The organism is Azospirillum sp. RU38E (assembly GCF_900188385.1).
GTDB lineage: Bacteria > Pseudomonadota > Alphaproteobacteria > Azospirillales > Azospirillaceae > Niveispirillum.
The window spans coordinates 1-225857 of record NZ_FZOI01000006.1 but is presented as its reverse complement, the minus strand read 5'-3'; the positions used below and the strand labels follow the sequence as shown (position 1 = coordinate 225857).

Here is a 225857-nt window from a genome sequence, read left to right as displayed (position 1 = left end):
AAGGGTGCGGTGAGCTTTGGCGGTGCCGTCGGTGGCACGACGGCGTTGAAGTTCCTCTCCGCCGGTGGGGCCACCGTTACGGTGGGCAGCGTCACGACGACGGGGCAGCAGGATTATGCTGGCAACGTCCGGCTGGCCGGTAATCTGGTCAGCACCACGGGCGGCACCATCCGTCTTGGCGGGCCGCTGACCCTGACCGGCGACAGCCGCGTTTCCACAGCAGGGGCTGCGGGTGATGATATTGTGCTGACTGCCGCGGTCAGCGGGCCTTATCAACTGACCATCCGCAGCGGCAAGGCGAACAGCACCCTGGGCGGGCCGGTCAGTGGATTGACCGGCCTGGATGTAGCTGGCGCCACGGTGGGCTTTGCAGCACCCGTATCGGTGACGGGTGTGCTGGCGGCCAATGCCACGCGGCTGAATACCGGCACCCTGTCGGCGGCCAGCATCACCCTGGCAGGGACGGAGGCTTTGACCGCCGGCACTATCAGCGCCAGCCAGGATGTGAGCATCACCGCTGGCAAGGGGGCAACGCTGGCCGGCATCGGTGGCCGTCAGGTGACCGTCAATGCCGGTGGCAGCCTGTCGGCAGGCGCCGTCACGGCGACGCAGGATGTCACAGTCACGGGCACAGGCGATGTCAGCCTGGCGACGGTGGCGGGGGCCAATCTGGCGCTGTCGGCCGGCCGGGCCCTGGCCGTGGCCGGTATCAATGCGCAGAATGCCACGCTGACCGCCGGCACCCGCCTGACCGGCAGCGGCCCGCTGCGGTTGAGCCGGACGCTGGAGCTGGTGACCAATGGCCGGGCCGATGCTGGAACCGTGCAGGCCGGCGCCCTGACCTATCGCGGCAGCGGCCTGTTCAGCGCCAATGGCAGCATTGCCGGCATCAGTGGGGCCGACGCGGCCGATCTGGTGCAGGTGGCGGGCAACCGCACTGGCACCTATCTGTTTGCCGGCCGCCCGGTCTTCGGCTTGGCAGCACTGGTGGAACGCCAGCGGCTGGATGTGCTGCGGGTGGATACCGGCCTGGACACCGGCCGTGATGACGGGCGGGAACGCCCGCTGCTTCTGGACCCGGCTGCCGCCGCCGCAGCAGACCCGCTGATCAGCTTCAAGGATTGATACCACCCCACCGAAAGGTTGACCTTTCGGTGGGGTGGAGGCCGGCGACTGCCGGCCCGCGCCACATGGCGCGTAAGCCAAGCTGCCGGATGGCAGCGCCCGGCGTCTGAGGGAACAAAAATCTCCCTGGATCGGTCACGATCAAGGGAGATTGGTATGAGATCAGAGGGAGACCGAAAAGCCCCGGCGGCAACCAACCGCCGGGGCTTTTTTCTGCCTATCAATCCTCGTCCAGCAACGCCGGCGGGTGATCCGGTTCCCCGTCCAGACGTTCACCGAACAGCAGTTTCTGCAGCAGGGCCAGCAGAAGCTGATGATCATCGGTGCCCAGACGCTGCACCAGCATTGCCTCCCATTCATCATGGATGGCGTGCAGGCGGACCAGAAAATCCCGCCCGGCCGGTGTCAGCACCAGCGCCTTGGCCCGCCGGTCAACCGGATCGGCCTGCCGGGTGACAAAGCCGCGCTCCACCAGCTCATCCACCCGCTTGACCAGATTGGTCTGCAAAATCCCCAGTGCCGCGCCGATATCGGACAGGCGGCAGGCGCCGTTCGCCTCCAGCAAGGCCAGGATCGAATAGAGATTGGGCGTCAGATCGACCTCGGCAAAGCGCTGCACAAAGCCGCGATGGATGAATTGCCGGGCCATGCTGATCAGAAAGCCCAGGGTACGGTCAAGCTGCGCCGGCCGCAGCGCATCCACCCGCGCGACCGGATCGTCGGCTGCCGCCAAACGCTCATTCTCCCCGCCCATACCGCTCTCTCCGACCCGACCACCCTGCTGGTCCCATCCTTCAAGCCCATGTCCGGCCAGCGCGCAAGCCCATAAGGCAAAAGGGCCACAGAGATTATTGACACTCAATAATAATGATATAGTATCATTATTTAGCTGGCGGATGAATGATCAGCACCAGGGAGGACATGATGAACCATTTTTCACCGGGCCGCGCGCGGCCGCGGGCGATCTTCTGCATCACATCGGGATTGGCGCTGGCGGCCCTGGCCTTGCCGGCGACGGCGCAGGAACAGGCCGGTGCCAGCATGATTGATGAGATCGTTGTCACCGCGCAGAAGCGGCGGGAAAATATCCAGGATGTGCCGGTCGCCGTCTCCGCGATCAGCGGTGACAGCCTCTCTGAAAATAATGTCCGCACGCTGGAAGACCTCTCGGCCTCCGTGCCGGGTTTCAGTGTGGCGGCCAATGTCAATTACGGCTCGGCGCCCATGTCGATCCGGGGTGTCGGCGGGGCCAATGGCGGCGGCAATGTCTTTGCCGATGAACCGGTGGCCACCTATGTCGATGATGCCTTTGTCGGCCGGCTGCGCATGTCCACGGCCGATCTGGTGGATGTCGGCTCGGTGGAGGTGCTGCGCGGGCCGCAGGGCACGTTATATGGCCGCAATTCCACGGCGGGTGCCGTGCTGCTGCGCTCTGCCGCCCCGACGGAGCAGTTTCAGGCCTATCTCAACAGTTCCTATGCCAGCTTTGATGAAAAGAAGCTGACCGGTGCCGTTTCCGGTGCGCTGAATGATGATGCCAGCCTGACGGCGCGGGCGGCCTTTGGCTGGTCGGACCGCGATGGCTGGGCCAAGAACAGTGTCGGCGGCCGGCTGGGTGGTGGTGACAGCTTCACCGGCCGCCTCTATCTGCGTGCCAAGCCCAATGACACCCTGACCGTTGACCTGATCGGCGAATTCATCAAATCCCATGTGGAGCCGGCGACCATCGCCATTGCCGATGTTTCCGGCTTCCGCGATGCGGCGACCAACCCGGCGGGCAGCAACCTTGTTCGCCCCTATACGCTGCGCCCTGGCCTGGATGCGCTGGTGGATGACAGCCGCTTTGCCCAGAACCGCCCCAGCTATTCCGATGTGATCGGTCGCAATGCCACGCTGAAGCTGGAATGGGATCTGGACAGCGTGGTGCTGAACAGTGTCTCCAACTACCGTGAATGGGATCTGAAGGGCTATCAGGATAGTGACGGCACGGCCGTCAACCCGCCGCTGCCGGCCTTTGTCAGCGGCGCCATCCCCAATGTCGGCGATAATGACGGCCACCTGATCGACAGCCAATGGTCCCAGGAACTGCGCCTGTCCTCTGGCGAGGGCTCTGCCCTGGACTGGATTCTGGGTGCCTTCCTCTATCACGAGGATAACCGCATCGATCCTATCCGCATCCGCAACTGGCTGGCCGGGCCGGGCGGTGCCGGGACGCAGGTGACCTTCAACGCCCATCAGAAAACCGATAGCTGGGCGCTATTCGCCGATGCCTCCTATGATCTGACCCCGGCCCTGACGTTGAAGCTGGGCGGGCGTTACAGCCATGAGGAGAAGGATTTCACCAACAGCCAGACGGTCACCACGCTCAACCAGTTCGACCCGCCCGGCCCCACCTTCTTTGCCGCCGGTGCCACGCTGGCCGCCCCGCCGCTGTTCACCACCAAGGAAAGCTGGAACAATTTTTCGCCCCGCGCGGTGCTGCAATATAAATTCAGCGACGATGTGATGGCCTATGGCAGCTATTCCAAGGGCTTCAAGAGCGGTGGCTTCAACGCTTTCGGCCTGAATGCCGCCTTCAAGCCGGAAACCATCGAGGCGTTTGAAGGCGGGTTGAAATCCACCCTGCTGAACGGGGCGGCGCGTCTGAACCTCGCCGCCTTCCATTATGATTACCGCAACCTGCAGGTCCGCACGCCGGTGCCGACCGGTGGCGTGGGGATTGAGACGGCGGATGCCGCCACCTCCCAGGGGTTTGAGATTGAAAGCATCTGGTACCCGGCCGAAGGGCTGCGTCTGGATGCCAATCTGGCCTATCTGGATGCCACCTTTGACAAGGGTGCCGTCTCCTCCGTGCAGGTGGACAGCTTCGTCTTCGGCACCAACCCGCCGGTGGTGAAGGAAGATATCAGCGGCAACCGCCTGACCCGCGCGCCGAAATGGCAGCTCAGCCTGAATGCGCGGCAGGATTGGGAACTGGATGTCGGCGCGCTGTCGGCCCAGGTGGGCTATCGCTATCAGAGCAGCGTCTTCTTCCTGGAAACGCAGCAGGACAAGCCCACCTATCGCGGCAAGGGCTGGAGCAGCTGGGACGCGCGCATTGCCCTGAAACCGGCGGACAGCAACTGGGAACTGGCCGCCTTCGTGCAGAATATCGGCGATGAGCGGCACTTCTCCCAGGTGACCTCCTTCTTCGGTCTGCCCAACGCTGCCCTGAACGAGCCGCGCAAGATCGGCGTTCAGGTGAACTGGAAATATTGAGGAAGCCGATGCGCCCCCGCTTCATTGACCTGTCGATCCCCATCGATAATGACATTGTCACCGATCCGCCGCCGCTTCGGCCCAAGATTGCCTATCAGACCCATGGGGAGACGGCGGGGGCGATTGCCGCCTTCTTCCCCGGTCTGGCCCCGTCCGATCTGCCGGACGGGGAGGGCTGGGCGGTGGAGGATGTCACCCTGACCACCCATAGCGGCACCCATATGGATGCCCCCTGGCATTATCATTCCACGGCGGGGGGCGAACCCGCCCCCACCATCGACCAGACGCCGCTGGACTGGTGCTTCCGCCCCGGCGTGAAGCTGGATTTCCGCCATCTGCCCCATGGCCATGTCGTCACGGCGGCCGAGGTGGCGGCCGAGCTGGACCGCATCGGCCATGTGCTGCAGCCACTGGATATTGTGCTGGTCAACACGGCGGCATCGGCCGCCTATGGCGGGCCGCATTATGTGGATAGCGGGTGCGGCCTGGGGCGGGAGGCAACCTTGTACCTGACCAGCCGGGGGGTGCGGGTGGTGGGCACCGATGCCTGGTCCTGGGATGCGCCGTTCAGCCACACGGCCCGGCGCTTTGCCCAGAGCGGCGATGCCTCCATCATCTGGGAAGGCCACAAGGCCGGGCGGGAGATCGGCTATTTCCAGATGGAAAAGCTGCATAATCTGGAAGCCCTGCCGCCGCATGGTTTTGATGTCATCTGCTTTCCCGTGAAGATCACCCGGGCCAGCGCCGGCTGGTGCCGGGCTGTGGCCCTGCTGCCAGGAGAAACATCATGAAACTCGCCACCCTGCGTGATGGTTCCCCCGATGGCCGCTTGCTGGTCGTCAGCCGCGACCTGTCGCGCGCCGTTGATGCCGCCAGCATCGCCCCGACCCTGCTGTCGGCCCTGGGGCAATGGGAGAGTGTCGAGGCCCCGTTGCGCCATCTGGCCGAGGCGCTGGAAAGCGGGCGGGTGCAGGGTGTGCCCTTCGACCCGGCCCAGGCCATGGCGCCGTTGCCACGGGCGCCGCAATGGCTGGATGGTTCCTGCTTCCTGAACCATGCCCGCCTGATGGCCAAGGCCTTCAAGCTGGATAAGGGGGTGGATACCGAAATCCCCCTGGTCTATCAGGGGGCGTCCGATGATTTCCTGGGGCCGCAGGATGACAGCCCGCTGCCCAGCGAAGCGGACGGGATTGATTTTGAGGGCGAGTTCGCTGTGATCACCGGCCCGGTGCCGATGGGCACCCGGGCCGGTGATGCCGAACGGCATATCAGGCTGATCACCATGGTGAATGATGTCAGCCTGCGCGCCTTCGGCCCGCGGGAGATGCTGAGCGGCTTCGGCTTTGTCCAGGCCAAACCCAGCACCACCTTTGCCCCCGTCGCCATCACCCCGGATGAGCTGGGGGAATATTGGCGTGACGGGCGGGTGCATCTGCCGCTGCATATGTCGTGGAACGGGGAATGGTTCGGCCATCCCAACGGTGGGGACATGGATTTCGGCTTCCATCGCCTGATCGAACATGTCACCCGCACGCGCAAACTGTCCGCCGGCACTATCATCGGCTCAGGTACCGTCTCCAACGCCGACCCTGCCGCCGGCTCGGCCTGCATCGCCGAACGGCGGGCGATCGAGATGATCGCCGGTCAGCCGCTGACCCCCTATATGCGCTTTGGTGACCGGGTGCGGCTGACGGCGCTGTTGCCCGACGGCACAGCACCGTTCGGGGTGATTGATCAAAAGATGGTGGCGGGGTGAGGGGACGGGGCGCGCCCCCCTACCTCAGCGAGGTGGCTGAATCCCCTTCAGCCGTGTCATCAGTTCGGCCGTCACCGCTTCGGCCTCATGCTCATCGCGGATGACGCGCGGGGTGATGAAGACGATCAGTTCGGTGCGGGTGTTGGTGGAGCGCTTTTCCCCAAACAGCGCGCCCACGCCCGGCAGGGAGGAGAGCAGCGGGATGCCGTCGCGCCCGCTTTCCTGGGTTTCAGAGATCAAGCCGCCCAGCACCACCGTCTGCCCGCTATCCACCGCCACGTTGGAGGTGATCTGGCGTTGCGAGATGGTGGGCGTCAGGTTGCCGCTGTTGCGCGTGCCGGAAACGTTGGAGATTTCCTGATAGACCTCCATCGTCACCTTGCCGCTCTGGCTGATGCGGGGCACCACGCGCAGGATGACGCCGGTATTGACATAATCCACCGAGCTGACGATGGGCGAATTGGCATTATCCACCGACTGGGTGGTGCGGGTCAGCACCGGTACCCGGTCGCCCACCAGCAGCTGCGCCACCTGGCTGTCCAGCACCACCACCTGGGGGGAGGAGATGACGCGCACATCGGTGACCTGATCCAGGGCCGACAGCACGACGCGCGGATCGCCATTGCTGGACAGCACCAGATTGAAGCCGGGCACCTTGCTGATCGGGCGCAGGCTGCTGCTGGCATCATTCAGGGTGAAGCCGCCCTGCACATCGCCGCCATCGCCCCGGAAATAGCTCTGCACCCCATAGCGCAGCTGATCATTCAGGGTGACCTCGGCAATCGTCGCCTCAATCAGCACCTGGGAGGGGGCGACGTCCAGCTTGGCCACCGCCTCCCCGATAATTTCCGCCTGCCTTGGCTTGGCATGGACCAGGATGCTGTTATTGGCCGGGTCGGGGATGATGCGCGGGGTATCATCGCCGCTGCCCGCCGCCGGTTCCGGCGGGGCCGCCCCGCCGGCATCGGCGCTGATGGCCGACAGCCGGGCGGCATTATCGGCCATGGCGGTGCTGTTGCCGCTGGCGGCACTGCTGCTGCCCGTCCCGCTGCTGCCGCTGGTGGTGCTGCTGCTGACGGATGGCAGCGGCATCGCCTTCATGGCGGGTGCGGTGGTATCCGCCGCCGTGCCGGTGAACAGCCGGTTCAACAGCTTGGCCACACGGGTGGCGTCGGCATGGGTCAGGCTGAAAATGCGCAGCCGGGCGGTATCCATGTCGCCGCCATCCAGCCGGCGCACCCAGCCGGCGGCCGTTTCCAGCCGGGCGGCATCGCTGGCAATCACCAGCACCGCATTCAGCCGCTCCACCGGCAGCAGACGCAGGCTGGGGTCGGCATCGCCCTGGGCGCCCAGAATCGCCTCCAGCTCCCGCACCAGCGGGCCGGGGCTGGCCTGGCTCAGCGGGAACAGGCCGGCGGAACGGCCGGCCATCCAATCCACATCAAAGCCGCGCAACAGGTCGGCCGCCGCCTGCCGCTCCGGTGCCGGCCCGCTGACCAGCAGCAGACCCAGGCGCGGATCGGCGGTGACGCTGCCATTCTTCACCAGCGGCGCCACCAGCGCCTGCGCCACATCCGGGGCGACATGGCGCAGGGGCAGCACGGAAACCGCCAGACCGGGGGCATTGGGGCTGGCCAGCCCCAGCGTGCGGGCATTGCCCGCCGCTTCGGCCTGGGGCAGCACGGCCAGCGTGCCATCCCCGCCGCGCACCAGCACGGCCCCCTGGCCGGCCAGCACATTTTCCAGCAGGCGCAAAGCCTCCCGCGGGGAGAGTTCCCGGCCGCTGTCAATGCTGACCGTGTTGCGCAGGGCGGGGGAGATGCTGTGCGCCATCCCCAGCATGTCGCCCAGCACCGTATCCACCACCAGGGCCAGCGGCGCATCGGTAAAGCGCAGATGCAGTGCCGGCCCTGGCGGCACGGCCAGTTCATCGGCCGCCACCGGCACGGGCGGACGGCTGCCCTTGACGATCAAAGGGGCGGTGCTGCTGCTGTGGCTGGTCACCGGTTTGGGCGCGGGCCCTTCCGCCCCGCCCTTGGGGGCTGCCAGCGACAGATGATCCAGCGCCAGCGGCGGCGGCGCCTCCCCCTGGCGGCTGGCGCAGGCGGAGAGCAGCAGAACAAGGGCCATGGTGCTGGCACCGGCCCGCAACCCGGCCCGTAGAGAAGAAATGGTGCGCATCATCATCCCGGCATCTGGTGGCGCCGGAAAGTGCCGCCGGGGGCGGCATCAAGACAAGGATTATTCTTGGCTGTCATTAATCTGTAATCAAAGCGCCATCTGTAATATTTTTGTCAAAAACACGACGCGAAACCATTGCAGAAATAAGTCATATGGAAGGCAAGCGCGGCAAATCCGCCGCCAATGCTGATTCAAGGCCGATGACAATATTGGATATCCTGTTGGCGGAGCGCCGCCTGGACGATGGCGAGCGTCAGCGGGTGCTGGCCCTGTCGGCGGCCGATGGGCGCGCGCCGGATCAGGTGCTGCTGGACCTTGGGCTGGTCACGCCGTTGGAACGGGCCGCCGCCCTGGCCCGCCATCATGGCGTGCCGCTGCTGCGCGGCGACGATCTGGCCGATGATCTGCCCGACAGTGCCGGCCTGTCGCCGCATTGGCTGCTGTCCCACCGGCTGTTGCCGGTGGGGCTGGATGATAGCGGCCTGCTGCTGGCCGCCGTCGATCCGGTGGCGGCGGATGTGCTGGATGCGGTGGAACTGACGCTGGGGCAGCAGCCCCGGCTCTGTTTCATGCCACAACCGGAATGGGAAGCGGCGTTCCAGGCCCGCCATGGCGGGGGGGCCAGCGCCCTGGACCGTATCCTGGATGATGCCGCCGCCGATCAGGCGCTGGAAGAGGCAGCGCTGGACCGGCTGAAGGATCAGGCCAGCGAGGCACCGGTGGTACGGCTGGTGGCCCATCTGATTGACGAGGCGGTGAAGGCCCGCGCCTCCGACATTCATATCGAACCTTTTGCCGATGCGCTGGTGCTGCGCTACCGCATCGATGGGGTGCTGCAGAACCGCCCGCCGCCGCCGCCCAGCCTGACCCGCGCCCTGGTCAGCCGGATCAAAATTCTGGCCGGTCTGGATATTGCCGAACGCCGCTTGCCGCAGGATGGCAGGGTACGCCATCGCATGGGCGGGCGGCTGGTGGATTTGCGTGTTTCCACCTTGCCCACGGTGCATGGTGAAAGCGTGGTGATCCGCGTGCTGGATGGTTCTGTCGGGGCCATGGAACTGTCGGGCCTGGGGCTGGATGCGGCGGATGAGGCGGCGTTGCGCCGGATGATGGCCAGCCCGCACGGGCTGGTGCTGGTCACCGGCCCCACCGGCAGCGGCAAGACCACCACGCTTTATGCCGCGCTGCGCCTGATCGATGCCGCCACCCGCAAGGTGCTGACGGTGGAAGACCCGGTGGAATATCAGATGGCGCGGGTCAATCAGGTACAGGTGCATCCCGCCATCGGGCTGGGTTTTGCCACCGTGCTGCGCTCCATGCTGCGCCAGAACCCGGATGTCATTCTGGTGGGCGAAACCCGCGACACGGAAACAGCCGACATTGCCGTACAGGCAGCCCTGACCGGGCATCTGGTGCTGACCACGCTGCACACCAATTCCGCCGCCGGGGCCGTGACGCGGCTGCTGGAAATGGGGGTGGAGCCGTTCCTGATCGCCTCCACCCTGCGCGGTGTGGTGGGGCAGCGGCTGGTCCGTCTGCTCTGCCCCCGCTGCAAGGCCCCGGAACCGGCGGACGCGGCGGCCCTTTCCGCCCTGCGCGATGCCGGGTTGCTGGCACCGGGGGCGGCAGCCCCGCTGTTGCTGGGACCGGTCGGCTGCCCGCATTGCGGCGGCACCGGCTATGCCGGCCGCGTCGGGATTTTTGAGATGCTGCGCCTGGATGAGGGCTTGCGCCGGCTGGTGGTGGAACGGGCGTCTACCGGCGCGCTGGAGGTGGCGGCGCGGGCGGCGGGGATGCGGTCGATGCGCCAGCACGGGCTGTCCCGCGTGCTGGCCGGGCTGACCAGCTTTGCCGAGGTGGCGCGCGTGACCGAGATGGGGGACTGACCGCCCATGCCGGAATTCCACTATACCGCGCTGGATGGCGGCGGGCAGCAACGCAGCGGCCGGCGGCAGGCCGCCGATGCAGCCGCGCTGCTGGATTGGCTGCGCGGCCAGGGCTGGTTGCCGGTGAAGGTGGCCCCGGTGGGGCGGCGGCTGATCACCTCCTCCGGGCCGGGGGCGGGCGATCTGCTGCTGTTCAGCCGGGAACTGCGCCTGTTGCTGAAGGCCGGGCTGCCGCTGGAACGCGCTCTCGCCCTGCTGGCCGATGGGCTGGCCCCGCAACCCTTGCGCCCCGGTCTGCGGGAGGCGCTGGAACGGCTGCGTGGCGGGGCGGGGCTGGGGGAGGCGCTGGCGCGGGCCGGCGGCTTCCCGCCGCTTTACGCCGCCATGGTGCGGGCCGGCGAAGGGGCCGGTGCCCTGGATATGGTATTGGAGCAGCTCTGTTTACTACTGGAGCGGCAGCGGCGGGTGACACGCGCCGTCACGTCGGCCCTGATCTATCCGGCGGTACTGTGTTTCGTCGCCGTCGGCTCCCTGATGTTGTTGTTGCTGCATGTGGTGCCGCAATTCGCGCCCTTGTTCGCCAATGCCCACAAGGCCCTGCCGCCGGCGACGGAACTGGTGCTGGCCCTGTCCGGCTTCATGCTGGCCTGGGGCGATGTGGCGCTGGCGGGGCTGCTGGCCCTGGGCCTTTGCGGCTGGCTGGTCTGGCGGCGGCCGGGGCTGGCACCCTGGCGCGACCGCACCTTGCTGCGCCTGCCACTGGTCGGCGGCATGGTGCTAATGGCCGGGCTGGCCCGGCTGGCGCGCGGCCTGTCGGTGCTGCTGCGGGCCGGCGTCGCCCTGCCGCGCGCCCTGGAACTGGCAGCCGATATGGCGGGCAACCGCGTGCTGTCCGCCACCCTGCTTGCCATGCGCGACGGGGTGCGCGACGGGCGCGGGCTGACCGCCGCCCTGCCGCCGGGCCACCCGCTGCCCGATCTGGCCGTCACCCTGATCGGCGTGGGCGAGCAGAGCGCCCGGCTGGCCGAGGTGCTGGAACAATTGGCGGAGATGTATGAGGACAAGCTGGAAACCGCCATCAAGCGCTTCCTGGCTTTGCTGGAGCCGGCCCTGATCCTGCTGCTGGCGCTGTTTGTCGGCGGCATCGTCGTTTCCATCCTGCTGGCCCTGGTATCGATCAATGATCTGGCTTTCTGAGCGGCCCCGCCGCCGGCAGGCGGGTTTCACCTTGCTGGAAATGCTGGTCGTGCTGCTGCTGCTGGGCGTGGCGACGGCTTTGGTGGCGCCGCGTCTGGCATCGGGCGGGGCCAGGCTGGATGGCGATGCGCGCCTTCTTGCCAGCCGGCTGGCCGCAGCCCGCGATCAGGCGGTGCGCCAGGGCCGCGTGGTGGAGATCAGCCTGGACGCGCACGGGCTTTCGCAGGGCACCAGCCTGACCCTGGTGGGGGAGGTGGAGCGGGGGGCGGATGGGCTGGCCCGGCTGCGCTTCCTGCCCGATGGCAGCGCCAGCGGGGCGGAAATCCGGCTGCGGGGTCCGCACGGGGGTGAACGCGCCATCGCTGTCGATTGGCTGACCGGCCGGGTGGTGCATGATGCGCGCTGACCGCCGTGGACAGGCGGGCTTTACCCTGCTGGAGGCGATGCTGGCCCTGCTGCTGCTGGCCCTGGTGCTGGGCCCGGCCTATAGCCTGATGTCCGGCGGCGGGCGGGCGGCACGGTCGGTGGAACGCCGTGCCCTGGCCCAGAGCATTGCCGAGGCGCAGTTTGCCGCCCTGGGCGTGGAACAGCGCCTGACCCCCGGTGATTATCCGGGCCATAGCGGCGACTGGCGCTGGACCCTGCGCGTCACCCCCCGGCTGGACCCGCCCTTTGATGCCGCCGCCGCGCGCGGCATGGCCGCTTATCGGGTGGAAATCAGTGTGGCTGATGCGGCGGGGCCGGTGCTGTCACTGGCCACCACCAAGCTGGTGGCGGCACCATGAGGCGGCCGTTGCGCAAGAATCAGGCGGGTTTCACCCTGCTGGAAGCCATGGTGGCCCTGATTGTGCTGGGGCTGGTGCTGGCGGTGGCCGCCACAGCACTCGGCACCCTGGGCAGGGCACGCGGCCGGGTAATGGCGCAGGCCGACCGGGCGGAGGATATGTTCCTGCTGCGCGATGTGCTGCGCCGGCAGATCAGCCGCGCCCTGCCCTTGACCGAACTGGCCCCCGGCGGCGAACGCTATTGGCTGGTCGCCAGGGCTGAAAGGCTGGAATTCCCGCTGGTGGATGCGCCGCTGCCGGGCCGGGGCGGGCTGGCCTTTGCCGCCATCCTGGTGGAGGAAGGGCGGCTGCTTTACCGCCAGACCCGGTCCGGCCAGCCGCCCTATCAGACCGTGCTGGCGGAAGGCGATTACCGCTTCCGCCTCTCCTATCGCGGGGACGATCCGCGTCATGGCTGGGTGGCGGATTGGGCCGATGCCAAGCACTGGCCCCGGCTGGTGCGCCTGTCGGTGGAAGCGGGCGGGCGGGAACTGCCGGCCCTGGTGGTGCCGGTGCGCACCGATACCGACCGGGGCTGCGTGCTGACGCTGGGGGAGGGCTGGTGCCGTGACCGCCAGGGTTGAAAACCGTTCCCGCCAGCGCGGCATCGCCCTGCCGATGGCGCTATGGGTGGCGATGGGGCTGGCCCTGCTGGCCGCCGGCATCGCCACCACGGCAGAGCGCGCCATCAACCGGCAGATCGGTGCCGACCAGATCGCCGTCGCCCGCGCGCTGCTGGAAACCGGCCTCAGCCAGGGCGTGATGCTGGCCGTGCATCCCGACCCCACCCGCCGCCTGCCCGCCAATGGCACCCCGTTGAGCGTGGCAGAACCGGAAGGCACGTTGACCCTGTGGCTGTGGGACGAGGCGGGGCGGCTGGATTTGAACCGCACCCCATCGGCGCGCCTCCTGGCGGTGGCCGGGGCCGTGCTGCCAGCGGCTGACCTGTCGGCGCTGACCCAGGCCCTGCAGCGCCGCCGGCAGACGGGGGAACCCTGGCATAGCGTGCTGGAATTGGGGTCGGCGCTGTCGCCCGATGGCTTCGCCCGGCTTTACCCCTGTCTCACCGTGCATGGGCCGGCCATGGCCGATGGCAAGCTGCGCCTGTCCGCCATGGCACCAGGGCTGCGCGCCCGCTGGCCGGGGTTGGCAGGGCTGCGGGATGCTGGCGATGCGGCGGCATTGGCCGGGCTGGGGCTGATGCCGGGTGGCCCGCCCAGCAGCCTGTTCACCCTGCGGGTGGCGGCCCGCACGCCAGAGGGGGCGCTGGCCACGACCGAAGCCGTGGTCTGGATCACCATTCAGGGCACCCAGGCTTTTCGCATTCTGGAATGGCGCGAGCCGGCGCCGGAGATCAGCTTGATGGAAGAGGCATCATGAACAGCGCGGGCGACATGCTGCGGCGGCTGGCCGGCTGGTGGTGGCAGCGCACCAAGGATGCCCTGCCGGGCTGGCTGGTGGCCGATGGGCCGGAACCGGCCCGCTGGCAGTGGGATGGCAGCACGCTGACGCCATCCGCTGGGGGGGGCACCCCCCGGCATAAGCGGCCCTGGCGGCTGCTGCTGGGCGATGTGCGCCCCCTGGTACTGGAACGCGAAGTACCGGCCGGGGCGGCCGCCCATCTGCGCCGGGTGGTGGGGATGCAGTTGGGCCATTGGACCCCGCTTTCCGCCGATGCCGCCCTTTATGATGCGCAGGTGGCGGGGCCGGCGGCGGATGCCGGCCAGTTGCGGGTGCGGGTCTCCCTGCTGGCCCGCAGCCGGCTGGCCCCGGCCCTGACGGCGGCCACGGCCCAGGGTCTGGCGCTGCCTGTGGGCGTGTTGCTGGCCGATGGCAGCCTTCTGCCCTTTGGCGAACCGAAGCGCGCGCGGGTGCCGCCGCGCCTGCTGCTACTGGCCTTGTTATTATTGGCCCCGCCTTTGTCGCTGGCCGTGCTGCAGGAGGGCCGCCTGTCGCAGTTACGCACCGAATTGGCGGCCGGGGAGATGGAGGCGGCACAGGCCCGCAGCCTGGGCATCCGGCTGGCCCGGCTGCGGGCCGACACGCTGGCCGCCGTCAGCGCCCGCCGGGCGGCCCCCAGCATGGTGCTGCTGCTGGACCGGTTGAGCCGGCTGCTGCCCGATAACAGCTATCTGACCGAACTGCGCCTGGAAGGCGGGCGGGTGCATCTGCTGGGTTATAGCGGTGATGGGGCGGCCCTGCCGGCCCTGCTGGCCGCCGCCCCCGGCCTGCAGGATGTGCGGTTTGAAGCGGCCTTGCTGCGGGCCGATGCCGGGCGCGACCGTTTCCACCTTTCTTTCATGGTGAGCGCTGATGAACCCGCTTGAACGGATGCTGGCCGATCCGGTCACCGCCCGCCGGCTCTATCTGGGTATCAGTGCCGGGCTGGGGCTATTGTTCCTGCTGCTGCTGGTCTGGCCGCTGACCGATCTGCTGCTGGAACAGCGCGCCGCCATTCAGGCGGCCGAACTGCAGCGCCAGGCCCAGGGCACCCTGGCGGGGCGGGTGGAAAGGCTGCTGGCCGAACAGGCGGCGCTGGCCACCCTGGACGGGTTGCCGGCGGATTACCTGCCCGGTGACAGCCCCGATCTGGCTGCCGCCAGCCTTCAGGCCCTGCTGGGCCAGCGGCTGGCCGCTGTGGGCGGGCGGCTGATCGGCACCGGGCTGGTGGAGCCGGTGGACCTGCCGGAAGCGGCGGGCGGTGATCAGCGCATCACCGCCCGGCTGGATGCCGCCGTCAGCCATGCCCAGCTGCGCGACCTGTTGCACGGGCTGGAAGGCGGGCAGCCACGGCTGATCGTGGTGGGGATGCGGCTGGCCGCCGGTGGGGAGGCCGGGGCGCCCCTGTCGCTCACGCTCACCGTCAGCGGATTGCGCCAACCGGTGCCGGGGGGGGCGGAATGATGAAACGGGTTTTGCTTCTGGGGTTGCTGCTGCTGCCCGCCCCGCTGCCGGCGCTGGCCGCCGATCCGCTGGCAGAGGCGGATTATCATCTGCCGCCACCGGCCAGCCTGTCGGCCCTGGTGGAACGGCCCCTGTTCACGCCGTCGCGCCGGGGGGAGGTGACGGCCACCCAAGCCAGCACGGTGCCTTCGGGGGAGCTGCGGCTGGTCGGCGCGGTGGTGGGCCGCACAGGCGGGGGCCGGGCGCTGCTGCTGCAGGGCGGCGCGGCCCGGCCCTGGCTGCTGGGGCAGGAACTGGCCGGCTGGCGCTTACAGGCAGTGGAGCCGGGGGCCGTGCGGCTGGCCGGGCCGGAAGGTGTTGAGATCCGGCTGCCCGTGGGTGCCGTGCTGCCACAATCACATTAAGGAAAATGGACCATGACCATGCGTCGGCTGCCCGCAGCGCTTCGCCCCCTTCGCCGCCGGCAAGCCGGCTTCACCCTGCTGGAAATGCTGGTGGTGCTGGTGATTATCGGCCTGCTGCTGGGGCTGGTGGGCTTGCGGCTTTTATCCAATGTCGATCGCGGCAAGGTGACGGCGGCCACGGCCCAGGCCCGTGTGCTGAAAACGGCACTCGATACGCTGTATCTGGATCTGGGGCGCTTCCCGACCAAGGCGGAGGGGCTGGCCCTGCTGGTCGCCCCCCCGCGTGATGCGGCGGTGGGGCGGCGCTGGATGGGCCCTTATCTGGAAGGGGCCCTGCCCAACGACCCCTGGGACCGCCCCTTTCTTTATGAGGTGGATGCCGGCGGCCGCGTCGCCCGCGTCATCAGCCTGGGCGCCGATGGCAAGCCGGGCGGCAGCGGGGCGGACGCCGATATCGCCATGCCACCGGCGCCATGACCGGGCTGGAAACCGCCTTTTTCACCTTGCTGGGTGCCTGCTTCGGCAGTTTCATCGCCGCCATGGCCTGGCGGCTGCCGCGCGGGGTGACGGTGTGGGGCCGCTCGGCCTGTCCCGCCTGCGGCCATGGGCTGGGCGTGGCGGACCTGCTGCCCGTGCTGTCCTTCCTGCTGTCGCGCGGGCGCTGCCGGCATTGCGGCGGCCGGGTGGCCGCCCTTTACCCGCTGGTGGAGGCGGCAACGGCGCTGCTCTGGCTCGCCTGCGCGCTCTGGTTTGTCGATCCGGTGGAGGCGTTGTTGCTGGCCTGGCTGGGTACGGCACTGCTGTTCCTGGCCCTGGTGGATGCGCAATGGCATTACCTGCCGGACAGTGGCGTGACGCTGGCGGGACTGGCCGGGCTGCTTTGGCTTGGCTGGCAGGATGTGCCGGCGCTGTGGGCCGACCATCTGGCGGCGGCGGGGCTTTATGGCGGGCTGGCCTTGGCCCTGCGCCTGTTGGTCAGCCGCTGGAAGGGGCGGGAAGCGCTGGGGCTGGGCGATGTAAAACTGATGGCGGTGGCTGGGCTGTGGCTGGGGCTGGCCGGCCTGCCGCTTTTCCTGATTCTGTCCGGCGGGGCTGGCATCGCACACCTGCTGGCGGCCCGCCGCTGGGGCGGGACCGATGCCGGGGAGGCTGGCGATGTCATCGCCTTCGGCCCCGCCCTCTGTCTGGCCCTGTTCATCCTGGTGCTGGTGGGGCCGCTGCGGTGATCAGCGGGCCGGCCGATACTGGCTTGAGACCAGGAGCTATCGCTCCTGGTCGTTACCCGTTCCCTCAATCGCCGGGCGCCGCCTTCAGCAACAGCGCATTTTCTGCGACAGGACAATCGGCATTCGCACGTGCAACAGATAATGACAAGCATCCGGACGCGCCCAGGGCGACGGAAGCAGGGGTATGTTGGAGCGGTGGAATGGCACTGTCATGCCAGCGGCAGGAAATCATGACCGATGGTCACGCTTTCGTGCGCCTCAATCGCCGGCGCCGGCCTCCGCTGGCTTGGCTACGCCGCGTGGGCAGCCAACAGCCTGCCGGTCGCAAAACGCACCGGACAGTCCCCATCGCCATGGGTGCGGCCTGTGGCTGCTACCCCTGCGCCTTCAGTTTCAGCATGGCGCCGATGATCCGATCCTCCAGCCCGTCGGGCAGGGCCAAATCGGGGGGATCGTCGCACAGCATCGCCTCCATACGACGCATCTCCACCACACGGCGGCGCGCATCATAGGATTGCCGCAGGTAACGGAGCAGCACCGGCCGGATATCCTCCGGCCAGTCTTTCAGGCCGCCGCCATAACGACAGAGCAGCCCCTCGAACTCTCCGCACATCTCGTCAAGGGTCATCAAAAGCATCTCGCGCACGAATGGCTGACCGGGCGAACACATTACGAAGCTGTTGGCGCGCCCGCTTCAACAGCCCTTCAGCAGCACTTTGCGTCAGCCCCATGACTGTACCGACTTCGGCCGCTGTCAGCCCCTGGTTATAATATAGGGCCAGTGCTACCTGCTGGCTAGTAGGCAGACGTGTGCGGGCGGATTCCAGGGCGGCATAAAGTTGGTTTTGAAAAATGGCCTGATCGAAGCCCTGCCGGTCATCGGCCGGTTCCGCAACCTCTTCCAGCCCGCTGTCGATGGGCCGGCGGCGATAATCGATGGCGCGGTTGATAACAATGCGATGCAACCAGGTGGTGAAACGCGCCGCCCCCGGTGCCCAACTGTCACGATGGCTCCAGACACGCAGGAACGCATCCTGCACAACATCCTCTGCATCGCAATCATGCGGCAGGATGCGCCTTGCCACGGCATAGATACGTTTCAGATAGCGGCGCACGATTTCGCGGTAGGCGGCCACATCTTCCTGTTGGACACGCAGCATCAGGTCTTCGTCGCTGGCCTGCGCCAGATCGGCCCCACCCGGTGCGGATAATGGTTGCCGCGGCGCCGTGGGCGCGGCCGGCTTTGCCCCCCGACGTGGCGCGATAGAGAGATCATCCATGCCGGTCCCCCGCCAGCAGGGGGCGGCGGGGGACCGGATACAGGGGCGGCGGCTCCTGCCGGTCAAATCCGGCCAGCTTGATCCAGAGCAGGCGCAGCGACGCGATCCGGTCATGACAGGCCCGGACACGCTGCGCCACATCCTGCCCGGCAGCCGATCGGCCCAAGGCCATGATCAGGCCGGACAGCATCTGTTGCCACCCTTGCGCATCCGGTGCCGGCAGATAGGCGCCGACATAGAGCGACAGGCCGGTCAGAATATTGATCGCGGCATCAATCTCGCGCGCATAGAGGTCAAATGAACCCTCGCCCGCATGACGACTGGCGGCGGCGGCGTGCTGCTGGCAGCGTTCCAGCAGGGCAGCGATTCCGCGCACAGGCGGCAAGGTCAGATTGGCGCTGCGATAGGCGCCGGTCGCCTTTGAATAGGGATTGCTCGGCATCCCGATACCCCATCAGATCAGTGAAATTGGTTTGCCCGGAAAAGGGGCGAGGCGGGTCAGTCGTCCGTGTTGCTTGCCGCTTCGAGCTGTTTCAGCAGAAGTTTCGCGGTCTGGGCCTTTGCCTCAAGCCGGGCATAATATTCGCGGAGATTTTCTCCATACGTTTCCGCCTTGGTGCGGATGTCGGCGGCCCGGCTTTCCAGGTCGCTGTTATAGTCTCCCAGATCGTCGATCTTGCTTTGCAAGGATCCGGTGGCGCTGTCGGATGCCAGCGTCCCCGTCTGGTAGATCTGATCGGCAATGCCGCTGGTCAGCTTGATATCGACCGAGGCGGAACTGCCGGTATACACAAAAACCAACCCAGCAAATTCCGTGCCTTCGGCGCCGGTGATACGGGTGCCGTTGACGGTAAATTTGCTGTTATCGCCATCAACGGCAACATTGGTGATGGCGCCGGCCGTATCGACAGTGATGTCGAGGGTGAAGTCATTTGCCGCCAGCGTTGTTGGCCGGCGCAGCAGCATCATGCTGGTGGAACTGCTTTCCATGGAAAAGCCAAGCAGCGACTGGATGGCATCCAGGTTGGAGAGCAGGGCATTGTCCAGCGTATCCTCGTTGATGACCATCTTGTTGTCACGGTCCAGCGTGATGCCAAGCGTGGCCAGCGAGTTGGTGCCATCCTGATGGTTCAGCGATGTGGCCAGCGAGGTTGCGATCTGTCGCATCAAACTGTCGGCAAACAGCGCGGATTGCGTCGTGTCGCCATTTTCATCGGTGCTGCTGGTGGATTGCTGGGTCAGCACGAAATCGCGCAAGGCGTTATAGGCGTCGGCAAACGCCACAATGCCGGTCTTGATGGCGGAAAGATCGCTGCCGATCTCCACCGTCAGGCTGGTCCCCGCCGACGCGCCATACAGGTCCAGCGTCACCCCGTCCCAGATATCGCTGATGCTGTTTGTGGTGCGGGTGACCTGCACCCCATCGACATTCAGGATCGCCGACTGGGCGGCAACCAGTTCATTGGCGATGGCCCCGTCGCTGTCGGTCAGGCCCAGGCCGGTCAGGATGCCGTCATCATCGCCGGCGAGGCTGATCGACTGCCCGCTTTCCCTGGCGGTCAGCACCAGCCGGTATTCTGCATCGGAAACCTTCAGCACACTGGCGGAAACACCGCTGGCAGCACTGGTGTCATTGATGGCGGCTGCCAGTTGGGTCAGGGTGCTGGTGGCCGTCAGGTTGATGGTCTGGGCCGTGCCGCTGCCGGCGGCAATGGTGAAACTGCCGGACAGGCCCAAAGCTGTGCCGGCCGATGCCTGATTGCCGGACGCGATCTTCTGCGCCGTCGCCAGTTGCAGGATTTCAACCGAGTGGCTGCCCAGATCGGTGCCATTGGCAACGCTGACCCCCAGCAGGGAGGACGCATCGCTGGAACCGGTGACATAGGCGGTCCGCTGGTCAAACAGATCATCGCTGCTGCTGCTATAGCCTTCCGGCATCCGCAAGGCGTTGGCGGCATCGGTCAGCGTCGCCGTCAGCGACTGCATCTCCTGGTACGCCTGGATCTTGGCCTCGTTCTTGGTCACCTGCACATCGATGCGGTCGGCCGGCAGCGTCTTGGCCGCGACCACCGTCTGCACCAGCGCATCATAATCAATGCCCGTGACGCTGGACGCGGTGGTGCTGGTTGCGGCCGTGCTGCTGGTCGACGTGGTGGAGGAGATGGCCATAGCGGGCAGCCTTCATGTTCAGTGACGCCGGGAAGGCCAGGGGACTGGCCCTTCCCGGTGTCCTGCGGACGTCAGCGGAGCAGAGAGAGGAGTTGCGACGGCATTTCGTTGGCCTTGCCAAGGGCGGCGATGGCCGCCTGTGTCAGAACCTCCGCATTGGAGAGCTTCGTCTGTTCCGATGCGACATCGACATCCATGATCGACGATTGGATGGCTTCCTGGTTTTCGATGGAGGTCTCGATCATCTGTCCGTGATAGTCAAAGCGGGAAATCTGCGCGCCGACATTGGCCCGCGCCTTTGACACGTCCGAGATGGCCGTATCCAGCGCTGTGATCGCCGCCGTCGCCGTCGTTTCTGTCCCGACATCGGTGGCATTCAGCGCCAGTGCCGTGGAATCCACGGCGGTGATGGTGACTGTGATCGTGTCGGACACATTGGAACCCACGACGAAGGTGACGCCACCCTGCCAGTCCGTGGCATCAGCGGCGGCACCGGTATTGGTCAGCAGGCTATTGTCATTGAAGCGGGTGCCGGTGGCGATGCCGTCAATTTCTTCGATCAATTGCTGGTATTCGGCGTCGATATAGGCGCGTTCATTGTCACCAACGGTGCCTGCCATGGACTGGGTCGCCAGTGATTTCATGCGCTGCAGGATGTCGCCGATACGGGCCATGCCACCATCGGCCGCCTGCAGGATCGACGATCCGTTGGAGGCATTGGTGGCCGCCTGCTTCAAGGCGGTGACGTCCGACTTGATCTTGGTGCCAACGGCCAGGCCCGAAGCATCATCGGCAGCGCTGGTGATGCGCGACCCGCTGGAAAGCTTGGAGACCGAACTGCTTTGCGCGGTGCTGTTGTTGCTGAGATAGCGCAAGGCCGAGTTGGCAGCGGTGTTGGTGACAATCGACGACATCATATACCTCCCTATGGAGTGGGCGGGGGAACGGGAGCCGGACCGGCCATTCCGGAAGGCCTACCTCCCCTCAAATGGTTCAACGGCGCTTTGGTGATTCTCGGGCGCGGTTTTTTTGAAGCCGTGTCCGCCTACAGATAATCGGCCAGATTGAGCCGCTGGAACGTCGCAATGGTCTGCATCGTCGCTTCCAGCGAGGTTTCCAGCATCGAAAGCTGTGTCTGCACGGCGACGACATCGACCTCCCGGATGTCGCTGATCCAGCTTTCGGCATAAAGCTGAACGTCGGTCTGACCATCCACCACATCCTGGATGCGGTTGCTCTGGCTCGACAGGGTTTCCAGGATGGTGGCCGTGCCGCTGGCCGCCTGTTCGCCCAGGGTGCCCGCTTGCGTCAGGGCGGCCTGATCCAGGGGATCCGCCGTGGCCAGGATGTTCAGCGCGCGGACCAGCGCCTCGATGGAAGGGTCATCGGCGCGGACACCATAGGGAACCGTCTGGCTGTCGGCGATCTTGGCCGACAAGGTACCCCCATCCCCCTGGTAATAGGATGTGTCAGCCGTGGCGGGCACGGTGGCCGGCGCAAGCTGGGCAAGATCGACGGGTTTGGTGTTGGTCGCCGTGCCGGCGAACAGATATTGGCCGGCATAGGGCTGGTTCAGCGTCGCGGCCAGATCCTCCAGCAATCCCTTGGCCTGGGCCTGCAATCCGGTCAGATCGGTGGCATCGGTGTAGCTGGTGGTCAGGCTGCGCACCTGGGTGGCGATGGCGTTGACGCTCTGCATGGCGGCATAGGTGCTGCTTAACCGGGCGATGGCGGCATCGCCATTGGCGATATAGCCAGCACTGCGCGTCAGTTCGCCTTCCAGGTTCAGCAGGGTCTTGGCCTGCCCCTCCAGCCCGGAAAGGCTGGAACTGGTAAGACCGGAGGCCTGCTGGATCTGGGCTTCGGCGACCCGACCCTGCAGGCTGGTCATGTTCTGGACCAGCGTCTGATGCTGGCCATAGGTGGAAATGCGCATGGGTTTCCTCCTATCGGACCATATTGATAAGTTCGTCATACATTGTCTGGAGCGCCGACATGACGCGCGCCGCTGCCTGATAGGCAGTCTCCAGCGACTGGATGGTGGCCGTTTCTTCATCAAGATTGACACCGGATTGGCTGGCAAAGGCGGATTGCAGATCGGTGGTGGTGGTGGTGGCCGTGGTGGCCTTGGTTGCGGCATTGCTGGCGCTGCGGGCCGCCGTGGCGGCCAGATCGCCGGCATAGGCCGAAAAACTGGCGCTGCGGCTGGAAAGGCCGCCAGCGCTGGGGAATTTGCGGCTGTCGGTAAAGGCATCGGCCAGGGCGGCGGCGGTGCTGGTATCGCCCGACGAGACGGCGCGGCTGCCGACAATTGTGCTGGCCAGCGCGCCGGTCGGCATCAGGTCCGGGTCATCGGCCAGTGCCGGTTTCAGGCGGATATCGTCGGCCCCAGTGCCGATCAGAATGTCGTTCAGGCCGAAAAAGGCCGAGATTCCGTCGCCATCGGGGGTGATGGCGCTGTCCCCCTGGTCGATGGCGAGGCCGGACCCGTCGGCGGCGGTCAGGCGCAACATGCCATCGCTGGTCAGGCTGGCTGTGAAGGTGCCATCGGCATTGATGGTATCCAGCAGATCCTGGACGCTGGTCAGCGTGGACAGGTCAATGTTCAGGCTGGCGGTCACCTTGTCATCGCTGCCGACTGACACCAGGGTAAAGCTGCCGCTGCCGGTCAGCGCATCGGTGGCGGCAAGCTTGGTGGTGCCGGTCAGGGCCGTGACCACAGGATAGGCGGTGCCCTGGTTGGCGATGCTGTTCAATGTGTCGATCAGCGACGTGGCGAGGGTGTCCAGACGCGCCTGTTCATCCACGGTCACGCCGTCGCGGACATCCAGCAATGCGCGCAGCGACCCTGACGAGATGCTGTCCGATATGTCCCGGCCATTGAGCATGACGCCCGACAGGTCGCCCTCGCTATACAGGGTATCGGCATTGATGCTGCTGGCGGCGGTGAAGGACAGCAGGTGCGGGCGGGTGGTGACCAGGGCGGCACCCGACCCGGTAAAGACCTGCATACGGCCATCGCCATCCAGGCTGTAACTGACATCCATCACGCCGGCCAGGGATTTCAGGGCTTCATCGCGCTGATCCTCCAGATCGGCTGTGGACCGGCCGGCGGCCCGGGCGGTGACGATGCTGTCATTCAGATCAGCGATGGTCTGGATGGCGCTGTTGGCGGTTTCCACCGTATCGGCCAGTTGCTGGTCGGCGCTCTGCCGGATGGATTGCAGTCCGGCCGATGCGTCCTGAAGGCTCTGCGCAATATCGGCCAGCGCATCCACGCTTGTCCGGGCGCTGGTGCTGTCGCCGGCAGCGGCGGCCAGACCGGCCAGCGCCGTGCCGGCGGCCGTGATGGCACTGGCGATGGTGCCGCTGTCATTGTTGCTGGAAACGCTGCCATGGGCAGATTCCACCTGCGCCAGATAGTCGGCCATGACTGTGGCCTGACTTGAAGCGCTGGTGGCGGACACAATCTGGCGGGTGAGAAAAATATCGACGTCGCGCGACAGGCCGGTGACATTGACCGAAAGCCCGCTTTGGCTGCCATTGACGGTCGCGGTTTCCCGCGTGGCTGTCTTTCGGGTGTAATTTTCCGTGTCGGCATTGGCGACATTGGCCGCCGTGACCGTCAGGGCGGCCTGGGAGGCGGTCAGGCCCGACTGGGCGATCAGGCCGGCGGTGCGCAGCGTCGACATGGGTTTCCTTCCTCAGACCACCAGATGCACGCAATGGCGGACCTGGCGTTCAACCAGGCCGATACGGTGGCCGCGCAGGGGCTTGTATCCCTGTTCAACCTGGGCGCGCTGCCGCGTCACGGTGACCAGGGCCCCCAGCCTGCCGCGCCGGGCCGTCAACTCCGCCTTCAACAGCGGCAGTACCTGCTGGGCTTGGGCCAGGGCCTCCGCCACCACCGGCTGCCAGCTGGCAACGGCATCGCTGTCCCCCCGCGCCTTTGCCTGGGCCAACTGGATATTCAGGACCGAGACACCGTCGCGCAGGTCACGCAGGGCCGTGGCCATGGTCCGCAGCCTGTCGGGCCGGTGCGGGCCGGCAGCAACCTGGGCGGCCAGCCGCGCCATGGACTGGCGAACCAGGTCCAAGGGGGTTGCAGCCGGCGCGGCAGCGGCCGGAGCGGGGGCGAGGGCTTGGGGAGCCCCTTCTTCCTGTGCGGGCACAGGGGTCTGTCGACCGAAGGGCAACAGCATCTTGCCGATCATCGCATCATCCTTTGAAGCTGCGCTGGTTGCCATAGCTGTTGGCCTGCAGATAGCGGCCGACGGCCTTCTGGCGGCCGCGCTGGCGGGTCAGGGTGCTGCCGACCATGGCCAGTTCGGCATTCAGCCGGTCCATATGGCTCTGCAGATCGTCCAGCAGGGCCAGACGCAGCGGATCGTCTGGCGCCACATTGGCCGACAGCAGCATCTCAACGCGGCGCGCCAGCCGCTGCTGCTCGGCCTCCAGCATGGCCAGATAGCGCTGCTGGTGTTCCTGGGTGAAAAGCCCATCCATGGCGGTCACCGCTTGGCCTGGATGATGGTATCCATCATCTCCTGGGCGGCCGTCACGACCTTGGCAGCGGCGGAATAGGCCTGCTGGGCATAGATCATGCGGGTCATTTCCGTGGCGGTATCGGCTGTGGAATGTTCCAGCGATTCCGCCCGGATACCACCGGCCCCGTCGCTTCCCGCCTCTTTCAACTGGTACTGCCCGGAATAGGCGGTGGCGCTGTAGACGGTGCCCGACACACTGTCCAGCCCCTCGGGATTGGTGAAGGTGACGATGGGGATCTTGTAGACCGCGCGGGACTGGCCATTATCGAAATTGGCCATCACCGTGCCATCGGCATTAATGGTGACATCCTTCAAGGTACCGGCCGACCAGCCATCCTGATCGGCTTTGAAGCCGGAAACCTTGGGATTACCGTCTGTGCTGCTGCTCTGGCGCACCCCGTCAGACCGGCCAATGGTGCCGAAATCCAGGGTGATGGCGCTGTCGGCTGCCCCGCTGGTCCAGCCGGAAAAGCCGAGCTGGGCCGGAGATGGGTTGACAGAGGCAAGGCTGCCATCGGTGTTGAAGGTCAGGGCGATGACGCTGGCGTCGCTGGTCCCGGTCACGACATCGGTGCTGGCGGGCGATGCCGGGTCACCGGCCTGCGCGGTCCATTCATTCTCGGCCGTCTTGGTCCAGGTCAATAAGACGCTATGCGCCGTGCCGAGGCTGTCATAGATCTCCGCATCGGTGACAAAGGCGTCGCCGATCGCAGCGTCGGCCGGCAGCGTGGCTGTCAGGTCGATGGCCGCGGTTGGCTGCGGTGCGCCGGAAATGTCCGCCAGATTGATCGGCGCCAGGCTTTGGGTGCTGGACCGGTTGGCGGCGGCGATATTGCCATTCTCGTCCAGGGCCCAGCCGCTCAGCGTGTATCCAGCATCATTGACCAGATACCCATTATCGTCGGTTTGGAACGATCCATCGCGTGTGTAGTATATTTGCGAACTGCTGCTGGATGCGGTGACAGCAAAGAACCCGTTGCCGTCGATGGCCATTTCTGTGGCAACGCCCGTCCCCTCGATATCGCCATGGGCAGAGATGTTCTGGCTGTTGGTGCCGGTGACGCCGCCGATGCCGGTGCTATCGCCGCTGCTGTCGCTCAGCAGGGACTCAAAGCTGGTGGAACTGGCCTTGTAGCCAACGGTACTGACATTCGCGATGTTGGATGAAATCGAACTGAAGGCCGCCGATTGGGCCTGCAGGCCCGACGTGGCGATGCTGAGCGCATTGGTGATGCTCATGATTTTGTTCCTTCCTGCGGATGCCGATCGGGTCAGGCCAGGTTGACGACATCGTCGATGGAGGTGGTGACAGCACCAAGGGAGAGGGTCGCCGTTCCGCTGGAACTATCGACGCTGGTGACCTTGCCGACGGCGCGGGGGTCCACCTTGCTGTTGACATTGTCACTGCTCGCCGTGACCGAGAGGGTGAAGGCGCCGCTGGTTGCCTTGCTGCCGTCCGCCAGGGTTCCATCCCAGGTAAAGCTGTTGGTCCCGGCATCGGCGGAGGCCTCGCCGCTATAGACATTTTTGCCATTGGCATCGGTGATGGTGACCGTCACCTCGTCGGCACCCGAGGGCAGGTCGTATTTCCAACTGGCGGCCCCGTTCTGCAGGGGTGCCGTGTCGCCCTCCACCTCCACCGTCTGGCCAAGATAGCCATAGGCGACGTTGCTGCTCATCAGTCCGGAAAGGGTTCCCTGCATTTCCGTCAGCAGGTCGTTGGTTTGCGACTGCTGCTCCAGCTGCGACATGGAGACAAGCTGGGAGGTATAGGTCGACGTATCCATCGGATCGGTCGGATCCTGGGTTTCCAGCTGTTTCAACAGCAAGGTCAGCATACTGTTGAAGTCACCCAGACCCGAGGTCGAGCTCGAACTGCTGCTGCTGCTGACTGTGCTGCTGCTGCTGGTGCTGGTGCTGCTGACTGAGGAAATGCTCATCGACCGTCTCCCAGGTGACATGCGGAATAACCGCTCTCACAAGGTTCAACGGCAGCCCTGAAAAAGTCGGGCGCGGTTTTTTTGGAAATATTATCGAATACTGAAATTCTATGGGATTGGCTTTATTTCACTGTCACCAATACTAGGAAATAATTTCCCGGCAAAAAATTCCGAGGGGGTGGGTAAATTTTTCCTCCCTAATGGCCGCCTTTTCAGATGCTTCATGAATAGGGCGGCAAAGGCGGTTCTGCCCTGCCTCGACCACGCCCAGAGCCAGCGCTTCTGCACCATCCCAAGGGCCGTGGTCATCAAGCTTGCTCACACCACCGTGATTGTACCCATCTTGCTGCGTTGTGAACCATCAGGATGTCATCGCGCAGCAGCAGACCCGTCGGCTCCGCCTTGGCCGCACCTTGCAGCCAGGATACGAAGCTGCCCATATGCCGGATCGGCATGTCTTGGAACCGCAGCCCGTCCAAATATTTCCATAATGTAACTTATTGATAATTTGGATGTAGGCGCAAAGTTAAAATGTCATCGGTTTGCGCCGGATAGAAATGTCACCCTTGTGAGCTTGCGGGGGCTGCGCGGAGCCTTCCGCCGCGCGCAGCGCAGCCCCCGCAAGCGGTTCACGTGGTGAAGGGACCCGGCCCCTGTGCACGACGTGTCGGGCGATGTGTGCGGCGCTGACGGGGAGAGGCCTTGGCCTGCTCCTCCTGGGCCCACGCCAGCGCTGCCGACAGCCGCTTGTTATCGACAATCTCGCCCTGGGGCACCCGTTGCAGCTTGTCGAAGGCCCGGAACGGCGCCGGATTGAGGAGATGTTCCAGGCGTCGATTCCGGTTCGGGAGATCGCGGCGCGGCTTGGACGGCATCGCGGGACGATCCACCGTGAGATCAATCGCAATTTTTATCACACAAGTTTCCGGGATCGGTATGGGAACGACTACCGAGGTTATTACTGCATGACGGCGAATGCGCTGGCCAAGCGGCGGCGCCGTTCCAGGCATACCTCGCCGCCACCGCGGTCAACATCAAGCGGCTGGCCGGCGGTCACCGGCCTCCAACCCGCCTAAAGGTCAAGCTTTAGGCGGGTTGGTATAACGTCCGTCCCGCAGACCTGGAAATGCCGCTTGCCCAGGTCGATCGCCAGCAAATATGTCGCCCCCATCATAACCTCCAGTGTGACGCCCGTTGGAAACCAAAATCTGGAAACCAACCGTCCCCAGGTGAAGGGGGCATCCACACCATCAGTTCACTAGTGATTCCTGGCCTGCAACTCGGAAACCATCTTCTCTAGGCCCTCGTTCTTTGCCAGAGAGCAATTAAGGTCCTCCAGAATGGACTGCATGGTGATTTCCAGTTCCCTGAACCTGATCTCTCCACTCTTCTGCAGTTCGTTCAGGGTGTTGACCCGAGCCTCCGCGGAAGCGCGCTCTTCCTGTGCTTGGGACAGAGCACTCTCGAGTTGCTGAGCGCAATCCTTAAGGTTGTCCAGTGCTTCTCGCAGGGACGCCGCCTCCCTGCCCGACGCCTCCAGCTGATCGCGAGAAGTGTCCCGCTCCGCTTGCACCTCGGCGAGGGTAGTCTCCAGCTGGCCGATGCGCGCGCCAAGGGACGCCGCCTCCTTGCCCGACGCCTCCAGCTGATCGCGAGAGCTGTCCCGCTCCGCCCGCACCTCGGCGAGGGCAGTCTCCAGCTGGCTGATGCGCGCGCCAAGGGACGCCGCCTCCTTGCCCGACGCCTCCAGCTGATCGCGGGCGCTGTCCCGCTCCGCCCGCACCTCGGCGAGGGCAGTCTCCAGCTGGCTGATGCGCGCGCCAAGGGACGCCGCCTCCTTGCCCGACGCCTCCAGCTGATCGCGGGCGCTGTCCCGCTCCGCCCGCACCTCGGCGAGGGTAGTCTCCAGCTGGCCGATGCGCGCGCCAAGGGACGCCGCCTCCTTGCCCGACGCCTCCAGCTGATCGCGAGAGCTGTCCCGCTCCGCTTGCACCTCGGCGAGGGTAGTCTCCAGCTGGCCGATGCGCGCGCCAAGGGACGCCGCCTCCTTGCCCGACGCCTCCAGCTGATCGCGAGAGCTGTCCCGCTCCGCTTGCACCTCGGCGAGGGTAGTCTCCAGCTGACCGATGCGCGCACCCAGGGACGCCGCCTCCTTGCCCGACGCCTCCAGCTGATCGCGAGAGCTGTCCCGCTCCGCTTGCACCTCGGCGAGGGTAGTCTCCAGCTGACCGATGCGCGCACCCAGGGACGCCGCCTCCTTGCTCGACGCCTCCAGCTGATCGCGAGAGCTGTCCCGCTCCGCTTGCACCTCGGCGAGGGTAGTCTCCAGCTGACCGATGCGCGCACCCAGGGACGCCGCCTCCTTGCTCGACGCCTCCAGCTGATCGCGGGCGCTGTCCCGCTCCGCCCGCACCTCGGCGAGGGCAGTCTCCAGCTGGCTGATGCGCGCGCCAAGGGACGCCGCCTCCTTGCCCGACGCCTCCAGCTGATCGCGGGCGCTGTCCCGCTCCGCCCGCACCTCGGCGAGGGTAGTCTCCAGCTGACCGATGCGCGCGCCAAGGGACGCCGCCTCCTTGCCCGACGCCTCCAGCTGATCGCGGGCGCTGTCCCGCTCCGCTTGCACCTCGGCGAGGGCAGTCTCCAGCTGGCTGATGCGCGCGCCAAGGGACGCCGCCTCCCTGCCCGACGCCTCCAGCTGATCGCGAGAAGTGTCCCGCTCCGCCCGCACCTCGGCGAGGGCAGTCTCCAGCTGGATGATGCGCGCGCCAAGGGACGCCGCCTCCCTGCCCGACGCCTCCAGCTGATCGCGAGAGCTGTCCCGCTCCGCCCGCACCTCGGCGAGGGCAGTCTCCAGCTGGCCGATGCGCGCGCTAAGCCTTTCGCATTCCGCCGCGGCAGTCTTCATGACGGTGTCCTGCGCCTCGCTCTTCGACTGGAACTCGGCAAGCTTGTCCCGCAGGACAACGATCTCCTGCCAAGCCCCGTCGCGCTGCGCCGCGGTCTCGGAGAGGCGGGACTGGATCTCGGTAAGCTGCGCGCGCAGCTCTGCGACGACCGCATCCCGCTCCGACACCGTATCCTCGGCGATACGGACCGCCGTCTCGGCCGACGGAAGCCGTTCCGCCTTTTGGAAGACCGGCCGGAACGCCCGGGCGAATACGTGGAAGTTCTGGGCGCTGCGACGGAGTTCGGAAGAGATCTCCACGCCGCTCTCGCCATCGACATCCGGCAACCCAGCCAGACAATCGTAGAGCCAGTGGGCGAAGGAGCGCGAGCGGCGCCCGGGACGGGCGCTGCTCATCCATTCCGGATTGAGCCACTCATCGACGGCCAGCATCGCGTTGTCGCGCGGAACGGAGGGAGCACCCAGGAAATGCATCAGGCGGGCCGCATGGGCGCGGTGGTCGTCCAGCCAATGGCCACAGTCGACGCGCACCCAAGGGGTATCGCCGACGTGCTGGAGGAATTCCATGTGAAGGACGGACCACAGCACCAGCGCGTCCTCGCGTGACATGCCGTCGCGCCGATTCAACGACGCCGCGACCTCGTCAGGGTCGCGAGTGACCAAGATGATCCGCGGCTCCAGATGAAGATCCGTACAGACGTCGAGCCACAACGGCAGCAGCCGCATCAGCCGCGGGTCCTTGAGGCCCCAGAGCCGTTGCGGGCTCTCCGGCAACTCGGCCTTCAGCCGATTGACGATCTCGCTCCGAGCGGCCAGGGCGGGGGGATCACGCCACCAACCCGGCGGCAGCGGCGTGAGCGAATCCCACCGGCTGCCGAACGATTTCAGCACCTGGTCGTGCAGTTCCACCAGCGAAAAGCGCTCGTAATACCCCCCCTTGTTGAACTCGTTAGCTTTGAGATCCCCATCGGTCATATCGATACCGAGGCGGTGCAGCACGCCGGCCGTCAACGACGTGCTGCTGCGATGCATGCCCAGCACCACGGGCAGTATCCGGCGCGGTACGGAGTAAAGGGAAGAACCGGGCACCTGTTCCAACCGCGGAACCATGCCACGTTCATTGATAACCTCGTTCATGCTCGCTCCCGCGTGCTCTTCTCGTTCAGGTGCCGTGACAAGGCACACGACCCGCATGTCTTCGTAAGCGGACAGCCGCTTATCCGCCCGTTCGGCGTCGGATCATCGCTGAACGGGCGGATGGATTCCAGTCAAGAATCGAAAGTCTTGTCCTTGCTTCAGGCGTCGGCGGCGTCGGCCAGTGGCGGGGGGTCGCCGGCATTCTGGGGGGTGATCTTCACTGCCGCGTAGGCGGCGGCGTAGCGCAGGCCGTCGGCGTCGCCGGGATAGGCGTCGCCAGCGAGCGTCAGCGTCATCACCGCGATCGGGCGGCGCCCGGCGCGACGGGCCGGCTCGTCCAGGTACCCTGCCAGGGTGACGGCGGCGTTGCGGTCCGCGCGGTTCACCTGAAGGGCCAGAATGTGCCAGTAGGTGGCGTCGATGCCGAAATCGGTCGGGATCGCCTTGCTCAGTGCCATGGGATGCTTCCTTCTCATACCAATCTCCCTTGATCGTGACCGATCCAGGGAGATTTCGTGTTTCCTCAGACGCCGGGCGGGCGCATAAGGCACTCTTGGCTTACGCCGCTACCAAGCGGCGGGCAGGCGGTCGCCGGCCTCCAATCCGCCAAGGGTCAAACCCTCAGCGGATTGGTATTAGTTAACGACGGCAAGCCGGCGGGGAATCCCGCTGGCGTCCTTGATCTCGATGTAACCGGCGACGGCGGCTCCGGCCGCGACCGTAAAAGCGCCGAAGCTGACGACGCCGCTGCCCTGGGGTCGCAAATTGAGGTCAACGTTGCTGTCGGAGCCGATGGCGCGCAGCACCGGACCGGTCCCGGTCTCCCGGGCCTCCGCCGTCAGGTAGTTGGCGGGGGCGGCGGTGTAGGAGGTGGCGGTGAAGACGGGTTTCGCCCCCTGCGCCAGGGTCACCGAGCCCTGGCCCTGGGAGGCGAACCGCACCGGAATATTGGCGTCGCTGCCCGAGGCCGACAGGGACGGCGCGCCCCCGGCCGTGGCCCCGGAGGCGCTCAGCCGGTTCACGGCGCCGCTGGTCGCGGAGACCCGGAACTGCTCGGCACCGCCCCCGAGGAAGCGGTGCGCGCCGCTGCCCTTGGCGGTGTAGGCGATGCCGGTGTTGGTGTCCGCGCCGGAAGCGCTGATGCCGGCCTCGCCGCCGGTCACCGCCCCATTGAAGGTCAGGCCGTTGACCTGATTGACCGCGCGCCGGAAGGTCGCCGTGGCGCCGTTCCCGACACCGCCCAGGGCGACCGTGTCGTCGGTGCCGACCGCGAAGGGCACCCGGCTGGTGGCGCGGTTCCACAGGAAGAAGTCGGTGGTCCCGCTCCCCGCCGAATCCTGCCCGAGGATCCAGCCCGGATCGATCTGGATGGTGCAGCGACGCGAGGTCTCGTGGCTGGTGGGGACGAGGGTGAGGGCGTTGTCGTACTGCCCCGCAGTCCCGTGCCCCACGGCGGCGATGGCGGCCTGCACCGGCCCGTCGAAGCGGGCGGTGCCGGTGAAGGTGGGGGCGTGGCGGGGCGCATAGGGCGACAGGTCGACGGGCGGCACGGTTTGCACCAGCCCGACCGGAAGATGATAGGGCGATTGGGTCATGGCGTGGATCACCCGCAGAAGCCGATGGAAACGGTGCAGTCGGCCTGGGCGATCAGGCCGAGGCTGCCGATGCCCCGCACGTTGCGGGCAGCGGGCGCCAGTTCCGGGGCGGTGCCGTTCAGCAGGTCCGCGTCCGGCAGCGCGGCGGCAGCCCCGTACTGTACCCAGAACGGGCCGGTGGCGCTGAACAGGGCGACGCGGGCGCCGGCGGGAACCGCCACTGTCTTCGCCACGCCGGCGGCAAGCCGCACGGCCATGCGGAAGGCAGGCGGGGCACAGACGGCCGATGGCCGCCCCATCGCGTCGGCTTCGATGATGAAGGGCTGCATTGGGATTTTCATCCTTTGATGTGGGTATGCGAGAGCTTGCGCGGAACGAAGCGAAACGTTCCGGCCGATGGCGCTACCTTAGCTAAGGCAAGGAGATGCAAACTGTCAAGGATTATTTTCCTTTCACCCTGCGAAAATTCCCCTCCCGCCGCTTTTGCGCTTGCGAGCATCTATTCGAGCATGATATAAATAGAGGTCATTGGGCATTTTCAATATAATCGATATTATCTTCTGAATTCTGCACACCAAGCGTTTGAACAAGGTTGGGCTTTGGCTTGTTATGAAACGTTATAAGTATAAAATACCTAGCATAGTCTGCCAGAAAGCGCAGTAAATAGTCTTTTTAGTAAACTGCCGCTTCTAGCTTGACTGATAACTAGAGAGTTGTGAAATGGACGCTGACACCCTGCCGTTTATAACTGCCTTCAATCCTCAATGGTCGCCGATTGTATCGGTAGCTACAGGACAGCTAAAGAGCATGTTGCGCCCGATTCAAGGGAATTCCGCGGCAGGGAGGGATCATTCATATATTTGTTTCGTCTCAGTTGGTAATATGTACCACCTTAGCAAGGCTCATTGTGAAAAGTATCTTAATCAAGAATGGCTGTTCCACAGAACAAGCGATTCTGTAATACAAGATATTGTAGCCAGGAAGTGCCTTCTAGTTCCTGATATGAGCAATGACCGCCTTGCGGTCATGGAAGGCGTCGAAGCTGCCGCGCAGGGTCTTGCCGTCGATGGCCACCGCCGGAGGAATGGCCGCGCCTTCAACCGAGGCTTCGGCAAGCCCGGCGGCATGCTCGCGAAACACGCGCTCCATCTCGTCGGCATCAATGCCATGCAGGATGAACCGCACCGACGAATAGGCCGGAGCCCGGTGCAGCGACACGCCGAACCCGCCGTTCAGGCGGTCCAGATGGGTCCGGATGAATCCGTGAACCTGACGATACGACCGCGCTCCGGCCAGCATCGCCAACACCGTGAACAGCAGGATCGGGGCCAGCGGGTACATCTTTCCCTGACCGCGACGGGGATCGGAAATCTGGGAAAACAGCGACAGCAGCGTGCTCGGCATCGGGGCAACCTTCCGGGATGGTTGCTCCCTATAGATTCAGACAAAAGTCGACAGGGGAATCGTCTTTTTTTGCTCTCCCTCAGGCCGATCCAGCGGTCACGCCATTAGCGTTGAACAGCCCTGCAGGTAAGAGCCGATTACGATCAAACAGGCTCTCACAATGGAGCTTGAAGAGCGTTAGTCTTATTACCTTAATATGGAGTGGAAAATGACCGATCGAACCTCTGAGTACTTTTTACAGCATGATGGATACTGCCCTGTATGCGAGAATGAAGTCAGATTTGTTTCTCAAGCCAAATGGCTTCGGGACTCGTTCAAATGCCCGAAATGCAGCTCCATACCTCGACAGCGCGCCTTGATGAAGGTTATTGTAGATTATTTTCCCGGATGGAGGGGGCTGCACATCCACGAAGGATCCCCAGGCTTCGATAACCTCAGCTCCCGTCTTGCTAGGGAATGCGCAAAATACACTGCATCACAGTATAACCCAAAGCTCGATTTTGGGAGAGTCTATGAGTATAACCATCCATCTCGCACTTATAGCAATGAAAATCTAGAGAGCCAATCATTCCAGGACTCTTCATTCGATATTGTGATTACTCAAGATGTGTTTGAGCACGTCTTCAATCCCGAGAAAGCCATCAGAGAAATTGCCCGGACACTAAAGCCGAACGGAGCAACCATCATGACTGTACCCATAGTCATGAAGACGCAACCCTCCCGCCGACGCGCCTCCCTTATCGAGGGCTCGGTCAATCATTTGATCGAGCCTCCGCAATATCATGGAAACCCAATTGATGGGAACGGGGCGCTCGTTACAATTGACTGGGGGTACGACATTGTCAGCTATTTGCAACATCATTCGGGTCTTTCCTTTTTGATGATCCAGATCGACAATATTGATCTAGGCATCCGTGCGGAACTTATTGAAGTTCTGATCGGTTTCAAACGGCCCATCGCTTCGCTGTGAGCCAGCCAGGCCTACCGGCACCGTTGGCGCGGAGGATATTGGTAGTGAAGGAGCAGGTGCGGGCCAGGATGCCGGGGTTTTTGCGGATCCGCGAGGCATCCTCGTCCATGGTGACGTCACGGTAGTGATGATAGGCCGGGGCGTGCCGTCAGCACAGCCAAATGACCAACTTCAGGCGGTCGAGGTGGAAATCCGTGAAGGATTCGATGCCGCGCTGGAGAGCAGGTCCGGCGACCACGGGCAGGTTCGCGAACAACAGTAGGTGCGTCAGTTGGCATAACTCTCAGGCATCCATCATTCGTAGAAACCTCAGTCAAATCAGTGGTTTAGCGTTGCGGCCAAGCCATTGATTTCCCACAAAGAATCACAAATCAGGGGATGCCTGAGGATTCAGCTTACTTCTTTGTCGTCGTCATCGTCGGCCATTCCGTTCCTTGGAGAGCTTGGCAATAGTGTTCATGAAAACGGCACAGAGTCAGGTATCCTTCACCAGCAGGAAGACATCCTGAGCCAGACTGAAACTATCATGCTTAAAGATGGATAGCGTGTTTGGTAGAATGCGCTCCATCGCCGCGCGCGGGATGAACGTCTCACCATAGGTGGTCGAAGGGGACGAGGAAAGGAAAACAAAATCTCCGCTCCTGAAGCGCTGCAACAGACCGGCGAGATTACCTGCCGAATTGATCACAAGTTCGGAGTAACGGTGGATCTGCTGACCATTTTCCATATTTTCCCGCTCGACAGCGAGGCGGTTGATAAACCGCTCCCCCCAAGTCGTGATGGCGATACAGCCGCCGGGGCGTAGAAGGCGAGAAAACTCTTCCAGCCAGTCCTTTGCAAGGCCTTCTGGAAGATGCGAAAACACGGAGTAGCCGACGATCATGTCGAAGGCGCCGTTCCCGAACACGGTCGGCGGGGTGAAGTTACCCGTCGTTATCGTGATGTAGGGGTTAAGGGCGCGCGCTATGGCCGAGAGGCGCTTGTCCGGTTCAAAGGCGTAGATGTTCTCAATGGGAAAGTCACGGAGGAACGCGCGGGAGATTCTTCCCCATCCACATCCGTAGTCGAGCATCCTTCGATCAAGGCGAGAGAAAATGTCGTGCGGCGTATTCCGTTTAACAAAATTGCGGAAGTCCGTTGCGCCCCTGATAGCGATGTCACCACCAAATCCATGTATGCTCGCTTGGAGTTCATTTGATGGAAACGGCGGGAAAATGCATCCATCTATATTGCTGTTGTTAATAGACTTAACCAGAATTTCCGTCCACTCATGATCGGTAAGTTTGCCAAAATGACGCTCGAACGGGTTTGACCACGGTTCTCCCCGCTGGATCTGTATAAAGAAGCTTTCGATGAGATGATCGAGCATGGTTAGCGCCTTTACAAGTTGCTGATGAGTGCGCCGTCCCTGCCGTAATGGCGCATGCGCCGGTGCGTTGGCTCTATCGCCAAGTCACTCCGTCGGAAGTGAGAGGGCAGCACGATGTTTCCAGGTGTGTGGGGAATCACTTGCAAGTAAGTGCGCCCCTATGTGAATCCCCCCGAAGCAGTTATCTCTCTCTACTTTGCCTGTATCACACATCGGCACGCAAAGCCTATGTTCTTGCGCGCGTAGGAATGCAGCTCGGCGAACCGCGGGAATGCGGCGGCCTTGGTCGGCCAGGGCCAGGAACGTGCAGCCATTGATGTGGAAGTCGGCGGGCGACTTCCGGTCACCGACGACGACGATCCCCGTCTCCCGCGGAATTGCACCCGCCGCGTATCTCATTCCAGGCCGCCCCACAAAGCATCACCATTTTGATTCTATTAGCATATTCAGTGCAGCTTGTCACGCCAACGCTTAGCCATCCGGGAAATCCGGAGTTAGGAAAACCTAGACGCCGCCTCCGATACGACTTAACAGGGGGGGCGGATGCCGGACAGGATCTCGCGCAGGCGTGGCAGCATCAAGCGCCAGTCGAAATCATAGCCGTCGTACAGCGCGCTTTCGGCCGACACTGCATTGGCATCGATGAAGCTGACCGGCTCCATCCCTTCCGAGACGCTGTTCCAGAATCGGCCCTGGGCGAGGTGCGCCCGGTTCGCGTGAGCGACGCCGGCCTTGCCCACCAGCCACGAGTTGATGACCAGGCCCGAACCGACCACGCTGATGTAGGTCGAAACAGCCTCGGCCCACACGAGGCTCTCCTCGAAGCTGCAGCCGATCGTGTCGTGGCGGGCGATGCCCGGAGCCAGCAGTTCTGAAATCTGGTCCCGGACGTCGGCGCTGTCCGTCCACCCGTCGAAGACCACACCGATGTCGCCGAACTCCTCGTGAAGGGTGTTCAGGATCGCAGCATAGCCGTCAACCTGCGAGCGCCAGGCCTTGTTGTGGCTGCGCAGATTGATCCAAACCAGACGATGCCGGGCTCCGGCCTCGGCGATCACAGCGGCCCGCGTCGCCGTGATGGACCGCAGCGCGACGGTCCGCAGCCGCGCCCTGAGCCCGGCGCTGATGCGGAGACCGACGGGGCGCAGCAGCGTCGAAGGGAGGTCCAGGCTGGCGACGGGCATGTCCTGCACCGCAGCGCAGCGCGTCACCGGTAGGCTGGCCAGCTCCGGGAACACGTCCTGCGGCTGAAGCCATGTATTCGGGCCGACCAGAAGGGCATCGACCGACCCCAGGTAGCCGGCCGACAGCAGACGGTCGATCCCGGACATCTCCTGCCAGAAATAATGGCCCATGTTCGGCATACTCCCGAGCACCAGGGAGCAGTGGCCGAGAGGGGCCGCCAGCCGGCGACGGAAAGCATCGGGATACGCAAGGCTGCGCTGGATAAGCGCCTGCATCAACTGGACCATCCACAGGCCGATGCGCTCCTCCCGTTCCGGGGCGTCCAGGAAGACGAGCAGGTTGAGCGACGGGATGCACAGCGCCGCCCGCCTCCCGTGCCATCGGCCCACCAACAGATAGAACACGTGCCGACCGACGAAACGATGGGCAATGTGGTGCGTGTCAAGAAGAAATGAACCTTTCGAGGAAACGAGCGCCCCCGTCTCCGGGCAGACCGCGAGGAACCGGCCGAAGCGGGCAACCGTGCGGATATAGGGAAGCCGCTTGGCATGGGACGAACGCAGGATCGGCTCGGCGCCCGGCCGGTCGTCCAGCTCCATGCCGTCGTTGTTGTCGCCAAAGGCGAGCATCCGGTGCCGCTGCTCCTGGGCGACATCGTCCGAGGCATTACATGCCACGTGCTCCGCGCTCAGCCCGTACTGCCGCAGGCGCTCGCGGTCCACCGCAACCGCCAAGTCGAGCACCACGCAGCTGTCCACCAGGTTGACGGCCTGCCCGGGGGAGCCCGCACCATCCCCATACCCGTGGAATTCCTTAAGGCAGGCGAGGGTTTGGGCAGCGGCCAGTATGTCCATGATCCACCGGATTGGCAGGAGAAACGGCCTGGGCGCAGGCCTCAGGGGGTAAGCGATTCCACTGCGTCGATCCAGGCGTCGAGGAGCGGCATCTCCTCGACGCCGACGACCCCCAGCCGCACCAGGGCCGAATAGCACGCCCTGAGATTGTCGCCATGGTTCTCAGCCCCGGGACGGATGTCGAGGTCAGCCAACGTGCCGGCGATGCGGCTGTTGTTAACGTACCCCGGGATCTCGTCCTCGAAGTCGCGCATCAGATTATGCTCGTTCCGATCCTGGTAGACCGTCGCCGCATGGAAGGACACGCACCAGTCGTTAGCCCACAGGATGCGCTGCACGACGAACGAGCGCCAGATGTCCGTCATGCGGAAGGAGCAATAGGACGGCAGGTACAGCAACGGGAAGGCTTCCGGCCACCAGTGCGTGTTCTGGCTGTTGAACGGGCACCAAGCCCCCGGCGCCAGGACGATGTCGTCGCCGCTGGTGAACTTCACCGGCAGCGGCAGGATCAGCCGGTAGACGGCATCGACGTCAGGGTTGTCGTCGGCCAACCCCTGCTGGACCGGGCAGACGCGCTGCGCACGCCCGTTCGCCGCGGGGGCGGCATCCGGCTGGCGGATCTGGTCCAGCGGCAGGCCGCGCGGCCAGATAAGCGCGTCGGAGAAGTAGGCGTAAGCGTTGATCCAGCCGTTCCGCTCCACCAGCCGGCCGTCGACGGTCTTCGATCTGGGTGTCCAAAAGCTGGGGAACGGGGCGTTGTCGTCGTCGGTGTCGATGATCTGCCGGGCGCCTGTCTTGAGCGCCCACAGATAGCCGATGTTCTTTCGCGCGTAAGAATTAAGGGGCAGCAGTCCGGCGAACCGCGGGAACGCTGCGGCCTGGTCGGCCAGGGCCAGGAACGTGCAGCCATCGAGGTGGAAGTCGGCGGGCGACTTCCGGTCACCGACGACGATTATTCCCGTCTGCCGCGGGATCGCGCCCTCCGCGAATGCCTTCATGCACGCCGTCGGATGATTAATCGACGTGATGACGATTGCGGTGTCGTTCGATTGAGGCTGCATAGTCATGCCCAATGGTTCTGAAATGGCCGCGAGTTAGGAAGAGAGTTTGGATTTCAATCCGTTCTTCTTCAGGAACTCAATGTATTCGAGGCGCCGCCTCGGGTAGAGCGCGTTGAACTGGCTGGCATCGGCCTCCGCCAGCAGCCCCTCGAGCGAAAAGGGCTTCCCGACGGCAGGCTTGAGGCGGGGCAGCCCGATATGCTCGGCCATTTCTTCGGTGCGGGTGTCGTGGGCAATCAAAACGGCGGGAACGCCGTTCGTCATCGCCATGACGTTGCCGTGGAAGCGGCTGCCGAGGGACAGCGTCTTGGTGCGGATGAACGCCGCCCATTCGGCGATGTTGAAGAACGTCTTGCAGCGGGCGCGGATGAACTGCTCGAACTGCTCGTCGGTCGTGGCGGGGTCGATGTCCAGGATATCGCGAATTGCCGCGAGCTGCGACATCGGCGCCTCGCCCAGCCCCCGGTGGAACAGGATCTCAGGAAGCTCGCTCTGAAGGACGTAGTCCACGTCGTGCTTGAGGGCGTAGCGGAACACCTCCCGCTCCACGGCCAGCATCGTTTCGGGATCGAACGAATGCTCCACCACGTTGCGCGAGCCGTTCAGGACCAGCTGGTCGGGAGACGGCAGCCGGTCCGGCAGGGTCATCGCCGGCGGGCACTGAAGCGGATAGAAGGACGGGCACCCGACCACCTGGACGTTCCGGATCCCCATGCGATCCAAGACCTCCGCCGTGAAGGTGCCGCGGACGCCGATGAGCGTCGTGCGTTCCGACGCCACCCTCAAGAACCGCTGCGTCCCCTCCGGAATTTCAATGGCTATGCTGCGGTCCTTGGCCTGGGCGCCGAGGCCGACGACGACGCAGGGCAGACCGGACTTCTCGATGAAGTTGCCGAGATAGCCGAAGTCGAACCTGTGAAAGATGAAGTTCGACGCCGCGATTGCGATCAGGTCGAATTCTTCCCGTGCGCGTTCCGGCGGCGGCAGGGAAAAAAAGAACTGGCTGGCGCCCTCAAGCTGGCTCTCAAGGGCACCACCGATTAACAGATTGCCCGTGTTGTGTCCCGTTGCCTGCAGCGCAGCGTCGCTTAGCATGTCCGGCGTGACGCTGGTGCGTGCCGGCGCGCCGTGAAACAGGATCCGCATGGTCATCGAACGTTCCTAAAATGTTGAAAAATGGCAGAATCGCAAAGCAATTCGTGCCAAATATGAAACTGAATTGAGGTTAATTCATCTCATTCTCAAGCTCGAACTGCACGCCGAGCTTCTTTCGATATTCCGCAGCCTTTTTCCGCGTGCCTCCATTCACCTTGAGGCGCTCGGCCACAAAGTCCTGCATTCGGGTAACTTCGTCAAGGTGTTTGCGCTTGTTGAGGTCGTGGGTGACGCTGCTGGGATGACGGCGGTGGAGGTTGAGGGGCGCGGCGACATAGGAGACCCGGCGGCCGAGCGCCGCAGCCTCTGCGTACAGGCGCCAGTCGCCGGCCACCTTGTAGGTCGTCAGCTCCGGCCCCACGATGGCGAGCGCCGCCCGGAAGGTCGCGGCCGACCACACGACGCCGCTGACGTTGAGCACGGTGTTCTTCACCGCCAGGCAACTCTTGGCGAAGGTCCAGCCGTCCAGCGTGAAATCCTTGCTGAAGCGGCCCGGTGCCTCCTCCTCGCAATAGGGGATGTAGCTCGGCATCACCTTGTTGCCGTCCGGGTCGATGGCGCACGAATCGCTGAAGGCGAAGGCGCTGCGCTCCGGGTCCAACTTGGCGCACAGGGCGGCAAGGAAGACGGGGTCGGCGTCGTCGTCGGCCTCAGCAATCCACAGCAGCTCGCCGGAGGCCATATCGGCCCCCTTGCGCCATTGGGCGAAAACGTTGCCGCTGTTCTCGGCGTTCACCTCAACGGTAATGTCGCGGCGGTTCGCCGCCGCCACGGCGCGCGCCACCGCCACGCTGTCGTCGCTGGAGGCGTCGTCGAGCACCATCACTTCGTAGACCGGATAGGTCTGCGCGAAGATGCTCTCCAGCCGTTCCTCCATGTAGCGGGCGTAGTTGTAGCTCGGCACGACGACGCTGACCTTCTTCAGCGATGGCTGGCCCAGGCGCAACAGTTCGAAGGCGTAATCGCGGTGGCTGAAGCGGGTGCGGCAATAGGCGGCGTTGCCCTCAGCACGCTCCTGCCGGCCGTCCACCGGTAGGGTGGCCAGGGCGTCCAGCGCCGCGGGAAGGTCGCCCGCCGGAACCAGCCGGCCGAAGCGGCCATCCTCCAGCAGCTCGGCGTAGCCGCCGCCGCCCGCGAAGGCCACCACCGGCAGGCCGGCGTTGGCCGCTTCCATGACGACGGTGGGGAACGGGTCCTCGCGCGAGGACAGGTAGAAAAGGTCGGCCGCCGAATACCAGGACGCGACGTCGTCGGTGAAGGCGACCAGCGTCACGTTGGGCGGGCAGTTCTCCCCGTTGGCCCCGGCCAGCCAGATCCTGGCCTGCGGGTCTATGTTGCCGACCCACGCGAAGTGCATGTCGAGCCCGGCGCGCGCCGCGCCGCGAGCGGTCTCCAGAAACAGGTCGAGCCCCTTGCGCAGATCGGCGTACCCGATGTTGACGACGAGCCGGGTGCCATCGCCGAGCCCGAGCTGCCGGCGCGTCCGCTCACGCGCCCCGGCGTCGAACGCCGCCGCGTTATAGAGCCCCTGCGGGTGGACGACGACCTTCGCCGAAGGCGTGCCGACCAGCTCCAGGAAGCGGTCGCGCACGTAGGCACACGCGAAGACCACGGCGTCGGCCATGCGGGCGAGGTTGGCCGCGCTGCCCTCCAGGTGCCGCTCCTGGATGATCCGCGGCAGCTCGTGGACCAGGCCGGTCACATGGTAGCCGAGTTCCTTCAGCATGGGCACGGTGACGCCGGTCACCACCGTGTTCACGACCGCCGAGGAGAACCCCGCCTCCGACAGCAGACCGAAGACGTGCTGCATCTCCTCCAGCGTTGAGCAGACGTGGGTCTGCGCAAGGGCGCGGTACTGGTCCACGAGCTTGCCGCCACCCAGGAGGACGACCGCGACCTCAACGCCGAACTCCCGCGCCAGAATGCGCAGAATGCCCAGCAGGTTGAGCTGCGCGCCGTTCGCGTGCGCATCGTGGCCGACCAGCAGCAGCTTGGTGCGATCACTCGTCTCCCGCCGCCCGTAGACGGCGCGCGCCGTGGCGTTCAGGTAGGCCGCGCCGAAGTGCAGGTCGGGCTCCAGATAGGCGCCTTCGGCCCATTCATTCCAGGCGTTGATGAACACCATCCGCTCGTTGTGGAACGGATTGGCCTTGGCGAAGGCGATGGTACCCTCCAGCCAGCGGCGGTAGCTTTGCGGGGTGGAGCCGTGGTACACCGCGCCGCGCCCCTGGCGGCGGGCATCGTTGTCCCAGGACGGAAACACGGTCTTGATCAGCGGGTAGGGCGGCGCAGGTTCATTCAGGCTGGCGTCCACGATGCCGTCGTATGGGCGGACCTCCCCCGAGAAGAGCGGGTCGTAGATCCTGACCGACGAGACAGCGTTGGGAACCTTCGCAGCCACCTTGTGCGGCGGAAACTCAATGGCGCCGTCCAACCCGTAGGGACGCGGATCGTTGTCGTTGAAAGTCTGAGCCATCAGAATCAACGGGCTCTCGCCGTGCTCGCGGAACATGGTCCGCCAGCGAGCCAGGCGTTCCCGCATGTTCGGGATGATCTGCGCGCGGTAGATGATCAGGACCGGCCGGCCATCAACCCGAATGTAACGGGAATCGCGGAAGTGGCGCAGGAAGGTCTCGATGAGGGCCGGATCGTCCTCCTCCGCGTAGTCCTGGCGGATCAGCACCTCCTGGTCCTGGCCGTCCCAACGCCGGGTCCAGTTCTCGTTCGCCCACAGCAGGCAGAACGGCATGTCGATCTGCGGATTGGCCAGCAGCCGCTCAAGCGGACGCTCCATCAGGCGGTGGCCGTTGAACCAGTAAAAGTAGAAGCAGAAGCCGTGGATGCCGGCTTGGCGGGCCATCGCGACCTGCCGCTCCAGGACGCCTTCCTGCGTCGGGTCGTAGAAACCAAGGTCGCGCGGAATCCGCGGCTGGTAATGGCCGGCGAAGCGGGGCGTCCCCTTTGCTATGTTGGTCCACTCGGTGAAGCCGGAGCCCCACCATTCGTCGTTCTCCGGGAAGGCGTGGAACTGCGGCAGATAAAATGCAATCGCCTTGGCGCGCTCCCGGCCGGCGAGCCCGGCGTGGCTATCGAATTCCTCGAACGCATCGGCCGGCGCGACAAAGCGCCGGATGTCCACGGCCGGGTCGAGGATATTGTCACCCGGGACGGTTTTGTGCCCGGCCGCCCTGCCGATCTCCAGGAAATGCTGGAGGGGATTGGCGTGCGGATCGTTCACCAGATAGAAGGCGCGGTAGAAGGTTGTTCTGAACGACGCGCTGGGGTCGCGGCCTTCCCGATGTCCCCAGTGCATGTAGTGGCGGAACGGATGCGCATCGGACTGCGCGATGTCCGGGTAGGTCGCCAGATAATATTCCGGGTCGAAGTAGGGCGTCGGGGAAATGCCGCGCTCATGCTTGCGTGCGCGGTAGTGGGCGAGGCACGTCTCCACATCGGCATCGACCCCATGGATTGCCCTATACCAAGCAATGTCCATAAGAGCGGATGGTTGCCGGCTTTCCCGGTCGCCAACAACAATATAGTGGAAGAATGGGTTTATCCCGGCTGCCAGCACGTCCGGATTCTGCTCAAGATAATACCGGGTGCTGAAGTCCTCGTTGGGATCCCGCATGTCGCGCCATCCCTGGGAGACGAAGTCGTACAGCGCCTCCTCAGCCGAAGTCAGGCCGAGCGCGGGATACTCGGACAGATACCACTTCGCGTCGAAGAGGTTTGAGTTCTCGATGGTGAACAGGACGGACACCAGTTCGTCAGAAGAATTCGACCCTTGATCGTCGCCCCCCGATACCGTGGCCATCGGCGCTTGTGCAGCGCCCTCTACGGAATGTTCCGCATCGGCACCGTCCGTGGAGTGTTCGGGGTTCGCTTCCGCTTCACCCGTGGCGGTAGACCCGCTGCAGATCTCCCCTCCAAGGCGCCCTTCGCTCTTGCCGTGTCGAAGCCAATGGTGGAAACCCGAAGCAAAGATTCCGTCTTCTACGGCCTGCAACACGTCCAAGTTCATCGCACGATATGCAGATTCGTCAAAATATGCATTCGGATCGAGAGGGGCCACCTTGTTGCCCGCTATATACAAACAAATAATGTCATCTATATTTTGCGTATCGGATACTTCAAACATAGATCCATAATGCGACAAAAAGAAATCGCAGTCTATATGCTGCTTCAGCATATAAATATCGTCAGAATTATAAGAATTTAACCAGTTTTCTACCCTTATGGCATTCGCCAGCACTTTCGTTCTCCTGATATTTATTTGGCGCAGTCCGCTACATCAGCAGTGTATTGCCCACCTGATTGCGACCGGCCGCCCGGTGACCCTGCCGACGGTATCGATCACCTCCCGCACCGAGCAGCCGCGACCGGTGCCCAGGTTTGCGGCCAGACCCTCACCGTCGCCGCGCGGGGCATACAGCGCCAGCGCGTGGGCCTCGGCCAGATCCGACACGTGAACGTAGTCGCGGATGCAGGTCTCGTCGGGGGTGTCGTAATCCGCCCCGAACATCGCGATGTCGGGCCGTTTGCCGTGCGCGGCTTGGAGCACCAGCGGGATGGGGGGCGTCTCGGGCCGGTGGTTCTCGCCCAGTTCGCCATCGGGATCGACGCCGGCGGCGTTGAAGTAGCGCAGGGCATCCTGCACGCCGTTGGACAGGTCGTCGCAGACCACCGGCAGGTCGCCGACCTTCGCCAGGGCCTTGCACGTATGCCCCCCCACGAAGCCCGCGCGTCCGGTGACCAGCACGGCCAGCCTCGTCATCGTTCCGTCTCCAGCCAGACTAAACCGTCAGGGTCGTGGGAACGGCAGGCGCGCACCGTGTCGCTTCTGGGCCCGAGGCACCTTGGGGAGTGCCGTCGGACCATGGCCCGGCAGCCGCCCGAACCGCTCGTCAGAACCCATGCCAACCATGACCAGCTCACCCCTACGTTCCATTGACTCAAGCTTCCACTAAGGCATCTCATATTAGTATCTCTTTTGTATCCTTTTGTGAACCATGAAGTTAACCCGGACTAGTGAACTGATGGTGTGGATGGCCCCTTCACCTGGGGACGGTTGGTTTCCAGATTTTGGTTTCCAGATTTTGGTTTCCAACGGGCGTCACACTGGAGGCGACATATTTGCTGGCGATCGACCTGAGCAAGCGGCATTCGAACCGCAACCTCCGGCGCAATCCCGGGGCGGCCGTCTGAGCGCTGTAAAGATCGGCGACCGCCGCCTCAAGCCAACCCAGATCGAGAACCTTGTCAACCCGAACAAGCACAGGGTCCGCAGGCACCAGATCCCGCAGCGACCCCGACACAAACAGCTCAGGCTGACGACAATCCTTCTGTCCCAACATGGCGATGACTCCCGCGACATCGCTATCGAATCGAAATGTTAGGACTTTTTCAACAAAAACGGGATGTTAGCATCGTACCAACCCGCCGAAAGGTTGACCTTTCGGCGGGTTGGAGGCCGGCGACCGCCGGCCCGCCGCTTGGTAGCGGCGTAAGCCAAGCTGCCGGAGGCAGCACCCGGCGCATGAGGGAACACGAAATCTCCCTGGATCGGTCACGATCAAGGGAGATTGGTATCAGATCAAATCCATGCTTTTACAGGCTGTTCTATACTGCCCCCCCGCCACCAGCCGGCGCACCTGCGCCAGCAATCCGCGCTCATCCAGCAGATAGCCCGGAATGCCCGCAGCGCGGGCGGCCTGCACATCGCTGGGCCGATCCCCGATCAGAAAACTCCGGTCTAAATCGACGGGCCAATGCTGAGCCAGGTCCAGGATCATCCCCGGTGCCGGCTTGCGCCAGGGGTGATCCTGGCGATAGGCCGCGACAGCGGCCTCCGGATGAAAGGGACAATAGCGCCAATCATCAATCCGCGCCCCTGCCTGACGCAACTGGCCTTGCATCCAGTCATGCAGATGCTGGACGGCCGTCTCCGTGTAAAATCCGCGTGCGACGCCAGACTGGTTTGTAACAACAAAGACCAGATAACCGGCATTATTAAGATGACGGAGCGCCTCCACCACGCCATCCTGCCAAATGATCTGGTCGGGCCGATAGGCATAACCAACATCTTGGTTGAGAACGCCGTCGCGGTCCAGGAAGACGGCCGGGCATAGTGATTGACACGTCATCGGCGGCCCCAAGCGCACCCTAGCGCAGCGGAAAGACTGCCGCCTCCGCGGCCAGCCTGTCGGCCAGCCGGGCCAGCGCCGCCGTAATGGATGCCGCCACATCGGCCGGATCGCCACCAGCCAGGGGGACGCTGAAATCCTCCTGCCCGGCCCGTACCGGGCGGTCACCACGCGTGCCCACCAGGGTCCAGCGGGCGGCCAGGCGCAGGGTGCCGTCGGCCTGCGGGTCCAGCGCCGTCAAGTCGATCGACAGATCGGCATCGGGGATGCGGCCATCCCCTTCAATCAACAGATTGCCCGGCCCCAACCGGCTGGCCAGGGCACCTGATAGCACACGGGCGGCCCCGTCGCTCAACCGTTCGGCCCATTCCACCTGGGCCGCCTGGGTGACGCGGCCGCCCTGCACCTGGGTCACCACCGGCAGATTATCCAGATATCCCGGTACGCGCAGCGGGCGCAGCAGCAGCCGGGCCGGCTGGGCCGCCACGGGTGATGCCGCGGGTGCCGCCGGCAACACCACCAGACGCGGCGGTTCAGAGGCGCAGCCCCCCAGCAGCAAACCAGCCAGCAGAACGGGAAGGAAAAGCCGCTTCATCATCATCGTCCCTTGATCAGCACGCTGGGGTCACGGTCAACCCGTTCGGAAAGGTTGCGCAGGCGGGCCGCCGTGGCGGCCAGATCATCCACGGCGCGCTGCATCTGCACCATGGTGCGGCCCTGCGGGTCCAGGGCGGCACTGGCGCCATCCAGGGCGCTGTCGGCCTTGCCCATGGTGGTACGGGCGGCGGCAGCCGTACTGGCCACCTCCTTATCCAGGGTGGCGGACAGGCTGCGCAGGGAAACCAGGGTCTGGTTCAACTCCCCCACCGTCTGCTTGATGCCGATCTGGGCGGTACCGGACATGGCCCCCACCTCTGTTTCCACCGTCGCCAGCGTGGTGCGCAACTGCACCACCAGGGCCGGCAGTTCGGTGATGGTCTGGCGCAGTTCCGGCGTTTCCAGCACCCCGATCAAGGCGTCCAGCGCCTTTTGCAGGGATTCAACCGTCTTATCCAGCTTCACATTCTGCAGCTGTTCCGTGATGGCCTGCAGATCGGTGGGCACGGTGGGGATTTCCGGTACATGGCCCTTGTTCCCCACATCAATACGCCGGCCACCATCGCGGAAATCCAGTTCCACCGCCAACTGCCCGGTCACGAAGCTCTGCATCACCAGTTTGGCGGTCAGGCCACGTTTCAGCAGCGTGTCGATCAGCTCCTCGTCATCTTCCTTCAGCTGGGTGCCGAAGGTGGCCACCGTGTCGGGCTGCACCTCCATCCCCACCCGGATGATGAAATTATAGGTCTGCGGGTTGACATGTACCCCCATGCTGTTGACCGAACCCACCCGCACACCCCGGAAGGTGACCGGCGCACCGATCTGCAGCCCGGCGACGGAACTGTCGAAAAAGCTGACCGCCTCCAGCTTCTTGGACCAGAGGGCGGCCCCGCCGAAGAACAGGATGGCGCTGGCGACAAGCGCCAGGGCACCCAGCACAAAGGCGCCGATGGCGGTGGAGCTGGGGCGTTTCAAGGCGTGGCCTCCGATGTGGAACAATCCATTCCCTTACGGGTCAAAAATTCGCGGACTTTGGCATTATCGGATGTGCGGACAAGCTCGCCAGGCGCGCCCAGGGCCGTGGGATGGTGCAGTTCCCCATCCAGGAACAGCATCCGGTCGGCGATGCTGTAAAGGCTTTCCAGCTCATGCGTGACAATCACCACGGTGATGCCCAGCCCGTCGCGCAAAGACAGGATCAGCTGATCCAGCCGGCGCGACGATAGAGGGTCCAGCCCGGCCGAGGGTTCATCCAGGAACAGCACCGAGGGGTCCAGCGCCAGGGCACGGGCCAATGCTGCCCGCTTGCGCATCCCGCCGGACAGATCGGCTGGATAGCGCTCCTCATGCCCCGGCAGGCCGACCAGGGCCAGCTTGAACCGGGCCAGCGCCTCCCGTGCCGCCGGGGCGGCATGATCGTGCATCTCCATCGGCATCATGACATTTTCCAGCAATGTCATGGAACTCCACAGCGCCCCGCCCTGGAACAGGATGCCAAAGGGCGGCGGGCCGGCGGCACCGGACATATCCAGCGGCTGGCCATCGAACTGGATATTGCCTTCCAGGATGGGCAACAGCCCGACCATGGTTTTCAGCAAGGTGCTTTTGCCGGAGCCGCTATCGCCGACAATGGCGAAAATTTCCCCCGGCGCGATGTCGGCGGAAATGCCGGTCTGCACGGATCGGCCATTATAACCGATGCTGGCACGATCAATACGGATGCGGGGCTGGCTCGCCATGGCCTTAGATCCCCAGCGCATTGGCGCAGATGGCGAACAGCGCATCCACGGCGATGATGGCGACAATGGCATTGACCACCGCCGAGGTGGTGGCCTGACCGACATCGGCGGCCGAACGCCCGGCCCGCAACCCGCAGCGGCAGCCGATCAGCGCCACCATGGCGCCAAAGACCAGCGATTTCAGCCCACCGATGTAAAAATTGGCGCTTTTGATCGCCGCCTGGGTTTCCACCATATAGGCGGTGGCGGTGATATCCAGCATGGAGATGGCCACCACCAGCCCGCCCACCAGCGACAGGGCACAGGCATAGACATAAAGCAGCGGCATCAGCAGCGACAGGGCCACCACGCGCGGCAGCACCAGAAATTCCTCCGGCGGTACACCCAGGGTGGTCAGGGCGTCGATCTCTTCATTGCCCTGCATGGTGGCGATGCGGGCGGCGAAGCTGGCGCCGGTGCGCCCGGCCAGCACGATGGCCGTCATCACCGGGGCCAGTTCACGCACAGAGGCGATGCCGACCAGATCGGCGACATAGAGCCCGGCGCCAAACGCCTTCAGCTGCACCGCCCCGACAAAGGCCAGAATGGCGCCCATCAGCACATTGACGATGGCAACGATGATCAGGGCGTTGGTGCTGGATTCGGCGATGACGTCCATCACCTCATTCCGGCGCAGCATGGCGCGGCCGGTGAAGAAGCGCGGCAGGCGCCACACCACCTCCCCGATCAGGGCCATCATGGCCTTGGATTCATCCCATTGCGCCAGGGTGGCTTTGCCCAGCCGTTTGCGCAGGCCCGGCTGGGGCTTCGCCTCTGCCGGGGCGGGGGCGCTGCGGGCCAGATCCAGCAGCTTGGCCAGATCGCGCGGCACGCCCTCCACCCGCACATCCGGGGCATTTGGCCCCTCCCCGCGCAGCTGGCTCAGCAAGCCGGCCAGGAAGGCGGCATCCACCGTGCCCCATTTCCAACCCGTCGGCGCTTCCACCCGCAAAGTGGAAATGCCGCCCGCCGGCAGGGTCTGCGGCGGAGCGGCCAGTTGGGCGGGATCAATGCCGCCCGCCGGTATGGTCAGGATCAGGCTGTCGCCGTCCTGGCGCGTATCCACCATCTGTCAAACCACCGGATCGGAACGGAAAAGCGGGATTGGTGCCCAGTCAATGTCTGTATCTGCCTTCGTTCACAATGACGCAGCGCACAGGGGAGCGCAATGGCATTGGCCTTTGCGTGGCAGGGGATGTGAACCGCGCCGGGATTGTCGGCGGCAAAAGTTCGTGAGTCACGCCGCCATTGCTGAGCACTCACGGTGTCATGACAGCGTTGTTCTGCCTCGGCTGGCGGGATATTTCCGATGGCCGGCCGGGCGCAGTGCCCGATGGCCGCCTCCCCTCCCGCCGGTCGCCCGACGGGAGGGGGGGGCGACAAATACATCAGAACTTGTAGCGGGCCCCCACCTGGAAGGTGCGGGCATTGCCCACTGTGCCGTTTTCCTTAAAGGTCGGGTTGGCACCGGCCCCCGCTGTCCAGGCGGAATAGCTGCGGTTCACCCAGTCGAACGCGTTGTAAACCTGGAAATCCAGCGTCAGCAGATGGCCGGAGAAGGTCTCGATATCCTTGGAAAGGCGCAGGTCCAGGTTCTTATAGCCGAAGGTCGTTTTGGGATAGAACACACCGCCCAGATTGGCAAAACAGCAGGCATTGGGCGGTGTGTCGGGCAGGCCGGAAATGACATTGCCGAAGGCCGGCCCGGATGCCAGGGTCAGCGTGCTGGACAGTTTGGTCCCCCAGGGGCCGGCCACAATACCGGTGCCCACGAAGCGATATTTATCCACGCCCTGCACATAATGCCAGCCGAACTGGTTCTGGCGCGGGCCTTCGAAGAACTCATCGGCCCCCAGCTCCGTTCCCACATTGGTGCGCGGGCGCTGCAGGGTCAGGCTGGTGGTGAAGCCCCAGCCGGATTCATCCGTGTAGGGTTTCTGCGCCGTCAGATAGATGGCGGCGTAGCGCGCCTCCCCTTCACTGGCACCGATATTCAGCTTGCCATTGAAGCCGGGCAACTGGCCGGCGGCGGGGAAATTATCAATGATCCAGAGGTCACCGGCGGGGCTGAAGCTGCCATCCGGCATCCGGTTGCCGCGCACATACTGGAAGATGTTTTTTGAAATGATGTAGGCGAAGGTCAGTGAGGTCTGGATTTCACCAAACTGCTGACGCACGCCGATATCAAGCTGGTCCGAATAAGGCAGCTTGATATCATTGGGCAGCAGCCAGACCGACCCACCCTTGACACAGCCGCTGAGGGCTTGCCGCAAATTGTTGGGATCCTTCAACCCGGCCTGATAGGCCGGCGCGCAGGCCGTGCCGCCCCCGAACTCAATCCGCTGATCGGTGCGATAGAGATTGGAGATGGTCTCAATCTGGGAGGTCAGGAACAGGTTGCGGTCATAATAACGACCGGCCCCGGCAAACAGCACCGTCTTGCGATCCCCTTCCAGATCATAGGACAGGCCCAGACGCGGCTGGAAGGCCCCCAGATAGGCATCGCGGTTCTTGCCGGTGGAAATATAATCATCCGGATTGATGCCGGCCGCCTTCCAGCCCTGGTAATTGCGCAGGGCGGTGACAACATTGGCCGGCGTCACAAATTTATTGTTGCCCTGGTTGGATTCATAATCCCAGCGCAGGCCCAGATTGGCCGTCAGCCTATCGGTGATTTCCCAATCATCCTGGATGAACAGGCCGATCTGGGTATTGTTGGCCCGGGCCTTTTCCACCGGCCGGATGGCGATCTGCGCCGCATAGGGAATGTCGGCGGCGGTACCGGTATAGGTGTTGGCATCGTAAATATAGGTGCCGTTGCTGTAAAAATCCTCCAGCCGGCTGAACTTGGCCAGGGTCAGCTTGCCGCCGACCTTCACCGTGTGCGCGTCACCGGTCCAGGTGGTGGCGTTTTTGAAGGTCAGCAGTTTCTGGGCGCTCTCCTGGGTGAAGAAATGCCCGCCCAGCTGCGCCACTTCGCGGCCGTTGCGCCCGTCGGTCAGAATGGTTTCCGGGCCGTCACTGTTGCGCGGCGTGCCGGTCGTCACCGTCTGATAGGCGATCTGCGCTTCATTCAGGAAACCGTCGCCATCATGCTTCCATTCAAGCTGATAGTTCTTGATGTCGTTCTGCTTCAACCGCCCGTGGGAACGGGCGGCCTGATTGCCGAAATCGGCCAGATCGTCTTCCTTGCGCAGGAAATAGCTGGCATCCACCGTATCGGCCTCGCTGACAAAGAAGGTCAGCTTGCCGAACAGCAGATCCTGTTTGAAATCGGCTGGGAAACTGCCGTTTTCCCGCGTTGCCAGCGCCTGATAGGCGGGCGTGCCCCCGCCCGACGGGGTCAGCAGCTGCACGCCGGTGGAAGGGTTGGTCTGTGTCGTGCCTTCATAGGCGACGTAGAAATGCAGCTTTTCGGCAATGATCGGGCCGCCCAGATCGGCGCCATATTGGGTGCGCTTGTAATCCGGCTTCTCCCGCGTGCCATCGGGATTATTGGCCTTGCCCGGCCGGTCGAAATAGGGGCGGCCGATAAAGGCTTTTGGCTGATATTGCACAAAGCCGGTGCCATGAAACTCCGTGCCGCCGGTCTTGGTGACGGCGGAGATAATGGCCGAACCGGCCTGTTCATATTCCGCCTTGAAATTCTGCGTATCGACGCGGAATTCCTGGATGGCCAGCTGCGGAAACGGGTTGCCCTGGGAAAAGCTCTGCCCGGCAACCCCGCCATGGCCCACCTGATTCTTGTAACTGGTGCCATCGATGAAGACGTTGATATTATCCGCGCTGACGCCGCCCGCCTGGATGGAGCGGTTGCCAGCCGAGGGCGAAACCGAAACACCCGGCGCCAGGGCCGCGAAATTCAGGAAGTTGCGGTCATTCTGCGGCAGTGATTCAATCTGGGCCGGCGTCACATTGGTGCTGACGATGGCCGAGCGCGGTTCCGTCAACCTGGCGCTGGTCACCACAATTTCGTCCAGCGTCGGGGCGGCGGGGGCCAGATCGACGATCACCGTCTGCCCCACCGGCACGGCAGCGTCGGCCACATTGCCGGCCGCTTCAATCCGGTAGCTGCCGGGACGCAGCCCCACCAGCACGTAATCACCCTTCTCATCCAGCTTGCCGGTCTGTTTCTGGCCGGTGGAAAGGTTGGTGGCCGTCACCACCGCCCCCGGTGCGCCGCCATCCACATGGCCGCGCACGGTGGAGGCCGTCTGGCCATTGGCCAGGGGAACCATGCCGACAGCGATGGCCACGGCAAACAGGGATACGCCCAGACGGGCGGCTGACCGATAGGAGAATGACCTGGGCATCTGCGTTTTCTTCCCCGAATTTGAAACCATGTAACCGGTTTCATTTTTGTTTAGCCGCCATGGATTGGAGAATGTGCGGCGATGTAAACGGTTCCATGGATTAGTAGCGGCTGATTTGGTGCCGTCAAGCACCTTTTCTGATCCGTTAACCGCGATTTGCTGAAATGTTGCCGATCAGCCCGGACCGGATGGCAGCCAGCCCCCGGTGAAACCGGCGCGCCGCAGGCCACGCCGCAGCGTGGCCGCCCCCCGCATCACCCGCCAGATCAGCCCATCCTGATAATTGGCCATCATGCCCAGAATGGGGCCCTGATCGATGGCGATGTAATCCGTCGCCACCCAGCCCGTTACCGGGTCCACCTGCCCCTTATCCGACTGCGCGGCCGGCCCGATGAAGCTGGGGTTGAAACTGTCCAGGAAGCCATATTGGCCATAAAGCCGGTCGCCATAGCGTTCCTTCATGGCCAGTGCCGCCGGCACCACGATTTCCGGGGCGAAGGGCAGGCAGCCAAGCGCTGCTGTGGGGGACAAGGTGCCATCATCCAGCCCGTCCGGCTGATCCAGCGGCCCGCGCGCCGAATAGCCGTGGAAACGCCGTTCCCTGCCATCGACGCTGAATTGCGCATGGCCCGGCCCGTCGCAGGCGGTCAGCCCCCAGATATCCGCAGCATAGCCGCGCCAGCCGCCCGGATTTGCCATGCAATAGGCCCGTGCGGCATAGGCGGCGCGGCGGCTGTTCTGGAAATAATCGAAACCAGCCTCGCGCATCACCGCATCGCGGATACCCCGGAAATCCACCCACATATGGCTGTATTGGTGGCCAAACAGGGGGGCGAAGGCCAGATGCCGCCCCATCCCCTGCCCCCGCCATGACCGTGCATAGGTGCGGGTCCAGTTGTCCCACGCCCCATCGGCCACCGGATGCCGGCCCGACCCCAGCGCCAGCAGCAGCACCATCATGCCTTCATTGTAACCGGTCCAGTAATGGTCGATGAAGCCTTTCTCCGGCCCCCAGCCCATGGAGATGTCGCCGGCCTGGTTCTGGAACCAGGGCCATTCCGCCCGGTCCACCAGATCCAGCGCCAGCCGGCGGATTTCCTGCTCTGCCGGATCGCTCCCATCAAAGAAACCCGCGGAAAACAACATGCCCAGATGCAGCAGGGCGGTATCGACACTGGACAGCTCGCACTGGCCGTAACGCAGGCCCGTCAGCATATCCAGGAAATGATAGAAAAAGCCCTTATGCCCGGCCACGCCCGTGGCCGCCGGCCCCTGCGGCAGCTGGTCAAAGAAACGCAGCGTGGTCAGGGTGCGGATGGCGGCGTCAGCCCGGCTGACATAACCGCGCGCCACGCCAATGCCATAGGCGGTGAGCGCAAAGCCAACCGCGGCGATGCTGCAAAAAGACGGGGTTGGCCAGCGGTCAGGCACCAGCCCATTGCCCGCATTGGCCCTTTCCCAGAAGAAATTGAAGGTGCGGCGGCCCAGATCGTCGAAGAAGGGCGGCAGTGAGACAAGGGGCGGGGCGGCGCGAACCGCCCAGCCGGGCAGCAGCGCCGCCCCGGCCAGGAACGGCGCTGCCCCCAGCAGGGTACGGCGGTGGATCATTGTCGGGTGGACTCCCTGATCACAAGGTCGGGCGTGATGATCTCCAGCTTCTTGCCGGCATCATCGCCATCAATCATCGCCGCCAGCCGGGTGACGGCGCGGCCCCCCAACTCGGCGACATGCACACGCATGGTTGTCAGGCCCAGATAATGGGCCAGCGGAATATCATCGAAGCCGGCCACGGCAATCTGCCCCGGCACGGAAAGGCCGTTCTGGCGCGCCCAGGTCAGGGCGCCGATGGCCATCATGTCATTGGCGGCAAAGACAGCATCCACCTGGGTGCCGGCCGCCAGCAGGTCGCGCAGCGCCGCCGCCCCGGATAAATCATCGAAGCGGCCTTCCACCACCGTTACCGGGGCATCGGGGGCAAATTCCGCCATGGCCCGGCGATATCCATCCGCGCGTTCCCGCGCATCCAGATTGCCGGCGGGGCCGGCAATATGCACGATATGGCGCCGCCCCAGCCCGATCAGATGCCGGGTCACCGCCACAGCCCCGGACTGGTTGTCAAAGCTGATCACCGGGTGGGTACGATTGCGTTCGCTGTTCAGCAGCAGGGTCGGCATCCCCGCCGGCAAGGTCGCAGCCAGGGTCTTTACCGGCAATTGCGGGGCCATGATGATCACCCCATCCACCCGCCCGCGCATGGTGGAAACCGCCCGCGTCACCCGTGCCAGATCGGCGTGCAGGCTGGACAGCATCAGGTGATAGCCCAATTCCCCCGCCCGCCGATCCAGCCCGCGCACCAGTTCAGAGAAGAATTCCCCGAACAGGTCCGGCAGGACCACGCCGATGGCCTGGGTCTTGGCGATGGACAGGCTGCGCGCGCCCGCATGGGGGGTATAGTTCAGGCTTTCCGCCACCCGATTGATGCGGTCGCGCGTATCCGGGCTGACACTGGGATGGCCATTGACCGCGCGCGACACGGTGGCAACCGAAACACCGGCCAGACGAGCCACATCCCTGATCGTCGCATTATGCGGCGGCTTCCCGTTGCCCACGTCAATTCCCCGTGATGATGTCCGGCCAGAGACCCTTTATGACCGAAGAAACCGGTCCGTGCTACGAACTTCTATTGCGCTGATACTGTGAAATCGTCTATGCAACCGGTTACATGATGCAGTCAACCCCATTTTTGACCCCAATTCGTGAATTTGCACGGGACGGGTCACACGAGAGGCAACGATGGGTGACAAGAAAATATCCCGGCGGGCGGTGATGATGGGGGCGGGTGTCGCGGCGGCCTGGATGGCCAGCCCGGCCCGGCCCCTGGCACAGGCGGCGGAAGCCGGCCCCGTGCCAGCCTTCATCGACGCATTAATCAGCCGGATGAATGTGGAGGAAAAGGCCGGGCAGTTGCAGCTGATGGCCGCGGCCTGGAGTGGCGGTGTCGCCACCGCCATCAACCCGCCCAGCGGCAATAGCGGGAATTTCGATCAGCAGGTGGAAGCCGCTGTGGCCGGTCGCCTGACCGGCGTGTTCAACGGCAATGGCGCCGTGATGGCCGAACGGATGCAGCGGGCGGTGATGCAGAAATCACGGATGAAGATCCCGCTGGTCTTCGCCGCAGACATCATCCACGGTCACCGCACCATCTTCCCCGTCGGCGTGGGGGAGGCGGCCAGCTTTGAACCATCGCTGGCGGAGCGAACCGCGCGGGTGGCGGCGATTGAGGCCGCCGCCGCCGGCATCGACTGGACCTTCGCCCCCATGGTGGATATTGCCCGCGACCAGCGCTGGGGCCGCACCATGGAAGGGGCCGGGGAGGATGTGCTGCTGGGCTGCCTGTTCGCCGCGGCGCGCGTGAAGGGGTTCCAGGGCGGTGACCTGCGGGCCGATGATGCAATGATGGCCTGCATCAAGCATGTCGCCGCCTATGGTGCTGCCATGGGCGGGCTGGATTATAATACGGTGGATATGTCCGAACGCACCCTGCGGGAAGTCTATCTGCCCCCCTATCAGGCCGGGTTTGATGCCGGTGCCCTGTCGGGCATGGCCGCCTTCAATGAAATCAACGGCATTCCCGCGCATGGCAATAAATGGCTGATGACCGATCTGCTGCGCGATGAATGGAAATTCCAGGGCATCATCGTTTCCGACTATACCGGCGATGAGGAGATGATCGCCCATGGCTATGCCAGGGATGGGCGGGATGCCGCCCGTCTGGCCATCCTGGCCGGCGTCGACATGAGTATGCAGAGCGACCTCTATGCCCGCCACCTGCCGGGGCTGGTGCGTGACGGGCTGGTACCGGAAGCGGTGGTTGACCGGTCAGTGCGCCGGGTGCTGGCGGTCAAGGCCATGCTGGGCCTGTTCGATGATCCGTTCCGCCGCATCAATGCCAAGCGGGAAAAGGCCCGCACCCGCCTGCCCGCCCATCTGGCCCTGGCGCGGGAGGCGGGGCGCAAATCCATCGTGCTGCTGAAGAATGAGGACAATCTGCTGCCCCTGCCCAAGCAGGGGCGCAAGATCGCCTTCATCGGCCCCTTCCTGCGCCAGGAACGCAGCCTGAATGGCCCTTGGGTGATCTATGGCGACAATGCCCAGGCGGTGGACCTGCCCACCGGCGTGCGCGCGGCACTGGGGCCGGATGCGACGGTCAGCTTCACCGATGGATGCGGCGTCAATGCCCCCCTGCCGGGTGGGATTGAGGCGGCAATGGCCGCCGCCAGGGCCGCCGATATCGTGGTGCTGTGCGTGGGCGAGAATGAGCGCATGTCCGGCGAGGCGCAGAGCCGCACGGATATCGGCCTGCCCACCGCCCAGCAGGAACTGGCCGAGGCGCTGGCCACCACCGGCAAACCCATGGTGGTCCTGCTGACCAATGGCCGGGCGCTGGCCGTGCAAGGGGCGGTGCGTGATGCCAAGGCCATTCTGGTGACCTGGTTCTTAGGCTCGGAGGCCGGGCACGCCATGGCCGATATCCTGTTCGGCGACCATGGCCCCTCCGGCCGGCTGCCCTGTTCCTTTCCCTATGAAACCGGGCAGCAGCCCTATTTCTATGCCCATAAGAACACGGGCCGGCCGGTGCTGGCGGGCAAGCCGACGGAATATAAGGCCAGGTACCGGGAAGCGCCCAACGAGGCGCTGTACCCGTTCGGGCATGGTCTGACCTATGGCGATATCCATTACAGCGATCTGAAACTGCCCGCCACGCTGGCCTGGGATGGCACGCTGACCATCAGCGCCACCATCACCAACCGGGGCCAGCGCGCCGCGGAGGAGGTGGCCCAGCTTTACATCCGCGACCAGACAGCCAGCATCACCCGGCCGGTGCGGGAATTGAAGGCCTTCACCAAGCTGCCACTGGCAGCGGGCGAAAGCCGGGTGGTGAGCTTCACCCTCAGCCGCCGTGACCTGCTTTTCTATGGGGTGGAGAACAAGCCGACGGTGGAACCGGGCCTGTTCACACTCTGGATCGCCCCCTCCGCCCAGGCGGAAGGGGTGACCGGCATGTTTGAACTGCTGGCATAATACCAATCCGCCAAGGGCTTGTCCCTTGGCGGATTGGAGGCCGGCGACCGCCGGCTCAGCACCTCGTGGCGCGTGAGCCAAGGGTGCCTTATGCGCCCGCCCGGCGACTGAGGGAACGCAAAATCTCCCTGGATCGGTCACGATCAAGGGAGATTGGTAGAAGTCAAAGCCCCCGCAAGTGCCCCAACGGGCACCGGCGGGGGCAGATCGCCGACCGGTTTCAACACGGAACTCGGGATCAGGCCTTCAGGATCAATCCCTTGCGATCCATTGCCCAGGCCACCGCCCAGCAGACCATCGTATAGGCAAAGGCGCAGAGCAGCGATCCCACCGGCCCCGGCGCCAGGGGCTGGAACAGGGTGACGCCGATCCAGTGATAGACACCGCCTTGCGGGCCGATGCGCACCATCTCCAGCACAATCACGAACAGTTCGGAGAACAGATATATCGCCAGCGGGTTACGCCCCAGGATGGTGAAAAAGGACGTGCCGCGCTGTCGGCCCGCCAGTTCCACCAGGGCGATCAGCCCCGCCAGCAGGATCAGGTCCAGCCCCGTCGTCAGCAGAACGAAGGAGCCGGTCCACAGCTTCTTGGCGATCGGGAACCAGGGTGCCCAGGCCAGCCCGGCCAGCACCAGCCCCACCCCGGCCACCGCCATCAGCCGGACCGTACGGACCAGCGATGCCCCGCGCAGGATGGCCACACCGGCCAGATAGCCGGCCAGCACATTCACCGTCGCCGGCAGGGTGCCCAGCAGCCCTTCCGGATCGAAGCCATTATCCTTCTTGTAAAGATGCGCCGGACCGATCAGCCAGAGATCAATCTTCGTGCCGATATTGGCATATTTATCATAGGCCAACCCCGGCTCGCTGAAGGCCAGCAGAATCCCCCAATAGCCCAGCAGCAGCACGATACAGGCCAGCACGATCTGCCGCACGCCCAGCCAGCGCACCAGCAATCCCGCCAGCAGATAGCAAAGCGCCAGCCGCTGCAGCACCCCTGGTATCCGGGTGTGATCAAAGGGCAGGAAGGCCCATCCCGTTTCCCCGCGCGCCACAAAGGGGAACCAGTACATCAGGAAGCCCAGCAGGAAGATGATGGCCGCCCGCCGGCACAGGCCCTTTACATAAGCACCGGTCGGCAGCGGCTTGCGCAACGCGAAACTCATCGCGTTGCCCATGGCGAACAGGAACGTGGGGAAAACCAGATCGGCCAGGGTGAAGCCGATCCATTTCGCATGGACCAATTGTGCAAAGGGCGGTGCCCCGGCCCCGGCCGTATTGACCAGGATCATCAAAAAGATGGTGGCGCCGCGAAACACATCGAGCGCGATGAAGCGCTTGGGCGCGGCTGTGCTGATCACGCTCATGGCCGGTCCACCTCTGCCAGCAGCGTGCGCAGGGCGGCCAGGGGCGATGCCGGCCGCTGGCGCGGCCATAGGTTCTCATCGCTGAGCCAGCCCTGTTCCCAGGCCTTGATATCGGCCTTCACCGTCGCTTCATCCAGCGGCTTGCCCGCCACCGCCGCCTGTCGGGCGGCGTTCAGGAAGCGCTGCCAGCGCGGCAGGTAATAGCCGGCATAAAGCCCCTGCCAGGCGCGCGAGGCATAGTCCGACAGGTTCCCCGTGCCACCCCACAGGGTGACAATGGCCTTGGCATCCTGGGCAAAATGCTGCTTCTCCGCCGGTGTGTCGCCATAGGCGCGGGCGTCTTCGATCCAGCTTCCCAGTGTTTCCTGCTGGTTGCCCAGCAGGCTGTCAATCTGGCGGGCCAGTGCCTCCACCCGCGCGGCGGCGTGATCACCGGCCGCCAGATCGCCAGCCTTATAGGCGGCGATGGCCTGCTTCAACGCCTCGTCCAGCTTCAGGCTGGCATAATGGCCGGTCAGATCGATCAGATCATAGAGGTAAAGCGGTTCCGCCCCCAGCCCGGACGCCTGGGCCAGCAGCGCCTCGATCCCGGCGCGCAATTGGGCAGCATCGCCCGGCGGGGCCGGATAATCCGACCCGGCCAGGGTCGGCCGTTTGAAGAACAGATAGGCCCCGGCGCGCTTTTCCCACCAGCGCGGTGTCCAGTACCGCGTGCTGAAGGCCCCGGCAATCACCTTGTTCCAGCCATCCAGCAAGGCCGGCGTCACCGTGCCATAACGGGCGCGCAGCCGGTCGGACAGCCAGCTTTCCACCGGCGGCGCGCCGGTTTGGCCCGACAGCTCCCCCCAGGCCAGATCATAGGCGTAATCATAGACGATGCCGTTATTATGCAGCCCTTCCGGGAACATGCCAAAACCGGCCAGCGACCCGCGCCCCGGATGGCGCAGCACCGCTTCCATATCGGTGCGGTAGAAGGACAGGTCGCCATAGACCGGGTTGCTGCCGCCGTAATTATGGACATAGCCATAGATCCAGTGCTTGCCGTCAAAGGCGTTGCTGGATTGCCAGATGCCGGGATAACGGTCATTGCCGATATCCAGGATCAGCATCCGTTCATCCGGCACCTTGGACAGGAAGGCGGCGATGGCGTCGGGCGTCCAGAAATGTTTGTCGGCCCCGAACAGCCAGCCCTGCATCACCCAAGTGGCACCGGGGGCGGCCTCCGTCACCGACTGGTAAAGCCGCTCGCCATAGGCGGCCAGCCGGGCGCTGCGCACCTCTGCCGGCAGGGCGGCGGCGCGGGCAGCGGCGGTGTTGGCGGTGGAATCGCCATAGGTGGCCTGGCGGGCGTCGCTGCCATCCTCCGCGATGGGGGGCACCATCTCGTTGAAGGCATCCAGCAGGTAATATTGCCCCGGCCCATAGGTTTCATTGTAAAGCGCAATGAAGCGCTTGGCGATGCGGGCGAATAGCGGATCGGACGGGTCCAGCCAATAGGTGCCGGGGAAACCTTCCCATTCCCGCATCTGATAGATCCGGGCCTCCGGATGGCGCTCGGCAAAGGCCTTGGGCACATAGCCGGCAAAGGCGGGCAGGATCGGCTTCATGCCCAGGGCGCGCATCCGTTCCAGGATGCGCTTTTGCAGGGTGTGCTTCTTGTAGATCCAGCCGGTGGACAAAGGCGCGCGGTAGCCGGCGATATTGCCCATGCGCTGCCAGGGCAGGAAGGGGGCGGCGGAGAAGCCATCGGCAATCGCCGTATCGCTCAACCCCTCTTCCCGCCACAGGGCACGCCAGACATATTCCTGCCCTTCCATGGCCAGCGGCGTATCAATGCCATGGGCAGCCATCCAGTCAATTTCCTGCTCCCAGCGGGCCCAATCCCACCAGACGCTGGTGTAACCAAAGGTGCAGGGGTTGAGATAGGTGCGCAGGCCGAAGGGGGATGTGACGTCCCCGCTGTCATAGCCGGGCGCGAAGGCCACCGTCTGGCGACGGTTGCCTTCCCAACTGACCGCCAGCGCCCCCTGGCGACCCAGATAGCGGACAGCCCCATGCACCAGCGCCACAGCGGAATCCCCTTCCACCGAGAGATGCCCCTTATCGGTGCGAACCCGGTAATAGGGCTTGTCCATTTTCTTCAAGGACAGGTTGATCAGGCTTGTATCCACCCCCAACCGCCCCAGCACGGCCTGCGCTTCTGCTGTTGCTTCGGCCGGCATGGCGGTTTTCTGCGTCGGTTTCGCGGCCACCGGTGCCGGCAGACCGCCGCTGGTGATCAGCCAGAGCGCGGCCGACATCAGGCAGAAGGAGCGGGTGGAAAGGCTGGCCAATGCTGAAATCGCCAATGTCTGTCATCCATCCGTTGAAGTGCTGACCACGCAAGCGCGGATGCCGCAGCGCTTGTCGCAAGCAAAAGCTGGCAACATCCCAATGGGCTTGGCACACCGGGATGCTGCCAATGGCGATTACATCTTCCAGGTCGCAGCAGCGTAGAAGCTGCGGCCATAGAAGCTGCTTTCCTGCCAGACGGAAGGATCGTTGTAATAGGCCTCTTCGCTGCTTTCGTTCAGATTGATGACACCCACGCTGAAGCTGAGATGTTCATCGAATGTATAGCCGGCGCTGAGATCCACCTGGGTGCGGGCCTTCACCGTATGGCCTTCGCGGGCGAAGAAGCTGTCGGCGCTGTTCTGATCATAACCGCTGCGGTGGTTGATGGCCACGCGCACGCTGAAACTGTCATTTTCCCAATAGGGCGTGACGTTCCAGGAGGTCTTGGACAGGTTACGCACGGTATAACCGGTACCAATCTTCACCTTCTGCGGATAAACCTTGGTGAAGTTACCGATGATGCCAAACCCATCCACCGGCAGGTAATCGTCGAACGACTGGTTCCAGCTCACCTCAAAGCCCTTCAGCTTGATGGTGGAGGGGTCGTTCAGCGTCTGGGTGATGTCATAAATATTGCCGGCGGCGTCAACGCAGTCATTGCCATTGTTGGTCAGCGGCGTGCCGGCAAAGGAACCCGGGCAGACCAGCGCCGAATAGGTGCCGTTCTTGATCCATTTCTGGAAACCGTTGATGGAGAAGGCACCGGTGCGGCTGTAATACCACTCCACCCCCAGATCGATCTGGTTGGCGGTCAGCGGCTTCAGGCCGGCCTGACCCAGATTGACCGTCACAATATCGGTCTTGGTGTTCTGAGAATTGGTGGTGCGCGAGGTGGTCTGGGCCAGGGAGCTGTTGGAATCCAGGATCGGGCGGACCAACACCTTGGCGGCGGCAAACCGGACCATCAGCTTGTCCACCGGCTCGACGGACAGGTTGAAGCTGGGCAGCCAGTTATCGTAATGCTGCGACTGGGTATAGTCGCCAATATCCTGCTGCACCTCGGTATAGCCATCGGTCCGCGGACCGGTGACGTTACCCTTCACCTTCTGGCGGGTATATTCATAGCGCAGGCCAAGATTACCCGTCACCTTCATGTCGGCTAGCATGGTGTCGATGCTGGCCATCGCATAGGCGGACGGCATGTAGCGGTCCACCTTATAGCTGGATTCCGGGGCGAAGATTTCCGGAACCACAATGCCGGCCGCCGCCAGCGCCTTGTCATAGGCGGACGGGTTGGGGCCGACCCAGCCATGCGGGATGTCAAAGCGCCCATCCAGGAAATCGCCGACCGAATAGTAATTGCTCGGCATGGATGGGAAAATGCTGCTGCCGGGCGCCGGAGCGTTGGACAGCGCGATCATGTCATGACGCGTGATATAGCGGTCGAAACTTTCGTGCCGGTTCTTGGCACCAACGCTCAGCTTGCTGATCGGGCCGAACGCCACTTCCTTGGACAGATCGACCTGTTCAGACAGTTCGCTAGACTTCATCCGGCGGGTGGCGCCGTTGGGATATTCGTTGCGGTTCAGCAGGTTGGGGGCATACAGCCCGGCATTGGCCAGATCGGTGCTGACCGTGTAGCCAATGGCATCCGGATCGGCAATATCAATGGTGGCACTGGGGATATTGATACCCAGAATGGCCGCCGCTTCACGCAGATAGGCCTTGCCCTGGGTATAGTTCACCGCCGTCTTGGCGACCCAGCCATCATCACCGGTCCATGTGCCCGACAGGGTATAGCCCTGGCTGGTCAGATTGCGCTCTTCCTCCTGACGGTTATTTTCCATCGTGAAGTTGGTCGCGGTGGTATTGACCGCCGTGCCATTGGTCACCTTGTTGACCTTCAGGCGCGCGGTGTTGAACAGGAAGACCTGCTGGTTGACGTCGTAATCCGTATTGTCGCGCGCGAAAATCGCCGAGGCATTAATCTCAATAGAATCGGTGGGGCGCCATTGCAGCCCGCCGCTGGCCTGCTTGCGTTCCGTTTCGCGGTCGATGCGGCGATAGCGCGGGCGGCGCGGCACCGTCACGGTCGATCCACCGATGGATTGGGTGGTCCAGCGATCCATCCAGAAATAATCGGCGCGGTCGTCCAGCTTCTGATAACCGACATTCAGGTAAACGCCGAGCGTATCGTTCAGCAATTGATCGACATAGCTGACACCGACCTTCGGCGTGATCTTGCCGCCGGCAAATTCAGAATTCTGGCCTTTGACAGAGGCGACAAATTCCGGCGCCTTGTAATCCAGCGGCTTGGTCGTATCAATATTCACCGTGCCGGACAGGCCGCCGGCATCCATGTCCGCCGTCGGCGATTTGATGACCTGGATGGAGCTGGCCAGTTCAGTCTGAATAATGTCGTAACGGAAGCCGTCGGTGAAATCGGCACTCTTGAAGACCTGGCCATTGATGGTGGTCAACGCATATTGCGGGCCCAGGCCACGAATGCTGATCGTCGCCCCGCGCCCATTGACGTTGGACATCTGTACGCCGGAAATGCGCTGGATCGCTTCCGTGATATTCTCGCTGGGGAACTTGCCCAGATCTTCCGCCGAGATACCGTCGGTAACGCGGGAGTCCAGGCGCTTGGACTCCATGGCCGCATAGATCGAACCACGGAAACCGGTTACCACGACCTCGTCAAGCGTCTCCGTGCTTTCAGCGGGAGAGGATTGCGCCAATGCCGGGGCGGCAAGGGCCAGCAGGCCGATGCAGGTGCCGCACAGCAAGGACATTTTTTTTCGGCGAAGCGCCGCGACATTCCCACGAACTGAGTTGCTCATCCCGTAACCCCTGCCTGTTAAGTATGATGCTGAGGTGATGTTCGACGGCTGGCGGCTTGTTTTCGTTTCTCGTCGTCCATTCCTTCATGTCAGCAATTGGTATGGTTCGTCAAGTCCACTATAAGACATTTCAAGACGCCGAATTTTTAATTCAAATTAATTAAATCAACGACCCGGATAAATTTCGGGAAAATGAAAAGTATCGATAAAAAATGCACAAAAATAAAGCACCCACTTTTTATATTGAAATAAAACCAAACAAAATATGCGCATAAAACATGCAAATGAAGATAGTTTCATGAAAAAAATGCACATTTATTGAAATATGAATAAATTCAAACGCAAAAATTAAAATAATTATCTAAGATAAATTTTTGAAGGATTTTTGTCGCCCAGCCTGATAACGCATCACGCGCATTCATTGTTATATCTTTAGGATAAAATTAAATTCTCACATGATTTCAACAGAATAATGAATCCATCCCCCCACCTAAAAGCCATCTGGGATAAAAACGGCGGAAATGGCGCAGGTTATTGCCGTAAAATAACAATACCAATTTATGCCAACTCCTCCCCTCGATTATCCAGGCCGTGCCGGAAGCGGGAACCTCGTCCGTCAATATTACAAAGTGAAATGCCACCGCCCCCGCCGCTGGTAGAGAGTTCGTAAATATCGGTTAACCGTCTTCGTAGCTCACGATTAACGGAAGTCAACCCCCCAGGCATCAAAAACTATGCTGAGGGCTATAGGCTTCGCCCTGTCTTGTCAAAGCGCTTTCCCCTAGCCTCTGAAACAGGCAGTACGGGGACAAACGACCCCGAAAAACATTCCTATGTATGAAGGGGTCGGTCAAATGGTGTTCAATCTGCTGAAGCAACAGGATGCCACAGCGCAAATCATCGCCGCACTCAACCGCTCCCAGGCGATGATTTGCTTCAATACGGATGGCACCATCCTCGACGCCAACCAGAATTTTCTGGATGTAATGGGCTATACGCTGACGGAAATACGGGGTCAGCATCACAGCCTGTTCGTCGATCCGGCCGAAAAGAACAGTGCCGATTATGCGAATTTCTGGCGGGCGCTGAATCGTGGTGAATTCCAGGTCCGCACCTTCAAGCGCATCGGCAAAGGCGGTAAGGTTGTCTGGATTGAAGCGTCTTACAACCCGGTGCTGGATGGAAACGGGCGGGTCACCAAGGTGGTGAAATATGCCATTGATGTGACCAGCAAGGTAATGGAACAGGTGGAAGCCGCTGGCCAGCTGGCCGCCATCCGCAAGTCCAACGCCGTGATCGAATTCGACCTGGATGGCAATATCCTGTGGGCCAATGACAATTTCCTCAACGCCGTCGGTTATCGGCTGGAGGAGATCAAGGGCCACCACCACAGCATGTTCGTGGAAGCGGCGGAGAAGAACAGCCCCGATTACCGCGCCTTCTGGCAGGCACTGCGCGCCGGTCAATTCCAGGCACGGCAGTTCAAGCGCATCGGCAAGGGCGGCAAGATCATCTGGATTGAAGCCTCCTACAACCCGATCCTGGACCCGGAAGGCAACCCGGTGAAGGTGGTGAAATATGCCACCGACATCACCGCCCAGATGGACATGCTGGCCAATCTGAAACAGCTGATCGACCGCAATTTCGGGGAGATCGATGAAGCTGTCGGTCATTCCACCGGCGAGGCTGCCTGCGCGGCCTCTGCCGCCAACCAGACCTCGGCGGCGGTGCAGATGATGGCATCCAGCACAGAGGAGCTGGCCGCCTCCATCAATGAAATCTCCCATTCCATGGTGCAGTCCCGCGCTGCTACCGATAATGCAGTACAGGTGACCGACCGGGCTGATCAGGCCGCCCAGCGGCTGGACACCGTTGCCCAGGCTATGGAAGGGGTGGTTGATACCATCCGCACCATCGCAGGCCAGATCAACCTGCTGGCCCTGAATGCCACGATCGAGGCGGCGCGCGCCGGGGAGGCCGGGCGCGGCTTTGCCGTGGTGGCGACGGAGGTGAAGAATCTGGCCAACCAGTCGGCCGGCGCCACCCAGAAAATCACCCAGGAAATCGGCGGCATCCAGGCGCTTTCCGCCGATATGGTTGGCGCGCTTCAGGAAATCCGCAGCGCCGTGGCCAATGTGCGCGAATATGTTTCCACCACCGCCGCCGCCGTGGAAGAACAGAGTGCTGTTACCCGTGACATGTCCGCCAGTATGCAGACAACCGCCGCCGCCGTGGAAACCGTGACCCAGAATCTGGGCGCGATCAACGGTTCCATCGGCAAGGTAAGCCATGCCGTGGAAACAACCAAGGCAGCAGCGCGGGTGCTGGCACGGTAAACCGCGCCAGTACTCCCCCGCCGCCGGAACTTTGCTTTTACGGATGCACTTCCGGCAGCACCTTGCCCCCCGCCATCACCGGCAGGGACTCAATCAGGATGAAGGCGATGCGACAAACCTGATCGGGGGACGGGTTGCGCCACAGATGGTTGGTGGCGCGCTGCACCACAATGTCACCGGCCTGCAGCGCGGTGACCGAGCCGTCATCCAGCTCCAGTTCCAGCTGACCGGACAGCACGATGCCGTAATCAATGGAATAGGACCGGTGCAGCGGCGATGCCTTGCCCGGCAGCATGTCCACAATGCGGATCACCGATCCGCCATGCAGGGTCTTGCCGGCCGGCACCATGCCGTCGGTCCCGGCATTCAGGTCGGCAGGGACTGTGGGCGTGGCCCAGACCAGTTGAAAGGCGGCATCGCCGCTGTCGATCAGCGTCGGCGTCAGCGTATCGACACTGCGGATCACCGACAGGCCCTGATCATCATGGGCGGTGACGATGCGGCGGAAAGGCTGGGTCATGATGCGGAAACGCTCCGGTTTTGCAACAGCAGGAAAAGATTGACGGCAGCCACCAGCAGGGCGCCCAGGCCGATCACCGGCAGCGCTGCCGCCACCGATCCGGTGGCTAGCGTCAGGGCCGGCACCACCAGGGCGGACAGGAACTGCCCGATGGAGAAGCTGGATTGCCACAGGCCGGTACCGCGCCCGCGCACCGTGAAGTTCAGCACGGACAGGGCCCAGGTCAGCAGGGTGGGCAGCAACATGCCGGCCGCCAGTTGGCCGACAAAGGCAAAACCGATGAACAGCCCGGCATTGCCCGCCAGCCCCATGGCAATGAAGGCGGCGGCGATCAGGCTGAACTCCCCGGCCAGCAGCAGCCGCACATCCAGCCGCGCCAGCCGCCAGAAAACCAGCGTACCCAGCGGCACGCCGATGCTGGCCAGTGCGGAGAACAGGCCGATCTGGCCGGGATCGGTGACGCCATGGGCGGGCAGCACCGTGCTGATATTCACCTGGATCGTATAGAACAGAATGGCCGCCAGCACCGTGGTGCCGCAGGACAGGGCCATATGCCGCCCCGGCAGGCCGGACCAGTCCAGCATCCGGATACGCGCGACATGGCCCCCCTCCCCCTGCCCCGCCGGTTCACGCACCAGCAGCAGCACCCCCAGGGCCATCGGCCAGGCCAGCCCATAGACCAGGAACGGCGCCTGCCAGCCCTGGCGCCCCAGCAGACCGCCAAGCGCCAGGAACAGCAAGGCCGAGACCGAGGCCACCGCCGTCTGGGAGGACAGCCAGCGTTCCCGGGCCTTGCCGCTGTAAAGGTCACCGATCAGGGTGGTGGACAGCGTCATGATCACCGCCTCGCACAGGCCCACCGCCACGCGGCTGGCCAGGATGGGGCCGATATCCGTCAGCAGCATCGGCGCCATCCCCGCCAGCCCATAAAGCAGCATGGCGATGATCAGCAGCCGCTTGCGCCCGAACCGGTCGGCCAGCATCCCAGCCACAGGGGAAAACAGGGCGATGCAGAGACCCGGCAGGGTCAACAGCACCGGCACCAGAAATTCCACCCCCGGCACATGGGCAAAGGCGGCCATCATCTGCGGCGCCACCGGCACCAGCAGCAAAATCCCCATCACCGCCGAGGTGCAGGGCAACAGCAGGGCAATGCCGGTGGCAATCCCCGGCGGACGGGATGGGGCGGGTTGCATGGGGGGTGTCCTTTGGGGGGTGGGATGCGATGGCGGCCATCTGATACGTCTCCCTCCCCAGTAAGCCCGCGTTTTCACATGGCACTGACCGGTGCCAGCCGCCCAATCGTGCCTTCCCCGCGTAAGCGGGGAACCAGGGGCCATCAAGAACCACGCTTTGGTGCTCTTGGCTCCTGGACCCCCGCTTACGCGGGGGAGGCACGATTGGGCAGGAGTGACAATTTCAGCGCGCTTGCGGGGGGAAGGGAAACACACTATGGGAGGAGAGCCCCCCCTTAGAACCGCACGCTGCCGCGCAGGCCATAGGTGCGGGGCGGGCGCAGGCCGTTATAGACAACGTTCAGGATCGGCCGGGTGACGGAGGTGGAATAGATGTCCTTGTCCTCCAGATTATTGACGAAGGCCGTCAGCGACCAGCTGTTCTCCGGCGCTTCCAGCGTCAGCCAGATATCGGAGGTCATATAGCCGCCCTGATGCTGTTCAGGCCGGTAATCGATGGAAAGGAACCGCCCGCTTTCAATGCGGCTGCGCGCGCCGGCCATCAGGGCATAATCCCCCGGCAGGGTGAATGTATGCTCATAGGACAGGTTGAGCGACCATTTCGGCGCATTCACCGCCGGCTGGCCGGAACAATCCACGGTGAACAGGCGGGCCGGGGCTTCCACCGGCAGGGAGGTATTGGGCGCCACCGCGCAGCCGCTGGGCAGCGGCGCACCATTGGCGGAAATGGCGGTATAGACGAAGCTCTTATATTTGCTGTCCATATATTGCAGGTTCAGGCTGATCTCATCATCATGGGTCAGCCGGTACTGCGCTTCCAGATCCAGCCCATACATGCGGGCCTGGCCGACATTGGCGGTCACCGAGGCCTGGCCATAGACACCGGGCCGCACCTCCACCGGGCCGATATAGCCGATCTGCTGATCCTGATAATCCCAATAGAAGGCTTCGGCATTCAGCTGCAGCCGGTTACCCAGGAAGCGGTTCTTGGAACCCAGTGTATAGGCCGTCAGCTTTTCCGGCTCAAAACTGTTCTTGCCCACGGCGGGATAGAAGCCGCCAGCCTTGAAGCCGGTGGCAACATTGGCATAGAGCAGCGATTGCGGCCCGGCATCAAACTCGATCCCGCCCTTCCAGGTGACGCTTTCAAAATTCTCGTCCCCCGTCGCCGTCAGGAAGGGCGGGTTGGGGTTGAACACGCTGCTCTGGCGCAGCGGCGTCGTCTGTTCCTTGTTTTCATGGGTATAGCGGATGCCGGCCACCAGCCGGAAGGCCGGTGCCACATCATAGGTACCCTGGCCGAACACGGCCTTGCTGGTGGTATCCTGGTGGGGCATGAAGGTGGTGGTGGACAGCCCGCCCTGGAAGAAACTGTTCAGCGCGTCCACCTTGTCATGGAACAGGAAGCCACCCACCACATAGCGGAATGCGCTGTCTTCGGCGGAGGCAAAGCGCACTTCCAGGGAGCTTTGCTTGGAAGTTTCCTGCATATCGCCCTGGAAGCCGACGCTGTAGAAGCGGAAATCCGGCCGGCTGTCACGATAGGCTGGCAGCACGGTCAGGGTGCCAGCATCGAACGTGTAATCCAGCGTGGCCGAGACGCCCCAGAAGGTATTGTCGTTGAAACCGTCCTTCTGCGGCGGCACCACCAGGCCGGGATTGATCAGGCCGGGGAAACGCAGCCGCAATTCATTGATGCTGGCCGCGTCCGACCCGCCGATCCGGTCCGATACGGCCGGGGCGGTGGGGGTCAGGCTGCCGGGCACCAGCACGCCGCCAACCCCCTTGCCACCCTGGTGGAAATAATCGCCCATCACCAGCAGGCTCAGCCGGTCATTCGGCTCCCACAGCAGGGAGGCGCGGGCCGCCTCTCCCTTCTCATCATCATAACCGTCGGAAAGATAACCATCGCGGTCCAAAGCCTGCCCGGCAATGCGCAGGGCCAGCGTTTCGGAAACCGGGGCATTGAGGACGGCACTGCCCTTGCGCAGATTGTAATTGCCGATCTCCACCCCCACCTCGCCGCTGGTGCGTGACAGGTCGGGGCGGTTGGGCAGCACATTGATGGCGCCGCCGGTGGCGTTGCGGCCATAAAGCGTGCCCTGCGGCCCTTTCAGCACCTCCACCCGCGCCAGATCGAACAGCGCGCCAATGGGGGCAGTGGGGCGGCCGATATAGACGCCGCCATAATTGAAGGCGATGGCATTTTCAGAGAAGGAGTTTGGCCCCAGCGTACCCACCCCGCGCAGATAAAAGCCGTTATTGGAGCCGCCGCCCGGCTGCACCACCAGGGCCGGCACCAGCTTGGTCAGGCCGATCGTGTCAGTGACGCCAGCATTGACCAGATCGTCGGTGGAAATGGCCGTGACGGCGATGGCCACCTTCTGCAGGTTCTCCGTCCGGCGCTGTGCGGTGACGACAATCTCATCCAGCCCCGCATCGCCGGCATCCTGGGCCAGGGCTGCCGGTGCCATACCGGCCAGCAAGGCGGTTGAAAGCAACAGGGCTTTATAGGCGCGCATCTTTGGTCTCCTCCTGGGGCCGCCCCGCCATTGCACAAGCGGGGCTGTTTCCGGACGTGATGCCGGATTGTTTTCGTTGCAGCCGGTGGGGGATCAGCGAATGATCATGAACAGGTGCTGACAGGCCAGTGGTTCATCACCAGCACAGCAACAACGGATCATGGGCTGTAAATGGGGTGCCCAAGGGCATCCCGCATATGCAGGTTCATACCGGTCATCCTCCCCGCCGTCGGCCTTTGTTGGCCGATCTGGTCATTTGCAGGGAAAACCATATCAGCCGCTGTTTCATCGGCGTAATCGTATTTAACGATCCGATCTATCAGCAATGGCGATGGGTGAAGCAGACCCGGCAAAAGGCGGTGGTGGCACCGGTGATGCGGCTTCAGCATGATGCCGGGGCCCCAGGGCCGCTCTTCGCGGCCCGTCGGATGCGCAAGGCCGGCTGTGCCCTGCCTGGCAAAAAAACAAGCGTAAACGCCATACGATACGGACATCAGCACAATATGGGATTACGAGCGCAGATCCTGCCCCTCATACCTATTTCATGACCGGGCAAGACCATTCCCCCGCCATTGTCCGTCAGGGACGGCACAGACAGCGCTGCAACCCCAGCCTGCGCGAAACGCCGGTGATTTTTTTCTGAACGCGTTTATTATACGCGTATATTTAACTGGGGAACGATCCATGGCCCGGCCGTCACTGACCGAGGAACAGGTGAATGAGGTGCGGCAGCGCCTGCTGCTGGAGACGGGGCGGCTGATCGCGCGCGAAGGCTATGCCGGTTTTTCCATGCGCCGCCTGGGGGCGGCGGTGGAGATGACGGCCGGGGCGCTTTACCGCTATTTCCCCACCAGACAGCATGTGCTGCTGGCCTATTTCGCGGCAGCCCTGACCAGCCTGTCGCAACGGCTGGATGCCATCGACGCGGCCGAACCGGACCCGCTGCGGGCGGTACATCGGCTGGCGCTGGCCTATGCCGATTTCTGTCTGGAGGATCGGGACCGGTTCCGTCTGCTGTTTCTGGAGAATGACCAGGGCCAATTTCAGGAACTGAGCAGCGACCCGATCCTTTTGCACCCTTACCAGCTGCTGCGGACGCGGGTGCAACAGGCGATTATCGCCGGGTTGCTCCGCCCCCTGCCTGCCGATATGGCCACCCAGCTGGTCTGGGCCGCCGTCCACGGCGTGATCAGCCTGTCCATCAATGTGCCCGAGATTGATTTTGGCGAGGTCCGCCCCCTGGCGGACGCCGCCGCAACCATGGCGATCCGGGGGCTCGCCAACCCGTCCGCCCTCCCCAGCCTGGAGCGTTGAGATGTCCATCCTGCGCCCGGCCACCCTGGCCGGCCTGTTCATCCTGTTGGCCCTAACCGCCTGCACGCGGGAGGAAACAACCCCCGAGAAACCAAGGCCGGTACGCACCCTGACCGTCAGCACGGGCGGGGAGGGGGAGGAAATCGTCCAGACCGGCGATATCCAGCCCCGCTATGAAACCAGCCTGGGTTTCCGCATTGATGGCCGCCTCACCGCCCGCAAGGTGGATGTGGGCGCTGCGGTGCTGCCCGGGCAGTTGATCGCCACCCTGGATGACCGCGATGTCCGCAACGAGCTGCGCGCCGCCGAGGCGGAATTGCGCAGCGCCCAGGCGGCGGAAAATCTGGCCAAGGTGGCGCTGGAGCGCCAGCAGGCGCTGCTGAGCAAGAATATCGTCGCCCAGGCGCGGGTGGATGAGGCGGACGCCAACCTTTCCAGCGCCAAGGCGCGGCGGGAAGCGGCAGAGGCCAGTCTGGCCAATGCCCGCAACAAGCTGGCCTATACCACCCTGACGGCCGACCGGGCCGGTGTGGTCACCGCCATCGGGGCCAATGCCGGCCAGGTGGTGTCGGCCGGGCAGATGGTGGCCACCGTCGCTTCCACCGATGAGAAGGAGGCCGTGTTCAACGTGGCCGAAACCCTGGTGCAGGAAGCGCCCGAGCATCTGTCCATCACCGTCGCCCTGGTCAGCGATCCTGCCATCCAGGTCAACGGCACGCTGCGGGAGGTCAGCCCCAGCGCCGATCCTGTCACCCGCACCTATCGCGTGCGGATCAGCCTGCCCGACGCGCCGGCCCAGATGGGGTTGGGCGCCACGGTGACGGGGCGGATGCGGCTGGAAGGCGGCCAGGGCATCCGCGTGCCGGCCAGCGCCATCAGCAACCAGTCGGGCGAACCGGCCGTCTATGTAGTGGACCGCGCCAGCGCCAGCCTGCTGCGCAAGCCGGTGACGGTGGCGCGCTATACCGATCAGGAAGCGGTGATCGCCAGCGGGCTTGCCGCCGGTGACGTGGTGGTGACGGCCGGTGTCAGCAAGCTGCGCCCCGGCCAGAAGATCGCCCTGGACAGCGAGGCCGGGAAATGAGCCGCAAGCATCATCCCGACCAGGACGGGTTCAACCTGTCCGCCTGGGCGCTGCAACAGCAGCCGCTGATCATCTTCCTGATGCTGGCCACGCTGCTGGGCGGGGCCTATGCCTATCTGCATCTGGGCCGCAACGAAGACCCGCCCTTCACCATCAAGACCATGGTGGTGCAGGCCAACTGGCCGGGGGCGTCGGTCACCGACAGCATCAATCTTGTCACCGACAAGCTGGAAGAAAAGCTGGAGGAAGTGCCCTATCTGGACCGGCTGGACAGCTATACCCGCGCCGGCCAATCGACCATCATGGTCAATCTGCGCGATGACACGCCGCCGGCCCAGGTGCAGGACATCTGGTATCAAGTGCGCAAGAAAGTGTCGGACGTGGCGCCGATGCTGCCGCAGGGCGTGCAGGGGCCGTTTTTCAATGACGAGTTCGACGACACGTTCGGCATCATCTATGGCTTCACCACCGAAGGCTATACGATGCGGGAGCTGCGCGACCGGCTGGACACGATCCGCGCCCGCCTGCTGACCATCCCCGATATCGGCAAGGTGCGGCTGCTGGGGGTGCAGGAAGAACAGATCGTCGTGGAATTCTCTCCCCGCCGGCTGGCCTCTCTGGGCCTGGACGAGGGGGCGGTGATGCAGGCATTGGGCGCGCAGAATGCCGTGGCCCCGGCCGGCCTGCTGCGCCTGCCGGATGAGAAGGTAGCCATCCGTGTCGGCGGGGCCTTTGCCTCGGAAGACAGCCTGCGCGCCGTCACGCTCAGGGCCAATGGCCGTTTCGTGACGCTCAGCGATTTTGCCAGCATCCGCCGCATCCCGGCCGACCCGCCGGCCCCCCTGTTCCGGGTGAACGGGGAGCCGGCGCTGGGGCTGGCCATTTCCATGGCCAAGACGGGCAATCTGCTGGATTTCGGCCAGAAGGTGCAGGCCATGATGCAGCAGGTGGCGGGCGAGTTGCCGCATGGCATTGAGATCACCCAGGTGGCCGATCAGCCCGTGGTGGTGAAGGGGGCCGTCAACAGCTTCGTCAAGGTGCTGGTGGAGGCGGTGGCCATTGTGCTGGCCGTCTCCTTCCTGTCGCTGGGCACGCGGGCGGGGCTGGTGGTGACGCTGTCCATCCCGCTGGTGCTGGCCATGACCTTCATCGGCATGGAACTGACCGGCATCGGGCTGCAGCGCATCTCGCTCGGCGCGCTGATCATTGCGCTGGGTCTGCTGGTCGATGATGCGATGATCACGGTGGAAACCATGGTGTCGCGCCTGGAAGACGGGGCCGGGCTGAAGGAGGCCGCTTCCCACGCCTATCAGACGACAGCCTTTCCCATGCTGACCGGCACGCTGGTGATGATCGCCGGCTTCATCCCCGTTGGTTTCGCCGCCTCTTCCGCCGGTGAATACTGCTTCTCCATGTTCCTGGTGGTGCTGATCGCGCTGATCACCTCCTGGATCGTGGCGGTGCTGTTCTCCCCCCTGATCGGCACCTGGGTGCTGCCGCACAGCATGGCCGGGCACGGCCATGGCGAAGGGCGGATCATGCGCGCCTATGGAAGGGCGCTGGACTGGTCGCTGGCCCATCGCGGGCTGACCATCGGCGCGACGCTGCTGCTGCTGGGTGTGTCAAGCTGGGCCGCCGGCTTTCTGGAAAAACAGTTCTTCCCGCCGTCGGACCGGCCGGAACTGCTGGTGAATATCGATCTGCCGCAGAATGCCTCCCTGGATGCCACCGACCGCACGGCCAAGCGGCTGGAAGCCATCTTGAAGGATGATCCGGATGTGGAGCGGTTTTCCACCTATGTCGGCTCGGGCGCGGTGCGTTTCTATCTGCCGATGGATGTGCTGCTGGAAAATGACAATATCACCCAGACCGTGGTGGTGGCCAAGGATCTGGCGGCACGCGACCGGCTGCGCGCCCGGCTGGATGGCATCTTCCGCCGCGATTTCGCCGATCTGACCACCCGCGCCATGCCGCTGGAACTGGGGCCGCCGGTGGGCTGGCCGCTGAAATACCGGGTGCAGGGGCCGGATATCGAACAGGTGCATGATATCGCCCAGAAGCTGGCCAATATCCTGGCGGAAAACGGCCATATCCGCGATGTCAACCTGACGGCGGGGGAACCGCAAAAGCGCGTGCGCATCGATCTGGACCAAACGCTGGCGCGTGCTGTCGGCACCTCCAGCCAGGATGTCGCCAGCGCCATGGCGGCCATCTTCTCCGGCACCAGCCTTACCGCCGTGCGCGATGGCAACCGGCTGATTGAGGTGGTGGCCCGCGCGCAGGCCGGGGAGCGCAACGACATCGCCACCATCGCCAATTTGCAGATCACCACGCCCAGCGGGGAACAGGTGCCACTGCGCCAGATCGCCCAGCTTTCCTATGGGGTGGAACAGCCGGTGATCTGGCGGCGCCAGCGCACCCCCATCATCACCGTGCAGGCCGACGTGGCCCCCGGCCTGCAGCCGGCCACCGTGTCGGAACAGGTACAGGCGGCGGTGGCCCAGCTCAACGCCAGCCTGCCGGCCGGTTATGGCATCACCGAAGGCGGGGCGGTGGAGGAGTCGGAAAAGGGCAACCAATCCGTCTTCGCCCAGGTGCCGTTGATGCTGCTGGTAATGGCCACCTTGCTGATGGTGCAGCTGCGCAGCTTCAGCCGGCTGGCGCTGGCCCTGCTGATGGCGCCGTTTGGCCTGATCGGCGTGGTGGCGGCCATGCTGCCCAGCGGGATGCCGCTGGGGTTCGTCGCCCAATTGGGCATCATCGCCCTGGCCGGCATGATCATCCGCAATGCCGTGATCCTGATCGAGGAGGTGGACAACAACATCGCCCGTGGCCAGCCAGTGACGGACGCCATCAAGGCCGCATCCCGCCACCGTGCCCGGCCCATCGTGTTGACGGCCTGCGCCGCCATTCTGGGCATGATCCCCATCGCGCACCAGGTTTTCTGGGGCCCGATGGCCTATGCCATCATCGGCGGGCTGGCCGGCGCCACCCTGCTGACCCTGACCCTGCTGCCCTGCCTGCTGTCATATCTGTTGCAGTGGGAGGGGCACAAACAGGCCCGTGCCACGCCAACACCATCATAAAACAGCAGGCCCGTATTTAGACCAATCTCCCTTGATCGTGACCGATCAAGGGAGATTTTTTGTTCCCTCAGGCGCCGGGCCGGCGGTCGCCGGCGCCCGCAGGCGCAGATGTTCCTCTTCCACGATGATTTCCGCCAGGGCCGGCCCCCATTTGTGTAGGTTATCCTTGGCCGTGGCGGCTGGCGGCAGGGTCATGCCCAGATCGGCGGCCCGCCTGGCCCATTCCATCCGCTTGGCCAGCTCCGCCCCTTCCAGAAAGCGCAAGGCCGCCTCCACCCGCGCGGCGAACAGCCCGTCTTCCTGCTGCCGGGCGGCAGCGTCGCCCCGGTGCTGTGGCTTGGGCGTGGCAAGCTCCCGCATGGCCGGTTCGGCAGCCTGCTTGCATTTGCGCTGGATGCGGAAGACACAGCCCACCACGCGGCCACCACCCCGCCCGCCACCCTGGCGGATTTCATGCAGGGTCGCCGCAAAATCCCCCAGCCGGGCAATCTCCGCCAAGGCAGGGTCCAGCGCATATTTGCGCAGATCCTTCCAATCCTTCAGCTTGTCGACACAGCCCAGGATGGCCCGCAATTCCTCCACCCTTGTCTGCCAATAGGGTTCGGCGGCGTGGCGGTCGGCATAGCGCTTCAGCACCTCATACAGGGTCAGCGCATATTTGCTTTCAAAGGCATAGATGATGCGCAGGGAGAGATAGGAATATAAGGCTGGTTCGCGCAGCCGCGCCGCCACCCAACCATGAAACGTGTAGGTGAGAATGCCGCCTTCGATCCGGCAGGGGCCCAGCAGCTGGGCGCTTTCCCAGCCGGGCGTCCCGTCGGAGCGCAGGTAATTGAACTGGCACAGCACCTTTTGCAGGGTCTCAATACTGGCCTTCAGCCGGGTATTGTTCACATCTGCCGCGCCTTGCCGCACCTCTGCGGCGAAACGGCGGATGCTGGCCAGCTCAATGGAATGGCTTTCCACCATGCCCAGGGTTTCATGGGCATGGGCCAGCAGATGGTTGAACAGCCGCCGATCCGCCAGGGTCAGATCGGCACCGGCCCTGATTTCCACCGCACCCGTGGCCTTCACCAGGGTGAGCGGGGTCTTGCGGGCCGTGGCGGCACTGGTGGGGGGCTTGGGGGCCGGGGGGCAGGCAACCCCGAATGAAAGGGGGCGATCCTGGCGAAAACTCCCGTTCGGGTCTGGCGAAACCTCCCCTTCACCCCTGGCAGAACCTCCCGAACGGGCTGGCGAAACCTCCGGGAAAGCGGGTGTAAGGGGTTGGAATGATGGGGCGATTCCGGCCCCAGGAATCTTATCAGGAATCAAAGGAACTTCAGGAAAGGCTGGAATTTCAATGGTTTCGGAGATTTCGCCAGGGCTTTGCCCCTGGACAGGGTGATTTCGCGGCCAGACGGGCGCCCGGCGGCCCCCATTGGCGACGAATCGGAGAAAAGAGGCCTGGCGCCATTCGGAGATTTTGCCAGGATTTGGGCTGGGCAAGCCGAAACGGGCCGCATCCGGGGCCGGGCGGTGATCATCAGGGTCAATCATGGGTGCCCCCATTCGGAGATTTGGCCAGCCCCGGCGGAAAGTCTTGATTCCCAAGGCTTTCCGCCGGGCCGATTCGGAGTGGCGGCCAGGGGCTGCTAACCATTCGGCGATTTTGCCAGGGTTGCGCATTCGGAGTTTTCGCCAGCAGGCTCCCGTTCCTGCGCAACAGTACGCAACAGGAAAACAATAGGTGTTGCGCAGGGTGATGGGATCATGATCGGTTATCCGCGTCGGGAATGGAGATATAAATCCTATCGCGAGAGGTGGAAGGCTGCAAGGGGATTTGCCGCCACCGGGGGTGGCCTGCACGGGAGAGGATGTGTCTGGCGGGGGGATGGCAATCCTGGTTAGTATGAAGCCATCAGCATACAAACAAGACAGGCCCGCCCCGGACGATGCGCGACCACGATAATGATAGGGAAGAGGTTCTCCGCCGCATTCGGGCGGAAGCGCAGGCGCAGACCGGGGCGCTGGACCTGCGCGGGTTGAGCCTGGAGGGGCTGCCGGATGAGTTGTTTAAGCTGACCTGGTTGCGGGAGTTGCGGTTAGGGCAGAGGCTGGAGGATTGGCAGCCTGGCCTGACATTCAGGATCGATGATGATGCGGCCAAACTGGCCCAGCTGACGGCGTTGCGCTTTCTGGCGGTGGTGGGCAGTGATCTGGTAGCGTTGGATTTTGTGAAACATATGCCCCAGCTGCAACAGCTCGACTGCAGTGACACGGGTGTAAGTGATCTGAGCGCGCTGTCCGGCCTCACCCAGCTGCAACAGCTCGACTGCAGTGACACGGGTGTAAGTGATCTGAGCGCGCTGTCCGGCCTCACCCAGCTGCAACAGCTCGATTGCAGCCGCACGGGTGTAAGTGATCTGAGCGCGCTGTCCGGCCTCACCCAGCTGCAACAGCTCTATTGCAGCCGCACGGGTGTAAGTGATCTGAGCGCGCTGTCCGGCCTAACCCAGCTGCAGCAGCTCGATTGCAGCAGCACGGGTGTTAATGATCTGAGCGCGCTGTCCGGCCTCACCCAGCTGCAACAGCTCAATTGCAGTGACACGGGTGTAAGTGATCTGAGCGCGCTGTCCGGCCTAACCCAGCTGCAACTGCTCGATTGCAGTGACACGGGTGTAAGTGATCTGAGCGCGCTGTCCGGCCTCACCCAGCTGCAACAGCTCAATTGCAGTGGCACGGATGTTAGTGATCTGAGCGCGCTGTCCGGCCCAACCCAGCTGCAACTGCTCGATTGCAGCCGCACGGGTGTAAGTGATCTGAACGCGCTGTCCGGCCTCACCCAGCTGCAGCAGCTCGATTGCAGCAGCACGGGTGTTAGTGATCTGAGCGCGCTGTCCGGCCTCACCCAGCTGCAGCAGCTCGATTGCAGCAGCACGGGTGTTAGTGATCTGAGCGCGCTGTCCGGCCTCACCCAGCTGCAACAGCTCAATTGCAGTGACACGGAAGTGAGTGATCTGGGCGCGCTGTCCGGCCTCACCCAGCTGCAACAGCTCGATTGCCTCGGCACGGGTGTAAGTGATCTGAGCGCGCTGTCCGGCCTAACCCAGCTGCAACAGCTCAATTGCTGGAACACGGCAGTAGGTGATCTGAGTGCGCTGTCCGGCCTAACCCAGCTGCAACTGCTCGATTGCAGCCACACGGCCGTGAGTGATCTGAGCGCGCTGTCCGGCCTAACCCAGCTGCAACAGTTCGATTGCAGCAGCACGGGAGTGAGTGATCTGAGCGCGCTGTCCGGCCTCATCCAGTTGCAACAGCTCTATTGCAGCCGCACGGGTGTAAGTGATCTGAACGCGCTGTCCGGCCTCACCCAGCTGCAAAAGCTCAATTGCAGCAGCACGGTGGTGAGTGATCTGCGTATTTTGCTGCAATTGCCAGCGCTGAAAGAGCTTTATGCAGAAGGCGTAACCATCCCAGGCATTCCAGCCAGCGGCGTGCTTTCCACAACCGTTGGGGACAACTGCCTACCCCGCCTGCGTGCCCATTATGCCGATCTGGCGGCGGGTGCCGTAGAGGACAGCCGGGTGAAGCTGTTGATTCTGGGCAATGGCGGGGCCGGGAAGACGCAGATTGCCGGGTCGCTCTGCCGGGCGGATTTCACCCTGAATCCCGCCTGGGATTCCACCCATGGCATTCAGGTGGAGATGGCCGATCTGCCGGATGGGTTGAAACTGTCTGTCTGGGATTTTGGTGGGCAGGATATTTACCATGGGGCCCATGCGCTGTTTTTGAACAGCCCCGCCCTGATGCTGCTGGTCTGGGCCGCCGATACGGAGGCGCGCAGCGGTGTGCGGGAGGGGGCGGAATGGTTCCGGGATTATCCCCTGCCCTATTGGGTGGCGCTGGCGCGGCAGCAGGGCCATGCGGCCAGCGCGATCACCCTGGTGCAGAATAAATGCGACCAGCCGGCGGCGGAGGTGCGGCCCTTCCCCGTGCCGGCGGCGGCGCTGGAGGATTTGGCCTTTCCGGCGGCCAGCCTGCATATCAGTGTGAAGAACCGTCGGGGGCTGGCGGGGTTGCGGGAAAGGCTGGGGGAGGCGGCGCAATGGCTGCGCGACCCGGCACAGATGGGGGTACCGCTGATCGGGGCCGGGCGGGACCGGTTGCGCCAACGGCTGGAGGGGATGCAGGCGGAGAATAAGCAAGTGCCGGCGGAACAGCGGCGGCGCCTGCTCTCCAGGACGGAATTTCACGCTCTCTGTGCGGAAGCCGGGGGGATTTCCGAACCGGGGCATGTGTTGACCTGGCTGGATGCCGAAGGGGTGGTGTTCTACCGGCCCGGCCTGTTTGACAATCAGGTGGTGCTGGACCAGGGCTGGGCGCTGGAGGCGATTTACGCGATTTTTGACCGGAAAAGCCAGGCGCTGACTTTGATCCGCCGGCAGGATGGGCGGTTTGACCGGGATTTGCTGGGCCGGCTGGTCTGGCAGGGCTTTGGTGAGGACGAACAGGAACTGTTCCTCAGCATGATGCAATCCTGCGGGATTTGTTTCGTTCACCGGCGGTGGGAAGCGGCGGGGGAACGGTACGAGGAATTTATCGCGCCGGACCTGTTGCCGGGCAGGAACGCCATGGAAGAGAAGCTGGAGGCGCGTTGGGATGGGGAGGCGGCGACGGCGGAATGGCGGATGGATTATCCGCTGCTGCATGGCGGGTTGATCCGCACCATCCTGTGCATGATCGGGGAATTGGCCGGGCCGGATGCGCTCTATTGGCAGGGCGGGGTTTGTGGCTATGAGACGAATTATAAAAGCCGGTTCTGGATTGAACAGGTGATCCCAGCCGGGGGCTGGGCCGGCCATATCCTGCTGCGCACCCAGCGCGGCGATGCGGAGGGGTTGCTGGCCCGGCTGGGGAAATTGGTGGAAGAGGCGCAGGCCAAGGTGGGCCTGCGCGGGAACGCCGGGCCAAATGTGCCCCGGCAGAGAGAGGGGACGCGGATGGGTGAGGTGGCATTGCAGCCGGGGCCGGAGCCGGCGACAGGGGAGACATGGTATGTCTCCTACGCCTGGGCGGATGAGGACACACCAGAGCGTGAACAGGATGTGGACCGGCTGTGCGAGGCGGCAAAGGCGCAGGGGCGGACGATTCTGCGGGACAAGAATGTGCTGCGGCCGGGGGATAGTATTTCCGATTTTATGGGCCGGCTGGGTAAGGGAGACCGGGTATTTGTGATGCTGAGTGACAAATATCTGAAATCGCCCAATTGTATGTTTGAACTTTTTATGCTTTGGCAGAATTGCCAACGCGATGGTGATTTTAAGGACCGGGTGGAATTGTGGGTATTAAATGGGTTTAAGATTGGGCAGGTGGAAGATTGGATGGACCGTGCCGAATATTGGCTGGAACGTGTCGAAAAGCTGAATGCCCGCGTACAAAACCGTGGGGCCACCGTTCTGGGGGAAGCTGGACAGCGGCAATTAATCCTGATGGAACAGTTTTCCCGGCATGTTGTCGATATCCTGGCCCATTTTGCCGACCGTGTTCGCGAAACCACCTGGGATAAATGGCTGAAGCATGTGCTGAACTGACCGGCGGCCCCAGCCTTCACGGGGGGACGTATTGCCCGGCTTTCAGGTCTGTCGCCACCCTGTCTATCACGCTGGCCCAGTCCCCTTCCCGCGGCTGCCGGTATAGTTTCATAGACGGATACCAGGGGGTGGTGTCGCCCAGCAGACCCCAGCGCCAGTCGGGCTCAAAAGGCAGCAGGGTCCAGACCGGTACGCCAAGAGTGCCGGCCAGATGGGCCGGCGCGCTGTCTATACTGATCACCAGATCCAGGGTGGCGATGATTTCGGCTGAGCGCAGGAAATCATCGCCCGGATGGATGGCCTGGCGCAGGTTCGCCAGGCCGGATCGGGCGACACCGGCGGCCAGGGCGGGGTTCAGGGAAACAAAATCCACGTCCCCCAGATCCAGCAGCGGCCGCAGCTGGCTGGCCGGCAGCGACCGCCGCTGGTCATTCGCGTGGTTGGGGTTGCCCTTCCAGACCAGCCCGACGCGCGGCCGCCCCCTTGCCGGTGCCGCACCGGCGGTCAGGGGCGGCGGCAACGGCAGCCGGGCGTGGCGGATGTCATCCATGCTGTTGAGATTCAACAGATATGGCAGGCTGACCAGGGCGCATTTATAATCAAAATGACCGTCCGGCGGGTCGGACAGGGCGATGATGCGGACGTGGGGAAAGGCGGCCTTGAACAGGCGGACCAGTGGCTTGCCCACCGCGATGGTGGGTTGAATGCCCGTGCCGATCAGGCGATTGATGAAGCGGCCGAACTGGATTTGATCGCCAAACCCCTGTTCCCCATGCACCAGCAGCCGCCCGGCCGGCACTATGCCCCCGGCCAGACCGGGCCAGTTGGGGATGTTCGGATAATTTTCCACATGCCAGGGCAAGCGCCGCCGGTTTTCAAAGAAGGCCCAGAATTCATCCAGCCGCCCGGCAATATAGCTGGTGGCCATGGCGCGGGTCAGCGCCGCCGGATCCGTGAAATTCTTATATTCGCAATATTTGCGGTAGTTCAGGGCAGCGCTTTCATAGTCTTTCTTCAGGTGAAAAGCGCTGGCCAGATCATAGAACAGGTTGACATAGCCGTGGGTGATAGCGGTTTCAGCCGTATTTTCCAGCAGGGTAATGCAATCATCCATCGCGCCCAGCTGGAAGTGACATTTGGCGATATTCATGACAATGGCCGGGTGGGGGCCGGCCATTGCCGCGCATTGACGATAGGCCGCCAGCGCGGCGGCCCAATCCCCCTGTTCATAGAGTTGCCGCCCGCGCTGGTTCCAGACCTCTGCGGCGCCGGTATCCGGGTTGCTGACCATGCTCTGGTTCCCTCCCCTCCCCTGCTGGCGGTCGTGCTGGCGGCTATTCCCCCAGCACGGCGTTCAAATGGTCGCGCAATTCGCGCAGGCGGGCGCGTTGCGGGTCTGACAGCACCGCCCGCACGGGTTCCACCGGCGGCAGGGTCAGGCTGGTGCGGGTCAGGGCGCGCAGATAATCCTGCGCCAGCGCCCGGTCACCCTGGGGGGCTGGCGATTTCTCCGCATTGGCTTTGGCGGGGCGGGCGGCGCGCAAAGCCTTTTCCCCTGCCCCGCTGATCGCCTGTTGATAGAGGGTGCGCTGGCGGGTGGGGTCTTCCTCCCGCGCGATTTGCAGCAGCAGGGTGCGCGGCAGGCCCTTGCCCTGCTTCTCCATCGCCGCCAGCAGGTCGGCGGGCAGGGAGAGGATGCGCAGGGTTTCATTCACCCGCACCCGGCTGCGGCCCAGAATGTCGGCCACCTGGCTCTGGCTGTAATCATGCGCCTGCATCAGCGCCTGGATGGCGCGCGCCTCTTCCAGGGCGGTCAGGTCGACGCGCTGGATGTTTTCGATCAGGGCGATTTCCGCCGGATCGCCATCCACCACCAGGGCGCGGATACGGTCACGCCCGGCCAAACGGCTGGCGCGCCAGCGGCGCTCACCGGCGACCAGTTCGTAATGGCCATCCTCCTCCCCTTCCCTTTTGCGCACCAGGATGGGCTGGAGCACGCCACGCGCCGCGATGGAGGAGGCGAGTGCCTGCAGCTCCCCCTCATCGAAATGGCGGCGCGGCTGGTCGGGGCGGGGATGCACCCGGTCCAAATCCACCTCAAACATCTGGCGGAAATCGGCGCTGCGCTGGAAATGCGCGCTGGCGCCCTGGGGGGCGGCGCTGGTGCCGGTGGAAACCTTCACCGCCTGGGACAGCGGGCTTTTCGGGTTGGCCTTAAGCTTCATGGGAAATCTCCTCCGCCAGACGCAGATATCCAATCACGACCGGGTTATCCTTGGGCAGGGCGCGCACGGCGATGACGCCGTTATAAACCGCCTGATCCATTGCCGTGGTTTTGCGGATCGGTTCGAACACGCGCACGCTATCGGCATATGTCGCCAGCAATTGCTGTAACGTCGCCTGTTGCACCGACGTGTTCGCTTCGAACCGATTGGGCAGGATGCCCAGCACATTCAGGTCGGGGTTTTCATAGATGCGGATCTGTTCGATGGTGCGCAGCAGCAGCGGCACGCCCGGCACATCCAGCGGGGCCGGCACCACCGGGATCAGGATATCGGTGGCGGCGACCAGGGCATTGCGGGTCAAGACACCGAGATGTGGCGGCGTGTCGATAATGATCTCATCATAATCCTGTCTGACGTCAGACAGGGCGCGGGCCAGACGTTTTTCCGGGCCGGGTTTGGAGAGGACGGAAACCTCGAACTCGGCCAGCGTGATGTCGGTGGGGGCGACATCGATGCCGTTCACGCTGACAATGATGTCGCGCAGGCTCTTCTTTTCATCCAGCACGGCGCCCAGCACATTGCCATTGGCCATGCAGCTTTCCAGATCCACCCCGGCGGCCAGCGTGACGGAGGCCTGGGGATCGGCATCAACCAGCAGCACCCGCTTGCCCATCATGGCGAAGGCATGGGCGAGGTTCAGTGCGGTGGAGCTTTTCGTCTGGCCGCCCTTCTGGTTGGCGGTGGCGATGATGCGGGCACGGGTGCGCGTGCCCCGGCGCATGAAATCGGCCACCGGGTCGGGCACCGGTTCCTTGGCATTTTCCCAGCGGCTGACCTTGGCCTTGTCATAGGCGCGGCCCAGCTTGGCATTCAGCATTTCGGCAAAGCCGTCCTGCGACAGGCCGCGCTTGCGCCGATAGGCCTTGAGCAATTCGCCATCCATGCTTGCATCCCCCCGAAAATCACGGGATCAGGGGTGACGCAGGGCCAGGGGCTTGTCAATCGCAAACAGGAGATGTTGATGGTTTTTCATCAACATGGCGGGCGGTGGTGGATTGCCGAGATGTTCCAGACATCGGCAGGGGGGCATTGATACCAGCGGCACGAAATCATGACCGATGGTCACGCTTTCGCGCCCCTCAGTCGCCGGCGCCAGCATCCGCTGGCTTGGCTACGCCGCTACCGAGCGGCGCGGCGGCAGTCGCAGCATTACCAACGGTCATGAATTATGACCGTTGGTATGCTATACCCAGTTACGGGATTCTCCCGTCACTTGGGTATAGAGCCGGGTGCGTTTAAACGGAAACGCACCCGGCTCTAACTCCTTGTTCAGCGAGTGGATTCACGCTCCAAAGCGATTCCGCTCTAGCAGCGGCACGAAAGCGTGACCGATGGGCGCGTTCGCAGCGCCCATCGGCAGTCCTTCAGCCGGCGGCCAAGCGGTCCTTCAAGGTCTGAGAAAACTGGGTGAAGGCATCGTTGGAGGCCGTCAACTGGCGGGTGAAACGGGGTTCCAGCTCCGGCGCGGTCTTGGCGAACAGGGCCGGTATCTCATGCCGTGGCCGCTGTTCGCCATCCACGGTGACGACCAGCTGATTAAGCACGGCAAAAGCCTGTTTATTATCCTCCCGCGTCCAGCCGGTGGCGCGGGATGCCTGGCAGGCCTGGACCATGGCGGCGGCGATATGCAGTTCGGTCAGGCCCGATTTTCCCGCAGAGATCGGCCAGGCGGCCGCTTCGGCCACCTGGATCAGCGCCTTCAGCAGCTCATCCTCCCCGACCTGCAACAGCTGGGTCTGTTGCCGCACCCGCTGCCATTCCGCCGGGGTGGGGACATCGCCCTGGCTGTCGCGCCGATGCAGGGCCAGCAGTTCCGCCATCAGCGGGGCAATCGCATCCGGCCAGGGGTTCGTGCTTTCCAGCATCCAGACGGCCAGCGCCTGGGCAAAGCCGAGATCCAGGGGCGGCCCCTGTTCCGGCAGGGGGGAGCGCAGCGCCGCCGACAGCGCCAACACGGCGGGGTGAATGATCCGTTCGTTCATGCCTGGGGCTCCTGACAGGCTTCGTCCAGCATGGCGGCCAGTTTGGTGCGGGTCAGCACGCCAACATGGCGCAGCTTGTCCTGCCCGCCGCGCCGCAGCACCAGCGTGGGCACGGTGCGCACACCGAACCGTTCCGCCAGACCCGGGGCCTGTTCGATATCAATGCGGGCAAAGGCGACGCTGGGGGTATAGACATCGGCGATATCCTCCAGCGTCGGCGCCAAGGCCTTGCAGGGGCCGCACCAGGTGGCACTGAAAATCAGCAGCAGCGGCGCATCACCGGTTTGGGCTTCGAGGGGGGCGAAATCATCATCGCCGATGGTTTTGATCGTGCTCATCATGGTTCCGTTCTTGGCGGTGTTGTGTCTTGGATTGCGTTGACGCAGGGGCGTCTTTGAGGTGGTGGCCGCCGACGGGGGCGGTCAGCCCCCGCGCCCTCCCACCAGCATGGCATCGATGCGGATGGTGGGCTGGCCGACGCCGACATCCACGGATTGCCCCTGCTTGCCGCAGAGCGCGATGCCATTATCCAGCGCCAGATCATTGCCGATCATGGAAATCTGTTTCAGCGCCTCATGCCCGACGCCGATCAGGGTGGCCCCTTCCAGCGGGGCGGTCAGCTTGCCATCCTCAATCAACCAGGCCTCCGTGGTGGAGAAATTGAACCGGCCGCTGACAATATCGACCTGCCCGCCCCCAAAGCCCGGCGCGTAAATGCCGTTGCGTACGGAGGCGAGGATTTCCGCCGGGTCATGCTGCCCGGCCGCCAGGAAAGTGTTGGTCATGCGCGGCATGGGCAGATGGGCATAGGATTGCCGGCGGCCATTGCCGGTGGGCTTGGCATTCATCAACCCGGCATTCAGCCGGTCCTGCATCAGGCCGGTCAGGATACCATCTTCAATCAATACCGTGCGCTCGCCGGGTACCCCTTCATCATCGATACCCAGGGAACCGAGCTTGCCGGGAAGGCTGCCATCATCAATGACGGTGACGCCGGGGGCGGCAATCCGCTCCCCCATGCGCCCGTCAAAGGCCGACAGGCGCTTGCGGTGATGGTCGCCTTCCAGCCCATGCCCGACCGCTTCATGGAACAGCACGCCGGCATAGCCGGGGGCCAGCACCACCGGCATCACCCCGGCGGGGGCCGGCCGCGCCTCCAGATTGGTCAGCGCCACCTGCACCGCCTTGCGCACCGTCGCATCCACCCGTTCCGGGGTCAGGCCGGTCAGCGCATGGCGGCCGCCGACACCGGCACTGCCCCGCGCCCGCCGGCCATTGGCCAGGGCCACCACCTCCACCATCAACTGCACCGTGGGGCGCACATCGGCGGCCAGCCGGCCAGCAATGTCGGCCACCAGGATCACCTGATCGGTGGCCCGGATAAAGGCATCCACCCGGATGATGCGCGGGTCGGCCGCCCGCCCCACCTGATCGACCCGTTCCAGCAGGGCGATCCAGTCCGCCGCATCCCCTTCATTAACCACGCTTTCAGGCGGATAGACGGCATGGTGCGGCAGGCTGGTGGACAGCGGCACGCTGTTGCTGCCGCTGCTGCTGCGGCGCAGGCCGCTGACCGTGGCGGCCAGATCGGCCAGCGCGCCTGGATGCAGATCGGCCGAATGGGCAAAGGCGACATCGGCCCCGCTGGCCGCCCGCGCGCCCACCCCCTGGTCAATGCGGAACGATCCGGCCGTGACCTTGCCATCTTCCATCCGCCAGCTGCGGGAATGGACGGATTCCAGGAACAGGTCGGCCAGATCAATGCCCGGCCCCTGCAGCGCGCCCAGCGTGCGGGCAATATCCATCAGGTCAATATCATGGGGGGCCAGCAGCCGCTGTTCAGCAGAGCGCAGGCAGAGCCCCTGGGCCGGCGTGTCCATGGCGATCATGGCGCCCCTCCGATTTGCAGATCATGGATCAGGATGGAACCGGTCTGGAACGCACCCTGGCGATAAAGATCGCTGCCGATGGCAACGATGCCGCCGATCATGTCGCGCAGATTGCCCCCGACGGTGATGCCGGAAACGGGGAAGGTCGGCACCCCGTCTTCCACCCAGAAGCCGCCGGCCGCACGGGTCCAGTTGCCGGTGACCGGATCGGTGGCACCGCCATTGAACTGTGTCACCAGCAGGCCCCGGCCCATGCGGGCGCACAGGGCGGCGCGGTCTTCGGCCGGGTTGCGGCTGGTGAAGCGCAGGTTCCACGGCCCATCCGCATTGCCGGTGGAACGCATGGACAGCCGCCGCGCCGACCGGCTGTCCAGGAAATAGCCGCGCACCACGCCCGCTTCGATCACGGCGCGCTGTTGCCCCGCCACCCCTTCGCGGTCATAGGCACCGCTGGCCAGCCCATAGGGCAGGAAGGGATCTTCCAGCAGGTCAACATGATCGGGGGCGATCTGCGTGCCCACCGAATCCTGGAACAGGCTGGTCCGGCGGTGCTGCGCCATCCCCCCCAGCGCGCCCACCACATCGCCCAGCAGGGCAGAGGCGATGCGCGCATCGAACAGCATGGAAGCACGCTGCGTTGGCAGACTGCGGGCGCCCAGTTGCGACACGGCGCGTTCCACCGCCTTGGCGGCCACCCTCTCCACACTGTCCAGTGACTGGAAGCGCCGCTCCATCGACTGCGCCATATCAATGGCTGACTGGCCATCCTGCTCCGCCTTCACCATGGCCCACAGACCATGCTGCGAGAAGCTGAAGGAGCGGCAGAAACCGGCCGACGTGGCCAGCGCCACCCGCCCATCGCTGGAGGCGACACCCGCCTCCGCCACCCGGAGGCCGACACCGGGCGGGACGGCGGCAGCACGGGCCGCCGCATCCACCGCGAAGGCCATTTCCGACAGTTCCGCCACCGTCAGGCCAGACGGCGAGGCCAGTTCCGGCAGCGGCGTGTCATGGGCCAGCGTCGCCGGATCGGCCAGACCGGCATCAGGATCGGGGGCCACGCGGCCAGCCGTCGCCACCGCTTCGGCCGCCGCCCGGCGGATCGCCGCTTCTTCCAGGGAAGAGGTGCTGGCCGTTCCCATGCGACCCTGCTGATAAACCGTCACCACCAGCGACTGGGTCAGGTCACGCAGGGCCTTGTCTGCGGTTCCCTGGGCCACGGTGACACGCATCCCGCCGCCGATCCTGGCGGTGGCGCTGACCGCCACATCGCCCAGGGACAGCGCCTGATCGACCGCCAGCGCTGCCAGCGCCCGCAATCGTTCCTCGTTCAGTCGCAGATTGATCATGCGTTCTTTCCCGGCAAAGCGGCGGCCGTTGCCACACCATCGGCGATGGTCAGGCAGCGATCGTGATGGGCCAGCAACCGTTCATCATGAACGATGCTGATCACGGTGGAATGGGGCAGGTCGTTGCGCAGGCATTCATAGAAATGCCGGGCATTGTCCGGGTCCAGGGCGCTGGTCGCCTCATCCAGCACCAGCACTGACGGGCGGTGCAGCAGGATGCGGGCCAGCGCGATACGCTGCTGTTCACCCGGCGACAATTCTTCCTGCAGGAAGCTTGTCACGTGCAGTCGTTCCGCCAGATTGCCCAGCCGCACCCGCTCCAGCAACTGGATGATTTCGGCATCGGTATGGGCTTCCGGCAGGTCGGGGAAGCAGAGGGCCGCCTTCAGCGTGCCCAGCGGCAGGTACAGACGCTGCGGCACGAACATGGCGACCGTATCCGGCGTCATGGTGACGGCACCCTTGCCATCCGGCCACAGGCCGGCAATGGCCCGCAGCAGGGTGGATTTGCCGGCCCCCGACGGGCCGCAGACGGCCCAACGTTCGCCCACCCCGACCTGCCAATCGCCGACATGCAGCAAGGGGGCGCCATGGGGCAGGAACAGGGCCAGATCGTGAGTGGCAATCACCTGACCGGGTGCCAGCGCGCCGGCCCCGATGCTGATGCCGCGCGGCCGTTCATAATCGATGGAGTCGTCCAGCCCCTTCAGACGGTTCAAACAAGCCAGCTGTTCACCGATACGCGGATAGGTCTGGACGAAATAGGAGAGCTGCATGACCAGCTGGCTGAACGCATCCCGCCCACCCATCACCTGACCAAAGCTGATCGCCCCGGCGAAATAAGACGGCACCATCAGGAACAAAGGCAGGATGGTGCCGATCCGTTCGTAAACGCTCTGGGTTCCGGTCAGCCCCAGTGAGGTGAGGATAACGGAGCGATAGTTGCGCCGGATCTCGGCAAAGGAATCCTTCAGGGCCTGGCGTTCCAGCCCCACCGCACCGGCCAGGCCGATCTGCGACGCATTGCGCCGGACATGGATCAGGTTGGCGCGAAAATCGGCTTCGCGGTGTTGTTGCCGCATCACTGCCTGGATATAGGGCTGCCCGACCTTCACCATCAACAGACTGCCAGCCAGGGCATAGATGCAGGCATACCAGACGGTGCTGCCGGGAATATTGATGGCCATGCCCAGCAGGTCGAACCGGATCGGTTCGGCCGTTTCCAGCAGCACCATGGCAAAGGTGATGGCGCCAACTGTGCTGCCGATGAAGCCGAGGATCACGGACAACATGCCGATGCTGGCATTGGTAACGGCATCCACATCCACCGCGATACGCTGATCGGGATTGTCGATCAACCGCAACCGTTCAATTTCCGCGAACCGGTTACGCGACATCCAGCGGTCGATATACTGCTCTGTAATGAAGCTGCGCCAGCGGATACTCAGCAGCTTGTCCAGCAGACCATTCACCAGGATCGCACCGACCTGCATCAGCATGATGCCCAGGAAGACGAACAGCAGAATGCCGAATTTCTCAACGTCGCGCTTTTCCACGCTGTCGAAGAAATCGCGTTGCCACCGGTTGCTGGCCAGGAAGATATAGGCGGTACCAAACTGGAGGCCAATCTGGAGTATCAGGTTCGCCCAGGCGAATTTCCAGTGCTTGGAAGTCCAATAGGCTTTGAACAGGCCGAACGCATGGCGCCAGCGTTCCCCGGCCGGCGGCGGGGGGGCGAGGCCCGTCTCTCGACGGACCTCCCCTGTCTGCGTTGGTTGAGGATGCACGGGCTGATCCGATCACAGGCTTAGAGGAAACGATAACCGACGGTCAGCCGCCAGTAGCGCGGTTCCCCCAGCGGCACATAGCTGGTGCTGACCGTGGGACCATAGTTCCGCCGATTGAACAGATTGCGGACACCCAGATTGACGTCGATATCGCCATAGGTCAGGAAGGCGTTGACGTCCACCTGCACAGAGGATGGGACGCGGTTCAGATTGCGCCGATCCATCGCGGCCCCGGATCGGCCATAGACACCCGCCCCCAGACCCGCCTTCATCTCATCCGTGATGGAGTGACGGTAAGAGGAATAGAGGCTGTAGACATTCATCGGTTGCGCGACGACGATGTTCCCGAAGCTCGACGGCGTCAGATAGCTGTATTCCGTGTGCGTGAAGGTAGCGACGACCGACAGTCCGGGCAGTGGCTCCCCGGTGACATTGAAGTCATAGCCCTCGCCCAGCTGACCGGGAGCGGCAATCTGAAAGCGCGGGGCAACCGGGTCGTTCATCAGCATGTTGCTCTGCCGCAGGCGGAACATGGATGCGTTAACCAGCATCTTTTCGTCGAAGAGATCCAGTTTCAGCCCAACTTCAGAATTGCGCGTTCTGGTATCCGGCAGGGGTTCCCCCAAGCGGTTGGTGGAAAAAGTGGGCTGATAGCCAAAGGCCAGGGTGCCGAAGGCGGAGATATGATCGTTGATGTTATAAACAGCGCCGAAATTGGGGACTGTTGCCACGCCTTCATTGATCTGGCCGGAGTTGCGGCTGTAGATGAAGGAGGACACGCGGGTCTTGTTACGCCGCACCCCGGCCAGCAGGCTGAGATCCCAGGCGCTGACCAGATATTGACCGTAAACGCCACGCTGGGTGCTATCCAGGTCAAAGCTGGGTTTGTAGGTTTTGTTCAAGGCCGGCAGGGTGGGCTTCTTTGTCAGGAAATTATACGGCGCCATCCCACCGCTGAGCGGTTCACCCGCCGCCACATCGCTGGCGAAATAATTGAAACCGGCAAGAAACTTATGTTCAACCGGCCCGGTGGTGAAATGGGTCCGGACAAAGCTGTCCACCGTGTTGCTGTTGGCATGTTGCTTGACCCCGCTGCCGGAGACCAGCAACGTGCCATCGCCCGCCAGCACGGCGAAGGGCGAATATTGCGAGATCAGGAGATCCGCCTCCTGATGCTGCCCCTTGACAATCAGGGTCGCCCAGCTGGTGATCTCTTGGGTCACGTCAAGATCGACCTGCTTGGTCTTGATCTCAATCCCCTGATCCTTGCCCCCGATCAGCGGCTTTGAATAATCGACCGCGAAGGGCTGCTTCGTCGTCGGGCTCAGGGCGGCATAGGGAATGACGCCCGCAATCTGCTTGCTGAGCGTGGCGCTCACCAGCGCGTCGGTGCCCAGGCTCTTGTAGCGCAGGGAGGGCGCCAGCAGATATTCCTCGTTGCCACGGTAACCACCGAAATTACGATCGGCCTTGCCGGCCGAACCGATGACACGGGCGGTGATGGTTTGCTCTTCATTCAGCGCGCCATTGGCATCGACGGTGCCCTTGGCCAGCCCCCAGCGGTCGGTTTCAGCGCTGCCATAAATGCGCGCTTCCGCACTGGGCTTCTTGGTCACCAGATTGACGGTACCGCCCATGCTGTTGCCACCCAGCAGGATGGCATCGGGCCCCTTCAGCACTTCCAGCCGTTCAATATTGGCGATGGGCTGGGTGGCGCCGACCGCAAAGGTGCTGCTGCCCGGCGTCGACATCCCGTTGACGGCACCGTTGGAGGCATAACCGCGCACGGAATAGCTGACGCCGCCCTGCACCGTTGCATTATTGACCACAACACCGCCGGCACTGCGCAGCGCATCGGTCAGGGTCTGGCTCTGCTGTTCGGCCATCAGGCGGGAGGAAATGACCTGATTGTTGCGCGCCTGCTCCCGCAGGGATTGTCCCATGCGCGAAGAGGTGGAGGTGGAGCGGACCAGAATGCTGGTCTCCGCTTCGTCACGCCGCGCCAGCACGATGATGCCGTTGACGATCACCAGCGAACCATTATCGCCCGGCATGGTCAGCAGCGTTGTATCCTTGGTCGCCCGGTCAATGGCCTCCTCGGCCGTGCGGGCCCCGCTGACCGGCAGGGAGGTCAGGCCCCGCACGGCATCCGGGTCCATCTCGATCTTGGTGCCGGACTGGGCCGCGATCTGGCGCAGCGCCTCGCCCATATCCATGGCCGGTACGCTGATCGTGCGCTCCTGCGCCATCACCATCTGGGGCGCCAGAACCATCGGGACGGCCAGCATCGTGGCCGTGCTCAGCAGAAAGGATGTGATTTTGTTGGACACGCAAAGCCCCCTTTGCAGAAAATTGTTGTCGCCTACGCCCGTTCATTTTTATTTCTCCATCAAAACTGATGGAGTTTTGGTTTATTCGAGTGTGGATTTTTGACATCCAAGCCCGTTCTCTCCCCCTATGGCAGAAGGGGAAAGTTTTTGGTGACCCGGTTTCCGGATATTTATTCATGCGTGAATGCACGCATGGCGTGAATACCGGCGGATCGTCTACTCTTTATTTGGGTGAGGTCGGATCATCGTCCATTTTACCGCCATCGGCGGTGATGATTATGTCACCCATCTGGAAGTATGCTGGGGCGCACACCGGATCAATGCAAATCAATAATGGTTATTGCATCATCAATTTGATTGATGGGGCTTTGCTGACAAAGCCACAGGGCTGAACGGCGCCGCCGCAACCGCGGGGCGATGCGTTTCACTGACCGCCGATGGGTATGACCTCGCCCCCCATCCGATACCCCGCCCGCCAGGTGAGACATTGGAAGAACATATCGATGATCCAGCGGATCTTCGGTTCGTCCGTCCGGTGGCGCTGCCACTGCGCCACCAGGGGAGTGGGTTTCTTGATGACAGGCAGGGTGACCACTTTCACCGGCAAGTCGTTGGCATAATATTGGGCCAACCAATCGCTGGTGGTGACGATCAGATCGCTGTTCATCACAAGGCGCGGCAGCATGGAATAATGGGCCGTGCGCACGACGATACGGCGCTGTCGAAACAGATCGTCTGGTTCATGCATGGCAAACATGGCCTGTTCGATAGTGTCGAACAGGGCAGCGTGCCGACCTGCCAGATAAGTTTCCCGCGATATGTTACCACCAGGGTCGGAAATGGGGAAATTGCGACAGACCAGACCGGTCAGCCCATGATCAAACAGGGGTTGTGAACAGAATTCCCCGTCGGCCATCGCCACCGGGACGATGGCCACATCCACCCCACGTTCGAACAACCGGTCTGTGCGGCCATATTCAAAGGGCAGCAGCTGAATATCCAGCCCCGGTGCCGTCTGTAAAATCTTCTCCACCACCGTGCTGAGGAAGATCAGCTCAATCGCCTCCGGTGCCGTCAGAATGACGCTGCCCTTGGCGTGCGCCGGATCGAAATCCAGCGACAGATGGAACGTGTCGTCAATTTCCCGCAGCAGCCGCCCCACCCGCGGCCGCAGCGCCGTCCCCAGTGCCGTTAATTGCCGGCTGGGGCCATAGATCACCAGCTCATCACCGAAATGGTCGCGCAGCCGGCGCAGCGCCATGCTCATCGCCGGCTGGGTCAGCGCCATTTTCTGCGCCGCCTCCGTCAAGGTCGGCATTTCCAGCACGGCATAGAGCGCGTAAAGCAAATTGGCGTTCAGCCGGCGCAGGCGGGGCAACTGGTCAGAAGACAAGGGACATCACCGGGACAGGGGGCGGAAGGGCGCGCACCATCATCCCTGACTGGCGGCATTGCGCAAGACCGTCAAGGGCAGCGCTTCCACCGATTTCACCGTCTCCATGGAGATGAAGGCGCTGACATCGGTCATCTTGATCCGCCGGATCAGTTGCTTATAGACCCGATCATAGTCCTCCACATTGGGCAGCACGATTTTCAGGATGTAATCGACCGATCCGGTCATCCGGTGCGCCTCCACAATCTCGGGGATTTCGGCCACGGCTTGGCGGAAGCGGCTGGTCCATTCCTCGCTGTGCTCCCCGGAACCCACCGTGACAAACAGGGTGGTGGGCAGCCCCACCGTGGCGCGATCCAGCAGCGCCACATTGCGGCGGATGAACCCCGCCTCCCGCAGCTGTGCGATGCGGCGCGAACAGGCGGAGGGGGAAAGATGCACCTTCTCCCCCATCTCGCTGAGGGACGTGTCGCTGTCGCGCTGCAGAATGTCGAGAATGGCAATATCGCGCGCATTGATCATGGGCATATCCTGACAATTACCGGCATGGGTTTGAGCCTTTCCGGCCAGGGCGCAAAAGTTTTGCGCCAATCTCTCCCATCATACACTCACGTTGCGCAGGGTCCAGCATCCCCGCATGACATTGCAAACACATCCCGCCCGTCTGCGGTTAAAAAGAAGGCCCCTGCCCTGCTGCCCAGGCGCCATGGCGGGGACAAGAACAGGATCAGGCACAGGACAGGGTAGCATGAACACGCAACGCGAATGGCTGGCCAGGGCAGTGGAGATCATCCGGGCCGAACAGCACCGCTCAGCCGACACCCATCTGATCGGCGTGCCGCTGGCCAACGCGCCGGGCATTGACCTGTATCTGAAGGATGAATCCAGCCACCCGACCGGCAGCCTGAAGCACCGGCTGGCGCGTTCCCTGTTTTTGCACGCGCTGTGCAATGGCTGGATCGGGCCGGAAACGACGCTGGTGGAATCCTCTTCCGGCTCCACCGCCGTGTCAGAGGCCTATTTCGCCCGGCTGCTGGGCCTGCGCTTCATCGCCGTCATCCCCGCCGCCACGGCGGCGGAGAAGGTGGCGGCCATCCGCCACCAGGGCGGCCATTGCCATATGGTGGATGATCCAAGGCAGGTCTATGATACGGCCGAACGCATCGCGCGGGAAACCGGCGGCCATTATCTGGATCAGTTCACCTATGCCGAACGCGCCACCGACTGGCGCGGCAATGGCTGCATCGCCGACAGCATCTTCGACCAGATGGCCCGCGAACGCCATCCCGTGCCGGCCTGGATTGTCTGCGGTGCCGGCACGGGCGGCACCTCGGCCACCATCGGGCGCTTCATCCGCTATCGCGGGTTCAGCAGCAATCTCTGCGTGGCTGACCCGGAACATTCCGTCTTCCACCGCCATTTTGCCGACCGGTCGGTGCTGACCGTGACGGGCCCCGTCTCCTGCGTGGAAGGCATCGGCCGGCCCCGGGTGGAACCCTCCTTCATGCCAGAGGTGATTGACCGCATGATCGCCGTGCCGGACAGCGCCAGCATCATGGCCGCCCGCCATATCAGCCGCGTGTTGGGGCGCGGCTGCGGCCCGTCCACCGGCACCAATATTGTCGCCTGTCTGGCGATCATTCAGGAAATGGTGGATGCCGGCCAAACCGGCTCCATCGTCACGCTGCTCTGCGATCCGGGGGAGCGCTATGCCTCCACCTGTTTCGACGATGCCTGGGTGGCCGCCAAGCAATTGGACACCCATTCCGGCACCGCCCGGCTGCAGCATTTCCTGCCGTTGGCCCGCGTTCTCGTGGACGCGTAAGCCAAGCTGCCGGAGGGCAGCGCCCGGCGCATGGGGGAACGCCTGTCAGTAGATTCCGAAATATATCCCCTGCCCTCTTCCGTTCGGAATCTACTGACGCCCGCCAACCCTGTCAGGCAACGGCGTTACGGGCCGTGATTTTGGGGACGGGTGGGGCGGAGGGGTGCAGAACAATCCCCTGCCCCTGATCGTTCAGGGTTACGCGCGCCTCCGGATACGCCGCCATCGCCACCCGCAGACTATCCAGAAAGGGCTGTTTGAACTGCCGTAAATGCTGGTAGCCGCCGCCAAACTGTTCAAACAGGGCCGGCCAGGGCATTAATTTCGCTTCATTGAGAACATGCAGCCGATAAGCCAGCCAGATATAGATGTCGATCGCCGCACTATTCGACGCAATCCCCCTTAAGGCGGATTCCAGAATGGGCACCGGGTGTTTGCGCAAATCTTCAAAGAAACGGCGATGCAGCCGCACCTGATCCGTCCAAAGCTGCGGCTGCCGGTCATCATCGGCCTGGAAGCTGAGGATACTATCCTCGATAAAGGCACCGTTCGAACGGATTTCGGTGGAGGCATCACCGGAAAGGAAGGTCAGCGTGCAGGCGCTGATCCGGCGAGCCTGTTCGGCAATCTGCTTATAGGTCATGCCCCCGGCGCTGGAGACACCCATGGCCTTCATCCAGGCATGTAGGCTGCGCCCCAGTTCAATCACCGGGCTGTTGTTTCGCACCGCCTGGGTTTGCAGATAGACAAGGATCATCCGCGCCCGGCTGCCATAGGGGACGCCGATAACCTCCCCCGTTTCCGTATAGCCGGACTGGACCAGAAGTGTCGTGCGATAGCCCGGCTTGCGCCAAAGATGCGGCTTGTCTGACTTGTCGATGGATTTATGGGGCAGACAGGTCAAGGCAAAGCCTGAATGCGAAATGCCGATCCCGCCCTCTGCTTCCGCCATCATGCCAACGGCAATGTCGAACAGGTTCTGTTGCGCCTTGCTCATCGCCGGCCGCAATTCCCGAACCTTGTCCAGATCGCCATCATGTGCCCTGATCAGCGTATGGATGTCGTCAAGATCGGCCATGTCGCTCACTGTTCCTGGCTCTATGCCTGAATGCATGGATCAGCAAAACCATAGCTATCGCTGTATCAATGTCTAGATCGGAATCTTCTGACACCTACTAGGCTTAGTTATTAGATAACATTATTAGTACCGTCAGAAGATTCCTGTGGATAAAAGCCGGGTTGCAGGGATTCCGCCGAGTCCCGCAATGGGGCAAATGTCGGAAGAATCCGAATAACTTGTCAGCAGATTCCGAAACCTTACTTCTTGGGGGCGTCTCCCTTACCTCTTGGGGCATTTTCGGGTGTCACAAGATTCCCGATACCATGGCGAATCGTGTTTTTGGCTGTCAGAAGATTCCGAATATCGGGGAATCGGCGGCGTTGGCTGCAAAAGAGGTGTCAGAAGATTCCGACTATCCCCGCCTTTGCTGGGGACGGAAGGACGGGGTGTCAGAAGATTCCGTATGCAGGCGGTGGGGAGAGTGGCTCTAATTCCTTGTTCAGCGAGCGGATTCACGCTCCAAAGGGATTCCGCTTTTCCGCGATCCGCTCTAATACCAATCTCCCTTGATCGTGACCGATCCAGGGAGATTTTTTGTTCCCTCAGGCGCCGGGCGTTGCCTCCGGCAGCTTGGCTTACGCCGCTGCCGAGCGGCGGGCCGGCGACTGCCGGCCCCCCCCTGCCCTGCCCTAGCCTTGCAGCAGCTGGTCGATCATCGCCCGCAGTGCCTCCAGCGTGCGGCGCTGATCATTATCCAAGGGGGCCGAGGTTCGGGACAGAACCTTCAAACCGCCTTCAACCTGGGTCATGGCACGTTGCAGGGGGCTGGCCTTGGGGTGGGGCTGCGGTACGGGGTTGCCCGGCCCTTCCGACTTCTGTCCACGGGCCTCGCGCAGTGCCTTGACGGATGCCCCGTTGCGCAGCATGTCCAACAGCCGCGCACGCTCCGCCCCCGCCTCTGCCAGGGCCAGTTCAACCATGGCGTTGCGGGAAAGGTGCAACGTTGCACATTCAGCCAGGATATCGTCGGGCAGGGAGAGCAGCTTCAGCACGCGGTTGATCTGTGTCCGGCTCCACCCCAGGGCGCCGGCGGCGGCTTCCTGCGTATAGGCATGGCTTTCCATCAAGGCCTGGATGCCCCGCGCCTCCTCCAGCGGTGTCAGGTCGACACGCTGCAGGTTCTCCACCAGGGCAATTTCCTCCGCATTGCCGTTGGTGACGATGGCGTGCAGGGTCGGCCGCTCCAGCAGGCCAAGGGCCCGCCAGCGCCGTTCCCCGGCGACAATCTCATATTCGCCGCGCGCATCCAGCATCGGGCGGACCAGGATGGGCTGCAACAGCCCCTGGCGTTCGATGCTTTCCGCCAATTGGCGCAGTTCATCTTCGTTGAAATGTCGGCGCGGCTGATCGGCGCGGGGATGGACCCGCGCCCGCTCCACCTCAATCAGCCGGGGAAAATCGCGGGAGATGAGGGAGCCGTCACCGCGTGCCGCAACATCATCCATGGCCCGGCCGAAGGCCGACTTACCCTTCTGTAGCTTCACCGGCAATCTCCTTCGCCAGATGGAAATAGGCCTGAACCGGGTGGTCCGGGGGCAGGGCCTCAACCGCAATCACATTATTATAGGCAGCCTGGTTGATGCCGGTGCTCATGCGGATCGGTTCGAACACGCGGCCAAGGTCGCTGTTGCCGGTGAAGCGGGCCCGCAGGTCAGAGAGGACTTCCCGGTCAACTGTCTGCCGCTCGGCGAACATGGTGGGCAGCACGCCCAGCACCGTCAATTCATGATTGGTGAAGCGACGCACCCGGCCGATGGTTTTCAGCAGCAGGGGGATACCCAGCAAATCCACCGGCCGGGTTGCCACGGGGATCAGCACATGATCAGCCGCGTTCAAGGCGTTGATGGTCATGGAACCGAGATTGGGCGGCGTATCGATGAGGATGAAATCATAATCGCCCAGCAGTTCCGCCAGCGCCGCCTTCAGCCTTGTTTCCCGCCCCACCAGGCCAGCGGCGCTGTCAAACTCGGCCAATGCCAGACCAGAGGGCAGCACATCGAAGGTGCGCAGCCGGATCAGCGTGTCGCGCACCGGGCGGTCATCCACCAGCACGGAATGCAGCGTGGCGCTGCGTTCTTCCAGTTCAATAATATCGCATCCCACCATGGCGGTGGCACTGGCCTGCGGATCAGCATCCACCAGCAGCACGCGAAAGCCCAGCCGGGCGAAACTGGCGGCCAGATTGACGGCGGTTGCGGATTTGCCCACGCCACCTTTCTGGTTGGAACAGGCGATGACCCGCGCCCGGCCGGGATGTCCGCCGCCGCCGATCAGGCGCAGCACCGCATCGGGCACCGGTTCTTTGCCGCTTTCCCATCGGCTGATCCGGGCCTTGTCATAAGACCGCCCGAGCGCTTCGTTCAGGTGCCGTGCGCAGCCTTCCTGCGTCAGCCCTTTGCGCTTGCGGAACGCTTTCAACGCCTCTCCCGCCATCTCCCAACCCTTCACTGACCTGTGTCGAGCCAGAGTGGGGGAGGGGAGGGGGAGTGTCAATGAAGTTGACGGTGTGGTGTCAACTTTATCACGTTGAACAGCCTGTCCTGAAGCGATGTGCAACGTTGCACATCGCCATCATTCTGGCGGCGGTCAGCGCGGCCGATCCGCCGCTTGCCAGTTCGGCGAAGGGGCCGATCATGGTGCCGACAAAACCGCCGGCCGAAAGGGTGGGGCATCCTCAATTTCCGCCAGTTGGGACAGGATGTGACCCGGCATCGCATCGCCGACAAATTTCTGCAACAGGGGCGTATTGTCAAAAACCCAGTCCCTCAACGGGCGCAACAGCCGGGGCATGTGATGGAACATGCGCCCGGTATGGAACGCCCCCTGGCTGACCTGCGCCGTGTGCGGCTTGCGTCGATCCTCGAACCGCTGAAGCGCGCCGCGTACCGCCTCCGTATCGCTCAGTGAAACCTTGTCCAGTTCGCGCGCCAGGAAATACCCATCCTCAATCGACATGCCGGCACCATAGGCGGCATAGGGTGATGTGGGATGTGCGGCGTCGCCGACCAGGGTTGTCCGCCCCTTCGACCATTGCTTCAAGGGCGGGCGATCACGGATTTCCCAGCGCTGGAGATGCTTTGCCGGGGTTGCATCGATCAGATCCCGCACCTTCCGGGTGAAGCCGGCGGCACGTTCCCGGCTGAAGGACAGCAGGTCCGCCGGTGGCGGCTGACTGGGATCACAGGCTTCCAGCACCCACCATTCATATCCCCATTTTCCGTCATGCCGGATGGGGGTGTAGCTGACCTGGGTGGTGCGGTTATGGGCGATGACGCCTTTGCCTTCCGGTGGGCTGTCCAGGAAAAGATAGCCCCCCACCAGATGCAGGCGCTGGTGGCGGATCGGTTCATCGCCCCACAGCGTCTTGCGGACAAAGGAATTGATACCATCGGCCCCGACCAGGATGTCGGCGGTGAATGTCTGCCCATTGGCGAATGTGAGCCTGACCTTGGCGCCATCATCATGGATGCCGGTCAGATTATGCCCGAGACGCAGCACGCCCGGCGGCAGTGCATCCAGCATCCGCTTGTAAAGGCCCCATCGCAGCAGGCCGATGAAACCACCACCATATTCCCTGACCACCTCGTCCGGCAGGATGACTTCTGCCCTTTGCTTGCCGTCGTAGCGTTCGAAGAAGGTCTGGCAGGGTGCGCCAAGGTCGTTGGTATCAACGCCGATGATCTTCAGGATTTTCTGCGGGGGCGGCCAGAGGTTCAAGATGTTGCCGGCCGCCTTGATCTCCGCCGCCCGCTCGAACAACATAACCTCAAATCCCAGCCGGATCGCCGCCAGTGCGGTCGCCATGCCCCCCGGCCCGGCACCAACGATGGCGATCGTCCCCTTAATGTGCGTGCTCATCAAGCCTCCCTGTATTTTGTGATTTTGTCATTTTGGCCGGCACATGGTGCCTGATCCAATCTAAGCAATGCTTAGATTAAGTCCGAACGCTTGTCAACCGGCGTTGCGGGCGGTTGCCGACATGGAATTCCCGTTCGTTTTTAGGGAAAGGAAACCTGCGGGTCGGAGGCCGGCGACCGCCGGCCCGCGCCACGTGGCGCGCAAGCCAAGCTGCCGGACGGCAGCGCCCGGCGCATGAGGGGACACAAAATCTCCCTGGATCGGTCACGATCAAGGGAGATTGGGATAATACCACCGGCTGAAAATCTTGACCTTTGGCGGATTGCAGGCCGGCGGTCATGCGCCGCAAGCCAAGCCTGCGGATGCGGGCGCTCGTGCTGGGGCCACACGCGAAATCCGCCTTGATCGGTCAAGATCAAGGCGGATTGGCATTATTCACCTGGGATCAGATCAGCTTGACATGCACTTCTGGAGTTGAGTGATCATCTGGTTCCACGTGCTATCGGCATTGTTAGCACCGACCCAAGTTTCCACCAGGCTATCCGCCGCGCTGACCCAATTGGCAAGTGTACTGGACTGATTGCTCCAGAACGGCGCTGCAGTGCCTGAGGGCAACACGGGATCCAGGCGGAAATAATTGTTCGGAAAATCCGCCCCCATTTCGGTGGATGTGAGGAGGGACGCCCCGGATGCAATCGTCGCATCCAGTGCGTTGATGCCATTATAGTTCAACCAACCGCTGCCCCCTATCCCGGTGATCCCGCCCCCCATTTTCTCAACTGTGGCATAATCCAGGCCGCTGGGCTCCGAAGACATGCCACAACCGATCGACACAATGCAGTTGATCGTCAGGGGTTCCTCGCCATTTTGATTCCGTATTTCGTTCTGTTGCTTTACGTAAAGCAAGGCTGCCTGCGTCGGATTGTTCGCCCAGACACCCCCATCAAGGAAGTAATTACACCCGCTTGGATCGCTCTGCATCGAACCGAACTGCAGGTCATAAGGCACAGGTGGCAGCACCATTGGGCAGGCCGACGTCATCAGGCAGGCCTGGAACACGCTAATATTTTGGGCTGACGCATTGGTGCCCATCGCGTTATTCAAAACCGTGGTGTCGTTGGTGATGATCACCGGACCCCACGGAACCGACTGATCGTCGATTTGCGTCAAGACCGGGGGAAACGCGGTCGTGGATACGGACTGTCCACCCAAATTACCATTGAAGCTCGGAATGATCAGCGTTGTATTCGTATCCGATAGACAGACAAAAGAAGAGGAGTTATTCAGAGCAGGCGTTTTCAATCCCTCCAAGGAATTATAAACAACTCCGCCACCCACACTAGATGGCAGCCATTCGTTGACAATACCATCAATTAGATAATAACATCCAGCCCAGCTCGGGGCCCCATAATTACTTGCTATGACACTGGCAAGCCCTGTAGCTTGTGGTTTGTTTTTAGTTGATTCATTACATATCACAGATGTATTTCCGAATGCGGTCACGCTTGATGTAACTACATCGAAAAGAGATACATTACCTGGAAAAATTGACGAAGCATTATTTTGATATAGGTCCAGCGCGCCGTCGCCGGTCAGGGGCTGCGACGCCGATAAGGGGGGCACCGTCAATCCAACCGCCAACAGCGCCCCGGTCGACGTGCCCGCCACATAGCCAAAGATATCCGGGATTGAGGCCAAGCTCTTTGGCATCGTCTTCAGTGAGGAGTTCGTCACAGAGCCGTCGAGATAAGACAGGATGCGGGCAGGGATGACGCCCATCATCCCGCCGCCGTCAATGGCCAGAATATTTATGCTAGGCATAGTTAGATCTCCGTTTATCGTCAGTGATGTCGAGTTCCGGCATGACATTCGTCACCGGGACATCATTCCGGAAAGCATTTTTCGCACCACATCAACATCTCAATATAATCAGTAACTTACTCAATATCCGGGAGGGCGGTCGATGGGTGTCCGATATGTCCGACATGTCCGAATTAGGCTGTGCTGGCCTGAAACAACGCCCGACAATACAGATGACGTGGATTATACCACCGGTCATAAGTGATGACCGTTGGTACGGCGGCGACTGCCGCCGCGCCGCACGTGCGGCGTAGCCAAACCAGCGGATGCTGGCGCCGGCGACTGAGGGGCGCGAAAGCGTGACCATCGGTCATGATTTCGTGCCGCTGGTATAATGCCTGGGCAGGGGGAAAGGGTGAAAGTCCGTCCAGGAACTTTCACTTCTTTTCCGATCTCTTAACCGTCATTCCCCGCCTTCGCGGGAATGACGGTGGAAAAGGTCAAGAGTTCGAAAACGCTGATGATCAGGCCGATAAAATACTGGTCATCAGCAACCTGACGACGGATTCTGAAACATCTGGCGACATGGCGTAAGGTTTCAGTATCTTCTTATTCTGAAGGCTGGAGAATCCATATAACATGGACCAGGCACTCAATATACGCGTGGTGAATTCTTCCTCCGGAACATCGGGGATGGCCGCTGCCAGCGCATCCCGCAGCAGAGAGAAGCCTACAGTTTGAGCGTCCTTTATGACCGGGTCCAGTTCCGGCCGTGTCAGCTCGCTCTCATACATGAGTTCGAACAGACGCGGATGCGCGTGCGCGAAGGCCAGAAAATGCCGGCTGAGGCCGATCAGGCGCTCGACAGGATCGCTGATGCTGCGGAGCGTGTCGGCGCCCGAGCCGCTTAACCGTTCATACCCCTCACAGGCGACGGCCAGCAGCAAGGCGCGCCGATCGGCAAAATGGTAATAGGGCGCGCCGGAGGAGACACCGACCAGGCTCGCCAGTGTCCGCACAGAAAGCGTGTCATGCCCATGGTCGGACACATAGGAGAGGCCGGCCTCGATCAGGTCACGCCGCAGATTTTCCCGATGATAGGAAAGGGACGCATTGCCTTTTCTTGCCATAATCTACATCGCGTCCTGATGCGGTGAGGCGAAGCGCCGGCTGATCGTCTGCTCTGCGATCAGCCGGGCTGGTGCCGCCGGGGCCAGCGTTACAAGCGCCGGTTTACCCCGGCGGCTCCGCTGCCGTCAATCTACCGGGGGGAGACGGTCAGCAATTGTACCGGACCCAGCAGGCCCGACGGGATCAGGGGGGCCTCTGCGCTATAGGCGGGGGCCTGCGTGTAGGTGATTTTCGCCGCACCGGGCTGGGCGTCGCCGATCAGACGATTGACCCAGAGATTGGTCACCCGCACCTCTATCCGGTTGCGGCCCGGCTTCAGCAGGGAGGTGATCTCCGTCCGGTAAGGCGGGTGCCACAACAGGCCCGCCGCCTGTCCATTGATCATGATCTCCGCCATCTCCCGCACGTCGCCCAGGTCCAGCCAGATTGGCTGTTTGTGCGCGGTCATGGTGGCAGGAAGGTCAAATTCGCGGTGATAGCTGGCGGTGCCGGCGAAATAGCGGATGCCCGGTTCCGGCATCGCCGTCCAGGAGACAAGCGTGTCGAACCGGTGGGAGGCGGGGGCACCCCGGCCGGGCTGGAAGCGTACCTCCCACGGGCCGGTCAAGGGCAGGGCGGGGCGCAGGGCGGGTGCCGTCAGGGCCAGACTGTCGGCTGTGGCCGGTTTGCGGAACAGCACGAACAGTGCCTCATGCCCTTCCAGCGACAATGGCACCTGGGTGCGGCCATCGGCGATCTGGTAGGCGGCCGGTTCGATCGACCCGGTTTCCGCCCGCGCCAGTTCCGGCGCCTTGCCGCTGACCCGGAAGCGGATGGCACCGGTCAGACGGTCGGCGCTGCGGTTGCTGACAAAGTAAAGATCGCCATCATCCAACTGTCGATGCAGCACCGCGAGATTTGCCGTCAAGGGGCCAGCATCCCAGTCTGGTGTCAGTTGCCGGGCCTGCAGCGCCGATGGCAGGTCCGGCAGGATGCGGCCTGATGCCCAAAGCTGATCGGCCAGCGCCTGGAAAGCCGCCGCATCATCGGCAAGGCTGGGGGAGCCCAGCGGCTTGGCACCGACAATCGTGGCCCCGGCTGCGGCAAGCTCGGCGATCCGGCGCAGCACGGGCAGGGTCATCCGCTGGCTGCTGCCGCCCAGCACCAGCAGCTTGTAACGAACCCCGCTTTTGGCCAGCAGATCGCCATTCTCCACGGAGAGCTGGTTCAGCAGCGCATCGGCGCCGACAAAATCAAAGCCATGGCCCGCCGGCAGGTCGGCCGGTGGCGCATCGCCGTAAAGCCCGGTAATCGGCGCTTCCTGCCCATAGAAATAGGCGATGTCCTGCTGGGAGCGGCCCTGTTGCAGCAGATAGGCGGAGCGGGCGAGGTAATCGGTCCAGCCGCGCGCCTGCTCCGCCCAGGTCTCCGTGCGGCTGAAATATTGGCCCAGCACCGGGGCCAGCGCCAGGCCGGGCGCCCGCCCGTCGGTGAAGGGCTGATGCGGTGAGGTGTGGATGATCGGCCGGGTGACACCCAGGGCGAACAGGGTATCGGCGGTGGGCTTCAGGTCGCGGGGGGAAAAGGCCCAGGGCTGGCCAAAGGCCGTGAAGGCCTCGGCGGCCACCAGTTTCTTGCCGTAAATATGCGCGACGGAGGCCGCCCCCTGCAGATCGGCAACAAAGGTGGGTCTCGGCGCCCCGCCCTTCGGCAGGGTCCACATGGCGCCCATGGGAATGTCGGCGTGCTGCCGCATCTCCATATCATCGCCCAGCTGGGGGCGATGATCTTCCAGCGCTTCGGCGTAATAGCGCAGCCCATTTTCCCGCGCCACCCGCGCCAGGGTGCCATAATGGTTTTCCGCCAGCAGTTCGGCGATGGTGCGGCGAAAGTCCCAGAGGAAACGGTCGCTGGCCTCTGCCCCGCCAATGATCTGGCCGGTCAGGGCGGGCAGCCAGGGCAGGGCATCATAACCGCGACGGGCGCGGAATTCGGCCAGCATATTTTCCGTCCAGTTCTGTGGGCCGGATTCGATGCTGTCGCTCAGCAGGGCGCGGATACCCTTGCCGCCGATCAGCCCATCCCCCACCGCCGCGCGGTACAGGCCGAAATAATGGTTGGCGTAATCGGCGACATGCTGGGCGCTCAGCTTGTCCACCTCCAGCCCGGTCGCCTCCGCTGGGGCTGGGGCGTTCTGGTGCCCGGTCAGGGAATAGCCGAAGCGGACCACGCGCCATTGTCCGGCGGGCGGGGTCCAATCCAGCGTGCCGTCGGGCCGCAGCCGGTTGGTCAGATCCACCACATCGGCCGCAGCGGGGGCGCTGTCCACCGCCGCCGACGGGGTGGCCAGGGCGTCATAATCATCGGCAGCAGCAAACCCCGCCTTTTCCTCCGCGCGATGCACGCGCGGTGCGCTGTCCAGCCGGAATTCCGACAGGCGATAGACGGCCGGCGGTGCCGGAAAGCGCGGCATCACGACCCCGGCCGCAAAGGACGGCGGCCCCCCGGCCGGTGCCGCCGGCACCAACAGGGTGAGGCGGAAATGTCGTGCGGTGACTGGGGCGAAAGTGGCAGAGCGCACGGGGGAACGGGTGGCCGGCAATGTGGCGACGGGGCGGAAGGAGACGCCATCATCGCTTGCCTCCAGCCGGATCAAGGGCGGGGTGGCGGCGCCGAAGCCGCGCGCACCGGGCTGGCCCACCACCACAGAGCGGATGGTGACGGGCTTGTCGAAGCTCTGCATCACCCAGGCAGCGGAATCGGGGCCGCTGAAGGGAAGATCGATGGTCGGCCCGAACTGGTCATCCCCCAGCATCCCGGCCGGCACCGTGCCGCTGCTGGCGGTGACGTGCGGGCTGGGCAAGGGTTTGGCCCTTGTCGGCCAGGCCAGCACGGCAATGTCGCGGTAGAAGGCCGGCCCCTCACCCGCCCCCGGCTTGATCATGGCCTGCGGAATATCCTGATAGGGGCCGGCCGTGCCGGCGGGCTGGGGCAGGGCGGGCCGCTGCGGCTTTCCGCCGGACAGGGTGACACTGCTCCAGACCAGTTTCTTCATTGCCGCTTCGGGTTTGACCCAGGGGCCGCCCGTCGCACTCCACCCTGGTGAAGAGGCGATGGCAACCTCAAGGCCCAGTTCCTGGGCTTTGGCGACGGCACTGCGCAGGGCGGCTTTCCAGGCCGGCGACATATAGATCAGCCGTTCGGGGACCAGCTGCGGCGTTTCCAGATTGCCTTCGAAAATCTGCACGCCGCCGATGCCGGCCCGCTGCATCCATTCCAGATCAAGTGTCGCCCCATCCGCGCTGATATTGCCATTCATCCAGTGCCACCAGACATGCGGGCGTGCGGAGGCGGGCGGGGTGCGGAACTGCTGGTCCAGCGTGCCGGCGGCATCGGCAGCCATGGCCGCCGGGGGCAGCAGCAGGGTTGCGGCCAGGGCAGCGGCGCGCAGGGACTGATACCAACGGTCATCCTTCATGACCGTTGGTACGGCGGCGACTGCCGCCGCGCCGCTCGTGCGGCGTAGCCAAGCCAGCGGATGCTGGCGCCGGCGATTGAGGGGCATGAAAGCGTGACCTTTGGTCATGATTTCGTGCCGCCGGTATGAAGCGTGATCATCAGGCTCACTCTCCAAGGTCGTGCATTTATGGCCAAAGGGGGGGGGCGAGCAGGCCCCGCAGGGGCGCGCGCCTGAAGCGAGCGGCGCCGTTGGCCGGCGCCGGGAGAGATCAGTTCTTCAGATAGGAGGTGATCATCGTGCAAAGCTCAATGATCACCCAATCCGGATGCTGCTGCGGCTTGGTGGGGCGCGGCATTTCGGGGGTGAGCTGCCAGGCCAGGGCAAAGAAGATCATCAGCATGGAATAGGAGGCCTTCCGATCCAGATCGCCGGGAATATCCGCGGCATAGACCGTCAGCGCCGTATGCAGCCGCTGCGCTGCCCGCTGCTCATGTGTGTCACCCAGCATGGCGGCGGCCGGGTCGGTGGCCGCGCGGCGGATATTCAACCGGATGAACAGGGAGTGCTTCTTCAAGACCTCAAAAAAATCACGAATAAATAAAGAGATAAACTGATCAAGGCTGCGGCTCTGTTCCAGCGAACGCTGTTGCACCAGCGTTTCGCCAGCCTCGATCTCTTTCATCTCCGCCTCCAGCACGGCGCGGACCAGATCGTCCTTGCTGGCAAACCGGTGATAGATGGAGCCGATCGAGACTTTGCCGGTCATGCTGACATCGTTCAGGGTGAAATCTTCCCCGTCGCGCTCCAGCATCAGGTTGCGCGCGGCGGCCAGCATCCGTTTCAGGGACGCCTGGCTGCGCCCCTGTACCGGCCCCCGTTCCGCGGGCGCAGCAGGGGCCGGTTCGCCCGCCGCTGCCACCGCCGTTGCACGGCGGGCACGGGGAACAGCTTGTGCGCCTTTGGACGATTTCACCTGTTTGATCATCAGCATTGCTTACTCCGAAGCGTCCATGCTCCGCAACCTCTCTCGGCAGCGCCGTCCGTTGCGCAACATCGCAGGATATCCGCCCCGGCAAAGGCATGGTGCCGGTGGGGCGGGCAGGCAGAATTTATATTTTTACTAATTATATCAATTCATTGACCCCTGTTTTCGTTTTCCCGCCCGTCGCCGTGCGGGCGGGTTTTCGTGATTTGGCGACGGAACAATCAACAGCGCTTGACAACCGTTCCTGATCACCATACTAAAATTATATTCCAATTCGACATCGGCGCAAGAGAATATCCCAACCAGGGAGGTTGCCCATCAGCCGCAGGGAGAAAGGTCGGTCACGGCACATGCCCGTGGCAACGCGGCGGCGCACCTGAGCGGGTGTTCCCGAAACAAGACAAAACAGAGGGAGGTCCAAGAATGAAAAACCGTAAGACTATCAAGATGCTGCTGCTGGCATCCTGTGCCGTCATGGCACCGGCAATGGCCCAGGCGCAGGAAGGCGCGACCGGTGCCGCTGCGCAAGAGGATGTAATCGGCGAGATCATCGTCACGGCGCAGCGCCGCAGCGAAAGCGTGCTGAAGGTGCCGGCCAGCGTGTCCGTTGTTACGGCAGATGTCCTGACGGCCAATGGGGTCAGCGATCTCAGCACCCTCACCAAGCTGACGCCCAGCCTGCAGACGGGCAGCGATGACAGCTTCTCCATCCGGGGCATCGGTACCAATACCTTCTCGCCGACCGTCGAATCGACGGTTTCGCAGGTCGTTGATGATGTGGTTCTGGGTATTCCCGCCTTCGCTGCCGGTGCGCTTTATGATGTGCAGCGGGTGGAAGTGTTGAATGGCCCCCAGGGCCTGCTGTTCGGCAAGAACGCCTCTGCCGGCCTGGTCAATATCACCACGGTTGATCCGAAACTGGGGGAGACCAGCGGCTATGTTAATGCCGAAGGCACCAGCCGCAGCCGCCCTGGTTCCGACGGGTTGGGCATTCGTAACCAGGCGGCCCTGAATGTGCCGATCAGTGACACCAGCGCCCTGCGCATTGCCGGAACCTACAGCTACCAGGATGCGCTGACGCGGAATCTGGGCAAGCCGGTGGGCCGCAATGATGGCGATGTGGAACAAAAGGCCGTCCGCTTGAAGTTCCTGGCCGATCCCGGCAATGGTCTCACGGTCAATCTCGGTGGAGATTACTTTAAAAACCGGGGTGTTTCCGGCTTCTGGGACACAACCTACCGGTCGCTCGGCCCCAATACCCAGTATCGTTCCATCCTGGCATCGGCCGGCGTGGTGCCCGGTCCTGACAATCTGGATATGGCCACCGATGGCCCAGCTTGGCGCGATCTGGAAATGGGCGGTGTCCAGGGCAAACTTGCCTATGCGTTTGACAATGGCCTGGAAATATCCAGCATTTCTGCATGGAAGAAACTGGACCAGTCTTATGCCAGCGATTCCGATCAAACCCCCGTCAATTTCCTGAATACCAACACCAATGCCAGCCAGTATAATCAGTTCTCTGAGGAACTGCGCGTGGCATTGCCGAATGACGGGCCGTTCGGTGGACAGGCCGGGCTCTATTACTTCCAAAGCAATACGGATAATCAGGTCCAGCGTGGTGGTTTCAATAACCTGCCTGCACCGGCCTTGCCGCAGTTCCCCTTCTGCGTTGGTGCCACCGTGACGGCGGGGCCGCCACCGGCCTGCAGCGTCAGCAACCTTTATTTCCTGGGTCAGGATGCCAGTTTGCAGAGCAAGGTGCGCAGCTATGCCGGCTTCGGCCAGTTCAACTATGCCCTGACGGAACAGTTGAAACTGACGGCCGGCGGGCGTTTGACCTATGACAAGGCATCGATTGATCTGATCGAAAATACCGGCAAATATTTCGTCACGCTCGGCGTGCCCAACAATATCAGCCGGGGCAAGGTCGACAATACCAACTTCAGCTGGAAGGTTGGTCTTGATTACGACGTGGTGCCGGACACGCTGCTCTATGGCTTCTATGGCCGCGGCTATAAGGGGCCGGGCTTCTCCAACTCCTCCCCGGCGCGGGGGGCCGATATCAGTGTGCAGCCGGAAATTTCCAAAGGCGGGGAGGTCGGTGTCAAGTCGGCCCTGCTGGATCGCAAGCTGGTTGTCTCCGCCGCCGCCTTCCATACCCGCTTCAGCAATTTGCAGGTTCAGTCCTTTAACGAGCCGCTGCAGACCATCATCCTGACCAATGCGGCGACCGCCACCACCAAGGGGATTGATATCGGCCTGCAGGTCCGTCCGGCGCATGGGCTGACCCTCGGTGCGTCCCTGTCCTATGTGGATGCCAAGTTCAATTCCTATCCGGGCGTACAGTGCTATGCCACGCAGCCGGACCCCAGCTGCGCCATCAATGCCACCTTTGATGCTAGTGGGCGGCGCGTGCCCCTGTCGGCGAAGTTCACCAGCACGCTGACGGCGGATTACACCACCCCGCTGACGGAAAGCCTGGATGGTTCGGTGGGCGTCACCTATTACCATCGCTCGCCGCTGAATTCCGGTTTTGCCCCGGAAATGACCATTCCCAGTACCGACCGGTTTGATCTCAATCTCTCCATCAAGGCGGAGTCCTGGTCGGCTGGCCTGTTCTGCAAGAACTGCTTCAACCAGATCCGGCCCTTCAATATCGGGAATGAGCCGGGCGATGCGGTCAATGCCAAGACCCTGACCCTGACGCAGCGGTTCAATTACGACTCCGTTCGCACCATCGGTGTGCGCATGGGCGTGAACTTCTGAGTTTGACCCGGCCGGGGCGGTTCTTCCCCCCGGCCGGGCGACCGGTACCTTGAGCCAAGAGGGAGTGTAACGCCTTGAGCGCGTTCAAATATGGGGTGTCGCTTTACAGCTACACCGAAGATCTGGGCACGGTGATGAGCCTGGAGGATGCCTTCGACCATGTCGCCGGCACCGGCTCCACCGGTATTGAAATTCTGGGCGAAACCAGCATCCCGACATATCCGGAACCGACCACGGCCTGGCTGGACAACTGGTTTGCCCTGCTGGACCGGTATCAGCTGGAGCCGACCAATATGGCGGCCTGGGTGGATACCCGCATCACCATCGGCCGCAATATGAGCGCCGAAGAAGGGGCTGCACAGATTGCGCAGGATTTGCGGCTGGCCCATCGGCTGGGCTTCAAATTCCTGCGCCCGAAATTCGGCGTGATTGATGGCGAGCTGACACCCGATCCGATCTGGCAGCCGGCGGTGGAACGCAATCTGGATCTGGCCCACCAGCTGGGCATCGTGATCCTGCCGGAAATCCATTCCCCCACGCCGATCAAGCACCCGGTGACAGATGCCTATATCGCCTTCATCGAACGCACGGGCACCAAGAATTTCGGCCTGATGATCGATACCGGCATCTTCCAGGACCGCCCCTTGAACAAGTGGGGCGGGGGGGAAACCGATGAAATCCGCAAAAAGGCGTTGAGCTTCCTGAACGGCATCAAGGTGCCGGTGGAACATCTGGCGGATGTCATCCAGTACGTGCCCTTCATCCAGGCCAAGTTCCACCATATCGATGAAAATCTGCACGATCACCACATCCCGTGGGACCGGATCGTGCCGATGCTGAAGAAGCTGGGCTATGCCGGCTATCTCTCCAGCGAATATGAAGGGGCGCGCGACCCCTGGGTATCGATTGAGCAGGTGCGCCGCCAGCACGCGCTGATCCGCAAGCTTGAAGCCGAATACGATGCCGCGCACGGGGGGAACGTCCATGCTTGAGCGCAGCCATATCCAGAGCACCGGTTTCCACAATATCGGCCCGGTGGGGGCGCGTACCGGCTTTGAGGTGCGTATCCGCCAGCCGAATTACCGCAGTTCGCGCCTCAGCCTGATCGAAGGTGTCGATCTGGTGATTGATGGGGTGGAATATCCCGCCGAACAGAGCCGCATCCGCGTGGGTGACCGGGAATATAGCCATGCTGAAATGGCCGAGGAAACGGTGGCCCGCCTCTATGTCGGCAGCTATTTCACGGTGATCGTGCCCAAGGCGGGCGGGCTGGCGCCCGGCGTCCACCATGTCGCCAGTTCCATCCGTTTCCGCCATCCCTATTTCCCGCCGGAATTCCAGCCGGTTTTCGTGCGCGATGCACGCCACGCCACGATCATTCTGCCTTGATGGCTGATACATTGGGGAGGACCACATGCGTTTCCTCATTGCCGCATCCCTTATTGCTTTCCCTTTCCTTGCCGTCGCCGCGCAGGCCGCGAATGTAACAGTAACGGTGGAGGCTGGGGCGCTGGAGGGTGTGGAGGAGAACGGTGTCCGCGCCTTCAAGGGCATTCCGTTTGCCGCACCGCCTGTGGGTGACCTGCGCTGGCGCGCGCCGGTTCCTCCCGCCTCCTGGACGGATGTGCGGTCGGCTAAATCCTATGGAAATGATTGCCAGCAAGTGCCGTTCGCGGGTGATGCAGCCCCCTTGGGCGGTCCCTTGGGTGAGGATTGTCTTTACCTGAATGTCTGGACACCGGTGGACGCGAAACCGGGTGTCAAATATCCAGTGATGTTCTGGATTTATGGCGGCGGCTTTGTCAATGGCGGCACCTCCCCAGGTGTGTATGACGGTACGGCCTTTGCCCGCAACGGCGTCATTCTGGTCAGCGCCAATTACCGCATCGGCCGTTTGGGTTTCTTCGCCCACCCTGCTCTTACAGCAGAGGCGGGCGGTGGCCCGACCGGTAATTTCGGTTTCATGGACCAGCTTGCAGCGCTGAAATGGGTTCAACGCAACATCGCTGCATTTGGCGGCGACCCGGCGAATGTCACCATTTTTGGTGAATCGGCAGGTGGACGGTCCGTCCATGTGTTGCAATCTCTGGATGCTGGAAGGGGGCTGTTCAGCCGGGCCATCATGATGTCGGGCGCTGGACGCCCCGGCAGTGTGATGAGCATGACGGATCAGAAGACGGCGGAGGAAAAGGGCGTGGCTTACGCCCGCTCCGTCGGGATCACGGATACCGGACCGGCCGGTCTTGCTGCCTTGCGGGCACTGCCGGCATCGACCTTGGGCGATGCAAGCATGGCAAGCCTGCTGAAAACCGGCGATCATTTGATGATCAACCCCCATATTGACGGGCGGCTTGTGACGGATGAACCGGAACGGCTGCTGGCGGCGGGGCATGGCTCACCCCACATTCCCGTCATGGTCGGTGCTACTGGCATGGACGGATTTCCCCTGGACCGTGACCCGGAGCGGGCGCTTGCCGGCTTCGGGTCCAGGGCCGATGAAGCCAGACGCCTTTATGCCAGCCCGAATGATCTGATCATGGTTTGGAAGATCGCTGGCGACCGGGGGTTCATTGAACCAGCGCGCTATGTCATGCGCGCGGCGGCGGCGCGAAAGGCCACCAGTTTCGGCTATCGCTTCTCCTATATCGCGCAATCACAGCAGGCGAGCGCGATGGGGGCCATGCACGCCAGCGAAATCCCGTTTGTCTTCCGCACCATCAATGTCCGGTTTCCGGGGCAGGTGACGCCGACAGATGAGGCGACGTCGCAGGCTATCCACGATTATTTCGTGTCCTTCGCCCGCAACGGTGTGCCTACAGCAAACGGGGGGCCGGAATGGCTGCCCTATAACGCAGCAGCGGACAAGATACTGGATTTCACTCTGCAAGGCCCCCGTTTCATCGATGATTCATACCGTGCCAGGCTGGATTTGGTAGAAAGTACAGCGCCATAACGGTTTGGCGGACAGATCACGCGATAAACGAAACAAAACCATATAGGGAGTTGGAAACATGTTCACGAGGCGGCAAATCGGTTTGGGCCTGGCTGGTCTGGGCGTTGCGGCGGCTGCGCGTGCCTTGCCCGCCATGGCGGCCACGGGTGCTCGCAAGTTTCCGGATGGTTTCCTCTGGGGGGCTTCGACAGCCGCCTATCAGGTGGAAGGCAACAATATTAATTCCGACATCTGGACGGCGGAACGTGCGCCCGGATCGCCCTATGCCGATGTGGCCGGGGATGCGGCGAACAGCTTCATGCTGTGGCCTGTCGATCTTGATCTGGTCAAGAATACGGGGCTGAGCGCCTATCGCTTCAGCCTGGAATGGGCGCGGATTGAACCCCGGCAGGGCGAATTCTCCATCGCCATGCTGGATCATTACAAGCGCATCATCGAGGGCTGCCACACGCGCGGACTGAAGCCGGTGGTGACCTTCAACCATTTCTCCAATCCGCTTTGGTTCGCGCTGGCCGGCGGCTGGCATAACCCAGAGGCGCCGGACCTGTTCGCCCGCTTTTGCGCCAAGGCGGCGGCGCATCTGGGGGACGGCATCGCCTATGCGGCGACCTTGAATGAACCCAATCATGCGGGGTATTTGCCCTCCATATTGCCCCCTTCGGTGAGCAGTTGGCTGGTGCCGGCGGACAAGGCGGCGTGTGAGGCGGTGGCCAAGCGCTTTGGCGTGCCACTGTTCCTGGCCGGTAACAATGTCTGGTACCCCGATCCTGTCGTCGTTCAGGCCCATCTGCTGAAGGGCCATGCGCAGGGCCGACAGGCCATCAAAGCAGAACGCAGCAATTTGCCCGTCGGCGTGACGCTGGCCATGATCGATGATCAGGCTGTGGGCAAAGATACCAGCAAACGCGACAGCGTGCGCGAACAGCTCTACGCCCCCTGGCTGCGCGCCGCACAGCAGGATGATTTTGTCGGCGTGCAGAATTACGAACGCGCCCTGTGGGATGCCAAGGGCCGTGTGGTGCCGCCGCCCGGCGGCGACCGCAACATGAGCGGGGCGGAGGTCTATCCGGCCTCATTGGCCGGTGTGGTGCGCTATGCCCATTCCATCGCCAAGGTGCCGGTGATCGTCACCGAACATGGGGTGAATACACCCGATGACGGGGTGCGCCAGCGCCTGATCCCGGCGGCCCTGACGGAACTGCACAAGGTGATCGCCGATGGTGTGCCGGTGAAGGGCTATTTCCACTGGTCGCTGATCGACAATTTCGAATGGGGCTTTGGCTATAAGCCGCAATACGGGCTGCACAGCCTGGATCGCCAGACATTCGCCCGCACGCCCAAGCCCAGTGCGGCGGTGCTGGGCGCCATTGCCCGCGCCAATGCCTGCTGATCAACAAGGACCAAGGCCATGAAACGACGTATCCGCATGGGGATGGTGGGCGGTGGACCCGGTGCCTTCATCGGCCCGGTCCACCGGCTGGCGGCGGAAATGGACCGGGAGATCGAACTGGTCGCCGGGGCCTTTTCCAGCGATGCCGCCCGCTCCATCGCCGGCGGGGCCGCCTATGGCATTGGTCCTGACCGCTCCTATCCCTCGCTCGACGCCATGCTGGTGGCGGAGCGGGACCGGGCGGACGGGATTGAAATGGTGGTGATCGCCACCCCCAACCGCCACCATTTGACCGCCGCCCGTGCGGCCCTGGAAGCCGGTATCGCCGTCATGTGCGACAAGCCGCTGACGGCGACACTGGCAGAGGCACAGACCCTGGAAGGGGTGGTGGCGCGCGCCGGCCTGCCCTTCGGCGTCACCTACACCTATGCCGGATATCCGCTGGTGCGGGAGGCCAAGGCCCGCATCGCCGCAGGCGCGCTCGGCACCATCCGCAAGCTGGTGGTGGAATATCCGCAAGGCTGGCTGGCGGGGGAGGCTGTGGGCAAGCAGGCGGCCTGGCGGGTTGATCCGGCCAGCGCCGGCATCGGCGGCTGCATCGCGGATATCGGCGTCCATGCCTTCCATCTGGCGGAGTTTGTCAGTGGTCATAAGGTGGTGAAGCTGCTGGCCGATCTGGGCAGCGTCGTGCCGGGCCGGGCGCTGGATGATGATTGCCAGATCCTGCTGCGTTTCGACAATGGTGCGCGCGGCGTGTTGCTGGCCAGCCAGATTTCGGTGGGTGAGCGCAATGGACTGCGGTTGCGGATTTATGGCGACAAAGCCGGGCTGGATTGGCGACAGGAGGAGCCCAACAGCCTGTGGCTGTCCCATGCCGATGGGCGCAGCGAACTGATCCGCGCCGGCGATCCCGGCCTGTCGCCGGCAGCATTGCAGGCCAGCCGCACGCCGGGCGGCCACCCGGAGGGCTATCTGGAAGCATTCGCCAATCTCTACCGCGATTTCGCCCGGTTGCTGCGGGGGGAGGCAGCCCCGCTGCTGCCCGGTCTGGCCGATGGGCTGCGCGGCATGGCCTTCATCGATACAGCCGTGCGGGCCAGCCGGGAAAATGCCGGCTGGGTGGATTTCACCGGCTGACACCACCGGAATAATACCAATCCGCCTAAAGGTTTAGCTTTAGGCGGATTGGAGGCCGGCGACCGCCGGCCCGCGCCCGCGTGGGCGCGTAAGCCAAGGCGGCGGATGCCGCCGCCCGGCGCCTGAGGGAACGCATAATCTCCCTGGATCGGTCACGATCCAGGGAGATTGGAAAAACGAGAAATTCGGGAGAAACGCGGATGAGGACGATCAAGGGGCCCGGTATCTTTCTGGCCCAGTTCGCGGGCGATGCCGCCCCGTTCAATTCCCTGGATGCCATTGCCGGCTGGGTGGCCGGCCTGGGCTATAAGGGCGTGCAGATACCCTCTTGGGATCAGCGGCTGTTTGATCTGTCCAAGGCTGCGGAAAGCCAGGATTATTGTGATGAGGTGCTGGGCACGCTGGCCCGGCACGGGCTGGCGTTGACCGAACTGTCCACCCATCTGCAGGGCCAGCTGGTCGCCGTCCATCCCGCCTATGATGCGCAGTTTGACGGTTTCGCCGCCCCCGCTGTGCGCGGCAACCCGGCGGCCCGGCAGGAATGGGCGGTGGCACAGCTGAAGCTGGCGGCCGTGGCCTCCCGCCGGTTGGGCCTGACGGCCCATGCCAGCTTCTCCGGTGCGCTGGCCTGGCCCTATCTCTATCCCTGGCCGCAGCGTCCGGCGGGGCTGGTGGAAGATGCGTTTGATGAGCTGGCCCGCCGCTGGCGGCCCATTCTGGACGTGTTTGACGAAAATGGCGTCGATATCGGCTTTGAACTGCATCCCGGTGAAGATCTGCATGATGGGGTGACGTTTGAGATGTTTCTGGACAGGGTGGGCAACCATCCGCGCGCCAACATCCTCTACGATCCCAGCCATTTTGTGCTGCAGCAGCTGGATTATCTGGCCTTCCTCGACCTCTATCACGCCCGCATCAAATGCTTTCATGTGAAGGATGCGGAATTCCGGCCCAATGGGCGCAGCGGCGTTTATGGCGGCTATCAGGGCTGGGTTGACCGGCCGGGCCGGTTCCGGTCGCTGGGTGATGGACAGGTCGATTTCGCCGCCATCTTCACCAAGATGGCGCAATATGATTTCCCCGGCTGGGCCGTGCTGGAATGGGAATGCGCCCTGAAACATCCAGAGGCCGGGGCGGCGGAAGGGGCGCCCTTCATCGACCGCCACATTATCCGGGTCACCGAAAAAGCCTTCGATGATTTCGCCGCCGCCGGGGCCGACCGCGCCCTGAACCGCCGTCTGATGGGGCTGTGATCATGAGCAAACTGACAACAGCCGGACAGGGAACGACGGCCAAGGGCATCACCCTGATTTACGCCCAGATATTGCCGGTGATGGCGATTGTCTCCCTGTTTCCTGCCATTCCCAAACTGTTTGCCGAGTTTGGCGCCCACCCCAATGCCGGTTTCCTGATCCCGGCCATTGTCACCGCCCCCTCGCTCTGTGCGGCGCTGTTCTCCTCGCTGGCGGGGATCATTGCCGACCGCTATGGCCGGCGGCGCAGTTTCATCTTCGGCATGGCGCTTTATGTGCTGGCCGGACTGGTGCCTCTGTTCGTGAATGATCTGGGCCTGATCATCGCCAGCCGGGCGGTACTGGGCATGGCAGAGGCCTTTGCCATCACCATTTCCAGCGCCCTGATCGGCGATTATTTCGGTGAACAGCGCCATCGCTGGACAGCCTGGGTTGGCATTTCCATTTCGGTGGCCGGTACGGGCCTGATCGCGGCGGGCGGGGCGCTGGCGGATATCAGCTGGCGCGGCCCCTTCGCCATCTATCTCCTGGCCATTCCCGGCCTGATCATGGCGCTGTTGTTTATTGATGAGCCCAAGGCTTCCGGCGGCAGCCCTGCCGCCGCGCGGCCCCAGCTTCCCTATCCCTGGAAAGAGGCGTTCCTGATCGGTGGCGTCACCCTGGTGACCTCCGCACTTTATTATGTGGAACCGCTGAACATCGCCCGCGTGCTGGATGCCAAGGGGGCGGGATCGTCCACGCAGATCGGCCTGATCCAGTCGGCGACCAGCATCGCCTATATTGGCGGGGCGATCCTTTATCGTCGGGTGCATCACTGGTCCATCGGCCAGTTATTGGGGCTGACCGGCGTGCTGATTGGCGTGGGCCAGCTGGTGATCGGCCTGGGTCCGACCTGGCAGGTGGTGTCGCTGGGGGCGGTCATCCAGCAGGTCGGTGGCGGCTTCGTCATCCCCGCCCTGATGGCCTGGGGGCAGGCCATCCTGCCGCTGGAACAGCGCGGGCGCGGCATGGGCATCTGGGCCACCGCCTTCTTCAGCGGCACCTTCGCCTGTGGTGGCCTCGTCGCCGTCACCACCAGCCTGACCGGCGGCCTGACCCCTGCCATGACGGCACTGGGTATCCTCACCCTGGTCTTTGCGTTTCTGGCCCGCCTGATCCCGGCGGGCAACCGCTCCACCTCAACTGTGAATGCCTGATCATGACTGAGACCGTTTACGACTTTATCATTGTGGGGGCAGGATCGTCGGGCTGTGTGCTGGCTGACCGGTTGAGCGCCAGCGGCAAGCATAAGGTGCTGCTGGTGGAAGCCGGCGGACGGAATGAGACCGAACTGGTCAACATGCCGCGCGCCTTCATGAAGATGTTCGGCAACCCCACCTATTTCTGGCATTTCCCCATCAAGCCGCAGGCCGGCCGCCCGGCGGGAGAGGTCTGGCCCTATGGTCGCGGCCTGGGCGGCTCCAGCTCCACCAACGGCACCTGGTACTTGCGCGGGATGCCGGCTGATTATGATGGCTGGGCCGCCGCCGGACATAAGGAATGGGCCTGGACGGAGATTTCCCGCTGCTTCCAGGCCATGGAAAGCTATCGCGTGGACGGGGCGCACAGGACGCGCGGCAGCGATGGGCCGTTGCAGGTGACGCAGCTGCCCTATCGCTCCCCGGCCATTGCCGCCAGCATTGAGGCGGGGGTGGAAATGGGCCTGCCGCGCCTCAGCGATATCAATACGCCCGGCACGCTTGGCATCGGCTATACCCAGGCAACCGTGGATCGGCGCGGGCGCCGCGCCTCCAGCTATCGCGCGTTCCTGAAGCCGGCCTTGTCCCGCCCCAACCTGACCGTGCTGACCGATGCCCTGGTGGAAAAGGTGGAGCTGGAGGGCAAGCGCGCCGTCGGCATTAAGGTCCGCACCGCCAATGGTGTCCGCATCATCAAGGCGGGGCGGGAGGTGATCCTGTCCGCCGGTGCGCTGCAAAGCCCCAAGCTGATGCAATTATCCGGCATCGGGCCGGTGGAAGTGCTGACCCGCGCCGGGGTGGCGGTGCAGCACGATCTGGCCGCCGTGGGCCGCCATCTGGCCGACCATGCCATGATCTCCCTGTCCTACCGGCTGCATAATGACCCCGGTTTCAATAAGGAGTTTTCCGGCTGGCGTCTGATGACGCACGCGCTGCGCTATTACCTGACGCGCAAGGGGTTGATGGCCTATACCTCGCCAGAGGTGACGGCGCTGTTATCGCTGCAGGGGCGATCTGACTGGCCGGATGTGCAGTTCGGCATCGGCCCCTTCTCCATGCGCTCATCCGAGGAGATCAAGGCCGATCCGGGGCGCGGTGCCTTGGAGGATAAGCCCGGCATCACCGTCAATGCCATCGCCCTGCGCCCGAAAAGCCGGGGTACCGTGTCCATCCGCAGCGGCGATGTCACCGACCAGATCGAGGTGGATGCCAACTGGTGGGGTGACCCGGCCGACAAGGCCTTCATGGTGGAAATGGTGCGGCTGGTCCGCCGCTACATGCGCCAGCCGGCGCTGAAGCATTTTGTCGGGGAAGAGGTGGTGCCCGGCCCCCGCATTGAAAGCGATGAACAGATCGCGGAGGTGCTGGAATGGCTGACCAGCCCCGGCGTTCACGCCACCGGCACCTGCCGCATGGGCGGGCCGACGGATGGGGTGGTCGATGGAAGGCTGCGGGTGCATGGCATCCAGGGGCTGCGGGTGGTGGATTGCTCCGTCATGCCCGTTCCGCCCGCCGGCAACACCAATGGCCCGGCCATGGTTGTCGGCTGGCGGGCGGCGGAACTGATCCTGGAAGATGCGGGATGATACCAATCTCCCTTGATCGGTCACGATCAAGGGAGATTTTTTGTTCCCTCAGACGCCGGGCGCTGCCATCCGGCAGCTTGGCTTACGCGCCACGAGGTGCTGAGCCGGCAGTCGCCGGCCTCCAATCCGCCAAGGGTCAAACCCTCGGCGGATTGGTATTAGAAAAGCGGATCAGTTGTTGCGGCTGGTCATGGAGAAGGGGGCGGCGCCGGGGCCCGTACCCCATGCCTTGTTCGGCTGCGGCCCCATGTCAAAATGCAGGGTACCGCCCTGCATCAGCTCCTCATGCGTCAGCCAGGTGCGGTTCAGCGGCTTGCCGTTCAGGCTGACGGACTGGACATAGACATTGGCCGGGCTGTTGGCCGGGGCCTCCACCCGCAGTTTCTTGCCCGTGGGCAGGGTGATCTCCGCCAGCCGGAACAAGGGAGAGCCGATGACATATTGGCCGCTGCCCGGTGTGACGGGATAGAAGCCCAGGGCGCTGAACACGTACCAGGCCGAGGTCTGGCCATTATCCTCATCCCCCGCATAGCCATCGGGGCTGTTGAGATAGAGGCGGCGCATCACATCGCGCAGATGCGCCTGCGCCTTCCAGGGCTGGCCGGCGTAATTATAGAGATAGATCATGTGCTGGATCGGCTGGTTGCCATGGGCATAGTTGCCCATGTTGACGATCTGCATCTCCCGGATCTCATGGATGGTGAAGCCGTAATAGCTGTCATCAAAGATTGGCGGCGTATCGAACACGCTGTCCAGCTTGGCGGTGAAGGCCGCGTCACCGCCCATCAGATTGATCAACCCCTGGATATCGTGGAAGACTGACCAGCTATAGTGCATGGCATTGCCTTCGGTGAAGGCATCGCCCCATTTCAGCGGGTTGAAGGGGGATTGGAACTGGCCATCCTTGTTGCGGCCCCGCATCCAGCCGGTTTCTTTATCGAACAGCTTGCGGTAATTGCCGGCGCGTTCATAGAACAGCTTGGCATCCTGCTTCTTGCCGAGCGCTTCGGCCAGCCGGGCCAGATTGAAATCAGCAAAGGCATATTCCAGGGTGCGGGCGGCATTTTCCTTGATGCCGACATCATAGGGCACATAGCCGAGGCGGTTATAATAATCCACCCCTTCGCGGCCGACCGAACTGATCACCTTGCCATCGTCGGAGAGCGGGCGGCCCCGGTCGGTGGTGGCGTTCTTCTTCATCGCCTCATAAAGCTTTTCAATGTCATAGCCCCGGATGCCTTTCAGCCAGGCATCGGCAATGATGATGGCGGAGTTGGAGCCGATCATCACATCCCGGTGGCCCGGGCTGGCCCATTCCGGCAGCCAGCCGGATTCCTGATAAGTGTTCACCAGCCCTTCCATGATCTGGCCATCCAGATCGGGGCGCAGCAGGGTGAAGAGCGGGAAGACGGCGCGGAACGTGTCCCAGAAACCATTATCGGTAAACATCCGCCCCGGCAGTACCTGGCCATTATAGGGGCTGTAATGCTGGATATTGCCCTTGGCATCCACCTCGTGAAAGGCGCGGGGGAAAAGCTGGGTGCGGTAGAGGGCTGAATAGAAGGTGCGTACCGCATCCTGATCGGGGTCTTCAATGCGGATGCGGCCCAGTTCGTTATTCCAGGCGGTGGCTGCCTTCTGTTTGGTGGTGTCGAAATCTTGGGTGCCGATTTCGCGGCGTAGGTTCAGTTCCGCCTGTTCCGGGCTGATGAAGGAGGAGGCGACGCGCACCTGCACCTGTTCGCCGCGCTTGGTTTTAAAGCCGATGACGGCGCCGACATGGTCGCCCTTGGCTTCGCGGCTGCCGGGCAGGGGCTTCCAGCCATCGCCCCAGCTTTGCACAAGCTCAAAATCATGGTCGAATTCGGCCACGAAGTAATTATGGAAGTTGGCCGGCACCCCGCCATGATTGTTACGGGCATAGCCAATGATGCGCCGCTGTTCCGGCAGGATCGTCACCATTGATCCGCCATTGAAGGCATCCAGCAGGATATAGCTGTGATCATTCTCCGGGAAGGTGAAGCGGAAATGGGCGGCCCGCTCGGTGGGCGCGATTTCCACCGTCACATCATGGTCAGCCAGATAGGCGCTGTAATAATAGGGGCGCGCGATTTCAGCCTTGTGGCTGAACCAGGAGGCGCGGGCTTCTTCCTCGATCTTCAGATCACCGGTGACGGCCATCAGGGAGAAGGCGCCATAATCATTCAGCCAGGGGCTGGGCTGGTGCGTCTGTTTGAAGCCGCGCAGTTTGGTGTCATCATAGCGATAGGCCCAGCCATCGCCCATCTTGTTGGTCATCGGCGTCCAGAAATTCATCGCCCAGGGCAGGGCGATGGCCGGATAGGTATTGCCGTTGGACAGTTCAAAATTGCTGTCGGTGCCGATCAGCGGGTTGGCCAGATCGGCGGGGGCCGCCATTTGCGCCGGGGCCGGCAGGATGGCCGTGCTGGTCAGCAGCAAGGCCGCCAGCAGGGCAGGGACCAGATGGCGGGCGGGTTTCAAACGGATGGTGCGGGACATGGGCGTCCTCCCTTTGGCAGCGCGGATGGGGCGGGCGGGATGCTGGTCAGCCGGGAAGCCCGACGGTGGCATGGTGATGCCCGCCGATATCAAGGCTGGTGATCAATTTTCTCTCCCCCTGCATAGAATGGGCTGACGCCCAATGCCCGTGGTTTTTCGCCAATGTAATGGATTACATTTGATGGCGCTACGGGAATTGCGGCGAAGGGCAGGGCGCGGCCTGCTATTCCTCCCCCTCCGGGTCACGCTTGATCAGGCCGGTCAGGGCCACCACGGTCAGGGTGGAGAGAACCCAGCCCATGATGATGTGGAAGTAGAGGTAGAAGAGGAGGCCCCAGCCGGGGATATCATCGCTGAATTTTGCTGTCAGCGGGCTGGGGCTCCAGGCTTTTTCCTGGCCCAGGTCGATTAAGGGGATCAGGGTGTCGAAGGAATACCAGAAGGCGTTGAAAGGCGTGTATTCGGGGGGGAGTGTGTAGGCGATGTCGTGCGCGGTGGGGGAGGGGGCCTGTAGGTTGCGCGTCTGGTTTTCGGTGATGAAAACCGGGTCGGCGGGCTTGATCAGGCCGGGGCCGCCGATGTTGTGACAGTCTCCGTTGGGCGTGCAGTCATAGATGGTAGGGGCATTGAGGCCGAAGGCAATTGTGCCAATGATCTGCAGATATAGCAGCCAGACAGCGCCTCGCCATGGCCTATACCCATGTCCGATGGCAACATCGAAAAAGCCGCTCAGCAGACGGTGGAGCCAGTTCAGTGGCCAGGAGTAGGTTTTTGCCAGATGTTTGGCCCGAGCCCGCGCCAGCGCCAAACCAACATCCTGCGCCCCGCGATCATCCCCCGCCGCCCGCAGAACGCGGGCCAGGGTGCGATAGGGGCCGGGCTTGAAATCGTCGCCCTGGGACGCCTCAATCCAGGCAATCCGGGTGGCGCTGTCGGTTTTTGTTTTGCCGTCGCCAGCGAACGCCCCATAGGTGAAATGGTTGAGGTTGAGGGTTGGTTTTTCTTTTTTCTCGCCCGCTTTTTTCTTTTCGTTGTCCCAATCATCAGCCCATTGGCCGGCAGTGGCGTGGGAAAGGTTTAATTCTCCGGTTCCTTTTGTTGGGCACCATCCCAGGAGTCCCCCGATTTTTGCGGCGATAAGGTTCACCTTACCGGTGCTTTGAAAGGTATCGCGTAAGTACAAGTCCCTATCCACGACCATGCCGTCCGCGTTTAGAGCTCCTGCCTCTCCGCCGTTAAGCTTGGCTCCGTCGAATTCAACGTTACCGTTTATCTGCGCGCCGAGAAGGAGAACTTCGCCTTTGCTGGTGAAGCCGTTGCGGCAAAACAAGTTGCCCCTCACGACCATGCTGTCCGCGTTTAGGGCTCTCGCCTCTCCGCCGTTAAGCTTGGCTCCATCGAATTCAACGTTACCATTTATCTGCGCGCCGAGAAGGCGAACTTCGCCTTTGCTGGTGAAGCCGTTGCGGCAAAACAAGTTGCCATTCACGACCATGCGATCCGCGCTCAGGGCGTCACCTGTTCCGCCGTCAAGATTGGCCTCGTTGAAAGAAGCAGTACCGCCGATCTGCGCACCCAGAAGCCGAACCTCGCCTTTGCTGGTGAAGCCTTCGCTACAAAACACGCCACCCGTTACGACCATGCGATCCGCGCTCAGAGCGGCACCTGTTCCGCCGTCAAGATTGGCCTTGTTGAAATAAACATCACGACCGATCTGCGCACCCAGAAGGCGAACCTCGCCTTTGCTGGTGAAGCCGTCGTTGCAGAATAAGCAGCCGGCTATGTGAACCCCGTCCCCCCTTAAACCCTTGGCAAGATGGCTGCCACTGAGGTTAAGGGCCGGCAGGTAGGCGTGTAGAACGACCAGTTCTTCGGCGAAATGGCAACGTAGAAGGGCAAGCGGACCCCGCCCCGTGCCGAAGGACAGGTCCAGTTCGCCGACAATGCGGGCTCCGACTACCTGCACGCCCTTTGGGTCGGCGATCACATCGTCCCAGAGGCCGAGGCACAGGGCGCGGATGGAGGTAGCTTGGATGGTGGGCATGGTGGCGACGAAGGTGGCGTCGGCCAGTTGCTCCGGTGTTGGTAATTCATCTACCGGCGGCCAGAAGCGCCCCTCCCGCACCGCCTTGATCAGGGCCTTGTCATTCTGGGGGAGGATTTGCGGGGCGTTGGGCATGGTGGCATCCGGGGTAGAACTTATGCGTCGTAACACACCGGATGGGGTGGGGCAACGGCGGGCCCTTAGGGCGGCGGCGGGAGCTGCAGCAGGTTGGGGTTTTTCGGAATTTGGGTGCTTCGTCACCGTCACCCCGGCGAAGGCCGGGGGCCAGAATCACAGGCGCATTGCTCTACGAACCTGGACCCCGGCCGCAGCATGGGTGACGGTGGGGATACAGTAAGATTTTGATAATGAATGAAGACCTTGCAGACAGACACGAAGGAGACCGGTAGCGGCCAGCCCCTCACCCGCCCGTGCTGTCGCGCAGGATCAGGCGGTGGGGCAGGATGTGGACTTCGTTGTCCTGGTTTTTGCCTTCGATGCGATCCAGCAGGATTTCGCAGGCCTTGGCCCCCATCTCATTGCCCGGCTGGGCCACGGTGGTCAGGGGGGGGATGGCGTGGGCGGCGAATTTGATGTCGTCGAAACCGCAAACCGCCATGTCGCCCGGCACCGACAATCCCGCCTGCGACAAAGCCTGCAAGGCACCGATGGCCATTTCATCATTCATGGAGAAAAGCGCCGTCGGCCGGTCGGGCAGTGCCGCCAGGGCGCGGGCGGCGCGGGCGCCGGATTCCATGGAAAAATCACCATACTGGATCAGCGCTTCATCCACCCCCAGCCCGGCGGCCTGCATCGCCTGATGATAGCCCTTCATCCGGTCGATGGCGTGCGGGTTTTCCCGCGATCCGCTGATCACGCCGATGCGGCGATGACCACGCGCCAACAGATGTTCCACCAGTTCGCGCGCAGCACCAGCATTGTCGATGCGCACCGACGGGGCCGCCGTCAGCTCGCAGCCGCAGGCATGAACCACGGGGCAGGGCAGGGGGCGGCGCTGATCATCGGGCACATAATCGGGGCTGAGCTGGATCACCCCATCGGCCAGCCTGGTTTCCACCAGCTGGGCGTAATGCGCCTCCCGCTCCCGCGAATCGCAAGTATCGCCGATCAGCACGGAATAGCCGCGCCGCCAGGCCGTCGCCTCAATCCCCGCCGTCACGCTGGCGAAAAACGGGTTGGTGATGCCGGGCACCAGCACCAGTACGGTAAAGGAACGGTCGGTGCGCAGGTTGCGGGCCAGCATGTTGGGCCGGTAATCCACCTCCCGCACCGCCTTCAACACCCGCTCGCGCGTTTCTGCCGCCACCTTTTCCGGGTTGCGCAGGGCGCGGGAAATGGTGGCCGTCGACAGGCCGGAGACGCGCGCAACATCCAGGATGGTGGTCATCGGCTCAATCGTTCCTTTGTTGTGCTTCGGGCCGCCCAGGGGGGAGGGGACGGTTTATGGATTTGTCTGTCAAGTGCCGTGTAGGGTGCGGTGCGATTATGGGCGGCGGGAATGATTTTCGCTTGCCAAGCGCGCGAAGTCATGGATTATAGGTGATGTAATCGATTACAGTAAATCGATTACATCACGGGTTTGGTTCTGGCCTGCCATGCGGGGTGGGGGACTTCGTTCGAAAAGATATTGCTTCCTCCGCTTTTCCGCACAGGCGCTACGTTAATCCCTTGGAATAAGGTGCTTTCCCCGCGAAAGCGGGGATCCAGGGGCCACCAGTATCAACGCTTGGGTGCCTTTGGCCCCTGGACCCCCGCTCATCAAGGGGGAGGCAGGAATGTGCAATTGAGTAAGGAGGTTGCCACGCCCGAAGGCATGGCGACAAGGGGAGCAATCACCAGCCGGGACCAAAAACCACACCACCCCCGGCACAACAGACCATAAAAGAAGAATAATCCTTTCAAGGACTAAGGATATAGGGAGCGGACGGCATGTCCATGATCGACGGGTTGATTGTTGCAGCCTATCTGGTGGCAACGCTGCTGATTGCGCTTGGCCTGCGCCGCAAGGCAGCGCAGAGCGTGGACAGCTATTACCTGGGCAACAAGAAAATGCCCTGGTATCTGCTCTGCCTGTCCGATGCGTCGGGCATGTTCGATATTTCCGGCACCATGTGGCTGACGACGCTGCTGTTCGTCTATGGCCTGAAAAGCATCTGGCTGCCCTGGCTCTGGCCTGTGTTCAACCAGATTTTCCTGATGGCCTTTCTGGCCCTGTGGCTGCGCCGGTCCAATGTGCGCAGCGGGGCGGAATGGATTGAATTCCGCTTCGGCGGCGGGGCCGGTGCGCGCGCCTCTCACCTGTCGGTGGTGCTGTTCGCGCTGATCTGCGTGATCGGTTTTCTGGTCTATGCCTTTGTCGGCATTGGCAAATTCGTCGAACTGTTCGTGCCGTGGGAAATGGTGGCCCCCTATGTCGGCATCGATATTCCCCATGCCATGGTGCCCAATGTCTATGCCGTCATCGTCACCAGTTTGGTGACGCTCTATGTGGTGCTGGGCGGAATGCCGGGCATTGTCTGGACCGATGTGCTGCAATTTTCCATCATGGCGGTGGCGTCCGTCTTCATCGCCGTGCTGGCCATGATGCTGGTGACGCCGGAGCAATTGGCCGCCGCCACGCCGGATGGCTGGATGAGCCCGTTCTTCGGCTGGCATCTGGGGTTGGATTGGCAGAATATCCTGCCGCCGGTACAGCAGAAGATCGCCGCCGACGGGTTCGGCCTGTTCGGGCCCCTGTTCATGATGATGATCTTTTCCGGCATCCTGAAAAGTGCCGCCGGGCCGGCCCCGTCTTATGACATGCAGCGCATCCTGGCCACGCGCACCCCGCGGGATGCCGCGCGGCTGACGGGCTTCGTCTCTGTGGTGCTGATGCCGATCCGCTATCTGATGATTGCCGGCTTTACCGTGCTGGCGCTGGTTTATGTTGACCGGCTGGATCTGGTCAGCCCGTCGGGTGTGGATTTTGAAAGCATCCTGCCCGCCGCCATCCGCGCCTTTGCGCCTGCCGGCATGTTGGGGCTGATCGTTACCGGGCTGCTGGCGGCGTTTATGGCCACCTTTGCGTCCAGCCTGAATGCCGCCCCGCTCTATGTCGTCAACGATGTTTATCGCCGCTACATCAACCCGCAGGCCGAACAGAAAACCTTGGTGCGGATGAGCTATGGCGTGTCCACCGGCATTGTTCTGCTGTCCATGGGGATCGGGCTGTTCGTCTCCTCCATCAATGACGCGCTGCAATGGATCGTGTCCGGCCTGTGGGGCGGGTACACGGTGGCCAATGTCATTAAATGGTATTGGTGGCGCTTCAACGGCCAGGGCTATTTCGCCGGGATGCTGGCGGGTATCGTCTGTTCGTTGAGCTTCCCCTATCTGTTTGGGCCGCATTTCCCGCACCTGGGCTCGCTGCTGCCGCTTTACCTGTTCCCGCTGATCATCGCCGTGTCGGGGGTGGGGGCGGTGGCGGCCACGCTGTTGACCCCGCCCACCGACATGGCGGTGCTGAAGCGGTTTTATGCGCAGGTGCGGCCCTGGGGCTTCTGGGGGCCGGTGCAGCGCGCCCTGGCGGCGGAAAACCCGGCTATCACCCGCAACCGGGATTTTGGCCGCGACCTGTTCAACATCATCACCGGCACCGTGCTGCAAACGGCCCTGGTGGCGGTGCCGGTGTTCCTGGTGGTGAAGAATTGGGGGGCGCTGGCCTTGTCGCTGACGGTGGTGGGGCTGGGCGGTGCCATCCTGTGGCGCACCTGGTATCGCCGGCTGGCCGATTGGCCGGATGGGGTGACGGGGCCGGCCAATCTGGCCGACACGCCGCCCGCCGCTGCCGCCCATGATCTGCCGGCCAAGGGGGCCGTTTCCCATGCGTAAATCAACGGCGGTGACGCTGGCCGCCCTGCTGCTGGCGGGGGTGGCCCTGCCCTGGTCCGTGTCGCCCGTGAAGGCAGAGGTGGGGGCGGTCAGTGACCCCAGCGCCTATGTCGATCCGTTCATCGGCACGGGGCAGAATGGCCATGTCTTCCCCGGTGCCACCACGCCGTTTGGCATGGTGCAGCTATCGCCGTCCAATGACCGCGATGGCTGGAACTGGACATCGGGCTATCATTACAGCGACAGCGTGATCAAAGGCTTCGCCCATACCCATATCAGCGGGGCGGGCCTGTCGGCCCTGGGTGACATCTTGCTGATGCCGGCGCGCCAGGGGGATACGCGGGCCGGTATCTCTGATGGCACCGTCACCGGCTATCGCTCCGCCTTCAGCCACGCGCGGGAGGTGGCGAAGCCAGGATATTACCGGGTGCATCTGGACACGCCCGATGTGGAAGCTGAATTAACGGCCAGCCCGCGCGCCGGTTTTCACCGCTATCATTTCAACGGGTCGGCCCCGCAATTCATCATTCTGGACCCCACCCATGGGGTGGGCGACCATACGCTGGAAACCAGCATCGAGATTCTGTCCGACCGGGAGGTGCGGGGCTGGAAACACGCGGTCAGCCAGAGTTCCGGCGACCGCAAGGTCTATTTCCACGCCCGTTTTTCCCGACCATTCACCGCACAGGTGACGGCAGCGGATCAGAACGTGACGGGCAAAGCCGCCAGCGGGCCGGCGATCAAGGCGGCGCTGTCGTTTGACCCGGCGGGCGGGGCGGATGTGGAGGTGGCGGTTGCCATCTCTCACACCTCCCTGGAAGGGGCGTCGGCCAATTTCCAGGCGGAAGCGGCGGGCAAGGGCTTTGATACGGCATTGGCCGAGGCGAAGGCCCTGTGGCGGGAGCGGTTGGGCCGCATTGCCATTGATGATGTGCCGGCGGTGAAGAAGCGCATCTTCTATACCGCAGCGTATCACGCCTCCATCGCGCCCAGCCTGATCTCCGACGTGACGGGGGATTATTATGCGGGCGGGCAGGTGCGGCATTCTCGCATCCCGCAATATAGCAATTATTCAAGCTGGGATACTTATCGCGCCCTGCACCCGCTGTTGACCATCATCGACACGCGCAAGACGGGTGAGATGGTGGCCAGCATGGTTTCCCGCCATGCCGATGCCGGGATGCTGCTGCCAGCGTGGGAGGCGGTGGGCCATGATAATAGGGTGATGATCGGCTATGCCATCACCTCGCCCATCGCCGATGCGGTGCTGAAGGATATTCCCGGCATCGATAAGCAGGCAGCCTATCAGGCCATCCGCGCCAGTGCCTTTGATCTGACCAAACATAGCAATGTCTATGATGGCAATGGCATGGAAGGTTACCTCGCCTATGGTTTCGTGCCGGCGGACGTGGCCAGTTCGGTTTCCAAAACCACGGAGCAGAATTATCAGGATTGGGTGATCGGCCAGGTGGCGGCCAAGCTGGGCAGGGCTGAGGATGCCGCCCTGTTCGCCGCGCGGGCCACTGGATACCGGCTGCTGTTCGATCAAAAGACCGGCTATCTGCTGCCCCGGCTGGCCGATGGGCGCTTTGCGCCGTTGGATACCAACCGCTGGGACAGCCTGAACCGGCATTATGTCTCGGGCAATATCTGGGCCTATAGCACCTATACGCCGCAGGATATGCAGGCGGCCATCCGCCTGCATGGCGGGCGGCAGGGCTATGCCCAGTTCCTGGACCGGATTTTCACTGACGAGACGCCGGTGGAAGGCGAACAGCATGTGGATATTTCCGGCTTCGTCGGCAAATACGGCCATGGGGACGAGCCGGGGCACCATATGCCCTATCTCTATAACCTGACCGGCCAGCCCTGGAAGACCCAACAATATGTGAACCGCGTGCTGCGGGAGATGTATGCCGACCGGCCCGATGGCATCGTCAATAATGAAGATCTGGGCCAGATGTCGGCCTGGTATCTGTTCTCCGCCCTGGGGTTCTATCCCGTCACGCCGGGTGATTTGACCTATCAGTTGGGCGCACCCTATCAGCCGCGCGCCAGTATCCGGCTGGAAAATGGCAAGCGCTTTACCGTGATCGCGGACAATCTGTCCGACCGGAATATCTATGTGCAGTCGGTGCGGCTGAACGGGAAGCCCTATCCCAACAGCTTCATCCGCCATGAACAGATCATGGCGGGCGGGGAATTGCGCTTTGCCATGGGGCCGGACCCCAACCCAGCTTTCGCCACCAAGCCGGAACAGACCAGCCTGGGGGCGTTTGACGATAAGCAGCCCCTGGTGGCCGCCCCGCCGGTGCCCTGGGCCCCTTATGATCCGGCAGACGGCGCCTATTTCGCGGATGCCCGTTCGGTGGAACTGACCAGCCTGAACCAGGGGCTGCAAATCCGCTATACGCTGGATGGCAGCCAGCCCGGCCCGCAATCCACGCTGTATCAGGGGCCGATCCGCCTGACGGGGGATAGCGACCTGAAGGCGGTGGTGCTGGGCGGGGCCAAGCAGAGTGCTGTGTTCGAAAAACGCTATTTCCGCACCATCACCGCCGGGCTGGCAGCGGGATATCCGCGTATCCGCCTGGAACAGGACAAGGTGCCCTATGGCAAGGCCGATGGATCGATGCTGATCGATCAGGTGCAGGGCACCCAGTTTTATGGCGACAAGAAATGGACCGGGCGCACCGGCGATATCACCGCCAGCATTGATCTGGGAACGGCCAAACAGGCGAAAACCGTCACCCTGGGCGCGCTGGATGACCCGATGAACGGCATCATGCTGCCCCGCCGGGTGGAGGTGTGGGCCGGGGGTGATGCGTCATCGCTCACCCTGCGCGGGGCCGTTGATGTGCCGCCCGCCCCCGCCATCCGCCAGCAGGTGGAGCGGGTGCAGGTTCCCGTCAGCGGCGCTGCAGCACCACTTTACCAGATCCGCATTTTCTCCCACGGCGACATGCCGCCCACACTCAGCGCGCCCGGACGGCCCGCTTGGCTTTTTGTTGATGAGATCATTCTGCAATGACGAATAAGACCCAGGATATGGCCATCGGTGGCAGCCGCAGCCAGCTTGCCGGCACATGGCGCTTCCGCAAGGCGGGCGATGCCGATTGGCTGCCGGCGACGGTGCCCGGTTCCAACGTGACCGACCTGCTGCGCCAGGGCGTGATTGGCGACCCGTTCCACCGCGACAATGAAAACCACTTCCAGTGGATCGAGGCGGCGGATTGGGAATATGAATGCCGCTTCGACCTGCCAGCAGGTTTGGATGGCGCGGATGAACTGGCGCTGCTGTTCGACGGGCTGGATACCCATGCCACGGTCAGCCTGAATGGCCAGCAAATCCTGGTATCGGACAATATGTTCCACCGCCATCGGGTGCCCTGCGGCCCGCTGTTGCGGGCGGGGGAAAACCTGCTGCGGGTTTACTTTCAATCCCCCGTCACCCGTGCGGCGGCGCTGCAGGCGCGGGACGGGTTTCTCTATCCGGCGGAAAATGACAAGACGGCGGTAAAGGCCAGCGTCTATTCCCGCAAGGCACCCTATCATTTCGGCTGGGACTGGGGGCCGAAACAGGTGCCGTCCGGCATCTGGCGGCCCATCTGGGTGGAGGCGGTGCGCCAAGCCCGGCTGGTGGATTTCGCCCATCGCCTGATCCGGCTGGCCGATGAGGTGGCGCTGGTGGAACTGCGGCTGGGCCTGGAAGGGCTGAAGCCGGGGGCCGCCCGGCTGGAAATTACCTGCGAGCAGCCGGGGGTGGAACCGATCGCCCTGGACCTGGAACTCCATGCCGGTTTGCAGGAACAGCGGCTGGCGATCCGCATCGACCAGCCCCGCCGCTGGTGGCCCCATGGTCTGGGCGAGGCATTCCTTTACCGGTTCCACCTGTGCCTGCGCGATGCGCAGGGGAACGAGTTGGACCGGATGGAGCGCGCCATCGGCCTGCGCACGATCGAGGTGGTGAGCCAGCCGGACGAACAGGGCCTGAGCTTCTATCTGAAGGTCAATGGCCGCCCCACCTTCATGAAAGGGGCCAATTACATCCCGCCGGACAGTTTTCTGGAAAACATGTCGCCGGAACGATACCGGCAATTATTCCGGGACTGCGTGGGTGCCAATTATAACATGCTGCGCATCTGGGGCGGCGGCACCTATGAGGATGACCTGTTCTATGATCTGGCCGACCAGAACGGCATCCTGATCTGGCAGGATTTCATGTTCTCCTGCACGCTCTACCCGTCCGATCCGGCCTTTATGGAAAGCGTGGCTTTGGAGGCTGAACAGGCGGTGAAGCGGTTGCGGCATCATGCCTGTCTGGCGCTGTGGTGCGGCAATAATGAAATCAGCATGGGTATTGATAAATGGGACTGGCCGGCCAAGTTCGGCTATTCCCCCGAACAATACAGCGCCATGGTGGCCGGCAACAGCCGGCTGTTTGATGAATTGCTGCCCGGCATTGTTGCAGCCCATGATGCCGGCCGGTTTTACTTCGCCTCCTCCCCCATCGGTTATTGGGAACATGCCGATGAGGATGGCAAGGGTGATGGCCATTATTGGGGTGTGTGGCATGGGGAATTGCCCTTTGCCACCTATGACGCGCGCCTGTCCCGCTTTATGAGCGAATACGGATTTCAATCCTATCCGCTGCTGCCCTCGGTCGAGCGGTTCACGGAACAGGCGGACCGGTCGAAGGACAGCCCGGTCATGGGGGTGCATCAAAAGCATCCGCGCGGCAATGCCATCATCAGCCGCTTCATCGCCCAGCATTTTGGCGAACCGGCCAGCTTTGGCGATTTCTGCTATCTGGGCCAGCTGGTGCAGGCCGATGGGCTGCGCGTGGCGTTTGAGGCGCACCGCCGCAATATGCCGTTCTGCATGGGATCGCTTTATTGGCAGATCAATGATTGCTGGCCGGCAATTTCCTGGTCCAGCATCGATTATTACGGGCGCTGGAAAGCGCTGCATTATCAGGCCGCCCGCTCCTTCGCGCCGCTGATCCTGTCGGTCACGGCGGGCCAGGGCGGGCTGGATATCCACGCCATTTCCGATTTGATGGCGGATCGGTCACTGGTGCTGCAGGCACGGTTGATCGATCTGGCTGGCGGGGAAATCTGGTCGGCTGAACAGGCGGTGACGGTGCCGGCCAACCGTTCCACCCTGCTGGCACGGCTGGACCCGCCGGCACAGACGGGCAAGGCGCTGCTGGTGCTGCGCCTGCTGGAGGGGGCGGAACAGGTGGTGCGGCATATCCACCCGCTGGCCCCGTTGCTGGCGGCAGACTTGCCGGAACCGGGCCTGACCCTTGCCGTCTGCGATGATGGCGGGGTGGAGGTGCGGGCCGAACGCTATGCGCGCGGGGTGCTGGTGCTGGCCGATCCGCTGGATGGCGGGGCCAGGGCGCTGAATTTCAGCGATAATTTCTTCGACCTGCTGCCGGGGGAGGCCAAGCGCATCCATCCGCGCGATGGGCGGGCATTCGATCCGGCCAGCCTGCGCGTCATGTCCGTTCATGGCAGCACCGAAAAGGGGGAATGAGATGCACCGGGGCCTGGCCATCACCACGCTTGCCGCCACGCTGGCACTGACCGCCCCGGTTGGGGCGGCAGAGGCAAAGCGGATGCTGTCGGTGGGCGATGTGCTGGGTTGGGTGCCGCCGGCGGATGCGGGTAATGTATCGACCGTGCCGCTGGCCCGGCGCTTCAGCGACCTGGCGGCGGAGCCGGACCGGGCGGGCCGGTTTGATCCGGCAGCGCGGGTGATGCTGGCCCCCGATGGCATGGATAATCTGGGGGCGGCCAGCGATGGTGCCTTCAACCGCTATGTCTTCAGCCATTGGCCGCAGGTGGATATTCTGGCCTGGTTCGCCGGCAATGCGGCGGCCCCGCTGGCCATCCCGTCGCGGCCCTGGGTGGAGGCGGCCCACCGCCATGGGGTGAAGGTGATCGGCACCCTGTTCTTTGCCCCCGTCGCCTGGGGCGGCGGGCCGGAAACGCTGGAAAGCTTTCTGGTACAGGATGCGCAGGGCCGTTTCCCAGCGGCGGACCGCATGGTGGAAATTGCCCGGCATTACCGGTTTGATGGCTGGTTCATCAACCAGGAAACCGGGTTGAATGAGGTGAAGGGGCCGGATGGCAAACTGGTGCGCGGCCCCACCAGCCCGCAGGCCAAAGCCCTGGCGGCCAAGGTTTTGGCCTTCATGCGCTATCTGAAATCCATCGCGCCGGCGGATCAGGAAATCCACTGGTATGATGCGATGCTGCCGGATAATGGCGCGGTCGGCTGGCAGAACGCGCTGAACCGGCGCAACCTGCCCTTCCTGCAGGATGGGGCGGCCAGTACTGCCGACGGCATGTTCCTGAATTACTGGTGGACGGGGGAGGGGTTGCGCCAGGGGGCGGCCCTGGCGGAATCCATCGGTCGGTCGCGCTATGATCTGTTCATCGGGGCCGACCTGTGGCCCGCCCGCAAGGAACAGCCAGCCTTTCGCAATGATCATTGGCTGCGCGATCTGCGCGGGGCCGATGGCAAGGCTTTGGGCTCCATCGGCCTGTTCGCGCCCAACTTCAATTTCAATTTCGATGGGGACGAGAAGGCCCCCGCCTTCAGCCGCTTTGCCAGCGATGCGCGTGATGTGGGGCGGTTCTATGCCGCCGAACAAAGACTGTTCGCCGGGGATGATGGCAATATGGCGGTGACGGATCGGGCCGGTTGGGATGGCATCTCCGCCCTGGTGCCGGCGCGATCCAGCGTGACCAGCCTGCCCTTTGCCACCAGCTTCAGCACCGGCCATGGGCGGTTGCGGGCGGAGGGGGGCCGGGTTGTCGGCGGGGCGTGGCACGATATGGGCGCACAGGATGTGCTGCCCACCTGGCAATTTGCCTGGACACCGGGGGCGGCGCTGGACATCGGGTTTGATTTCGACCGCGCCTATCAGGGGGGAAATTCCCTGCGCGCGGTGTTGGCCCAGCCCTTCAGCGGCAAGGTGGAAATCCCGCTTTATCTGCTGGATCTGCCGGCGCGTGGCGCGCTGTCGGTGCGGGTGGCCGCCGATGCCGCCGGGCCGGGGGCGGCGCTGCGGTTGACCCTGGCCGATGGCGGGCAGGTGGATTTGCCGCTGGAACAGGGGGAAGGCTGGCGGATGCGGGCCTGGTGTGTGGCCGATCAGGGAACGGTACGGCGGCTGTCGCTGGTGCTGCCGGGGGCGGCGGGCCAGCCGGTGACGCTGGGGCGGGTGGTGATGGACGAGGGGTGTGGGGTGGGGGAGGGACGGTAGGGGGGCTTTCGCTTAGAGGCGCCTAGACTGAAACATGCACTTTCTCTGCCTTCCCCGCGAAAGCGGGGAACCAGGGGCCAAAGGCACTTAAGCGTGTTTCTGGCGGCCCCTGGACCCCCGCTTTCGCGGGGGAGGCAGGAAAGGCCAGTTTGTATGTTGGCGCTTTAGCAGTCGAGACGACTTGAGAGAACACCCCCAACCCAACCTTAACCACCCCATCCTGTAACCTTCACAAAACCACTACAAACCATTTGACAGGCGGAAAGGAATGGCTAATATGTAATCGATTACATCTGGTGCGGTTCAAACAAGGTGGGATCGGCCCCAAGGGCTGGCCCCCAATCATAAGCAATCAGTGAAATCGCAATCGACACGGGCACATTCGGGGGGATGGGCAATGCCTCCCGCTGCTTGATGTGGGAGGGAGATCAAGATGGCGAAAATCAATTCGCGCCATGAAGAGAGTGTGAGCAAGCGTCAGCACCGGTACCGCAGCCTGCTGGCCAGCGCCAGCGGCGGCGTTCTGCTGCTGGCTGGCCTGGGCGGGGTGGCCCAGGCGCAGGATGTGACGTCCGGCGGCGAACAGCTGGAAGAGATCATCGTCACCGGCTTCCGCGGCTCCATTGAAGCCAGCGTGCGCGACAAGCGCGAAGCCAACGCCTTCGTTGACGTGATCAATGCCGAAGATATCGGCAAGTTCCCCGACAAGAACGTGGCCGACGCGCTGCAGCGCGTGCCGGGCATCGTGATCAGCCGCGATGGCGGCGAAGGCAAGCGGGTTTCCATCCGCGGCCTGCAATCCGACCTGACGCTGACCCAGCTGAACGGCAATTATGTCGCCTCGGCCGACAGCGAAGACCCGTCGCGTTCCTTTAACTATGTGCTGCTGCCGTCGAACATGATCTCCAAGGTGGAGGTGTTCAAATCGCCGGAAGCGCGCATCGATGAAGGTGGCGTGGGCGGTACCGTGCTGCTGCATACCCGCCGTCCGCTGGAACTGCCGGAAGGGTCCAACTTCCTGTCGGTCGAAGGCACCTATGGTGACACGACCAAGAAGGCCGACCCGCAGGTTTCCGGGATGCTGTCCTGGAAGGATGCCAGCGAGACCTATGGTGTGCTGCTGGGCGCCACCTGGCAGCGCCGCACCACCCGCACCATGGAAGCCAGCACGGAAAGCTGGCGCTGGTGGACGGATGACCGCAGCAAGCAGCCGGCCACCGACGTTAACAAGCAGCCCTATGCCAACGACGATGCCATCTCCTACTGGTGGGGCGGCGGCACGACGGACAAGTCCGGCAAGCATTATTCCGGTTACTGGACACCGCAATCGGTCAATGCCGGCATCAAGGAAGAGCGCCGCGACCGCCTGGGTGTGCAGGCCACGGGCCAGTGGCGCCCGACCGACGATCTGACTCTGACCGCCAATTATTTCCGCTTTGAGCTGGAAGGCAATTACACCCAGAATCTGCTGAAGATTCCGGAATGGGGCTATGGTGATTTCTTCACCGGGGCCAAGCTGGACCCGTCGGGCACCATTTTCCAGGGGGCGACATTCCAGGTGCCGAGCGGCAGCGGCTGCTCCCTCAATTCCCCGCCCTGCACCATGGAAACGCCGCAGCTTTCCGGCATCTATAGCGAGGAAAAGAGCGTTTCCAACACGTTCGATTTCGATATCGACTATAATACCGACAAGTTCGATGCCAGCGTGAAGGTGGGCAAGACCCGCGCCACCGGCGGCCCCTCCATGCTGTTCCGCATGTCGGCCAAGCCGCGCCTGACCTCGGCCAACAGTGGCACCAACGGCAATCTTGTCAGCAGCTGGGATTTCTCCTCCGGCGATCTGAACATGAATTTCTCGCCCGACATTCAGGCGAACCTGATGAAGGGCATTGCCCAGATCGATACGGGTTCGACCGACAGTTCCTGGGTGAACAGCACGCTGGAACAGACCTATTTCCAGAGCGATTTCACCCGTCGCTTTGATGATACGGTGCTGGAATCGGTGCAGTTCGGTGCCAAGTACCGCACCGCCAAGGTGCATCGCCTGACCGGTAACACGCTGTGGTACGCCGACAAGGAGAAGCAGCTCCGCTATCAGGATACGGCGGCCGGCGGTGTGGCCGACCCGTCCTTCTTCTATTCCCAGGCGATGGGGAATATTACCGGCGGCTTCAACGCCAATATCTTCCCCGGCATCAATTTCGACAATTACCTGGCCTATCTGAACAAGACCTATGGCGATCCGGTGCGCCGCGAGGAAACCGATTTCGTCTATGACGTGAACGAGGATATCTGGTCCGGCTACGTGCAGGGTAATTTCAGCTGGGATCGCCTGCGCGGCAATGTGGGCGTGCGTATCGCCCAGACCAAGCAGCGCGGCCAATCGTCTGACCGCTTCACCTATTTCAACGATTATTATCTGGATGGAGCGAACGGCCCCAACGGCGCGCCGGCCATCTGCCCCAATACCGGTCGCACCGACTGTACGCCGGGTCTGCCGATCACGCTGCCGCAGGATCAGCGGGAAACCAAGGTCAATGTGCTGGCCAGCCAGGACAAGACCTATACCGACTTCCTGCCCAGCCTGAACGCCGCCTATGAGGTGACGGACGATATCATCCTGCGTGGTGCCGTTTCCAAGGTCATTGCCCGTCCGGGTTACAGCGATCTGGGTTCGCAGCAGCGTCTGGAATACCGTTCCGCCGCCTATGCCGCCGACCGCCAGCAGTTTGGCGAGCGGGAAGGCTGGACCGGTTCGGGCGGCAACAAGGAACTGAAGCCGTTCGAAGCCTGGCAATATGATGCCGGCGTGGAATGGTATTATTCCAAGGGCTCCGTCGTCGGTGTCGGCCTGTTCCGCAAGGATGTGGCCAATTTCATCGTGCCGCTGGTCATCGATACCACCCGCGTGATCGATGGCAAGACGGTGACGGTGGAAGGCTATTCCACCAACGCCAACGGGTCGGATGCCACCTCGCAGGGGATCGAGCTGTATGCCCAGCATACGTTCGATATCGGCGTCGGCTTCCTGGCCAACTTCACCTACAACGACACCTCGGTCACCGATGTGACGCTGGAAGGCCAGAAGGTCGGTTCCTCTCCGCTGGTGGGCAGCGCCAAGACGCAGATCAACACCTCGATCTTCTATGAGAACGAGATGTATTCGATCCGCGCCTCCTATAACCGCCGTGGCACGGTGGTGGGCGGCATCGTCTCCGGCCTGAATGTCTATCAGGAGCCGTATGACCAGATCGACCTGAATGCCACCTTCAACCTGACGGATGACGTCACCGTCACCGCCTCGGTCATCAACCTGACCAAGTCGGAACAGAAGGCGCATCTGGGCAACGACACCAAGGATCGCTTCTACTCCAACTCCTACGCCGGTCGCCGGGCTTACCTGGGCACGACCTGGAAGTTCTAAGGCGCGGGTGAAGGGTTTCCCCCTGGGTGGTACGGGGTGCCGCCTGGGGGGCTCAATTTACGAGTGGGCGCTGACTTCGTCCTTTGCGCAAGGATGCCTTCCCCGCTTCCGCGGGGGAGGCACGGAGATGCAAGCGCTTAAGTCGGCGCTATTGGTTAAGGGGGGCTGCAATGCCAGCCCCCCACTTCCCCCCCAAAACTCCCAAGCGGCGGCACAGCTTCCCCCGTGGCGTCGCTCTTTTTAGACCTTTTCGACTATTCATTTTCAGCCCAGCGCATTACCCAACCAACAAAACAGGCAGAGGAAACGAACGATGATGGTGAACAGGCGGTCCCTGATGGCGGGTGGTGTGGCCCTGGCGGCAACGGCGGCGATGGGGCCGGCGGTGCGTGCGGCCACCCCGGCCTTTGCCAGCAAGCGCCCCCCGGTGGGGGAACGGCATTTCGTTTCCAAGGCGGTGGAGGCGGAGATCAAGCGGGTTGCCGCCAAGATCGCTGACCCGGAACTGGCCTGGCTGTTCACCAATTGCTATCCCAACACGCTGGATACCACGGTGAAGATGGGGATGGTGGACGGCAAGCCCGACGCCTTTGTCATCACCGGCGACATTCCCTGTCTGTGGCTGCGTGATTCTGCGGCGCAGGTGAAGCCCTATCTGCATCTGGTGCGCGAAGACCCCAAACTGGGGGAACTGTTCCGCGGGCTGATCGGGCGGCAGGCGCGGTCGATCCTGATCGATCCCTATGCCAACGCCTTCATGGAAGACCCCACGGCGCGCACCAACCTGCGCTGGTCGCAGACCGACCAGACGGAGATGAAGCCCGGTGTGGCTGAACGCAAATGGGAGATCGACAGCCTGTGCTACGCCATCCGGCTGGCCTATGGTTATTGGCAGGAAACGGGCGACAAGACCCCGTTTGATGCCACCTGGGCCGAGAGTGCGCGCGCCATTGTCCGCACCTTCCGCGAACAGCAGCGCAAGGATGGCCCCGGCCCCTACAGTTTCCAGCGCCCGTCACAGCAGCCGTCGGAAACGCTGCTGGCCGGTATCGGCCTGCCGACGCGCAAGGTGGGGCTGATCCATTCGGCCTTCCGCCCGTCGGATGATGCCTGCCTCTACCCGCTGTTCATCCCGGCCAACCTGTTCGCCGTCACCACCCTGCGGGAGTTGGCGCAGGTGGCCAATGGCGCGCGCGGTGACGCGGCCCTGGCCAATGATGCCACCGCCCTGGCGGATGAGGTGGAAAAGGCGCTGGCCCAATATGGCACCATGAGCCTGCCTGACGGGCGCAAGGTTTGGGCCTATGAGGTGGATGGGTTTGGCAATGCCGTCTTCATGGATGATGCCAATGTGCCCTCGCTCTCCGGTCTGGCCTGGCTGGGCTGTGTGAAGGCGGATGATCCGCTGTGGCGGCGCACGGCGGATGCGGCGTGGAGCCCCGCCAACCCCTGGTTCTTCCAGGGCAAGGCGGCGGAAGGCATCGGCGGCCCGCATATTGGCGAGGGGCAGGTCTGGCCCATGTCGCTGATCGTGCGGGCGCTGTCCAGCAGCGATGATGCGGTGATTGCCAAATGCCTAGCCACGCTGAAGGCCACCCATGCCGGCACCGGCTTCATGCATGAAGCGTTCGACAAGGATAACCCGGCCAAATTCACCCGCGATTGGTTCGCCTGGGCCAATGGGCTGTTTGGCGAACTGATCCTGCAGGTGGCGAAGACCAAGCCGCATTTGCTGGGGTAGGGGGGCGTTATCGCTCTGCTCTGCAAGCGATAATGGCTTTCAACCGTCGTCGTATAGGCGCTGATCTTGCCTCTCTCACCTTTCGTGCCTCCCCCGCGAAAGCGGGGGCCCAGGGGCCACCAGAACCACGTTTGAGTGCCCTTGGCCCCTGGATCCCCGCTTTCGCGGGGAAGGCACTGTTGGGCAAATGGCAAGGTCAGCGCTTACACACAAAGTACACAACCTCGCCCAGTCAAACCGTCACCCCCGGAGTTTCCCCCATGACCCTTCCATATCGCATCGTCATCGCCGGCGGCGGCAGTGCTGGGTGGATGGCGGCGGCGGCCCTGGTGCGGCAGTTGCGCGGCACCGGCACCGCCATCACCCTGGTGGAGTCCGAGGAGATTGGCACCGTGGGGGTGGGGGAGGCGACCATTCCGCCCATCCAGGCCTTTAACCGCATGATCGGGCTGGATGAGACGGAATTCGTCAAGGCCACGCGCGGCACCTTCAAACTGGGGATCGAGTTTGTGAACTGGTGGCGGCAGGGCCACCGTTATTTCCACCCGTTCGGCCGCTATGGCGATGATTTTGGGCTGGTGCCGTTTCATCAGCAGTGGCTGGCGGCAAGGGCGATGGGCGATGAGACGCCGCTGGCAGCCTATTCCCTGGCCCATGCGGCGGCGGCATCCGGCCGGTTCGCCGTGCCCCCGGACGGGGGGCAATCGGTCTTTGCGACATATGGCTATGCCTATCATTTCGATGCCGGTCTCTATGCCGCGCATCTGCGCACACTGGCAGAGGGCCATGGCGTCACCCGGATTGAGGGAATGATTGACCATGTGGCGCGTGACCCGGAAAGCGGCTTTGTCACCGCCCTGCACCTGACGGATGGGCGGGTGGTGGCCGGTGATCTGTTTCTGGATTGCACCGGTTTCCGCGCCCTGCTGATCGGGGAGGTGATGCAGACCCCCTATCTGGATTGGCGGCACTGGCTGCCCTGCGACCGGGCGGTGGCCGTGCCGTGTGCGCGGGTGGAGCCGTTGACGCCGTTCACCCGCTCCACCGCGCGCGATGCCGGCTGGCAATGGCGCATCCCGCTGCAGCACCGCACCGGCAATGGCCATGTCTATTGCAGCGGTTTCATCGATGATCAGGCGGCGGAAGATGCGCTGCTGGCCCATCTGGATGGGCAGCCCCTGGCCGAACCGCGCCGGTTGCGCTTTGTCACCGGGCGGCGGGAACAGGCCTGGCAGGGCAATGTGGTCTCCATCGGGCTGGCCTCAGGTTTTCTGGAACCGCTGGAATCCACCAGCCTGCATTTGATCCAGAGTGCGGTGACCAAGCTGATCCACCTGTTCCCCGGCCGGGATTTCGATCCGGCTGTACGCGATGAATATAACCGTCGCATGGCGACGGAATTTGAACGGGTGCGCGATTTCCTGATCCTGCACTATGCCCAGACCGAACGCGACGACACGCCGTTTTGGCGGCATTGCGCGGCGATTGACCAGCCCGACAGCCTGAAAGACGCCATCGGCCTGTTCCGCCGCACCGGCCGCCTGTTCATCCGGGATGAGGATATTTTCCACGAGCCCAGCTGGCTGGCCGTGCTGCTGGGCCAGGGGGTGACCCCGCAGGGCCGCGACCAGCTGGCCGATGCCGTGCCGGCGGCCGAACGGGCGGATATTTTGCAGGCCATGCGCCGGGTGATCGCCCGCACGGCCGACCAGTTGCCAACCCATGCCAGCATGGTGGATGGCCCGTTCAGCTGGCAGGGCCGGTGAGCCAGCCCCGCCAGGCATCCCACCAGCAGGGCGAAGGGTTGGTGGATAAAAACCAGTTGGCCCGGTTCAGCCAGCCCTGACGGAATTGCGCATCCGCAGAGCCGGGCTGGCTGATCGACAGATAATATTGGACCCGCTGACCGGTATAGTTGTCGCAGGCAACGGCGACGCCATGTTGCGCAATATACTGGTTGACCTGCGCCGCCGTACCCGGTCCCGGCACCCCATCGGCGGTGGCCCCGACCAGGGTCTGCAAGGTTTTGATGGCGCGTGACGGGCCGGCGGTCCAGCCAAAATCCATGGTGATGGCAATCAGCGGGCTCCAGACCAGCTTGTTCAGGCCCGGCTGCTCGTAATAATCCTTCACGGCGATCTGGGCGGCCACCTCCAGGGTCACATCCTGCTGCATCTGCTGGGCCGTCAGCGTGCAGGGATCAACATTGATCCAGGCCCCATAGATATCGGGCGTTACGCCCCGCATGGTGCCGATCAGCTTCGTGCCGCCCGCTTGGCAATGGGCATAATTGCCGGTGTCGGCCGGGTTGGCTTCCCACAACCCTTCCCATTGGGCGATGGCGGTTTGAAAGGCTTGTTCAGGGGTTGGGAAAGACATGGCCCTCACTCCGTCCGCTTCTTCGTGTGATTATCACCGATCTCTTCCGCCATTTTGGCGCGGGCCGCTGCCTGCATCCGCGCGGCGGCGGCCTGGAACTGGTAAGGCCGTTCTGCCGCCAGGGACGCTGGACCCGGCCCGCCTCAGCCGGCCGGCGTGTCGCTGGAACTATTCTGGTTGATGGCGTTCTTGATGCCGTTCTGCTCGTTCGAAATCTGGTTTTCAATCTGCTGCTGTACGGCGTTCACGGCATTCTCGACCGCCTGTTGCACCGCATTCAGGGCGGCCTGAGTGCTGGGGGCAGGTGGATTGGTATTGCTGGTGTCGGTCATCGGGAAATTCCTTGGCGGCAGGTCAATGGGCCGTCGGCCTTCGCCGCTATCATATGGGAAATACCATTAATAGTGGTGGTGAAAATTCCATGACGGTTCCAAAAATTGTTATGCCGGAAACAAAAAAAGGGGAAGGCGGATCAACCGCCTTCCCCCAATTCCGCGCGCAGAACCGTCCGTCCGATCAGGCCGGCTGACGCACGCCATCAACCCGGCGGGTGATCTTCCACGGGTTGGCCGCCTGCACGGCCGGCGGCAGCAGCGCGTCGGGCAGGTTCTGGTAACAGACCGGGCGCAGGAAACGGTCGATGGCCAGCGCCCCGACAGAGGTGGTGCGGGCGTCGCTGGTGGCGGGGAAGGGGCCGCCATGCACCATGGCGTGGCAAACCTCCACCCCCGTCGGCCAGCCATTGGCCAGCACGCGGCCGGCGCGCTCGGCCAGCAGGGGCAGGAACTCGGCCGCCAGTGGCTGATCGGCCGCATCCATCAGGATGGTGGCGGTCAACTGGCCTTCCAGCCCGGCCAGCACCTGGGCCAGCTCCGCCTTGTCACGGCAGACAATGACCAGGGAGGAGGAACCGAACACTTCCGCCCCCAGCGCCTCATCAGAGAGGAAATGCTGGGCATCGGTGCGGAACAGGGCGGCCTGGCCCCGGTTCACGCCCTCGCCCGCCAGCCCGCGTGCCACCAGGGTGACAGCCTCGTGGCTTTCCAGCTTGTCGACGCCGGCGCAATAATGCTGCCAGATGCCGCCGGACAGCATTACCTGGGCGGCGGCCTTGTTGAGATGCTCCCCGGCGGCGGCGATGAAGGCCTCCGTCTCCGGCCCGGCCAGCGCCAGCACCAGACCGGGGTTAGTGCAGAACTGGCCCGACCCCATGGTCAGCGAGCCGATGAAGGCGGCGGCCAGATCGGCCCCGCGCGATGCGGCGGCGTGCGGCAGCAGCAGCACCGGGTTGATCGAACTCATCTCCGCATAGACCGGAATGGGTTCCGGGCGCTTGGCGGCAATGGCGGCCAGCGCCAGCCCGCCGGCGCGCGAGCCGGTGAAACCCACGGCCTTGATGCGCGGATGCGCCACCAGTGAGCCGCCCAGAACCTGGGTGGTGCCCGGCAGATAGGAGAAGACACCCTCATGCAGGCCGGCAGCGGCCACGGCGGCGGCGATGGCGCGGGCCACCAGTTCGCCCGTACCGGGATGGGCCGGATGGCCCTTCACCACCACCGGGCAGCCGGCGGCGAGTGCCGAGGCGGTGTCACCCCCGGCGACGGAGAAGGCCAGCGGGAAGTTGCTGGCACCAAACACGGCGACCGGGCCGATGGCCTGGTTGACGCGGGCCAGGAACGGGCGGGGCAGGGGGGCACGATCGGGCAGGGCGGGGTCGATGGTGGCATCCAGCCAGTCACCCTGGCGCACCACGGCGGCGAACAGGCGCAACTGGCCGACGGTGCGGCCCCGTTCACCTTCCAGGCGCGGGCGGGGCAGGCCGGATTCGGCCATGGCGCGGACGATCAGATCATCGCCAATATCCAGGATGCGGGCGGCCACATCCTCCAGAAACGCGGCGCGGGCTTCCAGTGACAGGGTGGAGAAGGCGGGGAAGGCGGCAGCCGCCAGGGCGCAGGCCTCCGCCACATGGCCGGCATCGGCCTCGGAGAAATCGGGGCCGATCACCTCGCCCGTGGCGGGGTTCAGGGCCTGGAACCGGGCCTTGGCCTGGGTCTGCTTTGCACCGATCAGGATGCTGCCGTCGATCACACTCATCTCGCACTCACCTCCGCTCCGGCGGGTACCATACCCGCATGGGCATTATAACAAGGGCCTGTTACCGTTCAGGCGGTTGGGGGGGGCCGTGCCCCTGATACAGCTTCATAGGCGCTACTTTGGCCATGGACACTCTACGTGCCTTCCCCGCGAAAGCGGGGATCCAGGGGCCACAGGAACCACATCGTAGCGCCCCTGGCCCCTGGATCCCCGCTTTCGCGGGGAAGGCAATGTTGGGCAAAACCAACATCTTAGTGCCTATGACTCCACCGGCATGACCAAATAGCCCCCCCGATGACCGGGGGGCCTATCTCAAAAAACCACCCTCAATCCAACCGATGACCGCTTTCGATGGCCGCCGTCGGCTTGGCACCCCACAGGGCATAGAACAACACATACAGCTCACACGCCGCCGTCAGCAGGAATGAGGTCTGCAGCCCATAGGCATCGGCCAGCATCCCTTGGAAATAGACCAGCGCGCCGCCACCGATCGCCATGATCAGCAGGCCTGCGCCCTCTTCCGTCAACGGCCCCAGGCCGCGAATGCCAAGGGTAAAGATGGTGGGGAACATGATGGAATGGAACAGGCCGACGCTGATCAGCGCCCACATGGCCACCGGCCCATCCAGCAGCACGGCGGCCATCATCACCAGGAACGCCCCGATGGAGGCCACGGCCAGCAGGTTTTCCGCCTTGATCCAGCGCATCAGATAGCCACCACCCAGGCGGCCCACCATCATCCCGCCCCAGAGCAGGAACAGATAGGTGGAACCTTCTTCATGGGTGACGCCGGCAATATCCGGCTGGCTGATGAAATTGATGAACAGGTTGGCCACACCGATCTCGGCAATCAGATAGATGAAGATCGCCGGCACACCGAACACCAGATTACGGTGTTTCCACAGCGAATGTTTCTTGCGTTCTTCCGCATCGGTCCGGCGCGCCGTGGCGCTGATATCGGGCAGGCGGGAACGGGCGATGACAAAGGCCAGCACCAGCAGCACCGCCGCCACGATCAGATAGGGCAGTTGCACCGACTGGGCATCGGCCAGCCGTTCGGCCGCCGTCAGCGTGGCGCCGGCTTCCGCCGTGCCGCCGGTCGACCGGCCCAGGATCAGATAGCCGCCGAACAGCGGGGCCAGCGTGGTGCCAGCGGAATTGCACGCCTGCACCAGATTAAGCCGCGAAGACGCCGTTTCCGGCGGGCCGACCACGGCAACATAGGGATTGGCCGCCACCTGCAGCAGGGCAATGCCCGCCGCCACGATGAACAAAGCCACCAGCGTCACTTCATAAGACGGGATGCGCGCCGCCGGGATCATCATCAACGACCCGAACGCCATGGTCAGCAGCCCCGCCACCATGGCGCGGCGGTAACCGATCCGTTCAATCAGCTTGGCCGAGGGGACCGAGGCCACCAGATAGGCGATGAACCAGACCGACTCGATCAGCGTCGTCTGCGCATAGGTCAGGTCAAAAACACTGCGTAAATGCGGCAGCAGCGTGTTGTTGATAACGGTGATGAAGCCCCAGATGAAGAACAGGCTGGCCAGCAGGGCCAGCACGGGGCGATAATTGTCGACCACGGCAGCGACAGCCGCATGGCCGGCGCCGGGCTTGGAAATCGGGGCTGGAGGCATCTTGGGGTGTTTCCTCTCGGGATGGCTTCCATTCTATTTTGTATGAGTATATAGCTGGCAGAAAGCGAGCCGGTCAACGGCGCATCGTTTCAAAAGGAAGGAACCCCGATCTTGCCCCGGAAGCATCTCCGTCCCGCCCTTGTTGCCGCCCTGTGTGCCACCAGCCTGCTGGCCTCCTCCGCCGCACTCGCCGCCAGCGCCAGCCGCGCGCCGTTTGGCGAGCTGCCCGACGGCACCAAGGTGGAGGCGATCACCCTTATCAATAATAAGGGTGTGAGCGCTACCATTTTGACTTATGGTGCGACATTGCAGGCGCTGAAGGCGCCGGACCGGACGGGAGCGGTGGCGGATATCGTGTTGGGCCATGACACGCTGAAACCCTATGTGGAGACGCCGAATTATTTCGGCATCACGGTGGGCCGCTATGCCAACCGGATTGCCGGCGGGCGCTTCACCCTGGATGGCAAGACCTATCAGCTGACCCAGAACGACAAGCAGAATTCGCTGCATGGCGGGGTGAAGGGGTTCGACAAGCATAACTGGCAGGTGGCCGATATCCGCCAGGGGGAAACGGCATCGGTCGCCCTGACCCTGACCAGCCCGGATGGCGATCAGGGCTATCCCGGCACCCTGTCGGTGAAAACCACCTATGCGCTGGATGAGAACAATGTTCTGTCCATGACCTATGAGGCGGCGACCGACAAGCCGACCATCGTCAATATGACCAACCATGCCATCTTTAATCTGGCCGGTGAGGGCAGCCCGCTGGGCATCCTGCGGCACAAGCTGACGCTGCCGGCCGCCCACTATACCCCCGTCAATGCGGCGCTGATCCCGACCGGGGAGCTGAAGCCGGTGGAAGGCACGGTGTTTGACTTCCGCAAGGGGCGGGTGCTGAGCGATGGGTTACGCGACGGCACCGACCCGCAGATTGTCGCCGGTCGCGGCTATGACCATAATTTCGCTATCGATAGCGGGCTGACGCCGAAGCAGAAATTGACTGCCCGTTTGGAAGACCTGGATAGCGGCCGCGTGCTGGAGGTCTACTCGACCCAGCCCGGCATCCAGGTCTATACCGGCAATTTCCTGGATGGCACGCTGGTGGGCAAGCAGGGGCACCTGTACCGGATGAGCGATGGGATCGCCCTGGAACCGCAGAAATTCCCCGATGCGCCCAACCAGCCCGCTTTCACCTCTGCCCGTGTCGATCCGGGGAAACCCTATCGCCATGAAATGAGTTTCCGTCTGTCCGTTGCCCAGTAAGAATGAAGGACCGTTGGTGATGACCCCCGCGCCCACCGAACCGAAGAAGCTGCGTTCACGAGCCTGGTTCGACAATCCGGCCAATATCGACATGACGGCGCTCTATCTGGAGCGCTATCTGAATTTCGGCCTGTCGCTGGAGGAGCTTCGCTCCGGCAAGCCGATCATCGGTATCGCCCAGACCGGTTCCGATCTCAGCCCCTGCAACCGCCACCATCTGGTGCTGGCGGAACGGGTGCGCGACGGTATTCGGGAGGCGGGGGGCATTCCGCTGGAATTCCCTGTCCACCCGATCCAGGAAACCGGCAAGCGCCCCACGGCGGGGCTGGATCGCAACCTGGCCTATCTGACCCTGGTGGAGGTGCTGTACGGCTATCCGCTGGATGGCGTGGTGCTGACCATCGGTTGCGACAAGACCACGCCCGCCTGCCTGATGGCAGCGGCCACGGTGAATATCCCCGCCATTGCGCTGTCGGTCGGCCCGATGCTGAATGGCTGGCACAAGGGCGAACGCACCGGTTCCGGCACCATTGTCTGGAAGGCCCGCCAGATGCTGGCGGCTGGTGAGATCGATAATGACGGTTTCATCAAGCTGGTGGCCTCTTCCGCCCCGTCCACGGGTTATTGCAACACCATGGGCACGGCCACCACGATGAACAGCCTGGCCGAGGCGCTGGGGATGCAGTTGCCCGGCGGGGCCGCCATCCCGGCGCCTTACCGCGACCGCCAGGAAGTGGCCTATCGCACCGGCCTGCGCGCCGTGCAGATGGTGCATGAAGACCTGAAGCCGTCGGACATTCTGACGCGCGACGCCTTCCTGAACGCCATTGCGGTGAATTCCGCCATTGGCGGTTCCACCAACGCGCCGATCCATCTGGCCGCCATCGCCCGGCATATGGGTGTGGAACTGGACCTGCAGGATTGGCAGAGCCATGGCCATGATATTCCGCTGCTGGTGAACCTGCAGCCCGCCGGCGAATATCTGGGCGAGGATTATTACCGCGCCGGCGGCGTGCCCGCCGTGGTGTCGCAATTGATGCAGCAGGGCCGCATCATCGAAAACGCCCTGACCGTTAATGGCAAGTCCATTGGCGATAATTGCCGGGGCGTGGAGATTGAGGATGAGAAGGTCATCCGCCCCTATGGTCAGCCGCTGAAGGAAAAGGCCGGTTTCATCGTGCTGCGCGGCAATCTGTTCGATGCCGCGATCATGAAGACCAGCGTGATCAGCCCGGAATTCCGCGACCGTTACCTGTCCAACCCCAACGACCCGGAAGCCTTTGAAGGCCCCGCCGTGGTGTTTGACGGGCCGGAGGATTACCATCACCGCATCGACGATCCGTCGCTGGGCATCACGCCGGAAACGCTGATGTTCATGCGCGGTGCCGGCCCGGTGGGCTATCCGGGGGCGGCCGAAGTGGTGAATATGCGCCCGCCGGCCTATCTGATCCGCGAAGGCATCTCCGCCCTGCCCTGCATCGGTGATGGCCGCCAGTCGGGCACATCCGGTTCCCCCTCCATCCTCAATGCCTCCCCGGAAGCGGCGGCGGGCGGCGCCCTGGCTCTGTTGCGCACCGGCGACCGGGTGCGCATCGACCTGAAGAACTGCACCGTCAATGTGCAGGTCTCTGACGAGGAGCTGGCCCGGCGCCGGGCGGAGCTGGCGGCTGCGGGCGGTTACGCCTATCCGGCCTCCCAGACGCCCTGGCAGGAAATCCAGCGCGCCACGGTGGGCCAGATGAACACGGGTGCCATTCTGGAAGGGGCGGAAAAATACCAGCGCATCGCCCAGACCAAGGGCCTGCCGCGCGATAATCACTGACCGGTTGAAGGGGCAGGCTCGGCCTATGAAGGTCGAGCCTGCCCTCTGAGATTCTCTTTTTAGGACAAGTATCATGCCCTCAATCGCCAGCACAAGCATCCGCTGGCTTGGCTCGTCCGCACCAACAGTCATGAATTGTGATCGTTGGTATTATACCAACCCGCCTAAAGATTGACCTTTAGGCGGGTTGGAGGCCGGCGACCGCCGGCCCGCCGCTTGGTAGCGGCGTGAGCCAAGGGCGCGGATGCGCCCGCCCGGCGTCTGAGGGAACGCAAAATCTCCCTTGATCGGTCACGATCAAGGGAGATTGGTATTATTTACCGCTTACGAACTCCTCTGGATATGTCGATATCGTAGAAAATATCTCCATAACATTTTTCAATCCATCTCCGTATTCATTTTTCCATTCATTAAACCATTCAACAAAATCCTCATAATTATCATTGAAATCAGTTTTATCAATCATAGAACTGGGGACATTTTTTATTTGATCTTTTTCATCTATTTTTTTACCTTCTTCTTTTGGTTCGTCCAATATAATTGGGTGATCGGGGTCGATTAATTTTGCCACTGATGAATCAGGCGTATTTATATTGAATACAAACAGAATACTACTACCAACAAGTGTAATTTTGTTGTTTGGCCCTGTCATTGTTGAGTATATCTTTGTGAGATTACTGAAAATATTACTCGCTGCAATTTTTATATTATTTTTTTTGTCCATGTTACGGCCAATATATTTCCTAAATTTGCTGAGATTTTCGAAATCATATCCCTTTTTCCGGCTGTCCCGGAGAAAATAGTCCTTAATGAAATGTTCCGCCAATTTTATTTTAGTTGGTACATTTACATCATTTTCTTTGTTGTATTGTTTCTCACTTTTTGTTCTATTTCCAATTTTAATATCCCCGACCCAAGTTTCAATTTGATTTGATTTTTTCTCTGTTTCAGATTCTTTTTCTTCATAAGCAATATTTTCCAAAATGATTATTTTTTTTATTTTTCCCTCTATGGCTTCTACAAGTGCTTCATTGTCCTTTCTCTTTCCCGTAATAGTAATTGGGTCCGAATTTTCAGAAATAATTGTAAGAGAATCGTCGCCCTCCTTGACTTCCGGCGTTACAAGCAATTTGAATTTCGGCAGAATAGTATTAAGTTTTAATGCATTAGCATTCTCGTAAACAAATGCTTCTCGGTCGGAGGTTGCCTTGATTACCCACCTTCTATCCGTCGAGAACGCCCTGGGCTTTGTGCCTGCCCGCTGGATCACACCATTCGCCATTGACAGGCGGTGGGGGGGCTGACTCCTTGCTTGACGTTGTATGGACGGTTTTGCCCCGGGCCTGGTTGACGATGTTTCGGCGCGGCTTGCAGAAAATGCTTTGTTACCGATTTCCGTCGCCTCTCTCTCCAGTGCGGGATGGTCGTTGATGGGCAGACCGTTCACCGTACCGGTTGGCTTCACCTTTCCCGCCATCTGCTGGACGACATGTCCTAACTCATGCGGTAAATGCTTTTCCTGACCGGGAGCAAGGTGAATTTCGTTGCCGCGGGTAAAGCCATGGGCATCAATTCGGGCTGGCTCTGGCGAGTTGGTGTGGATTTTGACGCCCGTCAGGTCGGTGTTTGTGGCCGCGCTGACCTTTTGCAGCACCCCTGCATAAGGCCCCTGCGGCTTTCGTTTGTCCTCTAGCTGCGCCGGGGAGCTATCAAGACGCCGGTCCTCAAGACGAGCTTGGCCGTGACGGGAGAATGATTTCAGCGCCATCGTGCGCTTGTGCGACGCCGCGTTCTTATATTCTGCCATGGCTTCCTCGCTTTAAAATTTTAAGCTTGATATAATAATACCAATCTCCCTTGATCGTGACCGATCAAGGGAGATTTCGCGTTCCCTCATCCGCCGCCTTGGCTTACGCGCCACGCGGTGCCGGGCCGGCAGTCGCCGGCCTTCAACCCGCCTGAAGGTCAACCATTAGGTGGGTTGGTATAACACCAAAAGTAGCAGTATATATAGCATAAATTTCCCGTTGGTGGAAGGGTGCTTTGCTGCTTCGGTAGCATATCTTGGCGGAACATCGCGCCGGGTGCGTTTTCGGTTAAGCGCACCCGGCGCTAACCGTTACCTTCGCTATGGTAAGGTGGAGGAACGGGTGGCCAGCGGGGCGGAGGGTCGCGCTGCCTTCCCGCCGGCGGAAAGCGGCCCCCTGCCCCTACTGGGGATGGCCATGGGTATGGTGGCGGACGAGGCTGTGTTCTGACGTCCTTGTGAAGCGGTGACGTGGTCCGATCGTTTCCAGTCGGGCCACGTCACCGTACCACTTGTGTTTATATTGGAAATACACTCGGATAATTGTATGAAATAGGCCGGTTTCGGAGCCGGTGAGCAGAGATGGGCGCTGGAATACCGATCACTGGACAGGCGGATCAAGGGCAGCCCCATGTGCGTTTTATGCGGCAATCAGCAGAACCAATGCCTCTTCTCTGTGGAGCAGCTGGGCACGGTTCCCCTGTCACCATCATCTGCGGGCGACCGGACGGCGCAGGCGGTGCCGGCGCTTTCTGATACCCCCTACTTTATTCAGGCGCTGGTGGCCAGCTACCGGGGGGTGCAGCCCCATAGCGGGCCGGCGCCCGTGATCGTCTATGGATGGCTGCCGGATTTTTCAACCGGGTATTATGACGGTGCCACCAACCCCAGCATCATGACCATTGCGCAGTTGGATCTGGCCCGTAAGGCCCTTGCCCAATGGGAAGAAGTCGCCGATATCCATTTTGTCGAAGCGACCGTCGGGGTCGCACCCGATATCCGGTTTGGTGCTGCGACGATGCAGGCCGGTGGCTATGCGGTTGTGGGTGGGCCGGTCACCGATATATGGGTCAATGCCCAATATGCCACCCAGCAGACCTTTCTGCATGAGATCGGACATGCGCTGGGCCTGAAACATCCAGGTAATTACAATGGTGTCTCCGGCGTGGGGGAGCCGCCCTTCCTGCCCGATGTCGAGGATACGCAAAATAACACTGTAATGTCTTATAATGGTGACGGATACAGCAGGTTAGGTAACTTTGATATAGCGGCTATTCAATATCTTTATGGCCCCAATAAAACTGTTAGAACGGGTGATGATACGTATTTTGTTACTCATGCCAGTACTGGATATTATATTTGGGATGGGGGCGGAAATGACACAATTTCTGCGGCGAACTCCATCTACAGCGTTAAGATTGACCTGCGGGATGGGCATTTTGGTTCATTTGCCGTTCAGGTCGACAATTCCAATTTCACTAATCCCGGGCAATTTTTTGTTGGGTATGGCACCCTTATTGAAAATGCCACGGGCAGTTCCGGCCAGGATCTGCTGACCGGTAATGATTTGGCCAATCGGCTGGATGGCAGCGCCAACGACGATACCCTGATCGGCGGCCTCGGCAACGATACCTTAATCGGTGGTCATGGGGAGGATACGGCCGTCTTCAGCGGCAATTTTGCCGATTATACCATTATTGCCGGTGTCGAAAACATTACGGTGACCAGCCTGTCCGGTGAAATGGATCTGCTCAATGGCATTGAAAAGTTGAGCTTTGCCGACAGGACCACTACGGCGCCGCCCTTGCTGCCCCCGCCGCCCACCGTCAAGCCGGAACCGATCCTGACCGTCAAGGGCAGCCTGGTGGCGGAGACGGATGCCGGGGGTGTCAGCCAGCTGGTCTTCAGCATCCAATTCACCGATGAGAATGGCGCGCCGGCGGATTACATATCGGATAATCCGGTCAGCTTCCAGGTGACGACCGGCAGCCACGGCACGGCCGCCGCCGGGGCCGATTATCAACCCCTGACGCAACGGGTGACCATTGCCCCAGGGCAAAACAGTGCCACAATTGCCGTCAATGTGCTTGGCAACAAGATCTATGACGGCAATAAGACGATCGAACTGGTGGTCAGTGATCTCCAGGGGGCAAAACTGACCGGGGGCGCGCCAACCACTTCCGTTTATGGGCTGGTGGTGGATAATGATATCCCGCCACAATTCTCCATCACCGCCTATCGGGCGCTGAACCCGGATGTGGCGGCAGCCTATGGCAATGATGCCACGGCTATCGCCTGGCACTACATCAATTATGGCCGGGCGGAAGGACGGGCGGCCAGCGGTTTTGATCCAGAGGCCTATGCCGCCCTGAACCCGGACCTGTTCGCCGCTTTCGGATTGAACGAGGAGGCCCTGATCAACCATTATCAGCAGTATGGAAGAGCAGAAGGGCGCGCGGCTTATGGGTTTACTGTTGAGTCTTATGCGATGCTCAACCCCGATCTGTACCGCGCCTTCGGTAATAATGAGACCGCCCTGGTGCAGCATTATATCAAGTATGGCCGGGCGGAAGGACGCCCAACGCTGGGCTTTGACGTAGAGGCCTATGTGGCGAATGACCACCAAAATTATATTGAATATCGCCCGAATGAAGATTGGGTAATGAGTAATTTTATTCAGAAAACGGAATGGAATAACGTGGCGACCAATGGTTTCAGTGCTGAGACCTATGCCATCTTGAACCCGGACCTGTTAAGTATCTTCGGCATGGACCATGCTGCCTTGATCCGGCATTATCAATATGCGGGTTATGCAGAACATCGGCCGGCTTTTATTTTGCCGTCTGCCCAAAATCTGACGGTATTGGGAATGGTGGAAGGGGCATTGACATAGATTTCTGCTTTGTCGCCCCCATCCGCGTAACTGTGGAAATAGTCAATTCTCCCGGAAGAGTTCCATCTGGTAAGTGTCTGTCCGGAAAGTTATACCAATCTCCCTTGATCGTGACCGATCCAGGGAGATTTCGTGTTCCCTCATGCGCCGGGTGCTGCCTCCGGCGGATTGGTATTATCTCGCCTTTCGAAACCTTGCCCTTTCTCCACCGTCATTCCCGCGAAGGCGGGAATCCAGACGACAGCGCGGATTTTGGATTCCCGACTTCGCGGGAATGACGGTTAAGAGATTGGAAAAGAAGTGAAAGTTCTTTGACGGACTCTAAGTGGATTGGAAAACGCCCTCCATTGACGTATTATTACCGAAATTCCGGCATCGCTATCGCCATACTGGAAACAAAACGGGAATAATTCAACGCTGGTGGTCGGGGGTTGGTCATGTGCATTGCTTGCGGCAATATTCGGGACACTTTGCTGCTGCCGTTCCTGGGCAGCTCTCCGGCGGTAGATGTTCCGCCGGTCGCGGAGTTGCCGGCCGTCGATACCCCCGTCACATCCGCCCCGATGGCGTCGGCGGCGGAGGGGGCGGCCCTGCTGCTGGCCGCCCCGCAGACCATCAACGGCACCAGCGGCAGTGACCGCCTGACCGGTGGGGCCGATGCCGATACGATCATGGGCCTGGCCGGTAATGACACGCTGCAGGGGCTGGCCGGTGATGACAGCCTGGATGGGGGCGACGGCAGCGATGTGCTCTATGGCCAGGATGCCGGCAATGACACGCTGATCGGCGGGGCGGGGGGGGATTCGCTCTATGGCGGCAGCGGGAACGACCTGCTGGATGGCGGGGCCGGTGATGATTACCTGTCGGTCTATGGCACGACGGGCAATCACACCCTGCGCGGCGGCACCGGCAGCGATACGCTTTATGGCGGCAATGGCAATGACAGCATGGTCGGCGGCGATGGCAATGACAGCCTCTATGGCGGTGTCGGCAACGACCTGCTGGATGGCGGGGCGGGGGATGATTACCTGTCCACCTATGGCACCATGTCCAACGCCACCCTGATCGGGGGGATCGGTAATGATACACTCTATAGCGGCGATGGCGCCGACAGCCTGGACGGTGGTGATGGCAATGATGGTGTTTATGGCTTTAGCGGCAATGACACGCTGATCGGCGGGGCCGGGAACGATACGCTGGATGGCGGGGCCGGCAATGACAGCCTGCAGGGCGGGGATGGGACCGACACGCTGTATGGCGATGATGGCGACGATACGCTGATCGGCGGGATCGGCAATGATTCCCTCTATGGCGGCGATGGCGCCGACAGCGTGGATGGCGGTGATGGTAACGACGGTGTTTATGGCTTTAGCGGCAATGACACGCTGATCGGCGGGGCCGGGAACGATACGCTGGATGGCGGGGCCGGCAATGACAGCCTGCAGGGCGGGGACGGGACCGACACGCTGTATGGCAATGATGGCGACGATACGCTGATCGGCGGGGCGGGTGCCGATTCCCTCTATGGCGGCGACGGCAATGACACCTATTACATCGATGATCTGAAAGATTATATCTGGGATACGGCTGGCACCAACGATACGGCGATTGTCTCCGTGCGCGGCTATATTCCTGATGGTTCCATCGAAACGATACGCTATGTCGGCGAAGGATCGGCCGCCCCCTATTTCATCCAGTCGCTTGTTGCAAATCATTCCCATATGGCGCGGGACAGCGCCGACAAGACCGTGGTCACCTTTGGCTGGCGGACGGATCTGTCGATTCAGCTGGATTATGGCGGCACCAGCCCGCGCGTTTTCAACGCGGCGGAGAAAACACAGGCCCGGGATGCGTTCACCCTCTGGGCGGCGGTGGCGAATGTCAGCTTCGTGGAAACCTCTGCTGCTCCGGACATTCAATTTGCCGCCGCCCAACTTAATTCCGGTGTTGCCGGTTACGCCACCCTGGGCACGGCCAGCGGCAGCGTCTGGATGGATTCTGACGGTGTGTCGCTGCAAACCTTCATTCATGAAATCGGCCATACGCTGGGCTTCAAACATCCCGGCAATTATGATGTTGGCGGCGGCGGTGCCTCCCCCCCCTATCTGCCCACGGCGGAGGACAGCCGCAATAACACCCAGATGTCCTATAATTTCACCAGCAGTACCGGGCTTGGCGTTTATGATATCGCCGCCATCCAATATATCTATGGCCCCAACAAAGATGTCCGCAACGGGGCCGATACCTATATTTTGTCTTCCACAGAGGTGGGCCGTTACATCTGGGATGGCGGCGGCAATGATACGGTGTCGGCCAGCAGTGCCGCACAGGCCGTTACCATTGATCTGCGCGATGGCGGCTGGGGCTGGTTCGGCAGCCAGAAAGACCTGTTCCTCAGCGAAGGTCAGTTCTTCATCGGCTATGGCACCGTCATTGAAAATGCCATTGGCGGCAATGGTAATGACCTGCTGACCGGCAATCTGGCCGATAACAGCCTGACCGGCGGTGCCGGCAATGACACATTGGTGGGCGGGGCGGGGACCGATACGGCCATTTTCACCGGCACCTATGCCAGCTACAGCATCGCGCTGTCGGGAAGCGACCTGCGCGTGACCAGCAGCAAGGGGGAGGTGGATAGTTTAAGCGGCATTGAATGGCTGAAATTCGATGACCGCACCGTTGCCGCCCCCACCGCCACCCCCGGCACCCCCTATCTGTCGGCCAGCGCCAATTCGGTGCTGGAAGGGGCGACGGGTGCCACGACACAGCTGACCTACACCATCACCCTGTCGGCGGCGGCCAGCAGTGCCGTCAGTTTCAATGTGCGCACCAATGGCGGCACAGCCACGGCCGGCACGGATTACACCGCTGTCGACCGCACGGTGACCATCGCCGCCGGGGCAACCACCGCGACGGTGGCGGTGGAGGTGCGGGGCGACGCGCTGGTGGAAAAGGATGAAACCGTCCAGCTGGTGATCAGCAACCTGCAGGGCGCCCGGCTGCTGGATGGCAGCAGCAGCCTGACCGTCGCCGGCACCATTTTGAATGATGATCTGGCAACCAGCCCGATCTTCTCCCTTTCGGCCTATCGCGCGCTGAACCCTGATCTGGTGGTGGCGTTCGGTGATAATGCCCTGGCCATTACTTGGCATTATGTGAATTATGGCAAGGCGGAAGGGCGGGTGGCCACCGGCTTTGATGTGGAAACCTACGCCGCCCTGAACCCCGACCTGTTCAATGCCTTCGGGCTGAACGCGACGGCCCTGACCAGCCATTATCTGCGCTTCGGCAAGGCGGAAGGGCGGGTGACCAGCGGGTTTGATGTCGATGCCTATGCGGCCTTGAACCCGGACCTGTTCAATGCCTTCGGCACCGACCATGCCGCCCTGATCCGCCATTACATTAATAACGGCAAGGCAGAGGGGCGGACGATCATCGGCTTTGATGTGGAAGCCTATGCCGCCCTGAACCCCGATCTTTACCAGGCGTTCGGCCTGGATGAGGCGGCGCTGATCCGCCATTACATCAATAATGGCAGGGCAGAAGGGCGGCAGACGACCGGGTTCGATGCGGAGGCCTATGCCGTGTTGAACCCCGACCTGTTGAGCGCCTTTGGCCTGAACCATGCCGCCCTGATCAACCATTACCAATATGCCGGCCGGGCGGAAGGCCGCGCCGCCTATCTGCCGGCCGACAGCGGCAGCCTGGGGCTGCTGGCCATGGGGTCGGATATGCCGGGTGATGCGCTGATCTGAGCAACGGCCCGATAATTTATACCAATCTCCCTTGATCGTGACCGATCCAGGGAGATTTTGCGTTCCCTCAGACGCCGGGCGCTGCCTCCGGCAGCTTGGCTTACGGCACCACGTGGTGCCGGGCCGGCGGTCGCCGGCCTCCAACCCGCCGAAAGGTCAACCTTTCGGCGGGTTGGTATTATACCAATCTCCCTTGATCGTGACCGATCCAGGGAGATTTCAGGTTCCCTCAGTCGCCGGGCGCTGCCATCCGGCAGCTTGGCTTGCGCCGCATGTGCGGCGGGCCGGCGGTCGCCGGCCTCCAATCCGCCAAGGGTCAAGCCCTCGGCGGATTGGTATTACATAGACAAATAGATGATCCTGACGCTGGCCCTCCCTGGGGGTGCCAGCGTTTTTCTTTCATTCTCCCCCGTGCGCATCCATCATTGCCAATCGCGCCCACCTGTAATATGTCAGAGTTATTGGCAAGCCGGTTCGCCGGCTGGAAATGAACAGTGCGCCCGAAGCGGCGTGACGGGAGAGGAAAGATGGCACTTCGTCTGTTGCAGCATCGCGCCGCCGATGGCGCGCGCTCGGTGATTTTCGCGCAAGGGGAAGCGGCCTGTTTCCTGCCCGGCGTCGCGTCCGTGCGCGAACTGGCCTTGCGCGCCATTGCCGCCGGCCGGTCGCTGGCCGAAGAGGCGGCGGCCTGTGGCCAGGGGGCGGCCGTGGATATTGCCGCCGAACTGGCGGCCGGCCGCCTGCTGGCCCCCATCGATCATGAAGACCCGGCGCATCTGGTGCTGGCCGGCACCGGGCTGACGCATCTGGGATCGGCGGAAGGCCGCGACAAGATGCATAAGGCGGCCCAGCAGGGCGCTGTCACTGACAGTATGCGCATGTTCCTGGAAGGGCTGGAAGGCGGCAAGCCCGCCCCCGGACAGGTGGGCCAGCAGCCGGAATGGTTCTATAAGGGCGATGGCTCCCAGCTGGTCGGTCCGGAACAGCCCCTGACCATGCCGTCCTTCGCCAAGGATGGCGGGGAGGAGCCGGAACTGGCCGGCATCTATCTGATCGGCCCCGATGGCACGCCCTATCGCCTGGGGCTGGCGCTGGCCAACGAGTTTTCCGACCATGTGACGGAGCGGCATAATTACCTGTGGCTGGCCCATAGCAAGCTGCGCCAGGCATCGCTGGGGCCGGAACTGTTGATCGGCGATGTGCCGGCCCATGTGGAAGGCAGCAGCCGGATTGTCCGCGATGGCGCGGTGATCTGGGAAAAGCCCTTCCTGTCCGGTGAGGACAACATGTCCCACACGCTGGCCAATCTGGAACATCATCATTTCAAATATGACCTGTTCCGCCGCGCCGGCGATGTGCATGTGCATTTCTTCGGCACCGCCACGCTGTCCTTCAGCGATGGGGTGCGCACGCAGGAAGGCGATGTGTTTGAAATCGCCGCCGCCCCCTTCACCCTGCCGGCCCGCAACCGGCTAGAACGCGCGGCAGCGGTGGATGTGGCGGTAAAGTCGCTGTGACGGTGGCCGGGCGGTTGCAGGGGTAACCGCACCGCCCGACCTTGCCGATGAAAATCAAAAAAATTAAACGGAGGAAACCCATGATCGCGTCCCTGCGCCGGATCACGGCCGTTCTGCTGTCTGTCACTGCCCTGGTGCCGGCCGCCCTGGGCCAGACGGCCGGCAAGCCCACCAGCGCCACCATCCAGGCCGACCGGCCCGGCCCCACCTATGACCGCCGCATCTTCACCCAGTTTGCCGAACATCTGGGCCATGGCATCTATGGTGGGCTGTGGGTTGGCAATGACAAGAATATCCCCAACCGCAACGGCTTTCGCACCGATGTGGTTGAGGCGCTGCGCCGGCTGAAGGTGCCGGTGGTGCGCTGGCCGGGCGGCTGTTTTGCTGATGAATATCATTGGCGCGATGGGGTGGGGCCGCAGAACAAGCGGCCGGTGAAGGTGAACACCCATTGGGGTGGCGTGACCGAACCCAATACCGTTGGCACCCATGAATTCATGGAGCTGGTGAAGCAGCTGGGGGCGGAACCCTATGTCGCCGGCAATGTCGGCAATGGCACGCCGCAGGAAATGGCCGACTGGGTGGAATATATGACCGCCCCCGCCGGCAGCCTGGCCGAGGAGCGGGCCAGGAACGGCCAGAAGCAGCCCTGGCAGGTGCCCTATTTCGGCATTGGGAACGAGCTGTGGGGCTGCGGCGGCAATATGCGGGCCGAATATGCCGCCGACGTCACCCGCCGCTATGCCACCTTCATCAAGGTGCCGGCCGGTTCCAAGATCATCAAGATCGCCGCCGGCGCCAATGTGGATGATGTTGACTGGACGGAGACGATGATGCGCGTCGCCGCCAAGCAGCTGGATGCGCTGTCGCTACATTATTACACCGTTCCCGGCGCCTGGCCGCCCAAGGCATCCGCCACCCAGTTCGATGAGGCGGGCTGGGCCGAAACCCTGGCCGAGGCCCGGCGGATGGATGATCTGATCACCCGGCACAGCGCCATCATGGATAAATATGATCCGCAGAAACGGGTCTGGCTGGCCGTGGATGAATGGGGCACGTGGTATGCTGGCGATCCCGGCACCAATCCGGGCTTCCTGCGTCAGCAGAATACGCTGCGTGATGCGCTGGTTGCCTCCACCACCCTGGATATCTTCGCCCGCCATGCCGACCGCGTGAAGATGAGCGCCATTGCCCAGATGGTGAATGTGCTGCAGGCCATGGTGCTGACCGACGGGCCCAAGATGGTGCTGACGCCCACCTATCATGTGTTTGCGATGTATCAGCCCTGGCAGGATGCCACCGTGCTGCCCATCAGCATCGACACGCCCAGCTACACCAAGGATAAATGGACCATGCCGGCCGTCAGCGGCTCGGCGGTGCGGGCCAAGGATGGCCGGCTGCATGTCGGCCTGTCCAACCTGGACCCCAACAATGCCAACAAGGTGACGGTGAAGCTGGAAGGGGTGAGCGCCAGCGCCGTCAGCGGCCGGGTGCTGACGGCATCTGCCATCAACGCCCATAATGATTTCAACGCACCGGATGTGGTGAAGCCCGCCGCCTTCAGCGATGCCCGCATTGAAGGCGGGGTTCTGACAGTGACGCTGCCGGCCAAATCGGTGGTGGTGCTGGACCTGCGCTGAAGCGGTTGCCGGGGAACGACCTCGTTCCCCGGCCCGGATTCCCAAGAAAACGGAGGAAACCATGGCGTTGCAGAACACCTTGGCCACGACCGCCCTTTCCCTGTTCCTGCTGACAGCGCCGGCCCTGGCGCAGCAGGTGGGGGAAAGGGGTGGCGACACGTTGAATGCCCAACTGACCGGCGATCTGGCCCCCACCCATGATCCGGTGATCATCCGGGAAGGTGATCGCTATTACGTCTTCGGCACCGGGGTGCCGGGCGATAAGGGGCGCTATATCCTCTCCCGCACCTCCACGGACCTGAAGCACTGGACGGCCAACGGCCCGCTTTTCACCCAGATCCCGGACTGGGCGCAAAAGGCCGTGCCCGGCACGAAGGAGATGTGGGCACCCGATGTCTCCTTCGTGAATGGGGAATATCGGCTGTACTATGCCGTCTCCACCTTCGGGTCCAATCGCTCCGCCATCGGCCTGTTCACCAGCCCGACGCTGGACCCCAAGGCCGCCAATTATGGCTGGAAGGATCAGGGCATGGTCCTGATGTCGACGGAGAAGGATGATTTCAACGCCATCGACCCCAATGTCATCGTGGATGCGCAGGGCCGTCATTGGCTGGCCCTGGGCAGTTTCTGGACCGGGCTGAAACTGTTCCCGCTGGATGCCAGGACCGGCAAGCCGACAGCCGATGCCAAACCCTATTCCATCGCCCGCCGTCCGGCACCGGCCGGCGCGCCCGCCCCGGTGGAAGCCCCCTTCATCATTCCCCATGGTGGCTATTACTGGCTGCTCGCCTCCTATGATTATTGCTGCAAGGGGGTGAACAGCACCTATTACACCGTGGTGGGGCGGTCGAAGGAAATTACCGGCCCCTATCTGGGCCGCGATGGCAGCCCGATGATGCAGGGCGGCGGCAGCATCTTCCTGCGCGCCGACCTGCCCGAACAGCAGCGCTTCCGCGGCCCCGGTCATCCCGGTGCGTTTCAGGACAAGGACGGCACCTGGTATGTCGTCTATCACGCCTATGACCGGCAGAATAACGGTGCCTCCACCCTGCGCATCGCCCCCATCCACTGGGATGCGGAAGGCTGGCCGGTGGCGGATTATTGAGGGGACCGACCATGATGCACAGCGCCCTTTCCCGCCGCCTGTTCCTGGCTGGGGCCGCCAGCCTGCCGGCCTGTGGCAGCCTGTTCAACGGTGCCGCCCGCGCAGCGGTCAGTCCAGCGGCGGCCCCGCTGAACCCGCTGGTGCGCCAGCGCGCCGATGCGCAGGTGTTCCGCCATACGGATGGGCATTATTACCTGACCGGTTCCGTCCCGGAATATGACCGGCTGATCATTCGCCGCAGCCCCACCCTGGCCGGGCTGGCGGCGGATGACAGTGAAGCCGTGGTTTGGCGCCGCCCGGCGACGGGCAAGCTGGGCGGCTATATCTGGGCGCCGGAACTGCATTGGTTCGATGGGGCCTGGCACCTCTATTTCGCCGCCGGCGATGGCGGGGAGCCGTTCCATATCCGCACCTATGTGCTGAGCTGCCGCGATGCCGATCCGCTGACCGGTAGCTGGACCCTGACCGGCCAATTGCAGACGCCATGGGACAGTTTCACCCTGGATTCCACCATCTTCAGCCATCGCGGCGTGCGCTATATCTGCTGGGCGCAGAAGGAGCCGGGGATCGAGACGAATTCCAACCTCTATCTGGCCCCGCTGGCCAGCCCCACCAGCCTGGCCCGGCCGCCGGCCCGGCTGACCGTGCCGACCCTGGATTGGGAAATCCGGGGCTATAAGGTAGCCGAAGCCCCGGCCCTGCTGGCCCGCAATGGCCGGCTGTTCCTGACCTATTCCGCCAGCGCCACCGATGCCCGCTATTGCCTGGGCCTGCTGACGGCCCCCGATGATGCCGATATCATGGACCCGGCCGTCTGGCAGAAATCGCCGCAGCCGGTCTTTGTTTCCAGTGCCGAAACCAGCGTCTATGGCCCCGGCCATAACAGCTTCACTGTGGATGAACAGGGCCGCGACATCCTGGTCTATCACGGGCGTGATTACCGGGACATCAAGGGCGATTCCCTGTTCGACCCCAACCGCCATACCCGCATCCAGCGGCTTTATTACCAGCCCGACGGCACCCCCGATTTCGGTGTGCCGGTGGGCAACGGGGCTTTGCCGGAACGGTTCAGCCCGGTGGGGCAGCCAGGGCGTTTCCTGGTGCAGGCGGGGGAGGGGCTGCGGATCGGCAGCGCTGCGCTGCCGGCGACACAGTTCCGCGCCGTTCCGGTCAATCCGGGGGCTGACAGCTTCCTGCTCTCCCCCATCCTGCGGCCGGATCTGGCGGTAATGGTGGGGCCGGGTGGGGCGGTCACCCTGGCCCCCCGCGCCCAAGCCACCGCCTTTGCCCGCCAGGATGCCGACGGCGGTGCCGTGCGGCTGGTCCTGGCAGCGGCGCCCAACCGGGCGTTGGTGGCGGCCGGTGAACGGCTGAGCGTGGGAGCCGCAGCGGGGCAGGCGGCGCGGTGGTTGGTGGATTAGGGATATTTGTCTGATAAATAGGATGTGTGGGGAGTGGGAGGCGGGTTTAGCAATTCGTTTCGAAGCGTCCTCCTGCAATGTCCAGCCGCTCAGCCACCATTCCCCGCACAGGCGGGGAATGGTGGTGGCGAAAGGGAAAGGCTTTGAAAAGCCCGGCCCCCTGTGCCCAAACGGCCACATCCGTACCGCCCTCCCTTTCATGACAGAAATACTGCTTGCACCTTATTTGTCTGACCATTAAATAGTCTGAGTAATTCAAAAAGGCGCACCAATGCGCCGCGACCTCTTGGGGGAGGATATCCATGGCCATCACGCCACGCGGACTCTGTTCCGCATCCATGCTCGTTCTCACACTGGCCAGTGCTGCCCAGGCGCAGCAGGCTGATCAACTGGAAGAAATCATCGTCACCGGCGTGCGCGCCTCGGTGGTGGGGGCCATCAATGTGCGCCGGGAATCCACGCAGATTGTTGATTCCATCGTGGCCGAGGATGTCGGCAAATTGCCCGACAATAATGTGGTGGAGGCGCTGCAGCGCCTGACCGGCATCCAGGTCACCGACCGGGGCGGCGGGGAGGTGGCGACCGTCACCATCCGGGGTCTGACCGACCCGCTGACCACACTGAACGGCCGCAATATCTTCACCGCCGCCGGCCAGTCCTTTGCCCTGCAGGATGTCTCGGCCAATCTGGTGAAGAAGGTGGATGTCTATAAGACGCGCGCCGCCGACCAGATGGAAACCGGCCTGGCCGGCCAGATCAATGTGGAAACCCGCCGGCCGTTTGATTTCGACGGCTTCACCATTTCCGGTCTGGCGCGCGGCACCTATAATGAGGAAGCCGACAGCTATAACCCCAACGTCGCCATGCTGGTCAGCGACCGCTGGGAGACGGGGGCCGGGGAATTCGGCCTGCTGGTCAATGGCAGCTATAACCGCTCCAAATACCGCAACATGTCCACCACGGCGGGCGCCATGGTGCCGTTCGCCACCGAAGCCCCGCCCGCCGCAGCGGGCCTGAAGCCGCTGGAACGCATCTTCCCCGGTGACAAGAATGTCAACTGGACGCCCGGCCTGGATTACGGCCTGCCCACGGCCCCCGGTTCGGCGCTGACCATCAATGGCACCAAGGTGCCCTATTACCTGTCCCGCGATGCCGTGTTCAGCAGTGACCTGTATGGCAAGCGGGAACGGCCGTCGGTCAATGCCGCCGCGCAATGGTCGCCCAACGACAATTCCACCTATACGGCGGAATTCTTCTATTCCGGCTTCCGGGGCACCAGCTTCAACAGCCTGCAGTTCAGCTTTGTTGACTGGTGGGGCAATCCCGGCCCGGTGCAGCTTTATGACGGGACCAACATCGTCAAGGCCCGGACGGTGGATGATGTCTATGGTTTCAACAGCGGCGATTTCAGCAAGTCGAAGACGGACAGCTTTGTCTATGCGCTGAATGGTGACTGGGCCATCGGCGACAATGCCAAGATTGTTGCCGATGCCGCCTATCAGACCAGCAAGAACAAGTCCGAATTCCTGGCCATGCGCACCGACCGGGTCGCCAAACAGATCAAGACGGATTTCAACGCCGGTGGCGGCATTCCCTCCTATCATTTCGAGGATGATGCGAAGCTGGCCGACCCCAGCGTCTGGAACGTGGCGCAGCTTTACGATAATGCCAACACCGCCGATGGCAGCGCCTTCACCGCCACGCTGGATGGGCAGTATAATTGGGATGACGGGTTCCTGCGTCAGGTGAAGGCGGGTTTCCGCTATGATGACCGCAAGGCATCCACTGCCGTCCGCACCCAGGATGCCGCCAATCTGGGCGCCAAGCTCTCCACCCTGCCCAGTGAGGCCTGGTTCACCAACAAGGATTTCTTCGACGGGCGGGCCGATGTGCCGACAAGCTGGGTGCTGCCCAGCGGTTACTGGCTCTATGACAATGCCGATATGGTGCGCGGCCTGTACAAGGTGAAGACATCCGACCAGCTTTCCCTGGCCAAGGTGTTTGATATCAATGAAGAAACCTTGTCCGCCTATGTCCAGGCCGATGCGGAGATCGATATTTTCGACCGGCCGCTGAAGCTGCAGGGCGGTGCGCGCTATGTGCATGTCGGCACCGATTATGATTTCTTCGACCGCTACAAGAATGGCGCGCTGACGCAGGTATCACAGAGTTCCGCCCGCTGGCTGCCCAGCTTCACGGCGCGTTATGATGTGGCCTCTGATGTGCGTCTGCGCTTCAATTATGGAGAAACGCTGCGCCGGCCGAATTTCGGGGATATCAACCCCAACTATTCGCTGACGGGCGACCTGACCAATGTGGGCTATGGCAGCGGCAGTGCCGGCACCGCCGACCTGAAGCCCACCCATTCGAAGAATATCGATCTGGCGGTCGAATGGTATTTCGACCGTGACAGCGCCCTCTATCTCACCGGCTTCCGCCGGGAGATTGACGGGCTGGTGGTGCCGCTGACGGTGCGCGAATATATCCCCAATAATGGCATTGTCGCCGGCAAGACGGATTATTTCGCCATCACCCGCCCGGTCAATGCCTCTGACGGGGTGTTGAAGGGGCTGGAACTGGGGGCCACCTATTTCCCGCATTATCTGCCGGAAATGCTGGATGGTCTGGGGGTGGTCGGCAGCCTGACCCTGCTGGATTCCAAGCAGAATATCCCGCTGTCCGATGCCGCCGGAAATATTATCGGCCAGACCAGCTCACAATTCTTCGGCGTCTCCAAGCTCTCCTACAATGCCACCCTGGTTTATGATCATGGCCCGGTCGGGGCGCGCCTGTCCTATGTCTGGCGCAAGGGCTTCCTGCATAATAACGAGGCGCGGCTGTTCGCCAACCCGATCGGCGTCTGGTTCAAGCCGGAGGAAAGCCTGGATTTCCAGCTGTCCTGGAATGTCACCGATCAGGTGGGGCTGACCTTCGATGCGGTCAACCTGACCCGGTCGAAGCAGCAGAACTATTACAAGTTCGACAATGCCGGCAATGCCGAACAGTACAATCTCGGCACCCTGCTGCTGGCCCGCACCTTCTCTCTCGGTGTGCGCTACACGTTTAATTGAAGAGCGATCAATGATTGAAGCCAGCACTGCCACATGGAAGTGCTGGCTTCATGTCAATTTTGGAGGTGGGTTGGACTGAACTTGGATAGGTTCATGCTACTTTTGTGAAAAGAACAACGGTAGCATTTTTTGTTGTTTTTTTGCTTCCTCCTATGGCGGTGTTGTCGACTGTAAGGTCATCAAATATTTGGGCGTTATTCTCCTGGTAGCCAGATCCAAGATAGAGCTTTCTGGCTTCTTTCAGTTCTTCTGCTGTTGTTACCACTACAAAAGCCGCGTCGTGTGTGATCTCCATTTTGATCTCCTTTATTTCGGTTTGCTGACAAACCCTTTTACTCCGCTTTTTTGCATCTCCTCATTTAATTTATCTAATCTCATTATTTCGTTTGTGTTTGTTTTATACCTTGCGGTTTCATTTTCAATGTATGAAATGCAAAATTCTCCTATGCGTTTATTGATTTCATTGGATGAATTTGCATTCTTCAACACATCCAGACAATACTGTCGGGCCCAGTCTTGCCCCAACGTGTCTTTGAGAATGGTCGTCACGGCCTTTGCCACCTCCGCCGTAGCAGCAGCATCGGGTGTCGACCTTTCGGTGATCTGGACAGGCTGGCCAAACCCTTGGGCTGTCGCTGTGGATGACATGGCTTTGGCGCGGGCTTCTTCCTTGGCGGTGACATTGCCGGCTGCGTCATCAGCTGCTTTCTGGGCCAGCTTCAGGGCCGTCTCGGTGGTTGTCTTTTGCTGCTTGAGTTTGTCGCGCTCAGCTTCAAGCGCTGGCTTCTTCGCCTGATCGGCGCCTTGCAGTTCCTTTTCCTTGGCCGTTACGGCAGCGCCAGCGTCCTGATCGGCTTTCTTGGCGTCGGCCAGTTTCTGATCCGCCTCTGCTTGCAGTTTGCGAGCATCATCAAGCTGCTTCTGTGCAATGGCCAAGCCGTCATAGCCGCTGGCCGCGGCATTCGTGCCGATGATAACCGTTGTGGGGCGGGCATAGCCGGTCAATTGCTCGATTGCCAGGATGGAGACCATGGCCGCCTGATAGCGCAGGTGCAGATTGTGAAAATCTGCCTTGTCGAAGGCGCCCGCCGCATAGCCCTCGCACAGCCTGTACATGGCATCGCGCAAAAGCTGGATGGACTGGGTCCGCAGGCCGATATTGGCCCCGGTTTCCGAAAGCGCTGTGGCAACCTGGGCTGAACTGTCCCCGCTGCCAAAGCCGCCGGAAAGGGAAGAGGCCAGCACAGAGGCGAAATCCGGGTTGGGCTCCGCACAAATGATTGTTCTTTTCTCGCCCTCCAGATGGGGAGTGATCAGCACATTGCGCTGTTTGGCATCCACCGACAATATTGACGCCGTTTCCGGCTGTGCGTCATACCCGCGATGAATGGAGGTGAGTTCGGCGCACCCGCCCAAAAGCAGGCAGGTCGCCAGCAAGGCTGATTTCTTCATATCACTCCCCCTGATTTCCCCAGGAGAAGGTTCGCACAACTCACAGTGTTGATGTTATGAAATTTATATCAAACCTATATATCCTCTTGCGATTTTTTCGCATAACGAATTCTAGATTATTATTGTGGCCACTTTTACGCGTGAAAAATGGACTATAGCGACAGTTCCGTATCTTCCTGCGCCAGCCGTACCAGATCCACCATGGCGGCGCGGGCGGCCACCGGGTCGCTGTTGCCGATGGCTTCATAAAGCACGCGGTGATCGGCCACCGGGTCGCGCGGCAATTTACGCTTGCGCTGTTTGAAAATGGTGGTCCAGCTGACGGCGGCGGAGATGGTGCTGGACAGGGTCATCAGCGGCGCATTGCGGGAGGCTTCCAGAATGGCGTGATGGAACAGCTGGTCCGCTTCCCGCCCGGCTTCCGTGGCCAGCCCGTGGCGGGCCATTTCCTCCAGCGCGTGGCCCATGCGGGCCAGATCGGCACCGCTGCGGCGTACAGCCGCCAGCTCGGCAGCCGAGGGTTCGATGATCATGCGCAGTTCGAACAGGTCGCGGATGAATTCCACGCTCGGCTCCCCTTCGAACATCCAGGCCAGCACGTCGGGGTCCAGCAGGTTCCAGCGTTCCTTTTCCGTCACCCGGGTGCCGGTGCGCGGCCGGCTTTCCACCAGCCCCTTGGCCGACAGGATGCGCACCGCCTCCCGATAGGCGGTGCGGGAGACGTCCAGCTGTTCGGAAAACTCAATCTCCCCCGGCAGCGTGTCGCCGGGTTTGTAAATGCCGGTGACAATATCCACGCCCAGATCATGGGCGATGGAACCATGGATCCGCTTCATGGATGTGGTATTCAAGCCGGTGGTCCGGGGACCGGTCTGTTCCTTGCGCTGACGCATCTTTACCCTGCGGGTTTCCCTTGGCCCGGCAGAGGTGCCGGGCTGGTTATTATAGCCCGGTTTTCCAGCTTTTGGGATAGTCATCCTCAGCCTAGTCGGCAAAATTGCACGATTTGTCAGAGAAATAGGCGGGCTGGGGGCCACCGGACGGGGGCGGAAATGGCTGGCTCTGTCTGTCATCGACAGGCCAGCCCCGTGTCCGCTGCACCCCGCTGGTATAAATAATCATACTTTTGCCGGCGGTGCGGGGGAGCGTCAGATCCGGCCCTGCTTCAACATCGTCACCGCATTATCGCAGGCCCGCGCCGTCAGCGCCATATAGGTCAGGGACGGGTTCTGACAGGCGGATGAGGCCATGGCCGCCCCATCGGTGACGAACACATTGGGCACATCATGCAGCTGGTTCCAGCGGTTGGTGACCGATATGCGTGGGTCATGGCCCATCATGGCCCCGCCCATTTCATGGATGGCGCTGCCGCCGATACCCGGCTGGTTCAAGGATAAGATCACCTTGCCGCCGGCGGCGGTCAGCATGGCGCTGGCCTCCTTGCTGGCATCGGTCAGGGCCTTGCGCTCATTCTCCCCATGGGTGAAGTCGATCTGCAGCAGCGGGGCGCCGAATTGATCGACCTTCACCGGGTCCAGGCGCAGGCGGTTGCTTTCGCGCGGCAGGCTTTCGGCGAAGCTGACCAGCACCATGCGCCAGGGGCCGACATGGCGCAGATTATTCTTGAAGGCTTCGCCGATGCCGGCCTCGCGCTTGCCGCGCGTCCAGGTGCTGCGCAGCGCCCCGCCCTGGAAACTGTAACCGCGCACGAAATCTGTTTCCGGCTGGTCGGCCAGATTGCGGAAGCGCGGGATGATCACACCCGTCGGCCGGTTGCCATAGCTGGTGCGGTCCTGGAACGTATCAAACAGGGCGATGGCGCCCACTGTGCTGGCATGGTCCATGATGTGGGTGCCCAGCCGGCCGCTGCTGTTGCCCAGCCCGTTGGGAAACGCCTCGGAGCGGGAGCGCAGCAGCACATGGTTGGTGTTGAACGCCCCGGCATTCATGAAAATGATGCGGGCGGTATAGCGGCGGCGTTCACCGGTTTTCACATTCAACACCGACACGCCGCGCGCCCGCTTGGCCTTGGCGTCGTAATCCACCGTCTCCACCACCGTATCGGTGATCAGGGTCAGGTTCCCGGTGGCCTGAGCGGCCGGCAGGGTGGAGCTTTGCGTGCTGAAATAGGCGCCATAGGAACAGCCGCGCGGGCAGAGCATCCGGTTCTGGCAGACGCCGCGCCCTTCCTTTTCCTGGGTCAGGTTGGCGGTGCGGCCAATGGTCAGCCGCCGGTCGGGCCATTGCGCCTCAATCACCCCTTTGGCGTGCTTTTCCAGCACATTCAAGGCCATGGGCGGCTGATAAATGCCATCGGGCAGGGAGGACAGACCCTCATTCTGCCCTGAGACGCCGATGAATTTTTCCACATGATCGTACCAGGGCTTCAGGTCGGCATAGCGGATGGGCCAGTCCACCCCATGGCCATCCTTCTTGTTGGCCCCGAAATCATGGTCGCTCATCCGATAGGATTGGCGGCCCCAGGTCAGCGACCGGCCGCCCAACTGATAGCTGCGCCACCAGTTGAACTGGGTGCCATCCGCCACGCTATAGGGGTTTTCACGGTCATTGACGAAATGGTTCTGGGTATATTCGGTGAAATGCCGGTTCTTGGATTGAACCGCGAAGTCCTTTTCAAAAAGCTGCGGATCGCCTTCACCGCGGAACGGCATTTCCCACGGCGCCTTCATTTCTGTGACATAGTCGGTGCCATGTTCAATATGGCGACCGCGTTCGACCATCAGAACCTTCAGGCCCCTTTCGGTCAGTTCCTTTGCCGCCCAGCCGCCGGTGATGCCGGAGCCGACGACGATCGCGTCGAAATCTGTATTCATCCGAAATCCACCGCTGTCCAATCGTTCGACCAAGCCCGATCATTCGGGCCGACGGGTATATCCGGGTCGAAACGGCCCGGTACCAGCTCAAAGAACAGTTCCTGGCTGCCCCCGATTTCCGAGGTGTAATAGCCGGTGACGATCAGGCCCTTCCACGTGCGCCAGGGTGACTTCTCTCCCCCCTTGGCATAGGCGGCCGCATCCAGATCGCTCAGCGCCTTGGTCTGGGCCGCCGGTTTGGCGGCCAGGAAATTGCCGCCGGCCTTCAGGTCCAGCTCAAACCCCAGCCAGTCCAGCCAGCCGGCCCCGGCGGGGGCGGCACCGCCGCTGAACTGGTCGGCCGGGGGCGGGCGGCCGGTGCGGGCCAGCCCGTGCTGCAGCGCCAGGGCGATGAAATCCGGCACCCCGGCCTTCACCGCCCCCGGCGTGGCCGTGTCGGGAATGGTCAGGTCACAGACCCGTTCCAGCAATTGCCGCATCCGGGCGGGCAGGGGGGCCGGCGCGCCGCCGGCCTGGGCCAATTGCGCCCAGACCTGGGCCGGTGTCAGCGCCGCCCCAGCCAACGCCAGACCGGCGCGCAGCAGATGGCGGCGACTGGTGCCGGGCGGGTGATCGAGGGTTGGCATCGGCTGCATCCTTATCATCCTTCAGGGTCAGAACAGGCCCAGCTTGCCGCCGCCGGCGACAAAATCACGATAAGCATCCCGGCGGGCCGGTTCCAGCGGGTCAACTGGACCCGGCTGATCGCCCAGGGCCATGATCTTGCCGCTGGACAGCCGGGGCCAGAGCGGGGCGGGGGAGCCTTTGCCGTTCGGGTCACCATCGCGCACGAAATTCACCCAATAGCCCATCATGCTGGCGGCAATCGCGCGGTCGGCTTCTGGCATGGGACGGCCAGACTTATCCACGGTGCCGAACATATAGGGCAGTTCGGCGCTGTGGAAGCTGCCGAACCGTTCGGCCGGGGTGCCCGGCTGGGCGTGGCGGAACAGATAGGCATAAACGGGCGCGGCACCTGCCGGCCGGGCCTCTGCCCAGGCCAGCATGGCAGCGGTTGCCTGTTCGCGCAGCAGACGCTGTGCCGCCGCTGGGGCCGCCGCGTCGGACGCGGCGGTGTAGAAGGGGCGGAAACGGTCGGCCTTGTCGCCAAAGCGGCGGACCAGCAGTTCCCCCAGCTGTGCCACGCTGGTCAGGGACCAGTCGGGCCCGGTGCTGCTTTCATCGGCGGTCAGGCCGGTCAAAACCGGTATATCCGGCCGCTGCTTTGCCGGGTCTGGCAGGATGGCAGGTTCCGTGATCGGGAAGAAGCGCAGGCCCGGCGGCCCCAGCGTCGGCGCCTTGGCGGCCTTGCTGACCGCCTCAGCCGGCAAAGCGCGCAGGGCGGTGATGTCGGTCACGCCGGTAGCCGCCAGCAGCTTTTCACCCATGGTTTCGGCCGCCGCACGGGGCAGCGTGGGAATCCCCATGCCGGAACCGCTCTGCGCGATGGCCTGCCCGAACAGGCCGGCGGCCGCAGGGGAAGCCAGCAACGCATGGACAGAGGCCGCCCCCGCCGACTGGCCGGCCACGGTCACCCGCGTCGGATCGCCGCCGAAGCGGGCGATATTCTCCTTCACCCAGCGCAGGGCGGCGATCTGGTCCATCAGCCCGTAATTGCCCGATGAACCGGCTTCCCGCGTCAGGGCGGGATGGGCCAGGAAACCGAAGACGCCCAATCGGTAATTCAGGGAAACCACGATGATGCCCTGCCGCGCCAGGGCCGTGCCGTCATAGAGCGGCACGGAACCGGCGCCGCCGATAAAGGCCCCGCCATGAATCCAGACCATGACGGGCAATTTGCCGGAAGCCGTTGCCTGCCCCGCCGGCCGCCAGAGATTGACGGTCAGGCAATCTTCGCTGGTTGGGTTGGTGGAGAAATATTCCGCCGTCCAGGGGGAACCGCCGGGCGGGCTGTGCGGCGGTTCCTGCAAACAATCCGGCCCGAACGTTGTGGCGTCGCGCACCGATGTCCAGGCCGGGGCCGGTTGCGGCGCGCGCCAGCGGTTGGCCCCGCCCGTATCCGCCGCATAGGGGATGCCCAGAAAAGCATCCACGCCATCGGCGGATTTACCGGCCACCGGGCCGGCGCTGGTAGTCACCTGCGGTGCCGCCGCCTGTACGGCTGTCCCAGCCGCCAGCAGCGACAGCAGGCAGGCAGCGCTGGTCAAACAGCGCAAATGTCGGCGCATCCCGGCCTCCCCTGTTCTGAAATCCGGTCCTTGATGAGTGCCGGCAGCCCGCCAATGGCCGCCGGCCGTCACAAAGGCTGCTTATCAGAAGCGGTAGGTGCCCTGGATACCGAAGGTGCGCGGCGGAGCATAGATGGTGTTATAGATCAGCGAACCACCGGCGGCGTTGAAATTGGCAAAGGCCAACGGCTGCTTGTTTTCCAGGTTACGCACATAGGCCTGGATGGAATAGTCGCCCTCCGCCGAATTATATTCCAGCGACAGATCGGTCATGATGAAACCCTTCTGCCGCATCCCGGCCCAATTCACCACCGACAGGTAATGGGTCGATTTGTAACGGCTAAAGGCACCGGCCACGATATTGGCGCCATTGCCAATTTCGAACGTGTGGCTGTAACCGGCTGAGAGCGTCCATTTCGGGGCCTGCGGCGGGCGGTTGCCGGCCAGGTTGAAGGGCTGGATGCCCGGCGTCAGCGGGTCGCTGTCATTGATGGCACTGCCATTGACGCCCATCAGCGATGAGGCGAAATCCTGCACCTTGGCGTCCAGATAATTGATGGTGAAGGACAGCTCATCCACCGGGCTCAACAACAGGCGGGTGTCGGTTTCAATACCCCAGACGCGGGATTTACCGGCATTCAGGGTGCGTGCGCCGACATTATTATCGACGAACACCTGGATCTGCTGATCCTTGTAATCATAATAGAAGGCTGACGCGTTGAACTGCACGCGACCGTTATTGAAACGGTTCTTGGTGCCGATTTCATAGGCGGTCAGCTTTTCCGGATCATAGGAGCCGACACTGTCAAACCCGCCGCTCTTATAGCCGGTGCTGGCCTTGGCGTAGACCAAGCTGTCACGCGCCGGCTTCCAGTCGATACCGATATTGCCGGTGACCTGATCGGAGGAGGAGCGCGGCTTCAGGATGCTGGCGCCGGGGGAGCCAAAGGCCGGCGGCGTCGGACCTTCGCCCCGGCCGAAGCGCGGACCGTAATTATAGAAGGTGCCGCTTTTGGCGTCATCGGTATAGCGCAGGCCGCCGGTCACCGTCAGTTCCGGCCCCATCAGCGGCACGGTCACCTGACCAAAGGCGGCCTTGGAGGTGGAGAGGATGTCGGGACGGTAGAAATAATTCAGATAAGCCTTGGGCAGCTCCAGATAAAGCCCACGGGACAGATCGACCTTTTCGCGGAAATAGAAGCCACCCAGCTGATAGAACAAGCCGCTATCCAGCGTCTTGGACAGGCGGACTTCGTGGCTCTGCGTCTGCGAATTCAGCTTGTTGTTGCGGAAGGTGAAGGTGGCCGGCAGATAGCCGTTCAAGGGCAGGGCGCTGTCCGTCTTATTATCGCGGTAGCCGCCCAGATAGGCCAGCGTACCCAGTGCGAAATCCACCTCGATCCGGCCACGCAGGGCGAACTGCTCGCTGTTGAAATTACCCAGATCGCCCAGCGGGAAGTTGCGCGTATTGATACCGCTGAAGGTCAGATTGGACGGGATGCCGTTATTTTCCAGCGTGGGCGTGGAGGGGATGGCATCCACAATGCCCGCCGCATAGGCCGGGTTGGTCAGCACACCATTCTGGGCGACCAGGACGCCGTACTGCGAGGGTGGCAGCTGGTCAACATTGACATATTCACCCGCGATATAGGTGCGGATATTCTCCGTCGGCTCCCAGGCCAGCGACAGGCGGGCGGCGTCGACATTCTGATCCTCGCCGCGGCCGACGGCACCATGCTTGCGGTAGCCATCATGGGAAGTGTGCATCCCGGACAGACGCACGGCCACCGTGTCGCCCAGCGGCACATTGACCGCGCCCTCGGCCTTCTTGGCGTCGAAATTGCCATAGCCCAGGGTGGCAAAACCGGTGGTCTTGCCCAGCACCGGCTTGGCGGCGATGATGTTGATGGCGCCGGCCGTGGCGTTGCGGCCATACAGCGTGCCCTGCGGGCCGCGCAACACCTCGATCCGTTCCAGATCGAAGAAGCTGGCATTCAAGGCCACCGGGCGGTTGATATACTCGCCATCGATACCGATGGTCAGGGCCGGGTCGGAGGCCTCCGACACGTCCTGGCTGGAAACGCCGCGCACGCTGATCTTGGTGAAGATCGTGTCGTTGGTGACATTCAGGTCGGGTGCCAGCCGGGTCAGCCCGTTCACATCGGTCACGCCGGATTTCAGCAGATCGTCAGCGCTGAAGGCGCGCAGGGCAATCGGCGTATCCTGCAGGTTGGTGGCGCGCTTGGTCGCGGTCACCACAATTTCTTCCAGCGCAAAATCGCTGTCAGCCGCCTGGGCAGCGGTCGCAAAAAGGGCGGCCGCTCCTGCGGCCAGCAGGAGCTTGGAACGGGTACGCATCGATGTCCTCCCTTGAGAGCCCGATTGGTCAGGGCCTGGGCTCTTTTTCTAAAACTAGAACCCTAATTCTGAAAACATTTAACCCCCGGATGGTTCGGGCGTCAAGCCGTTCCGTGACGCATGGAAATACAATGGTAATAGGTGTTGGCCCCGGCGGCCCCACGGATTAGAATGATATCAATAGAATCAGGGTTTTAATTTTTTAAGGGCGTGGAAGTGTCGAGCATGGATGAGGCGCCGGAGAGCGAGCCGTTGTTGAACCCCGCCGGGCGGGAGCCCAAACAGGGACGCAGCCGCGCCTCTTTTGAGCGGATGTTGGCCGCCGCCACGGATTTGCTGATGGAACGCGGCAATGATGATTTTGCCCTGACCGACGTGGCGAAGCGGGGAAAGGTCTCCATCGGGTCGATCTATTGCCGATTCGACAGCAAGGATGATCTGATCCAGGTGGTGCAGCACCGCTTCATCGACCGGATGATCATTGAACAGTCGGAAATGGTGGCGCGGATCACCGCGAAAGCCAGCGATCTGGACAGTCTGGTGCGGGGCTTCGTTGAGGAGCTGGCGGAATTTTTGAAGCGCAATGCCCCGGTGATGCGGCCGATGATGCAGCGCGCCGTGCATGATCCGGTGATCAGCAGTCTCGGTGCGCGCGGCTATCAGGATCTGGCTGACAAGGTGCAGGCGGCCTTGCTGGCCCGGCGGGAGGAGATTGGCCACACGCTGCCGGAACTGGCCATCGACACCATCCTGCGCGTCGCCTATTCCACCTTCGCCCGGCATCTGGGATTCGGTATGACCGGCGGCAATTATAACAAGGCCGACTGGAAGAACCTGAAGACGGAGGTGGGGGTGATGTGTTCCACCTATCTGCGCAACGCCCATCGATGAGACGTTGACGGCGCGCCTTTCCGTTTATAAATAGAATTATTATTCTTATTCGGTCGATGCGCGACCGAATCCCCAAACGGAAAGGTCTGCCGCCATGGCATCCGATGCTGCCCCCGCCAGCGGGCGGGCCGCCAGCGTGCACGCCATCGACCATGCCGCCGCCATGACGCCGCAACGGCGCAAACAGGCGCTGGTGGTGGTTGCCGGCGCCTTCATGATGGATCTGATTGACCTCACCATCGTCAATGTCGCCTTGCCCTCCATCCAGCGCGATCTGGGGGCCGACACGGCGGCGATGCAATGGATGGTGGCGGGTTATGCCGTGGCCTTTGCCGTGCTGCTGATCACCGGTGGCCGGCTGGGGGATACCAAGGGCTATCGCCGGCTGTTCATGCTGGGCATGGCCGGCTTCACCGCCACCTCGCTGCTCTGCGGGGCGGCGGTCAGTGCGGAAATGCTGGTGCTGGCGCGGCTGGCCCAGGGGGCGACGGCGGCGTTGATGCTGCCGCAGGTCATGTCACTGATCCAGGTGATGTATCCGCCCGCCGAACGGATCGGCGCGCTGGCCGTGTTCGGCGTGCTGGGCGGCATTGCCGCCGTGCTGGGGCCGGTAATCGGCGGCATCCTGATTGAGGCCAACCTGTTCGGCCTGGGCTGGCGGCCGATTTTTCTGATCAACGGGCCGTTGGGTCTGGTGGGGCTGATCGCCGCCTGGCGCCTGTTGCCGCCGGGCCGGTCGGCCCATGGCGGGGCGGTGGATATGGTGGGTACCGGCCTGATTGCCGCCACCCTGCTGGCCCTGCTGCTGCCACTGCTGCAGGGGCGGGAGGCGGGCTGGCCGCTCTGGTGTCTGGCGTTGCTGGCGGCCTCGCCGCTGTTGGCCTGGGCCTTCATCGCCCATATCCGCCGGCAGGCCCCGCATGGCAAGGCGCTGGTGGACCCGGTTTTGTTCGCCAACCGGGGCTTCAGCGTGGGCCTGTCCCTGTCGCTCTGCTTTCAGGCGACGACGGCGGGGCTGCTGTTCATCCTGACGCTGACGCTGCAATATGGTTTGGGCTGCACGCCGCTGGAAACGGCCTTGGTCCATATTCCCTATGCGCTGGGGGCGTCGGTGGCCATTGGCTTTGTGGCAAGGCGGGCGCTGCCGCGCATCGGTTTGCGGCTGATCCTGATCGGTGTGGCGCTGATGCTGGCTGGGCTGGCGGCCCTGGCCGGGTTGGTGGCCGGTGGCGGCGGGCTGGTGCCGCTGGGGGCGGCCTTGCTGCTGACTGGCACCGGCATGGGCATGGTGGGCGGGCCGCTGGGGCCGGTCACCCTGTCGGATGTCGATGTTGCCCATGCCGGCTCAGCCTCGGGCAGCATGAAGGCGGTGCAGCAGCTGGGTGCTGCCAGCGGTGCGGCGCTGATCGGCGGCGTGTTCTTCATCCTGGCGGGCGATCTGGCGAATGGTGCCGCGCGCTCGGCCTTTCTGCTGACCGTGCCGCTGCTGGCGGGGCTGCTGTTGATGGTGGCGTTCCTGGTGACGCGCCTGCCGCGCGATCTGCGGATTTTTCGGAAGTGAAGGGGGCGGGGCGGACTCAGAAAGAGGTGCAAAGTTGATAACTTCGCACAACCCCGCCTTCCCCGCGGAAGCGGGGATCCAGGGGTCGCAAGAACCACGCTTGAGTGCCCTTGGCCCCTGGACCCCCGCTTTCGCGGGGGAGGCACCGGGGATGCGGAAGGCAAGGCAGGCACTAACGCTTGGGTGTCGACAGGGTTGGAAGAAGCACAGAATCACTGGACCACAACCCACCAACCAGCACCCAGAAAAACCAACGGGAGGACAGTATGAGCGACCCTATTCTGCGCCTGGGCATGATCGGCGGTGGACCGGGCAGTTTCATCGGCCCCGTCCACCGCATGGCGGCGGAACTGGACGGGCGTATCCGGCTGGTGGCCGGGGCCTTCAGCAGCGATGCTGAACGGTCGCGCCAAGCCGGGGCCGGCTATGGCATTGATCCCGCCCGCGCCTATCCCAGCCATCAGGCGATGATCGAGGCGGAAAGCCAGCGGGCGGATGGGATTGATCTGGTGGCCATCGTCACCCCCAACCATCTGCATGTGCCGGCCAGCCGGGACGCCCTGCGCGCCGGCCTGCATGTGATGTGCGACAAGCCCGCCGCCCTGTCGCTGGCGGAAATGCAGGGGCTGGCCGGGGTGGTGGCCGATGCGAAGGGGCTTTATGCGCTGACCCACACCTATACCGGCTATCCGCTGGTGCGCGAAGCGCGCGCCCTGGTGGCCGCCGGACGCTTGGGCCGGTTGCGCAAGGTGGTGGTGGAATATAGCCAGGGCTGGCTGTCCACCGCGCTGGAGGAAACGGGCAGCAAACAGGCCGGCTGGCGCACTGATCCAGCCCTTTCCGGGGCGGGCGGCTGCATCGGTGATATCGGCGTTCATGCCTTCAATCTGGCCGAATATGTTGCCGGTGCCCCGGTGCGGGAACTCTGCGCCGATCTCTCCATCATGGTGCCGGGGCGGCGGCTGGATGATGATTGCAACATCCTGCTGCGCTTCGATGACGGCACGGCACAGGGCGTGCCCGGCGTGCTGCACGCCTCCCAGATTGCCGCGGGTGACCGCAACGGCTTGCGCCTGCGGGTGTTCGGCACAGAGGCCGGGCTGGACTGGTCGCAGGAGGTGCCCAACACCCTGACCATCCATGGGCTGGATGGCCGCACGGAGGTGCTGCATACCGGTGCCGGCAATCTGGGCCCGGCGGCGCGTGCCGCCACCCGCCTGCCCACCGGCCACCCGGAGGGCTATGTCGAGGCTTTCGCCAATCTTTACCGCGATTTCGCCGCCGCCATCCGCGCGGGCGCGATGCCGGCCGATGGCAGCCTGCCAGGCGTGGAGGCCGGCTTGCGCGGCATGGCGTTTATTGAAACCGCTGTGGCCAACAGCCAGGCGCGGGCGGGGTGGAGCCGGCTGGGGGTGTAGGGGGGAGGAAGGCACCCGGCGACGAAGGCGAGCATCACGCCCCTCCATTGCCTTCCCCGCGCAAGCGGGGGTCCAGGGGCCACCAAATCCAACGTTTCGGTGCCCCTGGCCCCTGGACCCCCGCTTGCGCGGGGGAAGCAATGTATTGATTGGGGCGGCCTTGCTCATCACCAACGAACGTCAAAACACGAAACCAACCCACCACCCGGAGGAAACCACCCATGCGCACCATCAAAGGCCCCGGCATCTTCCTGGCGCAGTTTGCCGGCGATGCCGCCCCCTTCAACAGCCTGGAAGCCATTGCCGATTGGGCGGCGGGGCTGGGTTACAAGGGCGTGCAGATCCCCAGCTGGGATGCCCGCCTGTTCAACCTGCGGCTGGCCGCCGAAAGCCGGGATTATGCCCAGCAGGTGCAGGGGATGCTGGCCGCCAAAGGGTTGGCGGTGACGGAGCTTTCCACCCATTTGCAGGGCCAGCTGGTGGCCGTTCACCCGGCCTATGATCCGCTGTTTGACGGGTTTGCCGACCCTTCGGTGCGCGGCAACCCGGCGGCGCGCCAGCAATGGGCGGTGGAACAGCTGCATCTGGCGGCCCGCGCCAGCGCCAATCTGGGGCTGACGGCCCATGCCAGCTTCTCCGGCGCTTTGGCCTGGCCCTATCTCTATCCCTGGCCGCAACGCCCCGCCGGGCTGGTGGAGGAGGCGTTTGCCGAGCTGGCCCGGCGCTGGCGCCCGATTCTGGAGGCGTTTGAAGAGGCGGGCGTTGATCTCTGCTTCGAACTGCATCCCGGCGAAGATTTGCATGACGGGGCCAGTTTTGAACGGTTTCTGGAGGCGGTGGGCGGCCATGCCCGCGCCAATATCCTGTTCGATCCCAGCCATTTTGTGTTGCAGCAACTGGATTATCTGGCCTTCATCGACCGCTATCATGACCGCATCCGCGCCTTCCATGTGAAGGATGCGGAATTCCGGCCCGATGGCCGTTCGGGCGTTTATGGCGGCTATCAGGGCTGGGTGGACCGGCCGGGCCGCTTCCGTTCGCTGGGCGACGGGCAGGTCGATTTCAAGGCGATCTTCGCCAAGATGGCGCAGTATGATTATCCCGGCTGGGCCGTGCTGGAATGGGAATGCGCCCTGAAGCACCCCGAAGATGGCGCGCGGGAAGGGGCCCCCTTCATCCGCGACCATATTATCCGCGTCACCGACCGCGCCTTCGACGATTTCGCCGATGCCGGGGTGGATGCAGGGCTGAACCGGCGGTTGCTGGGGATTTAAGGGGGAGGCAAGGGGGCGTCGCCAGTGGACGCCCCCTTTCTTCTCAGTCTACCGTCAGCAAGACCGGCAGGTCAGCGCTGTTCCAGCCCAGCAGCACCTGATGGGGGCCGGGGGCGCGTTGCCAGCCGCCGGCCTGTTCATCCCAATGCTGGAAGGCGCGGGGGGGCAGGGTGAAGCGGGCCTGCTGTTCCGCCCCGGCCGCGATGGCCAGTGCTGCAAAGCCCCGCAGGTGGCGGATGCCATCCGGCCCAGCCACATAAAGCTGCGGCACCGCCTTGCCGGCGCGGTCGGACAGGTTGCGCAGCGTCACCGTCACGTCCGCCCCGCCATCGGCGGTTGGCGTCAGGCGCGCATCGGACAGGGCGAACCGGGCATAGCCGAAACCGGCGCCGAACGGGTAAAGCGGGGTGCTGCCCGCTGCTTGCATCCCCTTGTACCCGATCAGGTGGCCTTCAAGGTAAGGCAGATCGCCCTTCGCATCCGGCGTCAGGCCGAAGGCGGGGTAATCCGCGTCCTTGGCGGCGATGCTGACCGGCAGGCGCCCGCCCGGTTCGCGGTCGCCGGCCAGCACCTGGGCCAGGGCGGGGCCGTATTGTTCACCGGGGAACCAGGTGATCAGCAGGCCGCGCACCTGATCGTGCCAGGAAATATCAAAGGCATGGGCGACATTGCAGATGGCCACCAGATTGGCATTCACATGCCGCACCCGGCGTAGCAACTCCAACTGCGCTTCCGGTAGGCGGGTGCCCGCGCGGTCCTTGCTTTCCACCCCGGAATCCGCCGTTTCGCCCAGCATCAGCAGCACCAGATCAGCCTGGGCCGCCAGGGCAACCGCGCGGTCCAGCATGTCCGCCGGTCGGTCGGGGCCGCGCATGCCGTACCAAAGCCCCTGGGCGCGGGCGGGCGTATAGGCCAGTTCAAAGCAAAGCAGCACCGGGCGGCCCGCCTGCATTTCCACCAGCACGCTCTCGCTGTCGCCGCCCTTCAGAATGCCCATCAGGTCGGACGGGGAAACCGGCCCGCCGCCCTGGAAGACCGGCTTGCCATCGACATACAGCGTGACGGCCCCCGTGCCACCGATATGCACGCGGTGCGGCCCGTCGCGTTCCGGGGTGAACCAGCCGGTGGCGCGGATGCGGCCCGCCTGTTTCAGCGCATCGGTGCCCGGCAGGCCGACAAACCAAGTCAGCGAATTGGTGTCGCGGGTTTCGGCGTGAAGCGGCTCGCTCTCCCCCTCATGCCCGGCCAGCCATTCCACCGTCAGGCCGCGTGTCGCCCCGTCGCCCAGATCGCGGGCGGGGCGGGCGGACAGCGGCGGCAGGCGGTATTCCGGCTCCACACCCTGTTCATAGCCCACCTCGAACCGGTCGCCGAACCGGTCGCGGATGGCCTGCAGCGGGTTGATGAAATCCGGGCGCACGGCGATCTTGGCGAAGGTGCCGCCTTGCAGGCAGGGGGCGGTGGCATTGGGGCCGATCACGGCGATGCGCCGGGCGCGGGTTGGCTGCAGCGGCAGGATATCCTGGCTGTTCTTCAACAGCACAAAGCCGGCGGCTGCTGCCTCTGCCAATGTTGCATCCACATCAAGCGGGGTGGGCTGGCGCGGCAGCGCATCGATGCGGGCCACGGCCTTGGCCACGCGGCCCGCCGCATCTTCCAGCCGGCTGGCCGGCACCTCGCCGGCTTCCACGGCGGCGGCGAATTTCTTCCCCAGCACCCGGTCCGGCCCCGGCATGTCCAGATCCAGCCCGGCCTGGGCCGAACGCAGCGTGTTATGCGCGCCGAACCAGTCCGACACGATGAAGCCGGGGAAGGCCCAGTCACCCTTGACGATGCCGGTCAACAGCCCTTGATGTTCAACGCAATAATCCCCGTTCAACCGGTTATAGGCGGCCAGGATGCCGACGCAGCCGGCCGCCGCCGCCATTTCAAACGGCAGCAGATAGGTTTCCCGCAGGGCGCGATCACTGGCCACCGCATTCATGCTGTCGCGCGCGGTTTCGCTGTCATTGCAGACCAGATGCTTGGCGACGGAGCCGACACCCTGGCCCTGCAAGCCGTTGATCCAGGCCGCCCCCAGCGTGCCGGCCAGGAACGGGTCTTCGCCATACAGCTCAAAACCCCGGCCACAGAGCGGGCTGCGCTGCAGGTTCAGGTTGGGGGCCAGCACGGCATCCACGCCCAGCCGCCGCGCCTCCATCCCCACAATGGCCCCCACCCGTTGCACCAGGGCCGGGTCGAAACTGGCCCCCAATGCCGTGCCGCAGGGGGTGAGCACCGCCACATCCCGTTCATCGACCCGGCCAGAGGCAATGCCCATCGGCCCATCGGCCATCTGAATGGACCGGACGCCCGGCAGTTCCGCCGTGGACCACATATCGCGGCCAGAGGTCAGGGTTGCCTGTTGGGAAAGCGTGTGGGACATGGGGTTAACTCCCTGGGGGGTGGTTTTTGGTTGGTTTTGGAGGTGCGATAGAAGAAGGGGGGGGGCACGTAGCCGCTTCAAACAACGGTGCCTTCCCCGCGAAAGCGGGGATCCAGGGGCCAGGGGCACGAACCGTTGTTCTGGTGGCCGCTGGACCCCCGCTTTCGCGGGGGAAGCATAGAGGGAGGTAAAGGGGTGAGAGGGGATTCAGCCTTTTGCAAAGCCCCTCACCGCGCCAGCCGCATCACCTGCTCGGCCTGCGCCTTGACCTGGGCGGCAATGTCGGCATCGGCCAGCCTTCCCTCCGCGTCGAACGGCTTTTGCGCCACGGTATTGACGGCGATGCCCAGCGGGGTGGGCCAGCCGCGCATGGCGTGGACGATGCCGCGCAGGGCGGACAGCGTCACGCCGCCGGCCTGCCAGCCCGCCGCCGTCACCACCAGCCCCACCGCGCGCCCATCGAAATAGACGCGGGCGTCGCTGCGCAGATCTTCCAGCAGGTCGATGGCGTTCTTCACCAGCCCCGACACCCCGCCATGATAACCGGGGGAGCCGATGACCAGCCCATCGGCCGCGCGCACGGCCTCCACAAACTCCCGCTGTTCGGGCGTGCGGTCGGGGTTTTCCGGGGCGAAATGCGGCAGGGCGGCAAGCGCTGTCCCACCGAACAGCCGGGTTTCAGCCCCCAGTTCGGCGGTGGCGGCCAGAACGGCCGCCACCATGCGTTCACCCGACGAGCCCGGCCGGGTGGTGCCGCCGAACCCGACGATCAGCGGCCGGCTCATGCTGCCGTACCCTTGAAGGCGGGGATGACATGACGGGACAGCAGGTCCAGCGTCTGGTTGGCATAGGCCTTGCGCTTGGCCGTCAGCGGGCCGGTCAGCATCCCGCACAGCACATTGCCGATGCCCAGTTCGGCATAGGGCTTCAGATGTTCAATCACGGTTTCCGGGCTGCCATACAGGCACCAGGTGCCGATCCAGTCCTCGGTCAGGGCGTTGGGCGTGTGGTCGGTCTTCTTGTTGGCGGCGCTTTCTTCCGCCTTGGCATTGAAGGCGGTTTCGCGGTCAACGGCGGCCTGATAATCGGTCAGGATATCTTCCAGTTCCGCGCGCGCCTGCGCATCGGTCTCGGCAATATGCACGCACTGATAGGTGTGGGTGGTCCAGGACAGCGCGTCGGCCACACGTTCGGCCGAATGGCCGGCGGCCAGCAGCAGGTCGCGGTAAATAGTAAAGAATTTCTGCACATGCTTGAACGGCTCTGTCCCGCCGATCTGCGGCGGGGTGAAGGCCGGGATGAAGGCGGGCCAGCCGAATTCCGCCGCGCGCCGGGCGCTGCTTTCCTTCATAGCCACCGGCATCAGCCGCGCATGGCCGGGCGTATAGGCGACGGGCGCGATGCGCTGCAGCACTTCACCCCGGTAATGGCCATTATCGAAACGGATGGCAGGGTCTTCCGGCTTCTTGGCCCAAAGCTGTTCGGCAATGGCCAGGTTCTCTTCCGCCAGGCGGGAGGCTTCCTTGTAATTGACGCCGAAGCCGATCATTTCCTCCGGCGTGGTGCCGCTGCCCACGCCGACCAGCAAACGACCTTCCGTCAGCTGGTCCAGGATATTGATGCGTTCGACGAAACGCACCGGATGGTGCAGCGGCACCGTGGTGACGGAAATGCCGAAATGCATCCGCTTCACCCGCGCCGCCAGATAGGCTGCGAACATCATCGGGTCGGACGCAATGGGCATATAGCCGGTGAAATGATGGTCGGGCAGAAAAACCGCATCCAGACCGGCGGCTTCTGCCCGATCGACATGCTCGATCAGGTCCAGCAGCAGGCCACGGTCCTGGTCCTCACCCATGGTGCGGGAATTCAGAAAGGTTGAAAAACGCATGGGGATTCCTCCTTGCTCACCGCCCCGGTCCTGATGCGATGCCCCCGGCAATCGCCCGGCCTTGGCTTTGGAATTAGAATTGCTATTCTGAATAGCTAACGGAGCGAACCGCCGGGTGTCAACCGAAAGCAGCGGTGAGCCATCCGATTTTTCGCCAAGCAATTTCCGCGCTGGATAGTGCGTTTACCGCATTGACAAAACCCGCCCGGCCCCTTCATCATAATTAGAATAATAATTCTTATATGGCGCTTCCAAGCGCTGAAACGGGAGTAACGTTCGATGGTGGATCAGGCCGTGGCGCCGCCGATAACAGGCGGCGCGCAAAGGGCTGGGCTCGCCCAGGGCATCATCCTGGTGATCAGCGGTTTCCTGCCGATTCTGGCAATTGTCTCGCTGACGCCGGCGGTGCCGACAATCCTGGACCATTTCCGCGATGTCGCCAATGCCTCTCTGCTGGTGCCGGTTCTGGTGTCGGCCCCCGGTCTGGCCATCGCCATCCTGGCGCCCTTTGCCGGGATGCTGGTGGACCGGTTCGGCCGGCGGCCGCTGCTGGTCTGGGCGACCTTCTTTTACGGCATCGCCGGCGCGCTGCCTTATTTCCTGGACAGTTTGAACGCGGTGATCGCGTCACGCCTGCTACTGGGGGTGACGGAGGCGGCGATCCTGACCATCATCAATACGCTGATCGCCGATTATTATGATGCGGCGGGCCGGCGTAAGCTGTTGATGGCGCAGGGGCTGGCCGGGCCGGCCATGGCATCGGGCGTCATCGCCGCCTCGGGCATGTTGACGGCGGTCAGCTGGAACGGCGTGTTCCTGATTTATCTGATCGCCCTGCCGATCTTTGTCGGCACGCATTTCATGATTTTTGAGCCGGGCAAGACGAAACAGGGTGCCCCCGTGGCCCCGCAGGCCGATCACGGCCCCACCCCGCCCTTTCCCACCCGCGCGGTGGCGCTTTATGGTGCTGTTACCCTGTTCGCCTCCACGCTCTATTACGTTTTCATCATTCAGGGCGGTCTGGCCTTCCGCGAAATCGGGGTGAATGATCCCAAGCAGGTCGGATCGCTGATCGCACTGGCCAGCCTGGGCGTGCCGGTAGGCGCGTTGATCTTCGGCTGGATCGGCAAGAAGGCCACCGCCCTGCAGATCTTCTGCTTCTTCGCCTTCCTGGGCGTCGGGCTGGCCGGGATCGGGTTGGCCACGGAATATAAATCCATGATGGCGCTGCTGGTGATCCAGCAGATGGGGGCGGGCATGACTATCCCCATCCTGATCGCCTGGGCCCAGAGCAAGCTGCCCTTTGCCCATCGCGGGCGCGGCATGGGCATCTGGGCGTCGTGTTTCTTCCTGGGCCAGTTCACCAGCCCGTTCTTTGTCGCCGGCGCCAAATCCCTGACCGGCGGCACCGTGCAGGCGGCCTTCCTGACCATGGGCATCGCCGCCCTGGTTGCCGCTGCTGTGGCGCTGGTGGCCCTGGTGAAGGCCAAGCCGGACACGGGGGTGAGGTACTGAGGGGGGCAATACTCTTCACCTGACGACAGTGAGGGAAAGAGTCTCGGCGTTCACCCTTCAGACTGTTCTGCTTCCCCCGCGTAAGCGGGGGTCCAGGGGCAACAGCACCAAAGCGTTGTTCCTGCGACCCTGGATCCCCGCTTTCGCGGGGAAGGCAGCAAGCGGATGACGCTTACGTGGCTGTTCCCTCCCCCCCCCAAACATTCCCTTTCAGCGCTTCGGCGCCAGGTCCGCCGGTGCGGGCCGCCGATGGCCATCCTGCATGGCCGCCGGTCCGATTGCTGCAACCGGGAGAACCGTGATGCATCTCGCCGCCTGTATTGAATGGCTGTTCGCCGCCGAAAGCCCCAATTTCACCGACCGTATCCGCGCCGCCAAGGCAGCGGGGCTGACGGCGGTGGAATTCCATCTCTGGCGTGACAAGCCGCTGGCCGATATCCGCCGCACCCTGGATGAAACCGGGGTGAAGCTCGCCAGTTTCGTGGTGGAACCCCGCCGTTCCCTGGTCGACCCGGCCCAGCATGATGAGTTCCTGGCCGCCGTGCGCGACAGTTTGGTCGCCGCCAAACAGGCCGGCTCACCGGCCCTGGTGGTGGCGTCCGGCTTCACCCGGCCCGATGTGTCGCGCCAGGAACAGCATGATTGCGCTGTCGGCATTTTGCGCCAAGCCGCCACACTGGCGGAAGAGGCCGGCATTACCTTGTTGCTGGAACCGCTGAATGACCGGGTGGAACATCCCGGCATGTATCTGGTCAGCACCGTCGAGGGGCTGGACATGGTGGAGGCGGTGAACAGCCCCAACCTGCGCCTGCTCTATGACATGTACCATTCCACGGTGATGGGCGAAGACCCGGCCCAGGTGCTGGAAGGCCGCTTCCATCTGGTGGGGCATGTGCAGGTGGCCGACGTGCCGGGCCGCAACCAGCCGGGCAGCGGCACCATCGACTGGGCGCGCTATATCGGGCTGCTGCGCGATCTGGGCTATGACGGCGCCATCGGCCTGGAATATAAGCCCACCGGCCCGACGCTGGAGACATTGGCGACGACGCGCACGGCGTTGGGGGTTTAGGGGGGCTGCGTGGATGTGGGGTGTAACCTCGCCGTTAGCACCCTTCCTGCCTTCCCCGCGGAAGCGGGGATCCAGGGGCCAAGAGCACCAACCGTCATTCTTGCGGCCCCTGGACCCCCGCTTTCGCGGGGGAGGCACCATTGTGCAACAGGATGGCTCAGCACCCCCACTATCCCCCCATACCCGCTCTGAATCCCGTCCCCCACGACCGGAGCCGCCTTCCATGACCCACCCTGTCCCAACGGGCGGCCCCAGTGCCGCGCCGCTGCCGCTGCGTGCCAAGCTCAGCTATGGTGCCGGTGATTTTGCCTTTGGCCTGTCCTGGAACATGGTCGGGGCCTTTTTGCTCTATTTTTATACCGATGTCGCCATGCTGCCGGTGGGCATTGTCGGCACCTTGTTCCTGCTGTCGCGCCTGCTGGATGCCGGGTTCGACCCGGTGGTCGGCATTCTGGTGGACCGCACCCGGTCCCGCTGGGGCCGGGCGCGGCCCTGGTTCCTGTTCGGCGCGCTGCCCTTCGGCCTGCTGGTCGTCGCCACCTTCTGGATGCCGCCGCTGGGGGCGTCGGGCAAGCTGGTCTGGGCCTGTGTCAGCTTCGTATTGCTGGGGCTGCTGTTTTCGGTGGTGAATATCCCCTATAGCGCCCTGATGCCGATGATGACGGCGCGGCGGGATGAACGGGTGCAGTTGGGTAGCCTGCGGTCGGCCGGCACCGCCCTTTCCGTCATCGCCGCCACAGCGGCCACCATGCCGCTGGTCGGCTGGCTGGGCGGGGGCGATCAGGCCAAGGGTTTCCTGCTGGTGGCCATCCTGGCGGCCGTGATCTCTGTCGCCCTGATCTGGAACCTGTTCGCCCAGTGCCGGGAACAGATTCACGAGGAAACCAGCGGTACCAGCGGGGAGCGGACCACACTGGGGGCCGTGGCCAATATGCTGCGCAACCGGGCCTGGCTGGTGGTGTTCCTGTTCACCACGCTGAATTTCATCCGCTTCGGCGCGGTGTTGTCGGTCACCGCCTATTTCGCCATCAATGTGCTGAAACAGCCCTGGATGATCTCCATCCTGCTGCCGGCCATTTCCGGCACGCTGCTGCTGGGCGCCGTCATCGCACCGCCCTATCTGAAGCGGTTGGGGATGCGCAATGGCAACCGGCTGGCCTTGGCGGCTTCCCTACTGCTCTATGCGCTGTTACCCCTGGTGGAAGCGCAGCCGGTCCTGTTCCTGGCCGTCTATATCCTGGCCTCCATCCTGATTTCCGTCACCATGACGGCGATTTTCGCCATGGCGGCGGAGGTGGTGGATCATCACGAAGCGCAATTCGGCGTGCGCCATGAAGGGCTGCTCTCCGCCGGTATCAGCCTGGCCACCAAGATCGGCATGGCCATCGGCGGCGCGGTGGTCGCCTATGGGCTGGCGCTGGCCGGTTATGATGCCGCCGCCGTCAGCGATGGGGCACGGCAGATGGTGCATTGGCTCTATTACGCGCCGGCCCTGCTGGTGCTGCTGGCGCAGATTATTTGCATCGGTTTCTATCCCGGCAGCCCGGTGCGGCGGGAAGGGTGATCTCGCCGCTGAGTATAACGGATCGGTGATATCTCTCACCTCGGACCACTAATATCACCGATCCGTTATAAATGGTGGCGCCGCTTGTCCATATCACCGATCCGTTATATGCTGTTGGCACTTTCACCAACCGTGAGCCTGGTGTCATGGCCGTTCCCCTGCACAGCCTGGATGATCTGCGCACCCTGGTGCGGACAGCGCGGCAGCGGCGGGGGCTGACGCAGGCGCAGGCGGCGGGGCTGATCGGCCATACGCAGAAATGGCTGTCGGATTTCGAAACCGGCAAGAATGATCCGCCCACCAGCATGAGCCTGAAATTGCTGGTGCTGCTGGGCATTCCGTTGACCGCCGGCAGCGACGGGCCGGATATGGCCGCACCGGCCAGCCGCACCGATGAGCGCGAAATCGATCTGGATGAGGGGCTGTGAGATGGTAGCCTCTGTCCGCCTGCACGGAATGCCGGTCGGGGAATTGCGCGCCAGTGCCAGCGGGGCGCTGTCCTTCACCTATCTGCCCGCCTTTGTGGCGGCGGTGAAGGCGGGCCGGTTGCCACTGCACGGGCTGTCCGCCCGGCTGCCCGTGGCGGATACGCCCTATGGGGAGGATCGGGCCGGCCCCTATTTCGACGGGCTGTTGCCCGACAATGCCAATATCCGCAGCACCCTGGCCCGCTATTTCCAATTGGATGCCAGCGATGATTACCGGCTGTTGCTGGCGCTTGGCCGGGAATGCCCCGGTGCCGTCGCCATTGTGGAGCCGGATGCGCCCATCGTGCCGGAAGATGATATCGCCCCGGATTATGATCTGCTGGATGCGGCACGGCTGGCGCGGCATATCGCCGATCTGCCGCGCCGGCCCCTGTTCGTGGATGCCGATGGGGAATTGCGCCTGTCGCTGCCCGGCGTGCATCATAAAACCGCCCTGTTGCTGGTGGGGGACCAGTTGGCCCTGCCGCGGGGCAACACGCCCACATCGCACATCCTGAAGGTGGATATTGATGGGCTGCCGGATTCCGTGCGGGTGGAACATTTCTGCCTGCGTGCGGCGGCCTCTGTGGGGCTGGATGTACCGCGTTCCAGCATCCGCCGGGCGGAAGATCGCACCTATATGCTGATCGCCCGCTATGACCGGGTGCTGGTGGAAAGCGATGGCCGCCGCCATCTGCGCCGGCTGCATCAGGAAGATTTCTGTCAGGCGCTGGGGCGCTATCCGCGCGAAAAATATGAAAAGGATGGCGGGCCGGGCTGGCCTGACTGTTTTGCCCTGATGCGGCTGACTGCCGACCCGGCGGCGGCCGTGCAGGAACTGCTGGGCCGCGCCATTTTCCAGTTCCTGATCGGCAATCCCGACGCCCATGCCAAGAATTACGCCCTGGTCTATCGCGGCAACCGCATTCTGCTCAGCAAGCTCTATGATGTGAATAACGCCGCCGCGTTCCGCAGTCACTACAAGGAACAGCGCCCGCGTCTGGCCATGTTCATCGGTGGTGAGCGTGACCCCGCCCTGCTGACCGGCGCGCATTGGGACGCCTTTGCCGCCGCGGTGGGGCTGCGGCGGGAACTGGTGCGTGACCGGCTGCGCGCCATGGCGCTGGCCCTGCCGGAACAGGTCAGGCTTTTACGGGAAGGGATGCGGGGCAGTTTGGCCGACACCCCCCTGCTGGATCAGGTGGTGGCGGATGTGGGCGACCGCTGTGGGCGGGTGGCGGCCTGGGGTTAGGGTGGTTTAAACCCCTTCCTGACCCGTCACCCGCCAGACCTCCCCGCTATCCAGCTTCTTGACGTAATCAACCGTGCTGCCGTTCCAGTGATAGGCGAAGTGGGCACCCTGGACCGGCACCGGTATCACATCCGGCCAGAAAACCGCGATGCACTGGCCGCCCGGATACCGCACGCTGGGCCAGGTGATGCCGTTGGATCCGGCGGCCCGGCGTTCGGCGCCGAACGTGTGGGACGCGGCGTAATCGCTGGGATGCAGCAGGTCGGCGCGGCCCGTCACATCATCCAGGTCGGTATCCACCGCACCGATCAGTTCGCGGAACTGCGCGGTCCAGCCGGGTGGTTCCGCCGTGGCCCGCATGAACCGGGCATGGTGGTGGATGGTTTCCGCAATCGCCACCTCTGTCCGGTCGCCGGCATAATAGAGACCGAAACTGCCGTCGGAAAAGCGGCCCGGTCGCAGTGTGGAGCAATGGACGAAGGGGGCCATGACCCAGCTTGCCCCAGGGCCGGCAACCCGCCGGGCCGGCGGCACCTTCGACAGGTCGCCAATGCTGTCACGAAGGCGGGGGTTGAACTTCGCTTCCGCCGAGGCCAGCGCTTCCCAGTCCGCCGGGTCGGCAATATCTTCAAACAGGTCGATGGGCGGGTGGATGGAGCGGATGATACGCACCGTCCTGGCCCAGGTGACGCGCCGGACCGGCACTGTCACCAGCCGCCCCTTTCCGCATCCAGATAGGCGCGCAGGTCGATCAGGTCGGTGATCTCCCCGCGCAGCATGATGTCAAGCGCGCGCTGGCCGGCAAAGGCGGCGTTCGGCTTGCGCACCCAGGCATAGGCGCGCGCCGGTTCGGTAAACAGATAGCGCAGGGCCTTGTGAATCCCCATCAGGATCGCCATCCGCGCCCGCAAATCGCGGTCGATGCGGCCAATATCGCCATCCTTCCAGCGTGCCCAGGTCCGCGGGGCCATGCCGCCCAGCAGGGTTCTGGCCTCCGCATCGCTCAACTCCCAGGCCCGGAACAGATTGACCGTCGTGCGCGCCAATGCTGCCGCCTCCGCATCCGTGATCAGGGGCTGGCCGGGGCTGGCTGCGATGGATTGGACCTCTGCGAACTGCATCGCCTGTCTCCTTTGGCATAAGAATAGCCACTCTCTGCCAAATGGCAAGGCCCGGCGACCGGCCATAAAAAAGGGCATGGCAGCCTGTGCCGCCATGCCCAAAGTGCCAACTGATCGGGGAAGGATGATCAGGCGGCAATCTCCAGCACCTTGGTGTCGCGCGTGGTCGGCACAAAGGGCAGGTAGGAGACGCGGATGCGTTCGGCCAGCTGAAGCTTGTGCTTACCGGGCGGCAGGCCGCCAGCCCGCAGCACGGTGATCAGGGCCTTTTCGCCGAAATTCCAGCGGTCGCTATATTCGGTTTCCATCTCATCCAGCGTCCAGGTCCGGCCACGCACGCTGAACCGGACTTGGTCACGCGGCACGGCTTCCCCGTCGATGGTGACGGCGATATCTTCCACCATGGACAGGCCGATGCCGCGGTAATAGGGCAGGCGGGCCTGGAAGGCGAAACCGATGGTGTCACCACCCTCCGTCACGTTACCGAAGCCATCTTCACAGATCATATATTTGTCGAACATGGGTGCGGCTCCTCAGGCGGCGGGGGCGGTGGCGGTTTCGCCGATCAGCTTCTTGAACATTTCCTGCTGGCGGCGCACCTGTTCGATGCTGTCCACCGGGAAGGCATCCTGAATCCAGCGATTACCTTCATATTCAGAGCAGATATAGCCCTTGTAGCCGCCCTGCTTCAGCACCTTGATGATCTCATCATAGGGGATGGAGGGTTCAACCAGATCCTCTGTCATTTCATAGAATTTGGCGTGGATGTTCCAGATGCGGTCCATATGGTCCAGCATCCGCTTGGGCTCAAACGCTGCATTGTGGCGCAGCGTGATGGCCATGCCGATGGCGGGGCCGACGCCGCCCATCTTCTCCACCTCCAGGATCACATATTCGCTGAGCGTGCGATCCTCGTAGGCCTTGCAGATGTAATCGGCGATGTGCGGCGGCACGCCGTCGCGGATGAATTTCGCCTTCCAGACGGGCGGGAACTTGAACAGGAACATGCCCATATCGGGCAGGAAGCCCAGATATTTCGACCCGGATTTCTCAAACGCCTCGGCATGGCGGATGATCCAGGGATGGTCGAAATGCAGGGGCGCGTGCACCTCGATCAAGATACGGACATTCTTGCTTTCCGCATAATCGGCGCAGGCAACCAGCACATCGGGATCAATCGATACCAGCGCGCGGGTATAGGGGCAGCCCAGGCGGGCGGCATGGTCAATATCAACCTTGCAGCTGGCCACCTGTTCATCGAACGGCATGGGCCGGTTTTTGTACTTCTTATAATCCAGCATGAAATCATGGCACACGGGCGTGGTGCCATATTTGGCCATCAGCGCGTGCCAATTGTCATAGACGGACTGGTCCAGCGGGTTGGGATAGTGGGGGAAGGTCTGCTCTGAAATCAGCTCGATCCCCTTGGCCCCCATCTCGGCGGAGACCTTGATCAGGTCTTCCAGCGACTTGGTGCCAAGGAAATATTCCTCCTGGTAGCTGTAGAGGCTTACACCCCTTTTGATTTCATAATTTGACATGGAACTATCCTGCTTCTTGGGCTCAAACGACGGCCCCGCCGGGAGCCGGTGGATAGCGGCGGTCTCAGGCGCATTGCCCGATGGGTGAGCGGCCACCGGCCCCGGCGGCCCTGATGCCGCACCCGGGGCCGTTCTGGCCGTTAAATCATAATTGGAATTATCATTCTTTTATGGGACAATCAATCGGCAGCAGAAGTTTTTTTCTGGGCATCACGGGGAGGGTAGGGCCGTACCGCCGATGCATCGGCGGGGCCGATAGGAGGCATCGGCATTGCCGGCTTAAACCCGGCTGCCGGCGGGGCCTATACCAACAGTAACCGCCTGAAGGCGGGATCAACCCATAATGATACGGAAACGCAATCATGAAGCTGGCAAGTCTTGATCTGGGTGGGCGGGATGGCCGGTTGGCGCTGGTATCGCGCGATCTGTCGCGCGCCGTGCTGGCCGAGGGCATCGCCGATACGCTGCAACAGGCGCTCGACCAGTGGGCCGACGCCGCCCCCCGGCTGGCTTCCCTGTCGGATGCGCTGAATGCTGGCACGGCCCCCGGCAGCTTCCCCTTCGATCCGGCCCAGGCGCTGGCCCCGCTGCCACGCGCCTGGCAATGGCTGGATGGCTCGGCCTTCCATGCGCATGGGGAGCTGATGGCCAAGGTATTCAACATCACCAACCCGCAGCCGCATGATAAGCCGCTGATGTATCAGGGCATGTCGCACCAGTTCATCGCGCCGACCGCGCCGGTGAAGCTGCCCAGCGAGGCGGATGGTATTGATTTCGAAGGCGAATTCGCCGTCGTCACCGATGATGTGCCGATGGGCACCGATGCGGCCACGGCGCGCGGGCTGATCCGGCTGGTACTGCTGGTCAATGACTGGTCGCTGCGCACCCTGGCCCGGCCGGAAATGTTGACCGGGTTCGGCTGGGTCCAGGCCAAGCCCGCCTGTTCTGCCGCCCCCATCGCCGTCACCCCGGATGAGCTGGGCGACGCCTGGAAGGATGGGCGCGTGCATCTGAACCTGCTGGTGGATTGGAACGGCCAGCGCTTTGGCGCGGCCAATGGCGGCGCCATGGGCTTCTGCTTCGGGGAGCTGATCGCGCACGCCGCCCGCACCCGCAGCCTGTGCGCCGGCACCATTGTCGGTTCCGGCACTGTCTCGAACGAGAATTTCCGCGAGGTGGGCTCCAGCTGCATTGCCGAGCGGCGGGGCATTGAAATTGTTGACGAAGGGGCCGCCCGTACCGGCTTCATCCGCTTCGGCGACCGGGTGCGGATGGAGGTGAAGGCGGCCGATGGCAGCAGCCTGTTCGGCGCCATCGATCAGCCGGTGGTGCAAGGGTAAAGGCCAACCCGTCTGAAGGGTGACCTTCAGGCGGGTTGGAGGCCGGCGACCGCCGGCCCGCCGCACATGCGGCGTGAGCCAAGCCCGCGGATGCGGGCGCCCGGCGAGTGAGGGAACATGAAATAAAGCCAACGCCAACCTATCGGCCGAACCGATCCCTTGTATCCGTACAAACGGTTTTGGTGATTGGTTCGCCGGGCTTATGGTTGGTGTCATGGGGTTCCGTCGCGGGGCACCCCGATAAACCACCCCCACAATAATGACCCGCCGCCACCGGCGGGCAGCAGACGGGCAGTGCCGTTCCGCCCCTTAGGGAAACGGCCTGTTCCGGGAGGAAAATAGCTGTGGCTTCGATCCGCAATGCGCTTGTTATCGGCGGCGGTATCGCCGGCATGTCGGCCGCCCTGGTGCTGTCGCGCCTGGGTATCGCCGTGGATGTGATTGATCGGGATCCGGCCTGGCGCGTCTATGGCGCCGGCATTTCCATCACCGGCCCCACCATGCGCGTTTTCCAGCATCTGGGCATTCTGGAGGATTTTCGCCGCGTGGGTTATTGCGCCGGCAGCACGCGGCTGTTCACCCCCACCGGTCACCTGATCGGGGACGTGACAAGCCCGCCGGTCGCCCCCGGCCTGCCGTCGGATGGCGGCATCATGCGCCCGGTACTGCATGACATTCTGGCCAGCCGCACCCGCACCGCCGCCGCCAATGTGCGGCTGGGCGTGATGGTGGATGCCATCACGCAGGATGCCGAGGGGGTGGATGTCCGCTTCAGCGATGGCAGCCAGGGCCGCTATGATCTGTTGATCGGTGCTGATGGCATCTATTCCCGCACCCGCGCCATGCTGTTCCCCGATGCGCCCAAGCCGCGCTTCACCGGTCAGGCCTGCTGGCGCGTCACCACCGCCCGGCCTGACAGTGTGACGGGCGTGGAAATGTATCTGGGCGCGCCGATCAAGGCGGGGGTCAACCCCTGCTCGCCCGACCAGATGTATCTGTTCGCGCTGGAAACCATCGCCCCCAATACCCGCCATGAAGAGGCGGATCTGCCCGATCTGCTGCGCCAGCGGCTGGCCGGCTTTGCGGGTGCCGTCGGCTATGTCCGTGATGCCATCACCGACCAGTCGGTGGTGAATTTCCGTCCGCTGGAAGCGCTGCTGCTGCCCGGCCCCTGGCACACGGGCCGCGCCATCCTGATTGGCGATGCCGCCCACGCCACCACCCCGCATCTGGCCAGCGGTGCCGGCATGGCGATGGAAGATGCCGTGGTGCTGGGGGATGAGCTGGCCAAGAATGACAGCCTGGGCGCTGCCTTCGCTGGCTTCATGGCCCGCCGTGCCGACCGTGCCGCCCTGGTGGTGAATAATTCCATCCGCCTGGGTGAGATCGAACAGAGCGGGGTTCACAGCGATGAACATCCCCGCCTGATGCACAGCACCATGGCCGCTTTGGCCCAACCTCTCTAAACCAGAATTTACCGGGAGAAGCCCCCATGACCCGCGTTACCGATATCCGCTATGTCGGCTATGCCGTTTCCGATCTGGAGGCCGAGCGCGCCTTTTACCGCGACAAGTGGGGCCTGCGCGAAGTGGCCGAGAAGGATGGCATGGTCTATTTCGCCACCGAAGGCCACCCGGAACTGTATGTGGTGCGGCTGCGCCCGGCGGATGTCACCCGCATCGATGTGATTGCGCTGGCTGCTGACAGCAATGATGATGTGGACGCGCTGTATGAGAAGGTGGCCGCCGCCGGTTGCCGTATCATCTTCACCCCGCGCGCGCTGACCTCCTTCGGTGGCGGCTATGGCTTCCGCTTCTTCAGCAAGGATGGGATGAGCTTCGAGATCTCCGCCGGGGTGGAGCGCGGGGCCTTCCGTGCCGTCGCGGGCAAGGAAGCCCTGCCGGAAAAGATCAGCCACATCGTTCTGCATTCCCCCGATCACAAGGGGCTGGTGGAGTTTTTCATCACTGTGCTGGGCTTCCGCGTGTCGGACTGGCTGGGCGATTTCATGTGCTTCCTGCGCTGCAATGAATGGCACCACCGCATCGCCATTCTGCCCGGCCCGCCCTGCCTGAACCATGTCGCCTATGACATGGCCGACATGGATGCGATGATGCGCGGCGTCGGCAAGCTGAAGCGCAAAGAGGTAGACCTGCGCTGGGGCCCCGGCCGCCACACCGCCGGCAACAACACCTTCAGCTATTTCACCACGCCGGCCGGTTTCGCGGTGGAATATACCGCCGAGCTGGAACGGGTGGATGAGGAAACCTGGGTGGCCACCGTGCATGTCCCCACGCCGGATGTGATGGACCAGTGGGGTGCCGGCAGCGGCGGCCCGCAGACCATGCCACACCCGGCCCCGGATGCCGGCCTGTTCCAGGCGGTGGAGGTCTGATCATGGCGTTGTTCCAATATTTCCCCAACAATTACATCTGGAACCTGTCGGTCAATATCGCCCTGGAAAGCGGTGCGCGGATCGGCGAGATCGAAGATATGTGCCGCCCGCTGCTGGACGCGGCGGCCCGTGGCGAAGATGCCGGCACCGGTGCCTTCCTGACCCAATGGGTTGCCATGGCCGACAAGCTGGTGGGGTTGGCCGAAGAAGATGAGGCGCGGGGCCGCGCCTTTTCCGCCGGGGCCAAATTGCAGCGCGCCTCGCTCTATTACATCACCGCCGAGCGGATGCAGGGCCATGGCCATCCCGGCCGGGGGGAGACCTTCACCAAGGGCCAGAACGCCTTCCGCAAGGGCACGGCGCTGGCGCGGGAGAACTGCACGCGGGTGGAAATCCCCTTTGGTGACAGCTTCATCCCGGCCTTGTTCACCAAGGCGGAAGGGGTGGATGGCCCGGCCCCGTGCGTGCTGTATGTCAATGGGCTGGACAGCTGCAAAGAGCTGTTGTTCTGGTCCTGGCTGCCGCACGCGCTGGCCAAGCGTGGCATTTCCACGCTCTGCATCGACCAGCCGGGCACCGGCGAAGCGCTGCGCGCCAACAACCTGTATGCCACGCATGAAACCGAACGCTGGGCCACGCCGGTGTTCGATTATCTGGCGGCCCGGCCCGATGTGATGCCTGACAAGATCGGCATGGTCGGCATTTCGCTGGGTGGCTATTTCACCCCGCGCGCCGTGGCGTTTGAACCGCGCTTTGCCTCGGGCGCTGTCTGGGGTGCCAACCATGATTGGCGCGAAGTGCAGCAGAAGCGCCTGAAGCGGGAAGGCGAAAACCCGGTGCCGCATTACTGGGGCCATGTGCGCTGGGTGTTTGGTGCCCAGGATATGGATGATTTCTTCGCCAAGGCCGAAGGGATGCATCTGAATGGCGTGCTGGACCGGATCAAGGTGCCGTTCCTGGTGACGCACGGTTCCAAGGACCGGCAGATTTCCGTCGATTACGCCCACCAGACCTATGACCAGCTGGTGAATTCGCCCCGGCGCGAGCTGAAAATCTTCACCGAGCGGGAAGGCGGGGTGGAGCATGTCGGCGCGGACAATATGTCGTTTGGCCGCGATTACATCGCCGACTGGTTCGCCGACACGCTGGGGGGACGGCTGGGGTAAGGGGGGAGCGTCCTTCCCCCGCTTTTCCGTTACCCTGCGTGGTTGGCGTGGGCACTCCATCCTTCCCCATCCCTCCGTTGCCTCCCCCGCGTAAGCGGGGGTCCAGGGGCCAAGGGCGCTGAAGCGTCGGTTCTTATGGCCCCTGGTTCCCCGCTTACGCGGGGAAGGCAGGTAGAGATTGGCGGAGATGTTGTGCCCGCGGCGCTTTGCATGGTCACACCGCAAACCCGGCCATGGAAACCCCCATGCCCAGCCTGACCATCCTCCCCGAAATCGGCCCGCCGCAGACCCTGCCGCTTTCCCCCGGCCAGAATTTGCTCCACGCCATCACCCCCGCCGGTCGTGATACAATCACCGCCCTGTGCGGGGGTGGTTGTATTTGTGGTACCTGCCGGGTGCGGGTGGTGGAGGGCGATCCCGGCCCGATGGGGGAGCGGGAGGCGCAGTTGCGGCACCAGCTTGCCATCACCGACCCCGCCATCCGGCTGGCCTGCCAGACCCACCCGCCAGGCCCGCTGTCGGTTGCCATCATCAAACCAAGGTGAAACCCGTGCCCCGTATCATCGATCTTTCCGTGCATCTGGAAAATGACGTGCCGGCGGACCCGCCTTTCATGCGTCCCAAGATCCGCTATGCCAGCCATGCCGAAGGGGCAGCGGAATATTGCCAGATGTTTCCCGGCCTGACGGTCGACCAGCTGCCCGATGGTGAAGGCCCGGCGGCGGAATGGGTGGAGCTGACCACCCATAACGGCACCCATATGGATGCGCCCTGGCATTACCATTCCACGATGGATGGCGGCAAACGCGCCATCACCATCGATGAGGTGCCGCTGGACTGGTGTTTCCGCCCGGGTGTGAAACTGGATTTCCGCCATCTGCCCGACGGCCATGTCGTCACGGCGGCCGAGGTGGAGGCCGAGCTGGCCCGCATCGGCCATGTGCTGCAGCCGCTGGATATCGTGCTGGTGAACACGGCAGCCGGTGCCGCCTATGGCCAGCCCAATTTCCTGGCCAAGGGCTGTGGCATGGGCCGCGAGGCAACGCTGTATCTGGTGGAACGCGGCGTGCGCGTCACCGGCATTGACGGCTGGAGCTGGGATGCACCCTTCCCCTTCACGGCGGCCAAGTTCAAGGAAACCGGCGATGCCTCCCTGATCTGGGAAGGCCATTATGTCGGCAAGGATGTGGGCTATTGCCACATGGAAAAGCTCTCCAACCTGGAAAGCCTGCCGCCGCATGGCTTCACCGTGGCCTGTTTCCCGGTGAAGGTGCGGGCGGCCAGCGCCGGCTGGACCCGCGCCGTGGCCATCATGCCGGATTGAACAATGCACGTGGCTTCCGCCCTTGTGCACGGAACCACAAGGGCGGAATTCACCATGGCTGTATCAGTAGACTTTATAAAGCCCGGTAGCGGAAATCGCTGAACGTAGCCGTACCTGACCCCGCCGCATAAAGGGCAGGGCGCAAGCTGGCGAGATCGCCGATGGTGTTGGCGTGATAGCCAGAAGCCTCTGCCCGAACACCATGCCGGGTCCAGTCGGTTCCGTTCAGGCTGTAATAATAGGTGATGATGTGGCGATCATTGCTGATCCGCAGATGGATGCGCTTTGTCGGCGGCGCAGGTTCACGCCAGTGGCTTACCTTGCCGCCATTAAAAGTTTTCATCCGCTCCCCATTGACCCCCACACCCAGGAACAGGCGGTCATTGAAGAAGAGCAGAAGCCCGGCCTCCGCATCGCCTTGCAATGCCAGGGTGACGGAAATCTCATAGGCATGATCCCCGACCATCTGGGTCAAGGGGGAGCAATCATGCGGGCCGGTGCCTTTACCCCGCAAAACCAGACCATCCTTTGACAGGCTGGCCCGCTCAATCTCGTTCGGGCCACCGGCATAGAAACTCCACCGCGAGCCGAATGACGCCTGGGAGAAATTATCGGAGCGGGCAACGCCATGCGGCGCAGAGGGCAGGTTGACCGGCTTGCGCAGCGGCTGGGCAAGATCGCCGCCCGTTGCCTTGAACCAGCCATCCGACGTCCATTCGATGGGTTCCAGCAAGGTCTGCCGCCCCAGGGTGCGATAGCCATTTTCATAGCCGTGATAGACCATGAACCATTGCTCCCCCGGCCCGCAGACCAGGGTGGCATGGCCGCGCGACAGCCAGCGTTCATTGGGATCGGTCGTTCGGACAATCGGGTTGTGGGGGCAGTTCTCCCACGGGCCATGCACCGAACGGGACCGCGCGGCAATGACCATATGCCCCGTTGGCGGCCCGGCCGTGCCGCCAACCGCACTGATCAGATAGAACCAGTCGCCGCGCCGCAGCAGCTTTGGCCCTTCCAGCGCATAGGCTTCGGTAATCCAGTCATCGGGATAATGCCAGCCATCATAGACTTTCTCCACCGGCCCGACGGTGGACAGCCCATCATCAGACAGGCGCACCCGTTTGATGCCGGACAGGAAAAGGTAGCGGTTGCCATCCTCACCGACCAGATGGCCGGGATCGATCATGCCGCGCAGCCCCAGATCAATGGGCGCGCTCCACGGCCCTGTAATGCTGGGGGCGTGCATGACATAGATACACATCGGTGCCGGCAGAGTGGTTGCCCATGGCACCTTCAGGAAGGGAATATAGATGTAGTAGCGGTCCTTATGCTTGACCAGATCGACGGCGAAGACCATTCCCGGCGGCTTTTCCAATGCCGTGCAGATCGGGGTCCAGTTCACCAGATCGCGGGAATGCCAGATCAGCAGGCCGGGTGACGCCTCGAACGACGAATGCGTCATATAGTAATCATCCCCATCCTTCAGGATGCTGGGATCGGGATGATCGCCGGCCAGGATCGGGTTCAGAAAGGTACCGTCACCAAGATCGGCCTTGCGCTGTCCCTCAATGCCCTGCGCCCAGCCTGTGGGCTTGCCCTGGACATTGGGGGTGGCGGCATCGGCCGTTAACAGGCCCAAGGCGGAAGCAGGCATGGCCGCAGAACCCGCCAGCGCCATCCGGAACAGGTCACGCCGCGTATTCATGTTTCCTCCATTATTATAATTAATATTTTGATTCTAAAACTATGGTGTGTATTCACCTTGGTCAAGCGCCGCCTTGATCAGCCCCGCCACATCGCCATCATCGCGGAACCCCGCCGCCCGTGCGGCGGCAGCGATCAGCGGCGGCTGGCGGGCGAATTTGGCCTCCACCGCCGGGTCGGGGGCATAGGTCACTGGGAACGGGCCGAACCGGTCGGTCAGGGCTGCCACCAGTTCGCCTAAGGTCAGGCGCAGCACCGGCGGCAGCCAGACACGGCCCTGGCCGGGCAGGGAGGCGGCGTGCAGCAGCGCCTCCACGGCCGCCGCCACCGACATCCACCAGCACACACCCTGTTCGGAGACCGGCAAGCGCACCGGGCGATGGTCCCGTGCCGCCCACATCACCTCGCTCATGAAGGCGGAGATCAGGCCCGATGGGGCAGGGGGGCGGGCGACGATGCCGGGCAGGCGCAGACTGCTGCCATCGATGTAACCGCGCCGGCTGTAATCCGTCACCAGCAGCTCCCCCACCAGCTTCTGCATCCCATAGGACAGGCCGGGCCGGGCGGGCGTGGCATCATCCACCTGATCGGGCAGCGGGTCGCCATAGACGGCCACCGAGCTGGCAAAGACCAGCCGGGCCGGGCTTTGCTGCCGGCGCAGCGCATCCAGCAGCCCCTGCGTGCCGCCCAGATTGGCCGCCATGCCCAGATCGAAATCCCGCTCTGCCAGCCCGCCCGGCACGGAGGCGAGGTGGAAAACCAGATCGGCCGGCTGGTTCAGCGCATCGGCCCAGATGCCGGCATTGGCAATGTCACCGGCCAGGGCGGTCACGCGCGGATCGTCGGGCCGGGCGCTGAACTGCCGGTCAACCAGGGTCAGGCGGGTGAAAGCAGGCGCCGCCCCCGCCCCCGCCAGCAGACGGCGGACAAGGGCGTCACCGACGAAACCGCCGGCGCCGGTAACAAGGATATGCATGGCGTTTCCCCTTATTTCTTCAATTGCCGTCGGTGATCAGCGTGCCGCCATCCACGACGATATTTTGCCCGGTGATGAAGCCGCCGGCCGCACTGGCCAGCATCACCGCCACCCCGGCCACCTCCGCCACCTCACCCGGCCGGCGCAGCGGCGTCATCGCCATGCGCCGTTCCATGAAGGCCGGGTTGGCCAGCAGATCCCGCGACAGGTCAGTGCGGATGAAACCGGGGGAGATGGCGTTGACCCGGATATTCGCCGGCCCCCATTCCACCGCCAGATTGCGGGCCAATTGTGCATTGGCCGCCTTGGACAGGGCATAGAGCCCCAAGGCCTTGTTGCCGCGCAGCCCGGCGATGGAGGACATGATGATCACGCTGCCACCGCCCGCCGCCGCCATACCGGGCAGAACCATGCCGGTCAACCACAGCACGCTTTGCAGATTGACCGTCATGGTCGCCTGCCAATCGGCCTCGCTGGCGCTGGCGATGGGGCCGGCATGGGGGGCAATACCGGCATTGCAGACCAGAATGTCCAGCGGCCCCGCCGCTGTCACCTGTGCCACCATGGCCGACAGGGCGGCTTGATCGGTTACATCGCAAGCAGCGGCATGGACAGCCAGACCCTGCGCGCGCAACCCCTCTGCGGCATCGGCGCAGCCGGCCGCATCCTCACTGCTGATCCAGACCGCTGCCCCCTGGCTGGCCAGTGCCGTGGCGATCCCCAGACCCAGCCCGCGCTGCCCGCCCGTGACAAGGGCGCGGCGGCCCGACAGGTCGAACAGGCGGCCATAACCGGGCGCGTCCATGGGCGTTCCTTTGCAGGGAAAATCATTTTTCGAACGATAGGGGCTCGACCACCATCACCAAAATCGTATTTACTGAAACAAACTATCGGCCTGACCGATGGATGGGGAGGATGAATAATGCGGTTCCAGAAACTGGACCTGAATTTGCTGGTGGTGCTGGATGTGCTGCTGGAGGAACGCAGCGTCTCACGCGCGGCCAACCGGCTGAACCTCAGCCAGTCGGCCGTGTCGGGCAATCTGGCCCGGCTGCGCGAATTCTTTGATGATGATCTGCTGGCCCAGATCGGGCGCAGCATGGTGCCCACGCCGCTGGCCGAAAGCATGGCCGAGCCGGTGCGCGACATTCTGATGCAAATTCAATCCACCATCGAAACCAAGCCCAGTTTCGACCCGTCCAGCGCCACCCGCGCCATCCGGCTGCACGCGTCCGATTATGTGACGGAGGTGCTGCTGGCCCGCGCCATTGCCAAGGCGCGGGTGCTGGCCCCCGGCATCCGGGTGGAGATCGACTTCATGGATGATATGGTGCTGGACCGGCTGGGACGCGGGCAGGTGGATTTCCTGCTGACGCCGGATAATTTCACCCATCCCGACCATCCCAAAGAGAAGCTGTTCACGGATAGTCATGTCGTCGTCGTCTGGGAGGGCAACCGGCAGGTGGGCGACGCGATCAGCTTTGAACAATATATGGCCATGGACCATGTGCAGGTGCGGTTCGGCATGAAACGCTCCCCCTCTTTCGACCAATGGTTCATGCAACGCTTCGGCTATGCCCGCAAGGCGGCAGTCTTCGTGCCGGATTTCACCACGGTGCCGTCCATGCTGGTGGGCACGGACCTGCTGGCCACGATGCATACAAGGCTGGCAAAGCTGTATGTTCGGCGTATGCCGCTGCGCATATTGCCGCTGCCCATCGAATTTCCGGTCTTGACGGAAATGATCCAGTGGCACCGGCATTTCCAGCGCGATCCGGCCCTGCTCTGGTTCCGCCAGCTGCTGCGCGAATGCGTGGCGGAACAGGATTTATGAGGTCTGGCGCATAATACCAATCTCCCTTGATCGTGACCGATCCAGGGAGATTTTTTGTTCCCTCAGACGCCGGGCGCTGCCATCCGGCCGCTTGGCTGGCACCGCTACCAAGCGGCGGACCGGCGGTCGCCGGCCTCCGATCCGCCTAAAGGTCAAGCTTTAGGCGGGGTGGTGTAAAATCTATTTCAGGCGCCATCCAGATGAAATTATCGTGCGTGGCCCCTGATGTGCCGATGCTGAAGCCTAGCCGGCGATAAAGCGCGGCGGCCCGGTCATTCCCCCGCTGGACTTGGAGCGACAGGGGTTTGCCCGCCGCCCGCGCCCGATCTTGCAATGCCAGCAGGAGGCGGGTTCCAATCCCCCGACCCTGGGCTGCCGGCAGCAGCGCGATATCGATCAGGTGGAGCGTGTCCCCTGTCGGATCAATGGTCAGCCGGCCAGCCGGGGCACGCTGCTGTTCCAGAACCAGAAACCACGCGGAGGGATGGCGACGGGTATAATCCACGTGCTGCGCTTCAAATTGGCTGCGACAGAAATCACGCTTCATCGCCTCCGGCCAGTTCAGGCCATCCAGCTCCCGCTCGCGGCCCAACCGGTACAGATGGCGTAGAAAAGGCAGATCCGCCGACCGTGCTGGCCGCAGATGCACCCCCGGCACGGTCAGGGCAGCCCCGTAAGACTGCCCTTTGGGAAAATTCAGCATGACCGGCACGGTGTCTTCACGATTGCTGGGTCACGCCGCTGGCGTTTAAGTCGGGATATTCCCCATCCCAGGCGATGCAGGCATAGAGCACCAGATAGGGCTGCCTGTTCTCATGGGGTGATGGCGCCTGACCAAACGCTTCCGTCAGAGCCGCAGGCCCCAGATATGCATTCGCTGGTGGTGGTGCCGCCCAGAATTGCGGGGGAGAGATATTGGCCAACATGCAATCCGTCACGGCCGTGCCCGTCGTCGACGCCCCCAGAACGAAGGACATGTTGTGATTATGGGTCGGCACCATACTGTTGTTGATGAGCACGGCATCCGTTCCATGCGTGGCCCCCAGGGTCCAATTGGTTTGGGCCCCAACCGATTGCCCGACACCAACAGGCACCAGTCCCTGCAGGTTCGGCACACCGAAGGTGTTTTTGGCGTCACCGCCATAATTACTGCCGATCAGGGAGTAAAGCGCCTGATATTCGGCAATTTTATAAATGCTGCCGTTGCACGGCAACCAACCATAGGGAGCCCAACTCCAGGGAAAGAAACTGATTTGTCCAATGAAAGGCGTGCTCATGATGTCCTCTCCTGCTCAGCCTCTTTGCGGGTAAACATCGCCGACAGCGCAGATGATATAGCGCAGGCCCAATCCCGCCATCAGGTTTGGATGAGGCATATTACCCCCCGTCGGCTCGATGGTGGCTTGAGAAAACTGCTGCATTTTGGGGGGCGGATTGGTCGGAACCGGTGAAATATACCGCTTATAGGTGTCGCTGCTATCGCTGCCATAATAGAGGCCACCGGGAGTTTTTGATGTATTGGGCTGGGTGGTGGCCTGGAATGCATGTGTGTGCGCCGGTATCTGCGCCTGCGTCAACACCACCTGTTCTGAACCGCCTTTTTGCCCCATGGGGCGCGGGGTCAATCCGGTGCCGGTGCCCTGGCCGACCAGGACGCGCCCCCTCAGGTCGGGCAAGCCGAAGGTGGTAACGCCATCCCCGCCATAGGATGTCGAAAGCAGAGAGAAGAGCAGGCCATATTGACCGATTTTCACCAGGCTGCCGTCACAGATCAACCATCCTCTGGGCGGTTGGGTCTTGATAAAGGGGACGAGGCGGATTTCCCCTATAAAAGCGTCTGACATAGTGGTTGCTCCTTCTATCTCATCGGCTCAAGGCCGCGCCGGGAACACGCCGGTAAGCGCAATGATGGCGTTTGCCACCTGAAAGGGTTGCATATTAGAGTGAGCGCCGCTGCCGCCTGTTTGGGAAATGGTTTGGTCAGCCATTTTCACCAACTGACTGGCGGTACCGGCGGGGCCGTACATAGTGGTCGCGACGGATGTGGAACTGTTCGGCCCCGTCTGAGCAGGGAAGTTGCTGGCAGCTGGTGCCGTTCCCACAGCGTTGCTGACACCGACAAAATGCGTGTGGGATGGCATGTTTCCAACGGCCAGGGTCACAGATTCGGCGCCGCCATACTGACTGACCTGGTAGGAAATGCCGGACACTGGTGATTGGCCAGCCCCCATCACCACGCGGCCCCGCAGGTCAGGCAGATTGAACTTATCCACCCTATTGCCACCATAAGTGAAGCCAATCAACGCAAAGAGCGCTTGATTCTGATGAACGGACAATGTTGCTCCGTCACACAGCGCATAGCCCTGAGGGGCGAAACCGAATGCCCCGAACATGATCTGCCCGACATAGGGTTCTGACATGGGATCCTCTCAACTCTGGTTCCATCTGGGATGAAGATGTCAGTCAATATCCGTCTGGCAGAAATGAGCTGCCCGACCGGCCAGCAGTATCGACAATGAGGGGGAGATTGTTTGCAGAGATTCCGCCTCGGTTCGTCAATCTTTCAGTGTATTTCGGCGGTTAAGCGATAGGCTCATGATGTGCGGATTGCTGTTCAGGAAAAAAGGAAATTGTAGACCGGCGGTAATGCCGAGCAAACGCAGTCCACCTTAGTCAAAAACGGCATGGTAGATAATACCATCGGCGTCTGCTCCAACGGCGGTGATGAAAATCATCTGCGGCTCAAACCCTGTTGTGGCCATTCTGTACATTCCCTGCGGGAGAATAACCTTCAACGCAGAACGAAATACAAGGGTGAATGGGTTTTCTCTCAAATGAACATTACGTTTCAGGTTTCTTTTTGCCACCTGGATCAAATCCATCTCAACATCAATATCGGCATGATGGGCTGTAAATGTACTGTTAACAAAGGGTGCAAAATACGTGTACTCTACCCTTTGCATCCTCCCCTCCACCGAAAATTGATCTGGATTCACGCTACTACTGCCGTATATTATGAATCAATGTTTTTTATGTTTTTTCCAGATGGAAATGCGTGCATCTTCTAATATTCATGCGTCCATAAGCTTTACACCAAGCGTCACAGAACATGACCATTGGGGGGCAGCAACGGCGAACCCGCGCACCCATATGCGCGCAAGCCAGGCTGCCAGGGGCAGAGCTGGCAATTGAGGGAGCAGGCCAGTACCGAGAATCATGCCCCACAGCTCACCCGCCATCCGTGCGCAGCCGATACCCAACACCAGGTTCAGTGACGATCAGCACCGGTTCGGCCGGGTTTTCCTCCAGCTTGTGGCGCAGCTGACCGATATAGACGCGCAGATAGGCCGTATCCTCCACATGGGCGGGGCCCCAGACCTCGCGCAGGATCTGCCGGTGGGTCAGCACATGGTCGGCCTGGCGGGCCAGGACGAACAGCAGATCCTGTTCCCGGCGCGACAGGCGCAGTTCGGCCCCGTCGCGGGTGACGATGCGGCGGTCGGGATCGATGCTGACGGGGCCGGCCTGAATGATGCTGCTGGTTGCCGCCAGGGGCGCGCGGCGCAGGGCGACGCGGACGCGGGCCATCAGTTCGGCAATGCCGAAGGGCTTGGCGACATAATCCTCTGCCCCACGGTCCAGGGCTTCCACCTTATCGGCCTCCCCGGCGCGGACAGAGAGGATCAGGATCGGCACCGGGCTGATTTCCCGGATGGCGCTGACCACTTCCTGCCCATCCATATCGGGCAGGCCCAGATCCAGGATCACCAGATCGGGCGGGTCGGCCCGCACCAGGGCCAGGGCTTCGGCGCCGTTCTCCGCCTCCGCCACCTGATGGCCGTTGGCGCCCAGGCTGATACGCAGAAAGCGCCGGATCGGCGCTTCATCATCGACGACAAGAATACGGCTCATCCGGCATCACTCCGTTTCCGGGGCGGCCGCGGGCGGCCCCTCCGGGATCGGCAGCCGTACCACCAGCGAGGCGCCAACGCCATGGATGCCGGACATCACGCCGATGCTGCCGCCATGCGCCTCCACCAGCCCCTTGGCGATGGCCAGGCCCAGGCCGGTGCCGGCCGTCTGTTTGTCGCCCTGCTGCACGCGATAGAACATGTCGAACACCCGTTCCTGGTCCGCTGGCGGGATGCCCGGCCCCTGGTCGCAGATTTCCGCCGTCACCTGCGATCCCTGGCGCCGGGCCCAGACGGTGATGGCGGTGCCGGCGGGGCTGTATTTGGCGGCATTGTCCAGCAGGTTGAAGAACACCTGCTCCATCAGCACCGGGTCAAGCTGCAGCAGCGGCAGGCCGGGGGCAAGGTCCACTTTCACCTTGTGCCCCCTCAGCAGCGGCCGCGCCCGGGCCAGGGCGCGGCCGATAATATCGGCCAGATCGACCCAATCGGTCTTGGGTTTCAACCCGCCGCTGCCCAGCCGCGTCATGTCCAGCAGGTTCTGCACGAAGCGGTTCAGCCGCTCGGCCTCCTCCTGGATGGTCTGGGCCAGTTCGCGCCGGGCGGTCTGGTCCAGCGCATCCTCATAGCTGATCAGGCTGGTGGCAGCGCCCAGGATGGAGACAAGCGGCGTGCGCAGATCATGGGAGAGGGAGGAGAGCAGGGCGGCGCGCAACTGCTCCTTCTCCTGCGCCACCTGGGCCGCCTCGATATCCTGGACAAGCTGGGTGCGCTCCAGCGCCAGGGCGGCCTGATCACTCAGCGTGTCCAGCAGCCGTTCCTGCTCGGTGGACAGGTGGCCGTCGCCCCCCTCCATCTGCACGCCCATCACGCCCACCGTGCCGCGCTGGGTGCGCAGCGGCAGGAACAGCCAGTCCGATGCCGGCAGGGTCTGCGATCCGCGCCCGGCCCGCTGGCCATTGCCCCAGGCCCATTGGGCGGCAGCGGCAGCCCGCTGGTCCAGCGTATCTTCCGGCGGATAGCCGGCGCGGATCGCCAGTTCCGCCCCATCGGGCAGCAGGATCAGCACCCTGGCCTTCAAGGTGGCGGCAACATGGTGCACCACGGCCCACAGAACATCATCCTCGCTGGCGGCAGAAGAGACCTTGCGGGAGAAATCATACAGGTTGGCGGTGCGGCGCTGGCTGGTGCGGGTCACTTCGATCTGGCGGCGCAGACGGGAGGCCAGCTGGCCGGTGAAGATGGCGGCGACCAGAAAAAAGCCGATGGTCAGCAGATCGTCGGAATCACTGACCGAAAATGTATAGCGCGGCTCGGTGAACAGGTAATTGAAGGCGAAGAAGGCCACCAGGGCGGTAACAACGGACGGAACCAGCCCGAAGCGGGTGGCGATCAGCAGCACGGCCAGCAGATAGACCAAACTGACATTGCCCACCGGCAAGACCGCATAGACCCCCCACGAAATCAGGCTGGCCACCCCCACCGCCAGGGCAGACCAGGCATAGGCTTTCCAGCCGGTCCAGAGCGGGGCGGGCGGCGGGCGCTGGGGTTGGCCGCCGGGCCGCGCCTCCTCCTCCACCCCGCCCACCAGCAGGATGTCATGATCGGCCGCCCGCTTCAGCATGTCGCCCGTCAGGGAGCGGCCGAACAGCCGGCGGGTGCGGCGGGTGCGGCCCAGCACGATCTGGCTGACATTGTTGGCCCGCGCCCAGCCCAGCAGCTCACCGGTGATGTCATCACCGGTCAGTGCCGCAATCTCCCCGCCCAATTGCTGGGTCAGCCGGAACGCCTGGGTGACATGGGCCTTGTCGGCATCGGACAGGTTGGCGTGGCGATGGGTTTCGACATGGGCCACCGTCCAGGGCATCTGCCGGCGTTCGGCCATGCGCTTGGCCGCCCGCACCAGCCGCAGGGCCAGCGGGGCGGCGGGGATGGCCACCAGGATACGGTCACGCGTCGGCCAGGGCCCGGCAATGCCATGGCTGCGCATGTAAGACAGCATCTGGGCATCCACCCGTTCCGCCGCCTGACGCAGGGCCATTTCCCGCAGGGCCGTCAGATTGCCGATGGAGAAGAATTTCTCCGCCGCCCGTTGCGCCTGGGCCGGCACATAGACCTTGCCCTCGGCCAGCCGCTGGCGCAGTTCGGGCGGCGGCAGATCGACCATTTCGATCTCATCCGCCGCGCGCAGCACGCTGTCCGGCAGGGTTTCGCGTACCTTGATGCCGGCGATGCGTTCAACAATATCGTTCAGGCTTTCCAGATGCTGGACATTCAGGGTCGACCAGACATCGATCCCAGCCCCCAGCAGCTCCTCCACATCCTGCCAGCGGCGCAGATGCCGGCTGCCGGGAATGTTGGTGTGGGCCAGCTCATCCACCAGCACCAGTTTCGGCCGGCGGATCAGGATGGCATCCAGGTCCATCTCATTGAAGGTCCGACCCCGATAATCCAGCCGCGCCCGTGGCAGTACCTCCAGCCCGGCCACCAGCCTTTCCGTTTCGGCCCTTCCATGGGTCTCGACAATGCCGATCACCACATCGCCGCCATCGCGCCGCACCGCCTGCGCCGCCTCCAGCATGGCATAGGTCTTGCCCACGCCGGGGGCAGCGCCCAGGAATATTTTCAAGCGCCCCCGTTTCTCGCGGTTGGCCTGCTCCAGCAGGGCGTCGGGGTTGGGGCGGTCAGCGTCGGCAGGGGCCATCAACATCTCGGGAGAAAATCAGCCGCCTGCCGTCTTCACGGCATCAAGCGCAAGGTTGAGCTTTAGCACATTGACCACCGGTTCGCCCAGAAAGCCCAGGGTGCGGCCCTGCGTGGCGCCGCTGATCAGCGACTGCACCTGCGCCAGCGACAAGCCGCGCGCCGCCGCCACGCGCGGCGCCTGCCAGAGGGCGGCGGCGGGGGAGATATGGGGATCGAGCCCGCTGGCGCTGCTGGTCACCAGATCGACCGGCACCGGGCCCACCGCGTCCGGGTTGGCCGCCTTCAGGGCTGCCACCCGCTTGGACACCTGATCGACCAGGGCCGCACTGGAGGGGCCGAGATTGGTGCCGCCGGAACTGGCCGCATCATAGCCCTTGCCAGCGGCCGACGGGCGCGACCAGAAATAATCCGGCCGGGTGAAGCTTTGGCCGACCAGGGCGGAGCCCAGCACGCTGCCATCAGGCCGGCGGATCAGGCTGCCATCGGCCTGATCGGGGAAGGCCAGCTGGGCGATGCCGGTGACGGAAAGCGGATAGGCAATCCCGGTCAGAACGGTGAGCCCCAGCAGCAGGGTGACGGCGGGGCGGAAATGGGAAAGCATGGTTGGGGTTCTCCTGAGGGGGGGTAGAGGGACGCTCTCCCGCCATCGCTCCGGCCGTTGCCTGGAGGTGCTAAGTCAGCCTTTTGCACCCTCCCTGCCTCCCCCGCGAAAGCGGGGGTCCAGGAGCCAAGGGCGCCCAAGCGTGGGTTCATGTGGCCCCTGGATCCCCGCTTTCGCGGGGAAGGCACGTTATTCCAAGGGGCAGACTTAGCGCCGACAGACAAAGGCCGAGGTGACAGTGACGAGCGAGTGACAGGCGGCAGCGTCTACACCAGCCCCAGCGCGGTGACGGCCAAATCGATCAGCTTGATGCCCAGGAAGGGCACCACCAGACCGCCCAGCCCATAGAGCAGCAGATTGCGGGCCAGCAGGCTGGCGGCAGGCGCCGGGCGATAGCGCACCCCCTTCAATGCCAGCGGGATCAGGAAGATGATGACCAGGGCATTGAAGATGATGGCCGACAGGATGGCGCTGGCCGGGCTGTGCAGCGCCATGATGTTGAGCGCCTGCAGGGGCGGATAGGCGGCCACGAACAAGGCCGGGATGATGGCGAAATATTTCGCCACATCATTGGCAATGGAGAAGGTGGTCAGCGCCCCCCGGCTCATCAGCAATTGTTTGCCGATCATGACGATCTCGATCAGCTTGGTCGGGTCGCTGTCCAGATCGACCATATTGCCGGCCTCACGCGCCGCCTGGGTGCCGGTATTCATCGCCACGCCGACATCCGCCTGGGCCAGAGCCGGGGCATCGTTGGAACCGTCGCCGCACATGGCGACCAGCCGCCCCTCTGCCTGATACTGGCGGATGCGTTCCAGCTTCAGTTCCGGCGTCGCCTCGGCCAGGAAATCATCAACCCCGGCTTCGGCGGCAATGGCGGCGGCCGTCAGCGGATTGTCGCCGGTGATCATCACCGTGCGGATGCCCATCTGGCGCAGGGTGGCGAACCGCTCCCGGATGCCGGGCTTGACGATATCCTTCAGATAGATGACGCCCAGCAGCCGGCGGCCATCGGCCACCACCAGCGGCGTGCCGCCGGACCGGGCCACCCGTTCCACCAGCCCGGTCAGCTCGCGGCCTTGCGCCGGGCCGATGCTGGCCTGTTCCTCCATCCAGGCGCGCATCCGGTCGACGGCCCCCTTGCGGATGCGCCGGTCGCCCAGATCAACCCCGCTCATCCGGGTTTGTGCGGTGAAGGCAACAAAGACCATGCCGGCGCGGTCGGCTGGCAGGGCGATGCCGGCCCGCTGGCGGGCCAGCGCCACGATGGAACGGCCTTCCGGCGTCTCATCCGCCAGGGAGGCCAGCAGCGAGGCTTCCGCCAGCTCATGTTCCTGCACCCCGGTCAGGGGCAGGAATTCCGCCGCCTGCCGGTTGCCCAGGGTGATGGTGCCGGTCTTGTCCAGCAGCAGCACATCAATATCGCCCGCCGCCTCCACCGCGCGGCCGGATTTGGCGATGACATTGAACTTCACCAGCCGGTCCATGCCAGCAATGCCAATGGCGGACAGCAGCCCGCCAATGGTGGTGGGGATCAAGGTGACCAGCAGCGCCACCAGAAACACCACCGGGATCAGAAAGCCGGTATAGAGGGCAAAACCCTGCAAGGTGACCGTGACCAGCAGGAAGATGATGGTCATGCCGACCAGCAGGATGGTCAGGGCAATCTCGTTGGGCGTCTTCTGGCGCTTGGCCCCTTCCACCAGGGCGATCATCCGGTCCAGGAAGCTTTCACCCGGATTGGCGGTGATGCGCACCACGATGCGGTCAGACACCACCAGCGTGCCGCCGGTGACGGCCGAGCGGTCGCCGCCGCTTTCCCGGATCACCGGGGCGGATTCACCGGTGATCGCACTTTCATTGACGGTGGCGATGCCGTCCACCACCTCCCCGTCGCCGGGGATGGTGTCGCCGGCTTCCACCAGTACCAGATCGCCGGCCCGCAGGCTGGCGGCGGCCACATTGTCCCAAGCGGTGGCCTCGATGCTGGCCAGCTTGCGGGCCATGGTCTCCGTGCGGGTGCGGCGCAGGCTGGCGGCCTGGGCCTTGCCGCGCCCCTCTGCCACCGCTTCGGCGAAATTGGCGAACAGCACGGTGAACCACAGCCAGGCGGCAATCTGCCCGGTCAGCAGCACCTCAGCCCCCTGGATCAGGTCGCGGGCAAAGATCAGGCTGGTCAGCAGGGCGACAATGGCGGTGACGAACATCACCGGGTTGCGGAACAGCAGGCGCGGGTCCAGTTTGCGAAAGGCCACGCCCACGGCCTGGGCGGCGATGCGGCCGTCCAGCAAGGTGGCATTGCTGGAATTCATCATGGGATGGCTCCGAACAGGGTGCCGGCCTGCAGGCTGAGATGCTCGGCAATGGGCCCGAGCGCCAGGGCCGGGAAGAAGGTAAGACCGCCGACAATGACGATGGTGGCGATCAGCAGGCCGATGAACAGGCCGCCATGGGTGGGGAAGGTGCCGGCGCTGGCCGGCAGGGTCTTCTTGGTGACCAGCGACCCGGCAATGGCCAGCGTCGGCACGATCACGGCAAAGCGGCCCAGCAGCATGGCCAGCCCGATCATCGTATTGTGATAAAGCGTGTTGGCATTGAAGCCGGCAAAGGCCGAGCCGTTATTGCCGGTGCCGGACGCATAGGCATAAAGGATTTCCGACAGCCCGTGCGGCCCGGCATTGGCGACGCTGGCCAGGGCCGAGGGGATCACGGCCGTCAGCGCCGCCCCGCCCAGGATGCAGACGGGGTAGACCAGCACGGCCAGCAGGGCCAGCTTGATCTCCTTGGCCTCGATCTTCTTGCCCAGATATTCCGGCGTGCGGCCCACCATCAGCCCGGCGATGAAGACGGCCAGGATGACAAAGACCAGCATCCCGTAAAGCCCGGCCCCGACCCCGCCGAAGATCACCTCGCCCAGCAGGATATTGGCCATCGGCACCAGACCGCCAAGGGGCGTGAAACTGTCATGCATGGCATTGACGGAGCCGTTGGAGGCCGCTGTCGTGCTGACCGCCCACAGCGATGACAGGGCAGTGCCGAAACGCACCTCCTTGCCTTCCATATTGCCGCCGCTGTTGCTGTCGCTGGCCGTGTCATTGACGCCCAGGGCGGCGATGGCGGGGTTGCCCTGCGCCTCGGCCCAATAGGTGACGCCGATGCCGGTCACCAGCATGATCGACATGGCGGCCCAGATGGCCCAGCCCTGCCGCGTATCCTTGACCATGCGCCCGAAGCTGTAGACCAGGGCGGAGGCCAGCATCAGCAGATAGAGCGTTTGCAGCAGGTTCGACAGGGCGGTCGTATTCTCATACGGGTGGGCCGCATTGGCATTGAAGAAGCCGCCGCCATTGGAGCCCAGCTGCTTGATGGCAATCTGGCTGGCCACCGGCCCCTGCGCCAATATCTGTTGGGCCCCTTCCAGCGTATTGGCGCTGACATAGGCCCCGAAATTCTGCGGCACGCCCTGCCAGACCAGGAAGAGGGCGGAGACAAAGGCCAGCGGCAGCAGCACATAGAGTGTCGCCCGCACCAGATCGGCCCAGAAATTGCCCACAGTACGGCCCGACCGGCGGGCAAAGCCGCGGATCAGCGCCACCGCTACGGCAAAGCCGGTGGCGGCAGAGACGAAATTCTGTACCGTCAGCCCCACCATCTGGGAGAAATAGGACAGCGTGGTTTCGCCGCCATAGGCCTGCCAGTTGGTGTTGCTGACAAAGCTGATGGCCGTGTTGAAGGCCAGATCGGGGCTGACCGCCCCCAGACCCGCCGGGTTCAGCGGCAGCCAGCCCTGCAAGCGCAGCACGGCATAAAGCAGCAGCAGACCCAGCAGGTTGAAGGAAAGCAGGGCCAACGTATAGCTTGTCCAGTGCTGTTCCTTGGCCGGATCGATGCCGGCCAGACGATAAAGCCCGCGTTCGACGGGGCCGACCAGCGGGCTGAGCCAGGTGCGTTCCCCTTCGAACACGCGGGCCATATAGCCGCCGAACAGCGGCGTCAGCAGGGCCAGCAGGGCGAGCGTGAACAGGATCTGTAAAATGCCATCGGCGGTCATGATGTCAAAACGCCTCCGGGCGCAGCAGCGCATAGACCAGATAGGCCAACAGGCCGGCAGCCACCAGGCCGCCGGCAATCAGATCGAAAGCCATGATGTCCCCCCTTTAAAGCCGGTCGCAGCCATAGGTCAGGCCGGCAAACAGGGCGAAGGCCGCCAGAATGGCGCCCAGGAAGACGAGGTCGAGCATAGGTTCCCCCGCAAAGCGGTTGTTGCAGTGCACAGGGTGCGCCGAGGGGGCGTAAGGGCTCCAGACGGGTTTCAGGGGGCCGGTATAAAGAACCCATAAAGAGGGCGATGCCGCCCGCTATCCTGCCAGCCCTGCGCCTGGCTGAAACCGTGACCATGGCCATTTGGGCGCAGGCACCGTGCAGCGATGAAGCCGCACCCAGCCAGCTGGGCAGCTTTCGCCTGCCCCGGGCCGCCCTGGGGCTTTATGACAGGCAGGGCCGGCAAGGGGCACGGGTAGGATCAGGCGGCGATCCCCCGGGCCTGTTGAAAATTCCTAGAGCCGGGTGCGTTTAAATGGAAACACACCCGGCTCTAAGTCCTTGTTCAGCGAGCGGATTCACGCTCCAAAGCGATTCCGCTTTTCCGCGATCCGCTCTAACATTTTGATTCGATGGCGATGTCACGGGAGGCATCGCCATGTTGGGACAGAAGGATCGTCGTCAGCCTGAGCTGTTTGTGTCGGGGTGGCTGCGGGATCTGGTGCCTGCGGACCCTGTGCTTGTTCGGGTAGACAAGGTTCTCGATCTGGGTTGGCTTGAGGCGGAGGTCGCCGATCTTTACAGCGCTCAGACGGGCCGCCCCGGGATTGCGCCGGAGGTTGCGGTTCGGTTGATGCTGGCTGGGATGCTGCTGGGCATCGTTCACGACCGGCGGCTGATGCGGGAGGCACAGGTCAATCTGGCGATCCGCTGGTTCATCGGCTATGGGCTGCATGAGCCATTGCCGGATCATTCAAGCCTGAGCAGCCACCATATCCGCCAGCGCTGGGGAGCAGATCGGTTCCGGCAGATTTTCGTGCGTACCGGGCAATCTTGTATCGCCGCCCGGATCGCCAAAGGCGAGATCGTCCATATCGACAGTTCGTTGATCCGGGCCAATGTCAGCTGGGATGCCATCGCGCGGCGCCATGTCGACGCCGTTGAGACCGTCAATCCGCAGGAAAGCGGGGAAGATCAGGGCGATGGCCTGCCGCCGCAGCCGGCGAAGGACGCGAAGAAGACTAATACCACCCCGCCTAAAGGTCAAGCTTTAGGCGGGGTGGTATAACGTCCGTCCCGCAGACCTGGAATTGCCGCTTGCCCAGGTCGATCGCCAGCAAATATGTCGCCCCTATCATGACCTCCAGTGTGACGCCCGTCGGAAACCTTAACCTGGAAACCAACCATGCCCCGGTGAAGGGGCATCCACACCATCAGTTCACTGTCGGTTCTGATCACGGCCCTCAATCGCCGCTGCCCACATGTATTGGTGCTGGTGCCGGAGGTACTGGAAATCTTGACCGGTGGTCAAGATTTCCAGTTACGGATATTACGAACCGATGCGGCCGCCATCGGTGCGGCGGACCCACACCACGGACGGACGGGGATATTCACCATCCGGCCACTTGGACTGGGTGTTGGAATAGAGGCCGGCGGAATCCTCGCCCGGATGCTGCACGGCGACGAACAGGGAGCTATTGTCCGGCGACAGCAGCGGGCCGCAGCATTCGGCACCGGCCGGCACCGCCAGGAAGCGCTTCACCGGCACCGGCTGGCCGGCCGGCACGTTCAGCGGGGCGGCATAGAGACCGTCATTGAACGGGTAGCTGGAGGGCGTGCCGTCGGTGGCGATCCAGATATTGCCGCTATTGTCGAAGGTGATGTTGTCCGGGGAGCCGAAACGGTCACCGGTGAAGGTGGAGATGCCGTTCAGGGAGATATTGTCAACGGCCGTCGCACCGGCCGCCGGGTCGCCGGCCAGCAGGAAGATACGCCAGGTGAAGCTGGTGGCGGCATGGTCATTGTTGGCTTCGGTCACTTCGATGATGTGACCGGTGCGGTTCGGGCCGCGCGGGTTGGCCGCATCGGCCTTGGCCGGCACGGCACGGCCAGCACCGGCGCGGGCGCTGCTGGTGTAATTGGCGGTGCTGCTGGCGGCCTGACGGCTGCTGTTGTTGGTCAGCACGATGTACATCTTGCCATTGCCGTAGAAATCATCATCCACGGTGGCCTGCAGGTCTTCCGGCCGGTCCATCGGGGTGGCGCCCACAGCGTCACCGGCGCGGCGGCTGTTCAGCAGCACATCGGCCTGGGTCTGGAAGCGGCGGCTGCCATCGGGATAGGTGGAGGCGGCCAGCTTCGGGCCGGAAACGGCGTCGTTCAGGTCCAGCGGCAGCCAGACACCGGTGCCGTCGGCATTGAAACGGGCGGCGTACAGCTTGCCGTTTTCCAGCAGGTTCATGTTGGCGGCGCGGTTGCCCGGCGTGTAGGTGCCGGCCGACACGAACTTGTAGACATATTCAAAGGTGGTGTCGCAGCCGGAATAGGCCGTCACCGTGTTGGTGCCGCGCGTCAGGGCGATGGTGGCGGCTTCATGCTTGAAGCGGCCCATGGCGGTGCGCTTCTTCGGGGTGGAGGTCGGGTCGTAGGGGTCGATCTCGACGATCCAGCCGAAACGATACGGCTCGTTCACGCCTTCCGGCTTGCCGCAGTCGAAACGGGCGACATGCTTTTCCCAGCCATTGCTGCTGCTGGTGCTGGGGATCGTGTAATCCTGGTGATCCAGGGCGATCTTGGCATCGGTGATCTTGGAACGGTTGGCGAAATACTGGTCGAAATTCTCTTCCGCCGACAGATAGGTGCCCCAGGGGGTGAAGCCACCGGCGCAGTTATTGAAGGTGCCCAGCACCAGGGTACCGGTCGGGTCGGCCGGGGTCTTCAGCTTGTCATGGCCGGCAACGGGACCGGTGACCTGCATCGGCGTGGTACCGGTGACGCGGCGGTTATAGGGGGAGGTGACGTCATAGCTCCAGCGGCCGTTCAGCACGCGGACATTGACGACGCTGAAGCCGTGGGCTTCGATCTCGGTCAGGGCCTGGACTTCCGAACCGGTATAGTTTTCAAACATGTAGGAGCCACGGGTATATTCGTGGTTCACGCACATGATATAGGACGGATAGGGCAGGCGGCCGATCTTGGCCGGGGCGCCGAACCGTTCCGGGAACATGGCGACCATGTCGCAATTGAAGCCGAAACGCTTGGCCTGGTCGGCCGGGGTCTGGTTCAGCGGGTCGAAGGCCGGCATCCCGGGGAACAGCGGGTCGCCCCAGCGGATCAGGGTATTGGCTTCGTAACCGGCGGGCACCACCACCTTGTCGGCCTTGCTTTCACCGATGGAGGTGAAGGACAGATCGGCGGCGGCGGCCTTGGCTTCATTGCCGGTCAGGAAAATGCCGGAAGCGGACAGGGCGGCACCGGCAACAGCGCCGCTGCGCAGAAAGTTACGGCGGCCGATGCTGGCTTCCAACACCTTGTCAAAGGTCTGGTCCGCGCCGATGCCACGTTCTTCAAGATTGTCGCGGTCGATTTCGGGGGTATCGATCTGGCTCACGGACTGTGCTCCCTGGTCTGTTGGAAAGGCCGGTTGACGCGATGTCGCGGGGACGGCATCAACTACACCAATCAAGACGACGATAATTTTGGGAATATGTGAATATTATGTGTCAATTCTACTGAGTTTGCCGATTCTATATCAGCACAAAATATAAGAATGATTATCAATATCAATTTTTGCCTTTCGACGCATCGCGGTTTCTTTCACATCAATCCGTAACAAAAGATGGTTAGAAGCGGTGGCTGTTTCTCTGTCCAGCTCGGCTCCGATGCTGGTTGAACATTCTTTTGCATATTCCGGTGACATAAGCGGCTGGTTCCCCTGCCAAAACGGGTGGACCGGCCATTGCAAAACCAGGGAAGGTTGGCGGCCACCATGGGCATCACGATCTCTTCGCGGCGTTCGCGTAATGCGGTTCATCGGCTGACGGCCGGCACGGCCATGCTGGTGCTGCTGGCCCTGGCCGGGCCGGCCCTGGCGCAGCAGAGCCTGCCATCAGCGGCGGAGCCCCGCCGGCCGGATCTGACGCCGACGCTGCCGCCCGCGGCCCCCAGCCAGGGCGGGATCGAGATTGCGCCGGCCCCCGGCAGTGCCCCCGTTACCGGGGCCGCCACCATGCCGCTGACGCTGAACCGCGTGGTGATTGAAGGGGCAGGGGTGTTCGGCCCCGGTGCCTTTGATGATCTGACGCGGGGCATCACCGGCCGGCCGATCACCCTGGCCGACCTGTTCACCACCGCCGATGCCATCACCGCGCGCTACCGCGAAGCCGGCTGGGTGCTGACCCGCGCCGTGGTGCCGGCGCAGCGGATCAGCGATGGCACCGCCACCATCCGCATCGTTGAAGGCTTCATCGCCCGCACCGTGGTGGAAGGTGATGCCGGCCCGCATAAGGATCGTATCCAGGCCTATCTGGACCGGCTGACTGCTGCCAAGCAGCCGGTGAACATCCATGATCTGGAACGCCAGCTTCTGCTGGCCAATGATCTGCCGGGCGTGCGCGCCCGTGCCGTGCTGTCGCCGGCCCCTGGCCAGACCGGCGGATCGGTGCTGACGGTGAAGCTGGAACATGATCCGGTGCAGGCCTATGCCAGCATCGATAATCGCGGGTCGGAATATACCGGCCCCTGGCGCCTGCTGGCCGGTGCCGTCTTCAACGGGGCCAGCGATGGCGGCCGTTTCCTGATCAGTGGCGTTACAGCGCTCCGCGATACAGACGATCAGCAGGGCCTGACGCTGGGTTTTGATCAGTTGGTCGGCACTGAAGGCACCGTGTTGGGCATCCGCGCCGGGGTGCAGCGGGGCCAGCCGGGTTACACGCTGGCCCCGCTGGACGTGTCGACCCGCGCCAACAGCCTCAGCCTGCACGCCGCCCATCCGCTGCTGCGCAGCCGGGCGCAAACGCTGGTGCTGGAAGGCGAATTCAGCGCTTATGAGACGCGGACCAATTTCTTCGGCCAGCGCTTTGCCGCCGATACGGTGCGCACCCTATCGCTCGGTGCTGATTTCCGCTCGGTCGACCGGTTGGGCGGCAGCAACCATCTGGCGCTGCGGGTGGTGCGCGGGCTGGATGTCTTCAACGCCACCAGCGATACGGCCCCCAACAAATCCCGCGCCGCCGGTTCGGCTGAATTCACCCGTATGGCGCTGGATGCCGAACGGGTGCAGGTGATATCCGGCCCCTTCACCGCCCGCATCGCGCTGTCGGCGCAGATCGCCGACAAGGCGCTGCTGGCGTCGGAGGAATTCAAGCTGGGCGGGGCCACCTTCGGGCGCGGCTTCGATGATGGCGAATTGTCAGGCGATGAGGGCGTCGCCGGCTCGCTGGAACTGCGTTACGCCGTGCCGCTCCGCGCCGGGCCGACCCTGCAGCTTTATGGTTTCTATGATCATGGCAAGGTCTGGAACGATGACCCGGTGACGCTGCTGGACGGGGTGGAGCTGGCCTCCATCGGGGGTGGCCTGCGCGCCAACCTGACGGACAATCTGTCCGCCGACCTGCAGGTGGCCAAGCCCCTGCGCCGCGATGTGGCGACCAAGGGCGACCGTGCCGCCCGCTTCTTCGCCGCCTTTACCGCCCGCTTCTGATCCGTCGGCGCCTTAATCAGGGGGAACATCCCATGGTCCGTGACATGCTCTCCAGCCGCCGCCGTCTGCTGGCCGGTTCCGCCCTCACCGGTGTTCTGGCCCTGGCCATGCCCGCCGGTGCCAACCCCACCGATCCCACCATTGTGCATGGCAGCGTCGGCTTCGCCAGCACCGGCCCGGTGCTGGAGGTGACGCAGGGCAGCGACAAGGCCATCATCGACTGGCGCAGCTTCGGCATCGCCCAGGGTGAGGTGACGCGCTTCATCCAGCCCGGCAGCGGCGCCATCGCGCTGAACCGGGTCACCGGCGATCAGGCCTCCGTGCTGAATGGCCAGCTGACGGCCAATGGGCAGATTTTCCTGATCAACCCCAATGGCATCCTGTTCGGTGCCGGGGCACAGGTGGATGTGGCCGGGCTGGTGGCCACCACCGCCAATATCGATAATCAGAAATTCCTGGCCGGGGATTACCGGTTCGATATCGCCTCCCCGCTGGCCGGGGCCGCAGTGGTCAATGAAGGCCGCATCAATGCCGGCCTGGTGGCCCTGGTGGCCCCGCATGTGCGCAACGGCGGCACCATCACGGCCGAACTGGGCACGGTTTCCCTGGGTGCGGCACAGCGCTTCACGCTGGACCTGGCGGGCGACGGGCTGATCAGCTTTGATGCCGGCAGTGCCGTCGATGGGGCGAAGCTGGAACAGGCCGGCCGCATCAGCGGCGCCACCGTGCTGCTGTCCGCCGCCACGGCGGCGCGGGTGGTGGATAATGTCATCGACATGACCGGCGTGGTGGAAGCGCGCGGCGCCTATCGGGATGGCGGCGACATTGTGCTGGATGGCGGCCAGGGTGCCATCGCCGTTTCCGGTACGCTGGATGCCAGCGGGCCGGCGGGTGGCGGCAACATCCAGGTGGGCAGCGCCCAGACCAGCCGGCTGGATGTGACCGCCACGGCCATCCTGCGCGCCGACGCCACAGAGAATGGCAGCGGCGGCCATGTCACCTTGATGTCGGCCGAACAGACGCGCTTTGCCGGCAACATCAGCGCCAAGGGAGCGGGGGCAGGGCAGGGCGGCAATGCAGAGGTTTCCTCTGCCGGTACGCTTTCCTATCAAGGCAATACCGACCTGACGGCAGAGAGCGGCGTCAAGGGCACCCTGCTGCTGGACCCCAAGAACATCATCGTGGCCGCCACGGGCAGCAGCGATGTGGCCGGCAATGACGGCTTTGGGGAGAATGCCGGGTCTGACGCCACGCTGAGCGCTGCTTCCGTGGTGGCGGCGCTGAACGGTGCCAATCTGGTGCTGCAGGCCAATAATGATATCAGTGTCAATGCGGCGGTGAATGCCTCGGCCAATGCCGGGGCCGGTGATCTGACGCTGCGGGCCGGTCGCTCGGTGGCGCTGAATGCCGATGTGACGCTGAAGGGCGGCTTGTCGGTGCTGGCCAATGATCCCGCCGCACTCGCCGCACAGCGCGACCCCGGCACCGGTTCCATCAGCGTGGCCAGCGGCGTGACGGTCACCACCAGCGGCGCGCAATCCTATCAGGGTGACCTCAGCCTGGCCGGCAATCTGGTCGGCAGCGGCAACGGCGCCATCGGCATCACCGGCGCCCTGTCGGTCAGCGGTCTGGCCGGCATCGTCACCGCCGGCGGCGCGGCCGACAATGTGACGGTGAGCAACGGCACCAATGGCCCCGGCTTCCTGCTGGTCGATGCCGGTGCCGGCAGCGTCTCGCTTGGCGCGGTCGGTGCTGCGCAGGCCCTCTCTGGCCTGTCGCTGAATGGCAGCAGCCTGATTATCAGCAGCGTCACCACGACAGGGCAGCAGGATTATGCTGGCAACGTCCGTCTGGCCGGCGATCTGGTCAGCACCACGGGCGGGTCTATCCGCCTGGGTGGCCCGGTCACCCTCACCGGTGACAGCGCCATTGTCAGCGCTGGTGCGGCCGGTGACGATATCCGCCTCACCTCCACGGTGAATGGCGGCTACGCCCTGGTGACCGATGCCGGCAAGGGTGCCGTCAGCTTCGGCGGTGCCGTCGGTGGTACGACGGCGTTGAAGTTCC

Annotated in this window: 170 protein-coding genes and 2 pseudogenes; 72 read left to right on the top strand and 100 right to left on the bottom strand. The window is 63.2% G+C overall.

Annotation, left to right across the window (positions count from 1 at the left end; all coding sequences use genetic code 11):
• On the top strand, positions 1 to 1125 hold a 1125-nt coding region (locus CHB97_RS26405; protein ID WP_371333050.1), incomplete at its 5' end, for a hypothetical protein.
• Positions 1126 to 1345: 220 nt separating this feature from the next.
• Here the strand turns inward: CHB97_RS26405 and CHB97_RS13365 are convergent.
• Positions 1346 to 1879, bottom strand: a complete 534-nt coding sequence (locus CHB97_RS13365) for a MarR family winged helix-turn-helix transcriptional regulator (protein WP_089288448.1) — start codon at positions 1877 to 1879, stop codon at positions 1346 to 1348.
• Positions 1880 to 2046: 167 nt separating this feature from the next.
• Here CHB97_RS13365 and CHB97_RS13360 point away from each other — a divergent pair, with 167 nt between their 5' ends.
• Genes CHB97_RS13360 through CHB97_RS13350 form a run of 3 tightly spaced genes read left to right on the top strand, consistent with a single transcriptional unit; the run spans position 2047 to position 6139 of the window.
• Positions 2047 to 4383 (top strand): TonB-dependent receptor, encoded by a 2337-nt coding sequence (locus CHB97_RS13360; protein WP_160105853.1) that lies wholly within the window; start codon positions 2047 to 2049, stop codon positions 4381 to 4383.
• 8 nt (positions 4384 to 4391) lie between these two features.
• Complete coding sequence (locus CHB97_RS13355) at positions 4392 to 5174, top strand: cyclase family protein (RefSeq protein ID WP_089288450.1); 783 nt, start codon at positions 4392 to 4394, stop codon at positions 5172 to 5174.
• Positions 5171 to 6139, top strand: coding sequence for a fumarylacetoacetate hydrolase family protein (locus CHB97_RS13350; RefSeq protein ID WP_089288451.1), 969 nt, complete (start codon positions 5171 to 5173; stop codon positions 6137 to 6139). Before CHB97_RS13355 ends, CHB97_RS13350 begins: the two co-directional genes overlap by 4 nt.
• 24 nt (positions 6140 to 6163) lie before the next feature.
• Here the strand turns inward: CHB97_RS13350 and gspD are convergent, their stop codons facing one another.
• Positions 6164 to 8326 (bottom strand): type II secretion system secretin GspD, encoded by a 2163-nt coding sequence (gene gspD / locus CHB97_RS13345; protein ID WP_089288452.1) that lies wholly within the window; start codon positions 8324 to 8326, stop codon positions 6164 to 6166.
• A 194-nt stretch (positions 8327 to 8520) separates the two neighbouring features.
• Here gspD and CHB97_RS13340 point away from each other — a divergent pair, with 194 nt between their 5' ends.
• From CHB97_RS13340 to CHB97_RS13290, 11 genes are read left to right on the top strand one after another with little or no spacing between them, the layout of a single operon-like run.
• On the top strand, positions 8521 to 10206 hold the full coding sequence (locus CHB97_RS13340; protein ID WP_160105851.1) for a GspE/PulE family protein: 1686 nt from the start codon (positions 8521 to 8523) through the stop codon (positions 10204 to 10206).
• A 6-nt stretch (positions 10207 to 10212) separates the two neighbouring features.
• Positions 10213 to 11403, top strand: coding sequence for a type II secretion system F family protein (locus CHB97_RS13335; protein WP_089288454.1), 1191 nt, complete (start codon positions 10213 to 10215; stop codon positions 11401 to 11403).
• Entirely contained in the window at positions 11387 to 11809 is a 423-nt protein-coding gene (locus CHB97_RS13330; RefSeq protein ID WP_089288455.1) for a GspH/FimT family pseudopilin, read from the top strand. Before CHB97_RS13335 ends, CHB97_RS13330 begins: the two co-directional genes overlap by 17 nt.
• Positions 11796 to 12188, top strand: a complete 393-nt coding sequence (locus CHB97_RS13325; RefSeq protein WP_089288456.1) for a prepilin-type N-terminal cleavage/methylation domain-containing protein — start codon at positions 11796 to 11798, stop codon at positions 12186 to 12188. The genes CHB97_RS13330 and CHB97_RS13325 overlap by 14 nt, the downstream gene beginning before the upstream one ends.
• Positions 12185 to 12811, top strand: coding sequence for a prepilin-type N-terminal cleavage/methylation domain-containing protein (locus tag CHB97_RS13320; RefSeq protein WP_089288457.1), 627 nt, complete (start codon positions 12185 to 12187; stop codon positions 12809 to 12811). The genes CHB97_RS13325 and CHB97_RS13320 overlap by 4 nt, the downstream gene beginning before the upstream one ends.
• A complete protein-coding gene (locus tag CHB97_RS25955; RefSeq protein ID WP_143270881.1) occupies positions 12795 to 13607 on the top strand; it encodes a hypothetical protein in 813 nt (270 codons plus the stop codon). Before CHB97_RS13320 ends, CHB97_RS25955 begins: the two co-directional genes overlap by 17 nt.
• A complete protein-coding gene (locus tag CHB97_RS13310; protein ID WP_089288459.1) occupies positions 13604 to 14554 on the top strand; it encodes a PilN domain-containing protein in 951 nt (316 codons plus the stop codon). The genes CHB97_RS25955 and CHB97_RS13310 overlap by 4 nt, the downstream gene beginning before the upstream one ends.
• The gene (gene gspM, locus CHB97_RS13305) at positions 14541 to 15131 is read left to right on the top strand and encodes a type II secretion system protein GspM (protein WP_089288460.1); all 591 of its coding nucleotides are present in this window, start codon (positions 14541 to 14543) and stop codon (positions 15129 to 15131) included. The genes CHB97_RS13310 and gspM overlap by 14 nt, the downstream gene beginning before the upstream one ends.
• Entirely contained in the window at positions 15128 to 15535 is a 408-nt protein-coding gene (locus tag CHB97_RS13300; RefSeq protein ID WP_089288461.1) for a hypothetical protein, read from the top strand. Before gspM ends, CHB97_RS13300 begins: the two co-directional genes overlap by 4 nt.
• Before the next feature lie 12 nt (positions 15536 to 15547).
• Positions 15548 to 16012 (top strand): type II secretion system major pseudopilin GspG, encoded by a 465-nt coding sequence (gene gspG, locus CHB97_RS13295; protein WP_200819936.1) that lies wholly within the window; start codon positions 15548 to 15550, stop codon positions 16010 to 16012.
• Positions 16009 to 16761, top strand: a complete 753-nt coding sequence (locus CHB97_RS13290; RefSeq protein ID WP_089288462.1) for an A24 family peptidase — start codon at positions 16009 to 16011, stop codon at positions 16759 to 16761. The genes gspG and CHB97_RS13290 overlap by 4 nt, the downstream gene beginning before the upstream one ends.
• Positions 16762 to 17134: 373 nt before the next feature.
• Here the strand turns inward: CHB97_RS13290 and CHB97_RS13285 are convergent, their stop codons facing one another.
• The 13 genes from CHB97_RS13285 to CHB97_RS26615 form a co-directional block, all read right to left on the bottom strand.
• Positions 17135 to 17389, bottom strand: a complete 255-nt coding sequence (locus tag CHB97_RS13285; RefSeq protein ID WP_143270883.1) for a hypothetical protein — start codon at positions 17387 to 17389, stop codon at positions 17135 to 17137.
• Complete coding sequence (locus CHB97_RS13280; protein WP_160105848.1) at positions 17379 to 18041, bottom strand: sigma-70 family RNA polymerase sigma factor; 663 nt, start codon at positions 18039 to 18041, stop codon at positions 17379 to 17381. The genes CHB97_RS13285 and CHB97_RS13280 overlap by 11 nt, the downstream gene beginning before the upstream one ends.
• The gene (locus CHB97_RS26400) at positions 18034 to 18483 is read right to left on the bottom strand and encodes a hypothetical protein (protein WP_160105846.1); all 450 of its coding nucleotides are present in this window, start codon (positions 18481 to 18483) and stop codon (positions 18034 to 18036) included. The genes CHB97_RS13280 and CHB97_RS26400 overlap by 8 nt, the downstream gene beginning before the upstream one ends.
• Positions 18484 to 18539: 56 nt before the next feature.
• Positions 18540 to 20210 carry a flagellar filament capping protein FliD gene (gene fliD, locus CHB97_RS13275; protein WP_089288465.1) on the bottom strand — a complete coding sequence of 557 codons (1671 nt, stop codon included), beginning with the start codon at positions 20208 to 20210 and terminating at the stop codon, positions 18540 to 18542.
• A gap of 71 nt (positions 20211 to 20281) precedes the next feature.
• On the bottom strand, positions 20282 to 21127 hold the full coding sequence (locus CHB97_RS13270; protein WP_371333049.1) for a flagellin: 846 nt from the start codon (positions 21125 to 21127) through the stop codon (positions 20282 to 20284).
• Between the two features lie 128 nt (positions 21128 to 21255).
• Positions 21256 to 22146 (bottom strand): flagellin, encoded by an 891-nt coding sequence (locus CHB97_RS13265; protein ID WP_160105844.1) that lies wholly within the window; start codon positions 22144 to 22146, stop codon positions 21256 to 21258.
• Between the two features lie 10 nt (positions 22147 to 22156).
• Positions 22157 to 23902, bottom strand: a complete 1746-nt coding sequence (gene flgK, locus CHB97_RS13260) for a flagellar hook-associated protein FlgK (RefSeq protein ID WP_089288468.1) — start codon at positions 23900 to 23902, stop codon at positions 22157 to 22159.
• A gap of 12 nt (positions 23903 to 23914) precedes the next feature.
• Positions 23915 to 24424 carry a hypothetical protein gene (locus tag CHB97_RS13255; protein ID WP_089288469.1) on the bottom strand — a complete coding sequence of 170 codons (510 nt, stop codon included), beginning with the start codon at positions 24422 to 24424 and terminating at the stop codon, positions 23915 to 23917.
• Between the two features lie 4 nt (positions 24425 to 24428).
• On the bottom strand, positions 24429 to 24716 hold the full coding sequence (locus CHB97_RS13250; protein ID WP_089288470.1) for a hypothetical protein: 288 nt from the start codon (positions 24714 to 24716) through the stop codon (positions 24429 to 24431).
• A gap of 5 nt (positions 24717 to 24721) precedes the next feature.
• On the bottom strand, positions 24722 to 25996 hold the full coding sequence (gene flgE / locus CHB97_RS13245) for a flagellar hook protein FlgE (RefSeq protein WP_089288471.1): 1275 nt from the start codon (positions 25994 to 25996) through the stop codon (positions 24722 to 24724).
• A gap of 32 nt (positions 25997 to 26028) precedes the next feature.
• Positions 26029 to 26697: a flagellar hook assembly protein FlgD gene (locus CHB97_RS13240; protein WP_244559523.1), complete on the bottom strand. Its 669-nt coding sequence runs from the start codon at positions 26695 to 26697 to the stop codon at positions 26029 to 26031.
• A 142-nt stretch (positions 26698 to 26839) separates the two neighbouring features.
• The gene (locus tag CHB97_RS26395) at positions 26840 to 27019 is read right to left on the bottom strand and encodes a hypothetical protein (RefSeq protein ID WP_143270885.1); all 180 of its coding nucleotides are present in this window, start codon (positions 27017 to 27019) and stop codon (positions 26840 to 26842) included.
• Between the two features lie 307 nt (positions 27020 to 27326).
• The gene (locus CHB97_RS26615) at positions 27327 to 27572 is read right to left on the bottom strand and encodes a hypothetical protein (RefSeq protein ID WP_200819939.1); all 246 of its coding nucleotides are present in this window, start codon (positions 27570 to 27572) and stop codon (positions 27327 to 27329) included.
• Here CHB97_RS26615 and CHB97_RS27090 point away from each other — a divergent pair.
• Positions 27519 to 27773 carry a helix-turn-helix domain-containing protein gene (locus tag CHB97_RS27090; protein WP_371333051.1) on the top strand — a complete coding sequence of 85 codons (255 nt, stop codon included), beginning with the start codon at positions 27519 to 27521 and terminating at the stop codon, positions 27771 to 27773. The genes CHB97_RS26615 and CHB97_RS27090 overlap by 54 nt on opposite strands.
• A gap of 182 nt (positions 27774 to 27955) precedes the next feature.
• Here the strand turns inward: CHB97_RS27090 and CHB97_RS13230 are convergent, their stop codons facing one another.
• The 5 genes from CHB97_RS13230 to CHB97_RS13210 all read right to left on the bottom strand — a co-directional run bounded on the left by CHB97_RS13230 (position 27956) and on the right by CHB97_RS13210 (position 33738).
• Complete coding sequence (locus CHB97_RS13230) at positions 27956 to 30739, bottom strand: hypothetical protein (RefSeq protein ID WP_160105840.1); 2784 nt, start codon at positions 30737 to 30739, stop codon at positions 27956 to 27958.
• Between the two features lie 158 nt (positions 30740 to 30897).
• Entirely contained in the window at positions 30898 to 31197 is a 300-nt protein-coding gene (locus tag CHB97_RS13225; RefSeq protein WP_089288332.1) for a hypothetical protein, read from the bottom strand.
• A 177-nt stretch (positions 31198 to 31374) separates the two neighbouring features.
• A complete protein-coding gene (locus tag CHB97_RS13220; protein ID WP_089288333.1) occupies positions 31375 to 32334 on the bottom strand; it encodes a hypothetical protein in 960 nt (319 codons plus the stop codon).
• An 8-nt stretch (positions 32335 to 32342) separates the two neighbouring features.
• Entirely contained in the window at positions 32343 to 32663 is a 321-nt protein-coding gene (locus CHB97_RS13215) for an NAD/NADP transhydrogenase alpha subunit-like protein (protein WP_244559519.1), read from the bottom strand.
• Between the two features lie 661 nt (positions 32664 to 33324).
• On the bottom strand, positions 33325 to 33738 hold the full coding sequence (locus CHB97_RS13210; protein ID WP_089288334.1) for a transposase family protein: 414 nt from the start codon (positions 33736 to 33738) through the stop codon (positions 33325 to 33327).
• A 208-nt stretch (positions 33739 to 33946) separates the two neighbouring features.
• Between CHB97_RS13210 and CHB97_RS13205 the strand changes: the two genes are divergently transcribed.
• The gene (locus CHB97_RS13205; RefSeq protein WP_089288475.1) at positions 33947 to 34708 is read left to right on the top strand and encodes a class I SAM-dependent methyltransferase; all 762 of its coding nucleotides are present in this window, start codon (positions 33947 to 33949) and stop codon (positions 34706 to 34708) included.
• Positions 34709 to 35183: 475 nt separating this feature from the next.
• On the opposite strand, the gene CHB97_RS13200 is transcribed toward CHB97_RS13205, so the two are convergent.
• The 15 genes and pseudogenes from CHB97_RS13200 to CHB97_RS13130 form a co-directional block, all read right to left on the bottom strand.
• Entirely contained in the window at positions 35184 to 36077 is an 894-nt protein-coding gene (locus CHB97_RS13200) for a class I SAM-dependent methyltransferase (protein WP_089288335.1), read from the bottom strand.
• 527 nt (positions 36078 to 36604) lie between these two features.
• Entirely contained in the window at positions 36605 to 38116 is a 1512-nt protein-coding gene (locus CHB97_RS13195) for a hypothetical protein (protein WP_089288336.1), read from the bottom strand.
• Positions 38117 to 38157: 41 nt separating this feature from the next.
• Complete coding sequence (locus CHB97_RS13190) at positions 38158 to 39183, bottom strand: STELLO glycosyltransferase family protein (RefSeq protein ID WP_089288337.1); 1026 nt, start codon at positions 39181 to 39183, stop codon at positions 38158 to 38160.
• A gap of 27 nt (positions 39184 to 39210) precedes the next feature.
• Positions 39211 to 40329, bottom strand: coding sequence for a polysaccharide pyruvyl transferase family protein (locus CHB97_RS13185; RefSeq protein ID WP_089288338.1), 1119 nt, complete (start codon positions 40327 to 40329; stop codon positions 39211 to 39213).
• A 73-nt stretch (positions 40330 to 40402) separates the two neighbouring features.
• A complete protein-coding gene (locus CHB97_RS13180) occupies positions 40403 to 44587 on the bottom strand; it encodes a glycoside hydrolase family 99-like domain-containing protein (protein WP_143270863.1) in 4185 nt (1394 codons plus the stop codon).
• A gap of 39 nt (positions 44588 to 44626) precedes the next feature.
• A complete protein-coding gene (locus CHB97_RS13175) occupies positions 44627 to 45109 on the bottom strand; it encodes an NAD-dependent epimerase/dehydratase family protein (RefSeq protein ID WP_089288340.1) in 483 nt (160 codons plus the stop codon).
• A 377-nt stretch (positions 45110 to 45486) separates the two neighbouring features.
• Positions 45487 to 45689, bottom strand: a pseudogene (locus tag CHB97_RS13170) (IS5/IS1182 family transposase); the annotation flags it as partial.
• Positions 45690 to 45923: 234 nt separating this feature from the next.
• Positions 45924 to 46478 (bottom strand): HAD family hydrolase, encoded by a 555-nt coding sequence (locus CHB97_RS13165; RefSeq protein WP_089288342.1) that lies wholly within the window; start codon positions 46476 to 46478, stop codon positions 45924 to 45926.
• A 19-nt stretch (positions 46479 to 46497) separates the two neighbouring features.
• Positions 46498 to 47073: a membrane integrity-associated transporter subunit PqiC gene (locus CHB97_RS13160; protein WP_160105838.1), complete on the bottom strand. Its 576-nt coding sequence runs from the start codon at positions 47071 to 47073 to the stop codon at positions 46498 to 46500.
• Positions 47074 to 47075: 2 nt separating this feature from the next.
• The gene (locus CHB97_RS13155; RefSeq protein WP_160105836.1) at positions 47076 to 48050 is read right to left on the bottom strand and encodes an MlaD family protein; all 975 of its coding nucleotides are present in this window, start codon (positions 48048 to 48050) and stop codon (positions 47076 to 47078) included.
• Positions 48047 to 48814 (bottom strand): ABC transporter ATP-binding protein, encoded by a 768-nt coding sequence (locus CHB97_RS13150; protein ID WP_089288345.1) that lies wholly within the window; start codon positions 48812 to 48814, stop codon positions 48047 to 48049. The genes CHB97_RS13155 and CHB97_RS13150 overlap by 4 nt, the downstream gene beginning before the upstream one ends.
• 4 nt (positions 48815 to 48818) lie before the next feature.
• Positions 48819 to 49922, bottom strand: coding sequence for an ABC transporter permease (locus tag CHB97_RS13145; RefSeq protein ID WP_089288346.1), 1104 nt, complete (start codon positions 49920 to 49922; stop codon positions 48819 to 48821).
• A gap of 319 nt (positions 49923 to 50241) precedes the next feature.
• Positions 50242 to 53166, bottom strand: coding sequence for a TonB-dependent receptor domain-containing protein (locus tag CHB97_RS13140; RefSeq protein ID WP_089367442.1), 2925 nt, complete (start codon positions 53164 to 53166; stop codon positions 50242 to 50244).
• A gap of 174 nt (positions 53167 to 53340) precedes the next feature.
• Positions 53341 to 54774, bottom strand: a complete 1434-nt coding sequence (locus tag CHB97_RS13135) for a glucoamylase family protein (RefSeq protein ID WP_089288348.1) — start codon at positions 54772 to 54774, stop codon at positions 53341 to 53343.
• Positions 54771 to 55775 (bottom strand): LacI family DNA-binding transcriptional regulator, encoded by a 1005-nt coding sequence (locus CHB97_RS13130; protein ID WP_089288349.1) that lies wholly within the window; start codon positions 55773 to 55775, stop codon positions 54771 to 54773. The genes CHB97_RS13135 and CHB97_RS13130 overlap by 4 nt, the downstream gene beginning before the upstream one ends.
• Positions 55776 to 55959: 184 nt before the next feature.
• Here CHB97_RS13130 and CHB97_RS13125 point away from each other — a divergent pair, with 184 nt between their 5' ends.
• Positions 55960 to 58248: a glycoside hydrolase family 3 N-terminal domain-containing protein gene (locus CHB97_RS13125; RefSeq protein ID WP_089288350.1), complete on the top strand. Its 2289-nt coding sequence runs from the start codon at positions 55960 to 55962 to the stop codon at positions 58246 to 58248.
• A gap of 238 nt (positions 58249 to 58486) precedes the next feature.
• Here CHB97_RS13125 and CHB97_RS13120 read toward each other — a convergent pair whose 3' ends face one another.
• The 3 genes from CHB97_RS13120 to CHB97_RS13110 form a co-directional block, all read right to left on the bottom strand.
• Entirely contained in the window at positions 58487 to 59617 is a 1131-nt protein-coding gene (locus tag CHB97_RS13120; RefSeq protein ID WP_089288351.1) for an acyltransferase family protein, read from the bottom strand.
• The gene (locus CHB97_RS13115; protein ID WP_200819935.1) at positions 59614 to 61965 is read right to left on the bottom strand and encodes an alpha-N-acetylglucosaminidase; all 2352 of its coding nucleotides are present in this window, start codon (positions 61963 to 61965) and stop codon (positions 59614 to 59616) included. Before CHB97_RS13115 ends, CHB97_RS13120 begins: the two co-directional genes overlap by 4 nt.
• A 120-nt stretch (positions 61966 to 62085) precedes the next feature.
• Positions 62086 to 64746 (bottom strand): TonB-dependent receptor, encoded by a 2661-nt coding sequence (locus CHB97_RS13110; RefSeq protein WP_200819934.1) that lies wholly within the window; start codon positions 64744 to 64746, stop codon positions 62086 to 62088.
• 902 nt (positions 64747 to 65648) lie between these two features.
• Between CHB97_RS13110 and CHB97_RS13105 the strand changes: the two genes are divergently transcribed.
• Positions 65649 to 67130 (top strand): PAS domain-containing methyl-accepting chemotaxis protein, encoded by a 1482-nt coding sequence (locus CHB97_RS13105; RefSeq protein WP_200819933.1) that lies wholly within the window; start codon positions 65649 to 65651, stop codon positions 67128 to 67130.
• 37 nt (positions 67131 to 67167) lie between these two features.
• Here CHB97_RS13105 and CHB97_RS13100 read toward each other — a convergent pair whose 3' ends face one another.
• The 3 genes from CHB97_RS13100 to CHB97_RS13090 all read right to left on the bottom strand — a co-directional run bounded on the left by CHB97_RS13100 (position 67168) and on the right by CHB97_RS13090 (position 71368).
• Positions 67168 to 67650, bottom strand: coding sequence for a cupin domain-containing protein (locus CHB97_RS13100; protein WP_089288353.1), 483 nt, complete (start codon positions 67648 to 67650; stop codon positions 67168 to 67170).
• On the bottom strand, positions 67647 to 68846 hold the full coding sequence (locus CHB97_RS13095) for an MFS transporter (RefSeq protein ID WP_160105834.1): 1200 nt from the start codon (positions 68844 to 68846) through the stop codon (positions 67647 to 67649). The genes CHB97_RS13100 and CHB97_RS13095 overlap by 4 nt, the downstream gene beginning before the upstream one ends.
• A gap of 275 nt (positions 68847 to 69121) precedes the next feature.
• The gene (locus tag CHB97_RS13090; RefSeq protein ID WP_089288355.1) at positions 69122 to 71368 is read right to left on the bottom strand and encodes a TonB-dependent receptor; all 2247 of its coding nucleotides are present in this window, start codon (positions 71366 to 71368) and stop codon (positions 69122 to 69124) included.
• A gap of 197 nt (positions 71369 to 71565) precedes the next feature.
• Between CHB97_RS13090 and CHB97_RS25950 the strand changes: the two genes are divergently transcribed.
• The 4 genes from CHB97_RS25950 to CHB97_RS13070 all read left to right on the top strand — a co-directional run bounded on the left by CHB97_RS25950 (position 71566) and on the right by CHB97_RS13070 (position 76852).
• Positions 71566 to 71916 carry a hypothetical protein gene (locus CHB97_RS25950; RefSeq protein ID WP_143271320.1) on the top strand — a complete coding sequence of 117 codons (351 nt, stop codon included), beginning with the start codon at positions 71566 to 71568 and terminating at the stop codon, positions 71914 to 71916.
• 136 nt (positions 71917 to 72052) lie between these two features.
• On the top strand, positions 72053 to 72682 hold the full coding sequence (locus tag CHB97_RS13080; RefSeq protein ID WP_089288356.1) for a TetR/AcrR family transcriptional regulator: 630 nt from the start codon (positions 72053 to 72055) through the stop codon (positions 72680 to 72682).
• A 1-nt stretch (position 72683) separates the two neighbouring features.
• On the top strand, positions 72684 to 73766 hold the full coding sequence (locus CHB97_RS13075; protein ID WP_089288357.1) for an efflux RND transporter periplasmic adaptor subunit: 1083 nt from the start codon (positions 72684 to 72686) through the stop codon (positions 73764 to 73766).
• Positions 73763 to 76852, top strand: coding sequence for an efflux RND transporter permease subunit (locus CHB97_RS13070; protein WP_089288358.1), 3090 nt, complete (start codon positions 73763 to 73765; stop codon positions 76850 to 76852). Before CHB97_RS13075 ends, CHB97_RS13070 begins: the two co-directional genes overlap by 4 nt.
• Before the next feature lie 45 nt (positions 76853 to 76897).
• Here CHB97_RS13070 and CHB97_RS26390 read toward each other — a convergent pair whose 3' ends face one another.
• Positions 76898 to 77926 carry a replication initiation protein gene (locus tag CHB97_RS26390; RefSeq protein ID WP_160105832.1) on the bottom strand — a complete coding sequence of 343 codons (1029 nt, stop codon included), beginning with the start codon at positions 77924 to 77926 and terminating at the stop codon, positions 76898 to 76900.
• Between the two features lie 860 nt (positions 77927 to 78786).
• On the opposite strand from CHB97_RS26390, the gene CHB97_RS13060 reads away from it, so the two are divergent.
• Positions 78787 to 82425, top strand: a complete 3639-nt coding sequence (locus CHB97_RS13060) for a leucine-rich repeat domain-containing protein (RefSeq protein ID WP_089288360.1) — start codon at positions 78787 to 78789, stop codon at positions 82423 to 82425.
• Between the two features lie 16 nt (positions 82426 to 82441).
• Here CHB97_RS13060 and CHB97_RS13055 read toward each other — a convergent pair whose 3' ends face one another.
• The 9 genes from CHB97_RS13055 to CHB97_RS13010 form a co-directional block, all read right to left on the bottom strand.
• The gene (locus CHB97_RS13055) at positions 82442 to 83716 is read right to left on the bottom strand and encodes a tetratricopeptide repeat protein (protein ID WP_089288361.1); all 1275 of its coding nucleotides are present in this window, start codon (positions 83714 to 83716) and stop codon (positions 82442 to 82444) included.
• Positions 83717 to 83759: 43 nt separating this feature from the next.
• Positions 83760 to 84650, bottom strand: coding sequence for a ParB/RepB/Spo0J family partition protein (locus CHB97_RS13050; protein ID WP_089288362.1), 891 nt, complete (start codon positions 84648 to 84650; stop codon positions 83760 to 83762).
• Positions 84640 to 85593: an AAA family ATPase gene (locus CHB97_RS13045; RefSeq protein WP_089288363.1), complete on the bottom strand. Its 954-nt coding sequence runs from the start codon at positions 85591 to 85593 to the stop codon at positions 84640 to 84642. Before CHB97_RS13045 ends, CHB97_RS13050 begins: the two co-directional genes overlap by 11 nt.
• Before the next feature lie 481 nt (positions 85594 to 86074).
• Positions 86075 to 86692, bottom strand: a complete 618-nt coding sequence (locus CHB97_RS13035) for a hypothetical protein (protein WP_089288365.1) — start codon at positions 86690 to 86692, stop codon at positions 86075 to 86077.
• Positions 86689 to 87033 carry a co-chaperone YbbN gene (locus tag CHB97_RS13030; protein ID WP_200819932.1) on the bottom strand — a complete coding sequence of 115 codons (345 nt, stop codon included), beginning with the start codon at positions 87031 to 87033 and terminating at the stop codon, positions 86689 to 86691. The genes CHB97_RS13035 and CHB97_RS13030 overlap by 4 nt, the downstream gene beginning before the upstream one ends.
• 81 nt (positions 87034 to 87114) lie before the next feature.
• A complete protein-coding gene (gene tldD / locus CHB97_RS13025; protein WP_244559520.1) occupies positions 87115 to 88581 on the bottom strand; it encodes a metalloprotease TldD in 1467 nt (488 codons plus the stop codon).
• Positions 88578 to 89930 carry a TldD/PmbA family protein gene (locus CHB97_RS13020; RefSeq protein ID WP_089288367.1) on the bottom strand — a complete coding sequence of 451 codons (1353 nt, stop codon included), beginning with the start codon at positions 89928 to 89930 and terminating at the stop codon, positions 88578 to 88580. Before CHB97_RS13020 ends, tldD begins: the two co-directional genes overlap by 4 nt.
• On the bottom strand, positions 89927 to 91717 hold the full coding sequence (locus CHB97_RS13015) for an ABC transporter ATP-binding protein/permease (RefSeq protein WP_089288368.1): 1791 nt from the start codon (positions 91715 to 91717) through the stop codon (positions 89927 to 89929). The genes CHB97_RS13020 and CHB97_RS13015 overlap by 4 nt, the downstream gene beginning before the upstream one ends.
• A gap of 20 nt (positions 91718 to 91737) precedes the next feature.
• A complete protein-coding gene (locus CHB97_RS13010; protein WP_089288369.1) occupies positions 91738 to 94047 on the bottom strand; it encodes a TonB-dependent siderophore receptor in 2310 nt (769 codons plus the stop codon).
• 68 nt (positions 94048 to 94115) lie between these two features.
• Here CHB97_RS13010 and CHB97_RS25945 point away from each other — a divergent pair, with 68 nt between their 5' ends.
• Positions 94116 to 94439 (top strand): hypothetical protein, encoded by a 324-nt coding sequence (locus CHB97_RS25945; protein WP_143270868.1) that lies wholly within the window; start codon positions 94116 to 94118, stop codon positions 94437 to 94439.
• Positions 94440 to 94471: 32 nt separating this feature from the next.
• Here CHB97_RS25945 and CHB97_RS13005 read toward each other — a convergent pair whose 3' ends face one another.
• Together CHB97_RS13005 and CHB97_RS13000 are read right to left on the bottom strand one after the other, a co-directional pair.
• Positions 94472 to 95440, bottom strand: coding sequence for a LysR family transcriptional regulator (locus CHB97_RS13005; RefSeq protein ID WP_089288370.1), 969 nt, complete (start codon positions 95438 to 95440; stop codon positions 94472 to 94474).
• A gap of 39 nt (positions 95441 to 95479) precedes the next feature.
• The gene (locus tag CHB97_RS13000; protein ID WP_089288371.1) at positions 95480 to 95962 is read right to left on the bottom strand and encodes an Lrp/AsnC family transcriptional regulator; all 483 of its coding nucleotides are present in this window, start codon (positions 95960 to 95962) and stop codon (positions 95480 to 95482) included.
• Between the two features lie 226 nt (positions 95963 to 96188).
• On the opposite strand from CHB97_RS13000, the gene CHB97_RS12995 reads away from it, so the two are divergent.
• Positions 96189 to 97265 (top strand): PLP-dependent cysteine synthase family protein, encoded by a 1077-nt coding sequence (locus tag CHB97_RS12995; protein ID WP_089288372.1) that lies wholly within the window; start codon positions 96189 to 96191, stop codon positions 97263 to 97265.
• Between the two features lie 112 nt (positions 97266 to 97377).
• Here the strand turns inward: CHB97_RS12995 and CHB97_RS12990 are convergent, their stop codons facing one another.
• The 8 genes from CHB97_RS12990 to CHB97_RS12955 all read right to left on the bottom strand — a co-directional run bounded on the left by CHB97_RS12990 (position 97378) and on the right by CHB97_RS12955 (position 109604).
• Positions 97378 to 98343 (bottom strand): replication protein RepA, encoded by a 966-nt coding sequence (locus tag CHB97_RS12990; RefSeq protein WP_089288373.1) that lies wholly within the window; start codon positions 98341 to 98343, stop codon positions 97378 to 97380.
• A 671-nt stretch (positions 98344 to 99014) separates the two neighbouring features.
• Entirely contained in the window at positions 99015 to 99869 is an 855-nt protein-coding gene (locus CHB97_RS12985; protein ID WP_089288374.1) for a ParB/RepB/Spo0J family partition protein, read from the bottom strand.
• Positions 99850 to 100803 (bottom strand): AAA family ATPase, encoded by a 954-nt coding sequence (locus CHB97_RS12980; RefSeq protein ID WP_160105830.1) that lies wholly within the window; start codon positions 100801 to 100803, stop codon positions 99850 to 99852. Before CHB97_RS12980 ends, CHB97_RS12985 begins: the two co-directional genes overlap by 20 nt.
• 213 nt (positions 100804 to 101016) lie before the next feature.
• A complete protein-coding gene (locus tag CHB97_RS12975) occupies positions 101017 to 102243 on the bottom strand; it encodes an NAD(P)/FAD-dependent oxidoreductase (protein ID WP_143270870.1) in 1227 nt (408 codons plus the stop codon).
• Positions 102244 to 102693: 450 nt separating this feature from the next.
• Complete coding sequence (locus CHB97_RS12970) at positions 102694 to 104064, bottom strand: patatin-like phospholipase family protein (RefSeq protein ID WP_160105829.1); 1371 nt, start codon at positions 104062 to 104064, stop codon at positions 102694 to 102696.
• Between the two features lie 503 nt (positions 104065 to 104567).
• Positions 104568 to 105173, bottom strand: coding sequence for a TetR/AcrR family transcriptional regulator (locus CHB97_RS12965; RefSeq protein ID WP_089288377.1), 606 nt, complete (start codon positions 105171 to 105173; stop codon positions 104568 to 104570).
• Positions 105174 to 105304: 131 nt separating this feature from the next.
• Positions 105305 to 108718 carry a glycosyl hydrolase gene (locus CHB97_RS12960; RefSeq protein WP_200819931.1) on the bottom strand — a complete coding sequence of 1138 codons (3414 nt, stop codon included), beginning with the start codon at positions 108716 to 108718 and terminating at the stop codon, positions 105305 to 105307.
• Between the two features lie 163 nt (positions 108719 to 108881).
• Positions 108882 to 109604 carry a TetR/AcrR family transcriptional regulator gene (locus CHB97_RS12955; protein WP_089288379.1) on the bottom strand — a complete coding sequence of 241 codons (723 nt, stop codon included), beginning with the start codon at positions 109602 to 109604 and terminating at the stop codon, positions 108882 to 108884.
• A gap of 417 nt (positions 109605 to 110021) precedes the next feature.
• On the opposite strand from CHB97_RS12955, the gene CHB97_RS12950 reads away from it, so the two are divergent.
• The 9 genes from CHB97_RS12950 (at position 110022) to CHB97_RS12910 (ending at position 121921) form a co-directional block, all read left to right on the top strand.
• On the top strand, positions 110022 to 112364 hold the full coding sequence (locus tag CHB97_RS12950; protein WP_200819930.1) for a TonB-dependent receptor: 2343 nt from the start codon (positions 110022 to 110024) through the stop codon (positions 112362 to 112364).
• Between the two features lie 74 nt (positions 112365 to 112438).
• Positions 112439 to 113356 (top strand): sugar phosphate isomerase/epimerase, encoded by a 918-nt coding sequence (locus CHB97_RS12945; protein WP_089288380.1) that lies wholly within the window; start codon positions 112439 to 112441, stop codon positions 113354 to 113356.
• Complete coding sequence (locus tag CHB97_RS12940) at positions 113349 to 113753, top strand: DUF6379 domain-containing protein (protein WP_089288381.1); 405 nt, start codon at positions 113349 to 113351, stop codon at positions 113751 to 113753. The genes CHB97_RS12945 and CHB97_RS12940 overlap by 8 nt, the downstream gene beginning before the upstream one ends.
• 25 nt (positions 113754 to 113778) lie before the next feature.
• Positions 113779 to 115317: a carboxylesterase/lipase family protein gene (locus CHB97_RS12935; RefSeq protein WP_089288382.1), complete on the top strand. Its 1539-nt coding sequence runs from the start codon at positions 113779 to 113781 to the stop codon at positions 115315 to 115317.
• Positions 115318 to 115375: 58 nt separating this feature from the next.
• Complete coding sequence (locus CHB97_RS12930; RefSeq protein ID WP_089288383.1) at positions 115376 to 116707, top strand: glycoside hydrolase family 1 protein; 1332 nt, start codon at positions 115376 to 115378, stop codon at positions 116705 to 116707.
• Between the two features lie 18 nt (positions 116708 to 116725).
• Positions 116726 to 117844: a Gfo/Idh/MocA family protein gene (locus tag CHB97_RS12925; protein WP_200819929.1), complete on the top strand. Its 1119-nt coding sequence runs from the start codon at positions 116726 to 116728 to the stop codon at positions 117842 to 117844.
• 200 nt (positions 117845 to 118044) lie between these two features.
• Positions 118045 to 119097: a sugar phosphate isomerase/epimerase gene (locus CHB97_RS12920; protein ID WP_089288385.1), complete on the top strand. Its 1053-nt coding sequence runs from the start codon at positions 118045 to 118047 to the stop codon at positions 119095 to 119097.
• A gap of 2 nt (positions 119098 to 119099) precedes the next feature.
• Positions 119100 to 120293: an MFS transporter gene (locus tag CHB97_RS12915; RefSeq protein WP_089288386.1), complete on the top strand. Its 1194-nt coding sequence runs from the start codon at positions 119100 to 119102 to the stop codon at positions 120291 to 120293.
• Between the two features lie 2 nt (positions 120294 to 120295).
• A complete protein-coding gene (locus tag CHB97_RS12910; protein ID WP_089288387.1) occupies positions 120296 to 121921 on the top strand; it encodes a GMC family oxidoreductase in 1626 nt (541 codons plus the stop codon).
• 171 nt (positions 121922 to 122092) lie between these two features.
• Here CHB97_RS12910 and CHB97_RS12905 read toward each other — a convergent pair whose 3' ends face one another.
• From CHB97_RS12905 to CHB97_RS12895, 3 genes are all read right to left on the bottom strand, one after another.
• Positions 122093 to 124441 carry a GH92 family glycosyl hydrolase gene (locus CHB97_RS12905; protein ID WP_089288388.1) on the bottom strand — a complete coding sequence of 783 codons (2349 nt, stop codon included), beginning with the start codon at positions 124439 to 124441 and terminating at the stop codon, positions 122093 to 122095.
• Between the two features lie 223 nt (positions 124442 to 124664).
• Positions 124665 to 126620, bottom strand: coding sequence for a hypothetical protein (locus tag CHB97_RS12900; protein ID WP_089288389.1), 1956 nt, complete (start codon positions 126618 to 126620; stop codon positions 124665 to 124667).
• Between the two features lie 286 nt (positions 126621 to 126906).
• On the bottom strand, positions 126907 to 127893 hold the full coding sequence (locus CHB97_RS12895) for a LacI family DNA-binding transcriptional regulator (RefSeq protein WP_089288390.1): 987 nt from the start codon (positions 127891 to 127893) through the stop codon (positions 126907 to 126909).
• Between the two features lie 542 nt (positions 127894 to 128435).
• Here CHB97_RS12895 and CHB97_RS12890 point away from each other — a divergent pair.
• From CHB97_RS12890 to CHB97_RS12860, 7 genes are all read left to right on the top strand, one after another.
• Positions 128436 to 130376 carry a sodium:solute symporter family protein gene (locus CHB97_RS12890; protein WP_200819928.1) on the top strand — a complete coding sequence of 647 codons (1941 nt, stop codon included), beginning with the start codon at positions 128436 to 128438 and terminating at the stop codon, positions 130374 to 130376.
• Entirely contained in the window at positions 130369 to 133407 is a 3039-nt protein-coding gene (locus tag CHB97_RS12885) for a GH92 family glycosyl hydrolase (protein ID WP_160105828.1), read from the top strand. The genes CHB97_RS12890 and CHB97_RS12885 overlap by 8 nt, the downstream gene beginning before the upstream one ends.
• Entirely contained in the window at positions 133404 to 135917 is a 2514-nt protein-coding gene (locus CHB97_RS12880) for a glycoside hydrolase family 2 protein (RefSeq protein ID WP_089288392.1), read from the top strand. The genes CHB97_RS12885 and CHB97_RS12880 overlap by 4 nt, the downstream gene beginning before the upstream one ends.
• A 1-nt stretch (position 135918) precedes the next feature.
• Positions 135919 to 137655: a glycoside hydrolase gene (locus tag CHB97_RS12875; RefSeq protein WP_160105827.1), complete on the top strand. Its 1737-nt coding sequence runs from the start codon at positions 135919 to 135921 to the stop codon at positions 137653 to 137655.
• A gap of 433 nt (positions 137656 to 138088) precedes the next feature.
• Positions 138089 to 141079 (top strand): TonB-dependent receptor, encoded by a 2991-nt coding sequence (locus tag CHB97_RS12870; protein ID WP_089288394.1) that lies wholly within the window; start codon positions 138089 to 138091, stop codon positions 141077 to 141079.
• 313 nt (positions 141080 to 141392) lie between these two features.
• The gene (locus tag CHB97_RS12865; protein WP_200819927.1) at positions 141393 to 142820 is read left to right on the top strand and encodes a glycoside hydrolase family 125 protein; all 1428 of its coding nucleotides are present in this window, start codon (positions 141393 to 141395) and stop codon (positions 142818 to 142820) included.
• A gap of 260 nt (positions 142821 to 143080) precedes the next feature.
• Positions 143081 to 144586, top strand: coding sequence for a tryptophan halogenase family protein (locus CHB97_RS12860; RefSeq protein WP_089288395.1), 1506 nt, complete (start codon positions 143081 to 143083; stop codon positions 144584 to 144586).
• On the opposite strand, the gene CHB97_RS12855 is transcribed toward CHB97_RS12860, so the two are convergent.
• Both CHB97_RS12855 and CHB97_RS12850 read right to left on the bottom strand, forming a co-directional pair.
• Entirely contained in the window at positions 144567 to 145199 is a 633-nt protein-coding gene (locus CHB97_RS12855) for a glycosyl hydrolase 108 family protein (protein WP_089288396.1), read from the bottom strand. The genes CHB97_RS12860 and CHB97_RS12855 overlap by 20 nt on opposite strands.
• A gap of 143 nt (positions 145200 to 145342) precedes the next feature.
• The gene (locus CHB97_RS12850) at positions 145343 to 145531 is read right to left on the bottom strand and encodes a hypothetical protein (protein ID WP_089288397.1); all 189 of its coding nucleotides are present in this window, start codon (positions 145529 to 145531) and stop codon (positions 145343 to 145345) included.
• 11 nt (positions 145532 to 145542) lie between these two features.
• On the opposite strand from CHB97_RS12850, the gene CHB97_RS25940 reads away from it, so the two are divergent.
• Positions 145543 to 145728: a hypothetical protein gene (locus CHB97_RS25940; RefSeq protein WP_143270872.1), complete on the top strand. Its 186-nt coding sequence runs from the start codon at positions 145543 to 145545 to the stop codon at positions 145726 to 145728.
• On the opposite strand, the gene CHB97_RS12845 is transcribed toward CHB97_RS25940, so the two are convergent.
• Both CHB97_RS12845 and CHB97_RS12840 read right to left on the bottom strand, forming a co-directional pair.
• Positions 145716 to 147296: an aldehyde dehydrogenase (NADP(+)) gene (locus CHB97_RS12845; protein ID WP_200819926.1), complete on the bottom strand. Its 1581-nt coding sequence runs from the start codon at positions 147294 to 147296 to the stop codon at positions 145716 to 145718. The two genes, CHB97_RS25940 and CHB97_RS12845, sit on opposite strands and share 13 nt — an antisense overlap.
• A 326-nt stretch (positions 147297 to 147622) precedes the next feature.
• Positions 147623 to 148936: a sugar MFS transporter gene (locus CHB97_RS12840; RefSeq protein WP_089288398.1), complete on the bottom strand. Its 1314-nt coding sequence runs from the start codon at positions 148934 to 148936 to the stop codon at positions 147623 to 147625.
• 111 nt (positions 148937 to 149047) lie between these two features.
• Here CHB97_RS12840 and CHB97_RS12835 point away from each other — a divergent pair, with 111 nt between their 5' ends.
• Positions 149048 to 150199 carry an aldose epimerase family protein gene (locus CHB97_RS12835; protein WP_211098331.1) on the top strand — a complete coding sequence of 384 codons (1152 nt, stop codon included), beginning with the start codon at positions 149048 to 149050 and terminating at the stop codon, positions 150197 to 150199.
• Between the two features lie 19 nt (positions 150200 to 150218).
• On the top strand, positions 150219 to 152021 hold the full coding sequence (locus tag CHB97_RS12830) for an IlvD/Edd family dehydratase (protein ID WP_089288399.1): 1803 nt from the start codon (positions 150219 to 150221) through the stop codon (positions 152019 to 152021).
• 313 nt (positions 152022 to 152334) lie between these two features.
• Here CHB97_RS12830 and CHB97_RS26385 read toward each other — a convergent pair whose 3' ends face one another.
• Positions 152335 to 153828, bottom strand: coding sequence for a DUF4157 domain-containing protein (locus CHB97_RS26385; RefSeq protein WP_089288400.1), 1494 nt, complete (start codon positions 153826 to 153828; stop codon positions 152335 to 152337).
• 277 nt (positions 153829 to 154105) lie between these two features.
• Between CHB97_RS26385 and CHB97_RS26380 the strand changes: the two genes are divergently transcribed.
• The 7 genes from CHB97_RS26380 to CHB97_RS12795 all read left to right on the top strand — a co-directional run bounded on the left by CHB97_RS26380 (position 154106) and on the right by CHB97_RS12795 (position 166159).
• Entirely contained in the window at positions 154106 to 154279 is a 174-nt protein-coding gene (locus CHB97_RS26380; protein ID WP_160105826.1) for a hypothetical protein, read from the top strand.
• A gap of 225 nt (positions 154280 to 154504) precedes the next feature.
• Positions 154505 to 156721, top strand: coding sequence for a Calx-beta domain-containing protein (locus tag CHB97_RS12820; RefSeq protein ID WP_160105824.1), 2217 nt, complete (start codon positions 154505 to 154507; stop codon positions 156719 to 156721).
• Positions 156722 to 157158: 437 nt separating this feature from the next.
• The gene (locus CHB97_RS12815) at positions 157159 to 160476 is read left to right on the top strand and encodes a calcium-binding protein (RefSeq protein WP_089367438.1); all 3318 of its coding nucleotides are present in this window, start codon (positions 157159 to 157161) and stop codon (positions 160474 to 160476) included.
• A 527-nt stretch (positions 160477 to 161003) separates the two neighbouring features.
• Complete coding sequence (gene araD1 / locus CHB97_RS12810) at positions 161004 to 161993, top strand: AraD1 family protein (RefSeq protein ID WP_089288402.1); 990 nt, start codon at positions 161004 to 161006, stop codon at positions 161991 to 161993.
• A gap of 80 nt (positions 161994 to 162073) precedes the next feature.
• Positions 162074 to 163633, top strand: coding sequence for an alpha-N-arabinofuranosidase (locus CHB97_RS12805; protein WP_089288403.1), 1560 nt, complete (start codon positions 162074 to 162076; stop codon positions 163631 to 163633).
• Between the two features lie 61 nt (positions 163634 to 163694).
• A complete protein-coding gene (locus CHB97_RS12800; protein WP_200819925.1) occupies positions 163695 to 164738 on the top strand; it encodes an arabinan endo-1,5-alpha-L-arabinosidase in 1044 nt (347 codons plus the stop codon).
• 11 nt (positions 164739 to 164749) lie between these two features.
• Positions 164750 to 166159 carry a family 43 glycosylhydrolase gene (locus CHB97_RS12795; protein WP_200819924.1) on the top strand — a complete coding sequence of 470 codons (1410 nt, stop codon included), beginning with the start codon at positions 164750 to 164752 and terminating at the stop codon, positions 166157 to 166159.
• A 46-nt stretch (positions 166160 to 166205) separates the two neighbouring features.
• Here the strand turns inward: CHB97_RS12795 and CHB97_RS26610 are convergent, their stop codons facing one another.
• Positions 166206 to 166499, bottom strand: a complete 294-nt coding sequence (locus CHB97_RS26610) for a hypothetical protein (protein ID WP_200819923.1) — start codon at positions 166497 to 166499, stop codon at positions 166206 to 166208.
• On the opposite strand from CHB97_RS26610, the gene CHB97_RS12790 reads away from it, so the two are divergent.
• Entirely contained in the window at positions 166498 to 169230 is a 2733-nt protein-coding gene (locus CHB97_RS12790; RefSeq protein ID WP_200819922.1) for a TonB-dependent receptor, read from the top strand. The genes CHB97_RS26610 and CHB97_RS12790 overlap by 2 nt on opposite strands.
• Positions 169231 to 169321: 91 nt before the next feature.
• Here CHB97_RS12790 and CHB97_RS25930 read toward each other — a convergent pair whose 3' ends face one another.
• The 7 genes from CHB97_RS25930 to CHB97_RS12760 all read right to left on the bottom strand — a co-directional run bounded on the left by CHB97_RS25930 (position 169322) and on the right by CHB97_RS12760 (position 178102).
• On the bottom strand, positions 169322 to 169525 hold the full coding sequence (locus CHB97_RS25930) for a hypothetical protein (RefSeq protein WP_143270874.1): 204 nt from the start codon (positions 169523 to 169525) through the stop codon (positions 169322 to 169324).
• Between the two features lie 11 nt (positions 169526 to 169536).
• Positions 169537 to 170682: a hypothetical protein gene (locus CHB97_RS12785; protein ID WP_089288406.1), complete on the bottom strand. Its 1146-nt coding sequence runs from the start codon at positions 170680 to 170682 to the stop codon at positions 169537 to 169539.
• A gap of 152 nt (positions 170683 to 170834) precedes the next feature.
• Positions 170835 to 171518, bottom strand: a complete 684-nt coding sequence (locus CHB97_RS12780; RefSeq protein ID WP_244559521.1) for a FadR/GntR family transcriptional regulator — start codon at positions 171516 to 171518, stop codon at positions 170835 to 170837.
• 312 nt (positions 171519 to 171830) lie between these two features.
• Positions 171831 to 173516: a GMC oxidoreductase gene (locus tag CHB97_RS12775; protein ID WP_089288408.1), complete on the bottom strand. Its 1686-nt coding sequence runs from the start codon at positions 173514 to 173516 to the stop codon at positions 171831 to 171833.
• The gene (locus tag CHB97_RS12770; protein ID WP_160105822.1) at positions 173513 to 174142 is read right to left on the bottom strand and encodes a gluconate 2-dehydrogenase subunit 3 family protein; all 630 of its coding nucleotides are present in this window, start codon (positions 174140 to 174142) and stop codon (positions 173513 to 173515) included. The genes CHB97_RS12775 and CHB97_RS12770 overlap by 4 nt, the downstream gene beginning before the upstream one ends.
• 27 nt (positions 174143 to 174169) lie before the next feature.
• Positions 174170 to 175744 carry a carboxylesterase/lipase family protein gene (locus tag CHB97_RS12765; RefSeq protein ID WP_089288410.1) on the bottom strand — a complete coding sequence of 525 codons (1575 nt, stop codon included), beginning with the start codon at positions 175742 to 175744 and terminating at the stop codon, positions 174170 to 174172.
• 84 nt (positions 175745 to 175828) lie between these two features.
• Positions 175829 to 178102: a TonB-dependent receptor gene (locus tag CHB97_RS12760; protein WP_089288411.1), complete on the bottom strand. Its 2274-nt coding sequence runs from the start codon at positions 178100 to 178102 to the stop codon at positions 175829 to 175831.
• A 225-nt stretch (positions 178103 to 178327) separates the two neighbouring features.
• Between CHB97_RS12760 and CHB97_RS12755 the strand changes: the two genes are divergently transcribed.
• The 4 genes from CHB97_RS12755 to CHB97_RS12740 all read left to right on the top strand — a co-directional run bounded on the left by CHB97_RS12755 (position 178328) and on the right by CHB97_RS12740 (position 183246).
• Complete coding sequence (locus CHB97_RS12755; RefSeq protein ID WP_089288412.1) at positions 178328 to 178993, top strand: TetR/AcrR family transcriptional regulator; 666 nt, start codon at positions 178328 to 178330, stop codon at positions 178991 to 178993.
• Positions 178994 to 179087: 94 nt separating this feature from the next.
• Positions 179088 to 180554 (top strand): MFS transporter, encoded by a 1467-nt coding sequence (locus CHB97_RS12750; protein WP_089288413.1) that lies wholly within the window; start codon positions 179088 to 179090, stop codon positions 180552 to 180554.
• A gap of 266 nt (positions 180555 to 180820) precedes the next feature.
• Positions 180821 to 181972 carry a Gfo/Idh/MocA family protein gene (locus tag CHB97_RS12745; RefSeq protein ID WP_089288414.1) on the top strand — a complete coding sequence of 384 codons (1152 nt, stop codon included), beginning with the start codon at positions 180821 to 180823 and terminating at the stop codon, positions 181970 to 181972.
• Between the two features lie 221 nt (positions 181973 to 182193).
• Positions 182194 to 183246, top strand: coding sequence for a sugar phosphate isomerase/epimerase (locus tag CHB97_RS12740; RefSeq protein ID WP_089288415.1), 1053 nt, complete (start codon positions 182194 to 182196; stop codon positions 183244 to 183246).
• 43 nt (positions 183247 to 183289) lie between these two features.
• Here CHB97_RS12740 and CHB97_RS12735 read toward each other — a convergent pair whose 3' ends face one another.
• From CHB97_RS12735 to CHB97_RS12725, 3 genes are all read right to left on the bottom strand, one after another.
• A complete protein-coding gene (locus CHB97_RS12735; protein ID WP_089288416.1) occupies positions 183290 to 185671 on the bottom strand; it encodes a glycoside hydrolase family 3 protein in 2382 nt (793 codons plus the stop codon).
• A 227-nt stretch (positions 185672 to 185898) separates the two neighbouring features.
• Positions 185899 to 186456 carry an NADPH-dependent FMN reductase gene (locus CHB97_RS12730; protein ID WP_089288417.1) on the bottom strand — a complete coding sequence of 186 codons (558 nt, stop codon included), beginning with the start codon at positions 186454 to 186456 and terminating at the stop codon, positions 185899 to 185901.
• Complete coding sequence (locus CHB97_RS12725) at positions 186453 to 187562, bottom strand: LLM class flavin-dependent oxidoreductase (protein ID WP_089288418.1); 1110 nt, start codon at positions 187560 to 187562, stop codon at positions 186453 to 186455. The genes CHB97_RS12730 and CHB97_RS12725 overlap by 4 nt, the downstream gene beginning before the upstream one ends.
• A gap of 279 nt (positions 187563 to 187841) precedes the next feature.
• Here CHB97_RS12725 and CHB97_RS12720 point away from each other — a divergent pair, with 279 nt between their 5' ends.
• The 5 genes from CHB97_RS12720 (at position 187842) to CHB97_RS12700 (ending at position 193429) form a co-directional block, all read left to right on the top strand.
• The gene (locus tag CHB97_RS12720) at positions 187842 to 189077 is read left to right on the top strand and encodes an MFS transporter (protein ID WP_089288419.1); all 1236 of its coding nucleotides are present in this window, start codon (positions 187842 to 187844) and stop codon (positions 189075 to 189077) included.
• Between the two features lie 301 nt (positions 189078 to 189378).
• On the top strand, positions 189379 to 190146 hold the full coding sequence (locus CHB97_RS12715; protein ID WP_089288420.1) for a hydroxypyruvate isomerase family protein: 768 nt from the start codon (positions 189379 to 189381) through the stop codon (positions 190144 to 190146).
• Between the two features lie 223 nt (positions 190147 to 190369).
• Positions 190370 to 191710 carry an MFS transporter gene (locus CHB97_RS12710; protein WP_089288421.1) on the top strand — a complete coding sequence of 447 codons (1341 nt, stop codon included), beginning with the start codon at positions 190370 to 190372 and terminating at the stop codon, positions 191708 to 191710.
• Positions 191711 to 191856: 146 nt separating this feature from the next.
• Positions 191857 to 192138: a helix-turn-helix transcriptional regulator gene (locus CHB97_RS12705; protein WP_160105820.1), complete on the top strand. Its 282-nt coding sequence runs from the start codon at positions 191857 to 191859 to the stop codon at positions 192136 to 192138.
• Between the two features lies 1 nt (position 192139).
• Positions 192140 to 193429: a type II toxin-antitoxin system HipA family toxin gene (locus CHB97_RS12700; RefSeq protein ID WP_160105818.1), complete on the top strand. Its 1290-nt coding sequence runs from the start codon at positions 192140 to 192142 to the stop codon at positions 193427 to 193429.
• A gap of 6 nt (positions 193430 to 193435) precedes the next feature.
• On the opposite strand, the gene CHB97_RS12695 is transcribed toward CHB97_RS12700, so the two are convergent.
• The 4 genes from CHB97_RS12695 to CHB97_RS12680 form a co-directional block, all read right to left on the bottom strand.
• Entirely contained in the window at positions 193436 to 194140 is a 705-nt protein-coding gene (locus tag CHB97_RS12695; RefSeq protein ID WP_244559522.1) for an RES family NAD+ phosphorylase, read from the bottom strand.
• Positions 194137 to 194550 (bottom strand): MbcA/ParS/Xre antitoxin family protein, encoded by a 414-nt coding sequence (locus CHB97_RS12690; RefSeq protein ID WP_089288425.1) that lies wholly within the window; start codon positions 194548 to 194550, stop codon positions 194137 to 194139. The genes CHB97_RS12695 and CHB97_RS12690 overlap by 4 nt, the downstream gene beginning before the upstream one ends.
• Positions 194551 to 194678: 128 nt before the next feature.
• The gene (locus CHB97_RS12685) at positions 194679 to 195071 is read right to left on the bottom strand and encodes a DUF6379 domain-containing protein (protein ID WP_089288426.1); all 393 of its coding nucleotides are present in this window, start codon (positions 195069 to 195071) and stop codon (positions 194679 to 194681) included.
• Between the two features lie 12 nt (positions 195072 to 195083).
• Complete coding sequence (locus tag CHB97_RS12680) at positions 195084 to 196091, bottom strand: sugar phosphate isomerase/epimerase (protein WP_089288427.1); 1008 nt, start codon at positions 196089 to 196091, stop codon at positions 195084 to 195086.
• A gap of 362 nt (positions 196092 to 196453) precedes the next feature.
• Here CHB97_RS12680 and CHB97_RS12675 point away from each other — a divergent pair, with 362 nt between their 5' ends.
• From CHB97_RS12675 to CHB97_RS12650, 6 genes are all read left to right on the top strand, one after another.
• Positions 196454 to 197431, top strand: coding sequence for a fumarylacetoacetate hydrolase family protein (locus tag CHB97_RS12675; protein WP_089288428.1), 978 nt, complete (start codon positions 196454 to 196456; stop codon positions 197429 to 197431).
• 338 nt (positions 197432 to 197769) lie between these two features.
• Entirely contained in the window at positions 197770 to 198897 is a 1128-nt protein-coding gene (locus tag CHB97_RS12670; protein ID WP_256387124.1) for an FAD-dependent oxidoreductase, read from the top strand.
• 26 nt (positions 198898 to 198923) lie between these two features.
• On the top strand, positions 198924 to 199826 hold the full coding sequence (locus CHB97_RS12665) for a VOC family protein (RefSeq protein ID WP_089288429.1): 903 nt from the start codon (positions 198924 to 198926) through the stop codon (positions 199824 to 199826).
• A gap of 2 nt (positions 199827 to 199828) precedes the next feature.
• Complete coding sequence (locus tag CHB97_RS12660) at positions 199829 to 200992, top strand: S9 family peptidase (RefSeq protein WP_089288430.1); 1164 nt, start codon at positions 199829 to 199831, stop codon at positions 200990 to 200992.
• A 245-nt stretch (positions 200993 to 201237) separates the two neighbouring features.
• Entirely contained in the window at positions 201238 to 201537 is a 300-nt protein-coding gene (locus CHB97_RS12655) for a 2Fe-2S iron-sulfur cluster-binding protein (RefSeq protein WP_160105816.1), read from the top strand.
• 5 nt (positions 201538 to 201542) lie between these two features.
• Positions 201543 to 202316 carry a cyclase family protein gene (locus tag CHB97_RS12650; RefSeq protein WP_200819921.1) on the top strand — a complete coding sequence of 258 codons (774 nt, stop codon included), beginning with the start codon at positions 201543 to 201545 and terminating at the stop codon, positions 202314 to 202316.
• A gap of 73 nt (positions 202317 to 202389) precedes the next feature.
• On the opposite strand, the gene CHB97_RS12645 is transcribed toward CHB97_RS12650, so the two are convergent.
• The 3 genes from CHB97_RS12645 to CHB97_RS12635 are packed head-to-tail and all read right to left on the bottom strand — an operon-like array spanning position 202390 to position 205801.
• Positions 202390 to 204021 (bottom strand): family 43 glycosylhydrolase, encoded by a 1632-nt coding sequence (locus tag CHB97_RS12645; RefSeq protein ID WP_089288433.1) that lies wholly within the window; start codon positions 204019 to 204021, stop codon positions 202390 to 202392.
• 39 nt (positions 204022 to 204060) lie between these two features.
• Complete coding sequence (locus CHB97_RS12640; protein WP_089288434.1) at positions 204061 to 204996, bottom strand: NAD-dependent epimerase/dehydratase family protein; 936 nt, start codon at positions 204994 to 204996, stop codon at positions 204061 to 204063.
• 19 nt (positions 204997 to 205015) lie between these two features.
• Complete coding sequence (locus CHB97_RS12635; RefSeq protein ID WP_089288435.1) at positions 205016 to 205801, bottom strand: SDR family NAD(P)-dependent oxidoreductase; 786 nt, start codon at positions 205799 to 205801, stop codon at positions 205016 to 205018.
• Positions 205802 to 205918: 117 nt separating this feature from the next.
• On the opposite strand from CHB97_RS12635, the gene CHB97_RS12630 reads away from it, so the two are divergent.
• Positions 205919 to 206830 carry a LysR family transcriptional regulator gene (locus tag CHB97_RS12630; protein ID WP_089288436.1) on the top strand — a complete coding sequence of 304 codons (912 nt, stop codon included), beginning with the start codon at positions 205919 to 205921 and terminating at the stop codon, positions 206828 to 206830.
• A 145-nt stretch (positions 206831 to 206975) separates the two neighbouring features.
• Here CHB97_RS12630 and CHB97_RS12625 read toward each other — a convergent pair whose 3' ends face one another.
• From CHB97_RS12625 to kdpF, 11 genes are all read right to left on the bottom strand, one after another.
• Positions 206976 to 207533: a GNAT family N-acetyltransferase gene (locus CHB97_RS12625; RefSeq protein WP_089288437.1), complete on the bottom strand. Its 558-nt coding sequence runs from the start codon at positions 207531 to 207533 to the stop codon at positions 206976 to 206978.
• A 16-nt stretch (positions 207534 to 207549) separates the two neighbouring features.
• Positions 207550 to 208107 carry a phage tail protein gene (locus CHB97_RS12620; RefSeq protein ID WP_089288438.1) on the bottom strand — a complete coding sequence of 186 codons (558 nt, stop codon included), beginning with the start codon at positions 208105 to 208107 and terminating at the stop codon, positions 207550 to 207552.
• A 15-nt stretch (positions 208108 to 208122) separates the two neighbouring features.
• The gene (locus CHB97_RS12615; RefSeq protein ID WP_089288439.1) at positions 208123 to 208674 is read right to left on the bottom strand and encodes a phage tail protein; all 552 of its coding nucleotides are present in this window, start codon (positions 208672 to 208674) and stop codon (positions 208123 to 208125) included.
• A 27-nt stretch (positions 208675 to 208701) separates the two neighbouring features.
• Positions 208702 to 209250, bottom strand: coding sequence for a phage tail protein (locus tag CHB97_RS12610; RefSeq protein WP_089288440.1), 549 nt, complete (start codon positions 209248 to 209250; stop codon positions 208702 to 208704).
• A 249-nt stretch (positions 209251 to 209499) separates the two neighbouring features.
• Positions 209500 to 209793: a hypothetical protein gene (locus CHB97_RS12605; RefSeq protein WP_089288441.1), complete on the bottom strand. Its 294-nt coding sequence runs from the start codon at positions 209791 to 209793 to the stop codon at positions 209500 to 209502.
• 265 nt (positions 209794 to 210058) lie between these two features.
• Positions 210059 to 210742, bottom strand: a complete 684-nt coding sequence (locus CHB97_RS12600; RefSeq protein ID WP_089288442.1) for a response regulator — start codon at positions 210740 to 210742, stop codon at positions 210059 to 210061.
• 6 nt (positions 210743 to 210748) lie between these two features.
• A complete protein-coding gene (locus CHB97_RS12595) occupies positions 210749 to 213445 on the bottom strand; it encodes a sensor histidine kinase KdpD (RefSeq protein ID WP_089288488.1) in 2697 nt (898 codons plus the stop codon).
• Between the two features lie 18 nt (positions 213446 to 213463).
• Positions 213464 to 214048 carry a potassium-transporting ATPase subunit KdpC gene (kdpC, locus tag CHB97_RS12590; RefSeq protein ID WP_089288443.1) on the bottom strand — a complete coding sequence of 195 codons (585 nt, stop codon included), beginning with the start codon at positions 214046 to 214048 and terminating at the stop codon, positions 213464 to 213466.
• 266 nt (positions 214049 to 214314) lie between these two features.
• Positions 214315 to 216360: a potassium-transporting ATPase subunit KdpB gene (gene kdpB, locus CHB97_RS12585; RefSeq protein ID WP_244559525.1), complete on the bottom strand. Its 2046-nt coding sequence runs from the start codon at positions 216358 to 216360 to the stop codon at positions 214315 to 214317.
• Positions 216360 to 218099 carry a potassium-transporting ATPase subunit KdpA gene (kdpA, locus tag CHB97_RS12580; protein WP_089288445.1) on the bottom strand — a complete coding sequence of 580 codons (1740 nt, stop codon included), beginning with the start codon at positions 218097 to 218099 and terminating at the stop codon, positions 216360 to 216362. Before kdpA ends, kdpB begins: the two co-directional genes overlap by 1 nt.
• 4 nt (positions 218100 to 218103) lie before the next feature.
• A complete protein-coding gene (kdpF, locus tag CHB97_RS12575) occupies positions 218104 to 218193 on the bottom strand; it encodes a K(+)-transporting ATPase subunit F (protein WP_084438593.1) in 90 nt (29 codons plus the stop codon).
• A gap of 554 nt (positions 218194 to 218747) precedes the next feature.
• On the opposite strand from kdpF, the pseudogene CHB97_RS12570 reads away from it, so the two are divergent.
• Positions 218748 to 219252: pseudogene (locus tag CHB97_RS12570) on the top strand (transposase); the annotation flags it as partial.
• A 386-nt stretch (positions 219253 to 219638) separates the two neighbouring features.
• On the opposite strand, the gene CHB97_RS12565 reads toward CHB97_RS12570, so the two are convergent.
• Entirely contained in the window at positions 219639 to 221699 is a 2061-nt protein-coding gene (locus tag CHB97_RS12565) for a PhoX family phosphatase (protein ID WP_200819920.1), read from the bottom strand.
• A gap of 141 nt (positions 221700 to 221840) precedes the next feature.
• Positions 221841 to 222008, bottom strand: coding sequence for a hypothetical protein (locus CHB97_RS26375; protein WP_160105811.1), 168 nt, complete (start codon positions 222006 to 222008; stop codon positions 221841 to 221843).
• Positions 222009 to 222077: 69 nt separating this feature from the next.
• Here CHB97_RS26375 and CHB97_RS12560 point away from each other — a divergent pair, with 69 nt between their 5' ends.
• Both CHB97_RS12560 and CHB97_RS12555 read left to right on the top strand, forming a co-directional pair.
• Entirely contained in the window at positions 222078 to 223790 is a 1713-nt protein-coding gene (locus tag CHB97_RS12560; protein ID WP_143270878.1) for a ShlB/FhaC/HecB family hemolysin secretion/activation protein, read from the top strand.
• A gap of 32 nt (positions 223791 to 223822) precedes the next feature.
• Positions 223823 to 225857 (top strand): filamentous hemagglutinin N-terminal domain-containing protein (locus tag CHB97_RS12555; RefSeq protein ID WP_143271319.1); only part of this gene is annotated, 2035 nt, incomplete at its 3' end.

Bases quoted from the DNA above. Each gene is read 5' to 3' on its own strand.
- CHB97_RS13365 (WP_089288448.1), bottom strand. From the start codon at position 1,879: ATGGGCGGGGAGAATGAGCGTTTGGCGGCAGCCGACGATCCGGTCGCG.
- CHB97_RS13360 (WP_160105853.1), top strand. From the start codon at position 2,047: ATGATGAACCATTTTTCACCGGGCCGCGCGCGGCCGCGGGCGATCTTC.
- CHB97_RS13355 (WP_089288450.1), top strand. From the start codon at position 4,392: ATGCGCCCCCGCTTCATTGACCTGTCGATCCCCATCGATAATGACATT.
- CHB97_RS13350 (WP_089288451.1), top strand. From the start codon at position 5,171: ATGAAACTCGCCACCCTGCGTGATGGTTCCCCCGATGGCCGCTTGCTG.
- gspD (WP_089288452.1), bottom strand. From the start codon at position 8,326: ATGATGATGCGCACCATTTCTTCTCTACGGGCCGGGTTGCGGGCCGGT.
- CHB97_RS13340 (WP_160105851.1), top strand. From the start codon at position 8,521: ATGACAATATTGGATATCCTGTTGGCGGAGCGCCGCCTGGACGATGGC.
- CHB97_RS13335 (WP_089288454.1), top strand. From the start codon at position 10,213: ATGCCGGAATTCCACTATACCGCGCTGGATGGCGGCGGGCAGCAACGC.
- CHB97_RS13330 (WP_089288455.1), top strand. From the start codon at position 11,387: ATGATCTGGCTTTCTGAGCGGCCCCGCCGCCGGCAGGCGGGTTTCACC.
- CHB97_RS13325 (WP_089288456.1), top strand. From the start codon at position 11,796: ATGATGCGCGCTGACCGCCGTGGACAGGCGGGCTTTACCCTGCTGGAG.
- CHB97_RS13320 (WP_089288457.1), top strand. From the start codon at position 12,185: ATGAGGCGGCCGTTGCGCAAGAATCAGGCGGGTTTCACCCTGCTGGAA.
- CHB97_RS13310 (WP_089288459.1), top strand. From the start codon at position 13,604: ATGAACAGCGCGGGCGACATGCTGCGGCGGCTGGCCGGCTGGTGGTGG.
- gspM (WP_089288460.1), top strand. From the start codon at position 14,541: ATGAACCCGCTTGAACGGATGCTGGCCGATCCGGTCACCGCCCGCCGG.
- CHB97_RS13300 (WP_089288461.1), top strand. From the start codon at position 15,128: ATGATGAAACGGGTTTTGCTTCTGGGGTTGCTGCTGCTGCCCGCCCCG.
- gspG (WP_200819936.1), top strand. From the start codon at position 15,548: ATGACCATGCGTCGGCTGCCCGCAGCGCTTCGCCCCCTTCGCCGCCGG.
- CHB97_RS13290 (WP_089288462.1), top strand. From the start codon at position 16,009: ATGACCGGGCTGGAAACCGCCTTTTTCACCTTGCTGGGTGCCTGCTTC.
- CHB97_RS13285 (WP_143270883.1), bottom strand. From the start codon at position 17,389: ATGACCCTTGACGAGATGTGCGGAGAGTTCGAGGGGCTGCTCTGTCGT.
- CHB97_RS13280 (WP_160105848.1), bottom strand. From the start codon at position 18,041: ATGGATGATCTCTCTATCGCGCCACGTCGGGGGGCAAAGCCGGCCGCG.
- CHB97_RS26400 (WP_160105846.1), bottom strand. From the start codon at position 18,483: ATGCCGAGCAATCCCTATTCAAAGGCGACCGGCGCCTATCGCAGCGCC.
- fliD (WP_089288465.1), bottom strand. From the start codon at position 20,210: ATGGCCATCTCCTCCACCACGTCGACCAGCAGCACGGCCGCAACCAGC.
- CHB97_RS13270 (WP_371333049.1), bottom strand. From the start codon at position 21,127: ATGATGTCGTCGATTGTCACCAACACCGCTGCCAACTCGGCCTTGCGC.
- CHB97_RS13265 (WP_160105844.1), bottom strand. From the start codon at position 22,146: ATGCGCATTTCCACCTATGGCCAGCATCAGACGCTGGTCCAGAACATG.
- flgK (WP_089288468.1), bottom strand. From the start codon at position 23,902: ATGTCGACGCTGCGCACCGCCGGCCTGATCGCCCAGTCGGGCCTGACC.
- CHB97_RS13255 (WP_089288469.1), bottom strand. From the start codon at position 24,424: ATGATCGGCAAGATGCTGTTGCCCTTCGGTCGACAGACCCCTGTGCCC.
- CHB97_RS13250 (WP_089288470.1), bottom strand. From the start codon at position 24,716: ATGGATGGGCTTTTCACCCAGGAACACCAGCAGCGCTATCTGGCCATG.
- flgE (WP_089288471.1), bottom strand. From the start codon at position 25,996: ATGAGCATCACCAATGCGCTCAGCATCGCCACGTCGGGCCTGCAGGCC.
- CHB97_RS13240 (WP_244559523.1), bottom strand. From the start codon at position 26,697: ATGAGCATTTCCTCAGTCAGCAGCACCAGCACCAGCAGCAGCAGCACA.
- CHB97_RS27090 (WP_371333051.1), top strand. From the start codon at position 27,519: ATGTTCCAGGCGTCGATTCCGGTTCGGGAGATCGCGGCGCGGCTTGGA.
- CHB97_RS26615 (WP_200819939.1), bottom strand. From the start codon at position 27,572: ATGCCGTCCAAGCCGCGCCGCGATCTCCCGAACCGGAATCGACGCCTG.
- CHB97_RS13230 (WP_160105840.1), bottom strand. From the start codon at position 30,739: ATGAACGAGGTTATCAATGAACGTGGCATGGTTCCGCGGTTGGAACAG.
- CHB97_RS13225 (WP_089288332.1), bottom strand. From the start codon at position 31,197: ATGGCACTGAGCAAGGCGATCCCGACCGATTTCGGCATCGACGCCACC.
- CHB97_RS13220 (WP_089288333.1), bottom strand. From the start codon at position 32,334: ATGACCCAATCGCCCTATCATCTTCCGGTCGGGCTGGTGCAAACCGTG.
- CHB97_RS13215 (WP_244559519.1), bottom strand. From the start codon at position 32,663: ATGCAGCCCTTCATCATCGAAGCCGACGCGATGGGGCGGCCATCGGCC.
- CHB97_RS13210 (WP_089288334.1), bottom strand. From the start codon at position 33,738: ATGCCGAGCACGCTGCTGTCGCTGTTTTCCCAGATTTCCGATCCCCGT.
- CHB97_RS13205 (WP_089288475.1), top strand. From the start codon at position 33,947: ATGACCGATCGAACCTCTGAGTACTTTTTACAGCATGATGGATACTGC.
- CHB97_RS13200 (WP_089288335.1), bottom strand. From the start codon at position 36,077: ATGCTCGATCATCTCATCGAAAGCTTCTTTATACAGATCCAGCGGGGA.
- CHB97_RS13195 (WP_089288336.1), bottom strand. From the start codon at position 38,116: ATGGACATACTGGCCGCTGCCCAAACCCTCGCCTGCCTTAAGGAATTC.
- CHB97_RS13190 (WP_089288337.1), bottom strand. From the start codon at position 39,183: ATGACTATGCAGCCTCAATCGAACGACACCGCAATCGTCATCACGTCG.
- CHB97_RS13185 (WP_089288338.1), bottom strand. From the start codon at position 40,329: ATGACCATGCGGATCCTGTTTCACGGCGCGCCGGCACGCACCAGCGTC.
- CHB97_RS13175 (WP_089288340.1), bottom strand. From the start codon at position 45,109: ATGACGAGGCTGGCCGTGCTGGTCACCGGACGCGCGGGCTTCGTGGGG.
- CHB97_RS13165 (WP_089288342.1), bottom strand. From the start codon at position 46,478: ATGACGTGTCAATCACTATGCCCGGCCGTCTTCCTGGACCGCGACGGC.
- CHB97_RS13160 (WP_160105838.1), bottom strand. From the start codon at position 47,073: ATGAAGCGGCTTTTCCTTCCCGTTCTGCTGGCTGGTTTGCTGCTGGGG.
- CHB97_RS13150 (WP_089288345.1), bottom strand. From the start codon at position 48,814: ATGGCGAGCCAGCCCCGCATCCGTATTGATCGTGCCAGCATCGGTTAT.
- CHB97_RS13145 (WP_089288346.1), bottom strand. From the start codon at position 49,922: ATGGTGGATACGCGCCAGGACGGCGACAGCCTGATCCTGACCATACCG.
- CHB97_RS13140 (WP_089367442.1), bottom strand. From the start codon at position 53,166: ATGCCCAGGTCATTCTCCTATCGGTCAGCCGCCCGTCTGGGCGTATCC.
- CHB97_RS13135 (WP_089288348.1), bottom strand. From the start codon at position 54,774: ATGATCCACCGCCGTACCCTGCTGGGGGCAGCGCCGTTCCTGGCCGGG.
- CHB97_RS13125 (WP_089288350.1), top strand. From the start codon at position 55,960: ATGGGTGACAAGAAAATATCCCGGCGGGCGGTGATGATGGGGGCGGGT.
- CHB97_RS13120 (WP_089288351.1), bottom strand. From the start codon at position 59,617: ATGAGCGTGATCAGCACAGCCGCGCCCAAGCGCTTCATCGCGCTCGAT.
- CHB97_RS13110 (WP_200819934.1), bottom strand. From the start codon at position 64,746: ATGTCCTTGCTGTGCGGCACCTGCATCGGCCTGCTGGCCCTTGCCGCC.
- CHB97_RS13105 (WP_200819933.1), top strand. From the start codon at position 65,649: ATGGTGTTCAATCTGCTGAAGCAACAGGATGCCACAGCGCAAATCATC.
- CHB97_RS13100 (WP_089288353.1), bottom strand. From the start codon at position 67,650: ATGACCCAGCCTTTCCGCCGCATCGTCACCGCCCATGATGATCAGGGC.
- CHB97_RS13095 (WP_160105834.1), bottom strand. From the start codon at position 68,846: ATGCAACCCGCCCCATCCCGTCCGCCGGGGATTGCCACCGGCATTGCC.
- CHB97_RS13090 (WP_089288355.1), bottom strand. From the start codon at position 71,368: ATGCGCGCCTATAAAGCCCTGTTGCTTTCAACCGCCTTGCTGGCCGGT.
- CHB97_RS25950 (WP_143271320.1), top strand. From the start codon at position 71,566: ATGCAGGTTCATACCGGTCATCCTCCCCGCCGTCGGCCTTTGTTGGCC.
- CHB97_RS13080 (WP_089288356.1), top strand. From the start codon at position 72,053: ATGGCCCGGCCGTCACTGACCGAGGAACAGGTGAATGAGGTGCGGCAG.
- CHB97_RS13075 (WP_089288357.1), top strand. From the start codon at position 72,684: ATGTCCATCCTGCGCCCGGCCACCCTGGCCGGCCTGTTCATCCTGTTG.
- CHB97_RS13070 (WP_089288358.1), top strand. From the start codon at position 73,763: ATGAGCCGCAAGCATCATCCCGACCAGGACGGGTTCAACCTGTCCGCC.
- CHB97_RS13060 (WP_089288360.1), top strand. From the start codon at position 78,787: ATGCGCGACCACGATAATGATAGGGAAGAGGTTCTCCGCCGCATTCGG.
- CHB97_RS13055 (WP_089288361.1), bottom strand. From the start codon at position 83,716: ATGGTCAGCAACCCGGATACCGGCGCCGCAGAGGTCTGGAACCAGCGC.
- CHB97_RS13050 (WP_089288362.1), bottom strand. From the start codon at position 84,650: ATGAAGCTTAAGGCCAACCCGAAAAGCCCGCTGTCCCAGGCGGTGAAG.
- CHB97_RS13045 (WP_089288363.1), bottom strand. From the start codon at position 85,593: ATGGATGGCGAATTGCTCAAGGCCTATCGGCGCAAGCGCGGCCTGTCG.
- CHB97_RS13035 (WP_089288365.1), bottom strand. From the start codon at position 86,692: ATGAACGAACGGATCATTCACCCCGCCGTGTTGGCGCTGTCGGCGGCG.
- CHB97_RS13030 (WP_200819932.1), bottom strand. From the start codon at position 87,033: ATGATGAGCACGATCAAAACCATCGGCGATGATGATTTCGCCCCCCTC.
- tldD (WP_244559520.1), bottom strand. From the start codon at position 88,581: ATGATCGCCATGGACACGCCGGCCCAGGGGCTCTGCCTGCGCTCTGCT.
- CHB97_RS13020 (WP_089288367.1), bottom strand. From the start codon at position 89,930: ATGATCAATCTGCGACTGAACGAGGAACGATTGCGGGCGCTGGCAGCG.
- CHB97_RS25945 (WP_143270868.1), top strand. From the start codon at position 94,116: ATGGAGTTTTGGTTTATTCGAGTGTGGATTTTTGACATCCAAGCCCGT.
- CHB97_RS13000 (WP_089288371.1), bottom strand. From the start codon at position 95,962: ATGATCAATGCGCGCGATATTGCCATTCTCGACATTCTGCAGCGCGAC.
- CHB97_RS12995 (WP_089288372.1), top strand. From the start codon at position 96,189: ATGAACACGCAACGCGAATGGCTGGCCAGGGCAGTGGAGATCATCCGG.
- CHB97_RS12990 (WP_089288373.1), bottom strand. From the start codon at position 98,343: ATGGCCGATCTTGACGACATCCATACGCTGATCAGGGCACATGATGGC.
- CHB97_RS12975 (WP_143270870.1), bottom strand. From the start codon at position 102,243: ATGAGCACGCACATTAAGGGGACGATCGCCATCGTTGGTGCCGGGCCG.
- CHB97_RS12970 (WP_160105829.1), bottom strand. From the start codon at position 104,064: ATGCCTAGCATAAATATTCTGGCCATTGACGGCGGCGGGATGATGGGC.
- CHB97_RS12965 (WP_089288377.1), bottom strand. From the start codon at position 105,173: ATGGCAAGAAAAGGCAATGCGTCCCTTTCCTATCATCGGGAAAATCTG.
- CHB97_RS12960 (WP_200819931.1), bottom strand. From the start codon at position 108,718: ATGCCCCTCAATCGCCGGCGCCAGCATCCGCTGGCTTGGCTACGCCGC.
- CHB97_RS12955 (WP_089288379.1), bottom strand. From the start codon at position 109,604: ATGCTGATGATCAAACAGGTGAAATCGTCCAAAGGCGCACAAGCTGTT.
- CHB97_RS12950 (WP_200819930.1), top strand. From the start codon at position 110,022: ATGAAAAACCGTAAGACTATCAAGATGCTGCTGCTGGCATCCTGTGCC.
- CHB97_RS12940 (WP_089288381.1), top strand. From the start codon at position 113,349: ATGCTTGAGCGCAGCCATATCCAGAGCACCGGTTTCCACAATATCGGC.
- CHB97_RS12935 (WP_089288382.1), top strand. From the start codon at position 113,779: ATGCGTTTCCTCATTGCCGCATCCCTTATTGCTTTCCCTTTCCTTGCC.
- CHB97_RS12930 (WP_089288383.1), top strand. From the start codon at position 115,376: ATGTTCACGAGGCGGCAAATCGGTTTGGGCCTGGCTGGTCTGGGCGTT.
- CHB97_RS12925 (WP_200819929.1), top strand. From the start codon at position 116,726: ATGAAACGACGTATCCGCATGGGGATGGTGGGCGGTGGACCCGGTGCC.
- CHB97_RS12920 (WP_089288385.1), top strand. From the start codon at position 118,045: ATGAGGACGATCAAGGGGCCCGGTATCTTTCTGGCCCAGTTCGCGGGC.
- CHB97_RS12915 (WP_089288386.1), top strand. From the start codon at position 119,100: ATGAGCAAACTGACAACAGCCGGACAGGGAACGACGGCCAAGGGCATC.
- CHB97_RS12910 (WP_089288387.1), top strand. From the start codon at position 120,296: ATGACTGAGACCGTTTACGACTTTATCATTGTGGGGGCAGGATCGTCG.
- CHB97_RS12905 (WP_089288388.1), bottom strand. From the start codon at position 124,441: ATGTCCCGCACCATCCGTTTGAAACCCGCCCGCCATCTGGTCCCTGCC.
- CHB97_RS12900 (WP_089288389.1), bottom strand. From the start codon at position 126,620: ATGCCCAACGCCCCGCAAATCCTCCCCCAGAATGACAAGGCCCTGATC.
- CHB97_RS12895 (WP_089288390.1), bottom strand. From the start codon at position 127,893: ATGACCACCATCCTGGATGTTGCGCGCGTCTCCGGCCTGTCGACGGCC.
- CHB97_RS12890 (WP_200819928.1), top strand. From the start codon at position 128,436: ATGTCCATGATCGACGGGTTGATTGTTGCAGCCTATCTGGTGGCAACG.
- CHB97_RS12885 (WP_160105828.1), top strand. From the start codon at position 130,369: ATGCGTAAATCAACGGCGGTGACGCTGGCCGCCCTGCTGCTGGCGGGG.
- CHB97_RS12880 (WP_089288392.1), top strand. From the start codon at position 133,404: ATGACGAATAAGACCCAGGATATGGCCATCGGTGGCAGCCGCAGCCAG.
- CHB97_RS12875 (WP_160105827.1), top strand. From the start codon at position 135,919: ATGCACCGGGGCCTGGCCATCACCACGCTTGCCGCCACGCTGGCACTG.
- CHB97_RS12870 (WP_089288394.1), top strand. From the start codon at position 138,089: ATGGCGAAAATCAATTCGCGCCATGAAGAGAGTGTGAGCAAGCGTCAG.
- CHB97_RS12865 (WP_200819927.1), top strand. From the start codon at position 141,393: ATGATGGTGAACAGGCGGTCCCTGATGGCGGGTGGTGTGGCCCTGGCG.
- CHB97_RS12860 (WP_089288395.1), top strand. From the start codon at position 143,081: ATGACCCTTCCATATCGCATCGTCATCGCCGGCGGCGGCAGTGCTGGG.
- CHB97_RS12855 (WP_089288396.1), bottom strand. From the start codon at position 145,199: ATGTCTTTCCCAACCCCTGAACAAGCCTTTCAAACCGCCATCGCCCAA.
- CHB97_RS12850 (WP_089288397.1), bottom strand. From the start codon at position 145,531: ATGACCGACACCAGCAATACCAATCCACCTGCCCCCAGCACTCAGGCC.
- CHB97_RS12845 (WP_200819926.1), bottom strand. From the start codon at position 147,296: ATGAGTGTGATCGACGGCAGCATCCTGATCGGTGCAAAGCAGACCCAG.
- CHB97_RS12840 (WP_089288398.1), bottom strand. From the start codon at position 148,936: ATGCCTCCAGCCCCGATTTCCAAGCCCGGCGCCGGCCATGCGGCTGTC.
- CHB97_RS12830 (WP_089288399.1), top strand. From the start codon at position 150,219: ATGACCCCCGCGCCCACCGAACCGAAGAAGCTGCGTTCACGAGCCTGG.
- CHB97_RS26385 (WP_089288400.1), bottom strand. From the start codon at position 153,828: ATGGCAGAATATAAGAACGCGGCGTCGCACAAGCGCACGATGGCGCTG.
- CHB97_RS12815 (WP_089367438.1), top strand. From the start codon at position 157,159: ATGTGCATTGCTTGCGGCAATATTCGGGACACTTTGCTGCTGCCGTTC.
- araD1 (WP_089288402.1), top strand. From the start codon at position 161,004: ATGGCACTTCGTCTGTTGCAGCATCGCGCCGCCGATGGCGCGCGCTCG.
- CHB97_RS12805 (WP_089288403.1), top strand. From the start codon at position 162,074: ATGATCGCGTCCCTGCGCCGGATCACGGCCGTTCTGCTGTCTGTCACT.
- CHB97_RS12800 (WP_200819925.1), top strand. From the start codon at position 163,695: ATGGCGTTGCAGAACACCTTGGCCACGACCGCCCTTTCCCTGTTCCTG.
- CHB97_RS12795 (WP_200819924.1), top strand. From the start codon at position 164,750: ATGATGCACAGCGCCCTTTCCCGCCGCCTGTTCCTGGCTGGGGCCGCC.
- CHB97_RS12790 (WP_200819922.1), top strand. From the start codon at position 166,498: ATGCTCGTTCTCACACTGGCCAGTGCTGCCCAGGCGCAGCAGGCTGAT.
- CHB97_RS26610 (WP_200819923.1), bottom strand. From the start codon at position 166,499: ATGGATGCGGAACAGAGTCCGCGTGGCGTGATGGCCATGGATATCCTC.
- CHB97_RS25930 (WP_143270874.1), bottom strand. From the start codon at position 169,525: ATGGAGATCACACACGACGCGGCTTTTGTAGTGGTAACAACAGCAGAA.
- CHB97_RS12785 (WP_089288406.1), bottom strand. From the start codon at position 170,682: ATGAAGAAATCAGCCTTGCTGGCGACCTGCCTGCTTTTGGGCGGGTGC.
- CHB97_RS12780 (WP_244559521.1), bottom strand. From the start codon at position 171,518: ATGAAGCGGATCCATGGTTCCATCGCCCATGATCTGGGCGTGGATATT.
- CHB97_RS12775 (WP_089288408.1), bottom strand. From the start codon at position 173,516: ATGAATACAGATTTCGACGCGATCGTCGTCGGCTCCGGCATCACCGGC.
- CHB97_RS12770 (WP_160105822.1), bottom strand. From the start codon at position 174,142: ATGCCAACCCTCGATCACCCGCCCGGCACCAGTCGCCGCCATCTGCTG.
- CHB97_RS12765 (WP_089288410.1), bottom strand. From the start codon at position 175,744: ATGCGCCGACATTTGCGCTGTTTGACCAGCGCTGCCTGCCTGCTGTCG.
- CHB97_RS12760 (WP_089288411.1), bottom strand. From the start codon at position 178,102: ATGCGTACCCGTTCCAAGCTCCTGCTGGCCGCAGGAGCGGCCGCCCTT.
- CHB97_RS12755 (WP_089288412.1), top strand. From the start codon at position 178,328: ATGGATGAGGCGCCGGAGAGCGAGCCGTTGTTGAACCCCGCCGGGCGG.
- CHB97_RS12750 (WP_089288413.1), top strand. From the start codon at position 179,088: ATGGCATCCGATGCTGCCCCCGCCAGCGGGCGGGCCGCCAGCGTGCAC.
- CHB97_RS12745 (WP_089288414.1), top strand. From the start codon at position 180,821: ATGAGCGACCCTATTCTGCGCCTGGGCATGATCGGCGGTGGACCGGGC.
- CHB97_RS12740 (WP_089288415.1), top strand. From the start codon at position 182,194: ATGCGCACCATCAAAGGCCCCGGCATCTTCCTGGCGCAGTTTGCCGGC.
- CHB97_RS12735 (WP_089288416.1), bottom strand. From the start codon at position 185,671: ATGTCCCACACGCTTTCCCAACAGGCAACCCTGACCTCTGGCCGCGAT.
- CHB97_RS12730 (WP_089288417.1), bottom strand. From the start codon at position 186,456: ATGAGCCGGCCGCTGATCGTCGGGTTCGGCGGCACCACCCGGCCGGGC.
- CHB97_RS12725 (WP_089288418.1), bottom strand. From the start codon at position 187,562: ATGCGTTTTTCAACCTTTCTGAATTCCCGCACCATGGGTGAGGACCAG.
- CHB97_RS12720 (WP_089288419.1), top strand. From the start codon at position 187,842: ATGGTGGATCAGGCCGTGGCGCCGCCGATAACAGGCGGCGCGCAAAGG.
- CHB97_RS12715 (WP_089288420.1), top strand. From the start codon at position 189,379: ATGCATCTCGCCGCCTGTATTGAATGGCTGTTCGCCGCCGAAAGCCCC.
- CHB97_RS12710 (WP_089288421.1), top strand. From the start codon at position 190,370: ATGACCCACCCTGTCCCAACGGGCGGCCCCAGTGCCGCGCCGCTGCCG.
- CHB97_RS12705 (WP_160105820.1), top strand. From the start codon at position 191,857: ATGGCCGTTCCCCTGCACAGCCTGGATGATCTGCGCACCCTGGTGCGG.
- CHB97_RS12700 (WP_160105818.1), top strand. From the start codon at position 192,140: ATGGTAGCCTCTGTCCGCCTGCACGGAATGCCGGTCGGGGAATTGCGC.
- CHB97_RS12690 (WP_089288425.1), bottom strand. From the start codon at position 194,550: ATGCAGTTCGCAGAGGTCCAATCCATCGCAGCCAGCCCCGGCCAGCCC.
- CHB97_RS12685 (WP_089288426.1), bottom strand. From the start codon at position 195,071: ATGTTCGACAAATATATGATCTGTGAAGATGGCTTCGGTAACGTGACG.
- CHB97_RS12680 (WP_089288427.1), bottom strand. From the start codon at position 196,091: ATGTCAAATTATGAAATCAAAAGGGGTGTAAGCCTCTACAGCTACCAG.
- CHB97_RS12675 (WP_089288428.1), top strand. From the start codon at position 196,454: ATGAAGCTGGCAAGTCTTGATCTGGGTGGGCGGGATGGCCGGTTGGCG.
- CHB97_RS12665 (WP_089288429.1), top strand. From the start codon at position 198,924: ATGACCCGCGTTACCGATATCCGCTATGTCGGCTATGCCGTTTCCGAT.
- CHB97_RS12660 (WP_089288430.1), top strand. From the start codon at position 199,829: ATGGCGTTGTTCCAATATTTCCCCAACAATTACATCTGGAACCTGTCG.
- CHB97_RS12655 (WP_160105816.1), top strand. From the start codon at position 201,238: ATGCCCAGCCTGACCATCCTCCCCGAAATCGGCCCGCCGCAGACCCTG.
- CHB97_RS12645 (WP_089288433.1), bottom strand. From the start codon at position 204,021: ATGAATACGCGGCGTGACCTGTTCCGGATGGCGCTGGCGGGTTCTGCG.
- CHB97_RS12640 (WP_089288434.1), bottom strand. From the start codon at position 204,996: ATGCATATCCTTGTTACCGGCGCCGGCGGTTTCGTCGGTGACGCCCTT.
- CHB97_RS12635 (WP_089288435.1), bottom strand. From the start codon at position 205,801: ATGGACGCGCCCGGTTATGGCCGCCTGTTCGACCTGTCGGGCCGCCGC.
- CHB97_RS12630 (WP_089288436.1), top strand. From the start codon at position 205,919: ATGCGGTTCCAGAAACTGGACCTGAATTTGCTGGTGGTGCTGGATGTG.
- CHB97_RS12625 (WP_089288437.1), bottom strand. From the start codon at position 207,533: ATGCTGAATTTTCCCAAAGGGCAGTCTTACGGGGCTGCCCTGACCGTG.
- CHB97_RS12620 (WP_089288438.1), bottom strand. From the start codon at position 208,107: ATGAGCACGCCTTTCATTGGACAAATCAGTTTCTTTCCCTGGAGTTGG.
- CHB97_RS12615 (WP_089288439.1), bottom strand. From the start codon at position 208,674: ATGTCAGACGCTTTTATAGGGGAAATCCGCCTCGTCCCCTTTATCAAG.
- CHB97_RS12610 (WP_089288440.1), bottom strand. From the start codon at position 209,250: ATGTCAGAACCCTATGTCGGGCAGATCATGTTCGGGGCATTCGGTTTC.
- CHB97_RS12605 (WP_089288441.1), bottom strand. From the start codon at position 209,793: ATGCAAAGGGTAGAGTACACGTATTTTGCACCCTTTGTTAACAGTACA.
- CHB97_RS12600 (WP_089288442.1), bottom strand. From the start codon at position 210,742: ATGAGCCGTATTCTTGTCGTCGATGATGAAGCGCCGATCCGGCGCTTT.
- CHB97_RS12595 (WP_089288488.1), bottom strand. From the start codon at position 213,445: ATGGCCCCTGCCGACGCTGACCGCCCCAACCCCGACGCCCTGCTGGAG.
- kdpC (WP_089288443.1), bottom strand. From the start codon at position 214,048: ATGCTTTCCCATTTCCGCCCCGCCGTCACCCTGCTGCTGGGGCTCACC.
- kdpB (WP_244559525.1), bottom strand. From the start codon at position 216,360: ATGAATTCCAGCAATGCCACCTTGCTGGACGGCCGCATCGCCGCCCAG.
- kdpA (WP_089288445.1), bottom strand. From the start codon at position 218,099: ATGACCGCCGATGGCATTTTACAGATCCTGTTCACGCTCGCCCTGCTG.
- kdpF (WP_084438593.1), bottom strand. From the start codon at position 218,193: ATGGCTTTCGATCTGATTGCCGGCGGCCTGGTGGCTGCCGGCCTGTTG.
- CHB97_RS26375 (WP_160105811.1), bottom strand. From the start codon at position 222,008: ATGTCACCGGAATATGCAAAAGAATGTTCAACCAGCATCGGAGCCGAG.
- CHB97_RS12560 (WP_143270878.1), top strand. From the start codon at position 222,078: ATGGGCATCACGATCTCTTCGCGGCGTTCGCGTAATGCGGTTCATCGG.